At 42.6% G+C, this 188,907-nt stretch carries 160 protein-coding genes, 1 tRNA gene and 1 rRNA gene (1 of these 162 cut by a window edge); 98 read left to right on the top strand and 64 right to left on the bottom strand.

The window, feature by feature from the left end:
- The 3 genes in view from SKC37_RS07705 to SKC37_RS07715 are tightly spaced (at most 8 nt apart) and all read left to right on the top strand, a layout consistent with a single transcriptional unit that may run on beyond the window.
- Positions 1-6,060 carry the 3' portion of an Ig-like domain-containing protein gene (locus SKC37_RS07705; RefSeq protein ID WP_377980918.1) on the top strand. The gene continues 2,418 nt to the left of window position 1, outside the view, so 6,060 of the gene's 8,478 nt are visible here — the last part of the coding sequence; its start codon lies beyond the left edge, outside the window; it ends in the stop codon at positions 6,058-6,060.
- A gap of 8 nt (positions 6,061-6,068) precedes the next feature.
- On the top strand, positions 6,069-6,971 hold the full coding sequence (locus SKC37_RS07710) for a PorP/SprF family type IX secretion system membrane protein (protein ID WP_377980919.1): 903 nt from the start codon (positions 6,069-6,071) through the stop codon (positions 6,969-6,971).
- Between the two features lies 1 nt (position 6,972).
- Positions 6,973-8,337, top strand: coding sequence for an OmpA family protein (locus tag SKC37_RS07715; protein WP_377980920.1), 1,365 nt, complete (start codon positions 6,973-6,975; stop codon positions 8,335-8,337).
- A 34-nt stretch (positions 8,338-8,371) separates the two neighbouring features.
- On the opposite strand, the gene SKC37_RS07720 is transcribed toward SKC37_RS07715, so the two are convergent.
- Complete coding sequence (locus tag SKC37_RS07720) at positions 8,372-9,526, bottom strand: helix-turn-helix domain-containing protein (protein WP_377980921.1); 1,155 nt, start codon at positions 9,524-9,526, stop codon at positions 8,372-8,374.
- A gap of 207 nt (positions 9,527-9,733) precedes the next feature.
- Between SKC37_RS07720 and SKC37_RS07725 the strand changes: the two genes are divergently transcribed.
- The 17 genes from SKC37_RS07725 (at position 9,734) to SKC37_RS07805 (ending at position 39,253) form a co-directional block, all read left to right on the top strand.
- Entirely contained in the window at positions 9,734-10,330 is a 597-nt protein-coding gene (locus SKC37_RS07725; RefSeq protein WP_377980922.1) for a hypothetical protein, read from the top strand.
- Positions 10,331-10,340: 10 nt separating this feature from the next.
- Positions 10,341-18,524, top strand: coding sequence for a beta strand repeat-containing protein (locus tag SKC37_RS07730; protein ID WP_377980923.1), 8,184 nt, complete (start codon positions 10,341-10,343; stop codon positions 18,522-18,524).
- A gap of 24 nt (positions 18,525-18,548) precedes the next feature.
- A complete protein-coding gene (locus SKC37_RS07735) occupies positions 18,549-18,827 on the top strand; it encodes a hypothetical protein (RefSeq protein ID WP_377980924.1) in 279 nt (92 codons plus the stop codon).
- 1 nt (position 18,828) lies between these two features.
- Entirely contained in the window at positions 18,829-19,785 is a 957-nt protein-coding gene (locus SKC37_RS07740) for a tail fiber domain-containing protein (RefSeq protein WP_377980925.1), read from the top strand.
- 6 nt (positions 19,786-19,791) lie between these two features.
- Positions 19,792-21,177: a discoidin domain-containing protein gene (locus SKC37_RS07745; RefSeq protein WP_377980926.1), complete on the top strand. Its 1,386-nt coding sequence runs from the start codon at positions 19,792-19,794 to the stop codon at positions 21,175-21,177.
- Position 21,178: 1 nt separating this feature from the next.
- Complete coding sequence (locus tag SKC37_RS07750) at positions 21,179-21,784, top strand: hypothetical protein (protein WP_377980927.1); 606 nt, start codon at positions 21,179-21,181, stop codon at positions 21,782-21,784.
- A gap of 79 nt (positions 21,785-21,863) precedes the next feature.
- Positions 21,864-23,213, top strand: coding sequence for a PA14 domain-containing protein (locus tag SKC37_RS07755; RefSeq protein ID WP_377980928.1), 1,350 nt, complete (start codon positions 21,864-21,866; stop codon positions 23,211-23,213).
- A 3-nt stretch (positions 23,214-23,216) separates the two neighbouring features.
- Positions 23,217-23,828 carry a hypothetical protein gene (locus SKC37_RS07760; protein WP_377980929.1) on the top strand — a complete coding sequence of 204 codons (612 nt, stop codon included), beginning with the start codon at positions 23,217-23,219 and terminating at the stop codon, positions 23,826-23,828.
- A gap of 2 nt (positions 23,829-23,830) precedes the next feature.
- Positions 23,831-26,074, top strand: coding sequence for a fibrinogen-like YCDxxxxGGGW domain-containing protein (locus SKC37_RS07765; protein ID WP_377980930.1), 2,244 nt, complete (start codon positions 23,831-23,833; stop codon positions 26,072-26,074).
- Positions 26,075-26,083: 9 nt separating this feature from the next.
- A complete protein-coding gene (locus SKC37_RS07770) occupies positions 26,084-27,487 on the top strand; it encodes a tail fiber domain-containing protein (protein ID WP_377980931.1) in 1,404 nt (467 codons plus the stop codon).
- Complete coding sequence (locus SKC37_RS07775; RefSeq protein ID WP_377980932.1) at positions 27,484-28,767, top strand: hypothetical protein; 1,284 nt, start codon at positions 27,484-27,486, stop codon at positions 28,765-28,767. Before SKC37_RS07770 ends, SKC37_RS07775 begins: the two co-directional genes overlap by 4 nt.
- 10 nt (positions 28,768-28,777) lie before the next feature.
- Positions 28,778-30,721, top strand: coding sequence for a hypothetical protein (locus SKC37_RS07780; protein WP_377980933.1), 1,944 nt, complete (start codon positions 28,778-28,780; stop codon positions 30,719-30,721).
- A gap of 99 nt (positions 30,722-30,820) precedes the next feature.
- Positions 30,821-33,106, top strand: coding sequence for an O-antigen ligase family protein (locus SKC37_RS07785; protein ID WP_377980934.1), 2,286 nt, complete (start codon positions 30,821-30,823; stop codon positions 33,104-33,106).
- A gap of 5 nt (positions 33,107-33,111) precedes the next feature.
- Positions 33,112-34,269, top strand: a complete 1,158-nt coding sequence (locus SKC37_RS07790) for an OmpA family protein (protein ID WP_377980935.1) — start codon at positions 33,112-33,114, stop codon at positions 34,267-34,269.
- A gap of 60 nt (positions 34,270-34,329) precedes the next feature.
- The gene (locus tag SKC37_RS07795) at positions 34,330-37,200 is read left to right on the top strand and encodes an invasin domain 3-containing protein (RefSeq protein ID WP_377980936.1); all 2,871 of its coding nucleotides are present in this window, start codon (positions 34,330-34,332) and stop codon (positions 37,198-37,200) included.
- A complete protein-coding gene (locus SKC37_RS07800) occupies positions 37,197-38,012 on the top strand; it encodes a sterol desaturase family protein (protein WP_377980937.1) in 816 nt (271 codons plus the stop codon). The genes SKC37_RS07795 and SKC37_RS07800 overlap by 4 nt, the downstream gene beginning before the upstream one ends.
- Positions 38,009-39,253, top strand: a complete 1,245-nt coding sequence (locus SKC37_RS07805; protein WP_377980938.1) for a serine hydrolase domain-containing protein — start codon at positions 38,009-38,011, stop codon at positions 39,251-39,253. Before SKC37_RS07800 ends, SKC37_RS07805 begins: the two co-directional genes overlap by 4 nt.
- Positions 39,254-39,303: 50 nt before the next feature.
- On the opposite strand, the gene SKC37_RS07810 is transcribed toward SKC37_RS07805, so the two are convergent.
- Positions 39,304-40,605 carry an alpha-L-fucosidase gene (locus tag SKC37_RS07810; RefSeq protein WP_377980939.1) on the bottom strand — a complete coding sequence of 434 codons (1,302 nt, stop codon included), beginning with the start codon at positions 40,603-40,605 and terminating at the stop codon, positions 39,304-39,306.
- 26 nt (positions 40,606-40,631) lie between these two features.
- Positions 40,632-41,012 carry a hypothetical protein gene (locus tag SKC37_RS07815; RefSeq protein WP_377980940.1) on the bottom strand — a complete coding sequence of 127 codons (381 nt, stop codon included), beginning with the start codon at positions 41,010-41,012 and terminating at the stop codon, positions 40,632-40,634.
- Between the two features lie 19 nt (positions 41,013-41,031).
- On the opposite strand from SKC37_RS07815, the gene SKC37_RS07820 reads away from it, so the two are divergent.
- Entirely contained in the window at positions 41,032-42,162 is a 1,131-nt protein-coding gene (locus SKC37_RS07820) for a glycerate kinase (RefSeq protein WP_377980941.1), read from the top strand.
- 198 nt (positions 42,163-42,360) lie between these two features.
- Here SKC37_RS07820 and SKC37_RS07825 read toward each other — a convergent pair whose 3' ends face one another.
- The 4 genes from SKC37_RS07825 to ggt form a co-directional block, all read right to left on the bottom strand.
- The gene (locus tag SKC37_RS07825; RefSeq protein ID WP_377980942.1) at positions 42,361-42,588 is read right to left on the bottom strand and encodes a hypothetical protein; all 228 of its coding nucleotides are present in this window, start codon (positions 42,586-42,588) and stop codon (positions 42,361-42,363) included.
- 222 nt (positions 42,589-42,810) lie between these two features.
- Entirely contained in the window at positions 42,811-43,959 is a 1,149-nt protein-coding gene (locus tag SKC37_RS07830; protein ID WP_377980943.1) for a methionine aminotransferase, read from the bottom strand.
- Between the two features lie 3 nt (positions 43,960-43,962).
- Entirely contained in the window at positions 43,963-45,033 is a 1,071-nt protein-coding gene (gene nagA / locus SKC37_RS07835) for an N-acetylglucosamine-6-phosphate deacetylase (RefSeq protein ID WP_377980944.1), read from the bottom strand.
- Between the two features lie 2 nt (positions 45,034-45,035).
- Positions 45,036-46,724 carry a gamma-glutamyltransferase gene (gene ggt / locus SKC37_RS07840; protein ID WP_377980945.1) on the bottom strand — a complete coding sequence of 563 codons (1,689 nt, stop codon included), beginning with the start codon at positions 46,722-46,724 and terminating at the stop codon, positions 45,036-45,038.
- A gap of 199 nt (positions 46,725-46,923) precedes the next feature.
- Here ggt and SKC37_RS07845 point away from each other — a divergent pair, with 199 nt between their 5' ends.
- Together SKC37_RS07845 and SKC37_RS07850 are read left to right on the top strand one after the other, a co-directional pair.
- Positions 46,924-47,448, top strand: a complete 525-nt coding sequence (locus SKC37_RS07845) for a hypothetical protein (protein WP_377980946.1) — start codon at positions 46,924-46,926, stop codon at positions 47,446-47,448.
- Entirely contained in the window at positions 47,390-48,031 is a 642-nt protein-coding gene (locus tag SKC37_RS07850) for a toxin-antitoxin system YwqK family antitoxin (protein ID WP_377980947.1), read from the top strand. Before SKC37_RS07845 ends, SKC37_RS07850 begins: the two co-directional genes overlap by 59 nt.
- Positions 48,032-48,309: 278 nt before the next feature.
- Here SKC37_RS07850 and SKC37_RS07855 read toward each other — a convergent pair whose 3' ends face one another.
- From SKC37_RS07855 to rpsA, 7 genes are all read right to left on the bottom strand, one after another.
- Entirely contained in the window at positions 48,310-51,681 is a 3,372-nt protein-coding gene (locus SKC37_RS07855; RefSeq protein ID WP_377981076.1) for an efflux RND transporter permease subunit, read from the bottom strand.
- Positions 51,682-51,745: 64 nt separating this feature from the next.
- Positions 51,746-52,855 (bottom strand): efflux RND transporter periplasmic adaptor subunit, encoded by a 1,110-nt coding sequence (locus SKC37_RS07860; protein ID WP_377980948.1) that lies wholly within the window; start codon positions 52,853-52,855, stop codon positions 51,746-51,748.
- Between the two features lie 7 nt (positions 52,856-52,862).
- On the bottom strand, positions 52,863-54,206 hold the full coding sequence (locus SKC37_RS07865) for a TolC family protein (protein ID WP_377980949.1): 1,344 nt from the start codon (positions 54,204-54,206) through the stop codon (positions 52,863-52,865).
- Entirely contained in the window at positions 54,203-54,805 is a 603-nt protein-coding gene (locus tag SKC37_RS07870) for a TetR/AcrR family transcriptional regulator (protein WP_377980950.1), read from the bottom strand. The genes SKC37_RS07865 and SKC37_RS07870 overlap by 4 nt, the downstream gene beginning before the upstream one ends.
- A gap of 102 nt (positions 54,806-54,907) precedes the next feature.
- Complete coding sequence (locus tag SKC37_RS07875) at positions 54,908-55,417, bottom strand: cupin domain-containing protein (RefSeq protein ID WP_377980951.1); 510 nt, start codon at positions 55,415-55,417, stop codon at positions 54,908-54,910.
- A gap of 66 nt (positions 55,418-55,483) precedes the next feature.
- Positions 55,484-56,917 (bottom strand): Gfo/Idh/MocA family protein, encoded by a 1,434-nt coding sequence (locus tag SKC37_RS07880; protein ID WP_377980952.1) that lies wholly within the window; start codon positions 56,915-56,917, stop codon positions 55,484-55,486.
- Between the two features lie 108 nt (positions 56,918-57,025).
- On the bottom strand, positions 57,026-58,870 hold the full coding sequence (gene rpsA / locus SKC37_RS07885; RefSeq protein ID WP_377980953.1) for a 30S ribosomal protein S1: 1,845 nt from the start codon (positions 58,868-58,870) through the stop codon (positions 57,026-57,028).
- 208 nt (positions 58,871-59,078) lie between these two features.
- On the opposite strand from rpsA, the gene SKC37_RS07890 reads away from it, so the two are divergent.
- On the top strand, positions 59,079-60,131 hold the full coding sequence (locus SKC37_RS07890) for an aldose epimerase family protein (protein WP_377980954.1): 1,053 nt from the start codon (positions 59,079-59,081) through the stop codon (positions 60,129-60,131).
- Here SKC37_RS07890 and mazG read toward each other — a convergent pair.
- Together mazG and SKC37_RS07900 are read right to left on the bottom strand one after the other, a co-directional pair.
- Positions 60,128-60,913 (bottom strand): nucleoside triphosphate pyrophosphohydrolase, encoded by a 786-nt coding sequence (gene mazG, locus SKC37_RS07895; RefSeq protein WP_377980955.1) that lies wholly within the window; start codon positions 60,911-60,913, stop codon positions 60,128-60,130. The two genes, SKC37_RS07890 and mazG, sit on opposite strands and share 4 nt — an antisense overlap.
- Before the next feature lie 14 nt (positions 60,914-60,927).
- Complete coding sequence (locus SKC37_RS07900) at positions 60,928-61,782, bottom strand: glycoside hydrolase family 16 protein (protein ID WP_377980956.1); 855 nt, start codon at positions 61,780-61,782, stop codon at positions 60,928-60,930.
- Positions 61,783-61,854: 72 nt separating this feature from the next.
- Between SKC37_RS07900 and uvrB the strand changes: the two genes are divergently transcribed.
- A complete protein-coding gene (uvrB, locus tag SKC37_RS07905) occupies positions 61,855-63,873 on the top strand; it encodes an excinuclease ABC subunit UvrB (RefSeq protein ID WP_377980957.1) in 2,019 nt (672 codons plus the stop codon).
- Here uvrB and SKC37_RS07910 read toward each other — a convergent pair.
- Positions 63,844-64,707 carry a 5-oxoprolinase subunit C family protein gene (locus tag SKC37_RS07910; RefSeq protein ID WP_377980958.1) on the bottom strand — a complete coding sequence of 288 codons (864 nt, stop codon included), beginning with the start codon at positions 64,705-64,707 and terminating at the stop codon, positions 63,844-63,846. The two genes, uvrB and SKC37_RS07910, sit on opposite strands and share 30 nt — an antisense overlap.
- Entirely contained in the window at positions 64,704-65,333 is a 630-nt protein-coding gene (gene pxpB / locus SKC37_RS07915; protein ID WP_377980959.1) for a 5-oxoprolinase subunit PxpB, read from the bottom strand. Before pxpB ends, SKC37_RS07910 begins: the two co-directional genes overlap by 4 nt.
- Positions 65,334-65,381: 48 nt before the next feature.
- Here pxpB and SKC37_RS07920 point away from each other — a divergent pair, with 48 nt between their 5' ends.
- From SKC37_RS07920 to SKC37_RS07930, 3 genes are all read left to right on the top strand, one after another.
- Positions 65,382-66,194, top strand: a complete 813-nt coding sequence (locus tag SKC37_RS07920; RefSeq protein WP_377980960.1) for a DUF1684 domain-containing protein — start codon at positions 65,382-65,384, stop codon at positions 66,192-66,194.
- 1 nt (position 66,195) lies between these two features.
- Positions 66,196-67,503 carry an acyltransferase family protein gene (locus SKC37_RS07925; protein WP_377980961.1) on the top strand — a complete coding sequence of 436 codons (1,308 nt, stop codon included), beginning with the start codon at positions 66,196-66,198 and terminating at the stop codon, positions 67,501-67,503.
- 65 nt (positions 67,504-67,568) lie between these two features.
- Positions 67,569-69,845: an ATP-dependent helicase gene (locus tag SKC37_RS07930; protein WP_377980962.1), complete on the top strand. Its 2,277-nt coding sequence runs from the start codon at positions 67,569-67,571 to the stop codon at positions 69,843-69,845.
- A 6-nt stretch (positions 69,846-69,851) separates the two neighbouring features.
- On the opposite strand, the gene gldE is transcribed toward SKC37_RS07930, so the two are convergent.
- The 3 genes from gldE to mutY all read right to left on the bottom strand — a co-directional run bounded on the left by gldE (position 69,852) and on the right by mutY (position 72,839).
- Entirely contained in the window at positions 69,852-71,201 is a 1,350-nt protein-coding gene (gene gldE / locus SKC37_RS07935; protein ID WP_377980963.1) for a gliding motility-associated protein GldE, read from the bottom strand.
- Between the two features lie 78 nt (positions 71,202-71,279).
- A complete protein-coding gene (locus SKC37_RS07940; RefSeq protein ID WP_377980964.1) occupies positions 71,280-71,735 on the bottom strand; it encodes a single-stranded DNA-binding protein in 456 nt (151 codons plus the stop codon).
- Positions 71,736-71,783: 48 nt separating this feature from the next.
- Positions 71,784-72,839, bottom strand: a complete 1,056-nt coding sequence (gene mutY, locus SKC37_RS07945) for an A/G-specific adenine glycosylase (RefSeq protein ID WP_377980965.1) — start codon at positions 72,837-72,839, stop codon at positions 71,784-71,786.
- 144 nt (positions 72,840-72,983) lie between these two features.
- On the opposite strand from mutY, the gene SKC37_RS07950 reads away from it, so the two are divergent.
- The 5 genes from SKC37_RS07950 to rsmG all read left to right on the top strand — a co-directional run bounded on the left by SKC37_RS07950 (position 72,984) and on the right by rsmG (position 77,830).
- Positions 72,984-73,277: an HU family DNA-binding protein gene (locus tag SKC37_RS07950; RefSeq protein WP_130895757.1), complete on the top strand. Its 294-nt coding sequence runs from the start codon at positions 72,984-72,986 to the stop codon at positions 73,275-73,277.
- A gap of 28 nt (positions 73,278-73,305) precedes the next feature.
- Positions 73,306-74,151 (top strand): tetratricopeptide repeat protein, encoded by an 846-nt coding sequence (locus SKC37_RS07955; RefSeq protein WP_377980966.1) that lies wholly within the window; start codon positions 73,306-73,308, stop codon positions 74,149-74,151.
- A 290-nt stretch (positions 74,152-74,441) separates the two neighbouring features.
- On the top strand, positions 74,442-75,998 hold the full coding sequence (locus SKC37_RS07960) for an Rne/Rng family ribonuclease (RefSeq protein WP_377980967.1): 1,557 nt from the start codon (positions 74,442-74,444) through the stop codon (positions 75,996-75,998).
- Complete coding sequence (locus tag SKC37_RS07965) at positions 75,970-77,202, top strand: tetratricopeptide repeat protein (RefSeq protein ID WP_377980968.1); 1,233 nt, start codon at positions 75,970-75,972, stop codon at positions 77,200-77,202. The genes SKC37_RS07960 and SKC37_RS07965 overlap by 29 nt, the downstream gene beginning before the upstream one ends.
- 1 nt (position 77,203) lies before the next feature.
- A complete protein-coding gene (gene rsmG / locus SKC37_RS07970) occupies positions 77,204-77,830 on the top strand; it encodes a 16S rRNA (guanine(527)-N(7))-methyltransferase RsmG (protein ID WP_377980969.1) in 627 nt (208 codons plus the stop codon).
- Between the two features lie 88 nt (positions 77,831-77,918).
- Here the strand turns inward: rsmG and SKC37_RS07975 are convergent, their stop codons facing one another.
- Complete coding sequence (locus SKC37_RS07975) at positions 77,919-78,062, bottom strand: hypothetical protein (protein ID WP_377980970.1); 144 nt, start codon at positions 78,060-78,062, stop codon at positions 77,919-77,921.
- Between the two features lie 229 nt (positions 78,063-78,291).
- Entirely contained in the window at positions 78,292-78,636 is a 345-nt protein-coding gene (locus SKC37_RS07980; RefSeq protein WP_377980971.1) for a LytR/AlgR family response regulator transcription factor, read from the bottom strand.
- A 256-nt stretch (positions 78,637-78,892) separates the two neighbouring features.
- Here SKC37_RS07980 and SKC37_RS07985 point away from each other — a divergent pair, with 256 nt between their 5' ends.
- Positions 78,893-79,864 (top strand): aldo/keto reductase, encoded by a 972-nt coding sequence (locus SKC37_RS07985; RefSeq protein WP_377980972.1) that lies wholly within the window; start codon positions 78,893-78,895, stop codon positions 79,862-79,864.
- On the opposite strand, the gene SKC37_RS07990 is transcribed toward SKC37_RS07985, so the two are convergent.
- On the bottom strand, positions 79,845-80,552 hold the full coding sequence (locus tag SKC37_RS07990) for a thioredoxin domain-containing protein (protein WP_377980973.1): 708 nt from the start codon (positions 80,550-80,552) through the stop codon (positions 79,845-79,847). The genes SKC37_RS07985 and SKC37_RS07990 overlap by 20 nt on opposite strands.
- A gap of 94 nt (positions 80,553-80,646) precedes the next feature.
- On the opposite strand from SKC37_RS07990, the gene eno reads away from it, so the two are divergent.
- Both eno and SKC37_RS08000 read left to right on the top strand, forming a co-directional pair.
- Entirely contained in the window at positions 80,647-81,924 is a 1,278-nt protein-coding gene (gene eno, locus SKC37_RS07995; RefSeq protein ID WP_130922293.1) for a phosphopyruvate hydratase, read from the top strand.
- A 4-nt stretch (positions 81,925-81,928) separates the two neighbouring features.
- Positions 81,929-82,249 carry an FtsB family cell division protein gene (locus SKC37_RS08000; RefSeq protein ID WP_377980974.1) on the top strand — a complete coding sequence of 107 codons (321 nt, stop codon included), beginning with the start codon at positions 81,929-81,931 and terminating at the stop codon, positions 82,247-82,249.
- A 450-nt stretch (positions 82,250-82,699) separates the two neighbouring features.
- Here SKC37_RS08000 and gpmI read toward each other — a convergent pair whose 3' ends face one another.
- Together gpmI and SKC37_RS08010 are read right to left on the bottom strand one after the other, a co-directional pair.
- A complete protein-coding gene (gene gpmI, locus SKC37_RS08005; protein ID WP_377980975.1) occupies positions 82,700-84,220 on the bottom strand; it encodes a 2,3-bisphosphoglycerate-independent phosphoglycerate mutase in 1,521 nt (506 codons plus the stop codon).
- 52 nt (positions 84,221-84,272) lie between these two features.
- The gene (locus SKC37_RS08010) at positions 84,273-84,950 is read right to left on the bottom strand and encodes an NAD-dependent epimerase/dehydratase family protein (protein WP_377980976.1); all 678 of its coding nucleotides are present in this window, start codon (positions 84,948-84,950) and stop codon (positions 84,273-84,275) included.
- Positions 84,951-84,976: 26 nt separating this feature from the next.
- Here SKC37_RS08010 and SKC37_RS08015 point away from each other — a divergent pair, with 26 nt between their 5' ends.
- Positions 84,977-85,363 carry a Dabb family protein gene (locus tag SKC37_RS08015; protein ID WP_377980977.1) on the top strand — a complete coding sequence of 129 codons (387 nt, stop codon included), beginning with the start codon at positions 84,977-84,979 and terminating at the stop codon, positions 85,361-85,363.
- 306 nt (positions 85,364-85,669) lie between these two features.
- On the opposite strand, the gene SKC37_RS08020 is transcribed toward SKC37_RS08015, so the two are convergent.
- The gene (locus tag SKC37_RS08020; RefSeq protein WP_377980978.1) at positions 85,670-86,227 is read right to left on the bottom strand and encodes a hypothetical protein; all 558 of its coding nucleotides are present in this window, start codon (positions 86,225-86,227) and stop codon (positions 85,670-85,672) included.
- Between the two features lie 405 nt (positions 86,228-86,632).
- Entirely contained in the window at positions 86,633-87,280 is a 648-nt protein-coding gene (locus SKC37_RS08025) for a TVP38/TMEM64 family protein (protein WP_377980979.1), read from the bottom strand.
- 56 nt (positions 87,281-87,336) lie between these two features.
- Between SKC37_RS08025 and hisH the strand changes: the two genes are divergently transcribed.
- The 5 genes from hisH to SKC37_RS08050 are packed head-to-tail and all read left to right on the top strand — an operon-like array spanning position 87,337 to position 90,366.
- Positions 87,337-87,924 carry an imidazole glycerol phosphate synthase subunit HisH gene (gene hisH, locus SKC37_RS08030; protein WP_377980980.1) on the top strand — a complete coding sequence of 196 codons (588 nt, stop codon included), beginning with the start codon at positions 87,337-87,339 and terminating at the stop codon, positions 87,922-87,924.
- Position 87,925: 1 nt separating this feature from the next.
- Positions 87,926-88,657: a 1-(5-phosphoribosyl)-5-[(5-phosphoribosylamino)methylideneamino]imidazole-4-carboxamide isomerase gene (hisA, locus tag SKC37_RS08035; RefSeq protein WP_223129897.1), complete on the top strand. Its 732-nt coding sequence runs from the start codon at positions 87,926-87,928 to the stop codon at positions 88,655-88,657.
- Positions 88,651-89,412 (top strand): imidazole glycerol phosphate synthase subunit HisF, encoded by a 762-nt coding sequence (gene hisF, locus SKC37_RS08040; RefSeq protein WP_377980981.1) that lies wholly within the window; start codon positions 88,651-88,653, stop codon positions 89,410-89,412. The genes hisA and hisF overlap by 7 nt, the downstream gene beginning before the upstream one ends.
- A 7-nt stretch (positions 89,413-89,419) precedes the next feature.
- Positions 89,420-90,019, top strand: coding sequence for a bifunctional phosphoribosyl-AMP cyclohydrolase/phosphoribosyl-ATP diphosphatase HisIE (gene hisIE, locus SKC37_RS08045; protein ID WP_377980982.1), 600 nt, complete (start codon positions 89,420-89,422; stop codon positions 90,017-90,019).
- A gap of 5 nt (positions 90,020-90,024) precedes the next feature.
- Positions 90,025-90,366 (top strand): phage holin family protein, encoded by a 342-nt coding sequence (locus SKC37_RS08050; protein ID WP_377980983.1) that lies wholly within the window; start codon positions 90,025-90,027, stop codon positions 90,364-90,366.
- Between the two features lie 506 nt (positions 90,367-90,872).
- On the opposite strand, the gene SKC37_RS08055 is transcribed toward SKC37_RS08050, so the two are convergent.
- From SKC37_RS08055 to SKC37_RS08070, 4 genes are all read right to left on the bottom strand, one after another.
- On the bottom strand, positions 90,873-91,073 hold the full coding sequence (locus SKC37_RS08055; protein ID WP_377980984.1) for a hypothetical protein: 201 nt from the start codon (positions 91,071-91,073) through the stop codon (positions 90,873-90,875).
- A gap of 12 nt (positions 91,074-91,085) precedes the next feature.
- Positions 91,086-91,505 carry a hypothetical protein gene (locus tag SKC37_RS08060; RefSeq protein WP_377980985.1) on the bottom strand — a complete coding sequence of 140 codons (420 nt, stop codon included), beginning with the start codon at positions 91,503-91,505 and terminating at the stop codon, positions 91,086-91,088.
- A 75-nt stretch (positions 91,506-91,580) separates the two neighbouring features.
- Positions 91,581-91,877 (bottom strand): helix-turn-helix domain-containing protein, encoded by a 297-nt coding sequence (locus SKC37_RS08065; RefSeq protein WP_377980986.1) that lies wholly within the window; start codon positions 91,875-91,877, stop codon positions 91,581-91,583.
- The gene (locus SKC37_RS08070) at positions 91,861-92,196 is read right to left on the bottom strand and encodes a type II toxin-antitoxin system RelE/ParE family toxin (RefSeq protein ID WP_377980987.1); all 336 of its coding nucleotides are present in this window, start codon (positions 92,194-92,196) and stop codon (positions 91,861-91,863) included. The genes SKC37_RS08065 and SKC37_RS08070 overlap by 17 nt, the downstream gene beginning before the upstream one ends.
- A 326-nt stretch (positions 92,197-92,522) precedes the next feature.
- Between SKC37_RS08070 and SKC37_RS08075 the strand changes: the two genes are divergently transcribed.
- From SKC37_RS08075 to SKC37_RS08240, 34 genes are all read left to right on the top strand, one after another.
- Positions 92,523-93,881: an MFS transporter gene (locus SKC37_RS08075; protein ID WP_377980988.1), complete on the top strand. Its 1,359-nt coding sequence runs from the start codon at positions 92,523-92,525 to the stop codon at positions 93,879-93,881.
- A 176-nt stretch (positions 93,882-94,057) separates the two neighbouring features.
- A complete protein-coding gene (locus tag SKC37_RS08080) occupies positions 94,058-94,603 on the top strand; it encodes a D-glycero-alpha-D-manno-heptose-1,7-bisphosphate 7-phosphatase (RefSeq protein WP_377980989.1) in 546 nt (181 codons plus the stop codon).
- A gap of 33 nt (positions 94,604-94,636) precedes the next feature.
- Positions 94,637-95,734, top strand: a complete 1,098-nt coding sequence (gene rfbB, locus SKC37_RS08085) for a dTDP-glucose 4,6-dehydratase (RefSeq protein ID WP_377980990.1) — start codon at positions 94,637-94,639, stop codon at positions 95,732-95,734.
- On the top strand, positions 95,731-96,282 hold the full coding sequence (rfbC, locus tag SKC37_RS08090; protein WP_377980991.1) for a dTDP-4-dehydrorhamnose 3,5-epimerase: 552 nt from the start codon (positions 95,731-95,733) through the stop codon (positions 96,280-96,282). The genes rfbB and rfbC overlap by 4 nt, the downstream gene beginning before the upstream one ends.
- Before the next feature lie 20 nt (positions 96,283-96,302).
- Positions 96,303-97,166: a glucose-1-phosphate thymidylyltransferase RfbA gene (gene rfbA, locus SKC37_RS08095; RefSeq protein WP_377980992.1), complete on the top strand. Its 864-nt coding sequence runs from the start codon at positions 96,303-96,305 to the stop codon at positions 97,164-97,166.
- A gap of 23 nt (positions 97,167-97,189) precedes the next feature.
- Complete coding sequence (locus SKC37_RS08100; RefSeq protein WP_377980993.1) at positions 97,190-98,224, top strand: flavin reductase family protein; 1,035 nt, start codon at positions 97,190-97,192, stop codon at positions 98,222-98,224.
- A gap of 10 nt (positions 98,225-98,234) precedes the next feature.
- Complete coding sequence (gene rfbF / locus SKC37_RS08105; RefSeq protein ID WP_377980994.1) at positions 98,235-99,011, top strand: glucose-1-phosphate cytidylyltransferase; 777 nt, start codon at positions 98,235-98,237, stop codon at positions 99,009-99,011.
- Positions 98,996-100,090, top strand: a complete 1,095-nt coding sequence (gene rfbG, locus SKC37_RS08110) for a CDP-glucose 4,6-dehydratase (protein ID WP_377980995.1) — start codon at positions 98,996-98,998, stop codon at positions 100,088-100,090. Before rfbF ends, rfbG begins: the two co-directional genes overlap by 16 nt.
- Before the next feature lies 1 nt (position 100,091).
- Positions 100,092-100,961, top strand: coding sequence for an NAD-dependent epimerase/dehydratase family protein (locus tag SKC37_RS08115; protein ID WP_377980996.1), 870 nt, complete (start codon positions 100,092-100,094; stop codon positions 100,959-100,961).
- A 6-nt stretch (positions 100,962-100,967) separates the two neighbouring features.
- Complete coding sequence (gene rfbH, locus SKC37_RS08120) at positions 100,968-102,236, top strand: lipopolysaccharide biosynthesis protein RfbH (RefSeq protein ID WP_377980997.1); 1,269 nt, start codon at positions 100,968-100,970, stop codon at positions 102,234-102,236.
- A 15-nt stretch (positions 102,237-102,251) separates the two neighbouring features.
- Positions 102,252-103,265, top strand: coding sequence for an NAD-dependent epimerase/dehydratase family protein (locus SKC37_RS08125; protein WP_377980998.1), 1,014 nt, complete (start codon positions 102,252-102,254; stop codon positions 103,263-103,265).
- A 42-nt stretch (positions 103,266-103,307) separates the two neighbouring features.
- The gene (locus SKC37_RS08130) at positions 103,308-104,225 is read left to right on the top strand and encodes a glycosyltransferase family 2 protein (RefSeq protein WP_377980999.1); all 918 of its coding nucleotides are present in this window, start codon (positions 103,308-103,310) and stop codon (positions 104,223-104,225) included.
- Positions 104,226-104,231: 6 nt separating this feature from the next.
- On the top strand, positions 104,232-105,257 hold the full coding sequence (locus SKC37_RS08135; RefSeq protein WP_377981000.1) for a glycosyltransferase family 2 protein: 1,026 nt from the start codon (positions 104,232-104,234) through the stop codon (positions 105,255-105,257).
- On the top strand, positions 105,254-106,066 hold the full coding sequence (locus SKC37_RS08140) for a glycosyltransferase family protein (protein WP_377981001.1): 813 nt from the start codon (positions 105,254-105,256) through the stop codon (positions 106,064-106,066). The genes SKC37_RS08135 and SKC37_RS08140 overlap by 4 nt, the downstream gene beginning before the upstream one ends.
- Positions 106,063-106,938 carry a glycosyltransferase family 2 protein gene (locus tag SKC37_RS08145; RefSeq protein ID WP_377981002.1) on the top strand — a complete coding sequence of 292 codons (876 nt, stop codon included), beginning with the start codon at positions 106,063-106,065 and terminating at the stop codon, positions 106,936-106,938. Before SKC37_RS08140 ends, SKC37_RS08145 begins: the two co-directional genes overlap by 4 nt.
- Entirely contained in the window at positions 106,935-108,254 is a 1,320-nt protein-coding gene (locus SKC37_RS08150) for a hypothetical protein (RefSeq protein ID WP_377981003.1), read from the top strand. The genes SKC37_RS08145 and SKC37_RS08150 overlap by 4 nt, the downstream gene beginning before the upstream one ends.
- Before the next feature lies 1 nt (position 108,255).
- Positions 108,256-109,431, top strand: coding sequence for a hypothetical protein (locus SKC37_RS08155; RefSeq protein ID WP_377981004.1), 1,176 nt, complete (start codon positions 108,256-108,258; stop codon positions 109,429-109,431).
- Positions 109,413-110,270, top strand: coding sequence for a glycosyltransferase family 2 protein (locus SKC37_RS08160; protein WP_377981005.1), 858 nt, complete (start codon positions 109,413-109,415; stop codon positions 110,268-110,270). The genes SKC37_RS08155 and SKC37_RS08160 overlap by 19 nt, the downstream gene beginning before the upstream one ends.
- Positions 110,267-111,217: an NAD-dependent epimerase/dehydratase family protein gene (locus SKC37_RS08165; RefSeq protein WP_377981006.1), complete on the top strand. Its 951-nt coding sequence runs from the start codon at positions 110,267-110,269 to the stop codon at positions 111,215-111,217. Before SKC37_RS08160 ends, SKC37_RS08165 begins: the two co-directional genes overlap by 4 nt.
- Positions 111,211-112,179: a GHMP family kinase ATP-binding protein gene (locus tag SKC37_RS08170; protein WP_377981007.1), complete on the top strand. Its 969-nt coding sequence runs from the start codon at positions 111,211-111,213 to the stop codon at positions 112,177-112,179. Before SKC37_RS08165 ends, SKC37_RS08170 begins: the two co-directional genes overlap by 7 nt.
- 2 nt (positions 112,180-112,181) lie before the next feature.
- On the top strand, positions 112,182-112,739 hold the full coding sequence (locus tag SKC37_RS08175; RefSeq protein ID WP_377981008.1) for a D-sedoheptulose-7-phosphate isomerase: 558 nt from the start codon (positions 112,182-112,184) through the stop codon (positions 112,737-112,739).
- On the top strand, positions 112,729-113,547 hold the full coding sequence (locus SKC37_RS08180) for a glycosyltransferase (protein ID WP_377981009.1): 819 nt from the start codon (positions 112,729-112,731) through the stop codon (positions 113,545-113,547). The genes SKC37_RS08175 and SKC37_RS08180 overlap by 11 nt, the downstream gene beginning before the upstream one ends.
- On the top strand, positions 113,548-114,270 hold the full coding sequence (locus tag SKC37_RS08185) for a nucleotidyltransferase family protein (protein ID WP_377981010.1): 723 nt from the start codon (positions 113,548-113,550) through the stop codon (positions 114,268-114,270). It abuts the gene before it with no gap.
- A 7-nt stretch (positions 114,271-114,277) separates the two neighbouring features.
- Complete coding sequence (locus SKC37_RS08190; RefSeq protein WP_377981011.1) at positions 114,278-115,159, top strand: NAD-dependent epimerase/dehydratase family protein; 882 nt, start codon at positions 114,278-114,280, stop codon at positions 115,157-115,159.
- Positions 115,152-115,700 carry a sugar transferase gene (locus SKC37_RS08195; protein WP_377981012.1) on the top strand — a complete coding sequence of 183 codons (549 nt, stop codon included), beginning with the start codon at positions 115,152-115,154 and terminating at the stop codon, positions 115,698-115,700. Before SKC37_RS08190 ends, SKC37_RS08195 begins: the two co-directional genes overlap by 8 nt.
- Before the next feature lie 146 nt (positions 115,701-115,846).
- Positions 115,847-116,008: a hypothetical protein gene (locus tag SKC37_RS08200; RefSeq protein ID WP_377981013.1), complete on the top strand. Its 162-nt coding sequence runs from the start codon at positions 115,847-115,849 to the stop codon at positions 116,006-116,008.
- A 149-nt stretch (positions 116,009-116,157) separates the two neighbouring features.
- Positions 116,158-116,778, top strand: coding sequence for a type IV toxin-antitoxin system AbiEi family antitoxin domain-containing protein (locus SKC37_RS08205; RefSeq protein ID WP_377981014.1), 621 nt, complete (start codon positions 116,158-116,160; stop codon positions 116,776-116,778).
- A complete protein-coding gene (locus SKC37_RS08210; RefSeq protein ID WP_377981015.1) occupies positions 116,775-117,626 on the top strand; it encodes a nucleotidyl transferase AbiEii/AbiGii toxin family protein in 852 nt (283 codons plus the stop codon). The genes SKC37_RS08205 and SKC37_RS08210 overlap by 4 nt, the downstream gene beginning before the upstream one ends.
- A 125-nt stretch (positions 117,627-117,751) precedes the next feature.
- Positions 117,752-120,187: an SLBB domain-containing protein gene (locus SKC37_RS08215; protein WP_377981016.1), complete on the top strand. Its 2,436-nt coding sequence runs from the start codon at positions 117,752-117,754 to the stop codon at positions 120,185-120,187.
- On the top strand, positions 120,187-121,221 hold the full coding sequence (locus tag SKC37_RS08220) for a Wzz/FepE/Etk N-terminal domain-containing protein (protein ID WP_377981017.1): 1,035 nt from the start codon (positions 120,187-120,189) through the stop codon (positions 121,219-121,221). Before SKC37_RS08215 ends, SKC37_RS08220 begins: the two co-directional genes overlap by 1 nt.
- Positions 121,221-121,940, top strand: a complete 720-nt coding sequence (locus SKC37_RS08225; protein ID WP_377981018.1) for a hypothetical protein — start codon at positions 121,221-121,223, stop codon at positions 121,938-121,940. Before SKC37_RS08220 ends, SKC37_RS08225 begins: the two co-directional genes overlap by 1 nt.
- Positions 121,933-122,625 (top strand): glycosyltransferase family 25 protein, encoded by a 693-nt coding sequence (locus SKC37_RS08230; RefSeq protein WP_377981019.1) that lies wholly within the window; start codon positions 121,933-121,935, stop codon positions 122,623-122,625. The genes SKC37_RS08225 and SKC37_RS08230 overlap by 8 nt, the downstream gene beginning before the upstream one ends.
- 2 nt (positions 122,626-122,627) lie before the next feature.
- Entirely contained in the window at positions 122,628-123,449 is an 822-nt protein-coding gene (locus tag SKC37_RS08235; RefSeq protein WP_377981020.1) for a hypothetical protein, read from the top strand.
- Entirely contained in the window at positions 123,449-124,900 is a 1,452-nt protein-coding gene (locus SKC37_RS08240; protein ID WP_377981021.1) for a flippase, read from the top strand. The genes SKC37_RS08235 and SKC37_RS08240 overlap by 1 nt, the downstream gene beginning before the upstream one ends.
- Here the strand turns inward: SKC37_RS08240 and SKC37_RS08245 are convergent.
- The 3 genes from SKC37_RS08245 to SKC37_RS08255 are packed head-to-tail and all read right to left on the bottom strand — an operon-like array spanning position 124,871 to position 127,153.
- On the bottom strand, positions 124,871-125,761 hold the full coding sequence (locus tag SKC37_RS08245; protein ID WP_377981022.1) for a glycosyltransferase: 891 nt from the start codon (positions 125,759-125,761) through the stop codon (positions 124,871-124,873). The two genes, SKC37_RS08240 and SKC37_RS08245, sit on opposite strands and share 30 nt — an antisense overlap.
- Complete coding sequence (locus SKC37_RS08250) at positions 125,758-126,534, bottom strand: nucleotidyl transferase AbiEii/AbiGii toxin family protein (RefSeq protein ID WP_377981023.1); 777 nt, start codon at positions 126,532-126,534, stop codon at positions 125,758-125,760. Before SKC37_RS08250 ends, SKC37_RS08245 begins: the two co-directional genes overlap by 4 nt.
- Complete coding sequence (locus tag SKC37_RS08255; protein WP_377981024.1) at positions 126,521-127,153, bottom strand: type IV toxin-antitoxin system AbiEi family antitoxin domain-containing protein; 633 nt, start codon at positions 127,151-127,153, stop codon at positions 126,521-126,523. The genes SKC37_RS08250 and SKC37_RS08255 overlap by 14 nt, the downstream gene beginning before the upstream one ends.
- A gap of 145 nt (positions 127,154-127,298) precedes the next feature.
- On the opposite strand from SKC37_RS08255, the gene SKC37_RS08260 reads away from it, so the two are divergent.
- The 4 genes from SKC37_RS08260 to SKC37_RS08275 are packed head-to-tail and all read left to right on the top strand — an operon-like array spanning position 127,299 to position 132,501.
- Positions 127,299-128,867: a capsule assembly Wzi family protein gene (locus SKC37_RS08260; protein ID WP_377981025.1), complete on the top strand. Its 1,569-nt coding sequence runs from the start codon at positions 127,299-127,301 to the stop codon at positions 128,865-128,867.
- Positions 128,861-130,498 (top strand): capsule assembly Wzi family protein, encoded by a 1,638-nt coding sequence (locus SKC37_RS08265; protein WP_377981026.1) that lies wholly within the window; start codon positions 128,861-128,863, stop codon positions 130,496-130,498. The genes SKC37_RS08260 and SKC37_RS08265 overlap by 7 nt, the downstream gene beginning before the upstream one ends.
- Entirely contained in the window at positions 130,485-131,744 is a 1,260-nt protein-coding gene (locus SKC37_RS08270; protein ID WP_377981027.1) for an O-antigen ligase family protein, read from the top strand. Before SKC37_RS08265 ends, SKC37_RS08270 begins: the two co-directional genes overlap by 14 nt.
- Positions 131,734-132,501 carry a WecB/TagA/CpsF family glycosyltransferase gene (locus SKC37_RS08275; protein ID WP_377981028.1) on the top strand — a complete coding sequence of 256 codons (768 nt, stop codon included), beginning with the start codon at positions 131,734-131,736 and terminating at the stop codon, positions 132,499-132,501. Before SKC37_RS08270 ends, SKC37_RS08275 begins: the two co-directional genes overlap by 11 nt.
- Here SKC37_RS08275 and SKC37_RS08280 read toward each other — a convergent pair.
- Positions 132,476-133,864: an undecaprenyl-phosphate glucose phosphotransferase gene (locus SKC37_RS08280; RefSeq protein WP_377981029.1), complete on the bottom strand. Its 1,389-nt coding sequence runs from the start codon at positions 133,862-133,864 to the stop codon at positions 132,476-132,478. The two genes, SKC37_RS08275 and SKC37_RS08280, sit on opposite strands and share 26 nt — an antisense overlap.
- 57 nt (positions 133,865-133,921) lie before the next feature.
- On the opposite strand from SKC37_RS08280, the gene SKC37_RS08285 reads away from it, so the two are divergent.
- Both SKC37_RS08285 and SKC37_RS08290 read left to right on the top strand, forming a co-directional pair.
- The gene (locus tag SKC37_RS08285) at positions 133,922-135,445 is read left to right on the top strand and encodes a capsule assembly Wzi family protein (RefSeq protein WP_377981030.1); all 1,524 of its coding nucleotides are present in this window, start codon (positions 133,922-133,924) and stop codon (positions 135,443-135,445) included.
- 60 nt (positions 135,446-135,505) lie between these two features.
- On the top strand, positions 135,506-135,772 hold the full coding sequence (locus tag SKC37_RS08290) for a PEGA domain-containing protein (RefSeq protein ID WP_377981031.1): 267 nt from the start codon (positions 135,506-135,508) through the stop codon (positions 135,770-135,772).
- On the opposite strand, the gene SKC37_RS08295 is transcribed toward SKC37_RS08290, so the two are convergent.
- The 6 genes from SKC37_RS08295 to SKC37_RS08320 form a co-directional block, all read right to left on the bottom strand.
- The gene (locus SKC37_RS08295) at positions 135,769-136,896 is read right to left on the bottom strand and encodes a trans-sulfuration enzyme family protein (protein ID WP_377981032.1); all 1,128 of its coding nucleotides are present in this window, start codon (positions 136,894-136,896) and stop codon (positions 135,769-135,771) included. The genes SKC37_RS08290 and SKC37_RS08295 overlap by 4 nt on opposite strands.
- On the bottom strand, positions 136,893-137,627 hold the full coding sequence (gene lptB / locus SKC37_RS08300) for an LPS export ABC transporter ATP-binding protein (RefSeq protein ID WP_377981033.1): 735 nt from the start codon (positions 137,625-137,627) through the stop codon (positions 136,893-136,895). Before lptB ends, SKC37_RS08295 begins: the two co-directional genes overlap by 4 nt.
- A gap of 262 nt (positions 137,628-137,889) precedes the next feature.
- Positions 137,890-138,411, bottom strand: a complete 522-nt coding sequence (locus SKC37_RS08305) for a hypothetical protein (protein WP_377981034.1) — start codon at positions 138,409-138,411, stop codon at positions 137,890-137,892.
- Positions 138,412-138,432: 21 nt separating this feature from the next.
- Positions 138,433-138,639 (bottom strand): helix-turn-helix transcriptional regulator, encoded by a 207-nt coding sequence (locus SKC37_RS08310; protein WP_377981035.1) that lies wholly within the window; start codon positions 138,637-138,639, stop codon positions 138,433-138,435.
- A 187-nt stretch (positions 138,640-138,826) separates the two neighbouring features.
- Positions 138,827-140,131, bottom strand: coding sequence for an amidohydrolase family protein (locus SKC37_RS08315; protein ID WP_377981036.1), 1,305 nt, complete (start codon positions 140,129-140,131; stop codon positions 138,827-138,829).
- Positions 140,132-140,139: 8 nt separating this feature from the next.
- The gene (locus SKC37_RS08320; protein WP_377981037.1) at positions 140,140-143,148 is read right to left on the bottom strand and encodes an amidohydrolase family protein; all 3,009 of its coding nucleotides are present in this window, start codon (positions 143,146-143,148) and stop codon (positions 140,140-140,142) included.
- Positions 143,149-143,230: 82 nt separating this feature from the next.
- Here SKC37_RS08320 and SKC37_RS08325 point away from each other — a divergent pair, with 82 nt between their 5' ends.
- Entirely contained in the window at positions 143,231-143,839 is a 609-nt protein-coding gene (locus SKC37_RS08325) for a hypothetical protein (RefSeq protein ID WP_377981038.1), read from the top strand.
- On the opposite strand, the gene SKC37_RS08330 is transcribed toward SKC37_RS08325, so the two are convergent.
- The 3 genes from SKC37_RS08330 to SKC37_RS08340 all read right to left on the bottom strand — a co-directional run bounded on the left by SKC37_RS08330 (position 143,800) and on the right by SKC37_RS08340 (position 147,454).
- A complete protein-coding gene (locus tag SKC37_RS08330) occupies positions 143,800-144,207 on the bottom strand; it encodes a helix-turn-helix domain-containing protein (protein ID WP_377981039.1) in 408 nt (135 codons plus the stop codon). The two genes, SKC37_RS08325 and SKC37_RS08330, sit on opposite strands and share 40 nt — an antisense overlap.
- A gap of 102 nt (positions 144,208-144,309) precedes the next feature.
- Positions 144,310-146,688 carry a glycoside hydrolase family 95 protein gene (locus tag SKC37_RS08335; protein WP_377981040.1) on the bottom strand — a complete coding sequence of 793 codons (2,379 nt, stop codon included), beginning with the start codon at positions 146,686-146,688 and terminating at the stop codon, positions 144,310-144,312.
- 4 nt (positions 146,689-146,692) lie between these two features.
- Positions 146,693-147,454, bottom strand: a complete 762-nt coding sequence (locus SKC37_RS08340; RefSeq protein WP_377981041.1) for a TylF/MycF/NovP-related O-methyltransferase — start codon at positions 147,452-147,454, stop codon at positions 146,693-146,695.
- A gap of 198 nt (positions 147,455-147,652) precedes the next feature.
- Between SKC37_RS08340 and SKC37_RS08345 the strand changes: the two genes are divergently transcribed.
- From SKC37_RS08345 to SKC37_RS08355, 3 genes are all read left to right on the top strand, one after another.
- Positions 147,653-148,741: a hypothetical protein gene (locus tag SKC37_RS08345; RefSeq protein WP_377981042.1), complete on the top strand. Its 1,089-nt coding sequence runs from the start codon at positions 147,653-147,655 to the stop codon at positions 148,739-148,741.
- Between the two features lie 630 nt (positions 148,742-149,371).
- Complete coding sequence (locus SKC37_RS08350) at positions 149,372-150,058, top strand: hypothetical protein (protein ID WP_377981043.1); 687 nt, start codon at positions 149,372-149,374, stop codon at positions 150,056-150,058.
- A 46-nt stretch (positions 150,059-150,104) separates the two neighbouring features.
- Positions 150,105-150,584, top strand: coding sequence for a hypothetical protein (locus SKC37_RS08355; protein WP_377981044.1), 480 nt, complete (start codon positions 150,105-150,107; stop codon positions 150,582-150,584).
- Positions 150,585-150,876: 292 nt separating this feature from the next.
- Here SKC37_RS08355 and SKC37_RS08360 read toward each other — a convergent pair.
- The 7 genes from SKC37_RS08360 to SKC37_RS08390 form a co-directional block, all read right to left on the bottom strand.
- Positions 150,877-150,949 (bottom strand) — tRNA-Phe (locus SKC37_RS08360).
- Between the two features lie 99 nt (positions 150,950-151,048).
- Entirely contained in the window at positions 151,049-151,924 is an 876-nt protein-coding gene (cysM, locus tag SKC37_RS08365; RefSeq protein ID WP_377981045.1) for a cysteine synthase CysM, read from the bottom strand.
- A 1-nt stretch (position 151,925) separates the two neighbouring features.
- Positions 151,926-152,729, bottom strand: coding sequence for a serine O-acetyltransferase (locus tag SKC37_RS08370; RefSeq protein WP_377981046.1), 804 nt, complete (start codon positions 152,727-152,729; stop codon positions 151,926-151,928).
- Positions 152,719-153,738, bottom strand: coding sequence for a tRNA 2-selenouridine(34) synthase MnmH (mnmH, locus tag SKC37_RS08375; protein WP_377981047.1), 1,020 nt, complete (start codon positions 153,736-153,738; stop codon positions 152,719-152,721). The genes SKC37_RS08370 and mnmH overlap by 11 nt, the downstream gene beginning before the upstream one ends.
- The gene (locus SKC37_RS08380; protein ID WP_377981048.1) at positions 153,738-155,210 is read right to left on the bottom strand and encodes a bacillithiol biosynthesis cysteine-adding enzyme BshC; all 1,473 of its coding nucleotides are present in this window, start codon (positions 155,208-155,210) and stop codon (positions 153,738-153,740) included. The genes mnmH and SKC37_RS08380 overlap by 1 nt, the downstream gene beginning before the upstream one ends.
- Positions 155,210-155,680, bottom strand: a complete 471-nt coding sequence (locus SKC37_RS08385) for an NADH-quinone oxidoreductase subunit A (protein WP_377981049.1) — start codon at positions 155,678-155,680, stop codon at positions 155,210-155,212. The genes SKC37_RS08380 and SKC37_RS08385 overlap by 1 nt, the downstream gene beginning before the upstream one ends.
- Positions 155,677-156,294, bottom strand: a complete 618-nt coding sequence (locus SKC37_RS08390; RefSeq protein ID WP_377981050.1) for a DedA family protein — start codon at positions 156,292-156,294, stop codon at positions 155,677-155,679. Before SKC37_RS08390 ends, SKC37_RS08385 begins: the two co-directional genes overlap by 4 nt.
- Before the next feature lie 82 nt (positions 156,295-156,376).
- Between SKC37_RS08390 and SKC37_RS08395 the strand changes: the two genes are divergently transcribed.
- From SKC37_RS08395 to SKC37_RS08405, 3 genes are read left to right on the top strand one after another with little or no spacing between them, the layout of a single operon-like run.
- The gene (locus SKC37_RS08395; RefSeq protein WP_377981051.1) at positions 156,377-156,760 is read left to right on the top strand and encodes a hypothetical protein; all 384 of its coding nucleotides are present in this window, start codon (positions 156,377-156,379) and stop codon (positions 156,758-156,760) included.
- A 57-nt stretch (positions 156,761-156,817) separates the two neighbouring features.
- On the top strand, positions 156,818-161,224 hold the full coding sequence (locus tag SKC37_RS08400) for a CusA/CzcA family heavy metal efflux RND transporter (RefSeq protein WP_377981052.1): 4,407 nt from the start codon (positions 156,818-156,820) through the stop codon (positions 161,222-161,224).
- Positions 161,217-162,335: an efflux RND transporter periplasmic adaptor subunit gene (locus SKC37_RS08405; RefSeq protein WP_377981053.1), complete on the top strand. Its 1,119-nt coding sequence runs from the start codon at positions 161,217-161,219 to the stop codon at positions 162,333-162,335. The genes SKC37_RS08400 and SKC37_RS08405 overlap by 8 nt, the downstream gene beginning before the upstream one ends.
- Here the strand turns inward: SKC37_RS08405 and ispE are convergent.
- The 4 genes from ispE to SKC37_RS08425 are packed head-to-tail and all read right to left on the bottom strand — an operon-like array spanning position 162,332 to position 165,845.
- Positions 162,332-163,141, bottom strand: a complete 810-nt coding sequence (gene ispE / locus SKC37_RS08410) for a 4-(cytidine 5'-diphospho)-2-C-methyl-D-erythritol kinase (protein WP_377981054.1) — start codon at positions 163,139-163,141, stop codon at positions 162,332-162,334. The two genes, SKC37_RS08405 and ispE, sit on opposite strands and share 4 nt — an antisense overlap.
- 1 nt (position 163,142) lies before the next feature.
- Positions 163,143-164,135 carry a VWA domain-containing protein gene (locus SKC37_RS08415; protein ID WP_377981055.1) on the bottom strand — a complete coding sequence of 331 codons (993 nt, stop codon included), beginning with the start codon at positions 164,133-164,135 and terminating at the stop codon, positions 163,143-163,145.
- Positions 164,125-164,979 carry a DUF3108 domain-containing protein gene (locus SKC37_RS08420; RefSeq protein ID WP_377981056.1) on the bottom strand — a complete coding sequence of 285 codons (855 nt, stop codon included), beginning with the start codon at positions 164,977-164,979 and terminating at the stop codon, positions 164,125-164,127. Before SKC37_RS08420 ends, SKC37_RS08415 begins: the two co-directional genes overlap by 11 nt.
- The gene (locus SKC37_RS08425) at positions 164,979-165,845 is read right to left on the bottom strand and encodes a DUF58 domain-containing protein (protein ID WP_377981057.1); all 867 of its coding nucleotides are present in this window, start codon (positions 165,843-165,845) and stop codon (positions 164,979-164,981) included. The genes SKC37_RS08420 and SKC37_RS08425 overlap by 1 nt, the downstream gene beginning before the upstream one ends.
- 84 nt (positions 165,846-165,929) lie before the next feature.
- Here SKC37_RS08425 and SKC37_RS08430 point away from each other — a divergent pair, with 84 nt between their 5' ends.
- From SKC37_RS08430 to SKC37_RS08455, 6 genes are read left to right on the top strand one after another with little or no spacing between them, the layout of a single operon-like run.
- Positions 165,930-166,301: a DUF4296 domain-containing protein gene (locus SKC37_RS08430; RefSeq protein WP_377981058.1), complete on the top strand. Its 372-nt coding sequence runs from the start codon at positions 165,930-165,932 to the stop codon at positions 166,299-166,301.
- 41 nt (positions 166,302-166,342) lie between these two features.
- The gene (locus tag SKC37_RS08435; RefSeq protein WP_377981059.1) at positions 166,343-167,161 is read left to right on the top strand and encodes a glycerophosphodiester phosphodiesterase family protein; all 819 of its coding nucleotides are present in this window, start codon (positions 166,343-166,345) and stop codon (positions 167,159-167,161) included.
- Positions 167,162-167,163: 2 nt separating this feature from the next.
- Positions 167,164-168,678: a GH3 auxin-responsive promoter family protein gene (locus tag SKC37_RS08440; protein ID WP_377981060.1), complete on the top strand. Its 1,515-nt coding sequence runs from the start codon at positions 167,164-167,166 to the stop codon at positions 168,676-168,678.
- A gap of 12 nt (positions 168,679-168,690) precedes the next feature.
- On the top strand, positions 168,691-169,143 hold the full coding sequence (locus SKC37_RS08445) for a GatB/YqeY domain-containing protein (protein WP_377981061.1): 453 nt from the start codon (positions 168,691-168,693) through the stop codon (positions 169,141-169,143).
- 2 nt (positions 169,144-169,145) lie between these two features.
- A complete protein-coding gene (gene rlmN / locus SKC37_RS08450; protein WP_377981062.1) occupies positions 169,146-170,201 on the top strand; it encodes a dual-specificity RNA methyltransferase RlmN in 1,056 nt (351 codons plus the stop codon).
- Between the two features lie 4 nt (positions 170,202-170,205).
- Positions 170,206-170,778, top strand: a complete 573-nt coding sequence (locus SKC37_RS08455; RefSeq protein WP_377981063.1) for a precorrin-2 dehydrogenase/sirohydrochlorin ferrochelatase family protein — start codon at positions 170,206-170,208, stop codon at positions 170,776-170,778.
- Here SKC37_RS08455 and SKC37_RS08460 read toward each other — a convergent pair.
- The 8 genes from SKC37_RS08460 to rpoB form a co-directional block, all read right to left on the bottom strand.
- Positions 170,775-172,070 carry an MFS transporter gene (locus tag SKC37_RS08460; protein ID WP_377981064.1) on the bottom strand — a complete coding sequence of 432 codons (1,296 nt, stop codon included), beginning with the start codon at positions 172,068-172,070 and terminating at the stop codon, positions 170,775-170,777. The two genes, SKC37_RS08455 and SKC37_RS08460, sit on opposite strands and share 4 nt — an antisense overlap.
- A 21-nt stretch (positions 172,071-172,091) precedes the next feature.
- Positions 172,092-172,754: a bifunctional 4-hydroxy-2-oxoglutarate aldolase/2-dehydro-3-deoxy-phosphogluconate aldolase gene (locus tag SKC37_RS08465; protein WP_377981065.1), complete on the bottom strand. Its 663-nt coding sequence runs from the start codon at positions 172,752-172,754 to the stop codon at positions 172,092-172,094.
- Between the two features lie 2 nt (positions 172,755-172,756).
- Entirely contained in the window at positions 172,757-173,767 is a 1,011-nt protein-coding gene (locus tag SKC37_RS08470) for a PfkB family carbohydrate kinase (RefSeq protein WP_377981066.1), read from the bottom strand.
- Positions 173,767-175,173: a glucuronate isomerase gene (gene uxaC, locus SKC37_RS08475; RefSeq protein WP_377981067.1), complete on the bottom strand. Its 1,407-nt coding sequence runs from the start codon at positions 175,171-175,173 to the stop codon at positions 173,767-173,769. Before uxaC ends, SKC37_RS08470 begins: the two co-directional genes overlap by 1 nt.
- A 188-nt stretch (positions 175,174-175,361) precedes the next feature.
- Positions 175,362-176,813, bottom strand: a complete 1,452-nt coding sequence (locus SKC37_RS08480) for a tagaturonate reductase (RefSeq protein ID WP_377981068.1) — start codon at positions 176,811-176,813, stop codon at positions 175,362-175,364.
- A gap of 87 nt (positions 176,814-176,900) precedes the next feature.
- Positions 176,901-177,221 (bottom strand): DUF3467 domain-containing protein, encoded by a 321-nt coding sequence (locus SKC37_RS08485; protein ID WP_223129982.1) that lies wholly within the window; start codon positions 177,219-177,221, stop codon positions 176,901-176,903.
- 72 nt (positions 177,222-177,293) lie between these two features.
- Positions 177,294-181,625: a DNA-directed RNA polymerase subunit beta' gene (gene rpoC, locus SKC37_RS08490; RefSeq protein ID WP_377981069.1), complete on the bottom strand. Its 4,332-nt coding sequence runs from the start codon at positions 181,623-181,625 to the stop codon at positions 177,294-177,296.
- Positions 181,626-181,681: 56 nt separating this feature from the next.
- Complete coding sequence (gene rpoB, locus SKC37_RS08495) at positions 181,682-185,554, bottom strand: DNA-directed RNA polymerase subunit beta (RefSeq protein ID WP_377981070.1); 3,873 nt, start codon at positions 185,552-185,554, stop codon at positions 181,682-181,684.
- Between the two features lie 414 nt (positions 185,555-185,968).
- On the opposite strand from rpoB, the gene SKC37_RS08500 reads away from it, so the two are divergent.
- From SKC37_RS08500 to SKC37_RS08510, 3 genes are all read left to right on the top strand, one after another.
- Entirely contained in the window at positions 185,969-186,706 is a 738-nt protein-coding gene (locus tag SKC37_RS08500) for a helix-hairpin-helix domain-containing protein (RefSeq protein ID WP_377981071.1), read from the top strand.
- 63 nt (positions 186,707-186,769) lie between these two features.
- Positions 186,770-188,398, top strand: a complete 1,629-nt coding sequence (gene pruA, locus SKC37_RS08505; RefSeq protein ID WP_377981072.1) for an L-glutamate gamma-semialdehyde dehydrogenase — start codon at positions 186,770-186,772, stop codon at positions 188,396-188,398.
- Between the two features lie 414 nt (positions 188,399-188,812).
- A 16S ribosomal RNA gene (locus SKC37_RS08510) occupies positions 188,813-188,907 on the top strand; the annotation flags it as partial.

Raw genomic sequence — 188,907 nt, forward strand, 5'->3', positions numbered from 1 at the left:
ACTTTTGCATCCTCTAATTGGGGAGTTAAAAGTTCTGGTGCAATAGCCACTTCTTCGGATATTACGAATATGATTCAAGGATGGGTAACAAACCCTACCACGAATTATGGGATGGTTATTGCGCCAGCCTCAGCTTCAAATCCCTATTCTGTAAAATTTGGTTCTAAAGACAATTCTACTTCGTCTTACCGCCCTAAACTAACAGTTGTATATTCTACACCAGGTGTCTCTGCTTCTTGTACGACCATACCTACGACTTATCAACCAATTGCTTATCCAGATCAAGTGAGCACTGCTTCGAATGCTGCGATAACGATAAGTCCATTAACGAATGATGCGAACTTTTACGGAAGAACGAATACCATTTTATCTGTTAGCTCTCCAACGCATGGAGGGACTGCTACGATTAGCGGAAGTACGATTGTCTACACGCCTAGCGGATCTTACCTAGGAGTAGAAACGCTTACCTATACGATTAAAGACGCGGGAAATAATACGACGTATTCTACCACCATTCGAATTAAGGTTACCCGCGTGGCGCCTGTTTTAGGAAATGATGCAGCGACGACTCCTTCTGGAACCGCGGTAACGTTAAACGTAGGTTCAAATGATACAGATCCACAAGGCGCATTAAGTGCACCTGAGATTATGGTTCAGCCTCAATACGGTACGTTAACGCAAAGCGGTAACTCTTACCTTTATACGCCTAGCCCTGGCTTTGTAGGGACGGATCAATTTACGTATAAACGACTTTCTGCTAGTACAGGAGATTGTGATCCTGCTTTAAGTGCAACAGCTGTTGCTACGATTACGGTGAGTGATCAAGCACCAGTAGCGCAAAATGACAGTTATTCTACGGTTTCTTGTAAGCCAGTGAAAATGGCTATTTTGGCGAATGATACAGATCCAGAGGGGACTCAATTATCAACAGTTATTGTTACTAATCCTACCAATGGAACATTAACAGCTAATTCAGATGGAACTTATACCTATGTCTCTAATTTCAATTATGTAGGTAGTGATTCATTTACCTACAAAGCTAGAGACGCTTCTTCGGGCTTACTACTAAGTAATGTTGCGACGGTCAATTTAAACATAGGTGTTGTACGCGTTAACAACGCACCTATTGCTGCTCCGGATGCTGACAATACGATCATTAACCAGGTTTTGAACATGGACGTGTTATCGAACGATTCGGATCCAGACCAAGACAATATTGTGATTAACATTACAGCCGCAGGCTTAATTGCACCTAGCAATGGAACGATTACCCTACTTCCAAATGGGATGATTTCGTATATGCCGAACGCGAACTTTGTGGGAACGGATACGTTTGAATACCAGATTTGTGATGATAACATTAATTGTACCGGGTCTGCTTCTATCTGTTCCAAAGGAGCGGTAACAGTAACGGTAAAAGCCATTCCAGTGGTAGTGAGCGGAAAGATTTGGGGAGATGCGGATGGATCTGCTGCGGGAACGTTCTCAAATATCTTTACAACAGGAGAAATAGGAACAAATGCCTACGGTGGTGTTTACGTGTTCTTAGCGGATCAAAATAACGTCGTACTAGATAAAGCGCCTGTCGATTTCTTAGGTAACTATTCCTTAATTAACGCCCCGTCTCAGACGAATAACACTAAATTATTACTTCACTCACAAGACGTATTAGAAGGAAGTACGTTAAGCACGGTGACCTTACCTAGTACATTTAAAGCGACATCTCCATTAATTAATCCCTCCTTTAATATTGGGGTAATTAATATTGCTAATGCAGATTTTGGTATTGAAGAATTACCTATTGCCGTGACAAAAGCGTTAGCGCAGCAATCAAATCCGAACGGCTTATTGACGCTTTCAGCTTCAGATGTTCGCGGAACTGATGTGGATGGAACCGTCACAGATGTGAAATTTATCAGCTTCCCTACAAATACGACTACTATTGAAATTAATGGCACCTCTTACAATTCTGGCAACTGGCCTGTGAATGGAGTTACCTTATCATACCCCCTAACTAGCTTGAAAATTCAAGCAGTTAGCGGAAGTGTTATTGCCGTAATTCCATTTAAAGTGATTGATAATGCTGGTAATTCGTCTTCTTCTGCGGGGGAATTATCTGTTAATTTATACCAAACCTTAACTGCCGGCACAATTTCAACGACAAGTACATCCGTTTGTGGAACAGCTGTTCCTGCGGCCTTTACTTCTATAACTGATGCATTGGGTGGAAGAGCGAGTATTCAATACCAGTGGCAAAGCAGCCTTGATAATTCGACATATATGGATATTGCAGGAGCGACTTTGGCAACCTATGTCCCTTCATCTACGATTTCTGTAACTACGTATTTTAGAAGAAAAGTATTTACCTCTTTAGATACCGACATCTATTCAAATGTCATTACCGTAACGGCGAATGCATTACCTGCAGCTCCTACCGGTTCTAATCTAACCTTAGTAAGTGGAGGCGGAACCTTAAGTGCTAACACGGTAACTTCAGGAGCTACCGTAGATTGGTATAATGTTTCCACAGGAGGGTCTAGATTAGTAACAGGAACGACAGCAACTACAACCTATGCCGTTTCTGGACTTTCTCAAACGACTGCTTATTATGCAGCTTCCCGAAATTTAACAACAGGTTGTGTGAATCCTACGCGTACCGTTATTTACGCTCTACAAGGATCCATTATCCCCGGGGAAATTAGTGCAAACCAGGTTGTCTGCGAAGGCTCAAATCCAGAGGATTTAGTATCGATATCTGATGGATCTTCTGGAGCTAGCACTATGGCCTATCAATGGCAGTCAAGTACCGATGGAACAAGTTTTTCAGATATCGCAGGAGAGGATACGCCAACATTAGCTTTATCAACAATAAATCTCACAACGTATTATAAAAGAAAAACTTTCGTAGATGGGACTACAACACCTTTCTCTTATTCCAATACCGTTATTATCACGGTGAATCCACTTCCAGCGACTCCTTCCGTAGTAGTGAGCGCTGCACGTACAGGTGCGGGATCGGTTTCCCTAAATGCAACGGCATCATCAGGTACTACCATAGACTGGTACGATAGCAATGTCTCAGGAAATTTAATTCAGTCTGGTGCGACGAATTTAACGACGCCTGTGATTTCTACGACAACCAGCTTCTATGCATTTGCTCGTAATATTACATCTGGATGTATTTCAACAAATGGTGCAGAGGTAATTGCTACCATTAATCCAGCCTTGGATGGAGGTGCCGTTTCAGGAGATCAAGCCATTTGTATAGGAGGAACTGCGGCGACTCTTACCTCAACTACTGCAGCAACGGGTGGGACAGGAAGTATTAGCTACCAATGGCAAGTAAGTTCGAATAATGTGAGTTTCTCTGATGTTTCAGGAGCGACTTCAGCGACCTATGCACCAGGAGCGATTAACTCGTCGAAATACTATAGAAGAAGAGCTCTAACTGCTAATGACGCGGCCGTTTATTCTAATGTTTTGGCGGTAACCGTAAATCCATTACCTGTTATTTCGCTGACCTCTAATTTAACAATCACTTCAGGAGCAAGTGTTTCACTTACAGCTTCAGGAGCAAATACCTACAGCTGGACTCCGTCTACAGGTTTGTCCGCCGCGAATACCGCAGCAGTCACCGCGACACCAACAGTTACGACAACCTACACCGTTACGGGAACGAACGCAACAACGTCTTGTTTTGCTACTGCTTCTGTGATTGTAACGGTAAATCCGGCATTAACTGCGGGAATGATTTCTGCTGCTCAAACGATTTGCGCAGGAGCATCGCCAGCTACTTTATCATCAGCTACCGCAGCAACAGGAGGAACAGGTTCAATTGTTTACGAATGGTTGTCAAGTACAAATGGAACAACATTTACTACCATTTCTGGAGCTAATTCTGCCACCTATTCTCCAGGTACGATTTCGGTCAATACGTATTTCAAACGAGGTGCGAGTACACCGAACGATGCTTCCGTTTATACTTCAGCGATTCTAATTACGGTTCAATCAAGTGTAGGTGGAACGATAGCAGGATCTGCAGCCGTTTGTGCTGGAACAAATAGTACAGTGTTGACTTTATCAGGTTATACTGGATCGGTAACAAGATGGCAATCTGCTTTAGCGGCGGATTTCTCTGGAACAGTAACGAATATCAATAGTGTTTCAACCAGTATTACGGAAACAAACTTAACAGCAACTAAATATTACAGAGCGGTAGTTAGGGTAGGTGTATGTGCAGCATCAAATAGTGCGACTGCGACAATTACCGTGAATGCTTTGCCTGTTATTTCGATATCACCGTCAGCGCCATCGATTACATCTGGATCTTCCGTGTCATTGACTGCCTCAGGAGCGAATACTTACAGCTGGACTCCATCGACTGGATTATCAGCCACGAACACAGCGGTGGTGACAGCATCTCCTACGGCGACGACGACTTATTCTGTAACAGGTACTAGTTCTTCTTGTTCATCCACTGCTACCGTGACTGTCACTGTCACAAGTGCATCGCCAGCTGATTCAGATGGCGATGGAGTAACGGATGCACAAGAGGCTATCGATGGAACAGACCCTAACGAGGGTTGTTCTTACCTAGTAGCTAGTAGAACCTTAACGCCTACAGCAGCCTGGGGATTGTTAGATTGCGATGCGGATGGAAACTCCAATGCAACGGATCCGCACGTGGATGCACCTACAGCAAGTAATGATATTGTTAGCATTGGAAATACAGGAATTGTTACAGTTAATGTGTTAGTGAATGATGATTTCTTGCCTGGTCCTTCTACAGAATTAGTCAGACAGTCGTCCCCTAATGAAGGAACTGCGCAGGGTCAAGTAAGCTTTAACCCATTAACTGGAGAAATGACCTACCGTCGTGCACCATTTGAAAGTGGTTCGAAAACCGTAGGGTATCGAGTGACAAATAAAGGTGTAACTCCAGCAGTTTCAGCGACAGCCTTCGTTACCATCGTGGCCTGCGACTTGCAAGACCCACTAGCCGATTGCGACGGTGATGGAGAGCCAAATGGCACAGACACAGCTCCGACGGATCCTTGCGTTTATGAGCCAACTCGCCAAGTGAAAGCAAATGTATCCGATGATTGGAAAGCGTTGGATTGCGATGGAGACGGTGTGATCAATGGCACAGAATTAACGGATGGCACTTCGCCAGCGGATGCATGTTCTTTCAAAGGAACGAGTATCACCTTGTCCCCTAGTGCAGCGTGGTTACTATTGGATTGTGATGCGGATGGCGTGACAAATCAGGTAGAAGGCACGCAGGACTTTGACGGAGATGGTATTCCAAATTGCTTGGATACAGACTCTGACGGGGATAGCATTTCGGATAAATTAGAGACGACGGTAGATACGGATAAGGATGGTAAACCGGATTATTTGGACTTAGATTCTGATAACGACGGCATCCTAGATTCAGTTGAAAATAGGGCTTGTACGGGAACCGGAATTCTATGTGATACGGATGCGGATGGCAAGCCAAACTTCCGCGACTTGGATTCTGATGCCGATCAAATCTCCGATGTCATCGAAGCGAGTGGTTCGGATTATAACAAGGATGGCATCGCTGATGGAAACATCGATGAGAAAGGAATTCCTAGCTCAGCGAACAAAGGCTTAACGCCGCCGGATACAGATCGCGATGGGAAGTTAGATCCATATGATGTGGATTCTGATGGAGATGGCATCTTGGATTACGATGAGGAATTTAATGAGGATGCGGACTTCGCAGACTGTGATAAGGATGGCATCGTGAATCGATTGGATCCGGATGAGTGTGAGATTTTTGCACCTCAGGGAATTTCGCCAAACAATGATGATAAAAACGATCGATTAGTCTTCAAAGGCCTCGTGTTGCGCAAGCTGCCTAATCACTTATCGGTGTTTAACCGATGGGGGACTTTGGTCTTTGAAATGGATGACTATGATAACAGCTGGAGTGGCACGATTCTGCCAGACGGAACGTACTTCTACGTGTTAGATTTCTATGGTAGAAAGCCTACTATCAGTAATTATTTAGCCATCGATCGTACGATTAAATAAGCAAGAAGATGAGAATAGTATTAATCATAGGCCTAGTATTGAGTAGTTTTTTGGCCAAAGCACAAATCGAATCGATGTACTCCATGTACCGATTAAATCCGATCGTAGTTTCACCAGCCTTTGCGGGTCAGGTGGAACACCAAGGGGAAATCATCGCGATGAACCGCCAGCAATGGGTGGGGATTCAAGGGGCTCCACGCACGATGGGTTTTACGGGTAATTTTAAGTGGAAACCGAATACTGGTTTGGGATTTGTTTTCCTTTCGGACGTTTCCGGTCCGTCAAAAATTATGACGGCCGCAGGTGATTTTGCCTACCAGGTGAAATTGACTGACAGTTGGAAGATTTCTGGCGGTGTTCGCGTGGGGATGTCGAGTCTAGGATTAGATTACGATGGGATCCAAGTGGTGGACCCGACTGATCCGGTTTTCCAGGGCAGTCGTTCTACAGGCATGAAGTTCAATACGGGCTGGGGTTTACGTTTAGCGAATCAGAAAGGTTTGTTTGTGGCGATTTCACAGCCACGATTGATTGGCTATGATTTTGGCGAGGGTAATGGAGGCTACAAGGATGTGACATATCATTATTTGAATGCGGGTACGACGGTTCGTTTATCGAACAGCTTTGCTTTACAACCCTCGTTCATGGCACGCATCGCAAAGGATGTACCGGTTAGCTGGGATGTGAATGTGAACGCTCGTATCGGGAATGCTTTTGACACGGGAATTTCGTACCGTCATAAGGATAGCTATGGTGCTCGTTTAGGGGTGCAGGCGAGTCCTAAAATCTATTTGACCTACATCTACGAAATGCCTATTTCGTCCTTAAGTAAAGTGACTTTGCAGTCTCACGAGATTGCGATTCGCTTATCGATTTTTAAGAAGGGGACACAAACTGAAACTGCCAAATAAGATGAAGAAATATATACTTTTAGTACTATTAACGACTTTGTTTGCGCCTACTTTTGCGCAGGATAGCACAGAGGCGAAATCGCCTAAACGTCAATCGTTCGCGCTGATCGGTGGCGTCTCCGATATGTGGTATAAGAACTTTGTGACTCGCCGTGATTACGTGCAGAGTTACACGCATTTTGGGATTCAATATGCGGCTGAAGTAAAGCCGAATGTCGATGTGTACGGAACGCTAGTTTATGGGATTCGTGATGCCAAAGATATGGCGTCAGCTGGTCTAGGTCTTCGTTACTATTTATTGGATCGCGATACTCACAAAAAATTTAGACCATTTGCGAGTTTTAGCGGCGAAGTCGTGGCAGATAACTCGACGCGTACGACCTACAGCGATGTGGATTTGACGGGTTCCGTAGGATCCGGTTTTGACGTTAAAATCCTAGGCTCTTTGTACGGTCGCGCCATGGTGAATGTAGGTTTTCCTTTCTTCCAATTAGGTAAGGTAGACTTAACAGCTGGTCGCGGAACCTATACGCATTATACCGCAGGTCTTGTGTACGAATGGGGGAACAAACCTAAGCCAGCTCCAGTGAAAGCAGCCGAGCCCGTATCGATCGATACGGACGGCGATGGCATCGTAGATAAGGAAGATAAATGCCCAACTGTAAAAGGTGTTCGTGCGAATAACGGTTGCCCACTAGATACAGATGGAGACGGCGTTATTGATGCAGAAGACAAATGCCCTACTGTGGCAGGTGTGAAGGAAAATCAAGGATGTCCTTTAGACACAGATGGCGATGGAATCATCGACAGCGAAGATCGTTGCCCTACGGTAGCGGGTGTTAAAGCAAATCAAGGTTGCCCAGCTGACAGCGATGGCGATGGTGTGATTGATAGCGAAGATGCGTGTCCTAACGTAGCCGGAATTGCTTCCTTAAAAGGCTGTCCTGCGCCTAAAGATGCGGATGGTGACGGAGTTATTGATGCTGATGATTTATTGCCAAACGTAGCCGGTTTAGTTGCTCTTCAAGGGGTGCCAGAGAATCTAGCGATTTACTTCGATACGGATCAATTTAGCTTAACATCTGAGTCGACCACTACAGTAGATGCAATGGCAAAATTATTCAAAGCGCAGCCTAGTCTGAAACTAAAAGTAACCGGTCACACAGATTCACGCCAAAGCGTTCAATACAACGTAGCGCTTTCGAAGAACCGCGTATTCGAGACACGCAAATACCTCATCAAGAACGGGGTGGAGGCGAAGCGAATGAAAGTAGCTTGGTTCTCAGAGCTAGTGCCAGCCGCACCTAATAAGACGGTGGATGGCATGAAGCTGAATCGAAGAGTGGAATTGAAAATCACGAAATAGTAAAACGAGAGGCTTCTGAAAAGAGGCCTCTTTTTTATAGCGTTTCCAAATACTGACTCGGCGTCATTCCTGTTTCGGCTTTAAATGTAGCATAGAAACCAGAACGAGAAGAGAAGCCAGATTGTGAACCTATTCCGTCAATGGAGAGGGTATCTGCCGTTCCTGAGTTCAATAATGTTTTCGCATATTCGATGCGAACGGTAGAGCGGTAAGCGGTGAATTTTTTCTGAAGGATGATGGTGAAGCAATAAATGATATGGTGCTTTGGAATATCCAGTTTTTCAGAAAGGTCTTCTAAATCAAAATCTGGGTTTAAATAGGGTTTCTCGTTGTTGATGTAGTCGACGATGATTTGGGCGGTTTCTGCCAAAGGATCAGATGGGTCAGCCACTGGAATGGTGATTTTGGCCGCCTTCTTTGGCGTTACCACTAAGGGTATTCCGTACAATACTTGTGGAAAAAATACGATCAAAATGAGCGGCAAAAGCGCATACGCTATTCCAGAAATAGTATAGGTTGGCTCTGATTCTATGATCACACGATTAACGGGCGCATCATACAATTCCAGCGTCATTAATAAGAAGTTCACTGCGACGATTAAAGAGACTAAACTCAAGACGAGAAGCCAGTTATAAACGAGTTTATGTTGCTTGTTTGTCCCTAGGTTGTTGCGCTCTTTTCGGTGGTATTTGTTCAGTAAGAAAAGACTCACAATTGCGTAAATAATCACTAAACTAGGACGTGTCACGAAGGAAATACTGGGGGAAATCAGAAAGCCGCTACCCAGTGTTCTCACATAATTAATGTCTGTATTTAAAAGACGCGCCACTTCTAATTTATAAGCAAAGGAGCTGAATAAATAGGGGGCAATATTGATAGTCTGAATCAGAAATGGAAGCAGGTGTAAGTAGTCTTTTTTGGAAGAAAAGAGGCTTTTATCTGTGATCGTATTTCGCGTGTATACATACAGCATCGGTCCCGGTAAATACCATAAGGGGGATAAGTTACCGTAGAAGATAGCTGTCCAAAAATCGTCGTGGTGGTAAACTGTGAAATAATGGGTGAGACCGTAGGTGGAGAATATCCCGAAAATTCCCGTTAACAACAGCGCATTTGGATTTATACGCCAGTTGTAAATGGCGATAATCGCGGAGGTGATGATAGAGAACAGGGATATGTATAAAATCATTTAATCAATGAATGCATTGCAATTTAACCGATTAAAATTGTAAAGTTTTTCAAAAGTCCAATTTTTTTTCATTTCCTGACTAGTCCAAAAAAACACATATTGGACCAAAACCGTTTTATCTTATAAAGAACAATCACATTATTAATTCGAATTTTACTTGTTGAACTAGGCCAAAACCACATTTGATGGCCATTTACAAGGAAAATTATGAAAAGAATTACGCTTCTTTTGTTGTTTGTAGTGAGCTCAGTATCAGCTCAAACGTGGAATTTGTCTTTCGGGGCGAACACCACGAATTATATTTTCACTAATTCTGCTGGAGTAAATCCTACGTTTTTAAAGCCATCCGCTGGACTTCACATGTCATTGGGGTATGAGAAATCGATGTCCCGTCGTTTCCAATATGACTTAGTCCTGGCTTACTCCCAATACAACGCGGTGGGTGATGTTCAAAATATTCCTTTTTCCTACCAAACCGATTTCATGGGTCTTTCCGGCGGCATCGGACCTAAGCTCGAATTCAGAAATGATTTCACGCTGATGCTGAAAGCACGAGGAGCAGTTCAAAAAATGATCAGCGGCAACCAGTTCTTACAAAACCACTATGAAGATTTATCGGAAGATGAGCAGTTCAAAGGCCTTCGCTACTTCGTCGGTTTCTCGCTGGAATTAGAAAAGAAAGTCAATTCAAACTTGTACGTGTACACACAATATCAACATTTAGACACCATTCAGTTTGGGACTTCGAGCCTGAACTTTGTACCCTCGACGGTCTCTTTTGGCATAAAGATTCAGTCAAAATAATTTGCACATTATGAAGAGAATTTTATCACTCATCGCCTTATCATTGATTTCCTTTGTGGGTTTTTCGCAGACCAAAGGAATCAGTTATCAAGCTGTCATCATCGACCCGAACCCGATTGAAATTCCGGGTAAAGACGTCACCGCGCAACCTTACGTGAGCAAAGACGTATGGATTCGTTTTGGGATTTATGCAGGAACGACCTTGCAATACGAGGAGCTTCACAAGACGAAGACCGACGAATACGGTCTAGTAAACCTGATTATTGGCGGTGGCGTTAATACCGGCAAAGCGGGCACGTTCACGTCTCTTAGCTGGGATGGGGTGACGAAAAACATCATCACGAATGTGAGTTTTGACCAGGGAGGCCGCTACACCGAGGTGAGCAACCAGAAATTTACGTACGTTCCATACACCCTGTTAGCGGAGACAGCGGTGAAATTAGCGGGGGTTTTACCCATCGCTTCTGGCGGTACGGGTGCGACGAATGCCATCGCTGCACGCACAAATTTAGGCTTAGGCAATGTGGACAACACGGCAGATGTGGACAAGCAAGTTTCCATTCCTACTTTGGCCATCTTAGATACCAAAGAATCATTAGCGAACAAGTCTACGAATATCATCGCGGACTCCGCTTCATCAGTGAAATACCCATCCGTTAAAGCGATTAAGGACTATATTGATAACCGAAATGCCGGTTTAGCGCAGCAGGCAAATAATGCTAATTTGGCGGCCAAAGCCTCTGCATTAGAAACCCCGCGCACCATCAACGGAATTCCTTTTGACGGTACAGCGAACATCACGATTCCGGTAGGGGTAACTCCGCCAGATGCTGATGCGACGACAAAAGGGTTAGTGCAATTAGCAGGCGATTTAAGTGGGACGGCAGCAGCCCCGGCTATCGCCACAGGTGCCGTTACCACAGGCAAATTAGCTGCTGGAGCAGTTTCCACAGCGAAATTGGCAGACGGTGCAGTGACTGACGCGAAAATTACATCAGTGGCTGGATCTAAAGTAACAGGAAATATTGCGGGCAATGCAGGTACAGCTACTAAGTTAGCCGCTACTAAAAATATTAATGGAGTTCCTTTTGATGGGTCATCCGACATTACGATTTCAGCGAGCGCTGCTACTTTATCCGGAACTGTTGCCATTGCAAATGGAGGAACTGGAGCAGCAAACGCAGCAGATGCTAGAACAAATCTAGGTCTAGTAATCGGTACGGATGTGTTAGCCCAAAGAACGTTTGGTACAGCGGCAAATAGCGCTGCCACAGACTTCGTAGCTGTCACAGAAAAAGGTGCAAACAATGGAGTAGCTACCTTAGGTGTTAATGGAAAAATCCCATCTGTTCAAATCCCATCGATCTCTTTTCAAAGCGTTTCTGTAGTCAATTCTGATGCGACCATGACGGCTATTTCAGGTGCTCAAGTGGGAAGTATTGCTATCAGATCAGACCAAAACATTAACTACGTGTTGAGCGCTTTGCCAGCTACGACTTTATCGAACTGGATTCAGCTAGCTGCATCGACCGATGTTTCTACTATTAACGGATTGGTGGGACCTAGTGTGAATTTATCCACAAATGAAATCCCAGAGGGGGCTACGAATAAATATTATACAGATGCTCGAGTAAGGGGCGCTATTAGTGCGACAGGGCCACTAAGCTACAATGCGTCGACAGGTAATTTCAGCATGACAGCTGCCTCGGCATCTGCGAATGGTTATTTGAGTTCGGCTGATTTCACCACTTTCAACAACAAGCAAACAGCTTTAACTGCGGGCGTAGATTACGTAACGCCTTCTGGAAATATCACGGGTAATGCGGCCAATGTAACAGGAATTGTTTCGATTGCGAATGGTGGTACGGGTACTTCTACAGCAACAGGTGCGCTTGTCGCCTTAGGTGCAGAACCTACTGCAAATAAGAGTAACGATATCCTCCTGGATGGAAATTCGACTACGAAATTCCCCTCGTTTAAGGCGATTAAGGATTACGTAGATCAACAAAGTGCGAATGCTGGTGTGGCGGATAACAGTATTACCTCTGCAAAAATCAATGGTACGTTAGCGGTATTAAAAGGAGGTACAGGTGCCTCTAATGCCGCTGATGCTAGAACCAATTTAGGCTTAGTGATAGGCACAAATGTGATGGCGGCGAACTTCACTACGACCTTGACGGGCGATGTGACCGGTTCAGGAAATGGAAGCTTTGCAACGTCTTTGGCAAACTCTGGAGTAACATCAGGAACGTATGGTTCTTCTACTGCCATTCCTACTTTCACGGTGGATAGTAAAGGTAGAATTACATCAGCCAATACAGTAGGAATTATTGCCGGTGTTAATTCATTGAATTACACTTCTAGTACCTCTTATGCAGCGGGCGGAACCATCAGCGGAACGTCATTAACCTTAGCAGCGGCAGATGGAACGAATCCCGGATTACTTTCTACAGGAACACAAACTATTGCCGGAGCGAAGACATTTAGCAGTGATATTACAGCACCTAATTTAGTAGGAAATGTAACGGGAACGGTAACAGGTAACTTGTCAGGAACAGCAACTACGGCGACGAATTTAGCAGGAGGCGTTTCAGGATCTATTCCTTACCAGACGGCAGCTGGGATTACGGATATGATTCCGGCAGGAGCTGCGAATCAATTCTTAACTTCGACGGGTGCTGGAACTTACACTTGGACATCTCCATCTGCTGTAACCGGAAATTTTGTTCCGTATACAGGAGCGACTGGAGCCGTCAATTTAGGGGCCTATGATTTAACGGTGAATGGACTGACTGTAGGTAAAGGGGGTGGAGCATTAGTTTCAAATACAGCAATAGGAATGAACGCTTTGTCTGCGAATACTTCATCAACCAATTCTACCGCTATAGGTAGCGGCGCCTTATCAAATTTATATTATGGTGATGATAACACCGCATTAGGGTATAATGCTGGTAAATATTTTGGTTCACCTGCAGGTAATAATACTATTGGTTTAAGACAAGGGGTTTTAATTGGTAGCGGAGTAAAACCCCTATTTAATTTTTCACTAAATGAAATTGCTATTGGATATGGAGTTTTGGGTAATGGATCAAATACCGTAACCATAGGTAATTCTTCAATAACAAATAATTATTTCAAAGGTAATATCAATTTAACAGGGGATGTTTTAGGAGGTACTTGGAGTGGAACTACTGTTGCGATTGCCAAAGGAGGTACAGGATCTACCACGAAAAACTTTGTGGATTTAACATCAGCTCAAATGATTGCGGGTGCGAAAACGTTTAGTAATCAAATGTCTGTACCATCGATTGTGTTGAATAACGGAACAGCGATTTGGGAGCTTGGAGCTGGGGCCGGTTCGACGGGAATATCCTTATTACAGGGCGGATGTTGTGGTCGATTAATGATGGATGATAATGGCAGATTAGCTTTAGGAGCAAATTATGCTCCTACTACCTTCCAATTTGATGTGCAAGGAAATGCCAGGTTTACACAAGATGTTACAGCGCCTAATTTTTTAGGTAATGCGACTACCGCTACGACAGCCGGTAACATTACCGCGACAACGAATACGTCATTGACATCCTTAGCTAACTTAGCTACTGTGGGAACGATTACCTCAGGAACCTGGAGTGCGACGGAGATTGCGATTGCCAAAGGAGGTACCGGTGCCACCACTGCATCAGGGGCATTAACGAATTTGGGAGCGGAACCAACAGTGAATAAAAGTACGGCAACAGATTTAGGAAACACAAGTCCTAGTGATGTTTTATTTCCGTCCCAAAAAGCTGTAAAAGCCTATGTTGATGCTGCGTCTCAGTCTGCAGGTGTAGCTGATGGAAGTTTAGGGAATATCAAATTAGTCAATAGTTCCACAATTTTAGGTTCTACTACAATGACTTTAGGTGGAACGGTTACTTCGGTGACAGGATTAACCTCTTTAGCAGCCACTAACCTAACGGGAACTTTATCAGGAACAGCGACAGGCTTAGCAACAGGAAGAACGATTTCTACTACAGGGGATGTCGTTTACACGAGTGGAGCATTTGATGGAACGACAGATGTGACGGGTTCTGCAACCTTAACAAATACGGCAGTTACAGCTGGTTCCTATGGATCATCTACCGCTATCCCTACATTCACAGTAGATAGCAAGGGTCGTTTAACAGCTGCAGGAACGGTGGGAATTACGGCTGGAGTCAATTCATTGAATTATACATCGACTACTTCGTATGCTGCCGGTGGAACTATTTCAGGAACGTCTCTTACCTTAGCTGCGGCGGATGAAACGAACCCAGGTTTACTTTCTACAGGTGCCCAAACGATAGCGGGGGCAAAGACTTTTAGTGCAGATATCACGGCACCTAGTTTCTTAGGAAATGCTACAACAGCTACAACAGCGGGTAACATTACGGCAACATCGAATACGACTTTGACATCTTTAGCGAATCTTACTACCGTAGGAACGATCACCTCTGGTACTTGGAGTGCGTCTACAATAGATCTTGCCAAAGGAGGTACCGGCGCCACAACCGCAGCTGCCGCAAGAACTAATTTAGGCTTAGTTATTGGTACGGATGTAATGGCTGGCAATGCAACGACTACGTTAACCGGCGATGTAACAGGTGCGGGGAATGGAAGCTTTGCAACTACTTTGGCAAATTCCGGAGTTACTTCTGGAACCTATGGATCATCTACTGCCATTCCTACTTTCACAGTAGATAGCAAGGGTCGTTTAACGGCTGCCGGAACCGTGGGAATTACAGCAGGAGTAAATTCATTGAACTATACATCGACTACTTCTTATGCAGCAGGTGGAACCATTTCTGGAACGTCACTAACCTTAGCTGCGGCGGATGGAACGAACCCAGGTTTACTTTCAACTGGGGCCCAAACGATTGCAGGAGCGAAGACATTTAGTGCTGATATCACGGCACCTAATTTCTTAGGCAATGCCACAACAGCTACGACTGCCGGAAATATTACGGCGACATCTAATACAACATTGACCTCTTTAGCGAATTTAGCGACGGTGGGTACGATTACTTCAGGTACTTGGAGTGCGACTGAGGTTGCAATTGCCAAAGGAGGTACCGGCGCCACTACCGCCGCAGACGCGAGAACGAACTTAGGTTTAGGATCTTTGGCAACAAAATCAACCATCGCTAATGCAGATGTAGCCTCAGGTGCAGCGATTGATTTCGCTAAATTGAACATTACGAAAGCGAACATTACGGGCTTAGGAATCCAAGACGGATTAACGGCTGGTTCAGGAATAACGATTGCCTCTGGAACAATCTCAGTAACAGGTTTAACCACGGCGAACTTAAATTCATCGGCAGGAATTACAAATGCGCAATTAGCAAATAGCACAACTACTTTAGGTTCGACTACGCTGACTTTGGGCAGTACGGTTACTTCGGTGGCAGGATTAACGTCACTTGCTGCAACAAATTTAACGGGTACTTTATCTGGAACAGCAACTTCATTAGCAACCGGAAGAACGATAGCATTAACCGGCGATGTGACTTATACCAGTCCAGCGTTTGATGGTTCTGGTAATGTTACGGCTGCAGCTACCTTAGCAGCTTCAGGTGTTGCATCAGGAACTTATGGATCTTCTACAGAAATTCCTGTTTTGACAGTGGATTCCAAAGGTAGAGTAACTACAGCTAGTGCAGTTTCCATTATTGGAGGAGTGAATACGATGACAGCCATTTCTGCAACTTCAAATGCAAATGGTGCAACGATTAGTGGAACTGCATTGACATTGACACCAGCTAATTCGACAAATGGCGGTGTGGTTACGACTGGGGCACAAACTTTTGCGGGGGTTAAAACCTTTTCATCATCTGCAACGGCAACAACCAATCTAGCATTAGGGACAATCTTTTCACCTACTTTAACCGCTGCAGCAAATAATGATATTTTAGTGGGTGTAGATATTAACCCAACGTTTACGAATGGGGCCTTTACTCCTGTTGCCAATTATGGTTTAAGAGTCCAAGGTATACATATTGGAAAAGGTGGTGGAAATATTTCTAATAATACTGCCGTTGGTCTGGATGCATTGAAAAAGAATGGATCTTCAGGTGGTAGTAACACAGCTTTTGGATGGTCTTCATTGACTACTAACACCAGTGGTGGTAAAAATACAGCTGTTGGGAAATCTGCATTAACCTCTAATTCCATTGGTTCTGAAAACACTGCAATTGGTTCTGATGCATTAACTCAAAACACAGCAGGTAATAATACTGCTGTGGGATCAACTGCTTTAAATGCCAATACAAGTGGAGGTAACAATACAGCTATTGGAAGTAATGCAGCTAGTTTTATAACAACGGGTGCTTCAAATATATTTTTAGGTTTTCAAGCAGGTGCTTATTTTTCAACAGGATCAACTTCTAATACAAATACAACAGGATTGAATAGCGTACTTATTGGTTATGATGTTAGACCCTTGGCGGATGCAGACAATAACGAAATTGTCATTTCTGGATACAATGGAACAGCTGGAACCGTAGGCTTGGGTTCAAATACAACCTTACTTGGGTCAACAAAAACCATTAAGTCCCAAATCTATGGTGCATTAACAGTAGTACCTAATACAGCTACAAGTGGCGCAGGAAACTCATCTACTATTGCAGCACAAAATGGCTTTACTAACTTAGCCGGAGGGGATTTAAACTTAACTGCAGGTAATGGTAATGGAACTGGAAATGGAGGGGATATAAATTTAACTCCTGGTACAACCGGAACAGGTACTGCAGGAAAAGTTTATGTGAATGGGGGTGATATGGTTGTGAATGGCTTGACAGTTGGAAGGGGAAAGTCAAATGATGCAAGTAATACAGCATTAGGTGTGGATGCTTTAAAAAATAATGACAACAGTGCCTCAAACGGATACAACAATACAGCTCTTGGCGCAAGTGCAATGACTGGTAACACTACAGGAATAAGAAATACCGCAGTTGGAAAATTTGCGTTAGGGTCAAATCAAACAGGAAGTAATAATACAAGTGTAGGTGATGAAGCATTGGCTTCAAATACAGCAAGTAATAATACTGCAGTAGGAGCGCAATCATTAAATGTCAATTCTGGCGGTGTTAGTAATACAGGAATAGGTGTAAGTGCATTATCTAAAAATACAAGTGGTAATTACAATGTTGCAGTAGGAGGCCAGGCAAATAATACTAATTCAACTGGTAGCAACAATGTTGCTGTTGGGTATCAATCTTTATTTGCTTCTTCAGGTACTAATAATACAACTGACAATACTTCAATAGGATTTAAGTCAATGGGCTCTGGTGCTTCTGGTAACAATAATACAGCAGTAGGATCTCAATCTAATTATTCAAATACAAGTGGTAATAACAACGTAGCGCTTGGTTGGAAGTCACTTTATTATAATGCTACTGGTACAAATAATACTTCTTTAGGCTATAATGCAGGGAATACAACTACTGCAAATGTTCTTTCGAATAGTATCTATATTGGAGCTAATGCTGCTCCAAAAGCCAGTACAAATACTGACGAGACTGTTATTGGTTCTAATTTAACAGGTAATGGTTCTAATACAGTAACTATTGGAAATACATCGAATACGGCTAACTACTTAAGAGGGATCTTAAATGTAACCGCAGGAACTGCTTCCGCAACAACAGATGGGATGAGTTCTGTAATTACTGCGCAAAATGCAGGCTCAGGTGGAAATAACAATGGAGGTAATATTACTTTAACGCCTGGTACAGCAACTGGAACCGGTACGGCAGGGATTGTTCAGGTAAATGGTCAAATTAAAATTACCGGAGGAACTCCTGCAGCAGGAAAGGTATTGACTTCTGATGCAACCGGAATTGCCACTTGGCAAACTGGGGTTACAACTATATCTACAAAAGCAGCTAGCTATACGATCACTAATACGGATAATTATGTAGTGTTTACTACTGCCGGAATCACGGGACAAACATTTACTTTACCCACTGCAGCTGCAGCGGGCGCTGGTAAAGAGTTTAATATTAAAAATATGAGTGGATTTAGCTTGTCGGTTTCATCCACTAGTTCTTTAATGCAGGAATATATTGCAAGTGGGACGTACCCTACAACCATTACCTTAGGAATTGAGGCATCCAATAATTGGGTTAAAGTAATTTCCGATGGAACGAACTGGATTGTAATGCGTGCACTATTCTAACAACAACATAAAACAAACAACAACATGAAAAACATCTTAATGCTTGCTGGGGCTTTGGCCTTATTCTCTTTCGTCGCTGATAAATTCATCTCGATGCGCATCGCGGAACCTACTGTGAATTACCACTGGAACAATTTGAATTCCATTAAGGCGATTGCGGACCAAAGCAACTTACCCCACTCGCAAGTGAAATTCATCATCGCTTCGATCGATAGTTTACAAAAAGACATGGCGCGCAATGCCCGCTTAGATAGCGTGGTGGCGGCTCCGGCTCCGGTAGTAGCGCCAGCAAAAAAGAAATAGATTGAAAAAAGTAGTTTTCCTTTTATTGGTATCGTTTTATTCCTTTGCCCAAACGGGCATAGGGACGACTACGCCTGTGAATAAATTACAAGTGGAAACGGCTACTGCTAATCCGGCAACAACTGGTTCTGCGGCCAATGGAAATTTACGATTGAGTGGCGTATCTGCTGCCCATGTATTGGATTTTGGCTTAAGTAGCAGTAGCAACTATTCCTGGATACAGTCACGTAACAAAACGTACGGTACAAACTATTCTTTAATTATCAATCCACTTGGAGGAAGTGTTGGTATTGGAAATGTGTCGCCAGCTGGAACCTTAGAAATCGGTTCTAGTACAGGATCGGTTCCAGGTTTTTTGGTCCTAAATCCTACAACGACAGGAACAGGTGAAGAGGGAGCTGAAATTAATTTAAAACCAGCACCCATTACTACCTCACCAAGTGCAGCTCAAACATGGGTAATTGACCAAGTTTCAAATAACAACAACCCTAGACTCAGATTCTTTCCAAATAATTCTGGAGAAGATTATGGGCTAACGATTAAAGATGGAGGGTTTGTAGGTATAGGGGTTCCCAGTCCTACTGTTAAATTACAAGTGAATGGAGATATCATAGCAAACTCCATTGCGGGTTCCTCTGACCTGCGTTTTAAAACGAATATTCGGCCTGTTGAAAACGCTTTGGACAAAGTCAAATCATTACGTGGTGTATATTTTAATTGGGATCAAAAAGCTTTTCCGACTAGAGATTTTTCAGAAAAAACAGAACTAGGTTTTATTGCACAAGAAGTAGAAAAAGTGCTTCCTGAAGTTGTAGCAAAAGATAAGACCCCTGAGGAATACCGCTCGGTGAAATACGATAAGGTAGTAGCCCTTTTAGTGGAGGCTATTAAAGAGCAACAAAAGCAAATCGATAGCTTAAAATCCCAAGTAAAGAAGTTAAAAAGAAAGAAAAAATAGACAGCCATGAAACGATTATTGGTGCTTTTTCTTTTAATGCAAGTAGGAGCCTTATTAGCTCAAACCTCTACAAATAGCGCAGGATCAGGTAACTTTAATAATACAGCTACTTGGACAAGTCCTAAAGATTTAACGGGTACGGCTAATGTATTAACAGGTCATACAATCACTATCCCTACTGCAACAAATGTTTATTCAAATAAGATCACATTTGCAGGTTCAGGTAAATTAGTGCTTTCGGGCACTTCAAGTAAATGGTTACCCTCAACAAACTTGAACTCAAGTCCACCTACGGAATCATTAAGCTTAGAAGCTAATTGGTATTCTCCTTTTGTTTGGGCTGGTGATGCATTTGGTGTATTACATTATACCCCTTGGATTGATTCAGGTCAAGGTTGGTCCGCGGGTACCGCAAATAATAAAACGGACTATTTGCAATATGATCTTAAAAGCCCTCAATGGGTTCAAGGTATAGTAACACAAGGACGGTATAATTCAAATCAATGGGTTACTAGTGCTAAAATAGATGTTAGTACAGACGGTAGCAGCTGGGTAACGGTTATCGCTGATCAAGCCTTGAATATGGATGCAAATACGAAGGTAAAAATCAATTTTCCCAAAGTCATGTTTGCGCGATATGTACGCGTCACACCAATTAATGTTTCTAATCACGCCTCTATGCGCCTTGGAATTTTATTACGAGAAAATGTCTTAAAATCGTGTAGGGATATCATAACTAACTTTCCAGCCGCCATTTCTGGCGTTTATACGATTGATCCAGATGGAACGTCAGGTTCACTTCCGGCTACTTCGTGCTATTGTGATATGACTACCGATGGCGGGGGCTGGACTTTGGTATTGAACTATTTACATGCTGGAGGAACTAATCCAGCATTAAATGTTAGGACAAATTCTCTTCCGCTTCAAGGCTCAACGGCATTAGGTACAGATGAAAATAGTACTTCTTACTGGGGCCATGTTTCAAATAGTTATTTAAGTAGTTTTATCTTTACGGAATTGCGGTTTTATGGAATAACCTCAGGCCATAATAGAATATTGAATTTTAAGACATCACATGCCGGCACCATCGATTATTTTAAAACGGGAACAGGAAGCATGTCTGGTATCGCAACAAATTCTACACCACTGCCAGGGAATCCGGTTTCCTATTTACCGGGAAGTGCTACAAGTTTTTTCTCTAACGAAGGAAATCTAGCGATGACTAATTTCCCCTTTTGGCTCGGGGGTACTTATCATTGGGGTATTAAAGGTGGCTCTGTGGTGGGCACGGCTAACCCTATCTATTATAGATGGGAAGTAGATGATTTTCCCGCGGGAAACGGAGGAACAGGATATCAAAACCACACACTTCATCAAATTTGGATTCGATAACATGAAAAAAATAGTCTTCTTTTTATTGATTTCTTTTGGTGCGTTGGCCCAAACGGGTATAGGGACGAACTCGCCTAATACATCAGCCAAACTAGATGTCAGTTCATCCACTTTAGGTTTTTTGCCTCCTCGTGTTGCTTTAACAGCGACTAATTCGTTCTCCCCTTTAGCAGGAATAGCAGCGAATGCGACGGGCCTAATTGTTTACAATACCGCCATCGCAGGTACCGCACCTAACAACGTAGTCCCGGGCTACTATTTTTGGAATGGTTCAGCTTGGATTAATTTTATTGCTTCTAATACATCGACCGGATTAACGAACGACCAAACGGGGACCTCTTACACGTTAACCAGTGCGGATAATGGTAAAATCATAACCCTAAATAATGCCGGCGCCATTACTTTAAATGTCCCTTATTTCTTTGTAGGGTTTAACTGCATGGTCTTGCAAAAAGGGGCAGGACAAGTTACTTTGGCCATCAATGGCACGACTACGAATATCTATAACCGCTATAACTTTACTAAAACAGCGGGCCAGTATTCCATTCTAACGTTGGTTTGTACGGATGCTAATAAATATGTTGCCTCTGGCGATATGACGAATTAATATGAGAGCTTTACTCCTTATTTTCTTTCTCATAAAATGCTTTTTATCCGAGGCTCAATTTATTGCGCCCTTTCAAGGTGTGCAAAACCAGCCAAAAGTTCAATTAGATTATTGGATTTACAGTACTGGTGGAGGAAGCGGTTTGACAAATCAATACCCCGTTGTGGCTTCAAGTAGGGCAGAAATGGATAAATTTTTTAATACTACTAATTCTAATTCCTCTTTAATAACAACAGGCAGGACGAATTCCCCTAGAATATTAGATTGGCAATCTGCCGCCGAATTAACTCCCTTAGGCATTTCTTTGCCTAATAGCGGTACTTATTTTGCGCTGAAAGTGCAGGGTACATTTATTCCTGAAGTATCTGGTAATTACACTTTTACCTTAGAATCGGATGATGCCAGTGATTTAACCATTAATGGGACTGCGGTCATTTCGACTTATTTAGGTCAAGCAGTTCCAGCTTTAGGCACACATATCGGTAATATAACCCTATCAGCAGGCCAAAAGTATTCCTTTGAAATTCGTATGCAACAAGGAGCAGGAGGCTACGGCTTACGCTTTTATTGGAAATCACCCTCGCAAGCAGCTACTACAGCCTCTGGTTATACTACAAATTGGGCACAGAATGTACAGGAACTAGTCTCGAGTCCTGATATGGACGGGTCTACCGCTGCAAAAGCTGCTCCTAATGCTAAATATATTCAATCGACATTTGGCAATTATAATGACGGAGTATATTGGATTAATTTGCCTGTTGTGGGGCCTACGCAGATTTATTGTATTTTAAATAGTGCAGTTGATGGTGGTGGATGGATGATGATGATGAAAGCAACTACAGGTACTGAATTTCAATATGGGAGTACACATTGGACTACCACAACTACTTTATCGACTTCAGACAATAGTCGGAATAATGTGAATGCTAAATTTAATACGATGAATTATTATGCCGCCAAAGATATGTTGGCGCTTTGGCCAGATATAACGACAGTAGGCGGTAGTCTTAGTTTAGCTTCAAGTTATGGATGGTCTTGGCTGCAAAATAGTTTTAACAATGGTGTAAGAATCACGCCTATTAATTTTTTCAACACAGTTAATAGATTATTTATTAAAGATGCTACTACATATTCAGGATATAGTAGTAGTATTTTTAGTGCGCAAACCTCTATTAAATTTTATGGATTTAATTATCAAAACTTAGCCAGTACGCCCACAGCAAAAGTAAGGTGGGGTTTTGCTTGGAATGAAAATAATCCACTTGCGGTTTTCCCAAATGGGGAAGAAACATCAAATGACGTTTCTGGTGGGATAGGTATGACAGGAGTGCTTTCAACGGGCTTGAATTATTCTGCAGGGGACCAAATGAATTGTTGCGGAACTACGGGGATTAATCGACAAGCTAGGGTAGAAATTTATGTGCGGTAAAATATGAGAAAGATTCTATTTTTTTTATTCATTTCTTTAAGTGCCTTGGCCCAAACGGGAATAGGCACCACCACGCCCAATGCTTCCGCGAAGCTGGATGTATTTGCTTCCGATAAAGGATTTTTACCCCCTCGCATTGCACTAACCGGAACTAATGATAATACAACAATTAAAAATTCTGCAGGATCTTCTATTACCCCGGCAACAGGATTGTTAGTTTACAATACTGCAACTACTACAACGGATCCTTATAAGGTAGTTCCAGGGTATTATTATTATAACGGAACTAGTTGGATAGCAATTGCGAATGGATTAATTATTGATAATAGTAAGACTACTTCCCCTTCTTCGTTTTCTTTAGCAGCCACTGATAACAATAAGATATTTCTGATTACATCAACCACTAGCATTAATGTTACGGTACCAAATAATTTACCAGTTGGTTTTTCATGTCAAGTAATACAAGGCGGCGTAGGTCAAGTCATTTTTGTCCAAGGGACAGGTGTAACATTAAACTCGGCAAACGGACTCACAACAAGAGCAACAAATAGTATTATAGGGTTAGTAATGAATACTACTACAAATGGGTTTGTTTTTGGGGATAGCATCTATTAGCCATGCGTAAATATCTTTTTTTATCATTTTTATTGAGCCTTGCGATTTTGTCGAATGCGCAAATTAATTTTCAAAACTTAGCACTTCGGAAACCTTTTGTAAATACCACTCAAGTATTTTCCTATTCAGGGGCCATTCAAAAGTTCATTGTGCCTAATCGTGTGACGAGTATTCAGGTAAGTGCAATAGGGGCCAAAGGAGGTACAGGTGCCAGAGGGCAAATAGGTGGTGCAGGAGCAAATATTACGACAACCTTGAATGTAACGCCTGGTCAAACATTATACATCGTAGTGGGCGGATTTCCAGGCCAATCAGCTACTACTAAATATGGTTTTGGGGGTACTGGTGGAAATGGAACAAATTATGGTGGAGCAGGCGGAGGCTTGTCTGGCGTTTTTACGTCCCCAAGTCCTGCGAATGCAAATGCTTTAGTAGTTGCTGGTGGAGGTGGTGGTGGTGCTGGATCTCCAACTGGATATGATTATACAGGAGGTAATGCAGGGAACACGATTAGCGGAACATCAAGCAATGGGAATCAACCTGTTGAACCACTTTACATAAAGAATAATAAATACCAGAATGGCTATGCAGCCACTACAACTGCACCCGGATTGGCCGGAGAGCCCTATGATCCTGGAACTAAAGGGACAAACGGCAATGATATTTCGGGTGGATCTGGAGGCTCAGATACTGGAGAAGGAACTTGGAATGGGGGTGGTGGCGCAGGTGGCGGATTTTTTGGCGGCGGCGGCGGTGCAGGTGGCGGCGGAGGTGCAGGTGGTGGCGGAGCTACGGGTGGTGGTGCTGGTGGTGCTACAAAATCCAGTTCTGCCTATAGTATATTTGGGACACCAAATACAACAGGAGATGGTAGTGTAGCTATAACTTGTTTTTCAAATTCTGGATTGGTTTTAAATTTAGATGCAGGGAATTCAAGTAGTTATACAGGATCCTCAACTATTTGGAAAGATTTAACTCTTAATGCAAACGATGCTAGTTTAAGCTCAAATAAATACTATCCATCTTACGAGGGGTATTTTTCATTTGATGGCACAACTAATTATGGAGATTTTACGGCTAATGTAAGTAATGCAACCGCTGTAACTGTAGAGATGTGGGCGAATGTAACGAATGTTGGGGCTTCAAATATGAATGGTATGATGTTTGGTTTCAATACATATGATGTTTGGACAAGTGATGGACATTTAGGATTTAATTGCGGCAATGGTGTTTTATATGGTATCAATACTTCTGTCTTTAGTACTTATTGGGGCGATTGGCAACATTATACATTTGTCATGTATCCTGGGAGTAATTACACCTCCAATAAAATTTATATTAATGGAGTTCAACAATCACTTAGCACACAAATTGCAGGGACTGGTTGGAGTGCAGCAAATGCAGTTTTTGGATCAGGGATAGGTAGAATATCTGGGTGGAGACTTTCAGATGGATATAAGATAAATATGGGTGTCGCCAATTTTAAAATTTATAATCGTGAATTAACGCAACAGGAAATCAATACTAATTTTACGGCGTATAGATATAAATTTAGTGCTGCGAAAGATGGTCTAGGTCCCGCGTCGGCATCTACAAGTGCTTATCAAATTAAACAAGATTATCCTAACTCGCCCGATGGATTTTATTGGATAAAAAATGCAAATATCAATGGTGGTATCCCAATTAAAATTTATGCAGACATGACTACAGAAGGTGGTGGATGGACATTAATATTGAAAAATTCATCTTATGCAGGATGGAATTATGCTAATGCGATTTCCTTAAATTCTTCGAATCCATTTACAACCAATGCAGATATTACAAGCACTTCTACATCAAATTATTCTATTGTTGGGTGGGCAAATTATATTAAAAAAAGTGCAAGTGGTTTTCAATATATGATTGATGCTACTAATAGAAAAAGCTATGGTGGAATTTGGACGGCCAATGGGAATTATAGTTTTGTTAATACAGATAATACACAAACTAATGTCACAGTCGACAAAAAGTTCAATAAATGGGAATATGTGGCAAACAATATGGGTTTGTCACAAAGAATGCCATGGTATAGTTCAACTGCTGGTTCTGGGTATGGTTTATTAACAATTTGTGATGGTACAGGTAATTGGTGGGGCACATTAATTTCTACTTTTTCTGGATACCCTCCAGTGCCATGGATAAGTAATGCTGGAACAGGAGGGGATGTAAATCAGTATCCAGGTATTATTTGGTATTGGGTCCGTTAAATTTGTGCTATGAAAAAAACAGTGTTTTTCTTATTGATATCGGTTAGTGTTTTTTCCCAAACAGGCATAGGCACCACCACTCCTGCCGTGAAACTGCATGTGAAATCTAATGGAGGTATTTTCCGAATGGAGGGTTCAGACCATGCGTACATGGAATTATATCCTCAGGGATCAAGTACGCGATATGGTTATTTCGGTTATCCTGCGGCTAATTCTACCACGTTGACTTTGATGAATCAGTTTTCTACGGGAGCACTTACGTTTGGCACCAATAATGCAAACCGGATGTGGCTAAATGCGGATGGGAAATTAGGTTTAGGAACAGCTACACCCGGGACTTCATTACATATCGAAAATACGAACAATTTTGGTTCAGATCCATCCAATACAACAAGTCCTAGCTTATATATTTTAAATACGAACAATGCCTCCACTTCAGCGCATTCAACCGCGACGATTAGGACAGGTGGAAGCGGAGGAGGTAATCCTTATCTTTCTTTTGATCTACTCGGAGTAAAAGGTTACTCCATGGGAATTGACAATGCGGATGGCGACAAATTTAAATTCCAAAATAACTGGAGTTTTAATAATGCGGCTACACCCGCACTTACCATTACTACAGACAATAGAGTGGGAATTGGTACTACCACACCAGAGGTTCCCTTGCATGTATCATCATCAGTGGCACAATATGTCAGTGTTTATGGCTATTTAAACCAAAATCAAGCGCAAGGTGCTTATACGGCCAATACAAATGTCTATTATTCCATCATGGCTGATCAAAGAATCCGTTGCCCTGAGTTCAATGCCATTTCAGATGTCAGAATCAAAAAGGATATTTTGAAATTGAATACGGGAAATACCTTAAGCGAATTGAATAAACTTCAAGTCGTCAATTATGCCTACATCGATCAATTAGCAAATGGAAATAAAACCAAAACAGGATTTATTGCACAAGAAGTAGAAGTGGTAAATGATCAATTTGTGAACCAATCTACCGACTTTATTCCGTCGGTTTTTGCTTTAGCAAAGTCTGTTTCTCTTCAGGAGGATGCATTGAGAATTTCGACAGAAAAGCCTCACTATTTTGCCAAAGGGGATGTAGTCAAGTTTTTTGCTGAGGGCAAAAAAGAAATCATTTCGACAGTTGAATCGATTACTGATTCTCAGACTTTCACCATTAAAGGATGGACTGAAGCAACAGACAATGTATTCGTCTATGGAAAGAAAATAAGCGATTTTAGGGCGATTGATTTTGACCAAATCACCGCCTTGAGTGTAGGTGCTATCCAAGAATTAAGTAAACAAATGGATAGCCTAAAACTTGAAAATGAAAAATTGAATAAAGAAGTTCAGGCAAAAAATGCTGAATTTGAGAATAGATTGAAACGATTAGAATCTAAGTTAAAATGAAAAGACTACTCCTCTTTTTCTTGTTAGTTACAACTAGTATGTTTGCCCAAACGGGCATCGGAACCTCTGCACCAGATGCTTCTGCAAAATTGGAAGTGAATGCGACCAATAAAGGCTTTTTGCCTCCACGTGTTTCTTTAACTGATGCCTATGATCAAACGACTATTCCTTCGCCTGCGACTGGATTGTTAGTCTTTTGTAAGGGCGACGCCGGACTTGCTGCAGGCTACTATTTTTGGAATGGGGGTACTTGGGCAACCATTGCAACTGCTGGTGGTAGTGGGAGTGTGGCGGCGGAATTTGGTTCACAAATATTAGGGGTAAATCCAATTTCAATTACTTCCTTAACACCTGTTGAATTATTGTCATTTACATTGCCTTCAGCCGGTACTTGGGAAATTATTCCAGTTATTAGAACTCAAGGATCAACCACGATGGTTGGACAATATGCTTTATATGACGCATCGGGGACATTAATTTCAAACTCTGAAATTTTAGCAGGTTATGGTGTTCTTTCTACAACAGGTACAGCAGCGTATCAGGTAACAACAACTGGTAGTGCAACCTATAAAATAAAAGCGTGGGCATCCAATGGAGCCTATAATGTTTATTCAAATACAGATGGACGATCTTTCGTTACTTGGAAAAAAATATCTGGAAATGCCCCTATGACCGTCATCAATTTTGGAGATATAAAAACGGGGATTCAATCTACTGATCACAATGGATGGATTAAATTAGATGGGCGGTCAAAGTCTTCACTAACTGCTACACAACAATCACAAGCAACGGCACTTGGAGTTGGCGCTAATCTTCCAGATGCAACAGATGCGGTTTTGGTGCAATCGAGTGGTAGTTTAGGAAGTGTAACGGGAAGCATGAGTAGGACGATTGCTCAAAATCAATTACCTAACATCACACCTACAATAACGGTTAGTAATACCACAGCTACTATGCAAAGTGCAGGAGCTCACGATCACCCAGTGAATGTTGTTCCCAGTTCAACAGGAGGATATGCAAATGGTAATCCATTTGCCTTTAAAAAAGGAGTAGTTCCTGATCCAATGAATGAAACTTTATTAGACATTACCGACCGAGGTACGGGAGCTAGCTATCTTTATACTGGAATTATTGGTTCTGCGGGTAATCACAGTCACGTCATTGATCCACATAATCATACCGCCACATCAACGAGCATTAATGGAGGGGTAACGCAACAAACCATTGATATTACACCACGAAAATTAGTAGTAAACACGTTTATTTACCTCGGGTTCTAAAAAAGACAAATTGAAAAAGATAGTATTTCTCTTCTTGATCTCAATAAGTGTTTTTGCCCAAACCGGCATCGGCACCACCACGCCACATGCTTCGGCAAAATTGGATGTAAGTTCAACCAACAAAGGCTTTTTGCCACCAAGAGTTACATTAACTGGTATTTCTGATAATTCTACAATTGCAAGCCCGGCAACTGGTTTGTTAGTGTATAATACAGGAGATAATGTTGGATTGCCAGCAGGATATTATTTTTGGAATGGAAATGCCTGGGCTACCATTGCAACTGCAGGAGGTAGCGGTAGTTTTGCAGCCTCTTTTTTACGAGGATCGAGGACCGCATCTCAATCATCCATAGCTGTTGGTGGAATTGTAAGTTTTTCTGCTGTGGATAATACTTCAGGTCAAGATATCTCCTTAAATACGACTAATGGGAAAATCACTTTAGCTCCCGGGAATACCTATAGACTTATGGCTGCTGTGCCAAATTTTTCAGGTAACAGACCCGCGTTCATGTGGTATAATGAAACTTCTTCGTCCTATATTGGCAGTGCGACAAATGGTTATTCCCCAACCGATGGGGCAGCAAATGCTGGTGCCTTTGGTGGTCTAGCAGAGGTTATCATTACCCCAAATGTCTCTACGGTATTATCATTTAGATTGCTAAGCTCTCAAAGTAGTGGAGCAGTTACAGTTGGTGGACTTGTTGATTTCTCTACTACCGGTTCTTATCCTTGGTTTGAAGCACAAGTCATTTCTGGCAATGCGCCTGTAACAGGCCAAAGCGTCGACTACATTCAAGCCTCTTTATCTGCTAATCAAACTTTATCCGCTGTTGGAAATATAAATTTCAATACTTCATCTGGCGCAGGTATTACATTAACTAGCGGAGGCTTTGAATTAAAAGCAAATAAGACCTATAAACTTGAGGCGGCAATGGGCGGATCCTCTTCTGGTTATGCCTATTATACTTGGGTTGATAATTTAAACTCCAAACTTCCTGGAGCAAGCATAGGAGTTACCATGCAAGCTGGCGATGCTCATACAGATGCTCCTCAAGACAAAGCTGTTGTATTTTATACACCTACTGTAAACACAACAGTTTTTCTAAGAGTGTTGAATGTTTCTGGTAGCGTAACTGCCTATGCCCCTCCAGTTGCAAATAATTATTCTAGTACTTGGGCTACGATTCAGCAAGTAGGCTCCTCCGCCATCGTCAATCCTTGGGTTCTCAATGGAAACGATGTGTACAACACAACTGGCAAGATAGGTATTGGAACGAATTCACCTGATGCTTCTGCAATCTTAGATTTAAGTTCAACAACAAAAGGTGTTTTAATTCCTAGAATGACTGCAGCTCAAAAAGCAGCTATATCAGGCCCAACAACTGGGTTATTAATCTATCAGACAGATGCTCCATCTGATTTTTATTACTATAATGGTAGTTCATGGATAAGTCTTAGAGAGCCTAACTGGACAAGTGCTGGTACAATCCAAAGTGTAGGATGGAATGCGACGACAACAGCTCCAACCATTGGAACTACATCTGTAAATGATTATAGTTATAAACAGATGGGGTCAAAGACATGGAAATGTCAACTTACATATTCAGCCGGAGGTAGTAGTACTGGAGCTAATAATGGTTCGGGCGATTATTTATTCACTTTACCTAACGGTTTACAATTTAACACTTCTATAGCTGGGCAAGCCGCCATTTCTGATAATGTCGGTACAAGTACTTGGGTTTGGCCAGGTGTTTGGTTGAGTTCTTCTACTGGTAGTATCACTAACCTTTCTCAAGGTGGACTATTGTATGTAGTGCCATATAGTAGTACTCAATTTAGACTTATTCATGTGGGTATTGCCGGTATCGGATATCTTATTCCTTATTCCAGTGGATACTATGGTGTAGGTTCGAACAACAGCTGGCGTGTCACATTCACATTCCAATCATTATAATTTTTATTGATTCAAGCCTAGCCACAGAATTCAGCACAAAAGATTACAAAAGCATGTCTACTTCATTAGCGTAAAATGATTATTTCTTAAATTTACCCCATGAAACCCACCCTCTCCTCCTTCATCGCCATCATAGCCAGCGTCCTCTATCTCGCCGTCTACTTCATCCCAGACATGGGCGGGTCGGACGTGATGGGAGCGCAGTGGTTGTATTCGAGCTCTTTGAGCTTAGGAATTGTGGCCTACATCGCGCTACGCTATAAAGTATACGAGGAGGCGATTTCACACATACTCTCTTTCAAGTTTACGTGGGTGTTTTCGCTGTTGGTTTTTTGGGCGATTGGCTCGTATGTGTATGCGATTAATCCCACGGAGACGTTGGTGACTTTGGCCCGATTGATCACCACTTATTTCGTCTTTTTGAATCTCTCGATTCTGTATTATAAGCAAGACCGCACCTTTCTTTTCACGGGAATTGCGTATGGTATTACGGCGTATTTATTTTTCGATTCTATCTATATTCTGAAATCATTCTCAGCTAATCTCCGCACGATGGATTTGCAAAGCGCGATCTTAGGAATTAATAAATACCACGGAAACAAGAACGTGACGGCAGCGACGTTGTTGATTCTGATTCCGTTTGCGATGTATGTGATTATGTCTGCCAAATGGCTGGGTAAAATCGCCGGAATCATCTCGTTATTCTTAGGTACTTTCGGCCTCTTTTTGTTGAACACGCGCTCTACTTATGTGGGCTTTGCCTTAATCATAGTCTTGTTTTTTACGGGGCTGATTTGGAAGCAAAGAGCAGCTTTAAAACCGGCGTTATTGTTTGTTTTGTTGCCTGCGGTGCTAGCAATATTCACAGCAAATTTACGCTTGAAATTAGTGGTAGCAGGACAAGGTGGCGAGACGGGGGGATATGGTACTGTTACAAAGCGTATCGGCGATATCAATCTTGCTAGTGAACAAAATGCACGGATTCACCTCTGGGGAACCGCTGCAGATTATGCAGTAAAAAACCCGGTCTTTGGTGCGGGCTATGGTAACTGGAAGTTAGCTTCTATTCCGTATGAACGAGAACGAGCAAATGAATTGTTTGTGCCCTACCACGCGCACAATGATTTCATCGAAATGTTCGCGGATTTAGGTCTGGTGGGCGGACTTTGTTTTGCCGGATTGTTCCTGTTTTTGCTCTATTATACGGTGCAGTTTTTAAACCAAAAACGTGGCGACGAGCTCATGGTCATCATTGCCTTTTTAGCGGTTACCTGCTATGGCGTCGATGCCCTATTGAACTTCCCGGCAGAGCGCACGGCGATGCAGACGATGCTGTCGTTGGCGGCGGCCTTGGTTTTGATTCCTTTGGATAAAACCTCCCGTAACCTGCGCGCTTTACCCATCGCCTACCTTGTCATAGGAGTCGCACTATTAGCCCCTGCCATTTACATCGCGAACGAAACGTTTGAGTCCTTGAAGATCCAAAAATTCGTGATGGGCGAAGTAAACGCAGATCCTAAAATGGCCACGATTGAGGTGGAGAAACTACCGGATATTCCGAACCTTTCTTCGTCTACTTTGCCGATGAAAGCGATGTTATCCCGCTATTATATACGAGACAAACGATTCGATGATGCTTTGCGCGTTTTGAAAGAAAGTGAAAACGATAATCCTTTCTTGCATTATAACGACTTTTTGCGGACCTCCATTTATGCCTCGTTGAACAAGATGGATTCGGCTCATTTCTATGCGAAACGTGCCTTTGATGCCTGGCCTCGGGCGTCCAGTTATTACAAGAATATGATTTTCACGTCTGCGAAACTCAAGGATACGAACGAGATCAAGCGGGCGTTGCAGGTTTCTTTGGACGTAAACAATGACAACGCCTTAACATGGAATCAGTACCTGTTAGGGATGTTTGAAGTGAAGCAAGGGGCAGACAAAAGCCTTTTGGCACAATTAGAAAAGACCCTGAAGAAGTTCCCGGCGGACACGGCGATTTTGAATCCAACGAAAAACATGTTGCGCGGAGGCAACCGTGATTTACAAGGCTTGACAGCGAAAGGAAATGCGCTTTTCGTGAAAGGGAAATACGAGCAAGCGGCTGCCACGTACAAAGAACTTTCGGCGCTCGATCCGGGTAATTTCTCTCACCTAGAAAATGTGGGTATCTGCTATTATGCGGGCCGCAAATTCGCAGAAAGTTTGTTCTATTTTGCCAAATCCGAACAACACCCCGGGAATAATACCGGAAAATCGGCGTACTTTGCGGGCATGTCTCAGCTCTCCACAGGTAAAAAATCGGAGGCCTGCGCCAGTTTCGCAAGATCGCAAGCAAAAGGGTATCCGGATGCCGCCGCGGCCATTGCACAGCATTGTAAATAATGAATATGAAGAAAATCTTACTAGGTTTATTGCTACTTAGCGGAACCATTACAGCACAAGAAAACGACAAGACCTTGGTCATTATCGGAGGTCCTACGGACTTATGGACGAATAACCGGGGAACTGGGAAAGATGAATTCAATGCTTTTCAGCACTTGGGCTTACAATATTCGAAACGTAAGTCTGTGAACATGGATATTGTTTACACAACGCTAGCCGGATTTAAGGGCGATTACTTTAGTCCTGACGTTTGGAACAATAAATTCATTTCTGCTGGCGCTAACATGCGCTATTTCCTTATTCCTCGCAAGAAGACGTCTGTATTTAAACCGTTCTTCCAAATCGGTGCTGATGCCTTTGCTCGCCGCGATTATGGTTTCCCAGGGAATGCGTATGAATTAAGCGCCTTAGGAGGTCTTGGAATTGATGTTCAGGTAGCGAAAAATTTCTCCATCATCGTACAATCGAATTTAGCGATCCCGATGGCACAGTCTACAGAGGCTGGAGTTAAGGTCGCTTCGGTACGTGGTTCGAATAATAGCACGTCATTTGGTCTAGTGTATCACTTTGGTTGGAAAGCAGCGAAGAAGAAAGCAGAGGAAGAAGCGGCGCTAGCTGCGGCAAAAGCCAGCGAAGAAGCGGCGATCAAAGCGGCGGCTGAAGCGGTAGAACAAGATCGTTTAGCTAAAATCGCGGCCGAAAAGAAAGTAGTAGAGGAGGCAAAATTAAAGGCAGAAGCCGTCGCAAAAGCAGAGGCAGAAGCAAAAGTAAAAGCGGAGGCAGAAGCTAAAGTGGAGGCTGAAGCGAAATTGAAAGCGGATCAAGAAGCCATGGCAGAGGTAACGATTCTGTATGCGAATAATAACTGGGATTTAACGGCTGAATCCGTAGTTAAGTTAAACGGAGTTGTCACGGCATTGACCGCTCGCCCGGAGATTAACGTACGTATCGATGGCCACTCAGATAGCTTTGGCACATCGAAAAATAACCTAAAGGCGTCTCGTTTTAGAGCGCAAGGGGCAGCTAATTTCCTAGTGAAAAATGGTATTGCCGCTTCACGCCTACAAGTGAATGCTTATGGCGAAGATAAGCCTATTGCTTCGAATGATACGAAAGCTGGAATGGCGCAAAACCGCCGCATTGAAATTAGAATAATCAAATAATAAATTTCAATTTTTAAAGCCTATATTTAGGTTTTAAAATCGATAATTGAAATCTATTATATGGGATCATCTAGCACAAACTTTTACTTTAGGGTATGGGGCTGGATGATCCTATTTTTTTGCATTGCTTTTACCTCCAGCGCTCAATGTAATGTAAATGACCCCTACGATAAGATTATAAGTGGCTACCATGCTTCTGTGGCGATCAAAAGTACAGGTGAATATTCCATTTGGGGGGCTAATATGGCACCATCGGGTTTAGTAGGCCAATTGACTCCCTTGGAAATTAATGGTACAAATTATTCCGGGATATCGGGAACAATTTACAAAGCCGGTATCGGAGGGACTAACACCGGGGCATCCATCGACCAAGCCGCCGTGTTAACGTCTACAGGATTATTTGCCTGGGGCGCGGTAGGTTCTCTTTTTAGTCCATCACTCACTACTTCTGCTGGAGTTGCCCAAATAACGCCGCCTGTCGGTTCTTCCCCTATCGGTTTGCCTATGGGCTTAGAACCATCGGACGTGAGGATGCTATTTGCGGTTTATCGTACCTTGGTTTTATTGAGCAAGGCTGGTGATGTCTACGTGTTGGGTTATATGTCTGGAGCTTTGGATGGGAATGGTGCTGCGAGAGGAACCACCGGAATGAATTCTTGGCAACGAGTTAAATTAGACGCTACCACCTATTTATCGGGAGTGAAAAATGTGCGTGGACAATCAGCTAGTGCGAATTATAATGCCTTTATAGCAGAAACGAACGACGGGAAATTATATACTTGGGGCGCCTCGACCTTTTTAGGTGATGGAACGGGCGCGGCCTATCGCCCCTATGCCACAGAGATGACGCTGCCCGGAGACGTAAAGACGAAAGGGATTAAGATGATCGGGGTGACCGGGGGAATTACGGGAGGAAGCTCGTACAATACTTATTATGTGCTTAGTAATTCCGGGAATCTCTATGCGATGGGGGATAATAAAAATTACCAGTGTGGCGCCTTTACAAGAGATTTACTTCATTTGGATTGGGTTCAGGCCAAAAAATCTTCTGCTGCCAATGACTTTCTCACTAACGTTATTTTTGTGACCGTTCAGGAACACAGTAATTCCGTTCCGGCTGCTTCGGCCATTACCAAGGTGGGGGATTTGTATTCTTGGGGCTATAATGCGCGCAATATGTTAGGCCGGCCGGTGGAAAATGCGTCCTATGATCCGGGTTTGGCGGGGGGCTATAATCAAGGGGTGGACAAAGCCCTTTTTGCAGAGATGGGTGGACACACCTTGTTGTATGTGAAAGAGGGGAGTTCGAAATTCTGCTACGTGGGACACCGCATTAACGGAAGTATGGGTGATGGAACCTCTTTTGATGCCAAAGAACCTATCTTCAACTGCGACCAAACACCCACCATCGACCTCTGCGGCGCCGTGCCTAACGTCTCTGACACGACGACCTCGACAATTAATGCGAGCCCTAAAGTGATCAAAGCGAACGGGAAAGACTATTCCACGCTCTTTGTCCAGTTAAAGGATTTCAAAGGAAATAATTTAACAGGCAACGGTGGCTTAGTAACCATCTCGTCTACTTTAGGCACCGTATCAGCCGTGGTCAATAATAACAATGGAACTTATACGGCTATTCTAACTGGCGGAATCACGGCAGGAACTGCGATCATCAGTTTCACCATTAATGGTTCTAACGCGGTCCAAACGGACACGGTGACCATCCTGCCCTACCTTTGGCCTGGCTCCATTGAATCCGATCAGGCACTCTGCTACCCGGCGAAACCCTCGCCATTAACGTCTAAAATAGACGCCTACGGCGTCCCTAGGCCGATCACTTACATTTGGCAACAAAGTACAGATAATATCAGCTTCACCCAAATCCCCGGGGCCACCGCTAAAATGTACACGCCGCCCCTATCGAAGACGACGTATTATTACCGCCGCGGGGCACGTTCGGCCGTAGACAGTTTGGAATTCACGAATTCGGTGGTCATTCGGACGGAGGAAATTGCGGGCGGGAGGCTCACCGGTACGGGTACTTTTTGTGGAGACAAGAACAGCCAGTTGATGAAGTTGAGTGGCCATTTTGGAACGATTGCGAAATGGCAATCAGCTGATACGCCTGATTTCTTAGTCGGTGTAGCGGACATCGCAAACAAGGATTCTAGTTATACGGCGATAAATACGCCTACTACTAAATACTTCCGAGCGGTCATCACACAGCCCGTTTGTGGAACAGCCTATAGTTCAGGGACGGTCGTTGTCGTTAACCCTATTCCTGTTATCACATTTATCCCTAATCCAGCGGAAGTCGTTCGCTGGTCAAGCCTGACCATTACGGCCTCTGGCGCGGATCGCTACGTTTGGTCGCCACGCTATGGACTTTCGGCGGTGGACAAAGCTGTCGTAAGTGCGAATCCCATAAAGACGACCACTTACTCGATTAAGGGAACGAATAACACAGGCTGTAATAGCACCACTTCCTTGACTGTGACCGTTTTGTCAGCAGGCACGCTAGACACAGATGGGGATGGCATTTATGATGAGGACGAGGAAAACCCGTTGAAATACAAACCGGATTGCGATGGGGATGGGATCGAAAATCGATTGGATCCAGATCCATGCCCTTTCTTTGAGCCACAGGGAATCTCGCCTAATGGGGATGGGAAAAACGATGTACTCGTCTTTGAGGGGCTCCTAACGAAGCCTATTCCGAACCACATTTCGATCTTTGATCGGGTAGGAAGTTTGGTCTATGAGACTGATAATTACCAAAACAATTGGGCCGGCGAAACATCCAAGGGCACTTCGTTGTTTGAGAAAACGGGTCAAGTTCCGGATGGGACTTATTACTATATTTTGGACTTTTATGACAAAAGACCCACGGTGAAAAACTTTGTTTATGTTTTACGTAACGTTAAAAAATGATGATTGAAACGTATTTTGCTACCATCCCTAGTGCGCACCGCGCGTTAATTTTAGCCGGCGGAATTACCTTATTTTGGTTAATCGAAACTGGTATTCCTTTAGTCAATTTCAAGGGGAATAAATGGGCTCATGCTAAGTTGAACCTCTTTTTAACTTTCACGACGATTGCGATTAATTTCCCGTTTGCGGTGCTGTTAGTGATGGCGAGCAACTGGACGACGGAGGCTAATTTTGGTATTTTGCACTGGTTTGCGATGCCGGATTGGTCGTTTTTAATCGTCGGATTATTGCTGATGGACTTAGTGGGGGCCTATTTAGTCCACCTGATCGAGCACAAGATCAAGGTACTTTGGAAGTTCCACATGGTGCACCATGCGGACACGCAGGTGGACACGACTACGGCGAATCGCCACCACCCAGGCGAGAGTGTAATCCGTGCGGTCTTTGCGATTTTAGCCATTTTAGTTTGTGGCGCACCTATGTGGATTGTGTTTTTGTACCAAAGCCTCAGCGTCGTTCTTTCCCAGTTCAATCACGCGAACATCCGCTTGCCACTTTGGATAGACACGGCCCTTTCGTATGTGATCATCTCCCCTAATATGCACAAAGTCCACCACCACTTCGAACGTCCCCAAACGGACTCGAACTATGGAAATATCTTTGCGTTTTGGGATCGCCTATTTGGCACTTTTGATGCCACCCCGATGGACAAAATCAAATACGGTTTGGACGTATTAGAAAACGACAAAGATCAATCTTTTGCCTACCAATTAAACCTGCCCTTTAACCAGAAAATCAAAACAGACGAATGAAAAAACTCTTAATTCTCTTCTTGCTTCCGCTCTCGGTAGCGGCGCAAGTTTTATCGCCGGTGGTACAGCCCACGGCAGATTTTGATGCAAAAAAATTAGAGGCGATTGACGCTTTAGTGAAATCGTATGTGGAGAAAAACCACTTAGTGGGCGCAGTTACGTTGATCGTAAAGAACAACCAATTGGTGCATTACAAGGGCCACGGCTACGCGGATTTGGCCAGTAAAAAACCGATGCCAGCAGACGCGATCTTCCGCATTATGTCGCAGACCAAAGCCTTAACCAGCCTAGGCATCTTACAGCTTTTCGAACAAGGGAAATTACGTTTAGATCAACCGATTTCAGACTTCTTACCTACGTTTAAATCCCCGCGTGTTTTAAAAGAATATAATGCGGCAGACACGACCTACACCTCAGAACCGGCAAAACGCGAAATTACTTTCCGTGATTTATTGACGCATTCATCCGGCATTGATTATGCCGGAATTGGTTCGGATAAAATGAAAGCCATCTATGCGAAAGCGGGTGTTCCATCGGGTTTAGGCGATAACGGCACAACCCTTTTACAAGCGATCACGAAATTAGGCACGCTTCCTTTAATCCATAATCCTGGGGATAAATTCACCTACGGCTTGAATACCGATGTCTTGGGTTGCTTAATCGAGGTAATTAGCGGGGAAACGTTGGAAGTCTATTTGACGAAAAACGTCTTCGTTCCATTAGGCATGAAAGACACGTATTTCAATCTACCGGCTGACAAAGGATCTCGTTTACCTACAGTTTACACGGAGAACGAGCAAAAACAAATCATCCCTTGGTCTCCTACATTCCGGGGCATTAACCCAAACTACCCCTTATTCAAGAAGACATTCTTCTCGGGTGGTGCAGGCCTTTCGTCTACCGCCTTTGACTATGCCATCTTCTTACAATGCATCCTAAATGGCGGAAAATACAATGGGAAGCAGCTGATTGGACGTCGCACAGCGGAATTGATGCTGAGCCCGAACTTCAATTTGGGCAACGATGATTATGGTTTAGGCTTCCAAATCACCGGCGAAAAAACCGCTAACCGCAAAATGCGTAACAAAGGATCCTTTGCTTGGGGCGGCTATTATGGCACGACCTATTGGGCAGACCCGAAAGAGAAAATGATTGTGTTGATTATGTCTCAGCACACACCTAATTCTCACGGTGATTACCAGGAAAAAATAGAGAACATTATTTACGGAGCGCTAAAATAAAAAGAGGGGGCCCGCGATTTATCCCTTGAGATAAATGCGGGCCCCATTCTTTATTTGACTAATTCTATCACTTGCGTTCCCGCCGGCACATCAGCCACTAGAATCCGAAGCCCCTCTTTCTCGCTTTTAGCTTTAATTGCGGCCCCATTTAATACAGCGGCTTTCTTGAATTTCCCGGGAATTAATAGGCTTTCCTCAGCTGGTTTGTTGAATAAATGAACGAACACACTCGCCGCATTTTCGGTTGTTACACCCCAAGCTTGTGGTTTTACCGGGCCACCGCGCGTTCCATAAATAGAGCGACCGTTCGCTTCTAACCACTTTCCTACCACCGCTAAACTATCCGTGAATTCTGGCTGAATTTTACCCGTCGGCATAGGACCTACATTCAATAATAAGTTTGCGTTACGTCCAGCTGCACCCACTAGTAATTGGTGGATCTGGGTAGGTGTTTTGTATTTATGGTCGTTCATGTTATATCCCCAGGCCCCATTGATGGTTTCGCAAGTCTCTAAGGGTAAGGCTGACGCGGTTTGGAAGCTTAAACCATGTAGATTTTCTCCCGGAAGATCGCGTTCGAACATTTGGAAATCTTCCCCTGGAATCGGATCCAAATGGTGGTTATTCCCGATCATACAAGCCGGCTGAATCGAGTGAATCAAGCCATAAATTTCGTCGTATTTCCAATCGATGCGTGAGCTGCGGTCTTTATTCCCCTCTGGATTTGTTTGGTCCCAGTGGCCATCAAACCAGATGTTCGAAATCTCCCCATAATTTGTCAACAACTCCGTCAACTGCGCTTTCATGAATTTCAAATAAGAGGCATAATCGCTCTGGCCTGTGCGTCCGGAGCTTTGGCCCGTGCGCCCTGTTTCCCGAGGATAATCGTCTCTATACCAGTCGAGCGTCGAATAGTATAAGCCTAGTTTAATTCCTTGTTTCTGGCATTCCGCCGCTAACTCCTTTAACACATCGCGCTTGAAAGGGGTATTGGTAATCTTCCAATCAGATTGTTGCGTATCCCAATTCGAGAAACCATCGTGGTGACGCGTGATGAAAATGACGTATTTCATCCCGGATTTTTTCGCCATACTCACCCACTCCGCTGCATTAAATTCAGACGGGTAAAAGCCTTTTAGTAGGCGCTGGTAATCTTTCTTTTGAATCTTCCGGTTGTTCATTACCCACTCGCCATCTGCTAGCATGGAGGAAATACCCCAATGGATGAATAGTCCATACTTGTTATTTTGGAAGTCAGATCTGGCGGCTAGATTCGCCGGAGAGGGATTATACGTTTGACTGAAAGCGAGTGTGCTTACGAGTAAAAGGGTGGCTAAAAGTAGTTTTTTCATAGGTTTAGAATTTAATAAGAACTAGGTCAAGGAAGTCCTTGTTGAAACGTAATCTCGGTGGTTAATCCCATGGCACTAAAACGAAAAGCCATTGTGCGCGCAGAGGACGGGTTTTTTATATTATCACAATGGGGTCCTTTCTCCAGAAAATACACATAGTACTCTTGATTGCGATCCGCTAATTGCTGAATATCTGGCTTTCCTAGGATGTCTTCCAAATCATTAGAGCTAACCCCCTTCCAAGTCATTTTATGTGCCTTCAGCCAATCAATTTGCTTTTCTCTCGTTCCTCCGCAACTTCCGCGGTCCTTTTTAAAGGACTCTACATCAAAACCCGCCAAATCTGGTTGATTCGTACAAGAGGCAAATAGAAAAAGCGCTAAGGCCAAGGTCGTCAAAATTCTCATGCGTTAAATTTAAGGAATTGTGGGTAAATTGCGACATAAATTCCTCGACGTGCACGTATTAATCTCCCCTGATAAATTCAAAGGTTCTCTTTCTGCTTCTCAAGTTTGCGAAGCCTTAGAATCTGGCATTAAAAAACGTCGTCCTAAAACCATTTTTACGAAAATGCCCCTAGCTGACGGTGGCGAGGGAACACTTGAAGTGATCCAGCAATTGCACGGCGGCACTTGGATTTCGGTGGAGACATTCGATCCATTATTACGCCCTATACAGGCGGACTATTTGTGGTTAGCTGATCAAAAAACTGCTTACATTGAAATGGCTCGGGCTTCTGGTCTCGCTCTGTTAACGGTTAAGGAAAGAAACCCACTAAAGACGAATACATTCGGAACAGGAATCCTTATCGCGGATGCGCTACAACGCGGTGCGACTCAAATCATGTTAACGGTAGGCGGTTCTGCTACGAATGATGCCGGTATTGGGATGGCTGCTGCACTTGGCTGGACGTTTTTAGGCAAGGACGGCACAGAATTAAATCCCATAGGAGAAAATTTGATACAGGTGGCGTCCATTTCAGCAGCAGAATTACCCCCCTGCGCCTTTACGGTGGTCACGGATGTAACAAATCCACTTGCAGGAACATCAGGGGCAGCCCATGTTTTCGCCGTACAGAAAGGAGCCAGTGCTACGGTAATTAAACAATTAGATAAAGGTCTAAATAATATAGCGTCCTTTTTCGGATCCATCGCATCAGAACCCGGTGCTGGAGCAGCCGGTGGTCTAGGAGCAGGGGCTCGTTACTTCTTAAACGCTAAAATTGTCTCTGGTTCTGGTTGGGTAATGGATAAGGTTCACTTTAACCGCGCCTTATTGAAAGCAGATTTCATTATTACCGGGGAGGGAAAGATAGATAGCTCTACCTGGGGAGGCAAAGTAGTGTCCGAAGTAGTGAAACGTTGCGACAAAGTTTTCAAACAATCGATTTTAGTGTCTGGTGCCTTTGACAGCTCGGCGAACTTCCCCATTTTTTTAGATGAAAACGAGGTGTTCACCATCTCGTCCCGTTCTGAAAATCCGGATGACTCCATTTTACGAGCTTCAGAGATCTTGACTCAAATCGGGGAAGAAATTGCCCTTAAGTATTTGAATTAAATAGGTGTTTTCTTCTGAGGATTGAATAATATACTATAGGCCCTAGTAAGGGTAAATAAAATACCATAAAATACAGATTAAGTTTAGTCCGCTTCTTCATCTCTCTCAGCTTGCTGATATCAATGATTGTTAGTGTACTTGCAACAGCTGTTACAAGTAAGATCATGGCTATGATGAAATTTTCCATAGGGAGTTATTTTAGTAAACTGAGCTTAATACAATGCAAGTGGCGCTCTTTGAAGCAAAACACGATGCCCAACCTAATACCGGAATTTCACAGATAAAGGTGGAAAGCCCATCTGCTGCAATGGCATCTGTTACGCATTTATAACATTCTGAAAAGGAAATATTTTTATCGCCGTTTCCATCGCAAATGGTGTAAATCCCTCCATTCACGGTTAATGTTTGATGGTTGGAATGATTCATAACCTTGAAATTTAAATTCTGTCTCCCTACTCTGGTCTGGTTTTTCGGGCTCCACCATTCATTCACTGGATATAGACACCAGGAATAAGTTTACATTTTAATTGTATGAGGGAGAACAGACGGGCCGAATCGATTATTTTGGCCGTGGTAAATGTAGGATTGTTTTCGTAAAAAAAGAGGATTCTCTCTTGCTGTGCTTCAGATTATCAAGTAACTGATAATTTAAGATAGACTAACTAAGCGTTTTGCTGCCTCTAAAAGCACATCATCCTCTTTCGCAAAACAGAAGCGCAAGATTTTATCGCCTGGATCTGTTTCATAGAAAACGGAAACAGGAATGGAAGCCACTTTGATTTCGCGGGTTAGGCGATCGGCTAAATCCACCTCTTTTTCGCCTGAAATGGCTGAATAATCCAGGCATTGGAAGAAACTTCCGGCGCTAGGGAGTACTTTCCAACGACTTCCCACGAATTGGGAGGCAAATAGATCGCGCTTTTTTTGGTAAAAATGAGATAAACCAAGGTAATGCGCTGGCTCTTTTAAGTAATCAGCCAAGGCATATTGCAGCGGTGTCGCGCTTGAAAAAGTGACCCACTGATGTAGTTTTCTGAACTCAGCCGTCAGGAAAGCAGGAGCAATACAATAACCTATTTTCCAGCCTGTAATGTGATAAGTTTTGCCAAAAGACCCACACACAAAACTACGTTTCCGTAATTCAGGATGCAATAAAACACTGGCGTGCTGCGCACCATCAAAAACAATGTGCTCATAAACCTCGTCGGAAACGATCAAGATATTCGTTCCTTTGACCACCTCCGCAAAGGCATCTAAATCCACCATCGACCAAACGGCTCCCGTCGGATTGTGCGGGCTATTCACCATAATTACTCTCGTTCGAGGCGTAATTTTCGCAGCAACGGAAGACCAATCAATCGCAAAGTTGGAAGAGGCCTTTAATGGGATATGAATGGGTACCCCACCGGCTAAACGAACGATGGGGTCATAAGCATCATAACTTGGGTCAAACATAATGACCTCGTCGCCCGGTGAAACACAGCAATGAATGGCCGCAAAAAGGGCCTCTGTAGCTCCAGAAACAATCGTCACTTCTGAATCTGCCTCGACAGGGATGTTATAAAAAGTAGCTGTTTTTGTCGCTAACGATTGACGCAAAGCAGGCACTCCGGCCATGGGCGCATATTGATTATGGCCTTTAGCATAATGCTGTAACAACTCTTGCAAAGCAGGGGCACAATCGAAACCAGGAAATCCTTGGGAAAGGTTTAATGCACCGTGCTCGAGTGCGAGGGCAGACATTTTGGTAAAAATAGTTGTCTGAACTTGTGGCTGCTTCGATGGAAATGTAATCATAGCCTAATTTAACAAGGCTTTTCCGTCGTACCAAACTTGTACCACCTCTAGCGCCGGATTCAGTTCTACAAAGCAAGCCCGTTTACCTACCTCTATGCTGCCTAAATCAATTAAATTTGCCACTTCTGCCGGATAAACCGTCGCCATTCGGATGGCCTCTTCCAGAGGAATCGAAGCTTGTTGAACACAGTTTTGAATCGCCTCTACCATCGTCAAGGAAGAACCGGATAAAACACCCGCTTCATTCGTGAAGCGACCGTCTTTAGCTAAAAAAGAATAAGGGCCAGACGTATCATTCGTTACAGCATCCGTAATCAAAAACAGGTGACCTTTTTTCAAGCGATAGGCAAGTTCCAGTGAGTTGAAATCACAGTGTAAACCGTCCGCAATGATGCTCGTCCACGCATCTGATTGGAAGCTAGCGCCTACTAATCCCAACGCGCGTGATTGCCACTGTGACATGGCATTAAATAGGTGGGTGATGCGGGAAACGCCCTTGTCAATGGCGTTCATCGCCTGCTCAAAAGTCGCGTCGCTGTGCCCCAAAGAGCATATGATGTGACTATTCACGAGTAGCGAAAGTTCTTCCGGACTAAACATTTCAGGTGCGATAGTCAAGTAAGTAGGGATGCCTTTCGTCCGCTCGATGAGTTCTTCGAGAAAAGCCGCATCCGGTTTTTGAACAAATTCTTCCTTGTGCGCCCCGCGTCTAACCGGATTAAAAAAGGGGCCCTCTAAATGTAATCCCACTAACCCAGGTCCAGTATAGTTTTTATAGGCATCAATGGCTTTCCACATCGACGCAGCTGGCGAACAATTGAGCGTAATTTGAAACGCAACAGTGCCCGTTTTGTGGTGCTCTTCGAATGTGGTCTGAATGGCCTCGGTTGTCTGGTGATTGGAAAAGAGAATCCCACCACCACCGTAAATTTGGAGGTCAATAAATCCGGGAACAAGGATGTTTTCAGACGCCGCGCCTTGGCCGTCCGAAATAGCCGAAATTCGGCCATTCGTTATGGAGATTTCCTTGTTATTTAGCCATTCGTGGCCCGTGAAAATGCGACTTGCAAACATCCTTAATACCCCGTCGCTTGACCGTCTTTTCTCGATTCTGTTGCTCCGTAATATACCTTGCGAACTGGATCGTATTTAATGCATTGGTAGCCGCCATAGATGCCGCTCATATAGCCTACCTGATGTCCTTTTTGCAATAAATCGCGAATGACTTCATACGGATAACCGTGCTCCAGGGTAATCATACCACCTGTCGTTTCCATCGTCTCGCCCGTCGGTTCAGAAGAACCTTCATGATTGATACGGGGATAATCACCTGCTTCTTGTACGTTTAGGCCAAAGTCCACCACGTTCATCACAATCTGCACATGGCCCATCGGCTGGAACGCGCCACCCATCACCCCAAAACTCATTACCGGCTGACCATCCTTCGTCATAAACGCCGGAATGATCGTCTGGAATGGTCTTTTACCTGGCGCATACGTATTATTCTCGCCCTCTTTCAAGTTGTATAATTCGCCGCGATCTTGGAACATAAAACCTAAACCATCTGGCATCATGCCTGATCCAAATCCTCTATAATTACTCTGAATTAACGACACCATATTGCCGTCCTTATCCGCCACGGTCAAGTAGATCGTGTCACCTTCTTTTAAAGCAGGGTTTCCCGCCTCGTAATGGCGACCCGCGCGATTCGGATTAATCAACGCCCGGCGCTTCGCGCCGTACTCTTCTGATATTAATTCCGCTACCGGAATTTTGGCAAACTCAGGATCTGCATAGTATTTTGCGCGGTCTTCGAACGCTAGTTTTTTGGCCTCCGTAAACAAGTGCACGTGCTCCGCAGAACCCAGTTTAATTTTGGAAAAATCATAGCCCTCTAAAATCGTTAACATCTGCAAAGCCGCGATCCCCTGGCTATTCGGTGGTAACTCCCACACATCATACCCGCGGTAATTTACTGAAACTGGCTCCACCCACGTGGACGTGTGCGACGCTAAATCCTCATAGCTCAAAAACCCACCATTCTTCTTCATAAACGCGTCCATCGTTCGCGCCATATCGCCTTTGTAAAAGGCATCACGACCCTCTTTTCCTAGTTTTTCTAACGTATTCGCTAAGTTCGGATTCTTGAAAATATCACCCTCTACTGGCGTTTTTCCGTTCGGATAGTAGTGGTTTGCCACATTCGGAAACTTACCATAATTCGCTGGAACCCGACCTAATGCAGAAGCAAATTCACCGTGTACCGGAAAACCATTTCGCGCATAGGAAACCGCTTTTTCCAACACCTTATTCATCGGCATCGACCCGAATTTCTTATGCAATTCAAACCAGCCATCCACGCAACCCGGCACGCTCACCGGCAATGGACCTAGCGACGGAATGTGAGTCAATCCACGTTTTTTGAACTCGGCTAAAGTCAAGGATTTGGGCGATCTTCCTGACGCATTCAACCCATATAATTTCTTCGTTTTCGCATCCCAAACAATGGCAAACAAATCTCCTCCTATTCCATTTACATGTGGTTCTACGACACCTTCCATCGCATTCGCCGCAATGGCTGCGTCGATCGCATTTCCACCCGCTTTCAGCACATCAAGTGCGGCCTGGGTAGACAAAGGATGTGAGGTAGCGGCCATCCCGTTTTGGGCAATGGCCTGTGAGCGAGTCGCCCAAACTTTACCATACGGACGATCTTGCGCCTGAGCAAACAGGGGCAAAAAAAGGAGTAGGAGTAATTTCTTCATGTTGTTGATTTTGAAAGAGTAAATTAGGGAATGGTGGGGGGAAATGCAAATGGGTTGTGGGGGTCGGGAGTCGTTAGTCCGAAGTCCGGAGGGAAAGAGTCCGGAGGGAAAGAGTCCGGAGGGACGGGGCAAATTATCAGTTTGTTTATTGATAATTTTCTCAATAATGCATAAATAGTGCTCAACAAACCGAATCAGGATGAAAAACTATCTACTACTCTTATTGCTAATGATTTCCTCTGCGAAGGCTATAGCCTGTGATTGCGAAGTCAAGCGGCCAATTCAAACTTTAGATGATTTAAAAGGCTATGAGTTTATCGCGCATGTGAAAATTATAAATGATCATGATAAAGAACCGCCATCTAACCCCAAGGAATTTTCCTTTGATAAAGTAGACATTCAGGTGCTAGAACTATTCAAAGGAAAAAGGACAAATGAAATTTACGAAGCTAACAAGAGCAGCTTTTGTAGTATGAATATAGTAAACGGCCAAGAATGGATATTTTTTGGTGTACGCTCGAAGGGAAAACTAGTGGTTTGGGATTGTGATTATAACCTAATTTATCGTGAGGCAGATGGTCAAAGAGATTGGGAATACCAGAGGGGATTTAGGGAAATAAAATTACTTAGAGAGCTTTTTGGGATCCCCAAAAGGAAGTATGCAAATGGAAAACATTACGAGTATTATGATAAGGGGAAAAATAGAAATGGAGGAAAATTTTGAAAATAATGTACGCGTTGGGGAGCGAAAAATATGGCATCTGAACGGTATTTTAGCCTCAAAAGAAAGCTTTGTGAATGACTCACTGGACGGAAAATTAGAGAGGTACTATCTGACAGGACAATTAAAAAAAGTAGAATTTTACCAAAAAGGAAAGCCCTATAATGTGCATCGACGGTATAACGACACGACTAATTTTGATGGTTTTAAATATGAATGGATAGAGAATTTTGACAAAATAAAAGACTCTTTAAAAAATGAATATAAAAGATTAACGATTTCCTTGGAACAGATTTATAATTCAGATGGGGAAAATATCGCTCATCGGAGTTTTGATCGATTAGGAAGACTTCAATTAGAAGTGATCTATAATCCAAATACAAAGATTTCTACTCGAGTTTTCTACCATAAAAATGGAGGAACCATGAGCTCTATTTCCTATGAAAAACGTGAAAAAGGGTATGACCATTTCGGGCATTATCAAACCTATGATGAATTTGGACTCCCCAAAGATAGCTGGGATTATATTGACTCAGGGAAGCGAATAAATGAAAAAATTGCTCCCCGAATTAAGAAAATGAATTAATGGAATTTTTAAACGCTAATGATGCTATGATAATGAAACTTTTCTTGTTAATTGTCTTACTTGTTTATGCTCTCGTTTTTATAAAGGTGGTGCTAGAAATCGCAAAAGACCCCAGAAAAACAGCTTTGCAGAAAATCCTGTTTATATTAATCCTATTCTCCACTCCTGGTTTAGGGTTGTTGTATTTCTTCTTGTTTGAAAGGAAAAGAGATTAAAACAAAAAACCCCTAGACCTTCGTCCAGGGGTTTCTGCATTCTTGAACCCAATATGTATTACACTACACTGTCTTTGTAAACCATTTCTGCTTGATGCGCTCCGAGATGTAGTACATACATGGAACGATTACGAGTGTTAAAATGGTCGAGAACGTTAATCCGAAGATGATCGTCCAGGCTAAGATTCCCCAGAATACCGCGGAATCAGAACCGATGAAGATGTGTGGATCTAATTCCGTAAACATACTCACGAAGTCGATGCTTAAGCCTAATGCCAAAGGAATCAAGCCTAATACTGCCGCCGAAGCCGTTAACAATACCGGAGTTAAACGAATTCCACCACCCTCGATGATCGCCTCTTTCAAGTCGTAACCACGCTTAAAGCGAAGTTCCTCAATGAACTCGATCAATAGGATACCATTCTTTACAACGATACCTGCTAGGGCGATGATACCTACGCCAGACATAATCACGGAGAAAGTCATATTAAAGGCCATGAAGCCTAATAAAACCCCGATTAATGATAACAAGATCGTCGCGAAGATGATCAATGGTTTCACCGCTGAGTTAAACTGTGTCGCTAGAATCAGATAGATTAAAACAAGGGCTGCTAAGAAAGCGACTCCTAGGAAAGCGCCGGATTCTTTTTGGTCCTCTTGCTCACCACCCATGCGGATAGTGTATCCTTGTGGAACGTCGATTTCTTCGAAAAGCGTCGTTAGCTCACCCACGATCTCATTCGCGTTATAGCCTTGTACCACATCGGAACCTAGGGTTACGACGCGCTCTTGGTTTTTGCGGTTGATTTGGCTGAATGAAGTAGCATAGCGAATATCAGCGATAGAGTTCAATGGAACTTGGCGCAAGGCGCCCCCCATGTTCATATCGCGATAAGTTACATTCATTTGCAAAAGCTTCTCGATTTGGTTGCGAGAATCCCCTTTCAAACGTAACTGAATAGGGTATTCATCTTTCGCATCGCGGAATTTAGAGATCTCTGATCCGAATAAACCGGTACGTACCGCCATCGCTACTTGCGCAGAAGAAATGCCCTCGCGGGATGCTTTCTCGCGGTCCACATCGATGATGATTTCCGGCTTGTTTGTGACTAGATCGGATTTCAATTCTTGAATACCTTGGATGCCAGATTGGATGACAGCCGCGCGTACTTTCTTTTCTAAGTCTTGTAAAACAACGAAGTCGTCGCCCGCTATTTCAATCGAGATAGGCTTACCTGTAGGCGGTCCATTGTTCTCGCGTTCGATGGCAATCTCGACACCAGCTAGGGGATTTTTGGCAAAATCCGCTTGAATCTTACTCAACACCTCACCTGTCTTAATACCCTCACGTAATTGCAATTTCTCAAAGGCAATCGTCACCTTACTCTTGTGCGGCGTTGCCCCACGGTCTGGTTGCATCGGATCTCCAGCGTTTTTACCCACGTTTGAAATAACCGAGTTCACGATTTTGCTATAACCCTCTTTATTCAAGAAAGCGAAGACACGTTTCTCGATCACTTTGGAAACGGAGTCTGTTACGACCGCATCCGTTCCGATCGGATTTTTGGCATAGATATAGATGTAATCCGGATCTCCTGATGGGAAGAAAACCACCTTAGGCTTCACCACTCCTAATAAACCGATCGTGACGATCAATAATAAGAAAGCGGAAATTGTCGCATAAATCGGACGCTTGCCCAGCAATACCCAAGAAATTAACTTGCGGTAATTCGTCTTGAAATTAGGTAAAGTAACCTCTTGGAACGGCACAATCCACTTCGGTGTAATCACAAAGTGATTGAACACATACAGGATAAGGCATAGAATGAAGAAGTTTCCAAAGCCAAAGTGACCCAAGCCAAAGCCCATCACATAGCCGAAAACCGCTAAACTTAACAAGATAAATACGGTACGACGGATGTCAGAGAACTGTGGATTTTTCACATCGTTCGCCTCCTCATCATGACGCTTCATAAACGTAATCGCGAACACCGGGTTCATGACATAGGCCACAAATAGGGATGCAAAAAGCGTAATGATTAACGTAATAGGTAAGTATTTCATGAACTCACCCACGATACCTGGCCAGAATAACAAAGGCAAGAACGGCGAAATCGTCGTCAACGTACCAGATAATACCGGAATGAATACCTCTGAAGCGGCTAGTTTAACCGACTCCGTAATTGTCAACTTCTTGAAGTTATTGAACAAACGGTGCGCATTCTCGATCACCACAATCGCGTCATCCACCACAATACCTAGTCCTAAAAGGAAACCAAAAAGAACGATGGTATTTAAGCTGAAGTCTAATGACGGCATGAACAAGAATGTCAATAAAGCCGACAAAGGCACGGATAGACCCACGAATACCGCATCTCTAACGCCCATGAAGAACATCAATACGATTACCACGAAAATGAAACCTAGAATAACGGTATTAATTAGATCCGCTAAATCACCACGCGTACGTTCTGATTGATCTGCCGTCGTCGTTACCGTTAAACCCTCTGGGAAACGATTCTCTTTGTACTCTTCGATCGTCTTTTCGATGCGATCTGCTGCCTCGATTAAGTTCGCTCCTCCACGTTTGATGACGTTTAGGGTAATCACGGACTTGTTATTCAAACGAGCAAAATCTTGTTTCTCCTCATAGCTATCTACCACCTCAGCCACATCCTTTAAACGAACGCGCGCACCTGTGGAAGAACCCACCATGAGGTTCGCTAATTGATCTACTGCCTTGAATTCTCCCGTTACACGCAATGAACGGCGAACGCCATCTACGGCTAAATCACCGCCTGATATGTTCACGTTTTCACCTTGTACGGCTGTTTGAATATCATAGAAAGTCAAACCATAACTCTGCATCTTGTACAAATCCAGGTTGATTTGGATCTCTCTTTTCAAGGCACCGATGATGTCTACCCGGTTAATTTCCGGCATCCCCTCGATCTCGTCTTGTAAATCCTCCGCATACTTTTTCAACTTATCTAAGGGGTAGTCCCCTGCGATGTTGATGTTCATAATCGGAAATTCAGAGAAGTTCACTTCAGCCACGGATGGCTCGCGCGTTAAATCTTTCGGTAAATCGGCGATCGCTTTGTCGACCGCATCTTGTGTCCGTTGCTTGGCAATGGGGACGGTGACGTCGGTGTTGAATTCGACGATGATGACAGAAATGTCCTGCAAGGCATTCGACTTCACGCGTTTTACACCCGTGATCGATTTGATTTGTTTTTCGATCGGTTTATTGATCGTGTTCTCGATATCCGAGGGAGTTGTTCCTGCATAGACCGTTTGGATGACCATTTGAGGCACCACGATGTCCGGGAATTGCTCCTTAGGCAAGCTCGAGTAGATTCCCATCCCCGCCACAAAAATGATGAACGTGAAGATGTAAACCGTCGTGCGGTTTTGGGCTAACCAGCCCACCATGTTATAGATTAAGCCTTTGCCTTCTGGCAATTGCTCATTTTTGATATTTTTTTCCATTTTCTACTTAGAATGAGATGGCTGTACCATCTACTAAATCTTGAAATCCTTGCGTGATAAGTGCTTCCCCAGCTTTAAGACCTTCTGTGATCTCAGCTTGGCCATTGTAAGTTAAGCCTACCGTCACTTGACGAGCACGCGCCACTTTTTTGCCATTTTCTTCCACTGCCACATAGACTAGATTTCCTTTTTCTGTCTTTTGGATGATGTTTTCGCTGATCACGATCGCGTTTTTCTTCGAGGTATCATTGATGTTAATCACCGCTAATAAGTTAGGCTTTAATTCGCCGCCTGCATTCGGGATGCGTGCTTCGATGTCAAACGTACGCGTTAATGGGTTGACCATTTTAGAGACTAACGAGATGCGCGCTTTCAATTCCTTGTTTAAATCGGGGAATTTGATGTTGATTTCATCGCCTTGCTTCACGGTTCCTACATACGAATCAGCGATTTTAGCCGAGATCTTTAAGTTACCTAAGTTCACGATTTGAACGATTGGCACACCTGGAGCACCCATTTCACCTGCTTTTTGGCGAACTAATTCAATCGTTCCAGAGATAGGAGCCGTTACGCGAGATAAAGCTAATTGCGCTTTCAAGGTCACGATTCTTTTTTCTAAAGACTCCATGTTCGACTTTGCACTCAAATACTGAATCTCTGTTCCGATTTGTTGATCCCAAAGCGCCTTTTGCTTCGTGAAGATTGTTTTCGCTAACGACAATTGTTGGCGAACCTCCTCTAATGACTCTTTCAAGATGTTGTTATCTAAGGTCGCGATTAATTGACCTTTAGAAACCGATTGTCCGGCTACCACGGGCAATGATAAAATCACACCCCCGGTTTGTGGGCTTACTAATACCGTATTCTCCGCTACGACATTTCCTTGCGCCTCTACGAAGTGTTGGAAGTTTTGTGCGACTAATGGGCTCACGCTAACTGCGATCACTTTTACTGCCGCCTTTTCAGCTGGGCTGCCTACTTCTTTTTCCAAAGCGGTAATTTTCGCCTGGATTTCTTTCGCTTGACTCTTTAAGTCAGCTAATTCTTGTTTTTTGTCTTTCGATCCGCATGCCGCGAATAAAATGATTCCACTAAGGAGGATGGCTATTTTTTTCATGTTGTTGTTAGTCTATGTATAGTGTACCGTTTGCTTTTTCTACTTCTACTTTGGCAATCAATGCATTGTATAATGCGGTAAAATAATTTGCTTGAGACTCTTTTATCGACGACTCTGCGTTCAATACCTCAAGGTTTGATCCTACCCCTTGTTGGTATTTCACACGGGTCACTCTAGAAATCTCATTGGCTAAATCTAGATTCGCCTTTTGTTCTTTCATGGATTCCAACGCGTTCTTCATCGTGATGCTCGCCTGTGTACGCTGCATATCGATCGACGACTTTAACAAACCATACGATTGACGTACCTTTTGCAAGTTGTTAGCGGATTGTACCGCCTTGTATTTCTTCGAGAATCCGTCAAAAATAGGAATCTGCAAGGCCACCGTAATAGCAGCGTTATCGAACCATTGTTTGGTTAATAAATCGGTGAAAGCATTCGCCCCCGCGTTATAACCATAGTTTGCGTTCAACACTAAACGAGGCAAATAACCCGCTTTGATGCTTTTCAAATCTAGTTCTGCTAAGTTCTCCTGTGTCTGCAAGATCGAATACTCGATGCGATTCGCATAGCTAAACTCGCCCGCCGCATTGACATTAAACGTGTTTAATTCTACTTTTTCTAGGCTCTCGCTTAACTTAATAGGCTCTTCCATCGGGAAGCCCATTTGGAACTTCAATAAAGAATAGCTTAACTCTTGCAAGCGATTAACGTTGTCTAATTCCGTCCGCAAATTATTAGCTTGTACATCTAAACGTTGCACGTCGATCTTCTCTACAAAACCTTGTTGATTCAGGGCACGAGTTTCCTTTAAAAGGGTATCTAATCGAGCTAAATTCAGGCTCAATAAACCCATGCGCTTCTCGTTCACTAGAATGCCATAATAAGCCTTCGTCACATTCTCCGCTACTTGTTGCTTCGATTGTGTCACAGACTTCACAGCTAAATCCTTATAAACCGATGTCGCTTTTAATCCTAATAAATACGAACCGTCAAAAACTAATTGACTTAAGCCCACACTGGCAAAACCAGAATTATCTACACCGAATTTCGCGGCGATTAATTCTCCATCTGCTGCTGCTGGGTTGAATATTTTGGCAGGAATGAATGCACGTTGTAAAACGATATTGTTCGTAAGTGCAAGGGAGCCATTGACTTGGGGTAATCCCATCGCTTTGATCTCATTGATCTTCGCACTCGCATTTAGCAAGTCGATTTGGCTATTTTTCACTTGAACTTGGTGCGTAATCGCATAGTCTACGGCCTGCTTGAGGCTGTAGGTCTGCGCAGTGGCTGCCAGCGAGGTCAGTAAAAATAGACCGGCATAGATTTTTCTTAGGCGGATCATCATTTTGAATTGTTTTGGTAAGATGTATAAAGTGTTAAACCTTTTTCGGTCAAAATGCCTCGCATGAAAATGTCCATCAGCGTGAGCTGAGTGTCATACAAGGATAATTTATTGTTGGGGTAAAAATCAGGGTTGAATGCCAAATCCACTTCGGCCATCCGCAAGCGCGCTAGTAATTCGAAATCGATGTCATTTCTGAAATATCCGAATTGCGCTCCCTTCTTGAAGTCAGCGATTAAGTTTTCGTTGATGTATTTCTCTCCGTGATTCTTGAATAATTGAAAAGCGGTAGGGAAGAATTTTTGGATTTCAAAAAGCAAACGAGGGTTCATCTGCACTAGCATATCTTTCACCATTTCGAAAGACTTAAACATCTTTTCGATGACGTTAGAATACAACTTATCCAGCTCCTCCCATTTCTTCATATCCTGCTCTACGAACGCTTGCACGACTTCGAAAACCATCGAGTCCTTATCCGGAAAATGTTGATAAATCGTTTTTTTCGAAATACCTAATTCGCTCGCGATCGCATCCATCGTTACGGTCTTGACCCCGTAGCGGAAGAATAATTCAGTTCCTTTTTCTAGAATGCGCGATTTCATTTGCTAGCCCCGTTGATTTATTGGGAAGCAAAACTATGGAAACTTTCGTAGACTACAAAGTTTTCTTGTATTATTTTAAGATTACCAGCCGGTTAAATTTGATTAACGGCCAAAATCATCCTGCAAACGGACGATATCCGATTCATCCGATGGGTGCTCCACATCCGTATGTTGCCAAATCTCCGTCACCACACCCCAGTTGTCTAAGCCGACTAAACGATGGCGCATGCCAGTGGGCAAGGTAATTAATTCGCCCACTTGATAAACCCCAGGAGCAGATTGCTCATCCGTTTCGGAGATCACCACACCTACTGGACCAGCATTCACTGTCCACACCTCCGCTCTGCGGAAATGGTATTGCCAAGACAAACGCTTCTCTGGCGCCACCACTAAAAACTTAGGGCTTAACTTCTGCGTAATCTGAATCGCATCCATCGAAAGCTGTGGGAAGTACTGTGCCGCAAACTTCGCCGCCTGCGTCTCGTCTAACACAAAGAATCCTCCCCATGGGCGGTCGTGGTCTTTGTCGATAATCGTATACCCTTGAGAAAGGATGTAAGCCTCGACTTGTGCGAAGACTTCAGAAGCAGGTGTTGATGTGTTAAAATTCATAGCACAAAAATAAAAAAAAGACGGGAGAGCGTCCCGTCTTTTCTAATCTAATTATCGAATGGTCACTTAGAGTGTCCAGCCATTGCGGTATTCGCGTTTCACAAATTGGTTCGCCGCGTCGAAGTTTGTGATGCGCATATTCTTTGCATCCCACTCTAGCTTTTGACGGCCAGTGAATTTCGCATTTCGGCCATCTCCCTCGCGTAACATGTACGAACGAATCGCTAGGTTACCCATTAAGACAGATTCCGTAAATGGTGCGGCATAATCGAATGGAGAACTTACTTCCATATTACCGAAACCAGCTTTACAAGCCTCAACCCACTGCGTATTGTGTCCGCCATCTCCACCTTTCACACGCGCTAAGCTTGCTTTAGGAAGTTCAGACTCATCTACACGCGCTCCGTTTCTAAATACTTTAGGGTACATGCCATACGTTCCGCACGTCATGATACCTTTCGAACCAATCAAGATCACTCCGTTAGAACCATCTGGATCTCCAATAATCTCTGAAGATGGAATTCCGTCTGGATGTGGGGCACGAAGACCACCGTCAAACCACGTTAATTTCACGGGAGAATTATTCTTCTTCGATGGACCATAATGTAAGGTCACCATCGAGCTAGGAGGGCATCCTTGTGGAATGTATTCCGGTGTCCAATCTTGCAAGAAGACAGAACCTACAGAACATTCTACATCGATCGCGTCGCGGATACCTAATACTTTGAATGGAGGGTCTAATAAGTGACATCCCATATCGCCTAAAGCACCTGTACCATAATCCCACCAGCCTCTCCATTTGAATGGAAGTAAAGCTGGGTTATATTCTCTGTATTTTGCTGGTCCTAACCAAAGATCCCAATCTAACTCTGCCGGCGCTGGTGTTCCAGCCGCAGGATAAGGAATTCCTTGTGGCCAAACTGGACGGTTCGTCCATACATACACTTCTTTTACTTTTCCGATCGCACCGCCATCGAACCATTCCATCATTTGACGTACACCGTCACCTGATGAACCTTGGTTACCCATTTGGGTTACGACTTGCATCTCGCGTGCTTTCTCGCCTAATAGACGCGCCTCGTAGATATCGTGCGTTAAGGGTTTTTGAACATATACGTGTTTCTTACGACGCATGGCCTCCATCGCAATCGTTGCGTGGGTGTGGTCTGGTGTAGAAACAATCACCGCATCTACGTTGCTACCCTCCTTATCTAAAGCAGCACGGAAATCACGGTAAATATTCGCTTTTGGAAGATCTTTTTTGATTCGCACGATTTGGCGATCATCTACGTCGACAATTGCGACGATGTTTTCAGCCCCTTTATTGTACGAGCTCATGATATCGCTGTAGCCTTTTCCGCCACCGCCGACACCCATGATGTTTAATTTGTCTGATGGAGCAGTGTAACCTTTGCCCAAAACGTGGCGAGGGACGATGTAGAAACTAGCTGCGGCTAATCCAGCCTTACGCAGGAAGTCCCGTCTTGAATTATTACTCATGGTTGATAGGTTTTAATGATTGAATGTAAGTTTGGAAAAAAATAGCAGAAAACAAAAAAAGGGGTCAGCTTTCGCTAACCCCTCTCAGTATAGAACAGGTGAATGTTACTATTCAGCTTTCTTAGAAGATTTCTTTTCTAATTTTTTGATCGCTTGTTCTCTTTCAGCACCTTCCATTTGCTCTTTTAAAGCAGATAAAGCACCGATATCGCCCATAGTCGATTTCTCAGCTGTTACATTGGCAGGCTTGTCAGCAGATTTCGCTGCTTTCTTTTTCTCTGGCTTCGCAGCAGCAGCATCAGCCGCTACTTCTTCCGCCGTTGCCGCCGTGAATGTACGTGTGTGTGATAAGATGATCTTACGCTCTTCTTTGTGGAATTCTGTTACCACGAAGTCTAACGCTTCACCTACCTCAGCCACTGTTTCGTCTGCCTTCGTTAATTGCTTCAAAGGAGCTAATCCTTCGATACCGTATGGCAATTCTAACACACCGAACTTCTCGTTCTTCGAGATGATCGTTGCTTTGTGAGTTGAACCTAAAGTGAACACACTTTCAAATGTATCCCAAGGGTTTTCTTCTAATTGCTTGTGGCCTAAAGCTAAACGACGGTTGTCCGCGTCTAATTCGATCACTACAACATCTAAAGAATCACCTACTTTAACGAATTCAGATGGGTGTTTGATTTTCTTCGTCCAAGACAAGTCAGAAACGTGAACTAAACCGTCGATTCCTTCTTCTAATTCTAAGAATAAACCAAAGTTAGTTAAGTTACGTACTGTTCCTTTGTGCTTAGTTCCGATCGCGTATTTCGCTAATAAATCAGTCTTAGTCCAAGGATCTTCTGTTAATTGCTTGATACCTAAAGACATCTTGCGCTCAGCACGATCTAATGTTAACACTACTGCTTCCATTTCGTCGCCTACTTTCAAGAAATCTTGTGGGTTACGTAAGTGTTGAGACCATGACATCTCTGACACGTGGATTAAACCTTCAACGCCTGGCAATACTTCTAAGAAAGCACCGTAATCAGCTACGTTAACGATTTTACCTTTTACTTTCGAACCTACTTCAGTTCCAGCAGCTAAAGCCTCCCAAGGGTGCGCTTGTAATTGCTTCATACCTAAAGAGATACGTTTTTTGTTTTCGTCGAAGTCTAATACCACCACTTGGATTTTTTGATCCAATTTCAATACCTCTTGTGGGTGGTTGATACGACCCCATGAGATATCTGTGATGTGAAGTAAACCATCTACACCACCTAAATCGATGAACACACCGAAATTAGTCATGTTTTTGATCACACCTTCTAGTACTTGACCTTTATCTAAGTTCGTTAAGATCGTTTGACGTTGCGCCTCTAGATCTTTCTCGATTAATACTTTGTGAGATACAACTACGTTGTCATTCGTGTGGTTGATTTTAACCACCTTAACCTCCATGTTTTTGCCTACGAAAATATCGAAGTCACGGATAGGCTTCACATCAATTTGAGAACCAGGTAAGAATGCCTCGATTCCAAAGATATCTACGATTAAACCACCTTTTGTACGGCGCTTAACGAAACCATTGATGATCGTATCTTCTTCTAATGCTTTCTCGATGTTAGTCCATGCACCCATCACCTTAGCTAACTTACGTGACAAGGTTAATTGTCCGTTTGCGTCTTCTTGGTTCTCGATGTATACTTCTACTTCGTCACCAGCTTTCAAATCCGGCATATCGCGGAATTCTGAAGCAGATACTAAACCATCAGATTTGAATCCAATGTTAATGATTACTTCACGGTCAGTCTTGCTTACGACAATACCTTTCACTACTTCCTTCTCAGTGACCGAGTTCAAGGTTGCTTCGATAGCAGCCTCCATTTTTTCTTTTTGCTCAGTAGTATAGTTACCACCGAATCCTTTTCCTTCAACTAAATCCCAGTCGAAATCTTTTGGTTGTTTTGACATATTTGTTGCCCGTTTGGCTGTTTGCCTACATCAACAAGCTGGGCTAACCTGCTGAAATTAAGTTTGAAACAATTTTTAAATTGGGGTGCAAAGCTACGAAGAATAATTTTATTTTCCATCTTTTGTGGTAAATTGAGCGCACAAACCTGGTTAACCTATGAAATTCTGCTTTTTAGCCCTTTTTTTCTTGTCCCAAAACCTATTTGCTATGTCTAATCCCGGAAAACCTTTCGGTCAAACGCCTGCGGGCGAGTCTGTTACCTTGTATACCTTGAAGAATGCCAAAGGCATGGAAGTTCGCATTATGAACTATGGCGGTATCATTCAAAAAATCCTAACCCCAGATCGCAACGGAAAACTAGAAGATGTGGTGCTCGGATTCGAGACTTTACAAGAATACATCAAAGACACCCCTTACTTCGGAGCCATCGTAGGCCGGTTCGGAAACCGCATCGCGAACGGGAAATTTACGCTGGACGGGAAAGAATATACCCTCGCTGCCCAAAACAACGGCCAACACCTTCACGGCGGCCTCATTGGTTTTGATAAGAAAGTATGGAAAGTAGAAGCTGCCTCCGCGCAGAGCCTAAGCTTATCCTATGTTTCGAAAGATATGGAAGAGGGATTCCCCGGAAACCTAAGCATTAAGATGACTTATACCTTATCCGAAGACAACGAAATAAGCGTTGCCTATGAGGCGACAACAGATAAAGCGACGGTATTAAACTTGAGCAATCACTCGTACTTTAACTTGAGCGGAAACGCGAAACGCGATATTTTGAACCAAGAAGTGCAGATTGATGCGTCGCGTTTAGTGGCGGTTAATAAAGTGTTAATTCCGACGGGCGAATTGACTCCCGTAAATGGAACGCCCTTTGATTTTACGAAGCCACATGTCGTAGGCGATCGCATAAATGACACTTCTTCAGAGCAGATTGTGTTAGGCGGAGGCTATGACCATTGCTGGGCGTTGGACAAGCCGGCGGGATCTTATGCGAAAATGGCGACAGTCTACGAACCGGTTTCGGGTCGTAAAATGACCGTGTCTACTGATCAGCCTGGGGTACAGTTCTATACGGGGAATTTCCTAGATGGACATTTGACGGGAAAATACGGGGTTCAAATCACTAAGCGTCATGGACTTTGTTTGGAAACCGAGCATTTCCCAGATTCACCTAATCAGCCAAACTTCCCTAGCACGGTGTTGCGTCCAGGGGAGGTGTATAAAACGAAAACGGCCTACAAGTTTAGTGTGAACTAAAGCGTTTTCGCTTCGTTCCAGTAAATATCCATTTCTGCCAAAGTCATCTCGGAAAGCGCCTGTCCATTCTCTGCCGCGCGTTTTTCGAGGTGCTGGAAGCGCTTGATGAACTTCTTGTTCGTCCGCTCCACAGCCGTTTCGGGATTAATATCGATGAATCGAGCAAAGTTCACGAGGCTGAAGATCAAATCCCCTAGTTCGCCCTCTGCCTCCGTTTTTCCCGCGGCATCGAGGTCTTTACCCACAAAAGTCTCTTTGAATTCGCCCAGTTCTTCCTCCACTTTCTCCCACACCTGCTCTTTTTCTTCCCAGTCAAAACCCGCACCGCGCGCTTTTTCCTGTATCCGCATCGCCTTTACAAGCGCTGGCAATGAACCCGGAACACCGCCTAGAACGGACTTATTCCCCTCTTTTAACTTCAAGGCTTCCCAATTCTGCTTTACCTGCTCCTCAGTCTCAGCGACCACATCTCCATAAATATGCGGATGACGGCTGATGAGTTTTTCGCAAACCCCGTGCAACACGTCGCTCACGTCAAACGCGCCTTTCTCCGAACCGATTTTGCTGTAGAACACAAGGTGTAAGAAAATATCCCCCAGTTCTTTGCGGATTTCGGTCAAATCATTTTCCATAATCGCATCGGAAAGTTCGTAGGTCTCCTCGATGGTTAAATGGCGTAGCGATTCCAGCGTCTGTTTCTTGTCCCAGGGGCATTTCTCCCGCAGGTCGTCCATGATGACAAGTAAACGGTCGAATGCCTCGGCGGCTTTGGGGTATTTCATACTAAGGATGAATACTATGGGTTTAGGGCAAACACGCGAATGTAGTCGATTTGGAATTTGTTCGGGAAGATTGTGTCATCCACGCCTTTTTGTCCGCCCCAGTTTCCACCGATCGCTAAGTTCATTAAGATATGTTGCTTCTTGTCAAAAGGCCATTGTTCCCAGCCGCCCTTTGGATTTTTGAATTCGAAATAAAGTCTATCGTCAATATAGGCACGAACATAATCTGGGGTCCAATCTACACGGAATAAGTGAAATTCTGTGTCCCATTTGTCCAAGGTAGTCGTGGCCGTTTTTTGGGTGCCTATGACGTGGTTGTACGCTTTCGTGTGAACGCTCGCATGAATCACGCCTGGATCATAACCCACGTGCTCTAAAATATCGATCTCGCCATTATCTGGCCAGTACTGTGTGCCATAATCAGATTGACTCGCTAGCATCCAGATCGCAGGCCAGTTTCCACGGCCAGCTGGAATCTTTGCTTTGGCCTCAATACGACCATATAAGAAGTCATTTTTACCTTTTGTCACTAAACGAGCAGAGGTGTAATTACTTGTTCCTAGCTGCTCTTTAATGGCTTCAATCGTCAAAATACCGTTCTCGATATGCGCATTTTTGATGTTTGCATTGGTATAGTTTTGGAGTTCATTATTACCCCAGCCGCTATTTCCTACGTCATAACCCCATTTCGAAGCATCTGGAAGACCATCTTTTTCGAATTCATCCGCCCAAAAAGGCGTCGCCGCAAACGTATATTCTTTGGGTGGTGGAACTACAAAGTCGGTCATGTCGATGGCAGGCTTAACGGGTTCTTCGGATTTACAAGAAAAAGCGCTGAAGCTAAAAGCGATGAGAGCAAGTCTTAACATAGAGAGGTTTGATTTTTGCCAAAAATAGTATTTCCTCCCGAATTATCCTCTCCATTATTCGTATATTTCGAGATGGATTTCAAACTCACTTCTTCTTACAAGCCTACCGGTGATCAGCCGGAAGCGATTCGGCAATTAGTCGAGGGTGTGAACAAAGAAGAAGCCGCGCAAACCTTGCTAGGTGTAACCGGTTCCGGAAAAACTTTCACGATTGCGAATGTGATCCAGCAGGTGAATCGGCCGACCCTGATTTTGAGCCATAACAAAACCCTCGCCGCCCAATTATACGGGGAATTCAAGTCCTTTTTTCCGGAAAACGCGGTCGAGTATTTCATCTCCTACTACGATTATTACCAGCCCGAGGCCTTCATCGCCTCCACGGGAACCTACATAGAAAAAGATCTCTCGATTAACCAGGAGATAGAAAAGTTGCGTTTGGCGACGACCTCTTCGTTGATGTCTGGCCGCCGCGACATTATTGTGATCGCTTCCGTTTCCTGTATTTACGGTATGGGAAATCCGGATGAATACCGAAATTCAATTATGCGTGTCGCCGTGGGAGACATTATCTCGCGGAACCAGTTTTTGTTCCGTTTGGTGGAGATTCTTTACGCTCGGACCGAGGGAGAATTCTTGCGCGGAACTTTCAGGGTGAAAGGCGATACGGTGGATATTTTCTTGGCTTACGCGGACTTCGGGTATCGCTTCGTGTTTTTTGGCGATGAGATCGAGGAGATTCATCGTATCGATCCTTGGACGGGCAAGAAGATCTCTTCCGAGACGATGGTGGCCGTTTTCCCGGCGAACTTGTTTGTGACGGGACGTGAAACTTTGAACAACGCGATCTCCCATATCCAGGAAGATTTAGTGAACCAGATCTCCTATTTCGGCCGCGAGGGTCGCCTGACGGAAGCAGAACGTATTAAACAGCGGACAGAGTTTGATCTCGAAATGATGCGCGAGCTAGGCTATTGCTCGGGGATTGAGAATTATTCCCGGTATTTTGACCAAAGAAAATCCGGCCAGCGTCCCTTTTGCCTATTGGACTTCTTCCCAGACGACTTCCTAATGGTGGTAGACGAAAGCCACGCCACGATGCCTCAAATCCGCGCGATGTACGGCGGCGACCGCTCCCGCAAAGAATCCTTAGTGGAATATGGTTTCCGTTTGCCCTCGGCGATGGACAACCGCCCTTTGAAATTCGATGAATTCGAAGACCTCATCGGCCAAACGATCTTCGTCTCCGCCACCCCATCGGATTACGAATTACGCCGCTCCGAGGGAGTCGTGGTTGAGCAGATTATTCGCCCTACAGGACTTTTAGATCCTTTAATCGAAGTCCGTCCTACGAAAAACCAAATCGATAATTTACTCGAGGAGGTCTACGACCGCATTAAAAAAAACGAACGCGTTTTAATTACGACCTTGACCAAACGGATGGCAGAAGAGCTGTCGAAATACCTCGACCGCGTGGGGATCAAATGCCAGTACATTCACTCGGAAGTGAAAACGTTAGAACGCGTCGAGATTCTCCGCAATTTACGTTTAGGCGTAATTGACGTATTAGTCGGGGTCAACTTATTGAGAGAGGGTTTGGACTTACCGGAAGTTTCTCTGGTCGCGATTATGGATGCGGACAAAGAAGGATTCTTACGCGACATTCGCTCACTCATTCAGACGATCGGTCGTGCCGCACGTAACGAAAATGGCAAGGTGTTGATGTACGGGGATAAGATTACGGGTTCGATGGCACTAGCTATCTCGGAAACCAACCGTCGCCGTGCCATCCAAATGGCCTATAACGAGAAACACGGCATTACGCCAAAAACGATTTGGCGTTCGCATGACGAGATTATGGAGCAAACCTCCATCGCGGATCGCATGGCTAAACCCACGAAAAATTACACGATTCATCCGGATCAAGCGCCAGTCGCGGCGGATCCATTATTAGCCTATATGAAGCCGGCTGAGCTCAAGAAGCAGTCCGAAACCATTCGTAAAGAGATGGAGAAAGCAGCGCGCGACCTCGACTTCCCATTAGCCGCGCGTTTACGCGACGAATTAGTGGTGATCGAATCGATGCTGACCTAATTTCAGTGCACACACATTTCGAACTTGTTGTAAATAATTCTGCATCAGAATCCATTCATATTCTGCGGTCATCGAATCTGTAAGGGTAAAGCGGAGGCTGTCGCCGGGACCTTTTTGGGCTAAACGGGGCAAATCTGCAGAAATCACGTGCGCTAAACGCGGATATCCGCCCGTCGTCTGATGTCCCGTCATCAACACCACGAGTTGACCTGCGGGTAATAACTGAATGGTACCGGCCGTGACTGCGGCCGATAACAGGTTTTGCGAAGCCAATGTCTTCAGCGGTTCCTGCATTAATTGATAGCCCATTCGGTTCGAGGTGGGCGAAATCGCAAAACATTTGCTCAAAAGTAGCTGTTGTGAACAAGCCTTAATTTGATCCCATTCCCGTCCACACAAGATTCGGATCGGCTCCTCCGTAAATACATTCTCCGGGTTCATTGACCAAGGCAAAATTTTCACACGGGAAACCTGTTCGTCTTGCAAGGGTCGGGTGGCGACGTAGACTCTTTGGCCTGAAACTGGCTTTTTAAAACTCAAAATGGCCCCAGGAGGCACTTTAATGGGCTGGTTCATGGGAACTTCCACATTATCCACACAGGCGGTGAAGTCCGCACCACAAATCGCTAGTAATGTGCTCGCCTCGAACTGGTAAACCCCAGCCGGGAAGTGCATCTCTAGCACCTTATCATATACATCGTTTCCCACTAACGCGTTTGCGATCTGCAAGGAAAAGGTGTCCATCGCTCCACCGGGAGGAATTCCCTCGTGCTGTAAACCGTAACTTGGTAGGCCCTGCCACGTATCCAATAAACCTTTTTTGATCAGTTTCATACGGTGACGGGGATAAAACGAACGCGGTCACCCGCTCTGAAATGAGGAATGCTATCCGTACGTCCGATGATCTGCCAGCCGCCCGGAGAAGCACTGGGGTAGATGCCGGTTTGGTTTCCGGCTAATCCGATGTCTCCCGCTTTGATGGGGACGGGCTTTTCTTTTCTAGCCACGGTAATTCGCTCGTCGGTTGTTCCCATATACGCGAATCCTGGGAGGAAGCCTAGGAAGTACACCGTGTATTCTTTTTCGCTGTGGATGCGGATGATTTCTTGTTCACTAAGTCCGCAGGCGGAGGCCACGGAAGCTAAATCCGCTCCGTCATAAACACAAGGAATTTCATGTAAGCGCTCCTCCGGAATGACCGCCGTAAAAGCTTCCGCTAGTTTTTCCTCGATGAGCGTTTTCATACCCGCCAAACCTTGAAATCGGCTCGCCACCACTCCTAAATCAAACACAATCGTGAGGCTCGCGTAGGCTGGAATTAAATCCAAGGTCCCGGGTAAGGGAAAGGATTGAAACTGATAAAACCGCTTCATGACTTCTTGGTGAACGCTTTCACTGATTTCGTCGCCGAATTCAATCGTCAGTGCGCTGTCGCCAAGTTCGTAGATTTGCGGGGTCATGGGGTATATTTCTAAGGTAATTTAGTATTTTTAGGCAAATATCCCGCTATGAAAAAGACCCTATTTTTGTGCCTCACGATGTTAGCGTTCACAGCGCGTTCTCAGGAGGATTATTCCGGTTTTTATGCCAAAAGAGAGGCCAGCCTCAAATCCGAAACCGGTTGGTTAAACCTTGCGGGTTTGTTTTGGTTGAAAGAGGGCGATAACACCATTGGCGGAGCGGAGTCAAATGATTTTGTCTTCCCGCACGCGGAGGCTTCCTTAGGCAAGGTTATACTACAAAATAATCAAGTATTGTATAATAATCAGGTCATCTTCACCTCAGAGGGGAAAGCTACGGTCATTAGCCATCAATCGCTACGTTGGTTTATCATCAAACGCGGCGATAAATACGCGATTCGTTTGCGCGATTTGGAGGGGGAATACCTGAAAGCTTTTCACGGAATTGATCATTTCCCAGCAGATTCGAAATGGAAAATCAACGCCAAATTCATTCCCACCGTCGGTAAAAAAGTCACCATCATCGATGTCACCGGTCGCGCTTATGAAGAGGATTCTCCGGGTTTATTGGAGTTTCAGGTGGACGGGAAGACCTATCGCCTAGAGGCGGGTCCGGGGGAGACGAAGGAGGATTTCTTTGTCGTTTTTGGCGATGTAACGAATAAAACATCTACCTATGGCGGAGGCCGTTTCTTGGATACGAAAGGGTTTAATCCGGACGGAACCGTGACTTTGGACTTCAATAAGGCCTATAACCCGCCTTGCGCGTTCACGCCTTTTGCGACTTGTCCGCTGCCTACAAAGGAGAACAAATTAACTATTGCTATTCCGGCCGGCGAAAAAAACGCGGGCCATCACTAATATGGAGAACAAACGACTTTTATCGATTGACATTTTCCGCGGACTCACGGTCATTTTGATGACGATTGTGAATAATCCGGGTGACTGGGGGCACATTTATGCCCCTTTAGAACACGCGGAGTGGCATGGCTACACGCTGACGGATCTCGTGTTTCCTTCCTTTCTGTTTATCGTGGGAATTTCCACGGTCTTGTCGAAGCCTTCGGAGGATCAATTGCTGAAGAGTTGCAAACGCGCCTTGCGGATCTTTTTATTAGGCTTGTCGCTGAGTTTTTTCTCCAAAATCCAAGCCGGCGACTTTACCTTGGTTGCGCGCTTACTCGCCATGTCACTCGCCACGGTGGCCTTTTTAGGCGATTATCCTTTTCGGAGGCAGTTTTGGGTGGCTGTGGGCGCTTTTGTGCTACTGATTGGTATATGTTTTTCCGGCTTAACCGATTTTGAACACGTACGCATTCCAGGTGTCTTGCAGCGGATTGCGGTGGTGTATTTGTTAGTCAGTTTATTGCACGCATACACTTCATTGCGCGTTCAGATCATAGTATTTTTGGCTAGTCTCACGGGCTATTGGGCCTTGATGTATTTCGTCGAAGTGCCGGGTATCGGTGCGGCGAATTTGGAGGTGAATAAAAACTTGGCGGCTTGGCTTGATAATTACTTGTTGGAGGGTCATCTCTGGGCGACTTCGGAAACCTGGGATCCGGAGGGAATCCTCAGCACGTTGCCAGCGGTAGCGACGGGATTAGCGGGTTTGTTCGCGGGGAGGTATTTGCAAGAGAGCCCGAAGGGGGTTAGTCCGGAGGGAGGGAGTCCGGAGGGGGTTAGTCCGAAGGGGGTTAGTCCGAAGGGAGGGAGTCCGGAGGGAATGAGTCCGAAGGCTTCTGTCTTGTTTGCTGTTGGTGCCCTTGCCTTAGTGCTTGGTACCATCTGGGGTTGGTATTTTCCGATCAACAAGGCTTTGTGGACGAGTTCTTATGTGCTCGTGGCGGCGGGTTGGGATCTGTTGTTGCTCGCGGTTTTGCAGGTGACGGTTCAATCGGAGATTTTCGCGGATCGTTATTGGAAACCGGTTTTGATCTTCGGGATGAACCCGATGTTGGTGTTTTTCTTTTCAGGAATCATCCCGCGGGTTTTGGGAATGATTAAAATAGGCGAGGATGGCCTAACATCTTGGATTTATTCACAAGGAATCGAACCGCTTTTTGTGGATAAGATGAACGCTTCGCTGGCTGGAGCGCTGATTTATGTGCTGATTTGGGCGGTGATTTTGTACTTTTTTGACGCCCGAAAAAGATATTACAAAGTCTAATTTCATAGGGCAAATCCGGGCTAAATTTCGTATTTTTGAAACCCTAATTGATTAGCCCAAAACAGATGGATTACCTAGCTGGCCTGAACGAGCCTCAACGAAAAGCAGTCGAACATATTGATGGTCCTTTGATGATCATCGCCGGTGCCGGATCTGGAAAGACCCGCGTGCTGACCTACCGTACGGCGCATTTGATTGAGACAGGGGTGGACCCTTTTGCGATCTTACTGTTGACCTTTACGAATAAGGCGGCGGGCGAGATGCGTCATCGGATTGAAACGGTGATTGGGAACGCGGCGAAGAACATTTGGATGGGTACGTTTCACTCGATTTTTGCCAAAATTCTTCGTTTCGAAGGCACCCGCCTTGGTTACACCTCGAATTTTTCTATTTACGATACAGACGATTCAAAATCCCTGATCCGTGCGCTGATCAAGGAGAAGAATTTAGACGATAAAGTGTACAAAGTGAATTTGGTCTTGAACCGAATCTCTAACGCAAAAAACCGCTTGATTGGACCGGCGCAATACAATGGTTCTTCCATTTTAGCAGAAGAAGATCGCCTAGCGCGTATCCCTGCGATGGGTGAATTATACCAGCTCTATTGTGCGCGTTGTTTCGCAGCAAACGCGATGGATTTCGATGATTTATTGTTCCAAACAAACATCCTCTTCCGGGACCATTTGGACGTATTGAATAAATACCAACACAAGTTCAAGCACGTGATGGTGGATGAGTTTCAGGATACGAACGTGTCCCAGTATTTGATTACGAAGAAGCTATCTGCCGTGAACCGCAACATCTGTGTGGTGGGGGATGATGCCCAGTCCATTTATGCTTTCCGCGGTGCGGATATCCAGAATATCTTGAACTTTGAACGCGATTATTCGGATTTAGTGACCATTAAATTAGAGGAGAATTACCGTTCCACGAAGGCCATCGTAGCCGTGGCGAATTCCATTATCTCTCGCAATAAAAACCAATTAAAGAAAGACGTCTTCACCTCAAACGAGGATGGTGATGATATCGAAATCATCCGCGCTCCTACAGAGTTTGAAGAGGGGCGAATGGTTGCTTCTGCAATTTTCGAAGCCGCTCAAAAAGAGAATCTCACCTGGTCAGACTTCGCCATTTTATACCGTACGAACGCGCAATCCCGCTCTTTTGAGGAGGCTTTACGTCGATTGAACATCAAATACCGCATTATCGGGGGTGTTTCTTTCTACCAACGCAAGGAGATCAAAGACGTGCTTGGTTATTTGCGTTTTACGGTGAATCAGAACGATGAGGAGGCCTTTAAGCGCATCATCAACTTGCCTAAGCGCGGTATTGGTGACACGACCATCGCGAAAATCGTGGTGACGGCAGCAGAGAATAAGGTGCCAGTTTGGGACGTGGTTTCGAATATCTCTCAATTCCAGGCGGCTCGTGGAAGCGCCGGAATCGAGGCTTTCTCAGATTTGATTAAGTCATTCAAATTGATGGTGGAGGTCGAGCATAAGGATGCCTATGAAGTAGCAAACCACGTGGCGAAAGCTTCTGGTTTGTTACGCGAATTATACGAAGACAAGACGGTAGAAGGCCTAGCGCGCTACCAAAACTTACAGGAATTACTGAATGCTATCAAGTCCTTCGTGGACAATCCAGAAAACGAGGACAAATCGCTAGCGACGTTCTTGCAATCGGTTTCGTTGTTAACAAATGCCGATGCGGACGAAGATCCGGCAGATCGAAATAAGGTGACCTTGATGACGATTCACTCGGCCAAGGGTCTGGAATTCAATCGCGTCTTCTTAGTGGGTTTAGAGGAGGATTTGTTCCCCTCCCAAATGATGTTACAATCCCAGCAGGACCTCGAAGAGGAGCGCCGTTTGTTTTACGTTGCGGTCACCAGAGCAGAGAAAAAGTTGATGATTTCCTACGCGGAATCGCGTTACCAGTTTGGTCGTTTGAAAGCCTGCGAACCGAGTCGTTTCTTAAACGAATTGGATCCTAATTTCGTGAAGATGGCGAAACCCGCTGGCGCTCGCAAAGAAGTTTCTAGTTTCCGTCCTGTACAAAAGACGGGTTTCACTGCGAAACCGGCTCCGTCGGCAGCGCAATTGATCCAAAAACCTACGACGAATACGAATTACCAACATGTAGTTTCAGCAAACTTCCAAGCCACAGATGCATTAGCGTTAGCAGCTGGCCAAAAAGTCGAACATGCTAAATTCGGGTTCGGCCTCATCAAAAGAATCGATGTAAATGGAGCTGAACGTAAGGCGGTGATTGATTTTGAAAAAGGAGTAGGCGAGAAGACGCTCCTGTTGAGCTTCGCGAAGCTAATGATTGTTACCTAGTATGGCTTAATTCTGGGAATCGTCTTGATCTGCTGCGATACGTTGCGTAACGCGCACTTTCTTAATGCGGCGTGTATCGACGGATTGAACTTTGAACGTGAAATCTTCGAATTCGATTTCCTCTCCGGCACTTGGAATCCGACCAAAAAGTTCGATTATCAAGCCGGCTAACGTTTCACTTTCGCCTTTGGCTTTCTCGAAATACGCTGATTCGATCTCAAAAACGCGACAGAAATCATTCAACGAGGTTTTCGCCTCGAACACATAAATATTGTCTGCTATTTTCTTATAATCCGCTTCTACCTCATCGAACTCATCATTGATTTCCCCCACAATCTCTTCGATGATATCTTCCATTGTCACTAAGCCTTCGGTTTCCCCATATTCATTCACAATGATGGCCATGTGAACCCTCTTCTCTTGGAAATCGTATAATAAGTCATCAATCTTCTTATTCTCCGGCACAAAGAATGGGCTGTGCAAAAGGGGCAACCAATCGAATTTCTCGTCTTGATCGATATGCTTCAGCAAGTCTTTGATATACAAAATCCCCTCAATCTTATCGATCGTCTCATGATAAACTGGTACACGCGAGTAGCCATTCTTATTGATGAGGTCCATCAGTTCGTGGAAATTCATATCCGTATCGAATGCAACAATCTCCCGGCGCGCTTGCATGACAGATTTCACAGAGATATTCCCAAAATTCAGAATTCCTCGCAAAATGTCTTTCTCCCGATCACTTGTGTTCTCATCCGTGGTAATTTCCAAGGCCTGATTCAATTCCTGTGAAGTCAGTGTGTACGATTTCTTCTTCACGCGCTTCTCAATCAATCCAGAAATGCCTAAGAGGGCCTTGGATAAGGGTAAAAACACAAAGTTCAAGAAGCTAATCAACGGAGCGGAATAACGGGCAAAGTTCAGGTTATTCTGTTGCGCCCATACTTTGGGAATTAATTCCCCGAAAAACGTAATAATAAACGTTACGCCAAACAACAAAAACAAGGTTACGAGCAAGGTGTCCATCGACTGCCCACCTAGTATCTGAGCGGTCAAATAATTCGCTAACGTAATGAAAATAATATTCACAAAGTTGATGGAAATCAACAAAGTAGCGAGTAATTGTTGTGGTTTATCGAGTAATTGGCTGACCTTTTTCTCTGAACTTACTTCACTTTCTCGTAGGCTAATGCGTTGGTCTGCGTTCAATGAAAAGAATGCCACTTCTGATCCGGCTAAAACAGCGGATAGAAACAATAGAGCCACTAAAATGAATGAAATAAGCGCAATTGAACTCACACTAATGGAGGGCTCCAAGGCGAGTAAAAAGAGATTGGGTAAGGGGTCTGGGTCCATAATTTGGGTGAACTGATCGACACAAATTTACAAAAAAGGGAATACGAAATGCGATATCCCCTTTTTTGTAACAAAAATTTAAAATGGTAGATCATCCCCTTCCTCCATCATTGGCGGAAATGGATCTGACTTCGGCGACCCTGCTAACACGGCTTCTGGCTTAGGTCTTTCCGCTGTTGGAGTGGACGCTGGTGCGCCTTCATTGCGGCCCCCGATTAAATTCATCGATGTGGCACGTACTTTGTAACCACGTACGTTAGCCCCATTTTTATCTTGCCACTCCTCAGACCGAATTTTCCCCTCGATATAGACTTGATTTCCTTTCTTTAAGTATTGCTCAGCGATATTCGCTAGGTTGTCCCAAAGCTCTACGCGGTGCCATTCAGTTTGGTCTACTCGTTGTCCATCCTTTCCGGTATACGACTCAGAGGTCGCAATGTTAATGTTTGCCACTTTTACACCGCTAGGAAGTGCGCGAACCTCTGGGTCAGCACCTAAATTTCCTAGTAAAATAACTTTGTTTACTCCAGCCATAATGATTTGTCGTTTAAAGGGTTAGCTCTGCAAGACTCCTTGCATTGTCTAAAGGTACGTGGGCGAAATGTCTTGTAAAATAGGACATTCTAAATTATCAGTTATCAGGTTCAAAAGCAAAACTGATTTTCCTTTGCTCTCGAAGTCTGAGGGGCTCATCCAGACGTATCCTTCCGGAATCGCTAAGGCAAAATTATCAGGAACTTGAACATACCAAGCATCGCAGGTAATTTTTCGGTGACTTAAAAGATGCACGGGCGGGGACTTCAATGCCTGCCGCGAAAAAGGTAGCCAATCCGCCTGATCTTCGAGTAAATAAAACTCCCATAAACCTTTCCAAATGCCATTTCCAACGCGCTCTCGCACTAAAAGATGACCTTTTTGTTCGATGATCAGGTAGTCCATTTGTATGGCTTTGACCTGGGTCTTTTTCGATTTAACAGGAAAATTAGCGACTGTTTTCGTCAAATTTGACTGACAAAAAATAGCTAAAGGACATACAGAACAATCCGGCGATGGCGTACATTGCAAGGCCCCAAACTCCATGATCGCCTGATTAAATCCTGCTGGATCAGAAGCCGGAATCAAAGACTGAGCCAGTTCGGTGAAAATACCACGAGCAGCAGAAGAAGCAATGTCCGTTTCCACGGCGAATACACGAGATAAAACCCGAAAAACATTGCCGTCCACGACGGCTTTGGCCTCATTAAAAGCAAAAGAGGCAATCGCAGCTGCCGTATAGGGCCCTACGCCAGGCAAGCGAATGATTTCGTCATAGGTTTGTGGAAATACCCCTGCAAAGTCGCGCATGATCATCTGCGCAGCTTTTTGGAGATTCCGTGCCCGGGAATAATAACCTAAGCCTTGCCACAAACGAAGCAAATTGGCTTCTGGCGCCTCAGCTAAATCGCGAACCGTAGGGAATGCGGCGAGTAATCGCTCATAATAAGGTAATCCTTGCGCTACGCGGGTCTGTTGCAAGATAATTTCGGACAGCCAAATCGCGTAAGGATCCCTCGTTTGCCGCCACGGTAGCTCGCGCTGGTGTTCCGCGTACCAGGCCATAATTGTAGCCGAAAAAGGATGTAAAGGGCTTTTTTGCATGGATAAAATCAAATTTACGAAAAAAATCACCCCGATTTCGAAAGAATTTTTAGAGAATTGAGAGAAAAACGTTACTTTTGTGTCCCTTTTACAGAGGGGAAATTGTAATTACCTAAGAATCATCATTTAATAAATTTATAAAACGTGACTAAGGCAGATGTAATTGCTGAGATTGCCAGCAAAACAGGGATTGATAAGAAAGATGTATCGGAAACGTTAGAGTCATTTTTCGAAGTAGTTAAAAACAACCTAGCAAACCAAGAGAATATTTATGTTCGTGGTTTTGGTAGCTTCATCAACAAAAAACGCGCGCAGAAGATCGCTCGCAACATTTCTAAGAATACGGCGATTACGATCGACGCACATTATGTGCCTAGCTTTAAGCCAGCGAAAGTATTTGTAGAGCAAGTAAAAACGAGTACTGACCCCACTAAATAAGCTTTCGAGCTAAAAAGGGTCTAGAATAATGAAAAAAAACCTTTTGATCATTCTTCTGGTAGGCCTAGGGATAACCACCCTATTGTACTCTTTACCGAAAGGTAATGTGGCGGGAAAGACACAAAATACTCCTCCGGGGGGCGCTAACCGAGACGCGGGAAGCGAAAAGACGGAAAAAGTCGCAGAGAAAGAAGAGCATGCTGCTCCTTTGACTCCAGCGCAGCTTAAAGAGATTTCTGCATTGAAATCCGCTTTTGCTGCTGCTAAGACGGATGACTCACAGGTGAAAGCCTTAGAGAATTTGATGCGGGCTTTTATGAATGCGAGTCATTATGATTCTGCTGCGGTTTTTGCAGCGAATTATGCGGATCAGCATCCCAGTTTGACGAACGTTTTGCGTGCCGGTCAGCTGTTTTTTGAAGCACAAACGTATGCTTTGAATGCACAGAAAGGCGGTAAAATGGGAGAAAAAGCGAGATTGTACTTCTCGAAAGCATTAGCGATCGACCCGAACAACTTGCTGGTGAAATCGAACATGGCGATGACCTACGTAGATACACCCACTCCGATGAAAGGCATTACGCTACTTCGCGAAGTGATTGAACAAGAGCCCACGTTTGTGCCAGCGCTGTTTAATTTAGGGATATTATCGATTAAATCGAATCAGTTTGGCAAAGGCCAAGAACGATTCACCCAGATATTGAAGCTGGAGCCGAATAACCACAAAGCCGCGTTAAATCTCGGTTTTTGTTTAGCCCAGTTAGATAAAAAAGAAGAGGCTGAGAAAGTACTGAAGCGTGTTTTAGAGCAATCTAAGGAGGCAGAAGAGCAGAAAGCCGCGAAAGAGTTGCTTGCAGAAATGCAGGAGCATTGAGGTTGAAAGTCAATCTCGTAAAGTATTTAACACATTAATTCTTAACATTATGCCTTGCGGTAAAAAAAGAAAACGTCACAAGATCTCTACTCACAAAAGAAAGAAGCGTCTTCGCAAGAATCGTCACAAGAAGAAATAGTCTTCATAAATCCATTTTCCATTTTGGGATTTGTATTTAGGTAACCCAGGAACAGGCATTTTTCGAAATGGCCTGTTTTTGGTGTTTAATTTCCTGTATATTTAGACTATATAGGCCGAAAGGCCTTGTACCCTTCTTCTCGACATAAATTGTGAGCAATGAATTAATCATTAATTCGACTCCCAAGGGGGATCGGATCGCCCTTTTGCATGACAAAAGGATAGTAGAGTACCATATTGAACAGTCTGAACCTCAGTTTTCTGTAGGGGATATTTACCTCGGAACGGTTAAAAAACTAGTTTCAGGACTGAACGCCGCTTTTATTGACATTGGTTATGAGAAAGATGCATTCTTGCATTACCATGACCTTGGCCCTAATTTACCCACCTTGCAGAAGTTTACGCGGGAGGTAATGACGAAGAAAAACAAAGTTATCCGTTTAGAGAACTTCAAGCTTGAACCCGAAATTGATAAATTAGGGAAAATCGAGAAAGCGGTTCAAAAGGGACATTTAGCTTTAGTTCAAGTCGTTAAAGAGCCTATTTCAACTAAGGGCCCTCGTTTATCTTGCGATATTTCCATCGCAGGCCGTTTCCTTGTTTTAGTTCCATTCTCGAATGGCGTGAATATCTCTAAGAAAATCACGTCCAAAGCAGAACGCAATCGCCTTCAAAAGTTAATGACTTCGATTAAGCCGAAAAATTACGGTGTGATCGTGCGTACAGTGGCAGAGGGGAAAGCGGTGGAAGAAATGGAACGCGACCTAAAAGATTCCATTGCGAAATGGGAAGAGGGTTTAGTGAAATTAGTCGATGCGAAAGCTGGAGATCGCATTATTGGTGAAATGAGCCGCGCAACTTCGATGTTACGTGACCTCTTGAACAATGATTTCGATAATGTCATCGTTGATACACCAGAATTGTACAATGAGGCAAAAGGCTATGTACACAATGTCGCTCCAGAAAAGGAGAAGATTGTTAAGTTACACCAAAGTAAAACCAAGTTATTCGAGCAATTGGGCATTGAAAAGCAATTGAAAATGCTTTTTGGCCGTTCGGTTTCCTTACCTGGTGGAGGTTATTTAATCGTGGAGCACACGGAAGCTTTGCACGTGATTGATGTGAATTCGGGAAATAAATCGAATTCAGAGGAAGATCAAGAGGCAACGGCTTTAAGCGTGAACCGAGAAGCTGCGAAAGAAGTAGCTCGCCAATTGCGTTTACGCGACATGGGCGGTATTATCGTGATCGACTTCATCGATATGAAGAAAGCAGATAACCGCAAGTTAATTCAGGACATTATGCGCGACGAAATGCGCGGGGATCGTTCTAAATACACCATCTTGCCGTTGACGAAGTTTGGCCTGATGCAAATTACCCGTCAGCGTGTGCGTCCAGAGATGAACGTAGCTACGCATGAAACTTGTCCTAGCTGCGGCGGAACAGGAAGTATTACGGCGAGTATTGCGGTTTCGGACATTGTTGAACAGCATTTGGAGCATTTGTTGACTAAGCAAAACGAGAAGAAATTGACCATTTTGGTACACCCATTCTTGAGTGCTTACTTCACAAAAGGCTTCCCTTCTATCCGTATGAACTGGTTCTTGAAATACAAGACCTGGATTACGGTGATGGAAGATTCCTCATTTGGCATAACAGAATTTAAATTCTTAAACCAAAATGGAGATCAAATTGAGATATCATCTTAGTGTAATAGCCTGTATTTTCGGCCTTCTTCTACCTGCGTTCAATTCGAATGCCCAATGGTGGAAGAAGGCGGATGAGGCAGAGAAAGAGCGTTCCAAAGGAATGCTTTTACTGACCACCGAAGTTCAGACAGAGGCCACCGTGGCCATCAATCAAATGTATAACTTCCATTTTCCGGAAGCTGAACGTGAATTCAATTATTTAAAGATTAAGTACCCTGAGCATCCGTTGCCTGATTTTTTATTAGGCCTTATGCAATGGTGGAAAATCGTGCCTAACACGAAAAACGAAGTCTACGATGATCGATTGATTGAGTACATGGACAAGAGTATCGAAAAGGCCGAAAAGATCTACGACGATACTGAAAACCCGGAGGCTGCCTTTTTCATGGCCGCCGCCTACGCTTTCAAAGGACGTTTACACGCTGAGCGTAAACATTGGACCCGCGCCACTTTGGCCGCCAAAAATGCCTTAAAGTACCTTGAATACTCTCGAAATTTTGCTGATTTTAGCCCTGAATTGATGTTTGGCGATGGCCTCTACAACTATTATTACTTCTTTATCAAGCAGAACTTCCCCTTACTACGACCCGTTTTGTGGCTATTCCCTAAGGCAGATAAAACCCAAGGCATTGCCCAACTCGAAAAGGTTTCCTACCAAGCATTTTATACCCGGACCGAAGCCCGCTATTTCCTATTGCAGATTTATGGCATGGAAAATATGAATGAAAAGGCCTATGGCATGGCGAAATATACTTCCGAAACCTTTCCTGACAACCCCTACTTCCATCGTTATTATGCGCGTGCTGCGTACATGAATGGTAATGTAGAGGAAGCCTCTTCTTTGTCGAAAGAAATTTTGCGCCGAATTGAGCAACATCAAGTAGGCTACGAGGGCACTTCGGGGCGCTATGCTAGTTATATTTTAGGCTATTACGCCCTGTATGTCTACCGAAATCACGCCGAAGCCGCGAATTATTTCAAGCAGTGCATGGCTTTTACCAAAGCGACAGACGCAACCGACTCCGGCTATTATTGGGCCTCTTTACTTGGTTTGGCCCGGATATCCTACCAGCAGCAGAATTATGATCAAGCAGTGGATTACTGCAAAGAAGTATTAGAACATGCGGAGAAGAAGTCTCCACAGTATACAGAGGCGAAAAAATTGCTTTCTGAATCCAAGAAAGCGAGACGAAAAAAACGTTAACATGAAAGCAGCCATCATTAAACAGTATTTCCCCTCTATCACAGAGCAACAATTGGCTCAATTTGAGCAATTGTCCCCTCTCTATGCGGAATGGAATGAAAAGATCAATGTCATTTCCCGCAAAGACATTGATAATTTGATGTTGCATCACGTTCTACATTCGTTAGCCATTGCAAAATTTGTTGATTTCAAGCCAGGGACAGAAATCTTGGATGTGGGTACGGGCGGTGGTTTTCCGGGTATTCCATTGGCGATCCTATTCCCAGAAGTGAACTTCCACTTAGTCGATAGTATTGGGAAGAAGATCAAAGTGGTTCAAGGCGTCGCTGATGCGTTGGGTTTAAAAAACGTACAAGCAACGCACGGTCGCGCCGAAGACGTGGACGGCGAGTTTGAATTTGTCGTTTCTAGAGCGGTTACTCGCTTGCTGCCATTCTTTGGTTGGGTTAAGAATAAGATTAGCTTAAACAGCTACCACGACGTACAGAATGGCTTGCTTTGCCTTAAAGGAGGAGATTTGCAGGAAGAATTACAGGAATTTGGGCGGAAACATAAGGTATATCATCTTTCCAAAAACTTCAAGGAAGACTTTTTTGAGACAAAGAAGTTGGTGCATATCGCCGTGTAGGCGAAGTCGTCACTTCGTGACTTAGTCATCGCTACCCGATTTAGTCGGCACTGCTGCGCAGCGATGTCGTTTAGTCATGACGCTTCGCTTAGTCGGCGCGTTGCGCCTTGGTCGCGACTGCGTCGCTCAGTCCGTAGGAAATAAGTCCGATATAGCCCTGAGGTGCTCCAATGGCACAAATGGGTTGAAATACTTTCAATGCACTAAATGGCATTTTCGCGTATTGACACATTCTGTCAATACCTGAAAACGCCTCTGAGTACTTCGATGTTATTTTACCTATATAGTGTTTAGGTCGCCTGAAGTCAATTTTTGACTAAATCGCGAAGCGATGACTAAGCGACGCAGTCGCGACTAAGATGCGAAGCATCGACTAAGCCGCAGGCGACTATTTGACTAAGTCACACAGTGACGACTAAGATGCGAAGCATCGACTTAGCGAAGCGACTGCTGCGAAGCAGCTAAGCCATTGCTTTCATCAAATCTTTCAATGGTTTGATTTGTCTACGCGAGATGGCTACTTGACAATCATTGATTAAGCGGATGCTTTTTTGGATATTAAAATCAATTGTTTGGATGGCATTCATGTTAACAATCGCGGACTTCGATGGGCGAATGAAACCCCGCTCTAATAGGAATGGTTCGAAATACTTGAGCGTGCGGCATGATACAATTTTGCTACCATCGTTCATGTAGAATTTTGAATAATTTCCCTCTCCCTCTAATCTGACGATGTCTTTAACACAAACGTCCTGGTCGCCTAATGTTAAAGTGCAGCTTTGTTCTTTTTTAATATTTACAGTCATAGGTTTGAACAGATGGTGCAACAAATTTACGGCCTCTGCCTGCAGATAGGGATAATAATTAGGTTATTTGCGTTATTGACTATTATTGTATTCTAATCGTTTATTAACCGGTAGATAAATGATAGTTTACATATATATTTGAATGAAATAATTCTATTGAATGACCTAAAACACTAAAATTATTTGCCCTTTCACGTAGTATTCGGCACAGTGAATAAATTTATTTTAGCTATTTTCGAGCACAATAATTTAAACTATGAAAACAAGACGATTTGGCCGGACGAACTGGCAAGTGAGTGAAGTGGGGTATGGCATGTGGGGATTAGCCGGCTGGACCGGATCTGATATTGAGGAGGTCAATAAATCTTTAGACCGTTCGGTCGAGCTTGGCTGTAATTTTTTTGATACAGCTTGGGGTTACGCTGAGGGTAAGAGTGAGGAAATCTTGGGAGGTCTTTTGAGACGTCATAAAGAAACCACCTTATATGCTGCGACGAAGATTCCGCCCAAAAACTTTACCTGGCCATCCAAGTCTCATTTTAAAATAGAAGACTGTTTCCCGGCTGATCACATCGTGGAATACACAGAGAAAAGTCTCCGCAATCTGAAGGTGGAGCAAATAGATTTGCAACAGTTTCACGTGTGGGAAGATGCGTGGGCGGATCGCGATGAGTGGAAAATGGCGGTGGAGAAATTGACTAAAGAAGGTAAGGTGGCTCACTGGGGAGTTTCGGTGAACCGTTGGGAGCCAAACAATTGCTTGCAGACCTTAGAAACTGGATTGATTTCTTCGGTGCAGGTGATTTACAATATTTTTGACCAAAACCCGGAAGACCAATTATTCCCGCTATGTAAGAAATTAGACGTGGGAGTAATCGCACGTGTTCCTTTTGATGAGGGCAGTTTAACGGGTTTGATGACGTATGAAACGACATTCCCAGAGAATGATTGGCGTTCTACTTATTTCGTTCCAGAAAATCTGATTTCGAGTGTGGATCACGCGAATGCGTTGAAACCAATGCTCCCAGAAGGAATGGATTTGCCTGAAATGGCCTTGCGTTTCATTCTTTCTAACCCGGATGTGGGTACGATCATTCCAGGTATGCGTAAGATCAAACACGTGGAAAGTAATACTGCCACTTCAGATGGCAATGGTTTATCAACAGAATTAGTAGAGGAGTTACGTGCGCACCGTTGGGAGCGTCAGCCTACTTCTTGGTCGCAGTAAAAAGTTCTTTTAACGCGGCCTCTTCCCGGAATCCCGATGTTTTAGTGATCAACTCCCCTTTGGAGAAGACAATAAAACTCGGGATTTCGTCTATTCCGTAGGCTTGCATGATGGCCTGGTTGCCGTCCGCTTCGACTTTAAGTACGGTAACTTTGCCTTTGAATTCTTCGGCTAATTTATCGACGATGGGCATCATTTTCAGGCAGGGTGCACACCACTTGGCATAAAAATCGACCACAACAGCATCAGATGAAGCGATTTCTTTTTTGAAGTCGGCCAAATTCCAAGCCGCGTCATGCTTCACATCGGGTACTCCCTCTAAAGGCTTCAGACGAGTCGTCCATTTCAAATAGCCCCCTTTCATTTCCGTTACTTGAAAACCAGCTGCGCGCATTTGCTCCGCCGCTTGTGCCGAACGTCCGCCCGAAAGACAATAGATTAAGACCGGTTTATCTTTTGAAAGCTGCGCGACCTTGGCGCTGAAATCTGGGGAACGAAAGTCGATGTTCATCGCCTTTGGCAAATGTCCTCCTCCAAATTCCCCTGATGTACGGACATCCAATAAATAAGCGTTAGGCATCTCTTTGATCTTCTTTTCGAAGGTATCCACGTCCACATTTTGGGCGAACGCGTTGAGATTCAGTAGTGAAACAAAAATCAATGACAGATAGGCGATGCGAATTTTCATGATTTTAATACGGATTTTAGGCAAAATTTACGTTATTTTGCAAGGCAATTTAGCCAATAATAAGTAATTCTTTAATCAAAATAAATATTATACGATGAGTGCAATACAGTATGTACACGCAAGACAAATTTTAGATTCACGTGGAAATCCAACGATTGAGGTGGATATCAAGACGGAAGACGGTGCTTTTGGACGTGCAGCAGTTCCATCTGGAGCTTCTACAGGTATCCACGAGGCAGTTGAACTTCGTGACGAAGACAAATCAGTTTACGTAGGAAAAGGTGTTTTAAAAGCAGTTGAGAACGTAAATACGGCGATTGCTGAAGAACTTTGGGGTTTAGAAGTGTCTGAGCAAAACATGATCGATAACATCATGATCGAATTAGACGGAACTCCTAACAAAAGCAAATTAGGCGCTAACGCGATCCTAGGTGTTTCGATGGCAGTTGCGAAAGCAGCAGCTCAAGAAGCAGGTTTATCTTTATACCGTTACATCGGTGGCGTTAACGCAAACACGTTACCAGTTCCGATGATGAACATCTTAAACGGTGGTTCTCACGCGGATAACTCGATTGACTTCCAAGAATTCATGGTAATGCCAGCGAAAGCGGAGTCATTCTCTCACGCTTTACGTATGGGTACGGAGGTTTTCCACGCATTGAAAGGTGTGTTGAAGTCCAAAGGATATTCTACTAACGTAGGTGATGAAGGTGGTTTTGCACCTAACATCAAGTCGAACGAAGAGGCCATCGAAATCGTATTGCAATCGATCGAAAAAGCAGGTTACAAGCCAGGCGAAGAGATCTTCATCGCAATGGATGCGGCTGCATCTGAATTCTATGATGAGAAAACAGGTCTTTATACGTTCAAAAAATCTGACGGAAAGCAATTGAACTCTATGGAGATGGCGGCTTACTGGAAGACTTGGGCTGACAAATACCCAATCATTTCGATTGAAGATGGTATGGCTGAAGACGATTGGGCAGGTTGGGCTGAGCAAACGAAATTGATCGGTTCTAAATGCCAGTTAGTTGGTGACGATTTATTCGTAACGAACGTGAAGCGTTTACAACAAGGTATCGATAAAGGCGTTGCAAACGCAGTTTTAGTAAAAGTAAACCAAATCGGTTCATTAACAGAAACAATCGATACGGTGAACTTAGCGAAACGCAATTCATACAAAAACATCATGTCACACCGTTCGGGAGAGACTGAAGATGCTACGATCGCTGACTTAGCAGTAGCATTGAACACAGGCCAAATCAAAACTGGTTCTGCGTCTCGTTCTGACCGTATGGCTAAATACAACCAATTGCTTCGCATTGAGGAGGAATTAGGTGCTAACGCATATTTCCCAGGTTTGAATTTCTAATTCTATGCTAGAACGCGTTCGTAGTCTATTTTTAGGGCCAAATCGTTTCTATTATGTCTCCACCTCCGTTTTGTTGGTTTGGATGTTCGTATTAGATACAAACGATCTTTCGGTCCAATATAGACTCTACACCGAATTGGCAGACCTGAAAGCAGAACACGATTACTATCGGCACAAATTAAAAGAGCTGAAACAGGAACGTGCTGCCGTGATGGGCAATCCAGCGTTGTTAGAAAAATACGCTCGCGAGAAATACTTCATGAAGCGACCCAAAGAGGACATCTTTGTGATTGTCGATCAGGAGAATCAGCAGATTGAAAAATAAAAACGGCCCAGCATTTTTGCTGGGCTTTTTTTATTTTAATTGAAAGCATTTTAGATTCTTCGAATCAAAGCATAGAGCATAAAGCACAAATATGGAATCGCCTACGGCGAATCGTGTAGTGTGATTTGTGTAATCTGCCTCTCCGGCTCCCAAACCCAAAAAAGTGTGAAATAAAGTCCGAAAGCAAAAACGGCATTTCCAGGTATTGACAGAATGTGTCAAAACGTGAAAATGCCATTTATAAATTGAAAGTATTTTAACCTATTTGTGCCCAGGGAGCACCTTAGGACCCCTTCGGACTAAGCGACGCAGTCGCGACTAAGTCCCGCAGGGACGACTAGATCGCGTAGCGATGACTCCTACGCAGTAGGAATGACTAAATCGCGAAGCGATGACTAAGCCCGCAGGGCGACTTCTAGTCGACTTATTTTAATTTTCGCAGCGCGAAAATTAAAATAACGCTACCCCCGTCATCTCCTTCGGTTGAGCCACGCCCATCATTTTCAAGATCGTAGGAGACACATCACCTAGTTTACCATCGCGAAGCGTTGGTTTGAAGTCGTTGTCTACCAAAATACATGGAACAAGGTTTGTTGAGTGAGCTGTGTTTGGCGAGCCATCCTCGTTCATCATCACGTCCGCGTTACCATGGTCAGCGATGATGATAAAGGAATAACCGTGTGCTAGACCCGCTGTTACGACTGCCTCTGCGCAAGCGTCTACCGTTTCGACTGCCTTCACTACGGCAGAGAAAACACCCGTGTGCCCTACCATGTCAGGATTAGCGAAGTTTAAGCAAACGAAATCAACCTCCTCTTTTTCTAATTCCGGGATCAACGCATCGCGAAGATCTGCGGCAGACATTTCGGGTTGAAGATCGTAGGTGGCGACTTTTGGGGAGTTGCGTAGGATATTTTGTTGTCCTGTGAAAAGGGCCTCGCGACCGCCTGAGAAGAAGAATGTTACATGTGGGTATTTTTCGGTTTCGGCGATGCGAATTTGTTTTTTACCCGCGCCCTCTAGTACCTCGCCCATCGTCATTGGCAGGTTCGAGTCGTTGAAGATCACGTGGACATTTTGGAATTCTTTATCGTATTCCGTCATCGTCAAGTAGTACAAATTCAATTTGTGCATTCCCTCTTCAGGAAAATCACGTTGTGTTAACGCTTGAGTGATTTCGCGACCACGGTCGGTGCGGAAGTTGAAGCAGATGACCACGTCGCCCTCTTGAATGTTTCCAATTGGAGCACCAGACGCATCGGTCATGATGATTGGGTGGATGAATTCGTCTGTTACACCAGCCGCGTAGCTATCTTCGATGGATTTCAGTACATCGGTAGATGGATTTCCTTCGCCTTTAACCATCGCTTTGTAGGCCAAAGCCACACGCTCCCAGCGATTATCGCGGTCCATCGCGTAGTAACGACCCGTAACTGAGGCGATTTGCGTGTTGGTTTTAAGTGTATGTTGGTATAAATCGGTCATGAATTTCAGACCTGATTTGGGATCCGTATCACGTCCATCAGTGAAAGCGTGGACGAAAACTTTGCCCAAACCTGCCTCTGACGCCGTCGAAAGCAAGGATTTCAAGTGCTCGATGTGTGCGTGAACGCCACCGTCGGACACAAGACCCATGAAGTGAACGGATTTGTTATTGGCTTTAGCATAGTCGAATGCTTTCGCTAATTCAGGCTCTTGGCCCAAAGTATTTTCTGTGACTGCTTTGTTGATGCGAACGAGGTTTTGGTAGACCACGCGGCCTGCCCCTAAGTTCATGTGGCCCACTTCCGAGTTGCCCATTTGGCCCTCTGGTAAGCCCACTGCTAAGCCGGACGCCTCTAATTTCGAGTGCGCATATTTGCTGTAAAGCGAAGAAATAAATGGCGTTTTGGCCGCGTCGATGGCGGAAACTTTGGGGTTTGTTGCGATGCCCCAGCCATCTAAGATCATTAAAACTACTTTCTTATCCATCTTTTATTGTATTACATTTCACCACAAAATTACCCATTTCTAGGCAATTTGCCTAGATTCTATTGCTCATTTGTTCTGCCAAAGCCTTGATATCCACCACCTCAATCGTCTTCTTCTCGGTAGGGAAGGCAGCCACCTCGATCATCGCCTTCGCTAATTCTTCCAAAGTAGACGCCGTCTTCCCCGCCACCAAAAGCAGCAGCGGATACATCCAGTCGATGTATTTATAGTATTTCAAAGTGAATTTATTCCCCCTCATCGGCTGTAAATAACCCGGTCTAAACGAATAAGAATCCCGAAAACCCATCTTTTTCAGATCATTTTCCGTCTTCCCCTTCACCCTCGCCCACATGATCGAACCCTTTTCGGTGCTGTCCGTAGACATCCCAGAAATATAGCTGAAGCTTATGTGTTTGGGCATTTGCGCCGCAAAACCCAAGGTCAAGTCGTAGGTCTTGCGCCTAAACTCTTCTTCTTTCATCCCCACGGACGAAACGCCGAGGCAAAATAGGCACGCATCGTAGTCTTTCACCACCTCTTTGATCTCCTCCGGCTGATAAAAATCGGCCAAAAAATACTCCTTTAATTTCGGGTGCGAGTGTCCGGACGGCTTACGACTAATCGCCAAAACCTCTTTCACAAACGGCGAACGCAACGCCTCTAGCATTACGCCCTCGCCCACCATCCCGGTTACCCCGGTCACAATCACTTTGATTTGTGGATTTTCCATCGTAGAATTGAAAAAATATTAAACCTATGTCTACTTCCCGCCGCGATTTTATCGCACTAGCCTCGACCTTGCCCTTTGTGGCATCAGCTGAACCTACTTCGAAAATGACCTTTATACATCATGTGTTGTTTTGGGCCAAAAACCCTACCTCCACCACCGAAACCGATCAACTCTTCCGCGCCCTAAAAGCGTTAGGCACTCTCCCCATGATCGCCTCCGCCCACGTAGGCAAGCCCATCGTCACCGATTTTGACAAATCCGTAACAGAAGCAAGTTACACCTTTTCGGTAGTCCTTGTTTTCGACAGCGCCGAAAAAGAGAAAGAATACCTCTACCACCCGCTCCATAAGAAGTTCATTCAAGAGAACATGCACCTTTGGGGAAAAGTTCAGGTGATAGATTCGCTTGCGTAGCAAGTCGCCGCGAAGCGACTTAGTCCGATGGGAATGAGTCCGTAGGTGGAATTGAAAAATTTTATTCACGAGTAGGTCATCATTTGATAAGAATCAGGATGATTGCGATGTAGACAGCCATTTGAGTAATCCAAAAGAAGCACATCCATTTTAAGATGTCTATTTTAGCATCTGTTAATTTTTTGCTTAAATAATCTTTAGAAGCTAGATTTTGGAATGTATGTTCGTACATCTCGTGAATAAGTAGATAGGATAGATTGTATTACAAATTCAAACGTTAGTTGCCGCTTGTGTAAATAGTCAAATTTATCTTTTGATAAATATCATAACCACGGCAATAGTCACTGACATTTGACCGACCCAGAAAATAAACATCCATTTCAAATTGTCGGCTTTGAATTCAGAAATTGAATTTTCAAGTTTATTGATTTTTTCGGAGAGTTTTGTTTCTAACTTGTTTGTTCTATCAATACTATTTGAATCTATTTGACTCAATTTTTCAATGAGACTTGTTTCTAACTTGTTTGTTCTATCAATACTATTTGAATCTATTTGACTCAATTTTTCAATGAGACTTGTTTCTAACTTGTTTGTTCTTTCAATGCTGTTCGAATCTATTTGACTCATTTTTTCAAAGAGACTTATTCCGAAGTTATTTGTTCGATCAATGCTATTTAAATCTATTTTATTGATTTTTTCGGTGATTCCGAAAAGTTTTTGATCCAAGTATTCTTTCGTCACCAGATTTTCGAATCGGTGATCTTGCAGTTCGTGAATACTCGATACAAAGTCCATTGCGTCGTTGTCGTTTAGGTGCAATTTAGCACGAGCTAAATCGTATAATTTGATGTTTAGTGGTTGCATGGATAAATGTAACCTAAATAGTGGGAAATACCGTTTAATAAACTGATAATTGCACAGTCACTAGTCGACTGCTGCTTTGTCGCTCAGTCGCCACTTCGTGACTCAGTCATCGCTACGCGATTTGGTCATTACGCTTCGCTCAGTCATCGCTGTGCGATTTAGTCACGACTTTGTCGTTTAATCATCGCTGTGCGATTTAGTCACGACTTTGTCGTTTAATCATCGCTGTGCGATTTGGTCTTTGAACTTTGGTACTTGAATATTGACAAAAACTGTCAATACCTGAAAAGTCCTCTCATTGCCTCGAGCTTAATTCATCACAATAGTGGGTTTAGGGCTACTAGAGGCAGATTACATAAAATCCACTATACGATTCACTAGAGGCGAAACCAGTAGCTGGCTCACTTATCGCATAGAACGGCGCCCTAAAAGATACATTCCCACCGCTGAAACAATCAAAAGCAGCAAAGAAACCACATCTTGCCAGCGCAATAATTCAGGCCGAGCAAACAACAAGGCCCACGAAGACGCCGAAATGCCTGTATAGACCGCCAAAAATGTTCGCGGTAACATACCCAAAGTTCCAGCCGTAATAAACCAACGGAAGCGAACGCCCACAAAAGCCATGATGGCGTTTGTGATGGCGAAAGGGAAAATAGGAGAAAGCCGCGCGAGGAATACCCAGGAAAAGGAGGAAGACTGTACGTTCGCTAGGAAACTAGAAGGAACGCGCGACAGCAAAGCTGTCGCGCCGAACTTTTTGGCCAGAAAATAACCCAGCGCAGAAGCCGCCGAGTAAGCCAAAATCAACGGCAATAGGCCCGAAAAGCCATAAACGTAACCCGTAAACAAGGCAAAAAAAGTCGTGGGACAGAGGGCCAGGCCCATAATTAAAGCGGCGCAAATCCAAAAAACCACCGTCTCAAACCCAGAAAAGGACGTAAAAAACGCAGGATTCGCTAGCGCGTAGTAGCCCAAAAAGCCAGACGCCAGCAAAGGCAATAGGCCCATCCAAACGAGGTAGAGCGTTTCGTAAACGAGTTTTTTGTTCATAAAAGGGCCCCGCAAAGGGGGCAATTATCCCCCAAAGTTAATACCTTTGTACGCTTATGGAAATTGCGATCATAAAATACAATGCGGGGAATGTGGCGTCGGTGATGTACGCGTTGGATCGTATTGGTCAAAATTACCAACTAACAGATGATCCTGAGCAAATTAAAAAGGCCGACAAAGTGATTTTTCCTGGGGTGGGCGAGGCGAGTACAGCGATGGCTTATTTGAAAAAAAAGGGCCTAGACGAGGTGATAAAGGGGTTGAAGCAGCCGGTTTTGGCGACTTGCATTGGAATGCAATTGTTGTGCAAGCACTCGGAAGAGGGGAATACAGATTGCATTGGGGTGTTTGATGTGGAGGTGAAGAAATTCATTAGTAAAGACTTGAAAATTCCGCATGTAGGCTGGAATTCGATCGTGAAAAGGGGCGAGAATCCTTTAATGAAAGAACTGAAAGAAGAAGAGTTCGTCTATTTCGTACACTCCTTTTATGCGCCCGTAAATCAATATACGACAGCAGTTTGTGCGTATGAGCAGCCGTTTTCGGCGATGTTACACAAGGATAATTTTTATGCCGCGCAGTTTCACGCGGAGATCAGCGGAAAGGCTGGCGAACAAATTTTGAAAAATTTCTTAGCACTTTAATATGTTTCAACTAATTCCGGCGATCGATCTGATAAATGGGCAATGCGTGCGATTGACTCAGGGGGATTATGGCCAAAAAACGGTCTACTCAGAAGACCCTTTGGAGATTGCCAAAGCCTTTGAAGGGGCCGGAATTCAGCGTTTGCATTTAGTGGATTTGGATGGGGCGAAGGCGAAGAAGATTGTGAACGCGGCGGTTTTGGAACGCATAGCGTCGAATACGTCGCTGCATATTGATTTTGGCGGCGGAGTTCAGTCCGATGAGATGATTGATACGGCTTTTTCTGCGGGTGCCGCGCAGATTACCGCCGGCAGTATTGCCGTGCGTAATCCTGCGCTGGTTTGCGAATGGTTGCAGAAGTATGGGTCGGAGAAGATTATTTTGGGGGCGGATGCGCAGGATGAGATGATTGCGGTTTCGGGCTGGCAGGAGAATTCAAACATTTCGATTTTTGATTTTCTACAGGATTATACCTCGAAAGGCGCGAAGTATGTTATTTCGACGGATGTTGCCAAAGACGGTTTGTTGCAAGGCCCCAGCTTCGATTTATATGAAAAGATTCAGGCTTCGAGCCCGTCGCTGAGCGTTATTGCGAGCGGTGGGGTGGCTTGTATGGAGGATTTAGTGCGCTTGCGGGAGATGAATTTGTTTGGGGTGATTGTGGGGAAAGCGTTTTATGAGGGTCGAATTAGTTTAGCGGATTTGGCCAAATTTTCAGCAGCAGCATGTTAACAAAGCGCATCATACCTTGTCTGGATATTAAAGATGGGCGGACCGTGAAAGGGACGAACTTTGTGGACCTGCGCGATGCCGGCGATCCGGTGGAACTGGGGGCGCTTTATGCGCAGCAGGGGGCGGATGAGCTGGTTTTTTTAGATATTACGGCGACGGTTGATGACCGGAAGACGTTGGTGAATTTAGTCCGCGAAGTCGCGCGGCACGTGAATATTCCCTTTACCGTGGGCGGCGGAATTTCGTCCATTGCTGACGTATCGGCGTTGTTGAACGCCGGCGCGGATAAAGTGTCCATCAACTCGTCTGCGGTGCGCCGGCCAGAGCTGGTGGATGAATTGGCTTTGGCTTTTGGCTCCCAATGCATCATTGTTGCGATTGACACACGCTTTGAACCCGCCGCGGGCCTGGACTTCGTCCACACCCACGGCGGCAGACGAATCACCGAATTAAAAACCCTCGAATGGGCCCGCGAAGTCGAAAACCGCGGTGCTGGCGAACTATTATTAACCTCGATGGACGCGGACGGAACGAAAGCAGGCTTCGCCTGTGATTTGACCGCCCGAGTATCCTCAGCAGCCTCCATTCCCATTATTGCCTCTGGCGGAGCGGGAACGATGGAACATTTTACCGAAGTATTCACGACCGGCAAAGCAGATGCAGGCCTCGCCGCGAGTATATTTCACTTTAAAGAAATTGAAATTTTGGCATTGAAGAATTACCTTGCAACCCAAGGCATCCCAATGCGCATTTAATAGAAATATGTCCAAGCAACCCGATTTTTCCAAAGGCCTCGTGCCCGCCATCATCCAAGATGCTAGCACCCGTACCGTTTTGATGTTAGGCTATATGAATGAGGAAGCCTATGCGAAGACCGTTTCCGACCAGCGCGTGACCTTTTTCAGCCGCTCGAAGAACCGTCTTTGGACCAAAGGCGAAGAATCCGGCAACTTCTTGGACGTAGTCAGCCTTTCGATCGATTGCGACGCAGACACCATTTTAATTCAGGCCAAACCTTTTGGTCCCACCTGCCACACCGGCGCAGACACCTGTTTCGATGAGTCAAATGCAGGCAACGCAGCTTGGTTAGATCAATTAAAGCACGTTATCCGCAACCGTAAGACGGCCCCTTTGGCTTCGTCTTATACGGCCTCTTTATTTCAATTAGGCACTCATAAGATTGCCCAAAAAGTAGGCGAAGAAGCCGTCGAGCTTGTTATCGAAGCCTTAATGCAAAACGATGACCTCTTCAAAGGCGAAGCGGCGGATTTAATTTTCCACCTATTAGTCTTATTAGAGGATCGCGGAATCGATTTAAGTGAGATCATCGCCGTTCTTCAATCTCGTCACGCTGCTAAATAAACCCTATGAAGTCGTTTATCATTCGCTATATTTTTATTGCTTGTGTCATTTTAGTCATTCCGCGCTATTTAAAGGGAATCACGGTAGACAGTTTTACCACGGCTCTTTTAGTGGCTTTAGCGATGGGATTTGTGAATTCTTTCGTCAAACCTGTATTGAAGTTCCTTAGTTTCCCTATCACCTTTTTTACCCTGGGTTTGTTCTCCCTAGTCATTTCGGTTTTCTTGGTTTATTTAGTCGCAGACTACGTTCCAGGCTTCACCGTTTCCGGATTTATAGCACCCCTTTTATTTAGCTTTAGTGTGTCTCTTTCGACTTCTTTTGTGGGGCTATTTTTGAAAAAATAGGTTTCGGGCTCGTATGGGCTGTTTTTGTAATAAATAATCGTCTGGCAATGAGAGGGCTTTTCAGGTATTGACAGATTTTGTCAAATGGATAATGATTTTACCTTGTCAGAATAGTATCTATAAACTTTCCAAAACTAAACTTTAGGTGCGTTTTTTGGTATTCTACCGCAGTTTGAAATACTGTGCTTTTCCCAGAACCATTAGGTCCTGCAAATATTCTTATGCGCCGCGTTTTCATTAAAAGACTAGTCTAAAACTAGTCTTCCTCTGTTTTCTGGCATTTTTTCAATTTTTTCGATTCGTGAATCGACGTATTTTTTTATGACCCAGCCGTCTTTTACGACTACATTATAGCCCAATACTTCTAGCGTTCTTTTTTCTGCTTTTCGAAAGCCTTAGTAGGCGATTGAGCGCAAGGAATTCCCAGTTAGGGGATCTTGAATCCTTTTTCTTTTGGCTTTGCTCTTTTCCATAGTGGTAAGTTATCGATTTAAAAGTGAATGCAACTATCTATTCCTCAATTCACAGAGGAACTTCTTCGAGTCAAAAATCAGCTGATGCCTGGAAGCCGGAGCTACGATGACCGATTCTGTGTAAACTTCTTGGTCTTTTTCGTAGATGGTGATGGTTACTTTCGTGAACTTGTATGGCCCCATATGGCCGTTATAGAAGAGCAGAGGCTCTTTAGGGGTGAAAAAGTTGAACATGTTTTTAGCGGTTTAGTGGTTAGTAACGCCATGACGGCGGAATTGAAAATGTCGTAGGTTTGCGGCCAGGTTGTGGTCGTAAGTGATGGGGTTTTTAAGGATGAGCTTGAAGCTGAATTTTCTTTCTTGTTTTACTCTGTGGAGCCTCAGAAAGTAAAGGAGGTCTTTTTCAGCGTCTGCCAAAGCTTCTTCTGCTAAATGCTCGTAGCCTACAAAGGATCGTTTAATGCGTTCTCGCATCCACATGACGCACAGGTTGCGTGCATTCACCTCGTGGTAATGGGCAAAAATGATGACGAGTTCAAGATCTGGGATGCGATTACCGTTTTCGTATTTGCTTAAAAGCCCGGCGTCGATCCCGAGATCCTGCGCCATCACGTGCAGCGGAACGGCACGGATGAGCTTCAGGTATCTAGAGAAGTGGTTAAACATATTGATTAGTGGTTTGGTGTTCCAAATGTATTCCCGCCAATCCCTTTAACCTAACAGCTTATTGATAATGTGAAATCAGAGCTTGATATTTAGTTCTAATCTACCTCCTAGGCCCAGTTCCACTATTTTTTGTAATGTTGAAATTCGAATTTCTTTCAAATTGTTTTCTACTTTTGAGATATACCCTTTATTTGTCCCACATTTTTCCGCTAATTCTTCTTGTGTTAAGCCTCGCTCTAAGCGTGCTTTTTGGATTAGGTATCCAATTTTAAATGCTTCATATCCTTTGTCAAATTCCTCCCTTGAGGATGTGCCTACCTTTCCGTAGTTTTCGTCAATAAACTCTTCAAGTGTTTTATTTGTCGTTTTCATATGCATTTTTGATTTTAAGAGCTCTTTCAATTTCTGCTCTTGGTGTTTTTTGCGTTTTTTTAGTAAATCCATTAATCAGAACAATAGAATTGTCTTTATCAAAAAAACAGAATATTCTACAAATGGTACCTGAATACTCTGTTCTAATTTCATATAGTCCCTTTTCTCCTGTAATATGCTTGAAGAAATCAATGGGAATTTGTTCTTGCTCTTTGATAATTTTCATTGTCCAAATAATCTTGTCTCGAATCTTAGGTCTTTGTTTGTCAAAATAGTTTTTAAAGTATTCCCCGTGGAATACTAATTGACGATGCTTCATGGATCAATTGTTATAAAGGTATACATAGTTGCCCGATCGGACAACCTTTTTGGATGATATAAATCTAGAGAGCTCAATTTGAGTTAGCTAACAGGTTATTGATAAAATACGCGCGGGGCACTGAGAGCTATTTCTAGGTATTGACAGATTGTGTCAAAACCTGAAAAAGCCGTTTTGCTAATTGCGAGCTATATGCGTAAAAACTACCTATAGGCTCTTCAGAGCTAATATTGCCAGTTTTAAACAACGAATTACAACAATTGTCGCACCATAGAGATGACATAGTGATATTTTTAGTATTTTTATAAAGAAATAATGAGATAGCAATGCAAGTGTTCGATAATAATAAGGTGCCGGTAAAGAAGTTGTGGCAGGTGATAGTGGCGTCGAGTGTGGGGACGGTCATTGAGTGGTATGACTTCTATATTTTTGGGAGTTTGAGTGCGATTATTTCGTTGAGCTTCTTTCCAAAAGAGGATCCGACGGCGGCGTTTATTTCGACTTTGGCGGCTTTTGGGGCGGGGTTTGTGGCGAGGCCTTTTGGTGGGGTGCTTTTTGGGAGGCTAGGGGATTTGATAGGGAGGAAGTATACGTTTTTGTTGACGCTGCTGTTGATGGGTGGGTCGACGTTTGCGATTGCGTTTATACCGAGTTATGAGAGGATTGGGTTGGTGGCTCCGGCTGTGCTTTTGGCATTAAGAATCATCCAAGGATTAGCCTTAGGGGGCGAATATGGGGGCGCCGCGACTTACGTCGCGGAATATGCACCAGACGCCGAACGCGGGAAGTACACGTCCTACATCCAAACGACCGCCACGCTCGGTTTCTTCGTCTCCATCCTAGTCATCTTAGCGACGCAGCAGCTTTTAGGCGATGCGGCCTTTAAGGACTGGGGCTGGCGGGTGCCTTTTGCGCTTTCTGGTATTCTAGTTGTTGTGTCTTATTTCATAAGAAGGAATATGGACGAGTCTCCACTCTTCTCTAAACTCAAGGTGGAAGGCAGACTCTCCGAAAATCCTTTAAAGGAAGCTTTCGCCAGTAAGGCGAATCGCCGTTTAATGTTAATTGCGATGTTTGGGGCGATTGTGGGGCAGGGGGTTGTTTGGCATACGGGACAATTTTATGCCCAAATCTTCATCAACAAAATCCTTCAGGTCGATTTCATTACGACGAACCTCATTATCGCCGCGAGTCTGGTGGTGGGCACGCCCCTCTTCGTGTATTTCGGGAGCCTGTCTGACCGGGTGGGTCGCAAGAAAATTATGCTGGGAGGTATGGCCCTCGCTGCGCTCGGGTACTACCCCCTTTTCTCGTGGATGTCCGCGATCGTAGCCCAGGAGGGCACGATGGTCAATGGCGCAATCTTCCTGACTTGGACCGGGAAGCTCGAACTGGCATTCATTTGCAGCTTATTAGTGACTTTCGCGGCGATGGCCTACGGCCCGATCGCCGCGTTCCTAGTCGAACTTTTCCCTACCAAAATCCGCTACACCTCCCTCTCCATCCCGTATCACTTTGCTAATGGGGTGTTCGGCGGATGTGCCCCCTTTGTGGCCACTTGGCTGGGAGCTGTCACACATTCGAATTTTGCCGGATTGTTCTATCCCATCGCCCTAGCTGCCTTAACGGTCATCGTGGGCATGATTTATTTACCTGAAACCAAAGGTAGACCACTTAGCGACTAAAATAGGACTATTCGAACAATTCGATGGATATAATTTTAAATATTTCCATTAAATAAATTAGACTTGGCACTAAACCAAAATGGGGGTATCTTTGTTTCTTATAATCGTTTTTCTGAGGCATAATTTTGTGTGACTCAGGATGGCGAAGCCGTTGAATATACTTTGATGTTAGCATTTTGGAATTAAATTTTAAAATTGACAAATCTTGGACTCTTTTTTTAGATAGAGATGGCGTTATAAACGAAAAAAGAGAAAATGACTATGTAAAAAATTGGGAAGAATTTGAATTTATTGACGGTTCGGTTGAGGCCATAGCTAAATTTTCTAAAATTTTTGGAAAAATAGTAGTTGTCACCAATCAGAGAGGTGTTGGCAAAGGACTTATGAGTAAAAGCCAATTGGATTTAATACATTGGAGAATGCAAAAAGAGTTAATTAATCAACACGCCTATATTGATAAAATTTATAGTTGTACTTGTTTGTCCGATGATTCAGATTGTAGGAAACCAAATGTCGGGATGGCGATTAAGTCCCAAAATGATTACCCATTAATTGATTTTAACAAATCAGTTATGGTTGGTGATTCTATTTCGGATATGCAATTTGGCAACAGGTTAGGGATGAAATGTATTTATATTTCAAAATTTAATTTAAGAGACAATTTGTTTGCGGCTACTCATTTTGAATCTCTTTATTCTTTTTGCATTTCACTAGAAAAATAGAATTGATTTTAAAATTTATATTTCATAAATAGAATGAAAAAAAATATTTTAATTACCGGTGGTGCGGGATTTATTGGATCTCATGTAGTTCGATTGTTTGTTAATAAGTATCCAGAGTTTAATATTATTAACCTAGATGCTTTAACGTATGCAGGTAATTTAGAAAACATAAAGGACATTGAAAATGCTTCGAATTACCAATTCGTAAAGGCAGATATATTAGATAAAAGTGCATTAGAACGTATATTTAGAGATTTTGATGTAACTGATGTTATACATTTAGCGGCAGAATCACATGTAGATCGATCAATTGTATCACCTTTAGATTTTGTTTTTACGAATGTTTTAGGAACGGTAAATTTATTAAATGAAGCGAAAGAATACTGGAAAGATGATATTTTAAGAACTAATTCTTCCGATTTTGAATGGGAAACAACTCGCAATCATTTGTTTTATCATGTATCTACCGATGAAGTTTATGGAAGTTTAGGAAAAATTGGGTTATTCACGGAGAAAACTTCTTATGACCCCAACTCTCCTTATTCTGCAAGTAAGGCATCAAGTGATCATTTTGTCCGTGCTTATGGGGAGACGTATCAATTGCCTATAGTTGTATCAAATTGTTCAAACAATTATGGCCCAAACCATTTTCCGGAAAAATTAATACCTTTATTCATTAATAATATTATTAATAAAAAGCCTCTGCCGGTTTATGGTGATGGATTATATACAAGAGATTGGCTTTATGTAAAAGATCATGCTATTGCAATTGATTTAGTTTTTAATAGAGGGGTGCGTGGGAACACTTATAATATTGGAGGTTTCAATGAATGGACAAATATAGAATTAGTTAAATTACTATGTAAGCAAATGGATGAAAAATTAGGTCGGAAGAATGGGGAGAGTGAAAGACTCATAACCTACATTAATGACCGAGCTGGCCATGACCGCAGATATGCGATTGATGCATCTAAAATTAATAGAGAATTAGGTTGGTACCCAACGGTAACTTTTGAACAGGGGTTAGAGGAAACGATTGAATGGTATCTAAATAATAATGAATGGCTGACTAATGTTACTAATGGAATCTACCAAAATTATTATGAAGAAATGTATAATAATAGATTATGAAACTAGAATTGACCCACTTACAAGATTGTTTTATCATTAAGGAAGATGTTTTCGAAGATTCTCGTGGATATTTCATGGAAACATTTAATCAGAAACAATTTAATGCATTAACAAATTTAGACTTAGAATTTGTTCAGGATAATCAATCTAGATCTTCCAAAGGTGTTTTGAGAGGCCTACACTTTCAAATAGGGGAGTCAGCTCAGGCAAAATTGGTTCGTGTATTAGAGGGGGCAGTTTTGGATGTTGCGGTAGATCTAAGGAAAGATTCGCCTAGTTTTGGACGGCACATTGAAATAGAATTAACGTCTGATAATCATAAACAATTATTTATTCCTGCTGGTTTTGCACATGGATTCGTTGTTCTTAGTGATTTTGCTACGTTTTTTTATAAAGTAGATAAATATTATCATCCAGGGAATGAATCTGGGATAGTATATAATGATATTGACTTAAATATTGATTGGAAAATACCCGTACACAATTTAAAATTATCAGAAAAAGATAAATCATTAGGGACATTTAAAGATTTGTTAAATAGTATGTAATCAGTTAATCAAATTAGTATATGAAAGGAATTATATTAGCAGGCGGTTCCGGCACTAGATTATATCCAATAACAAAAGGTATAAGTAAACAACTAATGCCTATCTATGACAAGCCAATGATTTATTATCCATTGTCTGTTTTGATGCTTGCTGGAATAAAGGAAGTATTAATTATTACAACCCCTGAAGACAGCGGTCAGTTTAAAAGACTTTTGGGCAATGGATCGGAGATCGGGTGCAGTTTTAGTTATGCTGTACAGGAAATCCCTAATGGCTTAGCACAAGCATTTGTAATTGGGGCTGATTTTATTGGTAACGATAAAGTAGCATTAGTCCTAGGAGACAATATATTTTATGGGGCTGGTTTTAGCAAGCTCGTTCAATCTTTTAATAATGTTGAAGGTGCTGCAGTGTTTGCTTATAAAGTGAATGACCCAGATCGCTATGGAGTTGTCGAGTTTGATAAAAACAATAAAGCTTTGTCACTTGAAGAAAAACCGATATCACCAAAGTCAAATTTTGCAGTGCCGGGTTTGTATTTTTACGATAACCAAGTAGTAGAGATTGCTAAAAACATTCCCGCCTCCCCAAGAGGAGAATATGAAATAACTGATGTGAACAAAGTATATTTAGAGCGAAAGCAATTACAAGTAGGAATCATGAATAGGGGTACTGCTTGGTTAGACACAGGAACTTTTGAATCTTTGGCAGACGCTTGTGAGTTTGTTAGAGTGATTGAAAAAAGACAAAGCCAAAAGATAGGATGTATTGAGGAAGTAGCATACAGAATGGGTTTTATTGATAAAACACAACTACTTGTTTTAGCTGACAAATATTCTAAAAGTGGGTATGGGTCATATTTAAAAAATATTACTAAAATATAATAAATACTTTTAAAAAGTAAAAAGTGGAACAATATACTTTAGCCATACAAGATATTAGAAATGAAACAGATGATACAATTACAATTTGTTTCAAACAGCCTGGTTTGAGAAAAATGAAATACCAAGCGGGGCAATACATGACATTAATTTTTAAAATTAATGGACGAAGATACTCTCGACCTTATTCCTTTTCCTCTGCGCCTTCTGTTGATTCTACTTTAGACGTAACTGTGAAACGAGTGCCCAAAGGAATAGTCTCGAATTATATTTTAAATGAAATAAAAGTAGGAGATGTAGTTGAGGTAGTGGGGCCAACGGGAGATTTCATATATCTCCCTGTTAATGTAAATCCTAGGATTTATTTATGGGGTGTAGGGAGTGGAATTACTCCACTCTTTTCTTTAGCTAAAGAAATACTAAGCTCACAACCTAGTGCTAAAATTCATTTGGTTTATGGGAATAAGTATAAAGTGTCAACGATATTTTTGGAGAAAATACTTGAGCTGCAGAAAAAATACAAATCAGAGTTTAATGTTACTCTTTTTTTTAGTCAAGAATTGTCGTTAGACGAAAAGGATGGTTTTTATGGACGTATTTCTTCAAGTTTTGTATCTGATTTAGTTTCTAATAATTCTGAAGGTGAAGAGAGTCAACATTATATTTGTGGTCCCAAAGGGTTAAAAGAAGCCGTTAAAAATTCTTTACTTGAACTATCAATTTCTGAATCAGCTATCTATAGTGAAGAATTTCAAATTTTAATTGACCCTAAAGAATTAGATGGTGTTAAAGACAGCATGATCAATTTTTATTTTAATGGAGATCAAGTTAAGATATTTGGCCCCAAAGGAAAATCTGTACTAAATAGTGCACTGGATCACAATTTGGAAATACCCTATTCTTGTCAAACAGGTATTTGTAATAGTTGTAAGGCAACTGTTGTAAAAGGAAATTTGAAAATGATTGGGTTATCTCAAGAAAGAAAAGATTTAAATACAGATGAATTTTTGCTTTGTTGTAGTTATCCAATAACTAATGAACTTGTCATTAAAGTAAATTAATTTATAGAATATGAAAGTAGTAATTTTCGCTGGTGGTTTCGGTACCAGATTGATGGAAGAAACAGAGGCAAGACCCAAGCCAATGGTAGAAATAGGGGGGAAACCTATATTATGGCACATATTAAAAATGTACGAGCATTTTGATTATAATGAATTTATCATATGTTTGGGTTATAAGGCGACATATATAAAAGAATATTTTTATAACTATTACTTGCATAATTCTGATGTAACAATAGAATTAGCAAATAACAATATAAGTGTACATTTTTCTGAAACAGAGTCATTTAAAGTTACTCTTATTGATACTGGTTTACACACAAATACTGCAGGGAGATTAAAACGTATCCAAAAATATGTCAATAATGAACGATTCATGTTAACATATGGTGATGGTGTTGCTGATGTGGATTTTAATAAATTACTAGCATTCCATAATTCTCATGGCCGATTAGCTACACTTACCAGTGTTCAAGTGCCTGGGAGGTTTGGGAATCTTGAAATAAATGATTTTGGAGAAGTTGCGACTTTTGTTGAAAAGCCTGCAGGAGATGGGATGTGGATTAATGGCGGTTTTTTTGTTTTAGAACCCGGAATATTTGAATATTTAACTGAGGATATGGATGATGTGCAATGGGAGAAAGGTCCTTTAGGGGAAATAGCTTCTAACAATCAATTGGCAGCTTACAAACATTTTGGATTTTGGAAATGTATGGATGCATTAAGAGATCGTATTGAGTTAGAAGAAATGTGGAATAATGGTAAAGCAAAATGGAAAACATGGTAAATTTTCAAGAGTTAGTTAATCTATACTGCGGTAAAAAAATATTTTTAACAGGTCATACTGGGTTTAAAGGATCGTGGTTGCTGAAGATTTTATCATTATTAGGAGCAGAAATAAAAGGTTACGCCCTAGAGCCACAGACATCAAATGACTTATTTAACTTAATTGGTGGTAATGATTTATGTGATTCAATTATTGGAGATTTAAGAAACAAAAAAAAGCTTGAAAAAGAAATTCTTGATTTTCAACCAGATTTTATTTTTCATTTGGCGGCACAACCTTTAGTAAGATTATCATATGAAATCCCTGTTGAAACTTTTGAAGTTAATGCAATTGGAACAGCTAATGTTCTGGATTCTGCTAGGCTTTTGAATAAAAAATGTAGCATAATATTAATTACTACAGATAAAGTTTATCACAACTATGAGTGGATATATCCATATCGTGAAAGTGATCGTTTAGGAGGTTATGATCCGTACAGTGCTAGTAAGGCTTGCTCTGAATTGATCATTGAATCATATCGCAATTCATTTTTTAACATATTGAAATACGAGGATCATTTGAAAGGAATTGCAGTTGCACGTGCGGGGAATGTAATCGGTGGTGGAGATTGGGCTAAAGATAGATTAATACCAGATATTGTTCGTTCTTTGATTAACCAAAAACCAATTTCAATACGGAATCCTAATTCTGTAAGACCATGGCAGCATGTTTTGGAGCCCTTATTAGGATATCTTACCTTGGGTGTTTATTTAGAAAAACAACCTATTGAATATTCAAGTGCATATAATTTTGGTCCTCAAGCAGAAGACGCATTGTCTGTGGAAAATATGTTAGAATTAGCAATTAATTCTTGGGGTTCTGGAGAATTTATGGTTGAAAAACAAATTAATCAACCACATGAAGCGGGCTTACTCAAGCTTGATATAAGTAAAGTTAAATCTGAGTTGAATTGGATTCCGAAGTTTAATGCAATAAAAACTATTAATTATACTTTAGACTGGTATAAGGCTTTTATTGCAAATTCTAGCTCCATAAATGAATTTACCGAAGAGCAAATAATGAATTTTATAAATTGTTAATATGCATGTAGTTGTTTCTGGTGGTACAGGTTATTTGGGAAGTAGTTTAATTAAATTATTTTTATTAAAAGGGATTAAGATATCTATTTTAATTAGAAATAAATCGTCACTAACTAGAATAGAAGAATTTCGTAATAGCGTTAATTTAGTCAATATAGATGAATCAAATAAATTAGAGAATTTATTTGAAAACGAATCCATATGTGGCGTTATACATACAGCTACTTGTTATGGTCGGAAAAATGAGACCCTTAATTTAATGCTTGAATCAAATTTGATGTTTCCTATAAAGTTATTGGAAATCGCAATTAAACATAAGGTCCAATTTTTTATTAATACTGATACATCACTACCTAGAGAATTAAATTTTTACTCTCTTTCAAAATCACAATTAAAGGATTGGTTTAAATATTATTCTGATTATATAAAGATTATTAATGCAATACCAGAATATTTTTATGGACCCAATGATGACGAAAATAAGTTTGTGACAAGTGTTTTTATTAAGATGTATAACAATGCGGAGTCAATTGAATTCTCAAAGGGCGATCAGTTGAGGGATTTTATTTATATTGATGATATTTCCAACGCATTTTATTGTATTGTAGAAAATTTGGACAAAGTCAAAACATTAACTGATATCCCTATTGGTTCTTCTGAAACGATATCCTTAAAAAATATGGTTTTATTGATTAAAGATAAGCTAAAGAATAATTTCACCAAACTTAATTTCGGGTATTTACCTACACGACCAGGTGAAATAATGTATTCAAAGGCAGATATATCTATATTGAAATCATTTGGCTGGCACCCTAAAGTAACATTGGACGAGGGGATACAAAACATCGTAAAACTCAAAATAAACAAATAATAAATCATGGGAAATATTGAGATAAATTTAAAAACATTTAAAGAACCAATTGCGGGAGTAGATTATATTCCTGTTACAGGTAAAATTATTGAAGAGGATGATTTGCTTTTATGTATTGAATCAGTTGCTGATGGTTGGTTAACTGCTGGAAGATTTTCTAATCAGTTTGAAATTGATTTTGCAAGATATTTCAAGGCGCCAAAAGCATTACTGGTAAACTCAGGTTCATCAGCAAATTTAGTTGCTTTTTATACTCTAACTTCTCCAAAATTAGGGGAAAGAGCTATAAAGCCAGGTGATGAGGTTATAACTGTTGCCGCTGGTTTTCCAACTACCGTTAATCCTATTATCCAATTTGGCGCTGTTCCAGTTTTTATTGATGTAGATATAGCAACGCATAATGTTAAGGTTGAATTATTAGAACAAGCTATAAGTACAAAGACTAAAGCAATAATGATTGCACATTCATTAGGTAATCCATTTGATTTAGATGAAGTTATGCGTGTTGCTAAGAAGTATAATCTTTGGGTAATTGAAGATGATTGCGATTCGTTAGGTGCGACATATAATGGCCAAAAAACAGGAACGTTTGGAGATATTTCAACTTTTTCGTTCTATCCGGCACATCATATTACAATGGGTGAGGGTGGAGCTGTGTTGATTAATAATCCAGTTCTAGCTAAAATAGCTGAGAGTTTTCGGGATTGGGGTCGAGATTGTTATTGTGAACCTGGGAAAGATAACACTTGTGGTTGCCGATTCGGGCAACAATTAGGAAGTTTACCTTATGGATATGATCACAAATATACTTATTCACATATTGGATTTAACTTAAAAGTTACTGATATGCAAGCGGCATTGGGGCTTTCACAATTTAAAAAATTAGATAGATTTGTTGAAAAGCGTAGAGAAAATTTCGGGATATTATATAATAAGATGAAAGAATTTGAAGATGTATTTATATTACCTGAAATCACTCCAAATTCAAACCCATCCTGGTTTGGGTTTTTAATTACGTTACGTGAGGGTGACGCAAATGATCGTCATATGTTAGTACAGCATTTAGAAGAAAATAAAATAGGTACTCGTTTATTGTTTGCTGGAAATTTATTAAGACAACCTGCTTATTCTAATATTTCTCATCGTGTTGTTGGCGACTTAACAAATACAGACATAATCATGAATCGATCGTTCTGGTTAGGCGTTTGGCCAGGATTAAATGAAAGTCATTACGATTATATCGTTGGAGTAATTAGAAATTATTTAAATAATTAATAATAACATAATTAGATGAAATATTTGATAACAGGAGGCTGTGGATTCATTGGTTCAAATCTTGCTGCCGAAGTTTTGAAGCAAAATGACGAATTATTTATTATTGATAATTTATCCCGTTTTGGGAGTTCTGCTAATTTAGAATGGTTAAAGTCTAAAGGGCAGTTTAAATTTTTCCCATTTGACATTAGAAATTTGAACGATGTTGAAACCGTAATAAAGGAGGTGAAGCCAGATTATGTATTTCATCTATCAGGTCAAGTTGCAATGACTACATCAATTGCAAATCCTCGATTAGATTTTGAGGTTAATGCTTTAGGAACATTTAATTTACTTGATTCTATACGTAAATATTCTTCTGAATCTATTGTACTGTATTCTTCTTCCAATAAAGTTTATGGGGATTTTGAACAATTTAATTTCAAAGAAGAAAATACACGATACGTTTGCAATGAATATCCTAATGGATTTCCTGAGTCAATTTCTCTAAATTTCTCCTCGCCTTATGGTTGTTCTAAAGGAGCTGCTGATCAATATTTAATTGATTATTACCGGATTTTTGGAATTAAAACAGTTGTTTTTAGACACTCTTCAATGTATGGAAGCAATCAGCATTCAACCTATGATCAAGGATGGGTTGGTTGGTTTTGTCAACAGGCATTAGATTTTAAAAATAGCAGAAACAGTGAACCGTTTACTATTTCAGGAAATGGGAAACAAGTAAGGGATGTATTACATTCTTCTGATGTTGTTAATCTATATTTTTCTGCAAAAGATAATGTTAATGCATATGGTCAGGTTTTTAATATAGGCGGGGGCGTAGAAAATAGCTTATCCTTGGTAGAATTATTTGAATTATTGGAAAATATCCTAAATATTAAAATGGTATATAAACAATTACAATGGCGTGAAAGTGACCAAAAGGTATTTATTGCTGACAATAGCAAAGTTAAGTCATTAATAAATTGGTTACCTAAAATTGATAAAAAGAGTGGAATAAATAATATGATAGAATGGTTGCAAAATTAGAATATCGATTTCGTATAAAATTTCATTCAAGTTGAGAATTAAATGCAAAAACAAATACTTCTTTCTATATGTATACCCACTTATAATAGATCAAAAGCTTTAAGAGGAAATTTAAATGAATTATTTAAGCAAGTTTATGATAAGGGTTTACCAGTTGAAATAATTATATCCGACAATAACTCATTAGACAATACTAGAGAAATAGTTGATGAATTTATAATAAGAGGAATGCAAATTCGCTATATTAGGAATTCTACAAATATAGGAATGGATGGTAATTTTGCACAATGTTACAAAAGCGCTATTGGTAAATATATTCTTGTACTTGGTGATGATGATTATCTAATCGATGGAATGCTTGAAAAATTACTATTTAAATTAGTTGATCAGGATTATGGACTAATTCATTTAAATACTAGGGGCGGTGACGAAATTTCTGATATAGTTTTCTGCGATTCAGAGTTATTTCTAAAAGAGGTAAGCTACTGGATAACATATATAACTTCAAATATTGTTAATAAAAAGTATATTGAAAATTATTGTTTTGACCTCTACCACGGCACATTTTTAACAATTGTTCCGTTATATTTAACAGCAACAATAAATAGTCAAAAAAATCTATTGGTGAATGAGCGTGTATTTTCTGATGGTAAAGATGTAAGATCAAATGGAGGATATAATTTTTTTCAAGTATTTGTTGAAAATTACCTTTGCATTTGGGAAAATTATGTTTTTGACAATAAAATTTCATTAAAATTATATTTGTGGATTAAGAAAGATATATTTAAAAAATATATTCTTTATAATGCATTCAATTTATTAATAAAAAAAAATGAGAGCAATTATGATTTAAAAGGAGCTTTCTCAATCATATATCGCCGGTATTTTGGACATCTTTATTTTTATTACTATTTCACATTTTATGCGTTAAAAGTTCTTATTAGAAAGATTGTAAAATAATTAGTTTTGGAAAAAATTGTTATTAGTTTTTGTATCTCAACTTATAATCGTGAAACTAAATTATTAAGATTAATTTATGATTTGTTGAAATTTGTTGGTGATAGTATTGAAGTTGTTGTTTCAGATAATAACTCGTTAGATAGTACTTTTGAAAAACTTTCATACATTCGTGATTCAAGATTAAGAATTTTCAGTAATAAGGAAAATATTGGTGCTATTCCGAATTATATTAAATCAATTTCTCTTGCACGAGGGGAATTTGTAATATTCTGTACAGATAAAGATTCAATTAATGTATTAGAATTGCCAAAGATTATTGAATTTCTAAAAATTAATAGCAATTTATCTACTGGTATTATTGCAATAGATGCGCTTTCAATAGAACCTAATTTAATTTTTAATAAAGGGAGAACTGGATTAGCTAATTTAGCTTACCTATCAAGACATCCAACTGGATATTTTTTTAACAATACTTTATTACGCCAATTATTAAAAGAGAATGATTATACTAATAATTTAAAATATGGAGTATTCCCTTTTGAATTTATCGTAACTAATTTGTGCTTATTAGGAAAATCTGCAAAAGTTAATTTTCCTTTTTTTTTCGGGGAAACCTCTAGCGATACTAATTTAGTAAAATCTTTTTCTTTCTCTACAGCTCAAAATAATATCTATTTTTTTCCTGAAGAAAGGTTTAGTATGTTTTTAAAATATGTAAATCATTTGTGCTCTCTTCCAATATCTTATTTTGATAAAATTAATTTACTGAAAATTTTAATTAGAAGAACATTAGGGTTAGTTACAGTATTTTATAAAAAAATGGTTGAAGATGAATCTGTATGCAATCATTATGGCATTTTGTCAAAAAAAGTTGGTTTTTATACAATTATCAAGAATTATATAACATTCGTTAGCCAATTTATTCTCAGATGTAGTTTTAGTAATATATTTATTCGAATATTTATAATTATTATAATTCATTTTGATTTTAGGTTAATCTCAAGAGTCTTTGTTAATAAATTGTTAAAATGATAAAAATTGCGGGTCTTGTCGTTATTTATAATTCAGATTATCAGGATGTTTTCAAGAATATTTATACATATCTTCCTGAGTTAGACAGGTTGTACATATTCGATAATTCCGATAATGGTTCTGACAATGAACTTATTTATAATTCTATCTCAGAAAAAGTTGTTTATGTAAGTTTCCTAGATAATATGGGGATTGCATTTGCCTTAAACTATTTTTGTAAAATTGCTATACTGGATGGATATAAGTATCTTCTTACTATGGACCAAGATAGTTCCTTTTCTATAGGAGATTTTAAAGATTATTTAACAGAACTTAGTGTAATAGATGATTTAACTGCTATTATTGCTCCATTATACTTTGGTGAAGATTCAGATAATTATCAGTTTTATACCTCTGGTTCTATTATTAATTTGAATATATGGAATCAAGTTTCAGGGTTTGATGAAAATTTATTTATTGATGAAGTAGATGGCGATTTCACATTCAGAGTATTACAATTTGGGTACAAGTTAAAAAAAAGTAATTCAATAGTTTTAAATCATCTATTGGGAACGAAAAAATCTAAAACAATATTTGGAAGGCATTTTACAAGTGACAATCATTCATTTATCAGAAAGTATTATATTGCCAGAAATCGAGTTTATTTAATTAAAAATCGCCGGGAAGTATTCTGGTTATATTTTAAGGATTCATTTGTTAAACTTTTAAATATGATTATTGTTGAGGATAATTTATTGTTGAAATTTAACTACATTTTAAGAGGGGTAATTGATGGGTTGTTTAATAATATGGGTAAAATTAATTTATGATTTCAGTTGCAATAGCTACTTTCAACGGCGATAAATATATTAAGGAGCAAATTTTATCTATTGTAAATCAGACTTTAGCTGCCTCAGAGATAATTATATCTGATGATAACTCTAGCGATAACACAATAAGTATTATTGAAGAATTAATGTTAGATTTTCCTGAAATTAAATTATTTAAAAATTATGAAAATTTAGGAGTTATAAAAAATTTCAATAAAGCTATTAGGTTATGTAGTGGTGATTATATTGCATTGTGTGATCAAGATGATTTTTGGGAGCCTAGTAAACTAGAGACTCAATTTTCTTTGATGAAAAAATATGAGTTATTTTCAAGTAAACCTTATTTAATTGTTCACGATGTAACTCTTGTTGATTCTAATTTAAACGTGATAGATAGTTCATTTTTAAATTATACTGGTTTATTATCTGTAAAAAACTCCTTTAAACAATTGTTAGTATGGAATAGAAATATTGGGTGTTCAATGTTTTTTAATAAGCGTTTAAAGTTAATATTAGGAGATTTGGGAGATAATGCTTTAATGCACGATCATTGGATTAGTTTAATCGCGTTAATTTCAGGTGAAATTATTTTGCTTGATCATAATTGTATTAAATATAGGCAGCACAATCATAATGTTACAAAAACAATTAAAAGAAACTTATTTGACGTACTGATTTCATTTTTTTATCAAGACAGTTCATACTTAGTCAAACAAATAAACCAAGCAAAAGAATTTTATCAATCTTATGATAATGTTATTAAATATTCAGACAGGTTAGTGCTTAGAAGATTTATTAGGTTGGAACAGAAGTCAGTAATATTTAGAAAATGCTATGTCCTGATTTTAAAAATATTTAATGTTGCAATATGAAAATTATTCATTTAGATATTTTTTATTCATTTGTTAATCTTTTTTTTCGACTGGTAACTGGACCGCTAACTATGTTACTTATATCGATTTATCTAAATCCAGAAGAGCAAGGCTATTGGTATTTATTTGGGGGTATTACAGCATTCAGTGTGCTTGCTGATTTGGGCTTTACAAATATTATTTTACAATTTTCAGCTCATGAGTATGTTAAATTTCGAGAAATCAACAATATAATTGAAGGTTCAGAATCTGATCTAATTACTTATGGTTTATTATTGAAGTTTGTAATTAATTGGACATTGAGAGCTTTAATATTCCTTTATCCTTTAATCTTTTTAGTTGGGGTCTATTATTTACATAGAGATGATAAAGTTTTGGAATATATAATTCCGTGGATAATATATTCATTAGGAACTGTATTGGCATTTATTGCTAATGTGTTTATTTCTTTTATTGAGGGGATGAATAAAATTTCTTTTGTCCAAAAGCAAAGGTTAATATCTTCTATTATTAGTTTGGTTTTAACAGTGTTGTTATTGTTGTTAAACCAAACTCTTTATGCTTTGGCTATAGGTATGATAATAAGTTCTTGTTATTTATTATTGATTATACTTTATAAGAATTATAAAACACTAATTAAGTTAATTGCCTTTTCTAAAGGTGGTGTTTATGATTGGTATGGAGCATTTATTCCGCTATTTAGGAGGTATGCTATAAGTTTCGCAAGTGGATTTTTTATACTTCAAATGTTTATCCCCCTTTCGCATTTTTATTATGGTTCAATTATTGCTGGTAAAATCGGAATTACTTTAGCTTTAATAAATTCCATTTTTCAAATAAGCAATATATGGATTTATACTATTAATCCCAAGATTAATTCTTTGATTGCAAAAAGGAGATTTATTAAATTAGATGAATTATTTGATAAAAGAATGGTATACGCGATCCTTTCTTATCTGATTTTATTTGTTGTGTTCTTATCATTTTTTCGTATCAAAAGCGATGTTTTAATGTTGTCAAATCTATTAAAAAGGTTTCTAGATCTTCAATCTATAATATTTCTTTTTTTAGCATATTTTTTTCAATTGTTAGTAAATTCTTGGGCAACATATATACGAGGCTTTAAAATTGAGCCATTTGTTTTACCATCATTTATATTGTCATTGTATATTATTAGTATTTTTCTTTTTGTGGGCAATTATTTTGATTATAAATATCTTTTTATCGGGTTTTTATCATCCTATTTATGGTGGCTTCCGGTTGCTCGCTATATTTTTTTAAAGCACAAGAAAATTGAGCAATCTCGATTTATTTAATATGAATAATTGGTTATATAGACTTATGAATTTGTTCTTCTTTGGTCTTGTTTTTATTCTAACGAGGCAAATTCCTTTTTCGTCCTTTTCATTACTAATGAATATTAGTTTGGTGGGTGTTTTCTTATCATATTTTTGTTTATATAAAATTAGAGTTGCTGCTTTATCTTTATTAGATGAATTTTTAGTTTTTTTTATTTTCATATTAATTCTCCATTTGGGATATTCAGTTTTATTACAATCTAATAAATTAGAATATTCTGTTAGATTTTTTATTATTATATTGTCTATATTGTTGGCGTATTATTTGAATAAAATACCAATAAGAAGTTTATACTATTTTGTTGCTATTGTTTTATTACAAGCTCTTTTTGTGATTTTTGTTGAAATAATTTGTCTTTTCTTTGACAATGGTGAAAATGTCGCCATTTTGCAAAGTATTGTAAAATTTTATGAATGGGGTTCAATATACTCAAATGGAACTTTTTATCATATTCAGATAAAAGGTAATGCTCTATTGCCATTTACTTATATGGTGGTTACTATTGTATGGGTCAATAAAAGGTTATTAAGAATAATTTTTTTGATTTCTACAATATTTGCTGGAAATTTTGCTTTTCTGATTTCAATTTTTTTTTTTCACACACTTTTATTTTTATTGAACTTAAAAAAAAACTATAAATCTTACTTAAAGATTTTTGTTGTTTTTTTATTGTTAATTGTTCTTTCTTCTACAATTATTGGTTTTGTTATTGAAAAAATTAATTCAAAATTAGATGACTCTATATTTGAGAGATTTGAGCAAAAAAAGTATTTATTAGATCATTTGACAAATAATCCATTTTCTATTTTGTTTGGGAATGGCTTAGGAACTACGCTTAATGTTCAAAGTTATACTAGAGATTATAGAGATTCTATTTATTTTGAAATTCAACCATTGTACTTTTTAGATCAAATGGGGGTTATTTTATTTTCTTTTTTTATTTTATTAAATATTGGTTTTGTTTATAGAAATTATAAAAATTACTCTTTATTAGTAATCTATGTTAGTTATATATTATATTCATTTTCTAATCCATACATTTTGGACACTAATCATATTGTTGTTATTATGGTTTTAAATATTATACAGTACAATTATTTATCTAAATGTAATAAATGGAAGTTTACGCATTAATTGTTTTATATAATCCAGACTTTGATTCTTGTTTAAGTAATTTGTATTCAATAAGAAATCAAGTATCTAAGGTGATTGTCATTGATAATTCTCAGTGTGAGATTGATAAGGACAATTTTGATGGTATAATTGATTTTTATTATTTTAATAATAATGTTGGAGGTATAGCACAAGCTCAAAATTTAGGGATAGAATATGCACTTAGTGATGGTGCAGATTTTATTCTTTTGTTGGATCAGGATAGTTTTTCGTCTCCTGAAATGGTTTCAATTTTAATTCGTGATTTTTTCAAAGTAAGAAATTCTGGGTTTAACATAGCAGCAATTGGCCCACAGGCGATTAATGCTGAATCGGGGATTCCTTACGCTCCTCGATTTAGAAAGTTTTCACATTTTGATTTAGACTCAAATGTTTTATTCTGTAATGAATTAATAAGTTCAGGGACTTTAATTGATATCTCTGTTTTCAAGACAGTTGGTACAATGAATGATATTTTATTTATAGATGGTGTTGATCATGAGTGGTGTTGGAGAGCTAAGTCTTATAATTATATTTTATCTTTAACAAAGAATGCTAGTTTATTTCATTCATTAGGAGAGGGAGATAAGTCTTTTTTCGGAATTAGGATTTCTATTTCTAGTCCATTTAGAATTTATTTTCAATATAGGAACTTTATTTATTTATGTTTTCAAAATCATGTGCCATTTTATTGGAAAGTGAATAATTTTATTAAATACTTTGTGAAATATTTTTACTACCCAATTTTTGTTTCAAAACATTATTTTGCTAGGATTAATGTTGGAATTATTGACGGATTTAAATTGTTATTTTTAAGATGAAATATATATTAATTACTGGTGGAGCGGGATTTATTGCCACACATTTGATAGAAGTACTAATTGAAAATTCTGGAAATTTTATAGTTGCAGTTGATAATCTTTCAATGTGTGATGATAAAAATATATCAAAATTTTATAACAAGGCAAATTTTGCTTTTCATAAAGTAGAGTTAACTAATCAACACGATTTAGCTCTAATTTTTAAACAATACGACTTTTCTTTAGTATACCACCTGGCAGCTAATTCGGATATTAGTAGAAGTTTTACGAATCCAAGTATAGATTATAATAATACGTTCAATACAACATGGAATGTTTTAGAACAACTAAGAATTAATCACATTAAACAATTTATTTTTGCTTCTACATCTGCAATTTTTGGAGAGGTTGGGGAAAATATAATTGATGAATCTTTTGGTCCTATTTTACCAATTTCACATTATGGTGCTGGAAAGCTTGCATCTGAAGCTTTTATTTCATCATTTGCTTATAATTATGATATTGAGTCTTTGATAGTGAGGTTTCCGAATGTTATTGGAGAATATTCAACACATGGAGTAATTTATGATTTTATTAATAAGTTAAAAGTAAATCATACTGAATTAGTTGTCCTTGGTGATGGTAGGCAAGAGAAGTCTTATTTATATGTAAAAGATTTAATTAGAGCAATTCAATGTGCTTGGGATGCCAAAGTGGATAAAGTTGATATTTTCAATATCGGAGGAATTGACACTATAAATGTTTCTGAAATTGCTCGTATTGTTGTTGAAAATATCGGATTGGGGTCAAAAATCTCTTACACAGGTGGTGATCGTGGATGGAAAGGTGATGTTCCCAAATTCTCTTATGATATAAATAAAATATTAAGTACTAAATGGATTCCAAAATTTAATTCAAAAGAAGCCGTTGAGTTGACAGTTAAGTCATTAATTAAAGAAATATGGTAATAAGTAAAACCCCATTTAGGATTAGTTTTGTAGGTGGTGGCAGTGACCTTCCTTCGTATTATTTAAACCACGGAGGGGCTGTTTTAAGCACGAGCATTGATAAATATATTTATTTATCAATGCATAGTTATTTTATCGGTAATAAATATTTTTTAAAATATTCAAAGAATGAGTTAGTTGATACAATAACTGATATCAAGCATCCAATAATTAGAGAAGTTTTTAGACACTTTGACATCACGGGAGTAGATTTCAATAGTAGTGCAGATTTACCTTCTGGTACAGGTATGGGTTCTTCTTCTTCATTTACTTCTGGTCTTATAAATTTATGTTGTACGTTTAAAGGTATGTACATGTCAAGAGAGTCAATTGCTGATTTGGCCTGTAAAATTGAAATAGATATTTTAAAAGAGCCAATAGGAAAACAGGATCAATATGCATGTGCAGTAGGAGGATTAAATTTCATTGAATTTAATAAGGACAATACTGTGAATGTAGAAAAAATCCATTTGGATGTTGAAAAAAGTGACACAATGTCCAATAATTTGTTGCTTTTTTATTTAGGAAATACAAGAAGCGCTTCAAGCGTTTTGGGGGAGCAGAAACAAAATATTGAAGATGGGAAAAAGATTGAGAATTTAAGTAAAATGGTAAAATTAGCTTATGAGCTTAAATCTGAAATTTTAAAAGGAGAAATTGATGCTTTAGGTGAAAGTCTACATAAGGGGTGGATCTTAAAGAAAGAACTTGCATCAGGCATTTCAAGTGAGGTCATTGATCATTATTATGATTTAGCAATTAATGCTGGTGCGATGGGGGGTAAATTGCTCGGAGCAGGCGGAGGAGGTTTTTTATTATTTTACGTTAAACCGGATAAACATACGAAAGTAAAAAATGCATTAAGAGATTTAACTTATACAGAATTTAAATTCGATAATTCAGGAACAAAAATTATATATTAAAAATGGAAAATACAGTTAAAAACTACTTAACAAATTTAGTTTCAACTATTCAATCTTTAAAAATTGAAGAATTTACTAATGTTGCTAGCGTATTGAGAGAAGCTCGTTCAAAAGGGAAGCGCATCTTTATTTTTGGTAACGGAGGTAGTGGATCTACAGCAACACATTTTGCTTGTGATATTAATAAGGGTGTATCATACGGTAAAAAAGAAAGATTTAGAGTTATTTGCTTAAATGATAATATTCCAACATTGTTAGCATATAGTAATGATGTAGGTTATGATGTTGTTTTCAAGGAACAATTAGAAAATTTTGTAGAACAAGGAGATATAGTTATAGGAATCAGCGGTAGTGGAAATTCGAAAAATGTATTATCTGCTATGGAACTTGCAAAGGAAAAATTAGCAATAACCATAGGAATTACTGGTTTTATGGGGGGTAAACTTAAAGAAATCACTGATTACTCAATAAATGCAAATTTCAATGATATGCAAATTTCTGAAGATATTCATATGATTTGGGTTCACATTATGATGAAATGTTTTGAAAATGACTTGTAAGTCAAGTGTTTTAATGTCCTTGTTTTATAAGGAATCTTCTGTATACCTTGAAACTACATTATCATCTTTAGCTAATCAAACTAGAAAAGCTGATGAAATTATAATAGTAGTAGAGGGAGAATTATCTGCAGAATTAAATGATATTTTAAATAAATGGGAGCAATACTTTGGCAAAAATGTATTAATTCTTGTCAATGCAAAAAATGAAAAAGGTTTTGTAGCCTGTTTAAATTTGGGCTTAAAGATTGCTAAAAATGAAATAATTATTAGGATAGATACTGATGATTTTAGTGAGCCGAATAGAATTGAAGTTCAAATGGCAGAATTTGAAAAAGATCCTAATTTAGCTTTATTGTCTGGTCAATTAGCAGAGTATGATGAAAATCTGAAAGGTGAGCCAAAAATAAGGAGAGTGCCCTTGTCTTATTTAGATATATTAAAATATGCTAAAATGAGAAATCCAATTAATCATCCAACTGCTGCATATAGACGTAAAGTTGCATTAGAATTAGGTTCTTACCCAAATGTTGGGTCAAATGAAGACTATGCTTTATTTACTACTTTTTTCAAAAACGATTATTATACAATCAATTTGGAAACTCAATTAGTTAAGGCTAGAACAGGAAATGCTTTATATTCAAGAAGAAGAGGTAAAAAATATTTAAAAGGGGAATTGGAATGCTTGGAGTATATTTATAGAATTGGTTTTTTTTCATATCCCATTTACCTATTTCATCGAATTACTAGAATTATATTAAGAAATATGCCCGTTGGTGTAATTCGATTTACTTATAAATTTTTACGGTAAATGAAAGAAGTTATTATTTTAGCAGGGGGCTTTGGGACAAGATTGAAATCCGTAGTAAGTGATTTGCCTAAGTGCTTAGCTGAAGTTTCTGGAAACCCCTTTTTATCATACGTCATAGATAGTCTAATTAGTTATAATTATAATCATTTTGTTTTTTCCCTGGGGTATAAATCAGAAGTTATAATTGAATTTATAAAAACAAATTATCCTAAATTAAATGCTACTTATTCAATAGAAGAGGATCCCCTATTTACAGGAGGCGCAATAAGACTTGGATTAGAAAAGTGTCGAGAGCATAATGTTTTAATTATTAATGCTGATACTTATTTTGGATTTGATTTAGATCAATTTTTGTCAAAGCATATTGATCAAAATTCAGATATATCAATAGCATTGAAATATATGGAAAATTTCGACAGATATGGAGTAGTGAAGTTTGATGAAAACAATGTTATAAATAGCTTCGAGGAAAAGAAATTTCAAAAAAGAGGATTCATAAATTGTGGGTATATAATTATTAAAAAGAATGTTTTAATGGACATGCCACTTAATATTCCATTTTCGTTTGAAAAGGATTTTTTATTTCTTAATCTTTCTAAATTGAAATTATTAGCTTTTGTTGCCAATGGTTATTTTATTGATATCGGAATTCCCGAGGATTTCATAAAGTCGAATTTAGATTTTAAAGGGATCACTTCTTTAAACGATTTAAATTCAATTTAAATTGATTTTGTTAACAGGAAGTAATGGTTTTCTCGGTAAATATTTAATTCAAAATTTGCCGCCAATGAGTGTTAAAACGCTCAATAGAAGTAATAGTGATTACGAGGTTGATTTATCTGTAAACACACCTTGCTTTAAAGGTGAATTTGAAACAGTGATACATAATGCAGGCAAAGCGCATATTATTCCAAAATCTAAAGAAGAAATAGCTTCCTTCTATAATGTAAATGTAATAGGCACAAAAAGTTTATTAAATGGGTTATCTAAATTTCCACCTAAGCGCTTTGTGTTTATTAGTTCTGTAAGTGTTTATGGATTAACTCAAGGTGAAAATATTAATGAGACTAGTCCATTAATTGCTAGAGATCCTTATGGTCGAAGTAAGATTGACACTGAAGATATTGTAAAAAAGTGGTGTGAGCATTATAATGTTACTTGTACCATTCTCAGATTACCACTTGTTGTAGGGGCGAATCCCCCAGGGAATTTAGGTTCACTGATATACGGGATTAAAAATGGGTATTATTTTAATATAGCTGGGGGTAATGCAAAAAAGAGTATGGTATTAGCATCTGATATTGCTAAATATATTTTAGATGCGGCAGAGGTTGGTGGTATATACAATTTAACTGATGGAATACATCCAACATTTAATGAGTTAAGTAAAAGTATATCACAAAATTTTGGTAAATCATTTGTCCCCAATATGCCTCTATTTATAGCTAATATATTGGCAATAATTGGTGATTTACTTAAAGATATTTTCCCAATTAATTCCTATAAATTATCTAAAATTACATCTACACTGACTTTTGATGATTCAAAGGCTCGAAAAGCATTCAATTGGAATCCAACCCCAGTTCTAAAAGGTTTTAAAATCAATGAATAGAATTATTGCGGCAATAGTGTTTTTAGTTTTGTTCCCTATCTTTCTAATGGTTGCATTGGCCATATTCATAGAAGACGGATCACCAATATTCTTCAAACAAAAACGAGTAGGCATTAATTATATTTTCTTCAACATCTACAAGTTCAGAAGCATGAAGAAGAATACCCCGAATATCGCGACACATTTATTAGAAAACCCTGCGTCCTATTTGTTGAGAATAGGAGGGGTATTGCGGAAATTGAGTTTGGACGAATTACCAAATCTCATCAACATTATCAAAGGAGAAATGGTATTTGTGGGGCCGAGACCGGCCTTGTATAACCAAGACGATTTAATGGCCTTACGGGTCGCAGCAGGGGTAGACAAACTGAAGCCAGGAATCACCGGTTGGGCACAGGTTAACGGGCGTGATGAAATCTCTATTGAGGCTAAGGTGGCGCTGGAGAAAGAGTATTTGGAAAGAAAGTCGGTTTGGTTTGATTTGGTGATAGTGGTGAGGACTTTTACTTCAGTAATTTTTAGTAAGGGGGTGGCGCATTGATTTTGAATTAGATTTTGTTAAAAGAAGCTCGCTGGATGGCGGGCTTTTTTGTTTAGGGGGGATTATCAGTTTGTTGATAGTGAGGCCTCGTGATATTTTGTTACCTTTATTGGACAATAAATCTACTACGGTAAAATTCAATAGCAATGACTCAAAATACGATCAAGATTCAAATCGATGCTATTCATAAGGCAACCGCACAGGCGACTAAATCCCCTGAATCTGCTTTGCATTTCTTGACCAAGGCGGGAATTATTCAAAATCTTCCTCAAGCGAATTCGACTTCTTCTATTTCTAAAAAGAAATAGTCAAATGTCAAGTTAAATCACTTGGCATTATCTTTGAATTCCGAATTGTAGTCAATAATTTAGCATAAAATGTAAAATAATTTAATTTAATTCGGATTATTTCCGAATTAAATAGGTAATTTTGACATATGGATGTCAGAATACTTCTAATGGAATATGTGGATCAGCCCATTAGCACACAAGTTTTACTTAATTTATTAAGGGATTATAATAGGCCCTATGATAAAATCATGGAATTAGTGAATAAGGGAGATCTTGTTCAATTGAGAAAGGGGCTTTATATCACCACTTCTTTAATAAGTACGCATAGACCCGAACCATTTTTAATCGCGAATCATTTGCTTGGACCTAGCTACATTTCTCTCGATTCAGCGTTGTTTTATTGGGGATTTATTCCTGAGCGTGTTTTTGAAATTACAAGTGTCACCAATAAACCGTCTAAAAGCTTTATACTTGAAAAATCGACTAAATATAGCTTCACCCATTTGCCTTTTGCCTACTATCCCCTTGGAATCAAGTCTTTGCAATTGACGGCTAAGCAAACTGTTTTAATAGCTAGTCCAGAAAAATGTATTTGTGATAAAGTTATTACAACTGCAGGGGTAAATCTTAGGAGTAAAAAACAAGCAATAACTTTTCTAGTAGAGGACTTACGAATTGAAAAAGACCAATTGAGAAAGTTGAATTTAAGAGAAATGGTGAATTGGCTGCCTATTTGCCCTAAACGACCTAGTTTTAAGAATCTAATCGAATCAATCGCAGAATTATGATCAAAGAGTGGATAGAATCTTATGAACCGAATAACATTCAAGATACCGAGCAAGCACTAAGAGAGATAATGCAGGAAATTGCTTTGGCAGGATTATATAGAGCTAATTTTTTTAAACATGCGGCCTTTTACGGGGGTACTGCTCTTAGAATATTTCACGGGTTAAATCGATTTTCAGAAGATCTAGACTTTTCCTTGTTACAAAAAAACACAGATTTTGAATTCGATGGTTATTTTAAATCTATTTTAGATGAGTTTGATGCTCTTGGATTGAAAGTAAGTTTGAATCAGAAATTGAAATCTACGATTTCGAATATCGATTCAGCCTTTCTAAAATCAGAAACACTGTGGAGTGAATTGATATTTGATGGTACGATTCCGCAGATCAAGCTTTCCAATAAACCAAGCATTAAAATTAAGCTGGAAATTGATACGAATCCACCTCTTCGATTTGGAACAGAAAATAAACTTCTGACAAAACCATTTTCTTTCTACGTGAATTGCTTGACACTTCCAGATCTGTTTGCGGGTAAAATGCATGCGCTACTTTTTCGCAAATGGAAGACCAGAGTTAAAGGACGCGACTGGTATGACATGGAATGGTACATTAAAAAGGGAATCAAACTTAACCTATCCCATTTTTGTCAAAGAGCGCTAGAAAGTGGAGACTGGGCTCAAGAATCGATGACAAAAAGTCAATTGATGGAATTACTGTCTTTGAAAATTTCAACGGTTAATATCAATATGGTCAAACAAGATGTAATTCGATTTATACCAAACCCTCAAGATTTAGATATATGGTCTCGAGAATATTTTCAGCAAATCTCCGAAAGACTGGATGTATGTTAATGGCTGGAACGTGTCGATATTGGTTTAATACCCCGTTCAATAAATTATCAATTATCTTATAAAATAAAATAGTAATTTTGTAGACTGGTTTTCTGTCTTCTGACAAGACCTAAATGTAAAGAGAGATGAAAGCATTCCACATACTTATATTATTGATTCTGGCTATTCCCGTATTTGCCCAGGAGATCCCCGTAGACATTAACAACATTAGCGATCAGCAATTGGCACAGATTATGGTACGCTATCAATTGCAAGGTAGAGCGCCGGAGGAGATCGAGCAGATTATGAAGGCGAAAGGTCTTCCAGCGGATCAAATCATCATTTTGAACCGCCGTATTGCGGAGATGGATCCCTTAACAGCGACATCCATTAATGCCTACAAGACGAAAACGAAAGACGAAATTACGGTTCCGCGCAAGAAAATTGACATTGTGGCGCCATCAGCCGCTCCCGCTGGTTTACGCGTTTTCGGTTCCGATATTTTTGAAAATCAGAACTTGAGCTTTGAGCCTAACTTGACTATTTCTACTCCCCGCAATTATGTGATAGGTGTAGGAGATGAGTTAATTGTGGACATTTATGGTTTGAGCGAAAGCACGAAAAAATTAAAAGTAAATACAGAGGGATTCATTCGTTTCCCTAACCTAGGTCCTATAAAAGTGGCAGGCTTAACGATAGAAGAATCACAAGTCCGCATTCGGGAATCAGCGGCAAAAATCTATACGACGATTGCTGGAGGCAGTACGAAAGTGATGGTCTCATTAGGTCAATTACGTTCTATTCGAGTAACCTTAGTGGGCGAGGTGAAGAAACCAGGTAACTATTCTGTATCCTCTCTTTCTACTTTGATGAATGCGTTGTATGCTTCTGGCGGGCCATCTGATCTAGGCTCTTTCCGCAAGATCGAATTAGTTCGCAATGGAAAAGTAATTACGACTTTAGATTTATATGATTTCTTATTAAAGGGAGATCTATCGAAAAATAGAATCTTACAAGACGACGATGTGATTCGCGTAGGAACTTACGAATCTCGTGTGGCGATCAGTGGAGCGGTGAAGAAGAAAGCCTTGTTTGATGTTAAGAATGGGGAAAATGCGGCGGATATCTTGCGCTATGCCGGTGGCTTTGCAGATGATGCTTTCAAAGAGCGTATTCGAGTGAAAAGAATGGGTGTGTCGGGTTTCGAAGTACAATCCGTTAAGGCGGAGGCGTTAGCTTCTTTCAGCTTACGATCTGGGGATACGTTGGTGGTAGATGCTTTGGCAAATACATTCACGAATCGTGCCTTTATCGATGGGGCGGTGTATTATCCAGGGGAATATGGCTTGAATGAATTCGCGAACCTGAAAGACTTATTGCTTGCCGTCCGTGTGAAAGAAAATGCATTTACGGATCGTGCGCTTTTGAGCCGCTTGAATCCAGACTTAACGCCTGCGGTGCTGCCTTTTAATGTAAAAGACGTGCTTTCAGGTAAGACCGATATTCGCTTACAACGCGAAGACAAAATCCACATTTATCCTATTGCTAGTTTACGTGAGGCCTATTCAGTGACCATCAATGGCGAGGTAAATCGTCCGGCGACTTTCACATTTGCTGACAATATGAAGGTGCAAGATTTGATCCTGCTAGCAGATGGCTTTAAAGAGGGAGCTTCCCGTTCTCGCATCGAGGTTTCTCGTCGTTTGTTATCTACTGCTACTTCAGATACGACAGCTTATTCGATCATTCATTCGATTGACTTAGGGTCTTCATCGGCGAATGATTTGAATTTCGTGTTACAGCCTTTTGATATTGTTTCTGTACGTAAATCACCTACTTATCGATCTCAAATCACCGTTTCTGTGGAGGGAGAAGTGCTGTATCCGGGTAACTATACCTTATCAGGCAACAAGGAGCGACTTTCTGATATTATCGCACGTTCAGGTGGTTTAAAACAAACCGGTTATGCGACAGGTGCTATCTTGTTACGTAAGACACGTGTAAATCAGACCTCAGCTGATGAGGCGTTGTTTTCGTCGAAGATTAATACGATTTCAAATCAATCGAAACGTAGCTCGGGCAATTCATTTGCGGCCACAGATACAGCGAAAATCGCATCGAATGTGAATGGTTTGTTAGTGGATCAAAAGCCCGTGGGTATTCGCCTAGCAGAGGCAATGGAACGCCCAGGCTCATTATATGATATTATTTTAGAGGAGGGGGACGTTATTAAGGTACCTAAATTAACTCAGACGGTGCAGACTTTTGGGGCTGTGAATGTTCCACGCCAAATCGCCTACCACAGTGGCTTAGGTTTCCGTCGTCTCATCTCTGAATCTGGTTGGTTCGCTCCTAATGCAGCTCGCCGTTACGCCTACATGGTTCGTCCGAATGGCGAGATCAAAACAACCAAACGATTCCTATTCTTCCGCTTCTACCCTAGCCTAGAGCCAGGTGCGGAGGTATATGTGCCTGCTAAGAAAGACAAGAAACCTATTTCTACGCCAGAGTACATTGCGATGGGAACAGGTCTAGCATCCTTAGGAGGCTTAATTATCGCTTTAATTAACACGGTGAAATAATGTCAGAAAAGAAAACAATCGTGCTAGGGGATGTCATCGAATCAATCAAACGATTCTTCAGCTACCTGCGTTCTCAATGGAAATTAATCGCCTTATTTGCTGTGATCGGGCTCGTACTGCCTCTCATTTACCGAGCTATGCAGAAGCCTGCTTACGCGGCATCTACCACATTTATCCTCGAAGAGAAGTCAGCTAGCGGTGGTGGATTAGCTGGACTCGCTTCACAAGTTGGCTTGGATTTAGGAAGCTTGGGTAGTGGCTCTAGTTTGTTTACGGGCGATAATATCCTGGATATCATCAAGTCTCGTGTAATCATTGAAAAAGTATTGTTGACGCCTATTTCTGGTAATTCAGGGAATACCTTAGCAGATTTGTATTTAGAATTCTCGGGTTTAGGGGAGCGTTTGCCGGCTAAGGTTTCGTTTGCTATTCCGGCTGCTGCTGGAGCTGAAGCGCCGGCTCACTCGGTATACCAAGACTCAGTCTTGTATGTGATGTACGAGCAAATCGCGAAGAAGAACGTGTCTGTGGATCGCTTGAATAAGAAAGGATCCATCTTTAAAATTGTAACCGTTTCACAAAACCAGGTGTTCTCGAAGAATTTTGCAGAGCGTTTACTGAAAGAGACGACCACCTATTACGTAAACGTGAAAACGAGCACAGCAGCTGCGAATGTGAAGCGTTTACAAGCACGTGGAGATTCTTTATTGCGCGTGTTGAATGCGAAGTCGTATACGGCAGCTTCCTTTCAAATCTTAGATCCGAACGTGGCCTTTAAGTCCATGTCCGTACCTGCGGAAGTGAGTTCACGGGATAAATCAATTGTCTTTAGCATCTACGCGGAGGTGACGAAAAACTTAGAAATGAGTCGCATCGCCTTGGTTTCTCAGACACCGGTGATTCAATTACTAGATGTGCCTAAATATCCCTTGATGGACGATCGCAAATCCTATGGATTTCTAGGTTTCGCTGGTCTATTGGCTGGATTATTAGTCGGATTCTTCCTTTGCCTCTACCTTTATACGGACAAATAATGCGTCGGGTGTTTCTATTGCGCGCTTACGGAGATTTTGCGATAGCGGTTCAAGCCCTGCCCGCAACAGATTCGATCGTAGCATCTCTGCACTTGAAACCCTTATATGAAGCTTTAGTTTCACGAGGCTGCATTTCATCACGATCGATTGACTTTGTGGATTTCGGGATTACAGGATCGCAATTGAATTTGTTTACGAATAAGACGTTATTAGGTTTTGACACTTTTCGTCAATTATTGAAAATCAAGCAGTATGTACGCGCGAATCCTGGTTCGTCTGATTTCGTCGAACAAAGCGCTCGAATGGGTCTTCTGAATTTCTTCACGGGCCACTCATTTAAATCAATTTTTAAAACGGGTCAGTCGGTGTATGCCGCCTATGGTTTACCTGCACTAGGACTGGAAAGAAAAGGAGATAAGGTATTGATCTTGCCGGATGCGCGATTGCCTAAGCGAATCATCCCCTCCTCGATTTTAGCGAGAATCGATGGGCGGGTAGCGCGGTTCGGGTCTGATTATACTAGGTTTGAGCAATTGATCGATTTGATTCAGGCGTCTGATTATGTGGTGTCGTCTGATTCTTTGCCCTTACACTTAGCATATTTATGTTGCAAGCCTCATTTCATTCTATATCCGGATGGCGGTAAACAGGATTTCTTTACTTCAGATGCTTTAGCTTCCGGATCTTTCAGCACGTTTAGCCAATTCAGCCATGTTTAAACGCGCGTTCGTCCTTTTTGCGGAACAGGAGACGGAGCGTAAGACTCATGTGGAGGCGCTGCGATCTGTATTGCCCACTTTAGAGGTGGTGGAGCCAGTGTTTCCGGCGCGGAGACATGTCCCCTTTTTAGACGCTTTGATTGAAAAATCACGTGTACGAACGGGGAAAGCTTTGTTGCCTACGGAGATTGGAGTGATTTTGAGTCATCGAAAGGTGTGGCGTATGATTGCTCAAGAAGATTCCCAAGAACATTTTTTGATCTTAGAATCCGATAGTAGAATACTTAAGTCGGAACTTTTGAAAGCAGAAAAGGCAGAGAAATATGATCTGTTCTTTTGGGGTGCTTGGAACGGCTATGCGAGCCTAAAAAAGTCAACAGTTCAACAGGGAGTGGGGGAACCGATGATTAAGTCCGTTTACGGGGCTTATGGTTATTCTTTGAATGCGAAAGCAGCGCGGTATTTGTTGCAGAAAACAGCTCGGATTGCTTATCCGGTAGATATGTACAAGCGCTTTGTGGATCCTACGGAGATTTCTCTTGGGGCTATCGTTCCAGAAGTAATTTCGACCTGGCGTACCTCTGATTCGTTGATTCGACAGGAGAGTCGCTGGCATCTGTTGACCGCTGAATTAATTCGGATGATTTTCTATTGCCGAAACACGATACAATCGTACTTTTGTTAAATATGCGTACACCTAATTCCATCGTAGCGATTACTTGGGACGGCAAAACCAGCCCCATGGACCACATTCATTTTGATGTGGAGCCCGCTTTCGATTGGTTATTGTACGATTACAGCGGTGCAGTTGCGGAGGCACCCACGCCGGTGGCATACTATCTCTCTATCAAATCAGAGTGCAAGGGCGATGTGATGCAGAACATTTATGCATCATTGGCATCAACGCCTTTGTCCTACATCGGATTTTTAGATGATGATCAAATCATCTCTGTTTCTGATCTGAATAAGCTTTTTTTCATTGCATCTTTAGAAAAATTAGACGTGTTTCAGCCTAGTTTGAACCACGATTCTTATTATCATTTACGGCAATTCCTACATAAACCTGGTTACTTGATTCAAGATACCTGGTGGGTGGAAATTATGTCGCCATTTTACAGTGAGGCCGTTTTTCAGGCCGCTGGACCTCATTTCAAGCATTCGATTTCCGGTACGGGACTCGATGTGTATTTGATTCCTACCATTCAGCGCCTGATAGGTAAGACGAAAACGGCGGTAGTGCATGGGGTACAACTAAAGCATGCCCGTCCGATTCGTACGGATAACCGGGTATTCTCGAATGGGAAGACGAATCTAGAAGAGATTCGCTATGTGCAAGGCGTTTGTCGTCAGATGGCCGCCGAAAATCCAGCGCACTTCGACTCGGATTTTCATTATCACGTGTTAGACCGTCGCTATGTGCACGGAGTGCCTTTGGCCTATAAAATCCAACGCATTCCCCGGATGATTCGAAACTTATATAAACTGATCGTGGACGCGAGTTACCGCTAATGGAGACCCGGAAAAATGTCTTTTATAATGTGTTATTAGCGATTACGCAGGTATTATTCCCGCTAATCACGTTTCCGTATTTAGCGCGTACGCTGGGTCCAGAGCATGTAGGGGTATTGAATTTTGCGGAGAGTTTTGCCAAGTATTTCGTTTTATTAGCCGCCTTAGGAATTCCTATTTACGGGGTGCGCGAAGTGGCTAAAGCGACAAGCGATCGCAGCTTGCTGACGAAGACTTTCACAGAAATTTTTATCATCAATGCGCTAGGTACATTACTTCTAAGTCTAGTTTTCCTCGGGTTCATTATCGCCTTACCGCAGCTGGCAGCAGAGAAATCCCTCTTCTCCTGGGCGCTGGGTTACTTTATCCTACAAGTCTTTCAATTAGAATGGTTCTTCAGCGGAATGAACCAATTCAAATTCATCGCCATTCGTTCCCTCGTCATTCGCCTCTGCTTCATTGCGGCGGTGTTTCTGTTTATCCGGAACACGAATGACTATGTGAACTATTTCCGGATGCAGGTGGGATTAGCCGTTATATTAGCTGCATTCAACGGAAAAAGACTGTGGGATTTGCTCGATTTTTCTGGCTTCTCGTTCGCAAAGCTAGAGTTGAAGAAACACATCAAGCCGATGGCTTTGTTGTTTTTAACCATCTTCACGATCTCCGTTTATTTCTCGCTGGATACGATCTTATTAGGCTTTTTAGCAGATAATGAAAGCGTAGGGTATTATTCCTCGGCTTTGAAATTAAATCGCCTGTTTATCGGTGTCTTGAGTGCGATTTCGGTAGCTATGTTCCCCGGGCTGGTGAGTTTATACCACAAGGGCGAGAAAGAGGCTTTTGTGGTGATGGTAAAGCAGTGTTTTTATGTGCTCGTAAGCCTTTCGATGCCTTTGGTCTTAGGTATTGTGACCTGCGCGCCAGAGATCATCCATATCTTGCTGGGAACAGCCTTTGATAGAGCGATTTTACCGCTGCAAATCACGGCGCCGCTCATCTTGATCATCAGTATGTCCGGGATTTTTGGCTTCCAAATCCTCAGCGCAGTAGGCAAGGATAAATCCATCCTTATTTCCGCGCTGATCGGGATGTTTATCAGTATTATTTTAGCGTTTCTTTTAGTTCCTACGCTGAAAGAAAAAGGGGCGGCCATTACGATTCTATTGACCGAATTAGCCGTTTGTATTGCCTTTGTCTATTTCACGCGCAAAGAAATATCGCTATCAAACTACACCACGGTCTTCTTTCAACAACTGCTAGGGTTGATTCCCTACCTAGGAATCGTATTCTTGTTTAAGTTGTTTGTACCTACGTTATTGTTGCGTTTGCTGGTGATAGGGGTGTTTTCGTTGGCTTGGTTTGTGGTATTGCAACTGATCATCTTGCCGGATACCGTATTCCGTACACAATGGAATCGCCTAGCGGATCGCTTTAACAAAGAGGAATAAACAGGCGCGCAGCTGGAAATAGGTCTTCCCGTATTCTGCATACAACTCAATTTGTTCTTGAATCTTCGCCTTGTCCATATAAGGCAAATCCAAATTCGTGTACAGGCGTTTCATCGCCGCTTTCCAGATAGCAAAATCTTTCATCACCGGAACGCCATCGTACAAGGCTAAATTAAAGTCCAATAATTGCTGTCTTTCTTTAATCTTTCCACCTACCTGCTGGTTTGCATGGCTGCGGTACTGAAATAGTTTCTCCGGGTTAGCCTCTAACTGATTTTTATCTGCAAAATATAGTCCAATCCAGCCGTCGTGCAATAAGCCAGGCATTTGTGGGATGTCTTTTTCAAGGAGTTCTTCATTTCGCTTAAAAGCCAATCCGGCACCCGTGACTACATTGTCCACGCGCCGCTCGAAATCGGCTAGTTCGACTTGACCGTATGGGAAACCGATAATATCCCATAAGCTCATGCCGTATTGCGTTTCCCCTACTTCATCAATGATGTCTGCATTACTAAATACAGCGCCCGCACTGGGATTTTCCTGGAAAAAGGTGAGTGTCTTTTCTACTTTGGTAGGTAACCAGACATCGTCCTGATCTGCAAGGAATAGGACATCTCCGCTCGTCATGCGCAGGCATTGCTGCATATTCGCTACGGTGCCCAAATTTTTTTCGTTAAAACGGAGCTGAATTTGTGGATAATCGGCAGCATAAGCGGCTAAAATCTCCCGCGTGCCATCCGTAGATCCATCGTCACACACGATAATTTCGTGAACCGGAATACTTTGACTTAAAATCGAATCCATTTGCGCCTTTAGATAAGCCGCACCCTGGAAGGTGATCATGGAGACGGAGAGTTTCATAGAATGCTTCTAAGGTAGGATGGAAAATTTTGTACCTGAATGACTTCAGAGGGCTGAAATAAAAAAGGAGCTACATCGTTCGCCATTTCGTTCATATTTAGTGTAGAGCAATGACTCAAAATTGCCCCCTTTAATTGTGCAGGGGTCTTTATGCCCAGTTTCTGTTCTAAATAGGAGTAGTCAGGCTCCTTTATTTTGGACAAAATAAAAACAATATCGTAAAAATCCCTCCCTTTATTTCTAGGACGATTCAAAACGGCATAATATTTCTGAGCTAATAGGGTTTCTAGCGGTGTCGTAAAAATCTGGGTAAACACGTCAAACTTGTTCAAGAAGATTAAATTAGGCTCGTATGCGTAGTTTTGTGATTCCGTATCTAACTGAAGTAGAATCTTTTCTTCCGAGTGACCTGACATGCCTAAATTGAATAACACGGAGGGGAAGCGAATGTAGCAATGAAAGGCGCCTTTAAACACCGTTTTGATTTCCACTTGATATCCCTCAGCGCTTAGTTTTTGTATGATTAGCTCGGCGAGTTCATTGAATTCACCCGTACTCATTCCCTTGTTATCAAAATCTAAATCCTCTGAAAAGCGCTGATTCCCATGCACAATTCTCAAATTCGTACCGCCTAAAAAGATGAGTTTAGTCGCAAATACACTGGTATAGATAATCTCGAGAAGTTTATATTGCAAGTACTCCCGGATGATAAATCTGCCTTTTGAATGTAATGAAATCGGATAAGCCGATTGTATGGAATTATAGCTGAGCATAGTGGTAGGTTTGCTTAAAAACCTGCACTCTTTTTTCTAAAGCACGGGATTTAAATAGGCTCAAATATGACACAAATTTTCCCCAATTGATTCCTTTTATAATATCCACATTGAAGCGCAGTGCCTCCATATCTGCCTCGGTTTGGATTTCTGGATGCAGATACAGATAATCTAAAATAGCTTTTTCTAACTCCGCCATTAAAATAGCCTGAGGGCTTGGATGTGTCGTTTTATATCCCCAAAAGAGGCCATTCTTGATGGATCGATAGGTGAAATTACCTCGATCATTTTCATAATGGGATGTTTTTTTTGTAGTAACTGACGTGGTACTAAAAGTAGCCTCTGGAATCAGTCCATAATAGTCAAAAGCAGACTCTAATGAGATGTAAGAGGGTTTGCAAAGCAAATTCGCTACCCTAAATTGTGAGTATCCCGAGCGTTCCATTTTGGCAAAACAATACCACTTATTTGATAATTTTTGCAAGTAATTTTTCGCTTGCCATTCCACCAGACGCCTGGAGTCGAAGTGTGGAAATGCTTTATAGATGTCTTGCGTGCTGAAAACACCGAAGACTTCCATTTGTTCCCAAAAGGCTAGAAAGCTTATTCTGTTTCTCATAATTGTGATAATTAACAAATATAAGAAATAATATTACGAAAAGGCGTGCATTTTAATCTACAAGAGTTTATATTACTTATGCACACTTAGTTTTTTAGCCATTTTCCTCCTTTTGTTCAGCGCCGGATTATTCCTAACTTTGTTTATGAAGTTTTTGCAGTCGCTTTGTTGTCTTTTGTTTTTAATTGGGGCTCCTGTCTGGGCCCAAAACGCCATCCCCGTCGGATTCTCCGGCATCGATGAGCAAGTGCGCAACTTGCAACTTTTAGGCAAAGTAGACGCGAATCAATCCATGCTCGCTAGACCCTTTTATTCTACGGGAAAGCAAAGCATGCAAGAGCTATATCGATTGATCGATCCCGCTGCAAACGACTCCATTAAGAGTTATAAAAAAGGCCTATTTCAGGCCATTTTATTGCCCGCATCTCTTTCTCAAAAACTGAATACCTCCCGTCCTTACGGCTGGAACGACCAAGCGATGTCCATTTCGAATGGCTACCAACTGCAGGCTAGCGCCGGAATCTATGGCAGATTTAGCATTTTACATGTACAGTTTAAGCCGGAGTTTGTTCATACGGGATCTGCAGATTACGAAACAAGTGATGCGTGGGGTCAAGTCAATCCCTCTCTTGACAGAATAAGTCTAGGACAATCTTCCATACGTTTAGAGGCGGGTGGAATATCGCTAGGGGTGTCTAACCAAAACCTTTGGTGGGGTCCTGGTCATTATTCATCGCTACTGATGACAAATAATGCCGCTGGTTTTCTGCACTACAGTTTGAATACAACGCGTCCTTTAAAGACTCCGATAGGATCCTTTGAATTTCAATTGATCTTAGGCCGGATGACCCGGGATTCCTTACAAGGCTATGAGAATAATGCGTTGAAAAGACGTGATTTGTCTTTTAATCCGAAGAACCGCCAGTACAATGGAATCATCTTGACGTATCAGCCTAAGTTCATGAAAAACGTCTTTTTCTCCGCATCTCGGTCTTTTCAAAACTACGAAGTGGATCGTCCCGGCGCTAGATTCATGAATACCTACTTGCCAGTTTTAAACAACTTGTTTAAGAGTGATTATAACGACGACACGCTCAGCAAAGATCAGATTTTGAGTCTTTCTACGCGCTGGCTAATGCCGAAAAATCACGCGGAGGTCTACGCGGAATTTGGCTATAATGATGCGAAGCAAAATCTGCGGGATTTGATGCTAGATATGTCCCATTCTGCGGCTTGGGTAGTCGGTTTTAAAAAGCTACATCTCCTCAATGCTCGGACTTTTATTTCCTTACAGGCAGAAGCTACCAAGATGTCAGAAACGCCATCCTATTTAATGCGTGGGGCGGGAAACTGGTATGAACATGGCCAAGTGTATGAGGGTTTTACGAATAACAACCAAATCATTGCGAATGGGGTGGGGCATGGAAACGATGCACAGTCCATTGCGGTCAGTTGGAATCAAGGCTGGACGAAGTTGGGTTTCACTTTTCAACATGTAGCGAATCGACCGACGACGACGGCTGGCGGTACGGCTGTTTATACCCGAAGTGTAAAATGGGATGATTATGCCTATGGTTTACAAGGCGGTTATCGCTACAAAAAGCTCTTATTTACCGCGGATATGAAGTGGGTAAATTCCAGCAATTATTTATGGGAAGCGGGCCATTCGAAATCGAATCTGTACGCTTTTATTAATACGATTTTCTTATGGTAAAGTACGTTTTAGGCCTCTTATTGCTCTCTTGCTCGGTCTTCGCCCAGACGACTTTACTGGATGATATCAGCTTGCAGGATTTGCAACGCAATGCGCAATTATTGAATGGTAAGGATTCGTCGAAATACGAGAATCAATCTTTTATGATTCGCTCGACGTCTCGATGGCAAGAACTGGAATCATCAGGGGGAGACAAGTTTAAACTACAAGGCATTTCGCTTCGACACACGTCTCAAAACAATAATTTAATGCCTTTCGGATTTAATGAGGGCAACATGTATCCATCGGTGGGCTTTCAGCGCCGTTGGAGTGTGGGCGTGCATTTTACGTGGAAGTTTTTAGATGTTAATTTGCAACCGGAATGGGTTCAGGCGGAGAATTCACCTACGATTCCGTTTGCGGGTAGTCCACAGGATGGGAACTATTGGACGCGTGTGTTCTTTTTGATTAATAATAACATTGACGCTTATAGCCACTTCGGTACGGAGCCATTAAAGTATTTTTTCCCGGGTCAATCGCGCGTAGCATTACGTTTTGGTAATGTGGCCACTGGAGTTTCTACAGAAAATAATTGGTGGGGGCCGGGCTTTAGAAATAGCCTGATGATGACGAATGAGGCATCCGGCTTTTTGCATTATTTTGTCCAAAACAGAAAGCCAATCCTTACTCCCATCGGTTCTTTTGAGGGGAAAGGGATCATCGGGATGTTAGAGAATACGGAACTGCTTTCGCCAGAAGACAAGAATTTTAGACCGATCTGGGCGGGAGGCATTGAACGCAAGAACAACTCGGTGCGGATGTTAAAGGCCTTTGTCTTGAATTGGCAACCGAAATGGGTGCCTAATTTCTATTTAGGGTATTCGTTTGCACAACAGAATTACTTTACAAACGAGGATCCACAACCGGGGAAGCCTTTTGTGGAAAATCCCAAAATGCAATTAGGCGCATTCTTGTTACGCTTCGCCTTGCCTAAAGACCATGCCGAGTTTTATGCGGAATTAGGTCAGCCAGATAAGGTCGTGGGGCCGGCGAGTTTCTTTGGTGATTCCACGAAAATAGGATTTGTGCTAGGAGGTCGGAAATTATTTCCTTTGGGCAAAAAGAAGAAATCCTATTTACAATTAGGTATCGAGTTTACGCAATTGCAATTGATGGATCCCGGTTTAGTGATTGATAACACACAGCCGGGTGGTGAGCCGCTACGGAATAGCTGGTACACGAGTACGCAGGTGCGCCAGGGATACACCCACAATGCGAAGGTATTGGGTGCTTCTATCGGTCCTGGGTCGAATAGCCAAACGATTCATTTGAGCTTCCACCGAGGTCGCAGCTTGATTCGTCTTCATGCGGAACGGGTGGCGAAAAACAATGATTTCTATGTGTATCAATACTATGGTAGCGGTTATGAGAATCGCTATTGGGTGAATTTGATGACGGGTGTGGAGGCGCAAATCGGCCTCACAAAGAACCTTTTAGTAGGAGCCTCCTATCTTCAGACCTCCGTAAATAACTTCATGTGGGTGCGCATCGAAGATGGCATCGCGGATTGGTCTGATTCGTCGACGAAGTCAGATTATACGAACCAGCAGTGGCAGGTTTCGCTTAAATACGAGATCAATGGACGTCGTTAAAAAACTTTATTTACAGGCCTATTTCTTTGTAATGGCACTTTATGTGTTCTTTAACAAGGGGATTGCGTATAGTTTTTTGGCGGAGGCTTTGTGGGCAGGGGGATTTATTGTGTTGTTTTTAACGCGCAAGGACTATGCGTTTGGCTGGGACAAGCGGACGAAGATTTTGGCCTTTTTGCTGGCAATTACAGTGGGCTATGTGGGCTGGGGATTGCGCTCTTATGCGCTATTTGATGTGATTCGCGATTCTTTCGTGATACAGTATGCTTGGTTTGCGTTCTTCGTTTTTCTGTTCAAGGATTTACGCGCGCAATTGTGGGGCTACATCATTTGGATATACACTTGGTTTCCGTTTTTCGCCTTGTTGAACTTTTATTTCCAAAACTTCTCTGAATTCTTCGAGAACTTCATTCTCTTCGGATCCGTACCTTTTGCGCTCTACAAATACGGCGATATGGGGGTTCATTTGTTGATTTCCTCTTTGGTGTTGATGCTCTATTTGAGTCACCGATCGGTTCGTTTTCAGATCACGCTGGCGGTGGCAATTTTGTTAAATTTATTGATCATTACGGCTTATTCTAGATCCGGAATGTTGGCTTATTTGATCGGTTTGGGGCTTTTTGTGGTGTACACGAAGCGCCAAGAGATGCGGGATTTGATCAAGCAATACCTACGCTATTTGCCTATCGTTTTGTTAATCGTTTTGCCGCTGTATGCGTCCATTAAAGTAAAGGAAAACTTCCAAGGGCGTAAGGTGGGGATGGACCAGTTAGTGGAGAATGTGGGATCGATTTTTGGGGTGAGTAAAGATGCGACGTTAGATGAAAATAAGTTCTGGCGCTTGGTTTGGTGGGCGAACATTATCGATTACAGTGTAACGCCGGAATATGCGGTGCAGGGAAAAGGATTGGGGATGAGTTTGGCGGAAAGTGATGAGGTGGTCACTGAAATCGACGATTTGCGTTCGCCGCATAATTTTAATTTAACGATTTTGGCGCGCTTCGGTTGGCCGCTGTTTTTACTCTGGTGTTATTGGTTGGTCTGTTTATTCAAGCCCATGTTTAAACGACGCCTGAATGACCAGCAATTGATGATTTCCTGCGTATTGTTCACGTTTTGGTTGAACGGTAGCTTCGACGTATTTTTAGAGGGTCCCATGGGAGCATTCCCTTTCTGGACCTGGGTGGGCTTGTATTTTTTAGGGGATTTCTTCCCGGAACCAGATGCCGCACCGAATGAAGCATAAAAGGGTCAATATTTTAGGAACGCCGGTCTCTTCGCTGACGATGGACGAATTGTTCATCGATTGGGAGACTGTGATTCAAAAGGTTGAAAAGGCGCAGGTGTGTATTACTCCGGTTAATTCGATTCTAGCGGCGCGCGCGACAGCGCGCGTTCAAGAAATTTACAAGCACGCGGATTATGTTCTTTGCGACGGCGTTCCTGTTAAATGGGCCTCCATTTTCCTAGGGAATCCCATTAAAGAACGCATTACGGGTTTAGATGTGTTGCCGCGGATATTTCCATTTGCCGCTTCGAGAAACTTCACCATGTTCTTGTTAGGCGCCTCTCCCGGCGTGGCGGAAACGCTAAAAACGGTGATGGAGGCGAAGCACCCAGGGGTGAAGATTGTGGGAACCTTTGTGCCGCCGTTCAGAGCAGTGTTTTCCAAAGAAGAGAATCAGGAAATGTTGGATGCGATTAACAAAGTCAAGCCGGATATTTTGTTGGTAAGTTTGACGGCACCTAAGCAAGATATTTGGATTGCGGAAAATCTGGCGAACCTAGAAACGCATCTGGCCATCGGAATCGGCGGAGCCTTTGAGGTAGCAGCGGGGATGATCAATAGAGCTCCGAAATGGATGCAAAAGAGTGGATTGGAATGGTTCTATCGATTCTTACAAGAGCCTAAGCGCATGTTTAGACGCTATTTCATGGAGGCGCCGGTGTTCATTCCGCTCATTATCCAACAAAAGCTTAGTACGCGTTCTGGTCGCCTCTAAAGAAGTTAATGACGGTCTGGAGGATGATTTGGCAATCTAACCAAAATGACCAGCGGTGAATATAACTCAAATCAAAGTCTACGCGTTCCTGCATATCCTCCGTCGTCCGCGTTTCCCCTCTGCAGCCATTTACTTGCGCCCAGCCACTAATTCCTGGCAATACGATGTGGCGTAACATGTAATTATCCACGGTATTCATCGATTCGATATTCAAGGGAGTCGGGTGAGGACGAGGTCCCACCACGGACATATCGCCCATCAATACATTCCAAAACTGCGGTATCTCATCTAAGTTCGTCTTGCGCAAGAATGCCCCCACTCTCGTAATTCGGGGATCATCTTTTTGCGCCTGCAAGTAATTCCCGTCCGCATCCACATCTTCACTTTCCTGCACCATCGTGCGGAATTTATAACAGATCAACGTCTCATTATTCAAACCCCAGCGTTCTTGCCGGAAGAAAATAGGCCCTTTGGACGTCAACTTAATGAGGATCGCAATGAGGGGGAAAAGTAGTAGGCCAAAGGTCAAAAAGAACACCAGCGAGAATACTACATCAAACGCTCGCTTCAACAGGCGATTTTCAATACGGTCTAACGGCAAACGCCCCACATTTACCACGGGCACCTGACCGATGGTCTGAATGCTGACAGAGGAGGTCGAATACTGCTTGAAATCAGGCAGAATACGCACTTTGGTCTTATAATAATCACAAATACTGATGCAGCGCTGAATGGTTGAATAGTCCTCCGTAGGCAAGGCGATCACCACTTCGTCGATATAACTGGACTTCAAAATGAGGTCTAATTGGCTAATTTTACCTAAGTAATTACAGCCTTGAATGTTATTTAATTCATCATCGATGATGCCCTCCACCTTATAGCCGTAGTAATAATACTTTTCTACCGTCTCATAAAAATTCTTCGCGGCGGCCGTCGCACCCACTAATAATACGACGTCATTCATCCGCCCTTGGTAAAAGGCCGCATGGCGATTCTTCCGTAAAATATACTTCGTAATGGCAGCAAAAACAAAATTAGCGCTGACGAAAAAGGCAAAAAAGGTAAAGTGGTAATCTCCGGTCGGCTTCAAAAAGAAGAGACTGGAGCTGAGTAAAATCGTAAATAAAACGAGGTGGTAAATAATAAAAATGATCTCCTCAGCGAACTTATTCGAGCGTCTATCCGCATATAATTTCGAGAATGACGAGACAAAATACCAAACCCCAATCGACAGACCTGCGAAAGCTGGATTCCATTGATTCAGGTGCCCAAGATTCGTAAGTGCCACCGTATAACCAGCGACAACCACGAGGGCATCGTTCACGTAGCGAATCAGCGAAAATCGATTGGACTTTTTGTTCATAAAAATCTTTGTGGTTCAAATTTACAACATTGCGCCCAATCCTCCCTAAATTTGTTCATGCTAAAACGGATCTTTTTTTTCTTGCTGAGCGCGCAAATCTATGCACAGACGGTTCCTGTGGGCATACCGGATTATTCTGAAGAGCGCTTACGTAATCAGCAATTGATTTCCGGAGCTACTCATTCGTTTACTATTAGGCCAGTTTCTGATTCTACTCATACGCGCATTCTGCCGGCTACTATCCTGACTTCCTATAACGCGCTAGCGCCCATGGGCTGGAATGATGGCGCCCTGATTCCGGCAAAAGGCCTGCAAACTTTTTTGACAGCTGGTGTTTTTCTACAATACAAGGCTTTGAGTCTACAGCTGAAGCCGGAGGTAGTGCTGGCAGAAAATTCAGCATTTGAGACCTTTTCCTTGCAGGGCGCTTACCGGGCTCCCATGCTCGTTTTGTGGAATAGCACGGATATTCCGGAGCGTTTTGGCACCTCTTCTTATACCCGTTTTCGCTTAGGCCAAAGTGCTATCCGCCTCTCTTCCCGTTCCGTTTCTGTCGGTATTTCCACCGAAAACCTCTGGTGGGGTCCCGGATTTCGAAATTCCTTATTAATGTCAAATAACGCTCCTGGCTTCTTGCACGGTACATTCAATAGCGTGAAACCTTTAAAAACGTTTCTAGGTTCTTTCGAATTTCAATTGATAGGAGGGCGATTAGAGGGTTCTGGTGTCCAGCCTATAGCGGCTGATTACATAGTCAATGGAATCAATTATTTAGAGCCTAAATCAACCGATGCGCGTTACATTTCCGCCCTAACTATCAATTACCAGCCGCGCTGGATTCCTGGTTTATTCCTGGGCTTCTCTCGTTCGTTCCATCTCTATACGTCTGATATGGGTTCTGGTTTGACAGATGTATTTCCATTTATATTGCCGTTTGAGAAGAAGCGAGTGCCGTTTGAGGATGGAAAGAGACGCGATCAACTTGCCTCCATCTCCTCCCGCTGGGTATTTCCAGCCTCCCAGGTGGAAATCTATGGAGAAATAGGTTGGAATGATTATCCCAATAGTTTGATTGACTGGTATTTATCGTTAGAGCACTCCAGAGCCTATTTATTCGGGATGCGAAAAGTATTTAAGCAAACCCCTGGCAAATATGTCCGCTTAGCCATAGAGAATACCTCCATGGAAATGACGGCAGATCGTATCGTTCGTAATAATGGTCCCTGGTATCGCCACGATTTCGTTCGCCATGGGTATACGAATGAGGGTCAGGTATTGGGCGCAGGAATTGGTCCAGGCTCTAATCTCCAAACGTTCGACGTAGCCTTTGTCCGTCCCGCAACCGTCGCTGGATTTACCATCGAGCGCTACGCACACAACATGGACTATTTCTATGACGCATTTAAGACCTACGATTCTAAATGGGTGGACGTAAATTTTGGTGGATATTACCAACGCCGCATCAAGCAAGTCGCACTCTCTGCTAAATTGAATTTCGCCTTGATTCGAAATTACCAATGGGTGTTAGACAATGTCAAATTGAATACCCAAATTCAATTAGCAGCCACTCGATATTTTTAACTAACAGGATATAGATTCATTGATTTTTCGGTATTTTTGAATTCTTAATTCAAAGCCTACATGAAAAATATTGTTATCGTCTTGCTAATCAGTGCATTGAGTTCTTTCGTGGCTCCAGCTACGAAAACAATCACCGTCAAAACGGATCCCATCGGAGCCGAGGTCATCCTAAATGGCTACTATGTGGGGAAGACGCCCATCGAAATTAAGATTGACGAGAAACAATACAATTTCCTTTCTATTTCGAAGTCCGGCTACAAGCGCCAGCGTGTCGAATTAAAAGGAGTCGATAAAGAAATCGAGGTAAAATTAGAGAAAGAGCTCTAAATAGTAGCCAGTGCCTGTTCTAGGTCAGCCCACAAATCATTTACATGTTCCAATCCGATCGAGAAACGCAATAAGTTTCCCGGTGTCGTACTTTGAGGGCCCTCAATAGATTTCCGGTGCTCTACTAATGATTCGACGCCACCTAAGCTAGTAGCTTGTTGAAATATTTGCAGTTTACCTGCCATTCCCCTCGTTTCAGATTCCCCCGTTTTCACTTGTAAAGCGATCATACCACTGAAACCTTGTGGCATTTGGGCCTTTGCCAAAGCGTGCTGTGGATGTGATTCCAAGCCCGGATAATGTACTTTTTCTACTTTAGGATGTTTTTCCAAACGCTTCGCTAGTTCCAAAGCACTCGCACTGTGCTCTCTCATCCTCAGCGGCAAGGTCTTTAATCCCCTCGCTAATAAGTAACAGTCCAACGGATTAGGCGTCGCCCCCATCAAAATCTGCACCCTTTCAATTCGCTTCGCCCACTCGTCATCCTCTTTCAACAGCACCGCACCACCCATAATATCGGAGTGTCCTCCAATGTACTTTGTCGTCGCGTGCATCACCATGTCAGCACCAAGCGCAATCGGGTTTTGAAGCACCGGAGTGCCCAAGGTATTATCAACCCCTAATTTAAGTCCGTGTTTTTTAGCGATAGCCGAGAGACCCTTAATGTCTGTAATGCTGAGCATCGGATTCGCCGGCGTCTCAGCCCAGATCAATTTGGTGTTCTTTTGAACCGCTCTTTCGACTGCTGCCAGGTCCGTCATATCGACTTGTGTAACTTCAAGTCCCCAGGGCCCCAAAATTTCTTCCGCCAGCTTGTACGATGCATAATAACCTACTTCCGGCATCAAGATATGATCGCCTGATTGAAGGCATTGGAAGACGGCGTTGACTGCGGCGAGGCCTGAGCCGAAGGCGAAGCCTCGCGACGCCCCCTCTAAAGCTGCTAGGCCTTTTTCAAGTGCCGTACGGTTTGGATTCGAGTTGCGTGAATACATGTGGCCTTTTGGATACGTTCCATCCAAATCCCGTTCAAAAGTCGTCGTCAAAAACACCGGCGCCGCAATCGCCCCCGCCGTTTCATCCTTTAAATGACTCCCATGTACCGCAATCGTCTCCTTTTTCATTTCTGGTTCTCTCTTAACTTAAAGTTTTTACCCAAATACAAACGACGAACTTGTTCGTCATCCGCTAATTCTCTCGGCGTCCCCGCCTTCAAAATCTTTCCCTCAAAAAGCAAATAAGCTCTATCCGTAATCGACAGCGTCTCATCCACGTTATGATCCGTAATCAAAATCCCAATATTCCGGTATTTCAACTTCGACACAATCGTCTGAATTTCCTCCACCGCGATCGGATCGACCCCAGCAAAAGGCTCATCCAAAAGAATAAACTTCGGATCCACCGCCAGCGCCCTCGCGATCTCCGTTCTTCTTCTCTCGCCCCCAGAAAGCACCTGTCCTAAACTCTTTCGCACATGCGTTAAAGAGAATTCCTCCAAAAGACTCTCCACCTTCTCTTTCTGCGCCGCTTTCGACAAATCCGTCATCTCTAACACCGCCTGAATATTTTCTTCCACACTCAAGGTCCTAAAAACCGACGCCTCCTGTGCTAAATACCCAATTCCAAGTCTTGCCCGCTTATACATAGGCAAATCTGTTACGTCCAAATCATCTAAATACACTTTCCCCTCATTCGGTTTCACTAACCCGGTCGCGATATAAAATGACGTAGTTTTACCAGCCCCATTTGGCCCTAACAATCCCACAATCTCCCCTTGCGCCACCTGGTACGATATGTGATCATTCACTAATCGCTGGCCGTATTTCTTGACTAAATTCTCTGTCCGTAAAATCATGCCTTAAAAATACGAATTATTTCGATGTTTTCGCGCTCCTCATTGAATGGGTGCATAGATACAAACGCATACTAGGCTTTGATTGTTCTGAATAGCCTTGTTGTTCGAAATGGCTTTGATTGTTCAGAAACGCCATATTGTGAAATAAATCGTCCGGCGTTAAAGTCGATTTTCAGGTATTGACAAAAAGTGTCAAAACCCGAAAACGTCTCTCAGTACCTTGAAACCATTTCAACATTATGCCCTTTCAGGCATCTCAGCGTTACAACACCACCCCGCTAACCGAATAGCGAGTAGGCGATGAAAACCAGCGCAAAGCTTGAGAGCCAGAAATGGTATAGGATACCACGCGACCTGAGACTAGGTGCATGGAGAGTTTTTTAGAGGTCAGGTAAATTAAATTCTCCGAAGAAATATCAAATTCAACGGTGGTAGGTCTGCCGGCAGAATCTACGGAGATTTGGAATGATTTAACAGGAAGATCCTCCCCCTTTTTTAACACATAATGTACAATGCCAGGAGCAGAGCGATCATCGTAACTGAGGGCGTAGGCAGGCTTATTGAGGTCGGCTTCGAGGAAGAGGGCCCATTCTTTAGCCAAATCCACCTGAACCGAATCAATCACTTCTGCTGTGCCATCGAGGATGACGGTCTTTTTTACCGAAAGGGGGGAAGATGAAAGGCGGTTCAGCTCTTTTTTCCAATCATAGAAATGGGTGGACGGCTCCGGGGAGGGGGTGCACGCAATGAAAGTCAAAAAGAGTAAAATGCTGAGGCGAATCATCCCCCCAAAGGTAAGAAATTTTTAGGCCGAGAATACATCCTCGATAGGAATCTTCAGCACTTTGATAAGTAGGTAAATTTTGGTTGCGTTCGGATAATGTTTGCCAGATTCCCAATAATTGTAGGCGCTTTGGGAAACTCCTACGGCGGTGGCGACTTGTGATTGTGTCATCCGTAAGGTCAAGCGTGACTTGATCAACACGGTCGAAAAGACTAGTTTGGTTTTCATAATTATTTAGTGGTTACAGTTATATTTTTGATAATATTCAGAGAATAAATGCAAAAACAAAACTTAAGTCACAATATAACTGAACTTTATGAAAACACTGATAATGAGGCGCAATGATAGTATAAAAAAAGTCCCCAAAAGACAAAATCGGCTTTTGAGGACTTTCTAGACTAAACTTTAATTCAACTTACTTCACATTATACTTGTACTTATAACGTTCAAATAATTGAGAATGTTTGTTGTCTAAATTCAAGGCGCGACCCTGAATAAAGGCATTCGTCAATACGCTTGAACGCATATCCAACACATCACCTGTGGAGATGATGATGTTTGCGTCTTTACCCGCTTCGATACTGCCGGTGCGGTCAGCGATGCCTAGGATTTTGGCAGCATTCAATGTGATAGCAGAAAGCGCTTCTTCCTTTGTCATCCCATAAGCGGACATCGTTCCAGCGTGGAAAGGTAGATCGCGTTGACGCCAGTTTCCGTCTCCGCCTTCGAAGCCCATGGAGAATAAAACGCCTGCTTTTTGCAACATGCTTGGTGTCTTATAGGGTTGATCTACGGCGTCATCTTCTGCAGCGGGTAAGCTGTGGATTTCTCCCAAAATCACAGAAACCTTATTCTCTTTCAAAATATCCGCAATCATCCAGCTGTCTGTGGCGCCTACGAGAACAAGTTTGAAGTTGAATTCTTTGGCAAAATTAATGGCCGCTAGCATTTCCTTCACTAAATCGCAATGCACGAAAAAGGGCTTGCTTCCGTCGAATAAGCCTCTCGTAGCTTCGAACTTCAAGTTCGTGCTTGTATGCGTCTTCTCATTCAGATATGCTTTTGCTTCCTTAAAAAAGGACCGCGCCTCTTCGAGGCGCGCCAAACCCGCCGCCACCGGATCCGCGTTCGCTCCTCTTCTTTGAAAAGCAGTTGGACGATTGATCAAGGCTGGCATCTTAAAGTGAATGCCATTGTCCATCGCGTAAGCGGCATCTTGCCAGTTCCAGGCATCTAATTGTACGACGCTAGAAGAACCAGGGATCATCCCGCCTTGCGGGGTGATTTGCGCTAATAAAACGCCATTCGAACGCACCGTGTTGATGATTTTCGAATCGGTATTGTAGGCTACGATCGAACGGATGTTCGGGTTCATTTCGCCTAATTCTTCGATGTCGATGGTCGACTTGGTTGAAGCGAATTCCACTAAACCTAAGCTCGAGTTAGGGGCGATTAAGCCTGGATAGACTTGCTTGCCAGTCGCATCGATGCGTTCTACATCCCCTGAGATAGTCACAGGAGTCGCTGAAACGGTTTTGATTTTGCCTTTTTCGAGAACGAGCGTGCCGTTTTCGATGATGGTCCCGTTACCCACGTGGATCGTGCCGCCGGTGATGACGATAGTCTTGCTTTGGGCAGGGGACGGGTGCATGGTTTCTTGTGCGAAAGCCGTAAGGCCGCTAAGCGCAAAGAAAAGAGTATATATGATCTGTTTTTTCATCTTGAATCTTAGTTTTCAGTGTTAGCCCAACGGTTCGAAATACGGTCCCAAATGCTGTTTCCATGGTGGTGATCCTCCTCGCATTCGTTCTCCGCCTTGTACGATGGAGTCGCTGGGCGAGTCGATGCGCCGCCTTTTTTCGCGCCAATCATCTTTTGCACTAAGCGTTGTTTTTCTACTTTCAATTCCGCTTGGCGAATCAAATCAGCCGCACGATCGAAAACTACTGCGCCATCTACGATGGTGTGCTCAGATTTCGCATAAATCGATAATGGATTGTCTGACCAAACCACGATATCGGCATCCTTCCCTTCCTTGATGGAACCGACGCGGTCAGCGACGTGTAACATTTTGGCAGGATTCAAGGTCACCATTTTCAAGGCCTCTTCCTCAGACATACCTGCGTATTTCACGGATTTCGCTGCTTCTTGATTCAAACGACGTGCCATTTCCGCATCATCCGAATTAATCGCCACGTTCACACCCGTTTTTTGCATCAAGTACGCATTTTGTGGGATCGCATCCGTCACCTCGATTTTGTAGCTCCACCAGTCTGAGAATGTCGAAGCATTCGCGCCGTGTTTGGCCATAATATCTGCTACTTTATAGCCTTCCAAAATATGGGTAAACGTGTTCACCGTGAATCCAAAATGATCTGCTACTTTCATCATCGCGTTAATTTCGCTCTGTACGTACGAGTGACATGTGATGAAACGCTTGTGGTTCAAAATCTCCACCAAAGTCTCTAATTCCAAGTCAATACGCTTGCCAGGACCTTGTTTTTCATAGTCTCTCGCGCGAGTGAACGCATCCATCAACACCTGCTCCACACCCATACGTGAGTCTGGGAAACGAGGATTTGACGTATTATAAGAGCGTTTCACGTTTTCGCCTAACGCGAACTTGATAAATGGATCCCAGTTCGCAAACTTCATTCCCTCGGCGTTAGCACCCCAACGGAACTTCAATAATTGCGTTTGGCCACCGATCGTGTTACATGATCCGTGTAAGATGTGGCTAGATGTCACACCACCGCTCAATTGACGGTAGATGTCCACATCATCTGGATCAATCACGTCTTGGATACGTACTTCCGCCGTCACCGATTGCGAACATTCGTTAATGCCGCCGGTTCCCGCTACGTGCGAGTGCTCGTCGATGATTCCCGCCGTCACGTGTTTGCCCGTTCCGTCGATCACGCGCGCTGTTGGATCTTTCAATCCCTTGCCGATCGCCGCGATTTTACCGTTCTTTAATAAGACATCGCTGTCCTTTAAAACGCCTGATTTTTCATTCGTCCAAACCGTCGCGTTCTTGATCAAGATCGTTTCGGCCGTCGCTGGCTTAGGTGTTCCGTATCCCGCAAATGGGTAGATTACGGATCCTAATTCCAATTTATCTTCTTTCTTACCTGCTTTTTTCCCTACGGTATCTGCCGACGCGGAAGCCGTTGCTTTCCACGAAATCCAGTCGCCGTTCGCTAATTGGCCTGTTCCCGTGAAGCTCGCTTCTGCGAACGTTCCCGTTAAGCGCGTACGCTTGCCTTTGTCGGCTTTCGATGAGAAGCTTAAGTTGATAAGGGATTCTTTTTGGGTGAAGTCAACTGAAGTGGTGTCTTTGGCCAAAATCTGAACCTTATACCCTCCGGGCTCGCCTGAGATGCTTAAAGTCGCCTTGTTTGCTCCTAATTGTAAATCATATTTTCCTGCCAAAGAACTCCATTGTTCCTTCGCAATCGGATACGCATCGCCTTGCACCCAGTTCTCAATGATGGTTGTTTTCTCAGCGAAAACCGGACCATTGGTGATCACGAAGTTCGCTAATTTACCTGCATCCAGACTTCCGACCATGTCAGAAACGCCTAAGATCGTTGCTGGGGTTGAAGTCAACGCCTCAAGCGCCTTTTGCTCGCTTAAACCATATTGAATCGCCTTGCGGAGATTTGGCATAAAACTGTTCACGTCTTTTAATCCATTCGCCGTGATCGCGAACGATAGACCCGCTTTCTCAAAAGTCGCCGGGTTCGTAGGCGCTAATTCCCAATGCTTCATATCCGCCACGTTCACAAAACGCGCGTCCGTCGGATCCTCTAAATCCATCGCTTGTGGGAAATCCAAAGGCAAAATGAATTTCGCATTCGATGCTTTCATCTCATCCATACGTTGGTATTCGTTCCCGCTCGCTTTGATAATGTATTGAACGCCAAATTCATCACCGATTTTGTCCGCACGTAAAGCAGACCACTTATCTGTTACCTCGAAGATTTGAGGAAGCGCTTGAATCTCATTAAAAGAGGCCAAAGATAAATTCGTTCCCTCTTTCGACGGCTTCGATTTGTACCAAGCGGCGTCTAAGAAGTTTTGGCGTAAAAGCGCAATCGAACCCATCAAAGAGCCCGGATAATCCTGCGTCGACGACCCCTTATTAAAGGAATAGTGTGCAGATGCCTTCTCTTTCAAAACCACCAAGTTTTCTCTTTGCTTCGCTAAGCTCACGAAAACGCCGGTTCCACGAGAGATACCGTCCATTTGGTGCGTTAAAACCGTGCCAAAGCCCAGCTTGCGTAATTCCTTTGCCTTCGAATCATTCACCTCAAACAATTTCGCGTGCGAAACCTCCGATTTGATGGCCTGATTCCAAGAATAAGGGCCTTTTGTGTTCGAAATCATTTGGGATGGAGAACGGAATCCGCCGCCACCAGGTGCTACGGGATTCATCCCATAATCACTGTAAAGATCAATGAAAGACGGGTAAATGTACTTACCGCCACAATCGATTACCACCGCATCTTTAGGGACTGCCACAGCTCCGACCGATTCGATCTTACCGTTTTTAATCACCAAAGTCGCCTTGGTTAAAGTCGTTTTTGCATCTTTCACGATGGTCGCGTTCGTAAAGGCATAATAGCCATTCGACGGACTTGCGACGTCATTAATCGGGAAAGTGACTTGAGAAAAGAGAGACGTGCTCACGAAGAGGAACAGGGCTCCCAGCCAAAAAGGTTGAAATTTTTTCATTCGTTGATTTTTGTTGGAGATTAAAGATAGAAAATTTTTGTCTTTGGCCTATCTTTGTCTACACATTTTGCCTAAGTCAATCATGAACACCGCTAATACTATCGCCGCTCTAGTGGCGAATCCTGAATCCCATGCCCGTTTTTTGAACACGCTTTCCTTTATGGAAAATTCCGGTGCGCGAAAAATTTCCAAGTTTGAGCACAAAAAAGAGGTCAGCCTAATCATCCTAAAACACGCCGCAGAAGAACACCGCCACGCCTACTATCTCAAGAAGCAAATCAGCAAATTAGTTCCGTCCGGCTTCGAAACCTATGACGATTCGTTCTTGATTAATCCACGCTCTTCCCGATTTTATCTAGACATGTTAGACCTGCGCGTTAGCCAATATGCGAAGAAAAAACTAGGCCTTACCGGCTACGACGTAAAATGGGCGGCCTATTTATTAGTGACCTACGCCATTGAATTGCGCGCAGATGAATTATATCCGATTTACCAGCAAATCCTGACCGAGACAAAATCAAAAGTCCAAGTGAAATCCATCATCGTGGAAGAAGAGGGGCACTTGGAAGAGATGATTTCGCAATTAAAAGCTACTTGGCCAGACTGGGAACAGCACGCTGCCGTGGCCGTTCAGATCGAAACAGAATTGTATCAGGATTGGGTGAGTTCGCTGGTCGCGAAAGTGGCATAAGGTCTGTTAAAAGCCTCTTGCTGCATCTTAAATAGTTCCGCAATCCCACGAATGGTCTTTTTAGACATCCCTTTTTTGTATTTCAAGATATCAGAAATCAAACCCTCGCTGACTTGCAGTTTACGAGCTAGATCCGCCGCTTTCATGCGGTGTTCAGCCAGTAAGGATTTCAATAATTGAACAGGATCTAGGTTACGAAATGTACTGTTTTGTTTATCGTAGGTCTCGATCAGCAAGGTCAAGAGATTAATCTCATCTTGAATGGCCGGGGTAATGTGAGTGCTAAAGACGAGTTTTTCGAGCATATCGCAATAGCTTTTGTATTGAGTATCTGAGTCAATGACGCGGTATTTCAGGGAAGAATTCATGGGATTAGTAGCTGCTTATGGTGTATGGACTTTCATGGTGGTTAGGTGTTTTCGCTAAAAACAAACCTAGCACTAATCCTTCACAAACTTACCACTAAAACTTCACAAAACGTGAACTTCTCCCGTTTTTATCAACAAACTTTTAATCTCGCCATTCACCTTTACTTTCGCCGTGCTTCCTTTCAGTCCTTTCAGGTGTAGAGACGTCACTTTGCCGTCTTTCCAGCTCATCGAAACCTCGAATCCGCCACGCGTTTTTAAGCCAGATACTGCTCCATCAGAAGCCCAAGCCGCCGGTAAAGCCGGAAGAGTTTCGATTAATTCTGGAGTTGATTGAACGAGCATCTCTGCCACTGCCGCTGAGCCACCAAAGTTCCCATCGATCTGGAATGGAGGGTGTGCGTCGAACAAGTTCGGATAAGTGCCACCGCCACGAGCGTAGTCCACTTTTACGCCGTCCGGTTCTACGTATTTCAAGAGTTCGCGGTACATTTTGTACGCATGATCTCCGTCACGCAGACGTGCCCAGAGGTTAATTCTCCAGCCTTTAGACCAGCCCGTTGTCTCGTCTCCTTTGATCTCTAAGGTCTTTTTAGCTGCCGCTGCGATGGTTGGCGTCTCTGCCACCGTCACGTGCGTTCCCGGGTATAAACCGTATAAATGAGATTGGTGGCGGTGTTTCGGATCCGTGTCCTCCCAGTCGAAATACCATTCTTGCAGATTGCCTTTCGCACCTACTTGATACGGAAGTATACGGGCCAAAGCCTTTTCTAAAGACGCCTGGAAAGCCGCATCTTTTTTTAGGACTTTTTCTGCTGCGATTAAGTCCAAAAACAACTCGCGAATCATCGCCAAATCCGCTGTCGCCCCGTAGGCCGTCGCTCCTTGGTAGCCCGTAGGCGTGATGAATTTGTTCTCTGGTGAAGTTGATGGAGACGTGATCAAGCGACCATTTTTATCCTCAATTAACCAATATAGGCAGAATTCCGCCGCACCGCGCATCAAAGGATAGGCCTTCGCCTCTAAGAATTTCTTGTCCTGTGTGAACAGATAATGCTCCCACAAGTGGGTCGAAGCCCAGGTCGCGCCCATAGGCCAGTTCGCCCAGCTTGGATCTCCGTTACCGAAATCTCCCACTGGATTCGACATCGCCCAAATATCCGAATTGTGGTGAACCACCCAACCCGGCGCATCGTAAAACGTCTTCGCCGTAATCCGTCCCGTCTTTTCTAGGTTCTCTAAGAAGCCCAAAAACGGCGCGTGCATCTCACTCAAATTCGTATTTTCTGCCAGCCAATAATTCTCTTCTGCATTAATGTTCATCGTATAATTACTCGACCATGGTGGTCGAATGTGGGGATTCCACAGTCCTTGCAAGTTCGCTGGAACGCCCGGCGTCCGCGAGCTCGAGATCAATAAATACCGCCCAAACTGGAAGTACAAGGTTTCGAGGTAGTTGTCCTTTTCGCCTTTGGCATAACGTCTTAAACGCTCATCCGTAGGCAATTCCGGTGCATTATCCGCCGGCAAACTCAAGTTCACGCGCTTGAAATACGGCTGGTAATCCGCTAAGTGGCGCGCCAATAATTGCTCCGCACCCTTAAAGCTGGCCGCCTGCAAACGCTTCTCAGAAAGCTCATCCTCATTCAAACCCTCTTTCGACGGGCTCTTGTCAAAGCCATTAAAGCTCGTCGCCATCGTCACTAAAATCGTCGCGTCCGTTCCGCCCACCATCTGCAAGGTCGAATCCGTTCTCAGCACTTTTCCATCCGCAGACTGGATCAAAATATCGGTTGCAAAACGAGTCCCTTTTGAATCATCGAACATAATCGGATTCCCTTGCTTGCGCACATAATTCGGATCAGCTCGCACCGGCGCCGTTCCTTTCGCGTGCAAGTGATTGATGGTCGATTTCGTTGCGTATTTCAACAGCGACTTGAATTGAACCGTAAAATTCAACCCCTTTTTCTCCTTACTCGTTAAGTGAATGACGAACACATTGTCCGGATGCGAAAAGAAATATTCTTTCTGAATCTCGTTCGTTCCTGCGTGGTAATGCACGGTCGAAACCGCCTTATCTAAATTCAATTCGCGGCGGTATTCCGTTGGATTCTCGTGATTAAAATCGACATATAAGGTTCCCAGCGGCGCATAAGACTCCGAGAATTTACCTTGGATTTTACGGACCAAAGAATCCGCCGCCTTATAATTCTCAAGACGCAAAGCCTCGCGAACCGCCGGCAAATTTTTATAGGCCTCCTTGTTCATATAGGGATCCATTGGCTCCCCAGACCACAAAGTCAGGTCATTCAAAAAGATTTTGTCGCTCTTAGTCCCGCCAAAAACCGTCGCCCCTTGCTTCCCATTTCCCAGCACAAGCGCCTCTTCAAAATACGTCGCCGGCTTATCGTACCACAATCGCATGGGTTTCTGTTGAGCGAATGTGCTGAATGCCAAAAGGGTTAAAAATAGGATGCGCATAGGTTTATTTTTTTATCGCCAAACGGCCCGTGTAGTCAATTCTCTGTAATAAAATCGAAGTCTTTTGCTCTGCGAAATACTCGTCCACCGCTTTGCGGCAGCCCTCCCAGTGGCCATAATCGTCGATGATCATAACGCCGCTTTCGCTTAAAGATGGATATAAATGAATCAATTCGTGCTTCGTAGAAGTGTACCAGTCCGTGTCTAAACGTAACAGGGCGATGGCGCCTGCGGGAACTGTGACAGGAATCGTGTCTTCGACTTTACCCTCCACGTAATGGATATTTTCTGCAGGAAATGAGCTGTTCGACATCGTTAATTTAACGTCGTCTAAGTTTGCCAAACACCAAACCGAAGTCTCCTTCTGATCCTGGGTTTGCTCGAGCATTTGGTCCGCTTTTTGGCCCCTAAAATCCACATCTTCCGCCGTAGGTTCCGACATTCCCTCAAAGGTATCGTATAAATAGAGGTGGCGATCGCTCACCCCGCGGTGCGCTAACACCTGTGCCACCATCAAAGACGACCCACCACGCCAAACACCACATTCCACAAAATCCCCCGGAATATGTTGATCAATCACATAATTCGTGGCCTGATACAACGCAAACATCCGCTCTACCGAAGTCATCGTGTAGGGCTGGCATTTCTCATAAAAGCTCCAAAAGGTTTTGTCCTGAATATCCGCGTAGGGCCCAGCGGCCTTGCGATCGAATTTGGTGACTTTGTAGCCGAATTTTTCAATGAGGTTTAGGAGGAATTTGCGCATAGGAGGTAATTTCTCCTAAAAATAGTAAAATTTTTGTGTTTTGCTAAGATGCAGTTACAACATCTAATTTTTTTTAGCATTAAATAAACGCATTCATTTATTTAACGGTTATCGATTTTAATCGTGCTTTAAACATCATATTTCAGTATTTTTATTTCTAACTTTAAGCTATATTTTTAATCATTCAATCCCCAATAAATGAAAAAGGCTCTTCTCATTATTAACCTAATCTTACCTCTTTTAAGTAGTAGTTTACACGGACAAAAAGCGATTGAAACAAAAAAAATTGTCACTAATTTAATTAGGGGACAATATGAGTTAGATGGTGGAATAGGACTTAGTGATAAGTATCTTGGGGGGTACCAAAGTGGCCGTTTTATATTAGAAATTTCAGTTGATGCTAAAACAAAGGCCAATTATTGTTGGATGCAGCAGCAAGTATTTGAACAAGAATATAACCCTAATTTAATTCGCAATGGGGTAAACCTCAGCAGTAATTATTCTTGGAATACAGTGGACGGGTCCTATGCTAGTGGGACCTATAAGATTAATCCAATTGACAGTTCAGTGACGTTTACTTGGAAGAAAAAATATCAAAATATTCTGCCTAAGGCTAAGCTTAAAAAAATGAATTATGATTTAATTTTGGAAGTGGCGAAAGATAATTACTTCGTAAAAGGATTTGATTATGAAGATGGAGAAATGTACAGAAGTAAAAGTAGGTTAGAGCAGATTGCTTTCGATAGAAAACGAGAAGAAGAAGATAAAATTGCGAAAGAAAAAAGGGAGGAGGCAGAAAAAATAAAAAGGCGAGAAGAAGAAAAAGAACAGGAAAGAAAAAATAGGGAAAGAAATGAACAATTAGCCAAAGAAAATCTGAGAAAAGAGGAGTTAATGCGCGCCAAGTTAGAAAAAGAAAAGGCCGAAATTTTTTTAAAAGATCTTATTTCAAACAGTCGAACAATTGCTAAAATCGAATTAAGTAGGGAGTTTATAGCAACCATTAAACAAGCCGAAGAAATTTTGGTAAATATTGGCCCTAATTGGCGTTTTGTATTTGAAACAGAAATTAAAAGTTTGGTTGACCTAAATGGGATGAAAGGTAATTTTTCTAATACGAGGTATTTAGATTGGACCGAGAGGAATCCATATATCGTTAAAAACGCAGACGGGGAATACAAAGAGGCTCTTTTAATTACTAATGATTATGGGTTTAGAAAATTATCGTTTAAAGAAGCAAATCCACAGAAGTCGTATAATATGTTTTTTGTTAAATCTGAGCAATAGTCATCCAAATTAATGCCCTACGATCTACTCCTCATCTTATCGGTTTCCTTTACCCTATTTTGTGCGCGCGGTCTATGCTATGAATTCCACAAGGATTACAAAAACAGCCAGCGCAAGTCTAGAGGTGTACTTAACATTCCGCTAAACCCAAGGTTCCGTACACGTGGCTAATTAATGAAGTCGTCAAATGGACGGCACCACATCTGTTAGAAACCTCCATCAAGCATTATCCCAAAGTCAAGCTAATTTATAGACGACATCAAAGTGTGCGGGGTCGGTACCGAAGTGACAGAAATACGATTGAAGTGTATGTGCATCCCAAAATCAAGTTAGAGCAACTGGTCAAAACCACCCTACACGAAGTCCGCAACTATATGTAACATAAACCGGATCCGGCAATTGACAGTTATGACCGTTATAGCGCTAAACTAGTCTACTACCAAAACCCCTTTGAAGTAGATAGTCGATCGTATGCAAAAAAGCACTATAAACAGTGCTTGGAATATTTGCTGAATAATGGGTGGGTTTGATTGAAAAATTCAACTTTAAATAAATTTAGCACTAAATAAATGGAAGTCAATTAGAGTAGTTGTTATATTTACCATTAAGTTAATTAGTATCAATTTAGCTATGGGTCAATGTTCTTGGTGTGGAAGGTATATAGGCGACAAATCTCAGATTTGGCATATTAATGTAGAGGAAGATGGACAATTGTATCAATCTCAGGAAGTTTTTTGTTCTAAAAAATGTACTCACGAATATCCGTATAGCGGAACGCCTAATAAGAACCCTAATTTGGGGTGCTACATTATCTTAATAATTATAGCATTATTTTTACTCTTTATATTTACCTACAATCCTAGTGTAGAAGACACAAATTCAAGCAATAATTCCACCAATAATAAAATTCGAAACGAAAGTATTATTGTAGATAATAATCAACCTGTAGTTGAAAATATAGTTATAGATTCTAATCAGCAACAAAATGACGCACAAACATTGTCTAATTCAAATGAAGCGGAGATAGAAAATAATTTAAGTTCTAGAAATTTAACAAGGGACCCGAGGGATAAAGGGTACGCAAATATCTACTTCGACCCGCAATTTACTCTCTATGATTTTTTAATGGACACTCCAATCTTACCTAACGATCAAGGTATTTACGAATTATATTATACTTCAAATGAAAATCCAACTCCGAGAAAATTCATAGGTACCGGAAATCAATTAGCAAGTATTAAAGAATTTAAGTTTGTGAATTATGAAAATTGCGAGCAGATGTGTGAGAATATTAAAAATTCTCAAACTCTCAAATAGATTGAAAGATCACAAAATACTAAGTTAAATAATCAAACGACATTGTATGTCTTTAATAGTAGAAAACCTAATACCTCGATTAAAGAAATTTGCACAAAAGACTGAATTAAAGGAGGCTTTAGTAGATAAAGTTTGGGTAATTTATGGCGATAATGATTTAATAGAATACGAGTTTGACCGCTTTGGGGGAGTTTCAGTAACCAAAAACGGAAATTACTCGAAAGGGGCTTGGAAAATTGCAGGCTCTGGTAGACTAATAATTGATGCGGATTTTTCTTATAAAATATTGGAGTATGATTTTTGCATTAAAGGCATCCTAGTTTTGAAATTTTCAGGTATTGAGAATAAGCCTTTATTATTATTGGACCCAAGGCATATTGAAAATGGAAATGTTATGCTTTATTTACAAACACTTGAAAAAAGTGAAAAAGAAGACAGAGGAGATGGTGATATTGTTGTTTTTTGGATAGGTTTTTTGATTGTAATTTTAATATGCCTAAGTATTGCCTTTGGCAAAGATTCCTAATGAAATGCTATATTAAAGTAATTGAGTGACTTTTTAGATTATTCCCCAAAAGATAAAAAATGGGGCAAATGATCACACCCCTTCATTTTATCGTATAAAGAATTTCCCACTCAGATTGAGTCATTAAGTGGGTTGGTATCCCTAATATCAGCCCCATATCTTGGATTATAGAGGCGTTTAATTAACTTTTTCTTAAGCTATTGTTCAACAGGCAAACGCGCTTTAAAGACACTAAAACGCTGTTTAAAACAAAAGACCCTAACATCGCTGTTAGGGTCTTTATTCATTGAAGTGGTAGATCCCGGACTCGAACCGGGGACACACGGATTTTCAATCCGATGCTCTACCAACTGAGCTAATCCACCTCAATTCCCCGCGTTAATCGGGAGTGCAAAAATAAGTATAATTTTATTTAATCCCAATCTTGGCTTAAAAAAAACAAAGAAATCTCGCGAAGCGGGGATTTATTCGCCGAAAAGTCCGCTGGATAAATAGCGATCTCCACGGTCGCAAATGATGCAGACGATCACACCTTCCTCTAACTCAGTCGCTAAGCGGAGGCTGGCCAAAACGCCGCCACCACTGCTCATTCCACCGAAGACGCCTTCGACTTTAGCGAGCGCACGTGTCATCGCAGTCGCATCTGCTTCCGAAATGTCCATCACGCGGTCTACGCGGGAGGGATCATAGATTTTAGGGCGGTATTCGATAGGCCAGCGGCGGATGCCAGGGATTTTCGAGCCGTCTGTGGGCTGGCAGCCTACGATTTGGATGGCTGGATTTTGTTCCTTTAAGTACATCGATGTGCCCATAATGGTGCCCGTGGTGCCCATGGAACTAACGAAGTGAGTAACGGTGCCTTTCGTGTCGCGGTAGATTTCGGGTCCTGTCGTTTTGTAATGAGCTAAATAATTATCTGGATTCTCGAATTGATTCAGCAGGAAGAATTCGCCTCTCGCAGCCTTTTCCACGGCGTAATCTCGGGCGGATTCGATGGTTTCTGTCAAGGTCACTGTAGCGCCAAAAGCCTCCATCGTCAACACGCGTTCGCGCGTAGAATTCGCCGGCATCGCTAATTCAATTTCGATGTCATATAAACGGGCAATCATCGCTAGCGAGATTCCCGTGTTACCAGAGGTCGCTTCGATGAGCTTCATCCCTGCTTTCAATTCCCCGCGCTGGATGGCGCCTTCGATCATATTTTTCGCGGCACGGTCTTTGACAGATCCGCCTGGATTGTTCCCCTCTAATTTCCCAAAAATCTTGACGTTCGGGTTCGGGTTCAAGCGCGATAATTCGACTAAGGGCGTATTTCCGATTAAATCTAATAGCTGGCTCATATTAATCTTGGATAACTTTGACGTTTTCTTGGTGGTAAATCTTCGTGTTAGGGGCAATGCTGCGCGTTAACCATACGTTTCCGCCTATAATTGAGTCTTTTCCTACAATTGTTTCCCCACCTAAAATGGTGGCTCCAGAGTAGATAACCACGCCGTCTTCGATAGTCGGGTGGCGCTTTGTGGAGGCCATCGATTTATCGACAGAAAGGGCTCCTAAGGTGACGCCTTGGTAGATTTTGACGCGCTCTCCTATGACGGTGGTTTCCCCAATCACGATTCCAGTGCCGTGGTCCATAAAGAAATAGCGACCGATGCTGGCGCCGGGGTGGATGTCGATACCGGTTTTGGAATGCGCATATTCTGTTAGAATGCGCGGAATCAACGGCACTTTCTCCTGGTGCAATCCATGCGCTAAGCGGTAAAAGGCCAAAGCGTAAAAGCCTGGATAGGTACGGATCACTTCGTAGGAAGTGGTCGCCGCCGGATCGCCTGCCACCATCGCTTCCACATCCGTTTGCAAGAGGTCGTAGATGGCTGGAATTTGGTCTAAAAAGCGCTGCGCAATGACCGCAGGATCTTCCGAAAGCTGTTCTTTCATCGAATACAACAGACTTTCTAGTCCATTTTCGATGCTTTCCCACACGGCCTTCAATTCATCTCTTGTATTAAAATGCCTACGCGTTTGCTCCGGAAAAAGTGTCAAAACGATTTTTGTGAACAACTTCTTGATGTCAGACGTCGCCGGGAAAGGGGGCGTCTGCTGGTGTTGTGCTACTATTTTATCTAAAAAGTCCTTAGGAAGCATGGCTTAAAAGTAATTCGGTTTGTTCGATCGGGTCCAGCGTGCGGACTTCGATGCGGGTGATTTGGGATTCGTCGCGTAATTCAAGGCCATACATATAGGCCTTGTCGTAGTAATGCAGGGTGATTTCCGCGACTAAACTGAAATCCCCGGCTTCTAACGCTTCCATTGCGATGGCGTAGCGGTCCAGGCCTAAGCGTTTCTTTATTTTGCCCAAAGCCTTTTCTAAATCCTCCTTCGGATAAGACGCATATACGTTCACTAAGTGCGGCAAACGGTACACCGGTTCGATGTCTAAAAACACCACAGGGGCCGCACGAAGTTGATTATACAGCGGTGCGCCCATAAATACCTGACCAATGTGGCGACTTTCATCCTCCACCCAGATCTTACGGCTATAATCAAAACCGCACAAAACGCGGTGAACTTCATTCTCAAAATGCTCACTCGTGGGCTGCACCGCTAGGCCTAAATGCCCAAAAGCCGACCCACGATGGTGCGCAATCCCTTCTAAATCCAATACCTGATGTCCTCTTTTCACTAATTCGTGCAAGATTTCAGTTTTCCCTGATCCCGTCTTCCCACCCAAAACACGGAACGGAATGGGTTGATCAAAAATGGCCAATACCTCATTGCGATAGGCCTTATAGCCTCCCACGAGGATCTTTACCTTGATTCCGGCCGTCTCAAAAAGCCAAGCCATACTGCCACTTCGCATTCCCCCGCGCCAGCAATGGACGAGAACGGTGTTGTCGACGGCTAGTTTTTTGGCCTTTTTCACCCATTTCGCCAGTTGTGGACCCACAAATTCTAAGCCTAATTCGATCGCTTGATCTTTGCCTTTTTGCTTATAGCAAGTCCCCACCGCCGCGCGTTGGGCATCGTCAAAAATAGGAAAGGAAATGGCTCCAGGAATCCGTGCCCGCGTATATTCGCCAGGCGATCGTACATCGAGCACCGGGTATGTTTTTGCGGCTTCGAGGAAGTCTGACGGACTCAGTTTTTCGGGCATTATAGGGTTATTTCGTAGAATTCGAAGTGTAATGGATCGAATGTCTGTAGTAAATCGTGTATAAAATCAGGGTGGTCGCTTGCGAATTCGAGGAAGTTCGTGTGGCGCTCCTGCCATTCTCCCGTAGGGAATAATGCTTCTTTTAGTGCCAAAACCTGTCTCACCTCATCCCCCTGATTACGTTCTTCTGCGCGTTTTAATTTCTTCGCTAATCGCTCTAAGCCTTTCAACCAGCGTGCCTGCTCTGCGAGAACGCTTGCTTCTAAGGTTGGATCGATGGCTTTCGCGCGTGCAGCTAACTCTGCTAAAATAGGCTGTAAGGCTTGCGTTTCACCGGCTGTATCCAGTTGATGCGTCGTGCGTCCCGCCACAAAATCCCTTCTCAAGGCCAGCTTATTTTTAAACAAATCCGCTAAGCTCAAACCGAGTTTCTCCGCTTTCTCCGCCTGCTTCTGCGTCTTCACGATCGCAAAATTACGCGGTAATAAAATAGGGTATGGAACCTGGTGTAAATCGAAAATACCTTTCAATTGCAACCAATACGCCACCTCCGCCGGGCCACCGATGTAGGCTAGGTTAGGCAAAATCACTTCTTGGTACAAGGGTCGTAAGATCACATTCGGGCTGGCTTGGGTGATATCCACCGAATCCCCCGTTTCCAAACGTACGCGATCATTTTCTGTTAATTCAAATAGGTTCACCGGACGCGCCGAAACCTGTGTCTTGTAGCCTAAGGCCTCTAATTTCTCAGTCGTCGCCCGCACGATAGGTTCGTGCACCTGTTGTTTCAAATCCGCCTCCATGATAGGAGCAAAAATCGACTTCAATCGCGCATCATCTGCATCGAGACAAACGAGTCCCTCAGCTCCGAAAAGCACGTGCATATAAATCCGAACTGCTTCAGAAAGGGTTTTACCCTCCGAATAAGCTTTGTCGAAAATCTCGTTTCTAAATGGAATCTTGGGGAAATCGCTCAGGTTAAAACGACCGACAGCGCCTTTTTGGGAAGTATTCCACTCGTATTTCGACCCGAAAGCAAAGAAGTGATTAATCTCCTCAAAATCGTGGTCCTCCGTCGCCATCCAATACACCGGCACAAAACGTTGAGCGGGATAAGCTTTTTGAAGCGCATGCGCCAGATTAATGGTCGAAACTAACTTATAAATCACATAAAGGGGACCCGTATAAATATTTAACTGATGTCCCGTGGTTACCGTAAAGGTATTCTCATCGCGAAGATCTATCGCCGGCATTTCAGCGCCTATTGCGGCATATTGCTCGCTTAAAACGGTCTGTAACACAGCGCGAGAAGTCGCGGGGAATGTGCTTTTAGAAGCAATTTGGTCTTTGAAATTTTCCAGACGTGGACCATTGTTGTAAAACGCTTTCAACGCCGGCTTCTCCGCTAAATAATCCGTTAGCAGTGTAGAGAAAGCGTTCAGCGAAGCAAAGGAATGCGTTTTATGATCCATTATTTAGAGGAAGAATGTTTTGTCCTGATGTTATCGTAAACGCTATCTGGGATAGGAATGTTCAATTTCTCGGCGGCTGTTTCTGGTTTTTCCCAGTTCAAATACCCTTTTACCCAAGCAAACGCCAAGCCCAAGGCTAGGATTCCTACGAATAATAAAATCTCGATGACCGCATACATCGGGAATTCTGGTGCCGCCGTGGAGAGTTCTTTATTCTTCAATAAAGTGGCCGTGGGGAATAAAAAAACCAATTCGATTTCGAAGAGAACGAAGAGTAGGGCAATCACGTAGAAGCGGGGATTGAAGCGGATATTTGCGTTTCCTACCGGTGCTTCGCCGGATTCGTAGGTGGAGTTTTTCTCTACATTCGGGCGATTTGGACGGATGAAGCGGGCGAGGGTTAAGATCAAGCCTAGGAATAGAATTCCTGCGCCTAAAAATGCCGCCACATAGCCAAATTGCTCGATCATTTTCTCAATTTCAGATATCCCTTAACTACCGTAAATGTGGTAATAGTAAAGAAGAATAAGATGATGTATTGTACGTAGTCGATGATGCCAGGGAAACTTTGGCCTAAATAAAAACCACCCGTCACTAAAATTCCCACCCAAAGGGCGCCTCCTACCAGGTTTAAAACGGTAAACTTGTACCAAGACAGGTGGGTAATTCCCGCCAAAATAGGCGTAAAGGTCCGGACAATAGGTAAAAAGCGACTAATAATCAGTGCCATAAAGCCGTATTTGTCAAAAAACTCCCGCGTTGATTCCAAGTGTTTTTTCTTATAAAACCAGCCGTCTGGCCTATTCATCAGAGATTTTCCGAAAAAACGTCCGATTAAATAACCCACCAGCGATCCGATAATGGCGGCTAAAAAAATACTCAACAAAAGGGAGCTTAAAGGCTCTTTTAATACGCCCGTACCCCCAAAAACACCCGTCAAAAACAATAAATAATCTCCTGGCAAGAAAAAGGCAAAAAACAGGCCATTTTCAGCGAAAACAATCAGGGTAATTACCAGTAATCCAGAGCGGATAATGGTTTCAGAATCAGTGAGCTGATGCCACAAAAGATTTATTTCATCCATGATTTAGGCCGTCATTTCATCTTAAATTAAAATGAAAACATAAATATGGGTGAAAAATTCGAATTTTTGTTACATTTGGGGAATGAAAAATGTCATTGCTTTCGTTCTTTTTGTCATCCTATTTGCCGGCGGCTTATTGCCTAAGGTGGGTATGGAACAGGCTATCAAGGCGAATGAATTAGTGAAGCATTTTCAAGATCACCAGAAGCAGGCTCCGGCAGGTTTCAGTTTTGCGGACTTTCTTTGGATGCATTATGCGGCTGATTCGAAGCACGCAAAAACGACCCAACACCCGAGTTTACCTAGTTTTGATTTTTCTGGTGCTTTAGGCTTCGTTTTACCCGCAGTCACCCTCTTTTTCATGACTGCTGTTGCGCTCATCATAGTGCGCCGCCGCTCAGAATTCTACGAAAATAACTACCATTTCTCGATGGAGCGCGTCCTAATCGCACCTCCCCGGTTTTAAAATTACGCCTGCAGCATACGGCGCGCGCCGTTCTAGTCAAAGCTTAATTTTAATATCATGATTAATTCCATTATCAGTTTCAGTATACGTAATAAATTAGTTGTAGGGCTTTTTGTCCTAGGCCTAATTTTTTGGGGAGGCTATTCGCTGAGCAAATTGCCCATCGATGCCCTGCCAGACATTACGTCGAACCAGGTGCAAGTGATTACGCAATCCCCGGCACTGGCGACCTCTGAGGTCGAAAAATTTATCACTTATCCGCTCGAGATTTCTTTGCGAACCATCCCCAATGTGAAAGATATTCGGTCCGTTTCACGGATGGGACTATCTATCATTACGGTCGTTTTCGAAGATGAAGTCGCCACCGAAGTGACGCGGCAACAAGTCGCAGAGAAACTAAAAGCAGCAGAACCCTACCTTTTACAAGGAGCAGGTGTTCCAGAAATGGCGCCTATCACGACGGGTTTAGGGGAATTTTTCCAATACACCTTAGAGGTGGATCCCGCTTTTAAGGATCAATATTCACTCGCGGATCTCCGGACTTACCAGGATTGGCTGATTAAACGCCAGCTTTTAGGGATCAAAGGTGTGGTGGAGGTTAGCTCTTTTGGAGGAAACCTAAAACAATACGAGGTCGCGATCAATCCGGAGCGTTTGCGCGCGATGAATGTGAGCGTGAACGAGGTGTTTAAGGCGATTCAAATCAATAATTCGAACTCTGGCGGTAGTTATTTAGAGAAAGGGACGGATGCGTATTTCATTCGTTCAGAGGGGATGTTGACTTCGTTAGAGGACATTGAAAATACGGTTGTCGCCCAAAGAGGGGAGGCCGGATTACCGATTTTGGTAAAAGATGTGGCCAAAGTAGGTTTCGGGAAAGCGGTCCGTTACGGGGCGATGACTCGAAACGGCGAGGGCGAGGCTGTGGGTGGCGTGATGTTGCTCTTAAAGGGAGCGAACGCAAACCAAGTCGTGCAGGACGTGAAAGTGCAGATGGAAATCATCGGTAAAACTCTGCCGCAAGGAATTAAGATTGTACCTTATTTAGATCGCAGTGTGTTGATCGGTCGTGCCATCAATACGGTGGAGAAGAACTTGATCGAGGGAGGTTTGATCGTCGTGTTTATCTTGGTTTTATTGCTGGGAAATCTGCGCGCCGGCTTGATCGTAGCCTCGGTGATTCCCCTCTGTTTATTGTTTGCCTTTGCGTTGATGCACATTTTCGGGGTGTCTGCGAACCTGATGAGTTTAGGAGCGATCGACTTTGGCCTCATTGTGGATGGCGCCGTCATCATTGTGGAGTCCATTATACATCGACTCCACAGTCATCGAAAGGGCGAGGAATTGAGCCAGCACGCGATGGACGAAGAAGTGGGTATTTCTGCCAAAGCGATTTTTGGCTCCGCGGCCTTTGGCGTCATCATCATCCTGATCGTTTACCTACCTATTATGGCTTTAGGTGGAATCGAAGGCAAGATGTTTAGACCGATGGCCCAAACGGTTAGTTTTGCTATTTTAGGTGCTTTGATTCTTTCGCTGACGTATGTGCCCATGATGTCTGCCTTGTTTTTAAGTAAGAAAATCAGTCACGAAATCACGATTGCAGATCGCATTATGGGATTCTTGTATGGTAAATATCAGCCCATAATAAATTGGGCTTTACAGCAACGCAAGTGGGTGGTGATCGGGGCTTTTGGTTTATTTAGCGCTAGTATTGCCCTCTTTATGACTTTAGGCGGCGAGTTTATTCCAGAGTTAAACGAGGGAGATTTTGCCGTAGAAACGCTATTGCCTACGAATGCTTCTTTGTCCCAAAGCATCAAAGTCAACACCGCCGCTCAAGCGATGTTACTGAAGAAATTCCCTACGGAGATCAAGCAAGTCGTTTCGCGTATAGGCGCTTCCGAAATTCCAACCGACCCGATGGGGATCAACTCCTGCGATTTAATCATCCAACTTAAGGATCCATCAGAATGGAAAAATGCGGAGACGATGGAGGAATTAGAAGCCAAAATGGATGCAGCATTAGACGTCTATCCAGAGGTTAATTTCGAGTTTACCCAACCGATTCAGATGCGTTTTAACGAACTGATTGCGGGTGTGAAGTCAGATATTGCGGTGAAGATTTTTGGGGAAGATCTTCAAGAATTGTTTGATCACGCGACCGAAGCGTCTCGTTACATCCGTCAAATCGACGGTGTAGGCGACATCAAAGTCCAACAAATCGATGGTATTCCACAATTAGTGGTGAAATACAACCGCGTGAAGATGGCACAATACGGTTTAAATGTGAACGAAGTGAATGCTGCCATCAAGATGACATTCGCGGGAGAAACGGCCGGAATCGTCATGGAGGGAGAGAAACGTTTTGACCTCGTGGTTAGAATGGATTCGGTACATCGCCAAGACATTCAAAACCTGCGCGAACTCTACATCGACTTGCCGTCCGGTTCGCAAATTCCCTTGCAAGAGGTGGCAGATGTGAGTTACGAAAACGCGCCTTTGGAAATCTCTCGCGATAATACGCACCGCCGGATCACCATCGGAATTAACGTGCGTGGTCGTGACGTGGAAAGCGTCGTGGCAGATATTCAGAAAGTCATGAAAGATAAAATTGTGTTGCCGGCGGGTTACTATGTGACCTATGGCGGAACATTTGAGAATTTACAGGCTGCGAAATCCCGTTTGGCGCTAGTAGTACCGATTGCCTTAGCGTTGATTTTTGTACTCTTGTTTTTTACGTTCCAAAGTTTCCTCGAGGCAGCTATCATCTACCTCGCGATTCCTTTATCAGCCATTGGAGGTGTGGTTGCCCTTTGGTTGCGTGGGATGCCGTTCTCGGTTTCAGCGGGTATCGGATTTATCGCACTTTTCGGGGTGGCTGTATTGAACGGAATCGTGTTGCTTTCTTTCTTTAAGCAATTAGCGGACGAGGGTTTAAGCGTGGAAGAACGATTGAAGAAAGGATTAGAATTGCGGTTCAGACCGGTGATCATGACCGCGGCTGTGGCCTCTTTAGGTTTCTTACCCATGGCGTTGAGTCACTCGCCGGGCGCGGAGGTACAGCGTCCATTAGCGACGGTGGTGATAGGTGGTTTGATTACGGCGACGTTCTTAACGCTGGTCGTTATCCCAGTCGTGTACTCAATCGTGATGGGTCGCAGAGAACAGAAGTTGAAGGCCAAAGGCCTAGGCATGATAGTTTTATTTATCTTGATGTCATTCTCAGGCATAGCCTCCGGACTAGTTTCCTCCGGACTTCGGACTTCGGACTCCGGACTAGCTTCCTCCGGACTTCGGACTTCGGACCTCGGACTAGTTCCCTCCGGACTTCGGACTCTTTCCCTTCGGACTTGCCTCTCCCTTGCCTCCCAACGCAACGCCCTCCTTGCCACAGGTTTGGCCGACGTAAAAACCGCGGAGGCTTTCATCCAATCCGGAAAGGAATTGCCTAAAGGAACGGTGGATGCGCAATATGGAAAGACGCAGACGTATTACAGTCAGGATTATACGGTGATGGCTTCCCAAAGTATCCCGTGGCCTACGCTCTTAAAGGCGCAGGTGAAGTCCTTGACTTCGGCGAAAGTGATGAGCGAAAAGCGCTTGAAGATCACGCAGAATTTAGTCGCCTCGAGTGTGAAATTCTATTATTACCAGATTTTGGCACAGCAGAAAAATGTACAATTTCTAGCTTCTCAGGATAGTTTGTACACGCAAATGAAGCGTGCGGCAACGATTAAATTTCAACAAGGCGAGACGAATCGCCTAGAATTGATGGCGGCGGAAACGCGTTTGCGGGAGTTTCAGCAGAAGCGTTTGTCCTTAGAAGCAGATCAAAAGACGGCCTATCAAAATTTGGCTTACTGGATTAATGAACCGGGTGAATTTGAGATAGAGGGAACGGAATCGCTGACCATGGAATCCGGTGTGGCCGGATTGGATTTGTCCAAAAACCCGAATATCGAATTGCTTGCAGAGCAGGTGGAGCACAGTAAATTACTCACAGCGGTAGAAAGAGAACGTTTGAAGCCGGATCTGAGAATCGGGGTGACGACGCAGAGTATTGAAAATGTAGGAGGCCAAAACTTTGTGCAGGCCGGCCTGGCGATTCCGATTTTTGGTAAAGGTCAAAAAGCGAAGATTGCCTCTGCGAAATTACAAGAGGAGGCTTTTGTCAGCCAAAAAATTCAAGCCGAATCCGCCTTGCAAACAGACTACAAGAATGCGGAGGCAGCGGTCGCGAAATACCGAGCGAGTTTGGCTTATTATACCGCCACTGCCTTGCCACAGGCTGCTTTATTAGAGAAAACCGCGCTGAAATCGTACCAGCAAGGGGAAATTGAATACGTCGAAATGTTGCAAAACACGCAGCAGGCTTGGCAGATTCGCGAAAGTTATATTTTGGAAGTCAACGCCTACAACCAGGCGATTATCACACGTCAAACACTCATTGGAAATGAATAAGATAGTTAAATTAGCAGCGTTATGCCTTGTATTCAGCTTGGCTGCTTGCTCGAAAAAAGAGGAGGCCACCACGGAAGCGCCGGTGACCGAAATTAAATTAACCGCAGAGCAGAAAACGAATGCGGGTATCGAATTGGGCGCTTTGGAAGAGCGCGAAATGTCCACGGAAATTAAATGCACCGGGGTAGTCGATGTGCCGCCGGTGTCTTTGGCATCCATCTCGATCCCGATTGCGGGTTACGTGAAAACGACGTATGAATTGCTTCCGGGCAAAAAAGTGTCAAAAGGCCAGGCTTTAGCCACCTTGACTTCGCTTGATTTCATCCAAATGCAACAAGAGTATTTGCAGGCCTTATCATCTCAGACTTTTATGAGTTCGGAGAAATCGCGTCAGCAAGTCTTGACGAACGAGGAAGTGGGGTCGAAGAAAAAATTGCAGCAGTCGGAGGCGGATTTGGGAAATGTAAATGCTCAGGTTAAGGCTTTAGGGTTGAAATTAGAGGTCTTAGGCTGTGACTTGAGATCGCTGGCGAAAGGGAACATTTCTTCTGTTCTTACTTTGCGCTCACCGATTGATGGGTATATCCAAGATCAATTTTTGGCCATCGGAAAATACGTAACACCGTCTGACGTCTTAATTAAGGTGGTAGGAATGGCTGATAAACATGTGGAATTGAAAGTGTTTGAAAAGGATTTGGCCAAATTAAAAATCGGTCAAACCATCGAATTCGAATCAGAGGGCCAAAAAGCCGTTGCCAAAATCTTCCTCATCGCCCCACAAGTGGATTTAACCACCCGGACAACTTCCGTACATGGACACTTTGAGAACAAAGTAGACGAGAAGAATTTCACGGTAGGGCAATTCGTGAGTGCGCGCATCGAAGTAGGCACGCAAAAAATCCCTAGTATACCACAAGCGGGTTTAGCGCGCGTAGGAAAAGGCGGATTCATCTACGTAGAAATGACAAATGGCGCACTAGCACAAGTGCCCGTGGAGATTATCAGTTCGACGCCGGATTACGCAGGTATTAAATTATTGAAAGAATTACCGGCGGGTAAAGTCGTTACAAAAGGGGCTTCAGCTTTAGAGGCGATCTTCGCGAAAGACTAATCTTTTTCTACCCAGCCGCTCCAAACAGTATAATCGGCCCATCCTGCAGGTGGGTCGATTTTTTTGTCAAAAATCCCAAAAATGGTAGACCCTGATCCGCTCATCGCTGCATAGCTAGCGCCCAAGGTATACATCTCCTCTTTCAAAGAACCCAAGACAGGATAGTGCGGGAAGATGCTCTTTTCGAAGTCATTCGAAATCATTTCTTTCCAATCTGTTTTCAGAATTGCTTTGCGCAAATCTACTGGCGCTTTCGCAGGTGTCACACCCGCATAGGCTTGGGCGGTGGAGATGCCTACCGCTGGATATAATAACACCAGGAACTTGCCTTTTAAACTCGCTTCGATCGGGCTAAGTTGATCCCCTTTACCTTTTCCAAAAGCTGCTTTATTCGACAAGAAAAACGCACAATCACTGCCTAATTTCGCTGCGTAAGGCTGTAAATCCTCGTTCGTTAAGGGCAATTGAAATAAGTCTCTCAAGCCCAATAAGGTAAACGCCGCATCTGATGATCCGCCCCCTAAACCAGCTCCCATGGGAATGATTTTATGCAGGTGAATGTGTACCGGCGGCATTTGATGGTCTTTGCGGAGCAATTCGTAGGCTCTGTAACACAAGTTATCTTCAATGGCGCCAGAAATTTCTAGGCCGGAAGAGCTGAAACTGAATTCGTCCGATGGCGTAATCTCTAATACATCCGTCCAAGGTACTGGAAAGAAACAGGTTTCCAAATCATGGAACCCATCCTTGCGCTTCTTTGTGATGTACAAGCCTATATTAATCTTCGCGTGCGGAAATAAAACCATATTAATCTTCTAATGAGTTGCCTATCCAGCTAAAACGTACCCAAAGTCCAATAAAGAAAAGGATGAGCGCAATTTCTGCAAATAGGTAAGAAAGGGAGATGTGTTCTTCCCAGGTAACCGTTTTGACCACAGAGGCCTCCATTTTATCAATTTCTTGGAAAATCTGTTGCAAAGCCTGACCATTTGTCGCCCGGAAAAATTTCCCTTTTGTGAGTGTAGCAATTTCGCGCAAGGTGCTTTCATCCACGGGGTCCACGCTCGGTTGAAGACTACCTACGGCAATCGTATAGACTTTGATATTAAAGTTCTTAGCTAATTCTGCGGAAGTAACGGGGTCGAGATTTCCGGCTGTATTATTCCCATCGGAAATCAGGATACTGATTTTTTTCGGGTTTTCGGAGTCGCGGATTTGGTTAATACACATCCCCAAAGCATCCCCTAAAGCTGTCCCCTCTTCCACAATTTGGTTGGTCTGGAATTGCTGTAACTGATGTAATAAAAAAGCCGAATCTGTCGTAATGGGGCTGGCTAAATAAGGCGCACCCGCAAAGGCGACTAAAGCGATGGGATCATGACTTCGCTGACGGATAAAGGCTTTTCCCATCGTTTTCGCGGTCTCTAAGCGACTGGGGCTAATGTCGCGCGTCTGCATGGAGGAAGATATGTCCAAAGCTAAGGCAATGTCGATTCCCTCGACTTGCTTCTTTTGGTGCTTGATGACCCGGTAGGGTCCCGCTGCTACTAAGATTAGTGAAGTGATGAAAAGAATCTGAATGGCCATGGGCAAATAACTCAGCAGCAACGAAATTCGATTCTGTTTCAACGGAATAGAAAGCGAAATTTCTAGGCGGGGCTGATTGCCACGTTGGCGTAAATACTTGATAAAATAGACGATGAAAGGCCAGATCAATCCATACAGAAACAAGCCATTTTCCCACTCGAATGTGAAAAAATCTTGTATTTGCTGCCAAGAATAGAGCGGATTAAACTTCATTGTTCTGGATCTTACCTTGTTCTACGTCATATAAATTGGATGCCAACGCATCTAAATACTGAACGGACTCTACCGTATTTTTCGAGAAATTACCCCCATAGATCGCGGAATCCATCTCATTTAAGACTTTCTCCATCGCCTCATCCGCTAAGTTATCGAGCATCTCTTTTGAGGTAAACGTGGTAAACGGCAATAAGGTTAATTCCTCCAGGTATTTCTTCCAAGCGGAAAAGGCCTTTTCTAAATTCGATAAACCGACCGGTGTTCCCGCCACTTGTCTCGCGTACCGTTGGAATGTGCGTCTAAATTCTCGGTGACGGCGCCACAATAAGTAGCGCTTAAATAGCTTAGTGATCGCTTTGCCAAAAATCCAGTAAATCAATCCTGCCAATATCAACAAACTGACGCCTAAGGCTACCACATTTTTCAAGTCCGTTTTAGGGCTTAAAGGCGGGATAGGTATGCTTTGGTATAAGGAATCTAAATCAATTTGTTCTGGATGAGGCAATAATCGCTTCAAATAAATGCTATCCACCACGGGATAAATCAGCGTACAATCAGGCTCTTGTTGTAGGTAGATGGGTATTTGTAGTTTTTGGACCGGCGCTAAATTAAATAGGCGCAGCGTGTAAACCGCAGAATCCATTGACCCCGCTGCTGTCGTTTTCGTCGCAAAAAACTCGCGTTTAACGGTCTCAAATGCCCCAAAATTCTGATTTGCCTTAGGAAAAAACACTTCTTGGTCTTTTGGGTGCCGAACATACAAGGAATAGTGGACAGGCTGCCCGATCACGGTAGAATCTTCCTGAAATTTTCCCTTAATAACGAATGGCGTCTGTTGCATTAGCGTCTAGCATTAAAGAGTTTGACTAATGCCGGCACGAAATCCTCGCCTGAACGTAATTCCACGTAATCTGCATGCCATTTCTTGCACCGTTCTTTCAAATCTACCCCCCGGTTTTTGACCTGTTGCTGCAGTAAATTTTTGAATGATTTCAAGGAAGTATTCACCCAGGTTGTCCGTTTTCTTTCAGGATCGTAGATGGGAATGATGCCCATGGAGGGCAATTGAATTTCTTGTTTATCCAGGGCATGCAAGACAACTAAGTCGTGCTTTAAAGCTGCTGCACGTAATAAATCTTCGTAGCCCTCGTCTATAAAATCAGACAACACAAACAACAAGCTTTTGCGTTTTAAAGTCTGCAAGGCAAAGGTTAATCCGGCTTTCAAATCCGTCGCCGTATTCTCAGGTTCTACTCTGAAAAGCTCAGAAATTACTTTGTATCCATGCTTTTTGCCCATGGCTGGGGGCATGTATTTTTCGTTTTTATCACTGAAACAGACGAAACCTAGGTGACTTGCCTCTTGAATAGCCGCAAAGGCCAAAACCCCAGCTACCTCTTTCAAGGTCTTGATTTTACTATTTCCTTGCCGTCCTACATTGCCTGAGGCACTGACATCAATCAAGAAGAAAACGGTTTGTTCTTTTTCCTCTTTGAAGAGCTTCACAAAGGTGCCGTGTCCCTTAGAAGAGGTGTTCCAGTCAATGTGCCGCACGTCGTCTCCATAATGGTATTGGCGTAGGTCACTAAACTCTAAGCCCGACCCTTTGAAGACGGAGGAGAAATTTCCATGCATTTGCGTGTTAATCGCTTTTCGAATGCGAATTTCCAGCTTTACTACATGGGTCAGGAAGGCTTTGATGTCCATATCCACGAGACTAAATTACCTATTTTTTACCCAATCTGAATGAAATGAGCTAAAAGCTTTCTAATTTACGGGTATATTTACAAGATGAAAAAGGGATTATTTTTGCTTTTCTTGGCCCTGACAGTATGTGTCGTGAACGCATGCACAGATGAATCGACACAAAATCGATTAGACCAGGAAGAGATGGCGCAGGTTTTGGCAGATATCCACATCGATGAAGCAATCATTCAAAATATGCACCTAGGTAATTCTGATACAGCCTTAGTTCTCTATCACGAGTTATCTAAACAGACGTTAAAAAATCGGGGCTTTGATTCCACCCAAGTCGCCAAAAGCTATGGATCATACGTAAAAGATCCGGCCGCTTTCGTCAAATTGTACACCCGAGTAAACGAAATTATTGAGGAGCGACAGAAAAATGCAGTGGCTAAAAAACCCGCCGCGGAAAAACCATGAGAAAGCTCCTTTGCTTATTATTGTGTATTAATCTAATTGCTATGGGTCAAAAGCCTGTGATTCAAGGACATCGAGGTTGCAGGGGTTTATATCCAGAAAATTCCTTACCCGCTTTTCAACACGCCTTAGAGATGGGGGTAACGGTACTCGAGATGGACGTTTGCCTTTCCGCAGACGGCCAGGTTTATGTTTCCCATGAGCCTTATATGAATCCTTTGTATGCGTCTTTTTCGGATGGCTCGCCCGTTTCAGAAACGTCCATTAATTTATACCAAAAACCCTACAGCGAAATTAAGTCTTTCGACGTAGGCTCTCGCGGGAACAAACTGTTTCCGGAGCAAGCGCGCGTCGCCACCTATAAACCCTTACTTTCAGAGGTCTTAGCCTTAGGTGAGGCCTATGCACGTAAATCAGGTCGCCCCGTTTACTATAATATTGAGATCAAATCTGAGCCCATTGAATACGGAAAATCACAACCGGCTACGGTAAAAGAGTTTGCGGATCGCGTGTGGGCCGTGATTTCTAATCATATTTCACCTGCTTCGTTGATTTTACAAAGTTTCGATTTTGCCGTACTGCAATACTGGAAAACGGCTATCCGTCAAGGGCGGATTTCCGCTTTAGTAGAGCAGGAGAGCCCAGAACAGATGCTCGCATCGCTCGGTTTTGTGCCGGAGATTTTTAGTTCTTCGTACCGGTTTTTAACGAAAGAGCAGATTGATTTTTGTCATGCACGCGGCATGCAAGTTATTCCTTGGACCATCAATACGACGGCAGAGATGCAGAAATTCAGCGATTGGCAGGTGGACGGCATCATTACCGACTATCCAAATCGTGCACCCCAATTCCTAAAACCCTAAACATGTCGTTGTTTAATGAGACTTTGTTGTGGTTTATGAAGCGGAGAATGCCGCGGATTGAGGCGATGTACGAACGGCCTTTGGAACTACAAGAACAAATGTTGCAGGGCTTATTGTCTCATGGCCGCTCGACCGAATGGGGTACTAAACACGGCTATGCCGACATAAGTAACTACGAGAAATTCAAACAGCAAGTTCCCATTTCCACCTATGAGGAAATTTTTCCGTACATCGATCGGATGATGCAAGGGGAGCAAAACATCTTGTGGGATACACCCATTAGCTGGTATTCGAAGTCTTCTGGTACCACGAATGCCCGTAGCAAATTCATTCCAGTCTCGAAAGAGTCGCTCGAGGAATGCCACATGATGGGCGGGAAAGATATGATCACCTTGCTGGCAGCGAACAAACCGGAAACGAAAGTTTTTGAGGGGAAAGGGCTGTCCATTGGAGGAAGTTTGACGGAGAATCCGGTGAATTCGAGTATGCTGATGGGCGATGTGTCGGCGGTGGTGATGAAGAATCTGCCTATTTGGGCACAAATCATACGGACGCCCTCGCTCGATGTGGCGCTGATGGGGGATTGGGATCAGAAGATCGAGAAGATGGCGATCGAGACGTCGAAGGAGAATGTGACGAGTATTTTGGGCGTTCCCACGTGGACGCTCGTGTTGATTGAGAAGATTTTGGAGATTACCGGGAAGAAGTCGATTCTGGAGGTGTGGGAGAATTTCGAATTTATGATTCACGGGGCGGTGGCTTTTGGGCCCTACCGGGAGTTGTTTAAGAACCAAATCTTCCCGTCGTCACAGGTCGGATTTTTAGAGATATACAACGCGTCTGAGGGGTTCTTTGGAATTCAGGATGATCTTTCCAAACCGGATGAGATGCTTCTGATGCTCGATTACGGCATCTTCTATGAGTTTATTCCCATGAACGATGAGGGGGAAGAGGCGAATACCATTGTTTCTTTAAGCCAGGTGGAAGTAGGCGTGAATTATGCGATGGTCATTTCGACGAACGCGGGTTTATGGCGCTACAAGATCGGGGATACCGTGAAGTTTACTTCCGTGAGTCCGTACCGGATTAAGATTTCGGGAAGGACAAAGCATTTCATCAATGCCTTTGGGGAAGAGTTGATTATCGAGAATGCGGAGACGGCCGTCGCGCGCGCTTGCGCCGCGACCCAGGCAGAGATCAAGGATTATACGGCGGCTCCAGCCTTTATGAACGAGGGCAAAAACGGTCACCACGAATGGGTGATCGAATTTTCAAAAGCCCCAAAAGATTTTCGTACCTTTGCACAGATTTTGGACCAAACGCTTCGCGAGCAAAACTCGGACTACGATGCGAAAAGGTCTTATGATTTAGTGCTTGGCCCTCCTTTGGTCCATATCGCCCCAGCCGGAACATTCCACAACTGGATGCGGGAACGAGGGAAATTAGGCGGCCAGCATAAAGTTCCGAGGTTAAGTAACCACCGGGAATTTTTAGAAGGAGTCAAGGCTCATTTTTAATCAAAACAAGCTATGTCGTTAAAATTAACTATCGAGAATGGTATCAAAGATGCCATGCGTGCGAAAGACGCAGACCGTTTACGGGCGCTCCGCGCGATCAAATCCATGATTCTTTTGGAAGAAACTTCGGGCTCTAGCGCTGACGGTTTAAGCGCTGACGCAGAGATGAAAATCTTAATGAAAGCAGCGAAACAACGCCGTGATTCATTAGAAGTCTATGTTTCTCAAAACCGCCCAGACTTAGCGGAAAAAGAGCAAGCGGAACTAGCTATCATCGAAGAATTCTTGCCTAAGCAATTGTCTGACGAAGAATTAACCGCTAAAATCACTGAAATCATCGCGGCCGTAGGCGCTACGAGTCCAGCGGATATGGGTAAAGTGATGGGTGCTGCTTCGAAGCAATTAGCTGGATTAGCAGACGGTAAAGCCATCTCAGCGAAAGTGAGTGAATTATTAAAGAAATAAGATTGGAAAAGAAGGTCGCGATACGGAATCTAAGTTTTGAACAGCTAAAGGCAGAGATGCTCGCAGCCGGAGAACCCGCATTCCGTGCTAAGCAAGTGTACGAGTGGATTTGGAAAAAGGCTGCACGCAGTTTCGATGCGATGGGAAATGTCCCTAAGACGACGCGCGAATGGCTTTCGGAGAAATTCTCTTTGCAAATCGTGACGACCGCGGAGGCGCAATACAGCTCAGACCGCACCATCAAATCCAGCTTTCAATTACACGACAACAACCTCGTAGAGGGAGTGTTAATTCCTACCCGCGAACGCGTGACGGCCTGCGTTTCCTCCCAAGTGGGATGTTCGCTTACCTGCAGCTTCTGTGCAACAGGCTACATGGACCGCAAGCGTAATTTAGAGTCATTCGAGATCTACGATCAGGTCGTGTTAATTCGCGATCAGGCACAGGAAAAATACGGTCAAGCGCTGACGAACATCGTTTACATGGGGATGGGCGAACCGCTGTTGAACTATGCGAATGTCTTAAAATCTATCGAACAGATCACCTCGCCAGAGGGTTTAGGGATGTCGCCACGCCGCATTACGGTGTCTACGGCAGGTATCGCAAAGATGATCCAAAAACTAGGCGACGATCAGGTCAAATTCAATCTGGCCCTTTCCTTGCACGCTGCGAATGATACAAAGCGGAATCAGATTATGCCCATCAACGAAAGCAATACCTTGGACGTCCTAAAGGCCGCGCTATTGTATTTCTTCGACAAGACAGGCAACGAAATCACGCTCGAATACATTGTCTTTAACAAGTTCAACGACACCCTAGAGGACGCTCGTGAATTATATGAGTTTGCCAAAGGCATCCCATGCAAAATCAACCTCATCGAATACAATCCGATCGCTCAATCTTCTTTCGTGAATGCGGAGGCAGATGCGATTGCTAAGTTCTCAGCGTACTTAGAGAGCAAACGAATGATTGTGAATATCCGCCGCTCCCGCGGACGCGATATTGATGCGGCTTGCGGCCAGCTTGCCGGCAAAAAAGCCCCCGTAGTCGATGCCTAACACGATGTTTCCCATCTTCTTGAAAATGGATCAAATCCAGACCTTGGTCGTGGGAGGAGGGAATGTAGCCTTAGAAAAAGCATCCGCGATATTACGCAATTCACCGGAGGCAAACTTGACCTTAGTGGCGCCCTTTTTTCGCCCGGAAACAATCGAATACTTACAGGATTTTCCGCAGGTGCGCATCTTAACGCGCGGATTTCAACCATCGGATTTAGAAGGGCTAGACTTAATCATCTGCGCCACCGATTCACCTGAATTGCACGCGGAAATCAAGGCCTTGGCCGCTGCCCAACATTTACTTTGCAACGTGGCGGATACGCCACCTTTGTGTGATTTTTATTTAGGATCCATCGTTCAAAAAGGGGATCTGAAGATTGCGATCTCGACGAATGGGAAATCCCCTACGTTAGCCAAAAGAATCAGAGCCTTTCTAGAAGACGTCATTCCTGACGATATCCAAACCTCCCTTGATCAATTAGAGGAAGGTCGTAAATCATTAAAGGGTGACTTTCAAGAAAAAATCACCCAATTAAATGAACTAACTAAGAATCTAATTTTTCGCAAGAAAGACTAATCGTCAATTTTCGCTGTTTCCAGTTTAGGAACTAGCATATAGATAATCGCCCAAGCGATTAAATAAGCAGGTCCACAGCATAGCAGGACATAGTTATATCCAATATTTATATCCCCTGATTTTTTGTAAGAATCTAAAAGTAAACCAACATAATACATAAAGATAATTCCACCTACAGAACCCGCCATTCCCCCGATGCCAATAACAGAACTAATTGCTTTCTTTGGGAACATATCCGTAGCAATGGAATAAATGTTTGCACTCCAAGCTTGGTGTGCAGCTGCAGCTAAGGAAATCAATCCTACCGCTTGCCAGATGTTATCACAATAGCTCGCTAACATGATAGGTACAACGGCTAATGCAAACCCCAACATGGATATTTTTCGGGCATTATAGAAAGCCCAACCTTTATTGATCAGCATCCCAGATAGCCATCCACCACCTATACTACCTAGTGTGGTAGCCGTGTATATAACAACTAAATCCCAGCTAGGCTTGCTTAAGTCCTTATGGAATCGACTACTAAAGTAAGAGGGTAATTGGGTTAGTAAAATCCACCAAATAGGATCCGTTAATAACTTACCGAATAAGAACGCATAGGTTTGTTTAAATTTAAATAATTTAGCCCATTTAACCGGCTCTTGATTATCCTCTTTCTCATCCATATCCGCATGGATATAGTCAAACTCTTCTTTCGATAGTTTTTTTTGTTTAGAGGGTACTTCGTAGTATAACCACCAAAAAATAAGCCAAATAAACCCAATTGCACCGGTCGCAATAAAGACCATTTGCCATCCAAATTGACTAAAAATCCAAGGTACTACGACTGGAGCGACCACTGCTCCAATATTCGCTCCTGAGTTAAAAATGCCGGTGGCTAAGGCTCTCTCGTTTTTTGGAAACCATTCTGCCGTCGTTTTAATGGCCGCAGGGAAGTTCCCTGATTCCCCTAAACCCAATAAAGCACGCATGAAGGCAAAACTCATAGTACCCGTAGCTAACGCATGCATCATTGCCGCGACACTCCAAGCGATGATGGAAATCGTATAGCCTAATTTAGTGCCAATGCGATCGATAATTCCGCCAAATCCTAATAGTCCAATCGCATAAGAGGCTTGAAATGCCATATGCACGTACATATAATTTGATTCCCCATTTTCTCCATTCCATCCAAATTCATTTGCTACTAAGGGCTTTAATAGACTGATTACTTGACGGTCTAAATAGTTAATGGTTGTCGCAAAAAAGAGTAATGAACTAATTCTCCAACGATAATTTCCTATTTTTTTCATAGTTAAGGTTGTTTTGCCTGATTAAAGGGCCTTATAAATTTGGATTAAATCATTAATGGTATGTGTTATCGATTGGTAATCCTGTTTTGCAATAAGGGAAGCCGGGAACAATTGAGAGCCCATGCCTACCGCTGCCGCACCTGCATCAAACCACGTTTTTAAACTTTCGCGGTTAGGTTCCACTCCGCCTGTTACCATAATTTTAGTCTTCGGCATAGGACCTTGAATCGCTTTCACGAAAGCAGGTCCTACCACATTTCCTGGGAATATTTTCACGTATTTTGCCCCTAAAATCTCCGCATTACGAATCTCCGTCAAGGTCATCGTGCCTGGCATCCAAGGGATATTGTGTTTCGCGCAAACCTCGCCTACGGAAGCCGTGGTAAAGGGTTGCAACATAAAGTCAGCGCCCATTTCGATGAATTCAGTCGCCTGTTTTGCATCGTAAATCGTTCCGATTCCGAGTACTAAATCCGGGCATTCTTTCTCACAGAAGTCGATTAGTTTCGCAAAGATGGCTGGAGCCGCTTCGCCGCGATTCGTGAATTCGAAAACGCGAATTCCGCCGTCGTAGCAGGCTTTCAAAACGTTTTGGGCGATCGTTTGATCTGCATTGAAAAATAAAGGAACGATAGGCGTTTCCGCTAATCGAGAATATACTATGTCTGCTGAATTTCTAGCCATGATTATCTTTTTAATCGTCCGGTTATATCACCACCCATGACGGTTTCAATTTCGTCTAGGTTGGATAAATTTATATCCCCTTCGATCGTGTGTTTTAAAGCGGAAGCCGCTACAGCAAAGGCCAAAGACTTCGCCTCATCACCATAAACCAAGTTTCCGTAAATATAACCGGCCATGAAAGCGTCCCCACCACCGATACGATCGACGATTTGGGAGATTTCTACTGTGTCGGATTTAATGACTTTAGAGCCATCAAAGGAGGTGGCAGATAAGGTATTTTGAGAAGCAGAAATCTGCCCTCTTTTGGTATTAATAATCTTCTTTAAGTTAGGAAAACGCTCCTTAATCTGAATACAGATGTCTTGCCAGCCACTTTTTGCGCGGCCATCCGGTACGATGTCTAAGATATCCTCTGCATCGCCTTTGCCACACACGATAATGTCGCATTGCGCGATTAAAGCGGGCATTACCTCTTTTACTGATTTTCCATATTGCCAAAGGTTCTTGCGGTAGTTCACATCCGCCGAAATCGTCAAACCTTGTGCTTTTGCCTCTTTCAAGGCTGCTGTTAATGCAATAGTTGCGGCTTCTGAAATGGCCGGCGTTATGCCTGTCCAGTGGAACCAACCTGCGCCGTTGAAAATTTCTTTCCAATTAAAGTCAGTTGGATTCAAGTTAGAGAAAGCAGAATCCGCACGGTCATACGTCACTTTGCTCGGGCGCATGGCTGCCCCAAACTCCACGAAATACAAGCCCAAGCGACCTTCTTTATACGCCGTATGCGACATATCCACGCCCACTTGGCGGTAATAGCCGGTGGCAGCTTTGCCTAATTCGTTGTTTGGGAAACAAGTCACGTGTTCCGCCGGGATTCCGATGTGAGCTAAACCGCCCGCCACGTTTGCCTCGCCGCCACCAAAGGTGATGTTCAATGACTGTGCTTGGGTAATGCGGCCATAGCCCGCAGGGCTTAAACGACCCATGATTTCCCCAAAAGTGATAACTTTCTTCATTACTCTTCGAAATTAAAAAATCCTGCCGCGTTGTTATACGAGATGTCTTGTACCAGCTTGCCTAACCAAGCAATATCCGCCGGTAATTCTCCATTTTCCACATCCGCGCCAAGTAAATTACACAAGATTCTTCTAAAATACTCATGTCTTGGGAACGAAAGGAAACTTCTGGAGTCCGTTAACATCCCCACGAAGTGGCTTAACATCCCCATATTGGATAAGGCGTTGATCTGCTTTTCCATGCCGTCTTTTTGGTCCAAAAACCACCAGCCCGAACCGAATTGCATCTTTCCTACAATCGTTCCATCTTGGAAATTACCCGTCATCGTCGCTAACAATTCATTATCGCGTGGATTCAAATTATACAAGATCGTCTTCGCTAATTGATTCGTCGAATCTAAGTGATTTAAGAATTTCGACAAAGGCCGCGCCTGCTCAAAATCCCCAATCGAATCAAAACCCGTATCAGGACCTAATGTCCCTAACAGACGGTCATTGTTATTGCGAATTGCCCCTAGGTGGAATTGTTGCGTCCAACCTTTGGCATGATCTAAATGCGCAAAATACACCAGCATTGCTGATTTAAACTGCACTTTCTCTTTCTGATTAATCGTTTTACCCGTCATTAATCGCTCAAAAATGTGCGCGATTTCCTGTTCGGTGTATTCGTCCGCATAAATCTGCTCCAATCCGTGATCACTTAAACGACAGCCTACGGAATGGAAGAAATCATGTCTCGCGGCAATCGCTTTCTTATAATCCACTAAGGTATGGATTTCGATCCCAGCCGCTGCTGCTACTGAATTCACATATTCTACGAACACAATTTCGTCATCCACGCCCATCGCCTTATCCGGACGGAAGGTAGGTAAGACTTTGATCGCAAATCCACTCGCCTTGATCTGTTGGTGGTAGGCCAAATTGTCGATCGGGTCATCCGTCGTACAAAGTGCTTTCACGTTCATCTTTAACAATAAGTTGCGCACAGAAAACGCTGGAGTGCGCAAAAGAGCATTGCACTGGTCGTAAATCCGCTTTCCGCTTTCCGCATTCAATAATTCCGTAATCCCGAAATAGCGCTGCAACTCCAAGTGCGTCCAGTGATATAATGGGTTGCGCATCGTATAGGGCACAGTCTCTGCCCATTTCAAGAACTTCTCCTCGTCAGACGCATTTCCTGTGATGTATTTTTCATCCACCCCGTGCGCACGCATCGCCCGCCATTTGTAGTGGTCGCCGGCTAACCAGATTTGGGAGATATTATCGAATTGCTTGTCCTCCGCGATCTGCTGAGGAATCAAGTGATTGTGATAATCAATAATGGGCATCTGCGCCGCATATTGATGGTACAAAGTTTGCGCCGTCTCGGACTGCAACAAGAAATCTTTATCTAAAAACGCTTTCATAGTATGTCGTTTAATCTATTCAGTGGGCAGTAGTCCTTGGGCAGTAGTCCTTGGACAGTCCGGAGGGAATGAGTCCGAAGGTGTTTAGTCCGGAGCTATCATTTACCATTCACCATTTACCATTTTCTCCTTTATGCTATGTGCTCTATTCTTTATGCTTTAAATCTATACTCTCTACTCTATAATCTCTAAATATATTTCGTCACCCCCTCCACAAATCCTGGAACCTTTGTCAAATCCGTGCCCCATAAATCCGTATTGGATAACACTTTCTTCAAGTCAAAATCTTTCCAAGCCTCGTAGAAATACGGCGCATAATCGCATTGGATAGGGTAGGCCTCTCCGTTGCTATCGCCATAGTATTTTCCCTCTTCTTCTTTCACCGCATGCATAAATTGCAAGTAAGCCGCGAAGCCCATGCAGAATAGCTCAGGTGCTTTGCCAAAGTTTTTGGCATAATTAATCACCAATGGCACGTTACGCATCCGCATTTTCGTCGTGTACTGCACCGTAATGTCGATCAATTTGTGGTTAATGTATGGATTGCGGAAACGATCTAACACCGAACGTCCGAAGCGATCCGCCACCTTGAAATCCATTTTATAAGGGATGCTCAGCGCTAATTCGCTCAGCATTAAATTCATAATCAATTTGCTTAAATAGCCGTTCGCCATCACGTCTTTCACGAGACGGAAACCTAACAAAAAGGACATCCCGCATAGTAATGTGTGCGTTCCATTCAATAAGCGCAATTTCAATTCGCGGTAGATTTCGATATCCTCTGCGATAATTACGCCTTTATCCGCTGGGGCAAAGGATAGCACGTCTTTCACTTTGGCCCCTCCTTGAATCGCCCAAAGGCTATAGACCTCTGAAATGATCATCAAAGAATCCTCATAGCCTAATTGCGCACAAATCTCCGCATTTGTCGCCGCATCCGGGCTACCCGGAACAATGCGATCCACTAAGGAATTACAGAAGTGATTCGCCGTTTCTAGCCAAGTCACAAACTCTGTAGATAGACCGTGGTCCGCTGCTAATTTCAAGACGATGCCTTTTAATACATCTCCGTTGTTGATAATTAATTCCGTAGGAACAATGACCATTCCTGAGGCAGCAGATCCAGCGAAATGCGTGAAACGAGCATGCAAGAACGCCAATAATTTAGCGGGGAAAGAAGAGGGACAACCGTTCGCAATTGGATCGTTCGCCACATAGGTAATTCCTACTTCTGTGGTGTTCGAAAGAATGATTTGCATCTCTTCGCTTTTCGCGCATTCGATGATTTTGTCCCAGTCTTTCGAGGCAGTAATGGTACGAGAGATGGAGGAGTTGATAATATTCTCTTCTTTGGCTATACCCTCATCGATTCCCTTGATGCAATGCGTATACAAACCATCTTGTTCATCGAAAGCATCTGCGCCTCCTTTTGTCGTCGATTTTACGACTACTACGCGACCTTTGAAAATTCCTTGGCGGTTTGCTTTGTCGATATAAAAATCGCAAAGTCCGCGTTGCAAGACTCCCGTCCCAAACTGTAGGACTTTCTCCGGATACGTGAATATCTCCGGTGATGGAATTTGTAAAGCTATGGAAGATTGAAGTTTGCCTGACTCCAGGAATTTTTTAGATAAGCGCATATAATTCTAATTTCCTTTAAAAGGCAAAAATCCCACCTTTTTACCTGATTTTCAGCTAAAAAAATGGGATTAAATCACCTAAAACGTTTACGCTTCGCCTATGGGGCCGTTATAATTCATCGGGAATTGGAAACCTGCGGCATCTCCCTCTTTCATAATGGGGCCAAAGGCCTCTTCGTACTTCTGAATATTCTCTTGAAGTGCTTGCATTAAGCGGTAGGCGTGGTCAGGTGTCATGACGACTCTCGACTTTACTTTCGCCTTAGGAAGACCTGGTAAAATGCGAATAAAGTCCATCACAAACTCGGATGGGCTGTGAGCAATGAGTGCCAAATTTACGTAATGGCCTTCCGCCATTTCTTCTGGAAGCTCGATATTTAATTGATTTTCTTCTGCGGGGTTTTCCATATTTCTGTTCTGGTAAAAAATAAACCCCCGAACTTAAGAAAAGCCGGGGGTCTATTCAAATGATTCTACAAATTAGTTTGCAGCTTCTACTTTTTCTTTCGCTTCAGCGATTTCTGCAGCTTCTTTCTTCGCTTCGATTGCTTTTAGCTCATCTTTCGATGTAACCAAAATATCTTTGTAGCGACGAAGACCAGTACCAGCTGGAATCAAGTGACCTACGATAACGTTCTCTTTCAAGCCGTCTAAGGTATCTTGTTTCGCGCGGATAGACGCTTCAGAAAGTACTTTCGTAGTTTCCTGGAACGACGCAGCTGAAATGAATGATTCAGTTCCTAATGAAGCTTGCGTGATACCTTGTAAGTTAGAAGAAGAAACGGCTGCTTGCGCATCACGTACTTTCATTAACTTCATATCTCTACGTTTTAACGAAGAGTTCTCATCACGCAAGGCACGAGCTGAAAGTAGTGCGCCTGCTTTGTATTTCTCAGAATCTCCAGCGTCAGTGATCACTTTCTTATCTAAAATCAAGTCGTTCTCGTGACGGAATACGAAACGATCTACGTTTTGACCTTGTAAGAATTGTGTATCTCCTGGCTCTAAAATCTGAACTTTTTGCATCATTTGGCGAACGATACACTCGATGTGCTTATCATTGATCTTCACACCTTGTAGACGGTAAACGTCTTGGATCTCGTTCACTAAGTATTCTTGTACTGCAGTAGGTCCTTTAATCTTTAAGATATCAGACGGAGTAATCGCACCATCAGAAAGAGGTGCACCTGCACGTACGAAGTCATTATTTTGTACTAGGATAAATCGTGTCAAAGGTACTAAGTAACGACGCTCAGCTCCCTCTTTCGGTGTCACGATAATCTCACGATTACCACGCTTAATCACACCGTAAGAAATTACCCCATCAATCTCCGTTACTACGGCTGGGTTAGATGGGTTACGTGCTTCGAATAATTCCGTTACACGTGGAAGACCTCCCGTAATGTCACGCGTTTTACCTGCCGCACGAGGAATCTTAGCGATAATTTGACCCGCTTTGATTTTATCTCCTTCGTCGATCGCTAAACGCGCACCTACTGGAACGTTGTATACTAAATCTTCTTTGCCTTTTGCTTTAACTAATACGGATGGGTTCTTTGTCTTATCTTTCGATTCAACAATTACTTTCTCACGCATACCTGTTTGCTCATCCGCTTCCTCTTTGTAGGTATTGTTTTCTTCGATTGCCTCGAATTCAATTTTACCTTCAGCTTCAGAAAGGATAACCGCATTGTATGGATCCCAAGCACAGATTTCATCTCCTTTTTTCACTGCTTGGCCTTCCTTAACGCGTAAGAAAGAACCATAAGGAATGTTAGAAGAGATCAAGATTTGTTTGTTCGCTGGGTTCACAATTTGAACCTCACCAGAACGACCCATCACGATTTCTACTGGATTACCATCTGCATCTGTAGAGCTGACAGAACGAACCTCTTCGAAGTTAATCACCCCGTCGAATTTCGCTTTAACGCTCGCATCTAAGGAAACGTTTTGTGCTGTACCACCCACGTGGAACGTACGTAAAGTTAACTGAGTACCTGGCTCACCAATCGATTGAGAGGCAATTACACCTACCGCTTCTCCTAAGTTCACCATTGCAGCTGTTGCTAAGTTACGTCCGTAACATTTCGCACACACACCGCTTTGCGTCTCACAAGTTAATACCGAACGAATCTCTACTGACTCGATCGCTGTCTCATCAATTTTCGTTGCGATAGCTTCGTTGATTTCATCACCTGAAGCTACGATTAACTCATTGGTGATTGGATCATATACATCGTGAATAGACACACGACCTAAGATACGCTCAGATAATGGCTCGATGATCTCCTCATTGTCTTTCAATGGGAACACCTCGATACCTCGTAACGTACCGCAATCATCTTCGTTCACGATCACGTCTTGCGCAACGTCGTGTAGACGACGAGTCAAGTAACCCGCATCGGCTGTTTTCAAGGCAGTATCTGCCAAACCTTTACGCGCACCGTGAGTCGAGATAAAGTACTCTAATACGTCAAGACCCTCTTTAAAGTTAGAAAGGATTGGGTTTTCGATGATTTCACCTACTGAACCTTGTAAGTTCTTCTGAGGCTTAGCCATCAAACCACGCATACCACCTAGTTGACGAATTTGCTCACGAGAACCACGGGCTCCAGAGTGCATCATCATGTAGATCGCGTTAAATCCTTGGTTATCCTCTTCCATCTGCTTCATCAAAGTCTCGGTAATTTTCGAGTTAACTTTTGTCCAGATGTCAATAACGGCGTTGTAACGCTCGTTATCTGTGATTAAACCCATTAAGTAGTTGTCCCAAACCGCTTGAACATCCTCCTGAGCTTTCTTCACTAAAGAAGCTTTCTCTGCAGGAATTTGAACATCACCAATACCCATCGATAAACCACCGTGGAAGGCTTGTTGGAAACCTAATTCTTTGATATCATCCAAGAATTGCGCTGTACGAGCCATACCACAGATCTTGTGAACGTGTGAGATGATTTGTTGCAACTTCTTCTTCGTCAATAACTCATTGATGTAACCTACTGCCTCTGGAACGCATAAGTTGAATAACACACGGCCCGCAACAGTTTCCACCATTTCTTGAACCAATGTGCCATCTTCCTTACGTACCGTAGCTTTCACTACAATGTTCGCGTGCTTAGACAATTTCTTCTCGTTCAAGGCGATAACAACCTCCTCAAATCCGTAGAAACGAGATCCCTCACCAGCCACTTTGTGATCAGGAGTTGACTTACGTCCTTTGGTTACATAATATAAACCTAACACCATGTCCTGAGATGGTACCGTAATAGGCGCACCATTCGCTGGGTTCAAGATGTTATGAGATGCAAGCATTAATAACGAGGCTTCCAAAATCGCTTCATGTCCTAGTGGAACGTGAACCGCCATCTGGTCACCATCGAAATCGGCGTTAAAGGCCGTACACGTTAATGGGTGCAATTGGATCGCTTTTCCTTCGATTAATTTCGGTTGGAAAGCTTGAATACCTAAACGGTGAAGGGTAGGAGCACGGTTTAAAAGAACTGGGTGTCCTTTCATTACATTTTCCAAAATATCCCAAACCACTGGATCCTTACGATCAACAATTTTCTTCGCAGACTTAACCGTCTTCACGATACCACGTTCGATCAACTTACGGATAACAAACGGCTTGAATAATTCTGCCGCCATATCTTTCGGAAGACCACATTCGTGCATTTTCAATTCTGGACCTACCACGATAACCGAACGACCTGAATAATCGACACGCTTACCTAATAAGTTTTGACGGAAACGACCTTGCTTACCTTTCAACATATCAGAAAGAGACTTCAAGGCACGGTTACCTTCAGAACGAACCGCATTTACTTTACGTGAGTTGTCGAATAAGCTATCAACAGCTTCTTGCAACATACGTTTTTCGTTACGTAAGATTACCTCTGGCGCTTTGATCTCAATCAAACGCTTCAAACGGTTGTTACGGATAATCACACGACGGTATAGATCATTTAGATCAGATGTCGCAAAACGACCTCCATCTAATGGCACCAACGGACGTAATTCTGGTGGAATTACTGGAACCATTTTGATGATCATCCACTCTGGACGGTTATCGATACGACCGATCGACTCACGGAATGCTTCTACCACTTTCAAACGCTTCAAGGCTTCAGCCTTACGTTGTTGAGAGGACTCCGTGTCCGCAGAGTGACGCAAGTCAGCCGATAAGCTGTCTAAGTCAATGCGAGATAATAACATATTTAACGCGTCAGCACCCATTTTCGCGATGAATTTCTGTGGATCTTCATCAGGTAAATGTTGGTTCTCGCGCGGTAATTTGTCTAAGATATCTAAGTACTCGTCTTCTGTTAAGAAATCAAGGTATTGGCTACCGATCTTTCCTTCTTCCGCGTACATACCTGGTTGAACTACGACGAAACGTTCGTAATAGATTACTTGGTCTAATTTCTTAGTAGATAAACCTAGCATGTAACCGATTTTGTTCGGTAAGCTACGGAAGTACCAGATGTGTGCAACTGGAACCACTAATTCGATGTGGCCCATACGCTCACGACGTACTTTTTTCTCCGTTACTTCTACACCACAGCGATCGCAAATGATGCCTTTGTAACGTATACGCTTGTATTTGCCGCAATGGCACTCCCAGTCCTTCGTAGGACCGAAGATACGCTCGCAAAACAAACCGCCCATTTCGGGTTTGTAGGTACGGTAGTTGATGGTTTCCGGTTGTGTTACCTCGCCATTAGACCCCTCTAAGATGGACTCAGGAGAGGCTAGTGAGATGGTTACTTTTTGGAAATCGCTATTCAGCTTTCTAGTCTTTTTAAATGACATTTTCTATGTATTTTATTGGAAAATGAACTCTTTTAATAGGGCCAAAGCCCAATGGTTTACTCAAGGGTGATTTCAAGGGCTAAACCTCTCAATTCGTGAATCAATACGTTGAATGATTCTGGAATGTTAGGCTTAGGCATGTTTTCACCTTTTACAATAGCTTCGTAAGCTTTTGCGCGACCGATGACATCATCAGACTTCACAGTTAAGATCTCTTGCAAGATATTCGCTGCACCGAAGGCCTCTAATGCCCAAACCTCCATCTCACCAAAACGCTGACCACCAAACTGAGCTTTACCACCCAATGGTTGTTGTGTAATTAATGAGTAAGGTCCGATCGAACGTGCGTGCATCTTATCATCCACTAAGTGACCCAGTTTCAACATATAGATGATACCTACAGTCACCGGTTGATCAAATTTATCACCCGTTAAACCATTGTATAAATACGTACGACCCCAGTCTGGTAAACCAGCTAACGTTAATTCAGCCGCTACCTCTGCTTCAGTTCCGCCGTCGAAAATAGGCGTCGCATAACGCTTACCTAATTTTTGTCCAGCCCAACCTAATACGGTCTCGTAAATTTGTCCTAAGTTCATACGAGATGGTACCCCTAGTGGATTCAATACGATATCTACTGGTGTTCCATCTTCTAAGAATGGCATATCTTCTTCACGAACGATACGAGCAACAATACCCTTATTACCGTGACGACCCGCCATCTTATCACCCACTTTTAACTTACGCTTCTTAGCTACATATACCTTCGCTAATTTCACGATACCTGCAGGCAATTCATCACCTACCTCTAACACGAAACGCTCACGCTTAAAGTTTCCAGCGATTTCGTTACGACGAACGTGGAAGCTCTTAATTAACGCTAAGAAAGTCGCGTTAGTCGCTGCATCTGCAGTAGCATCTTCTACGATCAAATCTGAAAGTAAATTCGCTTCTTCAGGAACTGCATACGTTGACTCATCGCGGTATAAGTTTTTATCTGGGAATAATAATTCTTCGATGTTTTTCGCTGTGAATTTAACCCCTTTCTCTACGATCACTGTACCAAACTTATGACGGATACCACCACACGTTTTTCCAGCTAATAAAGCAACGGTCTTTTCGATCATGATCTTACGAACCTCTAAAAGGTCTTTGCCGTATTGCTTCATAACCAACTTCAATTCAGCCTTCGACTTATCACGTTGATCCTTATCCTTTTTAGGACGAGCGAACAATTTCGTGTCGATAACCACACCTTTTAACGATGGTGGCGCTTTCTTCGAAGCATCTTTCACATCACCTGCCTTGTCACCAAAGATGGCACGTAATAATTTCTCTTCTGGAGTTGGATCAGATTCTCCTTTTGGTGTAATCTTACCAATTAAGATATCTCCTTCTTTCACCTCAGAACCTACGCGAACAACACCGTTCTCGTCTAGGTTACGAACTGTTTCCTCAGAAACGTTCGGGATTTCAGAAGTTAATTCCTCCTCACCACGTTTCGTATCACGTACCTCTAATTCGAATTCCTCAATGTGGATCGAAGTAAAGATATCGTCACGAACAACTTTTTCAGACATCACGATCGCATCCTCAAAGTTGTAACCTTGCCATGGCATGAACGCCACTTTCATGTTACGACCTAAAGCTAGCTCACCTGCTTGAGTTGCATAACCCTCGCAAAGTGCTTGACCTTTCACCACTTTTTGTCCTTTGAAGACAATCGGCTTTAAGTTGATTGTTGTATCCTGGTTCGTTCTACGGAACTTGATTAATTTGTATTCTTTTGTAGAACCGTGGAAGCTTACTAATTTTTGCTCCTCTGTTTGATCGTAGTTCACTACAATGCGTAAAGCATCAACGTATTCGATCACACCACTTCCTTCAGCAACGACTAAAGTACGTGAGTCAATCGCAACGCGGTGTTCTAAACCTGTACCTACGATAGGTGCTTCTGGGCGTAACAATGGCACCGCTTGGCGCTGCATGTTCGATCCCATCAAGGCACGGTTCGCATCATCATGCTCTAAGAAAGGAATCATAGAAGCCGCAACCGAAACAATTTGGTTAGGCGCTACGTCCATATATTGTGCATCCGCTGGATTAACTAATGGGAAGTCACCTTCGAAACGTGCTTTCACACGGTCAGATAAGAATTTACCCGTTTTGTCAATCTGTGCATTTGCTTGAACGATGTTCTTGCCATCTTCTTCTTCAGCCGTTAAATACGAAACAGTTGTAGACGTATCTACTTTTCCTGATTCGATTAGACGGTAAGGAGTTTCGATGAAGCCCATTCCGTTTACTTTCGCGTGAACGCAAAGAGAAGAAATCAAACCGATGTTAGGTCCCTCTGGCGTTTCAATCGTACAAAGACGACCGTAGTGCGTATAGTGAACGTCACGAACCTCGAAACCAGCTCTTTCACGAGAAAGACCGCCTGGCCCAAGGGCAGACATACGACGCTTGTGCGTGATCTCAGCTAATGGATTCGTTTGATCCATAAATTGAGATAGCTGATTTGTTCCAAAGAACGAGTTAATCACAGACGATAACGTACGTGCATTAATCAAGTCAACTGGCTTAAAGTCCTCGTTATCACGAACGTTCATACGTTCTTTGATCGTACGAGCCATACGCGCAAGACCTACACCGAACTGAGCATATAATTGCTCACCCACGGTACGTACACGACGGTTAGACAAGTGGTCAATATCATCGACAACCGCGCGAGAGTTGATCAAGCCGATCAAATACTTCACGATAGAGATGATATCTTCTTTTGTCAATACCTTAATATCCATTGGGATATCATGGCCTAATTTTTTATTGATACGGTAACGACCTACTTCGCCTAAATCATAACGCTTGTCTGAGAAGAACAAGTTTTGGATGATATCACGTGCCGTTTGCTCATCTGGAGCATCCGTGTTACGTAATTGCTTGTAGATAACTTCTACCGCCTCTTTCTCCGAGTTCGAAGTATCTTTTTGTAATGTATTGTAGATGATGTTGTAATCAGTAACATTCGCATCGTCTTTGTGCAAGATGATCGTGCTAGAACCTGATTCCAAAATCGTCTCGATCTCATTCTCTGTAATAACAGTATCACGCTCGATCAAGATTTCGTTACGGTCGATAGAAACTACCTCACCTGTATCTTCATCTACGAAGTCTTCCTGCCACGTTTTCAAAACTCTCGCAGCTAAACGACGTCCTACCGTTGACTTCAAAGTCTTCTTGTCTACCTTTAATTCTTCAGCTAGGCCAAATAAATCTAAGATATCCTTGTCATTTCCGTAACCAATTGCACGAAGCAATACAGTCACTGGGAATTTCTTTTTACGGTCGATGTACGCATACATCACATTGTTAACGTCCGTTGCAAATTCAATCCAAGAACCCTTGAATGGAATGATACGAGCCGAATACAATTTAGTTCCATTTGTATGCTTCGATTGCGCGAAGAATACACCTGGCGAACGGTGCAACTGAGAAACGATGACACGCTCAGCTCCGTTGATCACGAATGATCCACGTTCTGTCATGTACGGAATGTTTCCTAAGAATACTTCCTGTTCGATGGTTTGGAAATCCTCGTTGTCTGTATCATTACAGATCAAGCGTAATTTCGCTTTTAAAGGTACTGAATACGTCAAACCGCGGTCGATACACTCATCTACCGAATATTTCGGCGGATCTACAGAGTAGTCAACGAACGATAAAACGAAGTTTTCCCGCGAATCCGCGATAGGAAAATTCTCAGCAAACACTTTAAATAAACCTTCGTCAGTACGATTCTCAGCAGCTGTTTCTAGCTGGAAAAAATCCTGAAAGGATTTGATTTGGATATCCAGAAAATCTGGATAATCGATCACAGACTGCGTTTTTGCAAAGCTGTGTCTTCCGGTGGCAGTGATGTTACTCAAGGCTTTATACGTTTTAAATTAAATGAAAAATGGCCCTCTGGGCACAATTTAAAGCTGAAATGCCTCGTAGATGAAAAAATGATCCCCCTTTGCGCTTCCCCTACGATAAAGGAATTGTGTTTCAGAAATCATTTCTTTTTGGATAGGCCCGGAGGCTTGTACCCTAAAATAGCCTGCAAAGGTACTGATAATTTTCTGAGATACAAGGGGGTTGTGAGATTTTTGTTTGAGATTGCCTTGGAAGTAAAGAATAGAGCATAAAGCACAAAGAATAAAGTTGGAGCCGCCGTAGGCGATGCCTTTATGAAGTGTTGTGGTCTACTTTTCTAAAACATCCAAAATGGGGCTTCAGCCTCATTTTTAACCAACTTTATTCTTTGTGCTTTATTCTTTATGCTTTAAAATCATCCACTAATGAAAAATAAGATCCACTACTACCTACGCTTCGTCCTCGCCTACACCCATGAGGAGATTAAAGGGATTGTTGTACTCTTCCTAATGATGGGTATCTATGTCCTTTATTATATAGGAAATGAATACTATAGTAAAGAGCAGGAAAGACTTGAATTTAATCCGGTGGTTTGGGAGGCGAATTATAAGAAGATAAGTCCGAAGTCTGGAGGGAGAGAGTCCGGAGGTTTTAAGTCCGGAGGCCGGGGGAAAGGTTGGGTCGACTATGGGAGCTATAAGTCCAGCGGAAAAGAGTCCGGAGGTTTTAAGTCCGGCGGCTACAGGAGGCAGCAGGCTATCGACATCAATACCGCAGATTCGGCAGCATGGGTGGCGCTGAATGGAATTGGGCCGGGGTTTGCGAAAAGGATTATTACCTATAGAGAGAAGTTGGGTGGGTTTTACCAAGTAGATCAATTGAAAGAAGTGTATGGTTTGGACTCGATTTGGGTTAAAGAAAATAAGGCTTTATTAAAGGTAGGAGCGGGGGTTTATCGGTTTCTGAAGATTAACCAGGTAGAATGGAAAGATTTCAGGCATCCGTATTTGCCTTATGGGCAGTCGAAGGTGGTTTTGGCCTACAGAAAACAGCATGGTCCGATGAAAGATTTTGAAACCTTGCTGCAAATTCAATTACTAGATCAGGTGGCGTGGAGGCGTTTGAAACCTTACCTGAGCTTTGTGGTTCTTGATAATAAGTAGAAAACGCGTAATTTAGCATCCTATTTATTACACATCAACTTTATTACACATCAACGAAACAATATGTCCTCAGGAGTTTTTCAAGTGCCTACACCTGTGAATGAGCCTATTTTGCAATATGGCGCAAATTCAGCGGAGAGATCCAAATTAAAGCAAGCCCTTTCGGATTTGCGGAATCAGCAAATTGACGTTCAGATGCGCATCGCTGGTCGTTCTGTAAAGGGTGCCAAAAAAGTCGCCATGACTTGCCCCCACGATCACCAACACGTGTTAGGTCACTATTATGAAGGAGGAAAAGCAGAAGTAGCGCAGGCGATTGACGCGGCTCTAGCGGCTAGATCGGCTTGGGCATCGATGCCTTGGGAGGATCGCGCGGCGATCTTTTTGAAAGCGGCAGATCTTTCAGCGACTAAATATAGAATGCAATTAAATGCGCGCACGATGTTAGGTCAATCGAAGAATGCCTACCAGGCGGAAATCGATGCGGCGTGTGAGTGGATTGATTTCTTGCGTTTTAACGTGCATTACGCACAACAGATTTATAGCGAACAACCGATTTCGTCGCCTGGCGTTTGGAATCGCTTGGAGTACCGCCCTTTAGAGGGCTTCGTTTACGCCTTGACTCCTTTTAACTTCACGGCAATCGCGGGTAATTTACCGGCGGCACCTGCCTTGATGGGAAATACGGTCGTTTGGAAGCCATCGCCTACCCAGGTGTATTCGGCGGGATTATTGATGGAGATTCTAGAGGAGGCAGGTTTGCCGGCTGGTGTGATCAACTTAGTGCTAGCGGATGGCCCGGAAGCAGGGGAGGTAGTATTCTCTCACCGCGACTTTGCGGGGATTCACTTTACGGGATCGACAGGCGTGTTCCAGACGATTTGGAAGAATATAGGTCAAAACATCGCCAACTACAAGTCCTATCCACGCATCGTGGGAGAAACAGGCGGCAAGGACTTCGTTATAGCTCATTCCTCCGCTGACGCTAAAGCATTAACAACTGGTTTAATCCGTGGCGCCTTCGAATACCAAGGCCAAAAATGCTCCGCAGCCTCTCGCGCCTACGTTCCCGCTTCCTTATGGCCAGCGGTAGAAACACAATTGAAGGCTGATTTAGCCGCCATCAAAATGGGCGGCACAGAAGATTTTGAAAACTTCGTGAACGCAGTCATCGACGCCAAAGCTTTCGCGAAAATCACCTCTTATATAAGTGAAGCCAAAAAGTCCCCCGAAGTAAGCGTTATTTCAGGTGGAAATTTCGACGATTCGAAAGGCTATTTTGTAGAGCCTACGGTTTTATTAACGACGAATCCGACCTATCGCACGATGGTGGAGGAAATCTTTGGCCCGGTATTAACCATCTATGTATACAATGATGCAGATTGGAAAGAAACCCTAGCCTTAGTAGACTCGACTTCAGCGTATGCCTTAACGGGTGCGATTTTCGCGCAAGACAAATATGCGATGCTTGAAGCGATGAAAGACTTAGAAAACGCGGCAGGTAACTTATACTTAAATGATAAGTGTACGGGAGCCGTGGTGGGCCAGCAGCCTTTTGGCGGTGCGCGCGCCTCTGGAACGAATGACAAGGCGGGTTCTTATTTAAATTTATTGCGCTGGGTTTCTCCGCGCACGGTGAAAGAAGTCTTCGTTTCGCCTACGGATTTCCGTTATCCTTTCTTAGAAAAGTAATAATCCTTTTATTGCCAAAAAAGGCCAAAACCTCGCAGAATTAATTTTTGCGAGGTTTTTTTATTTTTTATTTAAAATTTTTCTCTTTGATTTTCAGTGTTTTAGCACATTTTCATTAAAAAGTTTCGAGTGCAGACTTGCGTTTAAAAAAATAATCCTACATCTTTGCACTCCCAATCGCTAGGAACAAAAGGTTTCTAGAGCAAGACTGAGAGTAGATCAGGTGATTAAGTTCACGACAAGGCGGGTTGCTTTGTTTGATTTATTGGAGGTACAAGAGTTCTTTGACGTGTTGATAGAAATAAAGAAGAGATACTGTGTTTAAATCACAGTGTCGAAATAGTAGCATTCAAGACAAGGATAATGACAATTTTCTTATATTAATAAGAGCAGTCAAACATCCAAAGATTATTTACAATGGAGAGTTTGATCCTGGCTCAGGATGAACGCTAGCGGCAGGCCTAATACATGCAAGTCGAACGGTGTCTTCGGACATAGTGGCGCACGGG

Source organism: Aquirufa esocilacus (assembly GCF_042715595.1).
GTDB classification, from domain to species: Bacteria; Bacteroidota; Bacteroidia; order Cytophagales; family Spirosomataceae; genus Aquirufa; species Aquirufa esocilacus.

Excerpts from the sequence above, each read along its gene's own strand:
- SKC37_RS07710 (WP_377980919.1), top strand. The coding sequence starts at position 6,069 with ATGAGAATAGTATTAATCATAGGCCTAGTATTGAGTAGTTTTTTGGCC.
- SKC37_RS07715 (WP_377980920.1), top strand. The coding sequence starts at position 6,973 with ATGAAGAAATATATACTTTTAGTACTATTAACGACTTTGTTTGCGCCT.
- SKC37_RS07720 (WP_377980921.1), bottom strand. The coding sequence starts at position 9,526 with ATGATTTTATACATATCCCTGTTCTCTATCATCACCTCCGCGATTATC.
- SKC37_RS07725 (WP_377980922.1), top strand. The coding sequence starts at position 9,734 with ATGAAAAGAATTACGCTTCTTTTGTTGTTTGTAGTGAGCTCAGTATCA.
- SKC37_RS07730 (WP_377980923.1), top strand. The coding sequence starts at position 10,341 with ATGAAGAGAATTTTATCACTCATCGCCTTATCATTGATTTCCTTTGTG.
- SKC37_RS07735 (WP_377980924.1), top strand. The coding sequence starts at position 18,549 with ATGAAAAACATCTTAATGCTTGCTGGGGCTTTGGCCTTATTCTCTTTC.
- SKC37_RS07745 (WP_377980926.1), top strand. The coding sequence starts at position 19,792 with ATGAAACGATTATTGGTGCTTTTTCTTTTAATGCAAGTAGGAGCCTTA.
- SKC37_RS07750 (WP_377980927.1), top strand. The coding sequence starts at position 21,179 with ATGAAAAAAATAGTCTTCTTTTTATTGATTTCTTTTGGTGCGTTGGCC.
- SKC37_RS07760 (WP_377980929.1), top strand. The coding sequence starts at position 23,217 with ATGAGAAAGATTCTATTTTTTTTATTCATTTCTTTAAGTGCCTTGGCC.
- SKC37_RS07765 (WP_377980930.1), top strand. The coding sequence starts at position 23,831 with ATGCGTAAATATCTTTTTTTATCATTTTTATTGAGCCTTGCGATTTTG.
- SKC37_RS07770 (WP_377980931.1), top strand. The coding sequence starts at position 26,084 with ATGAAAAAAACAGTGTTTTTCTTATTGATATCGGTTAGTGTTTTTTCC.
- SKC37_RS07775 (WP_377980932.1), top strand. The coding sequence starts at position 27,484 with ATGAAAAGACTACTCCTCTTTTTCTTGTTAGTTACAACTAGTATGTTT.
- SKC37_RS07785 (WP_377980934.1), top strand. The coding sequence starts at position 30,821 with ATGAAACCCACCCTCTCCTCCTTCATCGCCATCATAGCCAGCGTCCTC.
- SKC37_RS07790 (WP_377980935.1), top strand. The coding sequence starts at position 33,112 with ATGAAGAAAATCTTACTAGGTTTATTGCTACTTAGCGGAACCATTACA.
- SKC37_RS07795 (WP_377980936.1), top strand. The coding sequence starts at position 34,330 with ATGGGATCATCTAGCACAAACTTTTACTTTAGGGTATGGGGCTGGATG.
- SKC37_RS07800 (WP_377980937.1), top strand. The coding sequence starts at position 37,197 with ATGATGATTGAAACGTATTTTGCTACCATCCCTAGTGCGCACCGCGCG.
- SKC37_RS07805 (WP_377980938.1), top strand. The coding sequence starts at position 38,009 with ATGAAAAAACTCTTAATTCTCTTCTTGCTTCCGCTCTCGGTAGCGGCG.
- SKC37_RS07810 (WP_377980939.1), bottom strand. The coding sequence starts at position 40,605 with ATGAAAAAACTACTTTTAGCCACCCTTTTACTCGTAAGCACACTCGCT.
- SKC37_RS07815 (WP_377980940.1), bottom strand. The coding sequence starts at position 41,012 with ATGAGAATTTTGACGACCTTGGCCTTAGCGCTTTTTCTATTTGCCTCT.
- SKC37_RS07825 (WP_377980942.1), bottom strand. The coding sequence starts at position 42,588 with ATGAATCATTCCAACCATCAAACATTAACCGTGAATGGAGGGATTTAC.
- SKC37_RS07830 (WP_377980943.1), bottom strand. The coding sequence starts at position 43,959 with ATGATTACATTTCCATCGAAGCAGCCACAAGTTCAGACAACTATTTTT.
- nagA (WP_377980944.1), bottom strand. The coding sequence starts at position 45,033 with ATGTTTGCAAGTCGCATTTTCACGGGCCACGAATGGCTAAATAACAAG.
- ggt (WP_377980945.1), bottom strand. The coding sequence starts at position 46,724 with ATGAAGAAATTACTCCTACTCCTTTTTTTGCCCCTGTTTGCTCAGGCG.
- SKC37_RS07845 (WP_377980946.1), top strand. The coding sequence starts at position 46,924 with ATGAAAAACTATCTACTACTCTTATTGCTAATGATTTCCTCTGCGAAG.
- SKC37_RS07850 (WP_377980947.1), top strand. The coding sequence starts at position 47,390 with ATGGAAAACATTACGAGTATTATGATAAGGGGAAAAATAGAAATGGAG.
- SKC37_RS07855 (WP_377981076.1), bottom strand. The coding sequence starts at position 51,681 with ATGGTGGGCTGGTTAGCCCAAAACCGCACGACGGTTTACATCTTCACG.
- SKC37_RS07860 (WP_377980948.1), bottom strand. The coding sequence starts at position 52,855 with ATGAAAAAAATAGCCATCCTCCTTAGTGGAATCATTTTATTCGCGGCA.
- SKC37_RS07865 (WP_377980949.1), bottom strand. The coding sequence starts at position 54,206 with ATGATGATCCGCCTAAGAAAAATCTATGCCGGTCTATTTTTACTGACC.
- SKC37_RS07870 (WP_377980950.1), bottom strand. The coding sequence starts at position 54,805 with ATGAAATCGCGCATTCTAGAAAAAGGAACTGAATTATTCTTCCGCTAC.
- SKC37_RS07875 (WP_377980951.1), bottom strand. The coding sequence starts at position 55,417 with ATGAATTTTAACACATCAACACCTGCTTCTGAAGTCTTCGCACAAGTC.
- SKC37_RS07880 (WP_377980952.1), bottom strand. The coding sequence starts at position 56,917 with ATGAGTAATAATTCAAGACGGGACTTCCTGCGTAAGGCTGGATTAGCC.
- rpsA (WP_377980953.1), bottom strand. The coding sequence starts at position 58,870 with ATGTCAAAACAACCAAAAGATTTCGACTGGGATTTAGTTGAAGGAAAA.
- SKC37_RS07890 (WP_377980954.1), top strand. The coding sequence starts at position 59,079 with ATGTCTAATCCCGGAAAACCTTTCGGTCAAACGCCTGCGGGCGAGTCT.
- mazG (WP_377980955.1), bottom strand. The coding sequence starts at position 60,913 with ATGAAATACCCCAAAGCCGCCGAGGCATTCGACCGTTTACTTGTCATC.
- SKC37_RS07900 (WP_377980956.1), bottom strand. The coding sequence starts at position 61,782 with ATGTTAAGACTTGCTCTCATCGCTTTTAGCTTCAGCGCTTTTTCTTGT.
- uvrB (WP_377980957.1), top strand. The coding sequence starts at position 61,855 with ATGGATTTCAAACTCACTTCTTCTTACAAGCCTACCGGTGATCAGCCG.
- SKC37_RS07910 (WP_377980958.1), bottom strand. The coding sequence starts at position 64,707 with ATGAAACTGATCAAAAAAGGTTTATTGGATACGTGGCAGGGCCTACCA.
- pxpB (WP_377980959.1), bottom strand. The coding sequence starts at position 65,333 with ATGACCCCGCAAATCTACGAACTTGGCGACAGCGCACTGACGATTGAA.
- SKC37_RS07920 (WP_377980960.1), top strand. The coding sequence starts at position 65,382 with ATGAAAAAGACCCTATTTTTGTGCCTCACGATGTTAGCGTTCACAGCG.
- SKC37_RS07925 (WP_377980961.1), top strand. The coding sequence starts at position 66,196 with ATGGAGAACAAACGACTTTTATCGATTGACATTTTCCGCGGACTCACG.
- SKC37_RS07930 (WP_377980962.1), top strand. The coding sequence starts at position 67,569 with ATGGATTACCTAGCTGGCCTGAACGAGCCTCAACGAAAAGCAGTCGAA.
- gldE (WP_377980963.1), bottom strand. The coding sequence starts at position 71,201 with ATGGACCCAGACCCCTTACCCAATCTCTTTTTACTCGCCTTGGAGCCC.
- SKC37_RS07940 (WP_377980964.1), bottom strand. The coding sequence starts at position 71,735 with ATGGCTGGAGTAAACAAAGTTATTTTACTAGGAAATTTAGGTGCTGAC.
- mutY (WP_377980965.1), bottom strand. The coding sequence starts at position 72,839 with ATGCAAAAAAGCCCTTTACATCCTTTTTCGGCTACAATTATGGCCTGG.
- SKC37_RS07955 (WP_377980966.1), top strand. The coding sequence starts at position 73,306 with ATGAAAAAAAACCTTTTGATCATTCTTCTGGTAGGCCTAGGGATAACC.
- SKC37_RS07965 (WP_377980968.1), top strand. The coding sequence starts at position 75,970 with ATGGAGATCAAATTGAGATATCATCTTAGTGTAATAGCCTGTATTTTC.
- rsmG (WP_377980969.1), top strand. The coding sequence starts at position 77,204 with ATGAAAGCAGCCATCATTAAACAGTATTTCCCCTCTATCACAGAGCAA.
- SKC37_RS07975 (WP_377980970.1), bottom strand. The coding sequence starts at position 78,062 with ATGTGTCAATACGCGAAAATGCCATTTAGTGCATTGAAAGTATTTCAA.
- SKC37_RS07980 (WP_377980971.1), bottom strand. The coding sequence starts at position 78,636 with ATGACTGTAAATATTAAAAAAGAACAAAGCTGCACTTTAACATTAGGC.
- SKC37_RS07985 (WP_377980972.1), top strand. The coding sequence starts at position 78,893 with ATGAAAACAAGACGATTTGGCCGGACGAACTGGCAAGTGAGTGAAGTG.
- SKC37_RS07990 (WP_377980973.1), bottom strand. The coding sequence starts at position 80,552 with ATGAAAATTCGCATCGCCTATCTGTCATTGATTTTTGTTTCACTACTG.
- eno (WP_130922293.1), top strand. The coding sequence starts at position 80,647 with ATGAGTGCAATACAGTATGTACACGCAAGACAAATTTTAGATTCACGT.
- SKC37_RS08000 (WP_377980974.1), top strand. The coding sequence starts at position 81,929 with ATGCTAGAACGCGTTCGTAGTCTATTTTTAGGGCCAAATCGTTTCTAT.
- gpmI (WP_377980975.1), bottom strand. The coding sequence starts at position 84,220 with ATGGATAAGAAAGTAGTTTTAATGATCTTAGATGGCTGGGGCATCGCA.
- SKC37_RS08010 (WP_377980976.1), bottom strand. The coding sequence starts at position 84,950 with ATGGAAAATCCACAAATCAAAGTGATTGTGACCGGGGTAACCGGGATG.
- SKC37_RS08015 (WP_377980977.1), top strand. The coding sequence starts at position 84,977 with ATGTCTACTTCCCGCCGCGATTTTATCGCACTAGCCTCGACCTTGCCC.
- SKC37_RS08020 (WP_377980978.1), bottom strand. The coding sequence starts at position 86,227 with ATGCAACCACTAAACATCAAATTATACGATTTAGCTCGTGCTAAATTG.
- SKC37_RS08025 (WP_377980979.1), bottom strand. The coding sequence starts at position 87,280 with ATGAACAAAAAACTCGTTTACGAAACGCTCTACCTCGTTTGGATGGGC.
- hisH (WP_377980980.1), top strand. The coding sequence starts at position 87,337 with ATGGAAATTGCGATCATAAAATACAATGCGGGGAATGTGGCGTCGGTG.
- hisA (WP_223129897.1), top strand. The coding sequence starts at position 87,926 with ATGTTTCAACTAATTCCGGCGATCGATCTGATAAATGGGCAATGCGTG.
- hisF (WP_377980981.1), top strand. The coding sequence starts at position 88,651 with ATGTTAACAAAGCGCATCATACCTTGTCTGGATATTAAAGATGGGCGG.
- hisIE (WP_377980982.1), top strand. The coding sequence starts at position 89,420 with ATGTCCAAGCAACCCGATTTTTCCAAAGGCCTCGTGCCCGCCATCATC.
- SKC37_RS08050 (WP_377980983.1), top strand. The coding sequence starts at position 90,025 with ATGAAGTCGTTTATCATTCGCTATATTTTTATTGCTTGTGTCATTTTA.
- SKC37_RS08055 (WP_377980984.1), bottom strand. The coding sequence starts at position 91,073 with ATGTTCAACTTTTTCACCCCTAAAGAGCCTCTGCTCTTCTATAACGGC.
- SKC37_RS08060 (WP_377980985.1), bottom strand. The coding sequence starts at position 91,505 with ATGTTTAACCACTTCTCTAGATACCTGAAGCTCATCCGTGCCGTTCCG.
- SKC37_RS08065 (WP_377980986.1), bottom strand. The coding sequence starts at position 91,877 with ATGAAAACGACAAATAAAACACTTGAAGAGTTTATTGACGAAAACTAC.
- SKC37_RS08070 (WP_377980987.1), bottom strand. The coding sequence starts at position 92,196 with ATGAAGCATCGTCAATTAGTATTCCACGGGGAATACTTTAAAAACTAT.
- SKC37_RS08075 (WP_377980988.1), top strand. The coding sequence starts at position 92,523 with ATGCAAGTGTTCGATAATAATAAGGTGCCGGTAAAGAAGTTGTGGCAG.
- rfbB (WP_377980990.1), top strand. The coding sequence starts at position 94,637 with ATGAAAAAAAATATTTTAATTACCGGTGGTGCGGGATTTATTGGATCT.
- rfbC (WP_377980991.1), top strand. The coding sequence starts at position 95,731 with ATGAAACTAGAATTGACCCACTTACAAGATTGTTTTATCATTAAGGAA.
- rfbA (WP_377980992.1), top strand. The coding sequence starts at position 96,303 with ATGAAAGGAATTATATTAGCAGGCGGTTCCGGCACTAGATTATATCCA.
- rfbF (WP_377980994.1), top strand. The coding sequence starts at position 98,235 with ATGAAAGTAGTAATTTTCGCTGGTGGTTTCGGTACCAGATTGATGGAA.
- rfbG (WP_377980995.1), top strand. The coding sequence starts at position 98,996 with ATGGAAAACATGGTAAATTTTCAAGAGTTAGTTAATCTATACTGCGGT.
- SKC37_RS08115 (WP_377980996.1), top strand. The coding sequence starts at position 100,092 with ATGCATGTAGTTGTTTCTGGTGGTACAGGTTATTTGGGAAGTAGTTTA.
- rfbH (WP_377980997.1), top strand. The coding sequence starts at position 100,968 with ATGGGAAATATTGAGATAAATTTAAAAACATTTAAAGAACCAATTGCG.
- SKC37_RS08125 (WP_377980998.1), top strand. The coding sequence starts at position 102,252 with ATGAAATATTTGATAACAGGAGGCTGTGGATTCATTGGTTCAAATCTT.
- SKC37_RS08130 (WP_377980999.1), top strand. The coding sequence starts at position 103,308 with ATGCAAAAACAAATACTTCTTTCTATATGTATACCCACTTATAATAGA.
- SKC37_RS08140 (WP_377981001.1), top strand. The coding sequence starts at position 105,254 with ATGATAAAAATTGCGGGTCTTGTCGTTATTTATAATTCAGATTATCAG.
- SKC37_RS08145 (WP_377981002.1), top strand. The coding sequence starts at position 106,063 with ATGATTTCAGTTGCAATAGCTACTTTCAACGGCGATAAATATATTAAG.
- SKC37_RS08150 (WP_377981003.1), top strand. The coding sequence starts at position 106,935 with ATGAAAATTATTCATTTAGATATTTTTTATTCATTTGTTAATCTTTTT.
- SKC37_RS08155 (WP_377981004.1), top strand. The coding sequence starts at position 108,256 with ATGAATAATTGGTTATATAGACTTATGAATTTGTTCTTCTTTGGTCTT.
- SKC37_RS08160 (WP_377981005.1), top strand. The coding sequence starts at position 109,413 with ATGGAAGTTTACGCATTAATTGTTTTATATAATCCAGACTTTGATTCT.
- SKC37_RS08165 (WP_377981006.1), top strand. The coding sequence starts at position 110,267 with ATGAAATATATATTAATTACTGGTGGAGCGGGATTTATTGCCACACAT.
- SKC37_RS08170 (WP_377981007.1), top strand. The coding sequence starts at position 111,211 with ATGGTAATAAGTAAAACCCCATTTAGGATTAGTTTTGTAGGTGGTGGC.
- SKC37_RS08175 (WP_377981008.1), top strand. The coding sequence starts at position 112,182 with ATGGAAAATACAGTTAAAAACTACTTAACAAATTTAGTTTCAACTATT.
- SKC37_RS08180 (WP_377981009.1), top strand. The coding sequence starts at position 112,729 with ATGACTTGTAAGTCAAGTGTTTTAATGTCCTTGTTTTATAAGGAATCT.
- SKC37_RS08185 (WP_377981010.1), top strand. The coding sequence starts at position 113,548 with ATGAAAGAAGTTATTATTTTAGCAGGGGGCTTTGGGACAAGATTGAAA.
- SKC37_RS08195 (WP_377981012.1), top strand. The coding sequence starts at position 115,152 with ATGAATAGAATTATTGCGGCAATAGTGTTTTTAGTTTTGTTCCCTATC.
- SKC37_RS08200 (WP_377981013.1), top strand. The coding sequence starts at position 115,847 with ATGACTCAAAATACGATCAAGATTCAAATCGATGCTATTCATAAGGCA.
- SKC37_RS08205 (WP_377981014.1), top strand. The coding sequence starts at position 116,158 with ATGGAATATGTGGATCAGCCCATTAGCACACAAGTTTTACTTAATTTA.
- SKC37_RS08210 (WP_377981015.1), top strand. The coding sequence starts at position 116,775 with ATGATCAAAGAGTGGATAGAATCTTATGAACCGAATAACATTCAAGAT.
- SKC37_RS08215 (WP_377981016.1), top strand. The coding sequence starts at position 117,752 with ATGAAAGCATTCCACATACTTATATTATTGATTCTGGCTATTCCCGTA.
- SKC37_RS08220 (WP_377981017.1), top strand. The coding sequence starts at position 120,187 with ATGTCAGAAAAGAAAACAATCGTGCTAGGGGATGTCATCGAATCAATC.
- SKC37_RS08225 (WP_377981018.1), top strand. The coding sequence starts at position 121,221 with ATGCGTCGGGTGTTTCTATTGCGCGCTTACGGAGATTTTGCGATAGCG.
- SKC37_RS08230 (WP_377981019.1), top strand. The coding sequence starts at position 121,933 with ATGTTTAAACGCGCGTTCGTCCTTTTTGCGGAACAGGAGACGGAGCGT.
- SKC37_RS08235 (WP_377981020.1), top strand. The coding sequence starts at position 122,628 with ATGCGTACACCTAATTCCATCGTAGCGATTACTTGGGACGGCAAAACC.
- SKC37_RS08240 (WP_377981021.1), top strand. The coding sequence starts at position 123,449 with ATGGAGACCCGGAAAAATGTCTTTTATAATGTGTTATTAGCGATTACG.
- SKC37_RS08245 (WP_377981022.1), bottom strand. The coding sequence starts at position 125,761 with ATGAAACTCTCCGTCTCCATGATCACCTTCCAGGGTGCGGCTTATCTA.
- SKC37_RS08250 (WP_377981023.1), bottom strand. The coding sequence starts at position 126,534 with ATGCTCAGCTATAATTCCATACAATCGGCTTATCCGATTTCATTACAT.
- SKC37_RS08255 (WP_377981024.1), bottom strand. The coding sequence starts at position 127,153 with ATGAGAAACAGAATAAGCTTTCTAGCCTTTTGGGAACAAATGGAAGTC.
- SKC37_RS08260 (WP_377981025.1), top strand. The coding sequence starts at position 127,299 with ATGAAGTTTTTGCAGTCGCTTTGTTGTCTTTTGTTTTTAATTGGGGCT.
- SKC37_RS08265 (WP_377981026.1), top strand. The coding sequence starts at position 128,861 with ATGGTAAAGTACGTTTTAGGCCTCTTATTGCTCTCTTGCTCGGTCTTC.
- SKC37_RS08270 (WP_377981027.1), top strand. The coding sequence starts at position 130,485 with ATGGACGTCGTTAAAAAACTTTATTTACAGGCCTATTTCTTTGTAATG.
- SKC37_RS08275 (WP_377981028.1), top strand. The coding sequence starts at position 131,734 with ATGAAGCATAAAAGGGTCAATATTTTAGGAACGCCGGTCTCTTCGCTG.
- SKC37_RS08280 (WP_377981029.1), bottom strand. The coding sequence starts at position 133,864 with ATGAACAAAAAGTCCAATCGATTTTCGCTGATTCGCTACGTGAACGAT.
- SKC37_RS08285 (WP_377981030.1), top strand. The coding sequence starts at position 133,922 with ATGCTAAAACGGATCTTTTTTTTCTTGCTGAGCGCGCAAATCTATGCA.
- SKC37_RS08290 (WP_377981031.1), top strand. The coding sequence starts at position 135,506 with ATGAAAAATATTGTTATCGTCTTGCTAATCAGTGCATTGAGTTCTTTC.
- SKC37_RS08295 (WP_377981032.1), bottom strand. The coding sequence starts at position 136,896 with ATGAAAAAGGAGACGATTGCGGTACATGGGAGTCATTTAAAGGATGAA.
- lptB (WP_377981033.1), bottom strand. The coding sequence starts at position 137,627 with ATGATTTTACGGACAGAGAATTTAGTCAAGAAATACGGCCAGCGATTA.
- SKC37_RS08305 (WP_377981034.1), bottom strand. The coding sequence starts at position 138,411 with ATGATTCGCCTCAGCATTTTACTCTTTTTGACTTTCATTGCGTGCACC.
- SKC37_RS08310 (WP_377981035.1), bottom strand. The coding sequence starts at position 138,639 with ATGAAAACCAAACTAGTCTTTTCGACCGTGTTGATCAAGTCACGCTTG.
- SKC37_RS08315 (WP_377981036.1), bottom strand. The coding sequence starts at position 140,131 with ATGAAAAAACAGATCATATATACTCTTTTCTTTGCGCTTAGCGGCCTT.
- SKC37_RS08320 (WP_377981037.1), bottom strand. The coding sequence starts at position 143,148 with ATGAAAAAATTTCAACCTTTTTGGCTGGGAGCCCTGTTCCTCTTCGTG.
- SKC37_RS08325 (WP_377981038.1), top strand. The coding sequence starts at position 143,231 with ATGAACACCGCTAATACTATCGCCGCTCTAGTGGCGAATCCTGAATCC.
- SKC37_RS08330 (WP_377981039.1), bottom strand. The coding sequence starts at position 144,207 with ATGAATTCTTCCCTGAAATACCGCGTCATTGACTCAGATACTCAATAC.
- SKC37_RS08335 (WP_377981040.1), bottom strand. The coding sequence starts at position 146,688 with ATGCGCATCCTATTTTTAACCCTTTTGGCATTCAGCACATTCGCTCAA.
- SKC37_RS08340 (WP_377981041.1), bottom strand. The coding sequence starts at position 147,454 with ATGCGCAAATTCCTCCTAAACCTCATTGAAAAATTCGGCTACAAAGTC.
- SKC37_RS08345 (WP_377981042.1), top strand. The coding sequence starts at position 147,653 with ATGAAAAAGGCTCTTCTCATTATTAACCTAATCTTACCTCTTTTAAGT.
- SKC37_RS08350 (WP_377981043.1), top strand. The coding sequence starts at position 149,372 with ATGGGTCAATGTTCTTGGTGTGGAAGGTATATAGGCGACAAATCTCAG.
- SKC37_RS08355 (WP_377981044.1), top strand. The coding sequence starts at position 150,105 with ATGTCTTTAATAGTAGAAAACCTAATACCTCGATTAAAGAAATTTGCA.
- cysM (WP_377981045.1), bottom strand. The coding sequence starts at position 151,924 with ATGAGCCAGCTATTAGATTTAATCGGAAATACGCCCTTAGTCGAATTA.
- SKC37_RS08370 (WP_377981046.1), bottom strand. The coding sequence starts at position 152,729 with ATGCTTCCTAAGGACTTTTTAGATAAAATAGTAGCACAACACCAGCAG.
- mnmH (WP_377981047.1), bottom strand. The coding sequence starts at position 153,738 with ATGCCCGAAAAACTGAGTCCGTCAGACTTCCTCGAAGCCGCAAAAACA.
- SKC37_RS08380 (WP_377981048.1), bottom strand. The coding sequence starts at position 155,210 with ATGGATCATAAAACGCATTCCTTTGCTTCGCTGAACGCTTTCTCTACA.
- SKC37_RS08385 (WP_377981049.1), bottom strand. The coding sequence starts at position 155,680 with ATGATCGAGCAATTTGGCTATGTGGCGGCATTTTTAGGCGCAGGAATT.
- SKC37_RS08390 (WP_377981050.1), bottom strand. The coding sequence starts at position 156,294 with ATGGATGAAATAAATCTTTTGTGGCATCAGCTCACTGATTCTGAAACC.
- SKC37_RS08395 (WP_377981051.1), top strand. The coding sequence starts at position 156,377 with ATGAAAAATGTCATTGCTTTCGTTCTTTTTGTCATCCTATTTGCCGGC.
- SKC37_RS08400 (WP_377981052.1), top strand. The coding sequence starts at position 156,818 with ATGATTAATTCCATTATCAGTTTCAGTATACGTAATAAATTAGTTGTA.
- SKC37_RS08405 (WP_377981053.1), top strand. The coding sequence starts at position 161,217 with ATGAATAAGATAGTTAAATTAGCAGCGTTATGCCTTGTATTCAGCTTG.
- ispE (WP_377981054.1), bottom strand. The coding sequence starts at position 163,141 with ATGGTTTTATTTCCGCACGCGAAGATTAATATAGGCTTGTACATCACA.
- SKC37_RS08415 (WP_377981055.1), bottom strand. The coding sequence starts at position 164,135 with ATGAAGTTTAATCCGCTCTATTCTTGGCAGCAAATACAAGATTTTTTC.
- SKC37_RS08420 (WP_377981056.1), bottom strand. The coding sequence starts at position 164,979 with ATGCAACAGACGCCATTCGTTATTAAGGGAAAATTTCAGGAAGATTCT.
- SKC37_RS08425 (WP_377981057.1), bottom strand. The coding sequence starts at position 165,845 with ATGGACATCAAAGCCTTCCTGACCCATGTAGTAAAGCTGGAAATTCGC.
- SKC37_RS08430 (WP_377981058.1), top strand. The coding sequence starts at position 165,930 with ATGAAAAAGGGATTATTTTTGCTTTTCTTGGCCCTGACAGTATGTGTC.
- SKC37_RS08435 (WP_377981059.1), top strand. The coding sequence starts at position 166,343 with ATGGGTCAAAAGCCTGTGATTCAAGGACATCGAGGTTGCAGGGGTTTA.
- SKC37_RS08440 (WP_377981060.1), top strand. The coding sequence starts at position 167,164 with ATGTCGTTGTTTAATGAGACTTTGTTGTGGTTTATGAAGCGGAGAATG.
- SKC37_RS08445 (WP_377981061.1), top strand. The coding sequence starts at position 168,691 with ATGTCGTTAAAATTAACTATCGAGAATGGTATCAAAGATGCCATGCGT.
- SKC37_RS08455 (WP_377981063.1), top strand. The coding sequence starts at position 170,206 with ATGTTTCCCATCTTCTTGAAAATGGATCAAATCCAGACCTTGGTCGTG.
- SKC37_RS08460 (WP_377981064.1), bottom strand. The coding sequence starts at position 172,070 with ATGAAAAAAATAGGAAATTATCGTTGGAGAATTAGTTCATTACTCTTT.
- SKC37_RS08465 (WP_377981065.1), bottom strand. The coding sequence starts at position 172,754 with ATGGCTAGAAATTCAGCAGACATAGTATATTCTCGATTAGCGGAAACG.
- SKC37_RS08470 (WP_377981066.1), bottom strand. The coding sequence starts at position 173,767 with ATGAAGAAAGTTATCACTTTTGGGGAAATCATGGGTCGTTTAAGCCCT.
- uxaC (WP_377981067.1), bottom strand. The coding sequence starts at position 175,173 with ATGAAAGCGTTTTTAGATAAAGATTTCTTGTTGCAGTCCGAGACGGCG.
- SKC37_RS08480 (WP_377981068.1), bottom strand. The coding sequence starts at position 176,813 with ATGCGCTTATCTAAAAAATTCCTGGAGTCAGGCAAACTTCAATCTTCC.
- SKC37_RS08485 (WP_223129982.1), bottom strand. The coding sequence starts at position 177,221 with ATGGAAAACCCCGCAGAAGAAAATCAATTAAATATCGAGCTTCCAGAA.
- rpoC (WP_377981069.1), bottom strand. The coding sequence starts at position 181,625 with ATGTCATTTAAAAAGACTAGAAAGCTGAATAGCGATTTCCAAAAAGTA.
- SKC37_RS08500 (WP_377981071.1), top strand. The coding sequence starts at position 185,969 with ATGAAAAATAAGATCCACTACTACCTACGCTTCGTCCTCGCCTACACC.
- pruA (WP_377981072.1), top strand. The coding sequence starts at position 186,770 with ATGTCCTCAGGAGTTTTTCAAGTGCCTACACCTGTGAATGAGCCTATT.